This is a genomic window from Mesorhizobium sp. ArgA1, assembly GCF_053714375.1.
Genome location: NZ_JBSKBQ010000009.1, coordinates 1 through 221187, shown reverse-complemented (window position 1 = coordinate 221187; position 221187 = coordinate 1). Strand labels below are relative to the sequence as shown.

Sequence of the window (221187 nt, the reverse complement as noted above, 5' to 3'; positions counted from 1 at the left end):
CGGCCTGATCGAACTCGTCGGCGGTCTCGCCATCCTCGTCGGCTTCCAGACGCGGATCGTCGCCTGGGTGCTGGCCATCTTCACCGTAGCCACCGGTCTAGTTGCCCATATGAACTGGGCCGATCAGATGCAGATGATCAACTTCCTCAAGAACCTCGCCATTACCGGCGGTTTCCTCGTGCTGGCCTCCTCGGGCGCCGGCGCCTATTCGATCGACGCCAAGCGCGGCTGAACCGTCTCGAAATAGCTGGAACAAGAAGGCGGCGCGGAATTTTCCGCGCCGCTTTTTCGTTATCTGTCTACCACGCATCCCGAATTACCTGCATTTCTGCTAGGATCGGGACGTACGGAGGAGGGACAGAGCCACCCGGCCCTGCCCTTCGGCATCGGAGGTACGGCATGCCCCGCGACGTATTGCTTCTGCTTTCCAGGCTGCTGCTCGCCGCCCTGTTCGTTCCTTCCGGCTACCATGCGCTTGCCGACATTGCCGGCACGACCGGCTACTTCTCAGGCCTCGGCCTGCCACTGCCGGCGCTGGCCGCCTGGGGCACGGGCTTGTTCGAACTGATCGCCGGCCTCTTGATCCTGGTCGGCTTTCAGACACCGCTGGTCGCGCTGCTGCTTGCCGCTTTCTGCATCGTCGCGGGTTCAATCGGCCATTACGGCCAGGGCGGCGACGATCCAATGCTCGCCTTCATGCACCAGCAGATGCTGATGAAGGATATAGCCATTGCCGGCGGCTTTCTGGCGTTGGCCATGGCTGGCGCCGGCGCCTGGTCGATCGACGGGCGAATTGCTGCTGGCCGCGCCTGAAGATTACTTCACCGACACGCTGGGTCCACCCTCGACCGCCAGCACCAGCCGGCGGTTGGTGATCCGCGCCAGTTGCGCCAGGCGTCCGGCCGGGCGCTCGCCGTAAAGGTCGGAAAGTGCTGCCGGCAGCACCAGCGCCAGCGCGCCGTTACCGCGGTTTTCCCATTTCAACCGCGGCATGACGCCAGGCATTGCGGCGGTCAGCAGGTAGACGACGCGCAGCATCGCCGCCAGGGTGCGGGCCCGCTCCAGATAGCGCGGCGTCGCCAGTCCGCGAATTTCCGGGGCTGCCTCGTTGAACACACCCTCGTGGCGGAACAGGCCGACCAGCGCCAGGAAGGCGCGACCGGGATGGTCTACGCCGATGAAGGAGGCGTGGGCGATGATGTTGAGCGACTGCTTGCCGCGATATTCCGGGTGCGCGCGCCAGCCGATATCGGCAAGCAGGCAGGCGGCATGGCGATAACGCGCCTCGTCCTCGGTCTCGTCGATGCCGAAAGCGGCAAAGGCCTTGCCCGTCCATTCGACAAGCTCATGGGCATGGGTGACCGAGCGCGAGCGCAGCTGGGCCAACTCTTCCGAAGCCGAGATCAGCGGATCGGCCTTCTGCTCGGCCGCACCCAGCAGCGAATAGAGAAAGCCCTCGCGCACGCCGAGCGCCGAGACGATGATCTTCGACGGTTGCATCGCCGCCATGATTTCCTGGAGCACGATGGCGCCATAGGGCAGCAACGAGCGGCGGTTCTTGGAGACGCCCTCGATCCCCCTGACCTTCTCGATCTCGGCTTTCGCGACCTGCTTGAGGAAGTTCGCCGCACTGTCGGCGCTGATTTCGTAGTGGTGCATGACACCGAGCGGATAGTTGCTCATTTCCATGTGCAGCCGGGCGAGATTTCGCCAGGTGCCGCCGACCGCATAGAAGGCCCTGCCCTGCCCGCCCTTCAAGAGCTTCGCCCGCGCCAGTTCCTCGCGCGTGATCTTTGCCGCCTGGGCAAGCGAGTTCTTCGCCATGTCCTGCAGGCGCAGGCCGCCGAGCGGCAGCGTGATGCCGTCGCCGATCGCCTCACCGTTGACGTCGATCAGTTCGAGGCTGCCGCCGCCAAGGTCGCCGGCAATGCCGTTGGCCGGGTGGAAGCCGGAAATGACGCCGAGCGCCGAATAGTGGGCTTCCTGGCGGCCGCTCAGCACCCGGATCTCGGTCTTGAGCACGTCTTCGGCGCGGTGAATGAAGTCGGGGCCGTTGACCGCCTCGCGAGCGGCGGCGGTGGCCAGCACATATATATGCTCGGCGCCGACTTGATCCGAAAGGGCGCGGAACCGCCGAAACTCCTCCATCGAGCGCGTTACCGCCTCGGGATCGAGCTTGCCGGTCGAAACGATGCCGCGGCCGAGGCCGGCCAGCATCTTTTCGTTGAACAGCGTGGTCGGCGAACGCGCCAGGCCTTCATAGATGACAAGGCGGATCGAGTTCGAGCCGATGTCGATGACGGACAGCGGTCGGCGATCCTGAAGCCGGCCCTGGGAAGTTGCAATCATCAGCCGGACGCTGCAGCGTTTTTCTTGCGGCGCTTGAACTGCGCGATGCGCTTGGGCGCATGCGACTTCAGCGCATCGCCCCGTCCGGACAGGCTAGGATTGGTCATGAAATATTCCTGCGCGTTGAACGGTTCCTCACCCTCCTCCAGCACCACGCGCCGGGAGGTTCCGTCAGCCAATACGTCGAAACTTTGCTGGTTGTCCATGATGTTGCCCAGCATGATCTGGCCAAGTATCTGTTCATGCACAGTTGGATTGGTGATCGGCACCATGGTCTCGACGCGGCGGTCGAGATTGCGCGGCATCAGGTCGGCCGAGGAGATGTAGACGATCGCCTCGTCTGAGGGCAGGCCATGGCCGTTGCCGAAGCAGTAGATGCGACTGTGTTCGAGGAAACGGCCGACGATCGACTTGACCCTGATGTTTTCCGACAGGCCCGGCACCTGCGGCCGCAGGCAGCAGATGCCGCGCACGACGAGGTCGACCTCGACGCCGGCGCGGCTGGCGTCATAGAGCGCGTCGATGATGTTGGGATCGACGAGCGCATTCATCTTCATCCAGATGCGCGCCGGCCGGCCAGCCAGGGCATAGGCGATCTCATCGGCAATGTGCTTCAGGATGCGGCTGCGCAGCGTAAACGGCGAGATCGCGATCCGCATCTCGTCGGTCGGCTCGGCATAACCGGTGATGAAGTTGAACAACTGGGCGACGTCGCGGGCAATCGTCGGATCGGTGGTGAAGAAGGACAGGTCGGTGTAGATGCGCGCGGTGACCGGATGATAGTTGCCGGTGCCCAGATGCACATAGTTGCGCAGCTTGCCGTCTTCCCGCCGCACCACCAGCGACATTTTCGCGTGCGTCTTCAGTTCGAGGAAGCCAAACACGACCTGAACGCCGGCGCGCTCGAGATCGCGCGCCCAGCGGATGTTGGCTTCCTCGTCGAAGCGCGCCTTGAGCTCAACCAGGGCGGTCACCGACTTGCCGGCCTCGGCGGCATCGACCAGCGCGCGCACGATCGGGCTGTCGTTGGAGGTGCGGTAGAGCGTCTGCTTGATCGCCACCACTTCCGGATCGGCCATCGCCTGGCGCAGGAACTGCACCACCACGTCGAAGGATTCGTAGGGGTGGTGGACGACGATGTCCTTCTCGCGGATGGCCGCGAAACAATCGCCGCCATGCTCGCGGATGCGCTCGGGAAAGCGCGGATTGTAGGGCCTGAACTTGAGGTCGTCGCGCGGCACGGCGACGATCTCGGAAATCTGGCTGAGCGCCAGCGGGCCGGTCAAAACGCTGATGCGGCTCGAAGAGACGCCAAGCTCGCCGGCAACGAAATCGCGCAACTCGCCGGGCATCAGCTTGTCGAATTCGATGCGGATGACCGAACCGCGGCGGCGGCGCTTCAGCGCCGTCTCGAACAGGCGCACAAGGTCCTCGGACTCCTCCTCGACCTCGATATCGCTGTCCCGGATGATGCGGAAGGTGCCGGAGCCCTTGACCTCATAGCCGGGGAACAGCTTGCCGATATAGAGGCCGACCGCCTCCTCGAGCGGAATGAAGCGAACGTGCTGCTTGCGGTCGGGCAGGCGGATGAAGCGCTTCAGCGCCACCGGCAGGCGCAGAAGCGCGCTCATCTCCTCGCCATTCTTGCGGTGACGCAATTGCAATGCCATCGAGAAGCCGAGATTGGGAATGAACGGGAAGGGATGCGCCGGGTCGATCGACAGCGGGGTCAGCACCGGGAATACCTGGTCCTGGAAATGGTCCTCCAGCCAGACCTTCTCATCCTTGGTCAGTGCATCGCGGGTGATGCTCTCAATACCTTCCTTGTTGAGCAGCAGCATCAGCGCCGACAGGCTGTTCTGCTGGTCCTCCTGCAGCCGCTCGACCTCGCGCAAAAGCTGTTCGAGTTGCTGCTCGGGCGTGCGCCCGTCGGGGCTCTTCAGCGCAATGCCTTCGCGCACCTGGCCGGCAAGACCAGCGACGCGGACCATGAAGAATTCATCGAGATTGGCGGCCGAGATCGACAGGAAACGGACACGCTCGAGCAGCGGGTGGTGCTCGTTCTGCGATTCCTCGAGAACGCGCCGGTTGAACTGCAGCCAGGAGAATTCGCGATTGACGAAACGGTCGGGGTTGCCGCCCTCCGGGCTCGCCACCTCGACATTGATGAATTCGCTCTGCACCGGCTTCAGTTCATTCATGGTTTCCTGCCTGCAACCGTTCCTTTGGGAGCACCGCATATGCCGAGATGGCCACGGACGCTCTAACATCAATTTGTGACGCGTGATCCGTCGCGGAATCGCTCGGCTTCCGGGGTCATGCGCTTAACCGGCTCAACTTATCCTCTGCCAGCCTTTTGCGACAGTTTCATTTCATCGATCTTGCAAACAGAGCTGTTATGATCCAGATGCAGACGAGACTGCGTTAAGGAGACGATGATGGCAGGCGGTTCCATTCCCCATTTCCAGAACGATGCCGGCCATCCGGCGATCGACATCGGTGTCAGGGAATTCATGTGCACCGGTGCCAACCCACCCTTCGATCATCCACACGTGTTTCTCGACATGGGCGACGACAATGAAAAGGTCTGCCCCTATTGCTCGACGCTCTACCGCCATTCGGCGAAGCTGAAGGCGACGGAAACCGAGCCGCCCGGCTGCCTCTATATCGACCAGGCCGCCTGATCTTCCGCGGCAAAGCGCGATGGAAGACGTCAGGTCCCGGCAGGTCATAATCGCCGGGGCCGGCGTCGCCGGGTTGACGGCAGCCCTCGCCTTCGCCGGACGCGGTTATCCGATAAAACTGTTGGAACAGGCGTCGCGGCTCGAAGCGGCCGGCGCCGGCATCCAGCTTTCGCCCAACGCAACAGGCATTCTTCGAAAACTCGGCGTGCTCGACCGGCTGCTGCCGACGGCGTTGCGGCCGGAAGCGGTGGTGCTGAAGGACGCGGCGACGCTGCGCGAACTGGCGCGGGTGCCACTTGGGCAAGCGGCCGAAGCGCGCTGGCAGGCGCCGTATCTTGTCGCCCACCGCGCCGATCTGCAGGCGGCACTGCTGGCGCAAGTCGCAGAACAGCCTGGGATTGAGCTCGTCACCGGCGCGCGGGTCACAGGTATCGCCGTCAACGCGCAAGATGTTGCGGTGACCGCCGAGGCGGATGGCCGCGCGATCGAGGCGCGCGGCCGGCTGCTGGTCGGCGCCGATGGCGTCTGGTCATCGGTTAGGGCGCAGCTTACGAGTAAGGAACCGGCTTTCGGCAAAAGCCGTTTCTCGGGCGAACTCGCTTGGCGAGCAACAGTTGCGGCCGAGGGTGCCGCCGGAGAAGCCTTTGCCACCATCGCCGCCACCGACTGCGTCACCACGTTCTTGCATCCCGGCTTCCACATGGTCGCCTATCCCGTCAGCGAAGGTCGCGCCTTCAATCTCGCAGCCTTCACCAAGGGCGAGCGTATTGCCGAAGGCTGGTCGGGCCGTGCCGACCCAGCTGTTCTCGACGGCGCCACGCGCGGCACAGCGCCGGGCCTGGCGAAGCTTGTGGCGCTGGCCGGCCCCTGGACGGCGTTTCCGATCCATACCGTCGAACAAACGCGGTGGACGAGCCCGCAAGGCATCGCCCTGATCGGCGACGCCGCGCATGCGATGACGCCGTTCGCGGCACAAGGTGCGGCCATGGCGATCGAAGATGCCGTGACGCTGGCTGACGTCATCGCCGATTTCCCTGCCGATCCGGCGAGGAGTCTTCAGATCTGGGAAAACCTGCGGCGGCCGCGGGTCGCCAAAGCCGCACGTCGCGGCGCCGTCAACCGCCTGGCCTGGCATGCCTGGGGCCCGGTGGCTGCCGCCCGCAACCTGTTCCTGTCCATGCGCTCGCCCGAAAAGCTCGCGGCCGATCTCGACTGGCTCTACGGCTGGGAGCCGCAGAAAATCATCCGGCGCTAGACGTCGCCGGGATGTCTATCGTTTTCAGCTAGTTATACAACCGCATCGACAGGCCGAGCGAGGCCGGTAGCGGGTTCCACCAGCCGGTGCGCAGGCCGGCGGTGCGCAGGCCCGCCGCTGTCCAGGTGTTGCAGCCGACCAGTGCGTTGAAATGGCCGTTCGCCTCGTAGAAGCGATCGAAGCTGGAATAGGCTGCATTCTCGATGACGACCGGACCGTTCGGCCCTTGCTGGAAACTCGCGTCGATGTAATCGAGCAGTGCCGCAAAACGCTTCTCATCAATGTCGAAGCCGGTGACATCTGGGTGCGGTTCGGCGATGGCGCCCGCGATATCTACATGCATGACCGAGGCATCCAGGGTCAGCGCTTTGAGCACTGGCACTGCTTTCAGCTCAGACCAGCTCGGCGTCTCCAGATAGAAGGCGCGGCCACCCCAGCCAAAGACGATGTAGCGCACCTCGGGAGCGTCCGCCGGGATGCCGGCATCGACCAGAAAACGAAAACGCTGGCGCACGGCATCATCGACGGGAATGGCGATGTCGGTGTGGATCGGGTTCTTCAGCACCAGAATGTGGCGCGTGCCCTCACCCGCAGCCGCCGCCGGCCAGAGCGGGCGCGGCACCAAAGTGCCGAGTGTTGCGGCGAGCACGACCGCGACAACCAGCATGGCCAGGAAACGCAGGGCTTTTCTCATGCGGTGGCGGCTTTGCGGTGTCCCGACGTCATCGTCCGGCGCCAGATAGCAAAAAAGCCCGGCCGCATTGCGGCCGGGCTCTTCTGGTTTGGATGAAAATGCTCAGTGCAGGATCTGTGACAAGAAGAGCTTCGTGCGCTCATGGCGCGGATGGTCGAAGAACTCGGCCGGCGTGTTCTGTTCGACGATCTGGCCCTGATCCATGAAGATCACCCGGTTGGCGACCTTGCGGGCAAAGCCCATCTCGTGGGTGACGCACAGCATGGTCATGCCTTCCTCGGCAAGGCCCACCATCGTCTCCAGCACTTCCTTGATCATTTCGGGATCAAGCGCCGAGGTCGGCTCGTCGAACAGCATGATGCGCGGGTTCATGCACAGCGAACGCGCGATCGCCACGCGCTGCTGCTGGCCGCCCGACAGCTGGCCCGGATATTTGTTGGCCTGCTCCGGGATTTTCACGCGCTTGAGGAAATGCATGGCGATTTCCTCGGCCTGCTTCTTCGGCGTCTTGCGCACCCAGATCGGCGCCAGCGTGCAGTTCTCCAGGATGGTCAGGTGCGGGAACAGGTTGAAGTGCTGGAACACCATGCCGACCTCGCGGCGCACCTCGTCGATCTTTTTGAGATCGTTGGTCAGTTCCTTGCCGTCGACGATGATCTTTCCCTTCTGGTGTTCCTCCAGCCGGTTGATGCAGCGGATCATGGTCGACTTGCCGGAGCCAGAAGGACCGCAGATGACGATGCGCTCGCCACGCATCACCTTCAGGTTGATGTCCTTCAGCACATGGAACTCGCCATACCATTTGTGCATGCCGATGATGTCGATGGCGACATCGGTAGCCGAGATGTGCATCTTCTTGGCGTCGACCTTGATCTCTTCGGCGCTGACGGCGTTTTCTATGGCCATGGCAGGTTCCCCTTTTTGTTCTTAGCGTTTGTGGCCGGTGTCGAGCCGGCGTTCCGTGTACATCGAATAGCGCGACATGCCGAAGCAGAACAGCCAGAAGACGAAGGCTGCGAAGATGAGGCCAGATCTCGCGGTCTGCGGCGTCGCCCAATTGGCGTCCGCGAAGTTCTGCTTGACGACGCCAAGCAGGTCGAACATCGAGATGATGATCACCAGGCTGGTGTCCTTGAACATGCCTATGAAGGTGTTGACGATGCCGGGAATGACCAGCTTCAGCGCTTGCGGCAGTACGATCAGCGTCATCTTCTGCCAGTAGCCGAGGCCAAGTGAATCCGCGCCCTCGTACTGACCCTTGGGGATCGCCTGCAGACCACCGCGTATCACTTCGGCCATGTAGGCAGCGGCAAACAACGACACACCGATCAACGCCCGGAGGTATTTGTCGAAGGAAACGCCCGCAGGCAGGAACAGCGGCAGCATGACGCTGGCGAAGAATAGAACTGTGATCAGCGGGATGCCGCGAACGAACTCGATGAAGATCACGCACAGCGTCTTGACGATCGGCATCTTGGAGCGTCGGCCGAGCGCCAGCACGATCCCCATCGGCAGCGACACGGCAATACCGACAAAGGACAGGCTGAGCGTCACCAGCAACCCACCCCACAGCTGCGTCTCGACATGGGGCAGGCCAAACATACCGCCAACCAGCAGCACGAAGGCGACGATCGGCAGCACCAGGAACAGAAGAATGGCGTTCAATCCCTTGCGCGGCACGCGTGGGATCAGCAGCGGCACCAGCAGCGCCACGAACAGGATGGCGACCAGGATCGGCCGCCAGCGTTCTTCGATCGGATAACGGCCAAGCATCAACTGACCGAACTTGGCGTTGACGAAGGCCCAGCAGGCGCCGGACCAGCCGTCCGGCTGGATGCCGCCTTGCGCTGCCGTGGCACATACCGTGCGATCCGGCCCCACCCATTGGGCGTTGATGAAGGCCCAATTGATGATGGGCGGCACGATCATCACCACCAGCGCAATTGCCAGTACAGTCAGGATAACGTCGCCCACCGAACCGACCAGGTTCTTGCGAACCCAGGCCAAAGGCCCCCGCACTCCGGCCGGCGCCTGTTGCGCCAGTGCCATTTCGGTGCGTACCCAGGAGGTATCATGTTCCTGCATGGCCTTACCTCTCCACCAGCGCCATCCTGGCGTTGACCACATTCATGACTGCCGAGGTCACCAGGCTGATTATGAGGTAGACGACCATCATGATCAGCACGCCCTCGACCGCCTGGCCGGTCTGGTTCAGCACAGTGCCGGCGATTGCCGTCAGGTCCGGGTAGCCGATGGCAATGGCCAGTGACGAGTTCTTGGTCAGGTTGAGATACTGACTGGTCAGCGGCGGGATGACGATGCGCATGGCCTGAGGAACGACGACAAGCCGCAGGATCGATCCCGGCCGCAGCCCAAGCGCGCCAGCGGCCTCGGTCTGGCCCTTGCTGACGCCGAGGATGCCGGCGCGCACGATCTCGGCAATGAAGGAAGCCGTGTAGAATGACAGCGCCAGATAGAGCGACAGGAACTCGGGTCCGATCTGGAAGCCGCCGGTCAGGTTGAAGGTCGATTGTTTGGGAAAATCGAAGCTCAGCGGAAAGCCGCTCAGTGCGTAGGCCAGCAATGGCAGGCCGACGATCAGCGCCAGCGAAGTCCACAACACCGGGAATTGCTGGCCGGTCGCCATTTGCCGCTGGCGCGCCGTGCGGGCTACGAACCACGCCATGGCGATGCCGACAAGCAAAGCGACGAAGATCAGCCAGGAACCTTCGCCCCAGATCGCCCGTGGAAAATAGAAACCGCGCTGGTTGAGGAAAGAGCCGAACGGCAAATTGAAACTGTCGCGAGGCGCCGGCAGCACCGCCAGCACGCCCGAATACCAGAAGAAAATCACCAGCAGCGGCGGGATATTGCGGAACACCTCAACATAAACGGTGCAGATCTTGCGAATCAGCCAGTTTCGCGACAAGCGGCCGATACCGACGACAAAGCCGATGATGGTCGCGGTGACGATGCCGGCAACGGCGACGATGATGGTGTTGATCAGCCCGACAATGATGGCATCGCCATAGGTCGAGTCCGAGGTATAAGCGATTGGCCTGACTGGGATGTCGAACCCGGCGCGGTTTTTCAGGAAGCTGAACCCGGAAGCGATATGCAGGCGCTGCAGATTCTCGATAACGTTGTGGACGATCCACCAGACGCCCGCCACCAGCAAGATGACAACCACCGCCTGGAAAAAAATCCCGCGGACTTTTGGATCGTTGATGAAGGAACCTCGGCTCGGCTCCTCGCGAAGAACTTCCTGCGACGCCATTGGACCATCCCTGGAAAGAGAAACCGGAAGGCAGACGATCTGCCTTCCGGATCACATTTCGATCAGCGGATCGGTGGAGCGTATTGCAGGCCGCCCTTGGTCCACAGCGCATTGATGCCGCGCGCGATCTTCAGCGGGCTGCCGGTGCCGACATTGCGCTCGAACATCTCGCCATAATTGCCCACGGCCTTGACGATGTTGACGACCCAGTCATTGCTCACGCCGAGGTCGGTGCCGATCTTGGTTTCGGCTTCCTGACCGAGCACGCGCTTGATCTCCGGATTATCCGAGGTCTTCAGTTCCTCGACATTGGCCTGGGTGATGCCCAGTTCCTCCGCCTGCAACAGCGCGAAGTAGGTCCACTTGACGATGTGGTACCACTGGTCGTCACCCTGGCGCACTGCCGGACCGAGCGGCTCCTTGGAGATGATCTCGGGCAGCACGACATGATCGGCTGGCGCACTGAGCGTCAGGCGGATGCCGTAGAGACCCGACTGGTCGGTGGTGTAGACGTCGCAGCGGCCGGCGTCATAGGCGGCGTTGACCTCTTCCAGCTTTTCGAAGACGACCGGATTGTACTCCATCTTGTTCGCCTTGAAGTAGTCGGCGAGGTTGAGCTCGGTCGTGGTGCCGCTCTGCACGCAGACCGCCGCGCCCGAAAGCTGCAGCGCCGAATTGACGCCCGGCAGCTTCTTGGCGTTGATCATGAAGCCCTGGCCGTCATAATAGGTGACGCCGATGAAGTTCAGGCCAAGCGCGGTATCGCGGTTGATGGTCCAGGTGGTGTTGCGCGACAGGATATCGATCTCGCCCGACTGCAAGGCGGTAAAGCGCTCCTTGGCGCTGAGCGGGGTGAACTTGACCTTGGTGCCGTCGCCGAAGACGGCAGCCGCGACAGCGCGGCAGAAATCAGCATCGATGCCTTTCCAGTCGCCCTTGTCGTCAGGCGCCGAGAAACCGGCCAGACCAGTCGAGACACCGCACTGGATGAAGCCCTTCGACTTGACGGTGTCGAGCGTTGTCGCCGACGCGGCCGACGCCATAAATCCGAGAGCGGCGACTCCAAGGATGCCAATTGCAATGTGTTTCATAACCCACAGACCCTTTTCTGTTTTTCAGGTAAACCCTGATCCTCAGGCAAATCCTGATCTTTTTCCCGTGTGAACCCGGCTCCCATCCGGTGCATTCCGGAACCCCGCGTCGTAACCGACGCCCGGCCCCTCCCATTCACGAACTGCATCGAAGGCGATTATTCCTGTGAGGTCAAGGGAAATGACCGATTCACGACAGCTTTGAAAACCAATTGCCGCGAATGCCTGAAATGCGCACAAGAGCACCAGGAAATCGGCAACCCGTGCAAACAAATCAATCAAAGAAGCAGCCGCACAAGTCTATAGCTCGCGACAGACTCCGCCGTCACTATAGCGATGCTTTGTTGGAGGCGCGAACCGCGATGGATTGGCCCATGTAAACCCCACCGCTTGGCGGGTCCACGGCTGTTGCGCGGGCTTTGCCACCGCTTTATGGCTGATCTCCTGACATCCTTTGACAGGCGGCGAACCATGGCGACAGACGGCAGCGAACTGGGCACCAACACGCGGCTTGCCCATTCCGGCAACAACCCGCATGACTATTTCGGCTTCGTCAATCCACCGGTCGTGCATGCCTCGACCGTGCTTTACCCCAACGCGGCGACGATGGCGGCGCGCAGCCAGAAATACACCTACGGCACGCGCGGTACGCCGACCACCGACGCACTGGCGCATGCGATCGACGCGCTGGAAGGCTCGGCCGGCACCATAATCGTGCCGTCGGGCCTGGCGGCGGTGACGATCCCATTGCTGGCTTTCCTGTCGGCGGGCGATCACGTCCTGATCGTCGATTCGGTCTATCACCCGACGCGCAATTTCGCCGACACGATGCTGAAGCGGCTCGGCGTCGAGGTCGAGTATTACGACCCGCATGCCAGCGCCGGCATCGCCAAGCTGATCAAGCCCAACACCAAGGTCGTGCTCACGGAATCGCCGGCCTCAAACACCTTCGAGGTGCAGGATGTGCCGGCCATCGCCAAGGCAGCGCACGCGGCCGGCGCCATCGTCATGATGGACAACACCTGGGCGACGCCGCTCTATTTCCGCCCGCTCGACCATGGCGTCGATATCTCGATCCATGCGGCGACAAAGTACCCGGCCGGCCATTCCGACGTGCTGCTGGGCACGGTGTCGGCCAATGCCGACTGCTGGAAGCAGCTTTGCGAGACGTTCTACACGATGGGCTGCTGCGCCGGCCCAGACGACGTCTACCAGGTGCTGCGCGGCCTGCGCACGATGGGCGTGCGGCTCGATCACCACCAGAAGAGCGCGCTTGCCATCGCCGCCTGGCTGGAAGGCCAACCCGGCGTTGCGCGCGTGCTGCACCCCGCGCTCCCCAGCCATCCCGACCATGCCGTGTGGAAGCGCGACTTTTCCGGCTCGAGTGGCATCTTTTCCATCGTTCTCAAGGGCGGCGGCCAGAAGCAGCAGCATGCATTCCTCGATGCACTGAATATCTTCGGCCTCGGCTATTCCTGGGGCGGCTATGAGAGCCTTGCCGTGCCGGTCTTCCTCGGCGACCGCATCGTCGCCAAGGGCCCGTATGACGGGCCGCTGATCCGGCTGCAGATCGGGCTCGAGGATGTCGAGGACCTCAAGGCCGACATTCTTCGCGGGCTGGCCGCTGCCGCAGTTGCCTGAGCGGCAGCCTGCCGCGCTGAATCCGCAAACCGGCACAAGGGGCTGAAAAGACTGGGGACTGAAAAGACTGGCCACGAGGCTTATGAGACGCCCGATGTCGCAAAGCCGCTCATTGCCTGATCGCGCGCAATGTTATTTCCCCAATACGCGCTTTTCCGGATTGGTTTGACTTTCAAAGTCGACAGTCGAGCGTCATTGCAGAGCGCTTCGAGCCGTACTTTCCGCTATTCCCGAGCTTGCCATGGCCTTTCGTCTCTTTGTTCCCATTCTCGCAGGCGCGACGCTGCGCGAGCGCATCATCGCCTGTATCGGCGCGATGATCGGGATCGCGCTGACCGGCGCGATTGGTGGGCTGGTGTTGGGCAGCGGCCCGCATGTGCCGCTGCTGGTGGCCCCGATGGGCGCGTCGGCGGTGTTGCTTTTCGCCGTGCCGGCGAGCCCGCTGGCGCAGCCGTGGTCGATCATCGGCGGCAATACTCTATCCGCGCTGGTCGGCGTGATCGTGGCGCATTTCGTGCACGAGCCTGTCCTGGCCGCCGGCATCGCCGTGGCGCTGGCGATCGCCACCATGTCGATCGGGCGCTGCCTGCATCCGCCGGGCGGAGCAGCGGCGCTTACGGCGGTGCTCGGCGGACCGGCCGTGACCAGCGCCGGCTTCCTGTTTCCCTTCGTGCCGGTGGCGCTGAACTCGATGGTGCTGGTGGCGCTCGGCTACGGGTTCCACAGGCTGTCGCGACGCAGCTACCCGCACAGGCCCGCGCCTGCCGCCAACAGCCACGGAACGGCAGACCCGCCGGCCGTGCAGCGCGTGGGCTTCCGACCCGAGGACGTCGATGCCGCACTCAGCACATTGGACGAGACCTTCGACATCGACCGTGGCGATCTCGAACGGCTGCTGCGCCAGGTCGAACTGCAGGCGATGGTACGCTCGCACCGGACGTTGCTTTGCGCCGACATTATGTCCCGCGATGTGGTGTCGGTGCCTGAACAGGCTTCGGCCGATGAGGCGCGGCAGCAACTCCTCGATCACAACATCCGTACCTTGCCGGTGGTCGACGCTCAGGCAAGGCTTGCCGGCGCCGTCGGCCTGCGCGAACTGACACAAGCCACGGATACAGTGAAGGGTGTGATGTCGAAGGCGGGCACCGCCTCGCCCGACACACCGGCGATGAGCCTGCTTCCCGTACTCACCGACGGTCGCAGCCATGCCGTGGTCATCGTCGACAGCGAGCGGCGCATCCTCGGCCTGATCACGCAGACCGATCTCCTGGCCGCAGCGGCGCGGGTGCAGGCGGCAGACAAGGGACTGGCAGCGGCCTAGTATAGGCGGCTTTAGGCAGACTGACAGAAACAAGCCGGGAACCTTTCTCTGGCCTGCGAGTCCAATGTCCAGGCCAAGCATCTGTCTGGAGGTCCGGCAACGATGACCAAGTTTGCAATACAAGCCGCGGCATCCGACACTGTGTCAGGCGACATGGCGCTGGTGCGCCGGGCGATGGCGCGCGAGGCCGGCGCCTTCCGCTCCATTATCAAGGCGCATAACCGGCGTCTTTACCGTATCGCCCGCGGCGTAGTGCGCAACGACGCGGAGGCCGAGCACACCGTTCAAGAGGCTTATGTCCGGGCGTTCGCCAGTCTCGGCGCCTTCCGCGGCGATGCCTTGCTGTCGACTTGGCTGTCGCGCATCGTCATCAACGAGGCGCTGGGCCGGCTGCGCAAGTCCAAGCGCCTGGTGCCGATGCCAGAAAATCCGGAAGCGCAGATCATCCGCTTCCCTTTGAACGCAAGTGATTGGAACTCAGGCGACGACCCGGAGCGGACAATGGCGCAGCGGCAGATTCTCGGGCTTGTCGAACGGGCGACCGATAGCCTTCCCGACGTTTACCGCACCGTCTTCGTGGCGCGTGTCATCGAAGGGCTGAGCATTGAGGAGACTGCTGATCTTCTCGGCGTCAAGCCAGAGACTGTCAAGACCAGGCTGCACCGCGCCCGCGCGCTTTTGCGCAAGGCGCTGGACGACGAGATCGGCCCGGTGCTGCTCGATGCCTTCCCCTTCGCCGGCAGGCGGTGCCAGCGGCGGACCGAGACGGTCATGAAAAGGCTTGGTTTCAAGGACTGAGGTGGCCGAGCCAGGCACCCTTTTCTGGGAACGTTTCGCGCCCCGCGGCATCCAATCATCGTCAATCCAGATGAAGCCCGCTGCCATTCGGATCCGGGCCAAGGAGATGCCATGTTTACCCGACAGACCATTGCCCTCGCCACCCTGCTCCTCATCGGCGTCACGCCACTGGCGCAGGCGGCCGACAAACCGACCGATCCGCAGATAGCCCATATCGCTTATACCGCCGGTATAATCGATATCGAAGCCGCCAAGCAGGCGATCGAGAAGTCGAAGACCAAAGAGGTTGTCGATTTTGCCAACGACATGGTGCGCGACCACGAAGCCGTGAACGTTCAGGCGCTCGACCTGGTCAAAAACTGAATGTCACGCCTGAGGACAATGCCACCAGCCAGGCGCTGGCCAAGGCGGCCGCCGACGAACGGGCCAAGCTCGCCAAGCTTGAGGGCGCCGAATTCGACAAGGCCTATGTCGAGAACGAGGTTGCTTACCACAAGCAGGTCAATGGAGCGCTAGAAACCCTGCTGATCCCGTCGGCTCAGAATGCCGAGTTGAAGAGCCTGCTGGAGACCGGCCTGAAGATATTCCAGGGCCACGAACAGCATGCCGAACATGTCGCCGGCATGCTGAAGTAAGAGCAGGAGCATGTCGAAACGACTTCTGTGGATTGCAGTGGCGCTCACCATCGTTATCGTCCCGGTGCAAGCCGAAACCATCCAGGTCACCATCGACAAGCTGGCGTTCTCGCCGACGAATGTCGAGGCTAAGGTTGGCGACACGATTGAGTGGGTGAACAAGGACGCGTTCACCCACACGGCGACGGTCAAAGGCGGTTGGGAGGTGATGATTCTGCCCAAGAAGACGGCCAGCCGCACGCTGACGGCAGCCGACACCGTCGACTATTTCTGCCGCTTTCACCCCAATATGAAAGGGCATCTGACAGTGTCGCCTTAACGCGATCCTGCAGGCAGGTCGTGCTCCGGCGCGACCCGCCTCGCCTCGTCCGGCCGCGTGATATGCGTCCACGAGCCGTCATGGCCTGGCTCTCGGCGCTGGATCCAGGCATCCAGCCCTTCGCGCAGATCGGCTGTCGAGGCCATGCGGGCAAACTGCTCGGCCTCGACCAACAAACCCTCCGCTATGCTTTGGTTGAGGCCGCGCGCCACTGCGGTGAGAATCGAGGCAATTGCTGCCGGCGAGTGTCTGACGATGCGTCGAGCGAGATCGTGCGCGGCCGGTATCAGCTGCTCATGCGGCACCACCTCGTTGACCAAGCCGAGTTCGAGGGCGCGCGGCGGAAACCAATCGCCGGTCAACAGCAACTCCAGCGCCCGTTTGCGGCCGGCCAGCCTCGGCAACCGCTGCGTGCCGCCGAAGGCAGGCGGCATTGCGAGGTTGATCTCCGGCTTGGCGAACAAGGCGCGGTCGCTGGCGATGGCGAGTGGCACGGCCTCAGTGATTTCGCAGCCGCCGCCGAACGCAATTCCGTTGACTGCGGCGATAACCGGCTTGCGGAAGGCTTCCAGCCTTGCCGTTAGACGCTGTCCGCGCATGACGAAATCGCCCAAGGCGACATCAGCGCCATTGGCCACGCTGCCCGAGAATTCATGGATGTCGCCGCCTGCGGAAAAGGCGCGCTCTCCTGCTCCGGTGAGGATGATGGCGCGAATGGCATCGTCTGTCTCCATCGCATCCAGGAGCACAAGCAAACGATCGATCAACGCATAATTCAAGGCGTTGAGTTTTTGGGGGCGATTGAGTGTGAGGATGGCGATCCCGTTGCGGGCCTCGGTAAGCACAAGCTCGGTCATGTCTCTTCCCTTTCCTGCATTTGTCATCGGAAAGGATCAGGCTTTCGATTGTATGTATATTCACTAGTCGGTATACTTTATGAATGAGCGAAGCGCCGATCCCCACCCGTAAACGCATTGTCGATGCCGCAACGAGGCTGTTCTATGCCGAAGGGATCGGCCGTGTCAGCGTCGATGCCGTGGCTGAAAAAGCCGGGCTCACCAAGCGCACGCTCTACTATCACTTCAAGAGCAAGGACGATCTGATCGCCGCCTATCTCGACGGTCGCGACCAGCCGAACATCAGGCAGATGGCCGGTTGGTTCGAGGCAGCCGACGGTGATGTCGAGCACAAGGTCGAAGCGATCTTCACCAATCTGGCACGGGTGGCGAAGAATCCGAAATGGAACGGCTGCGGCTTTCTGCGCACGGCAGCCGAACTCGCTTCAATGCCCGGACATCCCGCCGTCAAGGCCGGGTCACGGCACAAGAAGAATTTCGAGACCTGGCTGACCGGTGAGCTCTCCGGCCACGGCGTCGCAGAGCCGCAGACCCTGGCGCGCGAAATCGTGCTTTTGATGGACGGCGCCTTCTCGATCATGCTGATCCACCGCAACCCGGACTATGTCGCGGCGGCGGGACATGCCGCTGCAACGCTGGTTCGGGCACGGTTGGGACGAAAAACCGGCTCCTAGAGCGTTTCACCGTTTAACGGAGACAGCGAAACGCTCTATCTCTTTGTTTTGGCGCAATTCCGGGCGGAAAACCGCTCACACTTTTCCTGGAATTGCTCTAAAAGCCAGCCGCCAGCCAGGCGGGGCCGGCAGCAAGGGTCAGCAGCGTCAACGGCAGGCCGACCTTGAAGAAGGCTGAGAAGGACAGCTGTTTGCCGGCGGCCCGCGCCTGTTCGGCGACGATCAAATTGGCGACCGAGCCGAGCAAGGTGAAGTTGCCTGCCAGCGTCGAACTCATGGCCACCACCAGCCAGGCCCGCTCGGGGTTTTCAAGGCCGGGTATGAACGGCCTCAGCGCCAGTACCGCCGGAACATTGCTCATGATGTTGGAAAGCACAGCCGTAAAGCCGGACAGCCGCCAGATGTCGTCCAGGCCAAGGTTCTTGGCAGAAGCGATCATATCAGGCGTGAGCAGTGTTTTCTCGGCGCCAGCGACGACAATGAACAGGCCGGCGAACATGAACAGCAGCGGCCCGTCTATCTCACGGTAGATTCGCGCGGGCTTGATGGCGCGGGTGAGCAGCAGGATGGCGCCGCCGATGAGTGCTGCCTTGGCAACCGCAACGCCGGCGAAGAACGCGACCGCCAGGCCGAGGCAGACAATGACTGCCTTCAGCACCTGTCCGGGCAGCATGCGGCCGCGATAAACTTCCGGGCTGAGTTCGGCACTGCGCGCGAATTCGCTGCGGTAGACGATGCGCACGATGACGATGACGGCGACGAGGCCGAACAGGGCAACCGGCGCCAGTGCTGCCGAAAAGGCCGGATAGGAAATTCCCGACAGCGCGCCGATGACCATGTTTTGAGGGTTGCCGGTGATGGTAGCGACGCTGCCGCAATTGGACGCGGTGGCGGTAGCGATCAGATAGGGAATGGGATTGCGGTTGATGACACGGGTGACGTGGACGACGATTGGCGCCATGACCAGGCAGATCGCGTCGTTGACCAGAAACGCCGACAGGACGCCGGTGAGGAGCGTCACCATCACCAGAAGTATGAACGGCGCGTGCGCATGCTCGATAGCGTAGGCGCCGAGAGCGCGGAAGGCACCCGAGACCTTCAAATGTGCAACGACGATCATCATACCGAGCAGCAGCGTGATGGTGTCGAAATTGATGGCGCGATAGGCTTCTTCCATACTCAGCGCGCCGATGGCGATCATCGCCGCACCGCCAAGCAAGGCGATCCCTGCCCGGTCGAGACGCAGGCCCGGGATGCGGCCGATGGCGACGCCGGCATAGGTCAGAATGAGGATCACCAATGCCGCGGCGCCCATCGATGTCATTGACAGTCCATTCCCTGTTCAAACGAACCGACGCCGGAATGGATTCTTCCCGTTCAGGCATTGGCCGCGCAGCTTTAACGCCGCCCCAGCAAAGCGAAAGCGCATATGATGATCCGGACGTGAAAATCGGTGGGCAAAATCACGGCCGACCGACGCCGGGAGCGGCCGGAACATTGTCCTGACAACGGCCGAGATTGCGAATGAGACAAGCGCTGTGACCTGCCGCGGCCGGACATCGCCATTCGCGAAACGTCACTGTTGCCAAGGTCATGGTTTATATAATTAAATTCTAATTTATCCTTTCCGGGTATGGATAGCTTAGCCGTATTTAGGCCTTGGGGTTTTCACATGGTCCTTGGGAGGGAATGCCGCGTTTCGGAGAACGACACCTTTCTGACGCGCCCGATGGAATGTCCGCGTTGCCAAGGAGCCCGCAAGATCTTTGTTTGCGCCCGGTGGATGAGTTCGAATGGCCATTGCTGCCCCGGAGGAACGCACCGGCTTAGCTGCCCAGGTCACAGTGTCGCGTGCCTGGAGTGCGGCGGACGGGAATCGTGAGCTGATTTGAAAACGATCCTGACAAGGCTGGCCGGAGACGTCCGGCATGTTCCGTTTCCGCATGCCTGTGAGCAAGTCTCCTGGAAACGAAAAAAGCCCGCCTCGGCGAACCGGAGCGGGCTTGCAGCCATAGCGGTAAGTTTTGTTTCGGTGCGAGCAGGCCGCGAGCGTTTTCCGCTCCACGGCCGCATATAGCCCATAACGGCACTTCCAGACGAGGCGATTGATGGTTGGTCGCCGCCGGATTATTCGCCCGACGATCCGTCGCCATTGGCGCTGCTGCCCAGAATTCCAAAGTCCTGCGACTTCGCTCCTTGGCCAGCAGTCAGGAACCCATCCGCATCCAGGCCGCGCCGCAGCAATTCCCGCACGGCCGCGGACCGGCTTGGCATGCGCTTTTCGAAACGCCAGTTTTCCAAGGCAGCCAATTCCTCGGCTGTCAGCATGATCTGCAATCGCTCCGGTCGTTCCAGATCGGCCATTTTGCGCTCCAACCGCCGGGACCAAAATAAGACGAGTTAGTATGTACCTCAGGAACAGTATAGTTAGTGGTCGCCGCATAGCGCGTCAAGAGCGGCTGATTGGCAACCCACATTCAAGACCAACGATGCGAACGAAGCGTCGATTGCACAACCCTCACCATCTACTAACTAATTGATTTATTTAGGAATATTGACGATTTTTCTTGCCATCCGATTTTGATGGGCGCATCTTGATCAAGAAGGACAAATAGCTCCTGAAAGGGAGGGTTCCATGAGATACGGATATTCAGCTCAGCTACGCGAGGATCTCAATTCACGGGTCCTGGCGGCCCTACGATCCCGCGGAATGGTCAACATCGCCACTGTGGCAGAGGACGTGCGAACGCATAATTTGGACGAGAACATTGCTCTTGAGGACGTCGAGCGGCTCGTGATGCAAGTGGCCCAACTCTATGGCGCGGCGATGGAACTCGACGGCCTGACTGCCGTCGAGGCGGGGCGATTCACATCGCTTCCGGACAATCCGCACGAACTGCATGGCATCGACAGATCCGACGTCATCAGTGGCCAGGCTGCGCCACCTGCCCGGTTGGAAGGATAAGCGCGTGCGCTCAGAGCGCGAGCCGCTTTAATCCGCTACAATATCGGCGAAAGAGGTTTGGACGGAGGCCAACGGCGCTTCGAGAGTCCAGACTACACCGTCTTCCTTGAACTCCAACAGTCCGGTGCCGCTGAGAGCCAGTGGCGCAACCCGCTTAAGCACAACAGAGCCGAAACCACGGCGCGCAATTGCGCCCAAGCGCGGCCCGTCCAGTTCACCCCATATCAGACGAAAGATTTCGGCGCCGTTGGCTGCCCGGATCACGTCCCATTCGACTTCGACCCGTCCGCCGTGGCGCGAAAGTGCTCCGTGCTTTGCCGAATTGGTGGCCAGCTCGTGGAAGGCGATGCCGAGATACTGGACGGCATTTGGCTGAAGTGTGATCGCTGGTCCAGCCATCGACAGGCGATCCTGCGCCGCAAAAGGCTTGAGTTGCGCTTTGATCAGGTCGCCAACGGTGGCGCCGCGCCATTCAGCGTCGACCAGGAGATCATGCGATTGCGAAAGCGCCGAGATGCGCTCTCGCACCTGCTCTAGGAAAATCGCCGGCGTGCCCGCCGATTTGCTGGTCTCGCGGATCATCGAAATGATGACCGAATATTGGTTCTTCACGCGATGATTGACTTCACGCATAAGCAGGCGGATACGCCGCTCGCTTTCCTTGTGGGAGCTGATGTCGCGGGCGATCTTGGAAGCGCCGATGATTCGCCCGATGCCGTCGCGAATCGGCGAGATGGTCAGCGAGACCGGGATCGGGGTGCCGCCCTTGCGCAAGCGAATGGTCTCGTATGTCGGCACGCGCTCTCCGGCACGTATGCGGGTGATAATCGAGGTCTCCTCGCCGAGGCGGTCAGGCGGAATGAGCATTGTCACCGGCCGGCCGATGGCCTCGGAGGGCGTGTAGCCGAACAAATGTTCCGCCGCATCGTTCCAGCTGGTGATGATGCCGTTGATGTCTTTCGAAACGATCGCGTCCATGGACGATTCGACAATCGCGGCCAGTCGCATTCGCGCCTCGTCGGCCTGCGTCTGCATGCGCAGATCGAGCAGCGTGTTGATGGCGCCGACAACCTGACCCGATTCGTTGCGAAGCAGGCGAGGGTAAGCCCTGAACGGAATGAGTTCGCCATCTGGCTGCTCCGCAATTGCCTGGCCCCACGGAATATCGCGTTCTTCAAGCATGGAAACTGCCATTGGGCACTCGCCATGCGCCATCGGCCGGCCGTCGAAATGACGGAGCTTCCACGAGCCGCACCAGAGGTCTCGGCCGATGACCGGCTTATGTCCCCACAAATCGGCCGCGGCATCGTTGAAGAATGTGATACGGCCCTGTCTGTCGATGGTGTAGACAGCGACCGGGAGAGCCCGCATCAGATCGGCGGAGGAAAATCCCGCAATTCCTGCCTCCATTTGTTGGATGGAGTCCGCATGTTCCCCTGCCACGTAATCCCCTGTCTGTTCGATTTTCAACGGCCTGCCTCGACCACTGAATGCGCGCGAGAGGTTTCGGTTCCACTCGCCGACACCAACTCTGGTCTCGGCAGCGGCTATTGGGGCCGCCGGACCTTGCTTTCGCAACCATCCCCTTCGCGCTGACAGGAACCAATCGATAAGTCCAAGCGTTTGCCGCTGCGTACTTTTTTCATACATAGCCAAACGGAGTGAGGGACATGGCTTCATCAGCACTTATCGGCATCCTGATCACCTTTCTGGTGATCATCCTGGTGCTTTATCTCGTCCAGCGCCTGCCGCTCGATGGCCGCACGAGGCAGATCGCGCAGATCGTTGTCATCATTATCGGCATCATTTCGTTGCTGAAATATCTGGCGGTGTTCTAGTATAAGGACCGCCATGACATTCCAAAGGCTCGCATGGGTCGTCGCAACAGCGTTGGTTGCCGCAACAACCACGGCATACGCGCGACCGGACACGCGCACGATGACTTGCGATGAGACGCAGCGCCTGATCCTGAGCCATCGCTCGGCGGTGCTGACGACAGGCCGAAACACTTACGATCGCTATGTCCGCCAATTCGGCAACGACTGCGACTGGCCGGAGGTGCCGGTCGCCGCCTCCGTTCCAACACGTGATGGGCAATGCCGCGTCTATTGGTGCCGGGAGCCGGTGTTCGACTTCCCGAACGGATAGAACCAACTGGGTGCTGAGGGCGCCAGCAAACGCAGTCCGGGCGGCGACATGGAACCCTTGCGCTCCGCGTGAATTGATTCTGCGCATGGCGCCGCGGGGTGTAGCGGTGTGATGCCCAACAAGTCGGAGGAGCGGTCATGGCCACTGATACGAGGCGAAGCGGCAGCTGCCTTTGTGGCGGCATCCAGTTTTCGGTGATGGGAGACCCGTTTCGGGTTGGCCTTTGCCATTGCAAGGACTGCCGCAAGGCGAGCGGGTCGACTTTTTCGGCATTTGCGGTGTGGCCGCTCGAGGCGTTTGAAACGGCGGGTATCGTCAGCAGCTATGGTGACAGAAGCTTTTGCCCAACCTGTGGCGGCCGGGTCCCTTTGGTTCGTGAGAATGAGGTGGAGGTGACGATTGGCAGCTTCGATGAGGTCCCCACCGAAGGACTGGAGCCCAGCTATGAACTCTGGGTCAACCGCCGCGAACACTGGTTGCAACCGTCGCCAGGTGCCCGGCAGTTCGAGCATGACCGTGAGGAAGACGAGGCGAAAAACGATGGCCTGACAGCCGATCTGATTCCTGACGGGGCCGAGACACTCGCAAGCAACTTGCCGCAACGCAAATCGGCCTAGCGCACGCGATGCAGACGGCCTTGGCCGGTCGACAAGTAGGAATTCGTTCTCGAACACCGCCTGATGCGCTGTCCGATCGCCGCGCAACCATGGGATGGCCCATGGCTCGCTCCACGCAAGTGTCCTTTTTCAACCGGCGATCGATCTACTGGGTGGTTGGCTCCGCTCACTTGGATTTCGTCTTGCGGTTGCAGAGCGGCGCTGCGTTTTGTTTAAAAACGAGAGCTTAGACCACGCAAAATGGTCACGTCAATTAAGCTGTCCAAGTATGTTTTTGGCATGACATAACGAAATCTTGTCACCTCGTACAAAAGGACAATTTGTTTATTTCCTTTTTTGTTACACAGTGTGGCGAATCTTGAGGCCGAATGGGGCGGTTTTCATGCAGCCAGCGCCTGGGCAGCGTCGCGGTCCGCACGTGCAGCATCCACCGATTGACGGGTTCTGGACCTGGGATATCAAGCGCAGCCGTGCTTACGGCGACGCCAATCTTTCCGACTATCTCGGGCTGACGCTCGACGAGTTTTCGCATGGCGCATCGACCGAAAGATGCATGCAGAGCGTCGACGCCGAGGATCGTCTCCGGGTGCATGAGGCGCAAATCGACTTGGAGCAGATCTTGTTAGCTTGTGCGGGAGCGGAGTTCAGCCGTCACCATGCGGGCAAAATGGCTTTGAGGCGAGCGGCCCTCCAGCAGGCTGGCGCGCTCAAGAGCAGCGTCGCCGTAAAACTTCACCAACACCGCCGCGGCGCTGGCGGCGTCGACCCTGAGCCGGCCAAGATCGTGCCCGTCCCGATTGGACGATACGCTGCCGGCGATGACGTCCAGCATGGCCTGCAACTTGTCAGAGAAATTGCCCTCGTCTTCGTGCATCGTCGCGGTCCGATTGGCGGCGCAAAATATCGACATTTTTGCAAAAAACGCAATAGGTTCGTTGATGGAGCGCCAATACAACCTGATACAGCTCCACCGTGAGCTTCACCGCAATCTTCATGCAAGCATAGCCAGCGCAAAGTTCATGCGCAGACATTGGGGGCACCGATGGACCAGCCGAGCAAGATGGAGAATCTGCAGTTCGCGCAAGGGATACTGCGGGAACTTCGGCAGAAGGCCGAAGCCGATGGCGAGAAGCTTCTGACCTATCTCATCGACATGGCTTACCTCGAAGCCAGCGATCGCATCCGCGCGCATTGGGTCGGCAACCACGAGCCCGAAAGCCGCAGGGCCAAGGGGTAACGCCGAAATGGAGCGATGGTGGCGCCCCTCACGGGCGCGTTTTGGATGAGGCGCTGGAGCCCTTCAACCACGGTCAGTTGTGAATGCCGGATGAAAGGCCAGCCAGCGCCTCCCTCACCCGGGTTTCGCTGATCCCGCGCGTATCCTTGACCCAGCTGGGCGTCGAGAGCGGTGGCTCGATAAAGCGAACATGGTTGTTTACAGGACCGTGCACGTAGGGGCGATTTAGGCCGTAGATAAGCGCACATGGGACGTTCAGGGCAGCGGCGGCGTGCGAAATGCCGCCATCAACCCCGAGGAATATGGTCGACGCTGCGATCTGGAACATTGCGTCAGCAATCGACGGGGTCGAGGTGAAGTCGATCGCCTCGGGAATGGCGGCGCGGATTTTTGCAGCGCCGGCGCGCTCGCGCGGTCCGCCGACAATCCAGATTGCCCAGCCGCGATCATGATGGTCTCTGGCGACCGAGATAAAGCGCTCGATAGGCCACGAGCGGAAATTTTCGACGTCTGCCGTGTAGAGTGCCAGCGCCGGCTGGCCGGGATCGATCTTCTGGTGCCGGCGCCATTCATCCAGTTCGGCCGTATCGACCACAAGCCGGGGCGCCGGCCATTCTGTCCCCGCAGCCGGCTTTTCGCCAAGCGAGGCAATCGAGCAGACCTCCTCGAAGAGCCGCGTCTTGCGCGGGCCGAAAGCCCATAGATGCGCCAGCCAGCCGGCGGGGAAGCGATTGAGGAGGCCGAATTGCAATTCCTGCGGATAGCCGACGCGCTCTTTAATGCCCGCCATGAAGGCCATCAGCGCCGCCTTGGTGCTGCTGGTCATTAGATAGGCCGTCCCGTAGTCCTCCTTTCGCAACTCACCGACAAGACGGCCGCGCTCTGCAAAACCTGGCCGCTGATGACGCTTGGCAAGCGCCCAGCCTTTCCGGACATGCGGCATCAGCCGCGCCAGCGGCGCGGCGACCGGCGAGGTGACGACATCGATGGGGCGATCAGGAAATCGCTCGGCAATGATCTGGATGGCGGAGTGGCAACGGACGAAGTCGCCGACTGCCGGAAAGCCGACGAAGAGGATTGGATAACCGGTCGTCAAGGAAGCGCTTCGCCGTCAAGGATGCGGGCATAGAGATCCAGATAGCTACTCGCCGCTTTCTGGATCGGAAATCGCGTCGCAGCCGATTCGCGGCATTGCTGAGGCGTAAGGTCGGCGACGGCGTCGAAAGCGGCCGCAAATTCTTCATCGGTCTCAAAGAAGCGGCCGCTGTCGGCATCGACGGTCTCGGGCAACGCTCCTCGCGGAGTCGTCAGTACCGGGGTGCCACACAGCATGGCTTCGACCGGTGCGTTGCCGAACGGCTCCTCCCAGGCGATCGGATTGAGGAAGGCTCGCGCTTCGCCAAGAAGGCGAAGCTTGGGCTCACCGTCAACGATGCCGTGGAAACGGTATCGGCTGCCAAGGCTTTTGAAAAACAGACCTTCGCGGCGGGTCTGACTTCGGCCCAGCAGCTTCCAACGCGAACCACCGGCAATATCGAGACCGAAGTCGAACTTTTTGGCAAGATCGACGGCGCGGTTGAGGCCTTTGCTCGATCGCGCTATGCCGGCGAGAAACAGTAGACGGTCGCCCTTTGCGGCAGACAAACGATAGTCGTCTACCGGAAAGCCATTATAGACGAAGGTCTTGCGCCCATGCTGACGTGCATGATTGGCGCTGATAAAGCTCCAGTTCGCAACCGGCATAGGCTGATCCGGCATAAAGCCGCGCTGCGTATTCAGCGTTGGAAATGGCACCTCGACAGGCCAGCTGTGTGTGTGGACGATTTGTGTGTCGCGCGGAATGGCCGCCCGGCATTCGGCATCGGTCGAAGCGTGTCGGACTTCGAAGAGCGGGTGGCTGGAGCCAGGACCGGCGACAACCACGACATGGTGGCCGAGACGAACCATCTCCGTTGCCAGCCATTCGACCTGACGCTGAATCCCGCCGTAACCCCGGCAGGGTATTACGCCCTTCAAAACGAGCGTCACCCGCATTGACCTTGCCTCACAGTCCTCTCAAAGACGGTTCAGTTGCGTCACGGGCTTGGCATTGTCAAGGTCACGCCAGAATCGCGAAAAGCCGCGCCCACTGTCAGTGTTGCGCCTCTATCACCGGGTTACGGAATCGTTAATCAGCGCTTGCTACTATGCCCAATGACCAAGAATCTCGGCAATGCATCCAGGACCATCCCCAGGCAACAGCCAAAGAGTTCCGCTCTTGGTCGGCTGGCGCCTGCGCTGTTTCCGCTGGTCGTCGTCGCGCTTGGATACATGATCGGCCATCAATTCTTCGGCTTCTAAGGTCAACCCTCTCCAGATGCGCTCGCGGCGCAAACGCCGCGAACAAACGCAAAAAACGCCACACCCTTCGGGTGCGGCGTTCTCAACTCTGAACCGATACCGGTATCGGCCGGTCGTGGCCGGCTACGAAACTGCCTTCTCGCGGACCGGAAGCTTCCAGCCCGGCCTGACAAAATGGCAGGTATAGCCGTTGGGATATTTCTCGAGATAGTCCTGATGCTCGGGCTCGGCCTCCCAGAAATCGCCCACCGGCGCCAGTTCGGTGACGACCTTGCCCGGCCATAGCCCGGAGGCATTGACATCGGCAATGGTGTCGTCGGCGACGCGCTTCTGCTCGTCGCTGGTGTAGAAGATCGCCGAACGATAACTCATTCCGACATCATTGCCCTGACGATTCCTGGTCGTCGGATCGTGGATCTGGAAAAACGATTCGAGCAACGTGCGAAAGCTGATCCTCGCCGGATCGAAAACGATCTCAATGGCCTCGGCATGGGTGCCGTGGTTGCGGTAGGTGGCGTTGGGCACATCGCCGCCGCTGTAGCCGACTCGGGTCGAGATCACGCCGGGATAGCGCCGGATCAAATCCTGCATGCCCCAGAAACAGCCGCCGGCAAGCACTGCACGTTCGGTGGACGTCGCCATATCATACCTCCTTTGGATTGCTCCTTAAGTAGGCATTGTCGCTGGCTTCTTCCAGCACCTCAAGTGGATCACTCGTTGCCTGCCGAGCCGAACCGCCGCACGATCACCTCGAAGACGATGTCGGAGATCCACATGGCCGAGACGCCGATCAGGAAGGCGGCGGCCAGCGTCGTGGTGTCGTCGGCGGGATCAGGGATAGGCAACCCTGTCGCCTTGAACCAGGCAACGGCGGGCAGCGTCAGATAGGCCGCCGCCAGCGCGCCGCAGATCGGCGAGGCGATCATCTCGCGCAGCTTGTAGCGATGGCGCGACAGCGCCCGCAGCACACCGCCGGCCAAACCGGCAGCGACGACGGGGCCCTTGATGCCAAGCATGTCGAAGAGGTCGTGCATCATGGCCTCCACCCGCAAAGCTTTTGTCCTTTGCGGTTGTGCGCCAAAAGCGCCCGTGCCTCGGTATCCGACAGCGCATCGACGCCTTTGGACGACAGATGCAGCGGGCTCGAGACCGTGCAGAAGCCGCCCGAAGCAGTCGTGCAACCGGCCAGCGCCACGAGCAGCGCAATCATCAGCCCCTTGCCCATGATTTCAGCTCCTTTCGAACGGCGTCCGCCGGCAGTGCGCCGATATCGTTCTGCACCTGGTCGGCGACCGCGCGCGCTGCGGCTTCGGCGGCCGCCTGTCTGCCGCGCTCGGCCCTGGCTCCAGCCAGACGCTGGTGAAAGCCCCAGCCGAGGGCGGCAATGACGGATGCGAAGAAGCCCAGCAGCGCTTTGTTGCCGAGCAGGAAGGCGAGCAGCGCGCTCACAGCAGCCACCCGGCCATGAGCCCGGCCGCAAAGCCGATGGCATAGGGTCTGGCGGCTTCGAGATAGGCGACGAGCAGTTGTTGAAACCCTTCCATGTCAGTGCTCCCAGCCGAATTTGCGGGAAAGCCAGTGCCAGGTCTCGGTGACTGAGGCGATGGCAAGACCGGCGGCGATTTCCAGACCGGCCTGAATGTCGGGGTCGGAAGAGAACGCTGCCGCGTCATCTGAGCCAAGCAGGCCGCGCGCCACCAGAATACCGGCGCCGTAGCGCAGGATAATGCGGATGAGAACGGCGATCATGTCGGGCTCCTTGCGAAGATGGATTGCAGGATCTGAAACAGCGCCCGCCAGAATGAGAGGCGTTCAGCAGGGGGCACGGCGGGCGCGGACGACGGCGTAATGTCGGGCACGGATGACGGAACGGGCGGACTGGCTGGACCCGATGGATCCGCCGAGGACGCCGGGACGGACTGAGGGGCAGACATCAACAGCGCCTGGGGACGGACCGACCGGACGCGGTCGCTCCAGACCTTCCCGAAAACGGGCCAGGTCGGCAGCCGTCGCAGGAATGCCAGGCGGGCATCGCAGAGATGGTCGATGACTGCGCCCGTCGGCCTGGCGCCGACGGCGCCCAGCGTGGCCGGGCCGATCCTGCCGTCCTGCACCGCGCCTACCGCAGCCTGCAGAAATTTCGTCGCCCTGCCCGGCCCGCTGTTCACGGCAAAGTCGAACACGGCATAGTCGACGCCGCCGGGAAGCTGGGCACCGGCAACGGCGTCCCAATAAAAGCGGCGATAGACGGTTGCGACCTGCTCGTCGCTGATCCTGCGCAGATCAGCCTTGCTGGCATCCGCCTTCACATAGCGGCGGAAGTTGGCCAGCGTCACACCCTTCATGGTGGCGCCGCCCGGATCAGCCGGATTGTCGGACCAACCGCCTTCCGATTTGAGGACGAGCGAAAGCGCCCGCGCGAAATTGCGGTCCATGAAAGTGCCTCTTGAGATGTTGGGGATCGTTCTAGTAGAAGAGCAAATGACCCCTTCTACGGACGTTTTTGGTTATATCGCCTATGGCGAGAATGAGCTTTACCACCGTGGCGCGCTATTAAGCGCGCTCAAGCTTTTGCATCATTGCCCAGGCGCGAAGATTGCCGTGGCAACTGACAGGCCTGAACTGTTCCAAGGATAACCGATCGAGGCGCTGCCTGTCACACACGAGCAGAAAGAGGCGTGGTCTTTCAGCGGGCGTTACCATTTCGGCATCAAGGCGGGCGCTATGATGGAACTCCTGAGGCAGGCCGATCGGCTTATTTTTATGGATACTGACATGTATCCGACCGGCGACCCATCCAAGGGCTTCCGTCTAATTACGCCTACCCACTCATTCATGCGGCTTTGCGAAGGGCCGCATTCCATTTATCAAAAAACCCTTCCCGGGAAAAACATCCGGGTCGGCAGCCACACTCTGACCGGCCAAGAGCCGATGTGGAACAGGGGCATCCTCGGCATCCATCGAGAAAACCTCAGCGCTTTGGTTGATGCCTTCGCTGCCATGGAGGCCGTTCGCGAAGTGACCCAGACGTGGGCTCCCGAGCAGTTCTGCATTGGGGTAGCCCTGTCGCAAAATGGCCTCACGATAAGCCCGCATCGTCTCCCTATCCGAAACTACAACACGCGAGGCAAAAAGGCATTTGCAGAGCCCCGGGTGAATCGGTTCTTCAGCGCTTACGGTGCGGCGCCGATTGCCCAGCAAATTGGTAGAGCTGATCATTTTCGTCTTTGGAGAACCCCCTGTAATCTCTGGCACCAAAGGCATAGGTGGTCATTTTGATCCTATTCAAGCCCACGCCCTCATCACAAGCCGCCAACTGCTAAAGGCGACGCCGAAGGAGGCCCCGGTGTCCTTTCTTAAGATGTCGAGCTGGTCAGAACCTATGCGAACCAATATGTTCGTAGCGTTTACAACAACCGAAATGCCGCGCCCGTTTACGTCGTCGGCCGCGTTGACTGCAGGATTAATGACCACTTCATCGCCGGCAGTATATCCCCCATCGCCAGTGATGCATTGAAGATACGGGAGATAGAGTTTGGGTTGCGTTCCAAGCCCATGGGCTATTGTCAGTAAGCCGGCAGCAGTCATGGACTGCTGGTTACTCTCAAACGACTTAGTGAACGGCATGGTTGTCCACGCCGGCAGACCGCTTGCCAGCTGGAGGATCTGTCCGTCCGATCCTTTGGCCTTAGGTGTCCATGTCCCGGCTCCGTTCGCATAAAGGATGTCGCCGGCAACTGCCGTGCCGATGCCGGCCAGAGCACTGAGAACGGCCGAAGCCGACTGATACACTGTTGACAGAGCTGCAACGGAAGCCGCGACAAACCGCGTCGTCGCAAGCTGCGTCGTGCTGGTACCCGACGCCGCCGTAGGTGCAGCCAGTACTCCCGTGAAGGTAGGGCTCGCCTTCGGCGCCAGGCTCGATACCGCAATCCTGCTGTCCTTTGGCCGACTTGCCGGTCGTTCCGTTGAAGGTCGCGATGTTGTCGGCGACGGCGGAGGCAGGACCAGCGATGAGGTCGCTCGCCTTGACCCCGCTGTCCTTCCCCACCTTGCCCGTCGTGCCGGCGAAGGTGACGATGTTGTCGGTCACCGAGGACGCCGGTCCTGAAAAATCCCCCGTCCCCATCCCGTCAGCGCCTTTGTCGCCGGCGCGGTCGAACATCAGCCAGATGCCGTTCACCGTCGTCGGCAAGGTGCCGGCGCCGCTGATGTAGGTGAGCGTCAGTTTGCGATAGGGGTCGCCCTCATAGCGGCGCCAGTTGAAGGTCGACACCGGGAAGGTGGCGAAGCCGCTTTCCCTGACGATTTCCTCCTCGTCCTCGATGACATGCCAGGAGCCGAACGCCATGTCGAGATATTGGGTGCTGCCGCCTTGAGCGTACATCCGGCGCTCGTCGCGCGGCTGGATGCACTGGATCAGGGAGATTTTCGTCTCGCATTTGGCGGGATCGTCGACCAGCGTCTTGATGCGCGCCGGCAGTTTGTCGTAGCCGAGCAGCTGCGCCGCCTGCCTCGCCGTGCGCTCGTAGCGGCGGTGGAAAATATCCACCTGGCCCCAGCGGTTGCGCGCCAGATACCCCTCGGCCACCGGGATCGAGGCATAGCGGATCAGCGTCGCGCCAAAGCCCTCCTCGGCATAGAGATAGGCCGGGCCGTAGCGCACGACATTGCGCAGGCAGGCTTGCGTCGCCGGCACGAAGTTGGAGTTGGCGGAATAACGCAGCGCAAACAGGAAATCGCGCAAGCCTTCCGCCCATTCCTTTTCCTCGTCGGTCTCCTCGTCATTCATCTCGGCGGTGGTCAGCCCGTGCCATTTTTCCGACTGCGGAATGATCAGGCTTTCCAGCCCCGCGGCCAGCCGGTTGGCGGCCGAGTTGATGGTGTTGGCATAGACGCGGGACCCGCGTCGCTCCTGCCGCTCGGCCTGCGAACTCGGCCCGCCGGTGCGCCGGCCGCTCCAGACATCGGGCGCGTCGGGGTCGCAGAATTCCGCGACCTGCTCCCACACCGCCTCATACTGGCTGCGCTCGGTCTCGAGCTCGGACTGGCGGGAGAGGATATCGCGGGCACGGCTGATCGAGCCCTCTGCATTGGCCATGTGAGGCTCCTGGGTGTGAGTTGAGTGTGCGCCGCAAAACTTTCTTGTGCATCGCAGCAATCGGTGCGTACATAGGCACAGTAAAAATGACGGAAACGGGATGACCGAGACGCGAGATTCAAGGACCGCCCACTTCGACGCCCTGCATGGACTTAGGGGCATTGCTGCCGTCTTGGTGATGCTCGGCCACTTCGCCGAATATACGGGCCGGCGATATGATCTGGCGCCTTCAGGGTTCCTTGCCGTGGACCTGTTTTTTCAGCTGAGCGGCTTCGTGATCGCCCACGCCTACGACGACAAGTTCCGAAAAGGGATGTCATTCCGGGACTTCGCGGAGACCCGTCTTCTCAGGCTCTACCCGCTCTACTTCGCCGCACTCGGCCTGGCCATGATCGGCGTCGGTGCAGTCATCGCAACACAAGGGCTCGGTGCGTATTCGCGGCTGGATTTGCTTGCAACCCTTGGGTTTTCCGTTCTTTTCCTGCCCACGCCGCCGTCGCTCTCGACGGCTCCCGACCTGCTTTTCCCGCTTGATGGCCCGGCATGGTCGCTGTTTTATGAACTCGTCGCCAATGCCTTTTTTGCCGCGTTGGCCACAAGGCTGGTTGCGCGCTCGCTGGCCGTCATCGTCGGCGTCGGCTTGCTGGCCCTGGTGCTGATGGCCTGGCATGGTGTCGCACTTGGCGGCGGCGCCTACTTCGACAACACGATCGCGGCTCCCGCCCGGATCGTCTTCTCGTTCTTTCTCGGGGTCTTTCTCAACCGGTATGCGACCGGGGCCAGCCGGGACGGCAATCTCTATATGCTGTTCCTGCTGGTGCTGTGCGGAGCGCTGATGACCTTCGATCCCGGCGAACATGTCCAGCTATACAGCCTGGTGGTTATCGTCCTGATCTGGCCCTGGCTCGTTCTCGTGGCCTCGCGCTTGCGGCTTTCCGGCTTCTGGCGCTGGATTGCGCTCTTCTCCGGCAACATTTCCTACGCCATCTATGTCCTTCACACGCCGCTCATCCGCCTTTCGAACGCCGCGGTCGAAGCTGTGACCGATATCTCATGGAACGAGCACGGCCTGCCGTTCATCCTGGCGACATCCACCCTGATCATCGCGGTCTCGGCATTCGCCCATTATGTCTACGACAAGAATATCAGGGCCCTGCTGCGGCATTGGCTTTCACTTCGCCGCGCACGAGAGGGCGTGACACAGTTCTAGGTGGTTCGAGGAGATCGGCTGGCTCTACTCCGCCGGCGTTCTCTGCAGCGCCGGCGCGGCCTTGCGGCCAAAGCGCTGTACGACGAAGCGGCCCGCCTTCTGGCCGGGCACCTCGATCAGATTGTAGGTGATCCAGGACATGAGGGTCACCGTCGGCAGCACCACGGCAACGACGATCGCGAAGCGCAACGGCGCGGCCAGCTCGTTTCCGTATTGGCTGATGACGAAGGCCGCGACGGGCTGCAGCACCAGCAAATGGATCAGGTAGATGCTGAAGGAAAGCTCTCCCATCAGATGGAAGAACCGGTTGCTGAGCGTCACGGCGATCGTCCGCGCCAGCATTCCCGCCTTTCCCGGCAGCATGCGGTAGAGAACCAGCGCAAAGAAGCCCGCCACCAGCGCTTCACGCACCAGAAGCTTGCCCAGCCCCTGCTCGCCGCCAAAGGGCAGCGCCGCCAAAAGCAGCGCCAGGGCCAGGTACAGGATCGGCCGGGGCTGGCTCTGATGCACGATGCCGGCAAGCAGCATTCCGCACAGAAATATCTGCATCTTCAGTGGCAGGAACGACGGCATCGGAAAATGGATCGACAACAGACGCATCGCAAACACGATGGCGCAGCCGACGGCCGCGACCAGGATGGCGCTCCCGATCCAGTCCAGCCTGCGCACCAGCAGCATGACGGCCGGGAACACGGCATAAAACTGCATCTCCAGCCCCAGGCTCCAGTCGGGCAGCGGCGTGCGGTAGGCGAGGTTCGGCACCAGACCGAAGAGGAAGGTGAGATGGGCAACGATGTTCTTCAGGCTGCCGTCGAGGTAGCGTTCGGGCGCCTGGTGCGATCTCGAGAGGAAATCGTCGATGATGATCCTGCAATCGTAGACATAGGGGCCAAGCGCCAGCGCCAGGAAAAGCATGACATAAAACAGCGGCGCGATCCGGAAATAGCGGCGCGTCCAGAATTTCAGCCAGGTTTGCGGCCTTTGCCAGGGTTCCTTGTCCTGGCGCAGCTGATAGTGGAACACCATCAGGAAGCCGGACAGCATGATGAACAGGTCGACGCCAAGATCCGGCTCGCCGACGATCGGAACGCCGACGATCGGAATTCGCCAGCCGGTCAAAAGCAGGCAGTGCCCGACCAGCACCCAGATCGCCGCAAGCGCGCGAAGCCCGTCCAGGCATTCGATGCGCGACGACCTGATATCCGTGATGCTGGTTTCGTAGCTGGCCATGTTGCACTGCAGCATGGCGGTTGAGGCGCGATTGTCAACCCGTGGAGAGATGACGAATTGCGGTTGGCGGTTACGGAAAGCGCAGAAGCTGCCGATCTCCCCACTTGAGGGGGAGATGGCCGGCAGGCCAGAGGGGGGCGCCTCGCGTAAAGCGCTAGCCTCATCTGCCGATGGTGGGGGGTCGCACCCCGTCGCACCGACCCCCTCTGTCGCCTTCGGCGACATCTCCCCCTCGAGGGGGGAGATTATTCGCGCCTCAGCAACCGCGCATGCCGCCGCCAATACCACCACGCCAGCACCCGCTTCCCGAAACTGCGTTTCATCGCGGTCATGGTCATACCCCCAGAAGCACGCGGCGCTGGCCGGTGAGGTCGCCGGGCGCGAGGTCCGTCTTCACCGTGCTCGCCGTGCCCTGGTTGTGTTCGAGCTCGGCCCTCAGCGCCGCCTCGCGCGCCTGCACGTCCTTGTCTTCAGGCGTCGGCACCGGCGGCAGCGGCTTCAGGGCTGGTGGTTTTTGAAAGAGACACATGGTTCCAGCCTTCTCTTGTCCAGTCGTAGAGGAAAAAATCTTCGCCGTTCCTGCCGTAGCCCGGCAGCCGGCAGCGCTGCGTGGCGCCGAGCCGGCCGAGCCAGCGCAGCGCCAATTCATTGGCGGCCAGCGCCCGCGCCTCGACCCGCCAGGCGCCGCGCGCCGCGACCTGTGGCCCGAGCACGGCATGGAAGTGTGCGGTGATGCCGGGCACGCAGCGCCGCATGCGGCGCGTGCCCCAGCTCCAGGCGATCCACAGCCCGCCGCGCTGTTCGGCGGCGCCGAAGCCGGCCTCCGGATTGCCGTCGAGTTCGGCGACCCAGGCAAAGCCCTGCAGCGCCGTCAGCGCCAGCAGCGCCGGCGACCAGTGGTCAAGCTGACAGTCGATCTCGGCCCGGTCCTCAGGGCGCAGATTGGCGGCGATGTAGGAGAGATCGCGCAAAGTGGCGGGGATGATGCGGAGTGTCATGGACGGACCTTCGTCAGTCGGAGGCCAGGCCATCGTCAAACAAAAGGAAGTGCGACGTCTCCACCCTTCGTCATCCTATGGCGGAGCAAGGAGCGAAGCGACGCGGCGCAGACCATAGGATCCATGCCGTGACCTGCGAGCGAAGCGGCGGTCGCGGCATGGATCCTCGGGTCAAGCCCGAGGATGACGAAGCGTGAGGCATCGCCCCGAGGGAATGCTCAGTCTCGGCTCAGCTTCGCGGACATACGGTTGTCCATGTCGGTCAGCTTGGCCAGGATGCCTTCCTGCGCCCGCACCATCGCCTGCTGAACGTGGATGAGTTTGAATGTGAGCCAAATTTGGATTGCGAGATAAATCAGGAATGGCAGCCAGGAAATGAAGTACCCGAGCAGTGAATTTTCAGATTCCATAATACCCCCGAATTATTGATGCCGTGACATGCTCTATTGCCGACTGGCACGCGTGAAGGCAACGAGCTTCCATTATCGAATTACGGAATTACGGTGACAGTGCACCTATTTTCAGTCCCTCAGTGTCGAGGTTCAATCCAGCAACATCGCGCGACCAAAAAACGTACACTGCCGCCGCAATTCGAATGCGGGTCCCGCTATCCGATGGAGTGTCGAAGGCCTTGACCGGCCCCGCCGCCAGTGACCTACTTCGGACGCGCACGCTATCGGTTATCCAGGAGACGGGCGAATGGACATTCGATCGACACTGACGGAGCTATGCGAAGCCTTCAACGCGCACGACCTCGATCGCATCATGGCGCATTTCGCCGACGACTGCGTCCTGGAGATGCCGAGGGGAAGCAACCCCTGGGGCTCGCGCTTCGAGGGCAAGCAGAACGTACGCGACGCGCTGGCGACACGCTTCGAAGACCTGCCCGATGTCCACTACGGCGACGGCGAGCATTTCGTCGATGCGGCTGCCGATACCGGCATGTCCAAATGGATCCTCACCGGCACCACCCGCGAGGGCGTGAAAAAGGAGGTCCGGGGTTGTGACTTTTACACGTTCCGCGACGGCAAGGTGATCCGCAAGGATTCTTACTGGAAGATCGTGGAGTGACCCAACGGCGTCAATTCGCGGCGGCCGGGTCCTTCTGGATTTCCTCTCTTATGGCGAGAGCCGCGTCCGAAACGCTCGAGCGGTCGCTTTGCCGTTTCACCCGCCTCGCCGGCTTTGAACTTCGCTTATTCAGATCCAATCCACGCCGGATCATCGTCAGTGGAAGAATCCCACCTGGCAGCTCGAGCCGTGATCAACCTTGCCGCCAAATTCTCAGTGCCTGGTTTCAACATGTTTGGGCTTGAGCCGTCCATAATAACATGCCCGCCGTGACTTTCGACATACTCTGCTGCGCTATTGATGTTGTCTTGGAATTCCCGACGTTGAAAGATTTCAATTACCTTCGCGGATGGAGTGACGATCGCGATCCCGGTGTTTACTATATCGCTTTTGCTTTCAACTTCTGGATTGTCGCTGGCGATCTCGACCGGGGCATCGAAATGCCCATGGATCAAGCCCAACCAGAAGATAGCCCCCGCCGCGAGCGGCTTTCGCCCAGACACTTCTGTCGCTTCCACCTCTATTGAGCGCTGTACGAATACCGGAGAGCCACTCAGGCCCTTTATGGACCGGCACTCGATCAGATAACCTTCGACGCCTTGCATGTGCCAAGACGGATTTGGAATCCGCTCGCCCGACGGCGGCATTAAGGCCATATTTCCAGTGCGGACGATCGGAAGTATCTTTTGCCCACCCGGCACAGGGCTAAACAGGCCGGTCACATAGACCTCATCACCGACGCTGATCCGTTTGCTAGCTACTTTTTCAGGATTCAAAAACATAACCGGCGGAATCGCATTAAAGTGCATCCCCGTCGGCGGCGGCCATAGAAGTACTGCGGCATCCACAGTTTCGTCAGTCGCGTGTGTCCACCACTGCACTTCACTTCCGTGAAGCCAAAATGTCTCTGAGGTGCCGTCCTGAATATTGGCACGAATGCAAAAGTCACGTGAAATCAGTTGTCTTGCGACATGCCGCGCTGTCACAAGGGCAATGGCAACCATCCTATCTCTGCTAGTCGGGACTGCCACGAAAAAACCGGTGCCGCGAAGGCTGACCCGATCCCCGCCACTCTCTTTCACTCCAATAAAAACGGCGCAATCCTGAACTTCTTGGGATAGGCGCATCAGCACAATTCCCTTGTGAGCGGAACGAGTAGCCTCAATCCTGGTTCGGCTTTCTGGACATCCGGTTGTCCATGTCGGTCAGCTTGGCCAGGATGCCTTCCTGCGCCCGTACCATCGCCTCTTGAACGCGAATAAGCCTGAATGTGAGCCAGATCGAAACCAGGAGGTAAATCAGGAATGGCAGCCAAGAAATGAAGTAGCCGAGCAATGAGTTTTCCGATTCCATAACACCCCCGAATATAGTGCTGCCGCGATCTCCTTTATTGCGGCCGGACACGCATTAAAGCAAGCTTCCAATATTGATTTACTCGTTCATTGCCTTGTTCATGCGCTGCACGAATTCGCCTACCGAAACGCCCCCAGCGGATCACTCTGCCCCACCGGCCTTCGCGCCGCCTTGAACTCCGCCGGATCGACCACCGCTTCCCGCAGCATCATCACGCCGTAGCGGGTCGCGGCCATCAGATCGTCGCGCAGCTTGACCACCTGGCCATCCCTGCGATGGTAGAGGCGGAATTCCTCGAACCAGGGCAGCAGCGTCGAAAACACCTTGAAGCGGCCGGACTGCATGCGGTCGAGCATCTCCATCAGCCCGGCCTCGACGGAGACCGAGCCGTCGGTGAAGCGAGCGTGACCGGTGAGCATGTTCAGCCCATGCGCGGCATATTGCCTGGCGAGCGCGGTGCCCGCCCCTTCCAGCGTTTCGCGGCGGCCGTCGCGCGGCCAGGCCCATGGCAGCCATTCGCCCCACGGCTTCAGCGCCAGCACCTGCATGGCCGGGGTCTGCTGCGAGGCCCGCGCCGCCTTGGTGACGTAGACGATATCGGCCTCCGTATCCCAGGCGAGCTCGACCGCGGCTGAAGGGTGGTCCCAGCCGAAATCAAGCGCGCCGAGGCGCGGCCAGTAGCGCGGCAGCCGGAACGGCTCGCAGGCGATCATCGCCTCGGCGACCGGAAAGATGCGGCCGGAGCCCAGCACCGGAATGCCCTTGGCTCTCGCCTCGCGCTCATGCTCGGGATAGGCGGCAACGATCGCGGCACGCTCGTCGGGTGAATAGTGCCCGGCATCGTCGATGGTCATGAAGGTGACGTGACGGGACATCTGCGCATCCGATTCACACGCCAGTGGTCGAACTGGCAGGCTGTTGTGTTTGGGGGAATCGCGACGAGGACAGCAAGCTTCGGAGCTGTCATCCGAAGTCTCGGTATTGGGTCAGTTTGAAATTGGCGAGAGCAGAAGCTGCGCGAGCTGACCGTCGATAGGAAAGTGGATTTGCGGCGTGGACAGCATGTGGATTACCTCTTTCGTCCGTTCGTCCGCGAACTCGATGTCATCTCGCATTTCAACGAGTTCGGCCCATTCCTCGACGTCCTTCGCGTCAAGGTTCCCCGCCAGAAAGCGTAAGAGAACGCTTCTAATGTGATTGTAGGTTAGCCCGACGAGCGGTTTTGGATAATCCCAGGGAAGCGGCGCCAGGAGCGTCTTAATCTCAGTAACCGGCCGATCCAAGTCGACCAATGATCGAATGATAGAACGCCGTTCTTCCTCTCGCATGCTCAAGTGCCAACCGATGCTTGTTGCCCTAACGCTCCATCTTGTCGATGCGTTCGCTGAGAGCATTACGGCGGCTGATGATCCTCGAACCAGAACGATGACTGGCGTCGCGAGATAGTTCCCACCGACGGTAAGGGAAAATGCGATGTCATGACGAGGCGGCCATTGTCCGAGCAAGCCTCCAGGAATGCCCACCGCGTCCGACGTGCCTGGTCAGGCTCTGCGTCGTAGCGAAAATTCCAGTCGGGGTATATGCACTGCATCGGCCAATGCATGATGTCGCCGGAAAACACGGCCTCCATTCCCTGCGATCTTATTCTGATGGCTACGTGCCCCGCAGTATGGCCGGGCGTCGGCTCCAGCCACACCTCGTCATCGAGCGCATGATCCATGTCGACGAATACAGCTCGACCAGCCTCGACAATGGGCAACACGTTGTCTTCATAGGTCCGTTCGTCAGCATCGCCGGAGGCCGCCTGTGCGGCTTCAAACTCGCGCCGCGCCATAATGTAGCGAGCATTCGGAAATGTTGGGACCCAGCGCCCGTCGACCAGTCGTGTATTCCAGCCGCAATGGTCGACGTGAAGATGGGTGCACAGGACATAGTCAATCTGTTCGGGCGTCACGCCTGCATTCGTCAACTGTTCGAGAAAGGTGTCATCGTTGCGGTTGTGCCAATGCGGAAAGTACTTGAACGTCTTGTTGTTGCCGACGCAGCTATCGACGAGGATGATGTGGCGCCTGGTGCGAACTAGATAACTTTGGATGGGAATAATAAGTCGGCGGCTTGCCGGGGATATCGACCGAGGCGTGAGCCAGTGAAGATGCGGTTTGATTGCCTCGTCCGTGCAATCGGGGAACCATTCCGACGGCGTCCGCAGAGGGTCGCACATCTCCAGAATTCTGGTTACCCAGATATTCCCGATTCTCCAGTCATCCACTGATGCGATCCTCATTCGAACGAGGACGGATAGCTAAAGATAACATCCGCGGCAGCTGGCGTCAGAAATTTCTGCCCAGGAGAAGGAGGCGCTCGCTATGTAGCCGCTTGCGATCGGGTACCAAGCGTTAGATCCTGACCACTAGTCCTTTACCAAGCTGTTGACGTGGTCGGCCGACAAAAACCGCAGCACCACATCGCTCATCCCCAGCAGCGGCGTAAACGTCACGATCGTAATGCCGCCGGTGGCGTTGGTGCGGGTGAGCCCCTCGGAATAGATGTCGAGCGGCGGTTCCTCGTCGAACCAGACGCCGTGCAGCGTTTCGCCCTGCCATTTTTCGCGGCCCTTCTCATAGCTCTTGAACGACAGCACGCTCTCATCGGCCTGCACGTCGCCGCCGCCGCCCCAGCGCACCACGATGCTGTCGAGCGCGCCGGGCGCGCCGCGGCCCATGGTGGTGTGCAAAATGGCGTCGGCCGGGATCATGCCGGTGCCCCACGCTGCCTGCTGCTGCGGCGGGCCGACCAGCACGCGCTGCGGGTTGTCGCGCGTGCCCTCGCCGGTCACGCCGGCCGCCCATAGCCGCACGGCGGTGTCGAAGGTCCTGCCTTGCCACCACCAGGGATAGCGTCCGGTGAGGTGCATGGCCCATTCGGCGCCACCGGCCCGAGTCTTGCCGAGCTGGTTGCCGGCCATGAACAGCCGTTCCCTGTTCTCGGCGCCGGCGGCGTGAAATTCCGCCTGGCGTTCATACGGGCTGTAAGTCGCGAGCAGATTAGTCCTGCGCCTGCGATCCAGTTCCTGCAGCAGCGCCAGATAGTGCCTGCGCGCCGCCACCGCCCGGCGCACCGTCGGGCTGGCCCCCGAACGGCCCGAGGACGGCTTCGAGGCCACGGATGCGGCGGCGGATCTCGTCATCGCTCAGGCTTTCCAGACTGTCGGTGGAGGCATGAATATCCCTGGCCAGATCCTTGGGCAGCACCGACTGCACGATCTTCAGATACTGGTCGGGCTTGTCGGCCCTGACCGCGGCAATGACACCGGCGCCATGGGCGCGGAAATCGGCGCGCACCGCGTCGAGAAAGTCATCGCCAAGCGTCTTTTTCGTCCGCTTCGCACCGGCGCGCGGCTTGCGGTCATTGCCGGTACGCGGTTTTGTCCGCTCAGCCATGATCCGAAATCCCGACCGGCTCCGCCTGGGCGGCCGGCTTGGCCGGTCGTTTGATCTTGCCGGACTTGCGCCGCTTTGCCTTCACCGGTTTGCGGGTGGCCTTGCGGCTGGCCGCATCGGCGGCATCGGCTGCCGCGTCGCCCCGTTTCGCAGGCATGGCTTTCAGCTTCGCCCTGGCAAGACCGATCGCCCGGCCGTCGTGCGTGCCGTGCGGAAAGCCGAAGCCGCCGATGGCATCGACAGGACCGCCGCGAACCATGCCGATCAGCACGCCAGCTACGACCGGCTCGATGCGGCCGATACGCGCCCGCGGGGCAGCGCCTTCGAACACGCCGATGGCGCTGACGACCTCGCGGCCGTCATCGTCGACGATGATGGTGGCATAGCGGTTGGACATGGGGGCCTGCCGGATTGTGCGTTGCGGATTGAGCGGGCCAGCGCCTGAACCATAAGATCACGAGCGCAGCCGTTCCTTCACACCCCCCTCTGTCCTGCCGGACATCTCCCCCGCAAGGGGGGAGATTGGCAGCTTCGAGGCGCGGCTCATTGGCAACGTTGGAGATTGGCGAAAGCGGATGAGCGCGTAATCTCCCTCCTTGCGGGGGAGATGGCCGGCAGGCCAGAGGGGGGTGCTGTCCCGCCGAAGAAACCTTATGAGCATCAGAAACACAAAACCCGCCTCGGCGGCGGGTTGTTGGCGCAAATCAGCACCATGGAGAAATCATACGATAGCTGCCCTCACCCGTCAATAGGAAATAAGAAACAATTCCTACATCAGCCAGAGACTCTGCGATGTTAGCGCTACCATATTCGGCGTCAGTCATATGCATATGTGCTAAAGTGCCATCCCGCCGGCGGGCTTTGTCTGATAGTTTATAGTTTGGCATCATGGGGGTAAAAGCCATGTCTGACGACAAAATCCGAAATATAAATTTGACGGCCGACATCGTCGCGGCATTCGTGCGCAACAATTCAGTGCCTCCGGATGGCTTGCCGGCGTTGATCGAGAGCGTCAACTCCGCCCTGGCGGCCGTGGACAATCCGGTTGCTCCCCCGCAACCTGCACAGGAGCCGGCCGTCAATCGCAAGCGTTCGGTGACGCCGAATTTCATTTACTGCCTCGAGGACGGCAAAAAATTCAGGTCGCTGCGGCGCCATCTCGGCTCGGCCCATGGCATGACCCCGGAGGCTTATCGCACCAAATGGGACCTGCCCGGCGACTATCCGATGACGGCGCCCAGCTACGCCGCCAAGCGATCCGAGCTGGCAAAGGAGTTCGGGCTCGGCATCCGGACAGAGGCGCCGGCCGCCAAAGCGTCGGCCAAGCGCAAGACCAAGGCGTAACGCGACGTCCCTGCGCCGTTCGCCGTCCGGAGGTCGATCATGGTGGCCGACGAGCCCAATGACGTTCGTGTCGAGCGCGTCGATCGCCGCCAATGGGCGGTGCTGGTTGCCGAGAATGGCACGGTGACCCAGCGCCTGTTCGAAGCACAGGCCGCGGCCGAGGATTTTGCCGATGGCGAGCGGACAAGGCTCGGCCTGCCCGCCAGGCCGCCGGCGGAGGATCCGCTGGCCTGAGCGTGATGATCGTCAGCTGGCTGCGGGATATCGCCTGAATTGCGGCGGATCGCTGGGCACAGCCTTCGACAGGCATCGACCGACTGGTCATTAGCTGGCGCTTATGGGATCATGCCAATCCGACTCGGGGGAGTGCGGGATGGACAAACCAGCCATGGCATCCGTGTTCAGGATGCGGCATGCGCCAGCCACTGTTTCGGGCGTTCGCAGCGTCGGCCAGGGACAGGCCGATCCGGTCATCGGCAGACGGCCGCTCGGCGACGCGATCCGCTTCGTCATCGACGCCCACCCCCACTACGACATCAGCGCCGTTTCGATCGCCTATGGCGACGGCTCGGCGCCGCGCCTCGGCAGCAGGGAGGTCAAGGCGCTGTGGGCCGAGTATGGCCGCCGCTGGATGGAAGAATAGGATCACGCCCGAGCTTTCCCGGCAATCGTCACCCTGGATCGGAACGGAGGCTCGTGCGTTGAGCCTGAATCAATGGGAGCAAAGCCATGAATGTCGCCAATCTGCAACTCGAGGGCCTGCTGATGGCCGTCGCTTCGATCAACCAGGTGCTGGTGCGCAAGGGCGTGCTTACCGTTGAGGATATCGACATCGCGCTGCGCAAGGCCGAAGCCGGCGAGACCGGCGAGGAGCGCTCCGGCGGCATGTCGGCGTCGAGCCGCGATGCCGTCAACTTCCCGATCCGGCTGCTGGAACTGGCCAACCAATGCCAGCCGGAGACGGACATGCCGTCCTTCTCGAAACTAGCGCGCATGGTCGGCCAGATGAAGGAACCGTATAACGATCAGATGTGAGGGCATTGCCTTGGCCGGTTGAACGCGGGCAGCGGCTTCGATGATCTCATCGCGCGTCCCACGAGCGCGCCATGACGGTCCCCGGTTCCTTCTCGATCATTACCGCGATGCTGCTGCTGATCGGCATAATGCCGATCAGGCCGTGGTCGCGGCGTTGGCACTGGCGCACGCGGGGTTGGCGGGAGCCGTGCTCGCGGTTCTTCTGGTGCTGCTGTTCGACAACAAGATCTGAGCTGCCGCGAGGCGGCCTTAGAGGCTTATGCCCTGCCCGGCCAGCCCAGCCGCGACGCCAGAACGCTGCCCGGTCCATGCACCGCGGCAAACAGCAGGCCGGCGGCGAAGGGGAAATGGGACATGAAGGCGCCGAACTCGGCCTGGTCCGCGGCCCAGTGCGACGGACCATGGAAGGCAAAGCCGAGGAAGACCACGTAGACCGCGCCGATCAGCGCTGCCGGGGTCAGGAAGGCGCCGGTCAGGAAGGCGATCACCAGCAGCGTTTCGAGGATCGCCGCGCACCAGGCCAGAAACAGCGGGAACGGGAAGCCGGCGGCGGCGATGTAGCCGGCGGTCGCTCCCATATCCATGAACTTGAAGGCCACGGCCATCGCGAACATGGCAGCGAAGATCAGGCGGGCGATGAGGATGACCGCGGTCTGCCACGGCGATTGAACGGTTTCCATAATGTCCTCCAAGGTTTGCAATGGTTTCGCTCCAAGGACGGGCGGCACGCCGCCGATCCGACATCATCCGGCAAAAAACTTGGCGGGCAAAGCCAGGACGTCTCGCAGGCGCCATCTCCTGACAGCCGGCACACTGCTCAGAGCTTCGCCATCAACTCCCGTCCCAGCCGCTTCGGCGGCTCTGCCCGCAGCACCACATTCGTCGTCACCGCGCCGTAGCGGCCGATGGCATCGACGATGCTTTCAAGATCGGGCGGCGAAGGGACGACGACCTTGACCAGAAAGCAATCCTCGCCGGTCACTCGCAGCACCTCGACCACTTCCGGCATGGCAGCGAACTTCTTCAGGCAGGTCTGGATGTGCTCATGCGTGGTGCGCAGGCGGATCATCGCCACGGTGCCGAGACCAAGGGCGGCGGGGTCGATCGCCGCCCGGTAACCGGCGATGATGCCGCGCTCCTCCAGCCGCTTCACCCTTTCCGAGGTGGCGGGCTGGGAGAGGCCGACGCGCCGGCCGAGTTCGGAAATGCCGATGCGGCCATCCTCCTGCATGATCTCGATGATCGCCATGTCGGTGGGGTCGAGCCGCGGCCGATAATCGCCATTTGCCATGAGCACCTTCAATCCATCGGAATTCTTCGTCGCTTTCCGATGATCTCTCATTCCGTCGATGAGGAGAAGACCTAGAATTGGGCGCTATCGCACCAAGGAGACACGACTTTCCATGACCGACTTCATCATCCTGCCGGGCAGCGGCGGATCGGGCGAGGCCCATTGGCAGACACGCTGGCAGCGGACCAACCCGGCGATGCGCCGTTTCAGCCCGGCAAGCTGGGACCTGCCGGATTTCGACGACTGGGTGGCCGCTCTCGACGCCGCGGTATCACAGGCAACAACGCCGCCGGTTCTCATCGCCCACAGCCTCAGCTGCCTGTTGGTGGCGCATTGGCAGCTGGTGTCGAGCCGCCCGGTCGGCGGCGCGTTTCTGGTTGCGGTTCCCGATCCGGCGTCGCCGGTGTTTCCCGCTTACGGAATTCCCTTCGCCGACACGTCGCGCGGTCCGCTTCGCTTTCCTTCGCTGGTCGTCGCCAGCACCGATGATCCTTACGACCCGCATGGCTATGCCAAGGCGAAGGCCGGGCAATGGGGCAGCGCGCTGCACAGCGCCGGGCCGCTCGGCCATATCAACAGCGATAGCGGCCTTGGCGAATGGCCGGAAGGAATGGAGCTGCTAATGGCTTTCGTCGGAAGCATCGAGTTGAAGGGCGATTGTCGAGCATCGCCGCCAAAGGCCGACGATCTTCGCACAATGTCCTGAATTCAGGTGGCTGGAAATCTCTCACGCACAGAGCCCTGCCCCTCCTGCTCCTCGCGCCGACGCTCGGCGTCGGCTTTACGCTTGGGGCAATCCTCGTAGTCGTGGTCGCGCGAGCCGCAGTAGGAGCAGCATTTTGCCGGCGGGTCGGGGCGCAGCGTCGTGGCCATGCACTAGAATGCACGAAAAGTCATCCGGTTGCAGCAGCGCCTGCGACGTCACTGCCCGGATGCATCGCCGCCAGCCTGGGCCGCCCTCAATACCCGCCGACGATCGGCAGGATTTCGCCGGTGATGTAGCTCGAGCATTGCGGCGAGGCTAGGAACACATAGGCCGGCGCGATCTCCTCCGGCTGGGCCGGGCGCTTCATCGGCGTCTTGGCACCGAATTGCGAAACATCGGCCGCCTGTTTGTCGGACGGATTGAGCGGCGTCCAGACCGGCCCCGGCGCCACCGCGTTGACGCGGATGCCCTTGCCGATCAGATTGCCCGACAGCGCCCGGGTGAAGGCGTGGATGCCGCCCTTGGTCATCGAATAGTCGACCAGCTCCTTCGAGCCGTGGATGCCGGTGACCGAACCGGTGTTGACGATGGCCGAGCCCGGCTTCATATGCGCCACCGCTTCCTGGGCCATATGGAAATAGCCGTAGAGGTTGGTCTTCAGCGTGGTGTCGAAATGCTCCTCGGTGAGGTCGGCGAAGTCGGCCGAATGAACCTGGAAAGCGGCATTGTTGACCAGCACGTCCAGCTTGCCGAGCTGCTTGACCGTGCGCTCCACCGCGCGGCGGCAGAAGGCTCGGCTGGCGACATCGCCGCGCAACACCAGGCAGCGCCGGCCCTCCGCCTCGACCGCCTGCTTGGTCACGTCGGCATCCCTGTCTTCGCTGAGATAAACGATGGCGACGTCGGCGCCTTCGCGCGCAAACAATACTGCAACGGCGCGGCCGATGCCGGAATCGCCGCCGGTGATCAGCGCCACCTTGCCGTCGAGTTTCTTGGAACCCTGCCAGAACGGCGCATCATAAAGCGGCGCCGGCTTGATCTCGCCTTCCTCGCCGGGCTTGGGATGATGCTGCTTGGGAAAAGGCGGCTCCGGATAGGGCCGAGCGCCGGCCTGCATGGCGGCCGATGATTTGGCCTTCGGCTTGCGGCGATCGTCGGTATCGACCTTGCGCTGCACGCTGCGCTGCATGCGCACCGCCTTCGAGGTTTCCGATTTGGTCAGCATGGGATTCTCCTTCCGTGTCGAAGGACAACGCGTGTCAGCCAAAAAGGTTGGGCGACGAAAAAAGGTGGCGGCAGGTGCTGCGCGCCGGCACGCACATTTTGTCCGGCCTACATCAAAGTTAAATGCAAGGCACAGGCATCAGGTGGTAGCTGAGTTCGAAAGGGGGGCCTCTAAAACTCTCGGGAGGAGTCCATGGACGTTCTAGATCTGGTTGCCAAACTGTCGGCCGCGGTACTGCGCCGGCGCGCCCCATCTCCGCCAATACTGTTCAGGCCGATCCGCCACTCGCTCGCCGACATCCCGTTGAAGGCGCAGTCGCGACCGCCTTACCGGCCACGCCAACCGATCCGGCCGGCAAGCAACATGTAGCTTGCGCAGGCCGCAACCACTTCGCGGTTTCCTCGTTTATGGCGATCCCGTTTACGGAGGCTATGCATGAAATCAATACGGACAAACAATCCCATTCTCGCCCTGGGTGCAGCTGCCTTTCTGGCCGCGCCTTTCGCCGGGCTTTTGTGGCGGACGCGCGAATGGTTCGGATGGTGAATTTCTCATGAGCCGATTTCTTCCCCTGACGATCAAATTCGTGGACTACAGTACGATGACGGTGTCGTCGATCGCCGACGCCAGGAAGGCGCTGGGCGGAACATGGAAAAACAAGGAAGCCGCTGCCTACAAGGCGGCCGTCAGGCTGGTGGATGACGCATTGAACGGCATCTGCCGCCCCGACATTGCCTTTGCCGCTTTCAAGAATGCCGCCGCCCAACAGGGCTTGCTGAAGCCGGCGAAGCCAAGTGCCGCCCTTGCCATGCTCGACGAATTGGCGTCGCTGAACGGATCCGGCGGTTAGACAAGAACCGGCTGAGGAGCTGCCTCCTCACCGCTCCGCGATACCTACCTCGGCTCGCGGTTCATGCTGAGATAGGTCGGGTCGAACTCGGCAATCTCGACAAGCCGTTGCCAGTCCAAGATCGTCACCGTGTAATTTGCCCAGCCAATCACGCCGAGCCTTCGCAACGCGCCGATGACCCGGTTCATATGGACGATCGACAGCCCCAGCACGTCGGCCAGCTCGGCTTGCGACAAGGGCAGCCGGAAACTCATTCCGTTGGTCTGCTTGACCACCTGAAGCCGAACGAACAGCTCGCACACCAGATGCGCCAGATGTGAGGTCTTGGAGCGCCGGCCCATGGCCACGATCCATTCGCGGTGGATGGCGCCATCGACGAGCGTGTCCAGCCACAGCAACCTTGTCAGATGCGGCGCCTGTTCGGTTATGTCCCGCAACCGGCTGTGGTCGGCGGCAATCACCCGGCATGGCGACAAAGCAATGATGCCATGGTCCATGGTCTTGAGCAGAAAGGCGTGCAGGTCGACAAAATCGCCGGGGACCTGCAGCGATGTGAATTGCCGGCCGCCATTCTCCAGCACCTTGTAGCGCGCAGCCAGCCCCTCGATGATGAGCGTGCTGTAGCCGGGTCTCGATCCCTCGGCAACGATGTCCTGGCCGGTGGCAAAATCGAGCTCGATGGTCATGGCGCCGGCGAGCAGCCCCTTCTCCTCCTCGGAGAGGGCATCATGCTGGCCAAGGTTCAGATAGAGCGACTCTAGCATCGATGGTTTTCCATCCCAATGGGTGGAGAAGAAACTGGTAGGCCTAGCTCAACGCCGCAGATCGGGTGCGGTTGCATCTGTGATGGCGCGCCGGCTTCTTGCCCAGACGATTGCGAGAAATCTGTTTGGGAATCAGGCGGATGGAACCATGAGCGAGAAAGGGGATTTACCGTTCTCATGCAGGGAATGCCGCACATGGAACGGTTCTACTTCGATCTGTATAATACCGAAAACCAGTTCGATGAGGTGGGACAGCTGTTTCCAAACCGAGAGCGCGCGGGAGCAGAGGCGCTGCGCATATTGCACGATGTCGCCCGGGACGAGATGCCGGAAGGCGAGCACCGGCGGATCACCGTCAAGATGCTGAACGAGAACAGGCAACAGATCTTCGAAGCATCGTTGACGATGGAGTCGCTGTGGAGTTGAGCGTGGCGGCCTTGTCGACCACCGCATGGAACCTCTTGCCTTCCCCTCAGTTTCCTAAGGGAAGGCCCAGCAGCAGCAGCTGCTGGCCCAGTTGATTGGCTGGAGGCACGAACCCATGTCCTTGCAAAAGCTTCATCCCGAGCAGGTCGACGCGACACGCGACCATGCCTATTCGACCTTTGCCCCGGTGCTCATCGGTTCGCTGACCAAGCGGCTAGCGCGCTGTCAGGGAACCAAGGAACTCGGCGATCTGGAAAAGTCGCTGATACGCCTGATCGAGAACTCCGACGTCTCCGACGTCAACGAGCCGCAAGCCGAGGCGATGAGAGAGTTCGCAATCGAGCTGGTGGTGTCGACGATATCGGAGGCCCGCGCCCATCCCGACAGCAAGAGCGACGTCGAGGCCGTCGGCGAGCGCCGCGCGGAGGGCCGCTCGGAGAATCCCGACACGCTTGAAGAACAGCTGCAGTCCGGGCTCGAGGACAGCTTTCCGGCAAGTGATCCGCCGGCCGTTGTCTCGACCTCGATTTCCGGCGGGTCGAAGGATCTTGTCGGCACCGACGAGGTGTTGCGCCGCAAGAAGGAGGCCGCGCAACGCAAGCAGGAAAAGGCCGACGTCTAGGCTGAGGACTGCTCTCAAGCGGGCATGCGGATGACGACTGCCCGCATCACGCAGACGAAGGGAGAAGACAATGCCGCGTGGAGATAAATCGAAATATACCGACAAGCAGGAGCGTAAGGCCGACCACATCGCCGAAGGCTACGAGCATCGAGGCGTCTCTGAAAAAGAGGCCGAACGTCGTGCCTGGGCGACGGTGAACAAAGACGATGGCGGCGGCAAGAAGGAAGGCGGTTCGGGCCGCGGCAAAGACACCGGTCATCCGGCCGCGCACAAGGGCGGCAAGCTCGGCGGCAAGGCGTCGGCTTCGCGCTCATCGGCCAGCAAGTCGGCGTCGGCAAAGAAGGCCGCAGCAACTCGCAAGCGCAACGATAGCCACGCGCACCGCTGAGTGCCGATCTCCCACAAGGGCTTGCCCGTTCAGCCGAACCGCTTGTACGGCGCCTTCGCGGTCGCCCTTTCAACGATCCCCTCCAGCGGCTCCGGCCGGTGCAGCAGAAAACCCTGGCCGTAGGCGACGCCCATGTCGCGCAAAATGTCGAGCGCGGCCTGCTGTTCGATCTTTTCGGCAACCACCGAACAGCCAAGGCTCCTGGCGATGCCGGATATGGCCGAGGCGATCTCGCGGTCGAAGCGGCTTTGCGCAATGTTCTGGATGAACGAGCCGTCGATCTTGATCTGATCGACGGGAAAGCGGCGCAGATATTCGAACGAGCTCATGCCGGCGCCGAAATCGTCGAGGCTGACACGGCATTGCCGCTCGCGCGCCTTGCGCACGAACTGTTCGGCGGCGTCGAAATTCGTGACGGCCGCCGTCTCGGTGATCTCGAAGCCGATGCCGGAGTGCGGCGCCCCGGTCTCGGCGATGACGGCGTCGACGAAATCCCACAAAAGCGGGTCGCTCAGCGTCTGCGCCGACAGGTTGAAGCCAAGCGTGATGACGCCCGATTTCATCGCCGGGCCGTGCTGCGACAGTGCGGTCCTGATGATCCAGCGGTCGAGCCGCGAGGCGATGCCGAAGCGCTCGGCAACCGGAATGAACTCGCCCGGCGGGATAAGCTTGCCATTGCGCCCGGCAAGCCGCGCCAGCACTTCGACATGGCGGCTCTCCCGCCAGGGCAGACCCAGCAGGTGGATTTCCTGGCCGAACAGTTTCAGCCGCCCGTCATCCATGGCGTCGACCGTGTCGGCGGCGACGCGGGCGGCGTTGAGGCCGCCGGAACCCGACGCGGCGTCGGCCGAAAACACCGCAAAGCGATTGCGCCCCGCTGCCTTGGCGGCGTAGCAGGCGTCGTCGGCGCAGGCCAGCGCATCGGCCACCGTCGTGGTGGTGTCGTCGACAAAGGCGATCCCGATGCTGGCTGCGAGCTTGCGCGACGTCACCGGCAGGCCGAGGTCGGCATCGCTGACCGCTGCAAGAATGGCGTCGGCCAGCGTCTCCGCCGCGGCCGGTTCGCAATTGGGCACCAGCAGCGCGAACTCGTCGCCGCCAAGGCGGGCGGCACGCGCCGATGCCGGCAGGCAGCCCAGGATGCCGGCGGCGATGCCCTTCAGCGCCAGGTCGCCGGCGGCGTGGCCGGCAAAGTCGTTGAGCGCCTTGAAGTAGTCGAGATCGACATAGAACACCGCCAGCGGCAGCAGCCGCTTCGCTGCGATGTGCTCGGCCAGCAGCCGGTCGAAGGCGGCGCGGTTGAACAGGCCGGTCAGCGCATCGTGGTGCGCGGCGTAGGCGAGTTCGCGTTCGCGCTTCTTGTCCTCGGTGATGTCGCGCACGGTGCCGAGAATCTGGCCCGCGGAGTCCGGGTCCGCGATGAAGCGCACCAGCGATTCGACATGGCGGACTTCGCCATCGCGCCTGATGATGCGGTATTGCGAGGCAACGACTTCATCCGACACAACCGGCGCCAGATGGGCGCGCTCGGTGGCGACCTTGTCGTCGGGGTGCAGATAGGTGTGCCAGAGTTCGGCAGCCACCTCGTCGGTATCGGCGACGAGGCCGAAGATCTCCCTGGTGCGGGCGTCCCAATAGCTCTTGTTGGCATCGATATCGTGATGCCAGATGCCGGTGCCGCTGGCCGCCAGCGCCAGGCGGAAGCGCACATTGACACGCTCCAGTTCGGCTTCGGCTTCCTTCTGCCGGCTGATGTCGGTCTGGACGCCCATCAGCCTGACTGGCTTGCCTGTTTCGTCACGCTCGACAATGCCGCCGCGGTCCAGCACCCAGATCCAGTGGCCGTCCTTGTGCTTCAGGCGCAGCTCGGTCTCGATCGATGCGGTCAGGCCGGCAATGTGGCGCTCGCCGCTGGTCAACGCCCGCTCGCGGTCGTCGGGATGCGTCAGCTTCAGCCACAGATCGCTGGTGTTGGCAAGCTCGCCATCCTCATAGCCGAGCATGTGCGACCAGGTCGGCGAATAGAAACAGTCGCCGCTCAAAATATCCCAGTCCCATACGCCGAGATGAGCGCTTTCGAGCGCCAGCGCCCAGAACTCGCTGTTGCGTCTTTTCTCTTCAGCCATGCCTTGGTTTCGTCCACCCCATTCCCGCCAATATGCACAGAAGCAGACAAGAAACCGTTACCGGCGCACCCGTATGAGGCCGCAATGCCTGCAATCGGGCCTTGTCATGGGGCGTGGCGTGATCGTGCGATGGGGGTTCGTCATGCCATGGGCGCTCTGATGGGACCCGTCCGGCCCGGACCGGGCTCGACGATCCTTATCGCGCGGCGGCGCGCATTGTCCTCGAGCAGGCCGCGCAGTTCCTCCCGGCCGCGCGCAATGCGCGACATCAGCGTGCCGGCCCGTACGCCGAGCATCTCGGCGGCCTCGGCATAGGAAAAGCCCTCGATGGCAACCATGGTCAGCGCGGCACGGCGGTCGGGGCTGATCGCCTGCAGCGCGTCGATGATCTCGCGGGCCGCGACATTCTCCAGCTGGTCGGCGGGAGAGGCCTGCACCTCGCCGGCTTCCAGCGGCAGCATCGAGGCTTCGCCGCGCCGGTTCACCTTGCGCATCTGGTCGATGAACAGATGATGCATGATCGTGAACAGCCATTTTCGCGGGCTCTCTCCCGTCTGCCAGTTGTCCAGCCGCAGCAGCGCCCGTTCCAGGCAGTCCTGGACGAGATCGTCGGCGGAATCGCGATCGCGCAGCAGCGAGCGCGCATAGCGCCGCAGACGCGGGATTTCGTCGAGAATAGCTCTCTGCTTTTCGTCCATGACCTTTTGTCTTTGTCGGCATGCCGTTGCCGCAGAACCGCAGCGACCTTGGGTCAGGGCAACTTTGGCTGGCATGAAAGTTCCTCTGTTCATGCCTGTCGTTGGCTCCAAAAACGCGAAGCACTTCTGGACGACAGGCACGACCCCGCTCAGCGCGGCGCAGCATCGATCGTGACCCGGTCGGGATAGAAGGCGCCGTGGTCGCGTATCTCGGCCATTTCGTCGAAAGGCCGCTCGTAGGCCCACATCGCGTCCTTGCCGGCTTCACCCGCCGGCAGCACGTTCCAGTAGCTGGCGTCGCCCTTGTAGGGGCACAGCGTCGACAGCTCCGTCCTCCCGAGCTTGCGGAAGTCGATGTCCTCGAACGGGATGTAGAAGCTGAAGGGATGGGGCGGCTCGGTCACCAATTTGGCTTTCGCCGAGGAGGCGATAATGGCGCCATTGGCATACACGACGACACGCCCCTTGAAGGACACGATGGTGATCACCTTGCCGGGATTGCGCCTGAAGCCCGGTGACGGGTTCACATGCCGATCCATGGCCATTCTCCTTGTCCCATTTGGTTCGAAAGTCTTGAAGGCAAGATTTCAGCTCAGAGATCGCCGGCCGACGGCGCGGCCACTGCCGTCACGGAGGACAGCTTCCGGCGCTTTTCGAGGCTTGGCTGTTCACAGGTCTTCTTCATCGTTCTTCCTTTTTCTCCACGTCTGGCGGTCGGTCGGCTCCTGCCAGCCTTGTAATCATGGCTCCAAGGGACGACGGGCGCATCTCCCGTCCGGGCGATGCGCGGCCGCCGGAAATCGGGGGCGAGCGGCAAGAATGATTCGAACGTGTTTCCCCTCGATCGGATGTGTATTTATCTCAGCCGGGACGGCGATGCTTGGGCTGGGCGGAACACGGTTTTGGGGAATGCGGCTCTGGCGGCAGGATTGCCAGGCTTGGGCAGCCCGGGACAGCGTTGGGCACCCAGCGGCGCGGCGACGGCGATGGCCGAATGGCGTCGGTATACGCCGCGAAATAATCGATAATAAGAGACGACAGATCAGACTCTATCAAATCAAGATGATTTTCCAATGTTTTCGCATTTTCGGCAAAAAGGCTAAAATAAATTATCGATAGACGATTCTTCATTTTCAAAATATGTCGATTTTACCCCTGTTAACCAAATATTAACCAAAGTTATCTGATAGTCTTTGAGTTATCCGCCTATTGTAATTCGAATCTAAGTTGCAATAATCATTTCGCAGTTCGCTTTGATATTGCTGATATGGTTGATGTCTTTGCGAGGTATGCAGCGGGAGGAGCTGCAGGGGTGAAATCCGGGTCAGGACTGTTTGCGAGGAACGGTCTGCCCGACGGAGGACATACGCATGAGATTGCTGAAATACGCATTGCTGCTAGGGGCATCGCTTCTTCCCGCCCTGCCCGCGATCTCGGCGACCGCGACAGGCAGCATGAATGTCAAAATCACCATTACCGACGAATGCAAGGTGCAGACGGCAAGCGATCTCGATTTCGGCACGCATGGCGTCATCGATGCGGATATCGACCAGACCAGCACCATCAATGTGCAATGCACGACCGGCAAGTCTTATAATGTAGGTCTGAGCGCCGGAGGCGGCTCGGGCGCGACCGTGGCGGTCCGCAAGATGACCGGGCCAGCGGCGGCGACGATCAACTACACCATCTACAGGGAAAGCACCCGCACGCAGCTCTGGGGCGTCACCATTCCCACCGACACGGTCGGCGGAACCGGCAATGGCGCCGTTCAGCCCCTGACGGTCTACGGGCGCGTTCCGGCCCAGGCGACGCCGGCGGCAGGCCTCTACACCGACACCGTTGCGATCACCATAACGTACTGACCGACGACGCCATACGAGGACGACATGCGATCCATGCTTTCATGCATCGGCGCCACAGCTGTTCTGTTGCTGTGCGCCGATATCTCACACGCCGCTTCGCTGCGGGTGGCGCCGACAAATCTCGAGCTGATCGCGCCCGACAGCGCGGCGGTCCTCAACCTCAGCAATGACGATGCCAGGCGGCCGATCAACGTGCAGATCCGGGTGTTCGCCTGGAGCCAGGCCGGCGGCATCGAAACGCTGACGCCGACCTCGGACGTCGTCGCCAGCCCGCCATCGACCAAACTGGCGCCCAATGCCCAATACGTGGTTCGTGTCGTGCGCGTCTCGAAGGCGCCGGTGCGGGCCGAGGAGAGCTACCGTATCATCGTCGACGAGCTGCCCGACCCCTCACGCCGCAAGGCCGGCACGGTCGCGCTGGCGCTGCGCTATTCGGTGCCGGTGTTTTTCCGCAATGCCGATGCGGCGGCGCCGGCCATCGCGTGGAGCCTTTCGCGCAATGGCGGCAGCCTCCTGCTTAGCGCCAGCAACAGCGGCGGGAGTCGCTTCCGCCTGTCCAATCTGTCGGTGATCCAGAACGGCAAGAAGCTCGGCAGCCGAAACGGGCTGGTCGGCTATGTGCTGGGAGGCGCGACCATGCAGTGGCCGATCGGCAGCTCAAAATCGCTGTCGGCGGGCTCGGTGCTCTTGAAGGCACAGAGCGATGTTGGACCCTTCGATGCAAAAGTTGCAGTCAAGGGCAAGTAGCATCGCTGTCATCGTCGCGTTCGCGACTTTTACACCCTGCTCGGCGGTGCGATCGCAAGAGTTGCCGGCCGGTACCGACATTGAAGAGCCCGACCAGGGACGCAGCCTCTATCTGGAGGTGTTCATCAACGACGCGCCGACAAAACTCATCGGCAACTTCACCGAGATGCCGGATGGCGGCCTGGCGGCGACGCCGCAAGAGCTGAAGGAGGTCGGACTGAAACCGCCGGAGGGTGCTGCCGACGCCGGCGGTCTGGTCAGGCTCGACCAGCTGGCGGACGTGTCGTTTCGGATCGACGAGGCGGCGCAGCGCCTCTATGTCACCGCCGCCAATGACAGCCGCGAGGCGCGCATGGTCGATCTCGGCTTGCGCTTGCAGGACCGGCCGGCGCCGCAATCGGGCTATGGCGCGGTGCTCAACTACTCGCTGTTTGCCAGCTCAAACACACTGTTCGATGGCGACAACGAACTGTTCCAGGGCATCTCGGGCGGCTTCGACGCGCGCGCGTTCAGCCCGTGGGGAACGCTCGGCCAATCGTTCATCGCCGGCTATTCCGACGGCCGGCTCGGCGGCTTCACGCGGCTCAACACCACCTGGAGCTATTCCGACCCCGACCGGCTGATGACCTATCGGGCCGGCGACTTCGTCTCGGGCGGATTGTCGTGGACGCGTCCAGTCTATCTCGGCGGCATCCAGGCGCAGCGTAATTTCAGCCTGCGCTCGGACCTGGTGACATTGCCGCTACCCTCCTTCGGCGGAACGGCGGCGGTGCCGTCGACGCTCGAGGTCTATACACAAAACGTGCGCACCTATTCCGGCGACATCCAGGCCGGGCCGTTCCAGGTCACCAATCTGCCGGTGTTCACCGGCGCCGGCCAGGCGCAGGTGGTGCTGCGCGACAGCCTCGGCCGCGAGACCACCGCCACCTTGCCGTTCTATGCCTCCAGCATGCTGTTGCGCCAGGGGCTACTCGATTTCTCCGTCGAGGCAGGCATGGCGCGGCGCAATTTCGGCATCTCCTCCGACGACTATGACGGCCGCGTCATGGGCGTCGCCACTGCGCGCTATGGGCTGACCGATCAGCTGACGCTGGAGGCCCATGCCGAGGGCGGCGCCGATCTGATCAATGGCGGCATTGGCGCGGCCTTTCCCCTCGGGCCTTACGGTGCCGCCTCGGTGGCGATGGCCGGCAGCCATCATGACGGGCGCACCGGCTCGCTGGTCAACGCCAGCGTGGAGTTCGGCTATGACGGCTGGGCGCTCAACGCCCGCATGCGGCGCGCCTTCGGTGGCTATGAGGACATCGCCTCGGTGACGGCACTGCCGGTCATTGTCGACCCCGACGATTTCACCCGGTTTAGCGCCGGCGTGCCGCGGGCCGTGGACCAAGTGACGCTGAGCGTGCCGATGCCGCTCGATTTCTCCAGCCTCAACCTGTCCTACACCCATCTCAAGACCGCCGAGGGCGACACCAACCAGATCGTCGGCCTGTCCTACAGCCAGTCAATTTTCAAGCGCAGCACGATTTATGCCACCGCCTTTGCCGATCTCGACGACAACGACTCCTATGGCGTGTTTGCCGGGATTTCCATCCCGTTCGACAATGACGTGACGGTCTCGACCGGCGTCGAGCAAGGTCCTGACGGCGTCAACGTCGTCGCCGACATCGCCAAGTCGGATCGGGCCGAGGACGGCAGCATCGGCTGGCGATTGCGCACCTCGGAAGGCGAAACGCCGAACCGCTCGGCCGCGGTGAGCTACCGGGCGCCGTTTGCGCGTTTCGAGGCTGGCGGGCAGCAATTCGACAAGGACTTTCGCGTCACCGGGCAGATGGACGGCGCCATCGCAGTCGCGGGTGGCGGTGTGTTCGCCACAACCCGCATCGACGATGCCTTTGCCGTCGTCGATGTCGGCACGCCCGATGTCGAGGTGCTGCACCAGAATCGGCCGGTCGGAAAGACCGACAGCAGGGGCCGCATCCTGGTCACCGGGCTCAATTCCTATGAGCTCAATACGGTGTCGATCGACCCCAAGAATCTGCCGGTCGACGCCGATGTTCCGGCCACCAAGGAGACAGTCGTTCCGGCCGACCGCAACGGCGTGGTGCTGAAGTTCGGCGTGTCGGAGGCGGCGCAGGCAGCGCTCGTCACCCTGGTCGATGCAAGTGGCACGCCGCTCGAGGCCGGGCTTTCCGGACGGCTGGACGGCGGACAGGAAGACTTCGTCGTCGGCTATGACGGGCAGGCCTACATCAAGGGTCTGTCGCGGCAGAACTCCGTCCAGGTCGATCGCGTCGACGGCACGTCGTGCAGGGCAAGTTTCGCCTTCGCGGCGGCGCGCGGCCGGCAGGTGACGATCAAGGATGTGGTGTGCCAATGACGATGCGAAGCCAGATGCTGCGCGCCGCACTCGTCGCCTTCCTGACGCTGCTGCCGTCGCTTGCCCTGGCGCAAAGCTGCAGCTTTACCGTCACCAACATGAATTTCGGCGCCGTCGACACGCTGTCGGGCAGCGCGGCGACATCGACGGCCACCCTCAGCGTGACCTGCAGCGGCAGCTTGCCATTGCTGCTGCCCATCCTCGTCTGTCCGCATCTCGCCGCCGGCACCGGCGGCGCAACCTCGGCGGCAGCAAGGCAGATGCTGAGCGGCGCCAACAGCCTCGACTACCAGATCTATTCGGACCCGGCGATGAGCGTCGTCTGGGGCTCCTATGCCTGGGCCTATGCCTCGCGCCCACCGCCGCTGCTACTGAGCCCCAGTATCCTGGGCAACTCATCCGGCACCTTGACGCTCTATGGCCGGGTTCCCGGCGGCCAGGCAACCGTTCCGCCCGGGACCTATCTGTCGACGTTTTCGACCGGGCCGGTCGAGTTCCGCTACCGGACAACCCTGCTGGGCAGCAATTGCGACACCGGCTTGGGCACCCTGGCCGCCTCCCCGACCTTCACCATCAACGCCACGGTTGCGGCCAACTGCCTGGTCACCACCCAGAACATCGATTTCGGCTCCAAGGGCGTGCTCGACGCCAATGTCGACGCCACCGGCCAGGTTTCGGTCACCTGCACCCCGTCCACCGCCTATACGGTCTCGCTCAATGGCGGCACCACCGGCGGCACACCGACCACCCGCAAGATGTCGAAGGGGGCCGAGCGGGTAACCTACGGCCTCTACAAGGACAACGCCCGCTCGCAGCCCTGGGGCGACGCAGGAACGCCGGGAAGCACGGTCGCCGGCACCGGCACCGGCATCGCGCAGCCCCTCACCGTCTACGGCCGCGTGCCGCCGCAGACAACGCCCTCTGCCGGCGTCTACACCGACACGGTGGTGGTGACCATTACCTATTGAGCGCGGCCGCCGTCAGCTGGCGCCAGCCACCGCGCGTAGATTTCGCCGACGATGCCGCGGCGAAAGACCAGCACGCAGATCATGAAGATCAGGCCGGTGGCGATGGTGACCGGAAACCCCGAGGTGGCGAGCGTGTTTTCCAGGCCGACGACGAGGCCGGCGCCGACCACCGGACCGACCATGGTGCCGATGCCGCCAAGCAGCGTCATCAGGATCACCTCGCCCGACATCTGCCAGGTGACGTCCGTGAGCGTGGCGAACTGGAAGACGATTGCCTTGGTCGCGCCGGCAAGCCCGGCGAGCGCTGCCGACATGACGAAGGCGGCGAGCTTGTAGCGGCCGACCGAATAGCCCAGCGAAATGGCGCGGTTCTCGTTCTCGCGGATCGAGCGCAGGATCATGCCGAAGGGCGAGTTGACGATGCGCCAGACGGCGAAGACGCCGAGGAGGAAAACGGCGAGCACGAAAAAGTACATGTTGAGCGTGACGTTGAGATCGACGACGCCGAACAGCGTGCCGCGCGGCACGCCCTGGATGCCGTCCTCGCCTTCAGTGAACGGCGCCTGGACACAGAAGAAATAAAACATCTGCGCCAGCGCCAGGGTGATCATCGAGAAATAGATGCCCTGCCGGCGGATGGCGAGGAAGCCCATGACCAGCCCGAGCACAGCCGCGCCGGCGGTGCCGAGCAGGATGCCGGCTTCCGGTGGCCAGCCCCATGCCTTGACGGCGTAGGCACAGAAATAGGCGGCGGCGCCGTAGAAGGTGGCGTGGCCGAAGGACAACAGCCCGGTGTAGCCGAGCAACAGGTTGAAGGCACAGGCAAACAGCGCGAAGCACAGCATCTTCATCAGGAAGATGGGGTAGACGAAGAAGGGCGCGGCGATGAGCGCCAGTATGGCCAATGCTATCAGTACCCGTTCAAGCCGAACGGAAGCGGCGGTACGCTGTTCGTGGAGGGTCGCCTCGCTCATCTCAGGCATCCCTTCCAAACAGGCCCGCGGGGCGCAAGAGCAGCACGATCGCCATGATGACGAAGACGACGAGGTTCGATGCCTCGGGATAGAACACCTTGGTCAGGCCTTCGGCGAGGCCGAGCATGTAGCCGGTGACGATGGCGCCGAGGATCGAGCCCATGCCGCCGACCACGACGACGGCGAAGACGACGATGATGAGATCCGAGCCCATCAGTGGGCTGACCTGGTAGACGGGTGCTGCGAGGATGCCGGCGAGCCCGGCAAGGGCCGCGCCCAGCCCGTAGGTGAGCGTGAGCAGCAATGGCACGTTGACGCCGAAGGCTTGCACCAGCTCCGGGTTCTCGGTTGCGGCGCGCAGGTAGGAGCCGAGCCTGGTCTTTTCGATCAGCAGCCAGGTGCCGATGCAGACGATGAGCGAAGCCACCACCACCCAGCCGCGATAGTTGGGCAGGAACATGAAGCCGAGATTGGTGCCGCCGGCGAGTTGCGACGGCACGGCGTAGGGATTGCCTGACACACCGTAGTAGAAGCGGAACACGCCTTCGATGACCAGCGCCAGGCCGAAGGTGAAGAGCAGGCCGTAGAGCGGATCGAGACGGTAAAGCCGCGACAGCGCCAGGCGCTCCACCGCCATGCCGAATACACCGACGACGAGCGGCACCAGGACCAGCGCCGGCCAGTAGCCGATGCCGAGATGAACGAGCATCAGATAGCCGATGAAGGCGCCGAACATGTAGAGCGCGCCATGGGCGAAATTGATGATGCGCAAGAGGCCGAAGATAACGGCCAGTCCAAGGCTGAGCATGGCATAGAAGGAGCCGTTGATCAGCCCGACCAGCATCTGCCCGAGCAAGGCCTGGACGGGGATGCCGAAGATCATCGTCATGGCGTCATACCCCAAGCACCTCGTGCAGCTGTTCGGTGTGAGCGGAAAGCTCGCTTACGGCAAAACCCTCCTCCACCTTGCCATGCTCCATCAGATAGAAGCGGTCGGCGATGCGGGCGGCGAAGCGGAAATTCTGCTCGACCAGCAGGATGGTCATGCCGCGCGTTTTCAAGGTCGCCAGCAATTCGCCGATGCGCTGGACGATGACCGGCGCCAGGCCCTCGGTCGGCTCGTCGAGCAGCAGCATCTGCACGCCGGTCCGCAGGATGCGGGCAATGGCCAGCATCTGCTGTTCGCCGCCGGAGAGCTTTGTCCCGGGGCTGTTGCGACGCTCCTTGAGGTTGGGGAAGAGATCGAAGATTTCCTCGACGCTCATGCCGCCCTTGGCCACCACCGGCGGCAGGATCAAATTCTCGTCGACGGTGAGCGTGGCGAAGATGCCGCGCTCTTCCGGCACGAAGCCCAGGCCCTTATGGGCAACACGATGCAATGGCAGGCGCATCAGGTCGCTGCCGTCGAAGGTGACGCTGCCGCTGCGCTTGCGTACCAGCCCCATGATGGCGCGCAGCGTGGTGGTCTTGCCGACGCCGTTGCGGCCGAGCAGCGTCACCGTCTCGCCACGGAAGACGTCAAGATCGACGCCATGCAGGGCATGGCCCTCGCCATACCAGGCGTGCAGATCGCGCACGGCCAGCAGCGGCTCACTCATGCCCGGTCCTCATGCTCGGTCCCCATGTAAGCGACGCGGACACGCTCGTCGCTGCTGACGGTCGCATAGTCGCCGGCGGCGAGCACCTGGCCGCGCTGCATAACCGTGATCCAGTCGCAGAGATCGGCAACGACGGTGAGATTGTGCTCGACCATCAGCACGGCGCGTTCCCTGGCCAGCGAGCGGATGATGCCGGAGATGGCGCCGACATCCTCGTGCCCCATGCCGGCCATCGGCTCGTCGAGCAGCAGCACCTTCGGATCGAGCGCCAGCGTGGTGGCGATCTCGAGCACGCGCTTCCTGCCATAGGAGAGATCGCCGGCCAGACGATGCGCGACATCGTCGAGGCCGACGATGGCGAGCAGTTCGCGCGCCCGTGGCGTGAGTTCGTCGAGCGCTGACAGCGAGCGCCAGAACTGGAAACCCAGCCCGCTCGGCCGCTGCAGGGCGACGCGCACATTGTCCAGCACGCTGAGGTGCGGAAAGATCGCCGAGATCTGGAACGAGCGGACGAGGCCCATGCGCGCCACCTTGGCCGGCGCGGTGCGGGTGATGTCGTTGCCGAGCAGTTCGATCCTGCCGCTGCTCGGCTGCAGGAATTTGGTCAACAGGTTGAAGATCGTCGTCTTGCCGGCACCGTTCGGCCCGATCAGCGCATGGATCTGGCCGTGGTGGACGTCGAGGTCGACATTGTTGACGGCGATGAAACCGGCAAAGTCGCGCCTGAGACCGCGGGCGGAAAGCACCACCCGCGGCATCTGCTCTTTGCCGTCCGCGCGGACGGCGGCTGCGGTCTCCAGCGTCACTTGGTGACGAGCGGGCAACCGCTGTCTTCGGCCTTGATGAAGGCCTTGTCGCCCGGAATGGTCGCCAGGTAGGTGTAGTAGTCCCAGTCCTTCTTGCTCTCCTCAGGCTTCTTGACCTGATAGAGATACATGTCGTGCACCATCGAGCCGTCGGCCTGCACCTTGCCGTTGGCGGTGAAGACGTCTTCGACCGGCAGTTCGTGCAACTGCTTGGCGACAGCTTCGGTCTCATCGGTGCCGGCCTTGTCGATGGCCTTCAGATATTGCAGAACCGCCGAATAGGTGCCGGCCTGGACCATGTTGGGCATGCGGTTGGTGCGCTTGAAGAAGCGGTCGGCGAAGTCGCGGCTCTTGTCGTCGCGGTCCCAGTAAAAACCTTCGGTCAGCACGACGCCCTGCGCCGCCTGCAGGCCGAGCCCATGCACTTCGGCAAGGGTGAACAGAAGTGCCGCCAGCCGCTGGCCGCCGGCGACGATGCCGAACTCGGCCGCCTGCTTGATCGAGTTGGCGGTGTCGAGGCCGGCATTGGCAAGGCCGACGACCTTGGCGCCGGAGGACTGCGCCTGCAGCAGGAAGGAGGAATAGTCGGTGGAGCCAAGGGGATAGCGCACTTCGCCGAGCACCTTGCCGCCGCTTGATTCAACCAGCTTTGTGGTCTGCTCCTTCAGCGAATAGCCGAAGGCATAGTCGACGGTGATGAAATACCAGCTGTCGCCGCCCTGCTGGACCAGCGCGCCACCGGTGCCGACCGCCTGGGAATGGGTATCGTAGACCCAGTGGAAGCCATAGGGCGAGCACTGCTTGCCGGTGAGATCCGCCGATGCGGCGCCGGTGACGATGTCGATCTTCTTCTTTTCCTTGGAAAGCCCCTGCACAGCGAGCGCGACGGACGAGGTGGTGAGCTCCATGATGGCGTCGACCTGTTCGGTGTCGTACCACTGGCGCGCGATATTGGAGGCGATGTCGGGCTTGTTCTGGTGGTCGGCGTTGACGATCTCGATCGGCGCGCCTTGCACCTTGCCGCCAAAATCCTCGACAGCCATCTTTGCGGCCTCGACCGACCATTTGCCGCCGAAATCGGCATAGACACCCGACTGGTCGTTGAGGATGCCGATCTTGACCTTGCCGTCGGAAATTTCGCCGGCCGCCGCCGGCATCGCAGTCGCCGCAAGCAGCGCGGCTGAAACGAGATAGGATGCTTTCACAGGTAATTCCTCCCATATGGCAACCACGGGGAACGCGGTTGCCTCGCAATGGTTCAACAGTTCTGTCCGATTCTCGCTGAAAGTTCGGGCGGTCGCGCCCGCCACTCCTCTTCTTGCGCTCCTCCGCCCTGGGTGCAGCGGGAGCCTAGCATCACATATCGCAAGGCGAGAATGCTATTTTGGTAGCATGGCGCAGGGTGCGCGGCGGCTTCTTCACCACGGCAATCTTTTGCCGTCGCGGAAGAAGCCGCCAGTCGGGCCGTCATCCGGCAAGGTGGCGGCCCAGACGATGCCCGCTGCGCCTTGCGCTACCGGGCGGCCGCCCGGACCGCCCATGTCGGTCGCCACCCAGCCGGGGCAGATGGCGTTGACCAGGACACCGGCGCCTCGCAATTCGGCCGCCAGGATCAAGGTCAGCGCGTTGAGCGTCGCCTTGGTCGTCGAATAAGCCGGCGCGCCGGCGCCCATCGAAGCGAGCGAACCGCCCTCGGAGGAGACATTGACCAACCTGCCATGGCCGAGGGCACTGAGCAGCGGCGCACAGGCGGCCGCGACGCGCCAGGCGCCGAAGACATTGGTCTCGAAGGCTTCGCGGATCACAGTCCAGTCCGGTTTGAGCGCCCGCGCCTGCGGATCGTAGTGGATGGCGGCATTGTTCACGAGCACGTCGAGCCGGCCGAAGCGGCGCTCAACCTCGGCCGCGGCAAGTGCTGCCGCATCGACTGCTGCGACATCCAGCGCGATCGCTTCCACCTTGCCGCCTAGCTGTCTTGCCGACGCCTCGCCCTTGGCGAGATCGCGGGAGCCGAGCAGCACGGTGAAACCAAGCGCCGCGAGCTGTCGGCCGGTCTCCAGGCCAATGCCGCGATTACCGCCGGTGACGAGTGCGACCTTGCCGGAATGGAGTGCGGTGGTCATCGCTCGGTCCTCAGTCACTTCTTCCCTTGCGGATAGATCGTCTCGCCGCGCTTCAGCATCTCGACGAAAGCCTCGATCCTCTTCTTGCGGCCCGCCTCGGTTTTCATGTTGTGGGTTCGAAACGCCAGCGCGAAGCGGTTCTGGGCGGAAAGCTTCGCCAGCATCTCTTTCGCCTTGGGTTCGGCATCGATGGCAGTCTGCAATTCGTCGGGGATCTTCATGTCCTTGCCGCTGGCATAGGCGCGATCCCAGCGGCCGTCGGCCTTGGCCGCCTCGACCTGTTTCAGTCCGTGTTCGGTCATCCGGCCCTCCTCGACCAGGCGGGCGACATTGTCGATGTTGATCTTGCTCCAGATGCTCTTTTTGCCGCGCGGCGTGTAGCGCTGCAGAAAGCTCTTGTCGTCGAGCGACTTGCGCACCGCATCGATCCAGCCGAAGCACAGCACGACATCAATGGCTTGCTTGGGCGTGATCGAGGCGAGGCCCGAGCCGACCTTGTGCACCTTGATCCAGACCTCGGTCTCGCTGGCATGGTTCGCCCGTAGCCAGGCGTAAAAGCTTTCCGGATCGGGGAATTCGCGAACCTTGCCCGGATCGACCTTGATCGGCGCCATCATCACCTCGTTGCCGCACCTGATATACCGGCGGTCGATGCCGGTTTCTGTCAGCAGACCTCCGCAGGCCAAGCATCGGCCCCCCTTCCCTTCTCCCCCTGTGGGAGAAGGTGGATCGGCGCTTTAGCGCCGACTCATTCACTGCAGATGCGGCTTCTTCAGAAAGCTGTTGCGGTCGGCGGATTTGACACGTAGCCAGGTTTCGCGGCCGTCACGCACCACCCTTAGCGGGATCTCCGACCCGGCGGGGTTCTGCCATAGCTTGCGGTAGAAGTCGGCAAGACCGTCGACCTCGCCGTCGCGCACGTCGGAGATGATGTCGCCCTGACGCAGGCCGGCCTTGGCGGCTGGGCCGCCTTCGGCAACGCTCATCACTATCACAGCACCGTTCGACTCGGCCGAGAAGGCGCCGAGCCACGGCCGTGGCGGCTTCGCCACCTGGCCGCGCGTCAGGAGGTCGTCGAGGATCGGCGTCAGAAGGTTGATCGGCACGACCATGTTGATGTCGGCGACCTCACCATTGCGGCTCATCTGCAACAGCAGCGAGCCGATGCCGAGCAGGCTGCCGTCCTGGCCGATCAGCGCCGCGCCGCCCCAGGACGGATGCGCCGGCGCGATGAAGATCGCCTCGTCGAGCAGATATTCCCAATAGCCGGCGAATTCCTGCTTGGTGACGATATGCGCCTTGACCGAACGGCCGGTGCCGTCGGCAAACACGACGGGGTCGCCGACCTTGGCCTTTTCGGCGTCGCCCAGCGCCACTGCCGGCAGACCGAGCGGCGCCAGCGCCTGCACCAGGCCGAAGCCGGTTTCCTGGTCGTAGGCCAGCGCGTGCGCCGGCACGACGCGCCCATCCTGATCAGTCAGCCAGACTTCTTCGGCCTCGGTGATGAGATAGCCGATGGTGAGCACCAGCCCGTCACCGCGGATAACGACACCGCTGCCTTCCCGGCGCGTGCCCAAGGCGTTCGCCGTGAAGGCGTCGTCGGGAACCGTGGCGCGCACGGCGACAACCGAACGCAAGAGCGGGGAAAGGGGATCAACGGGCATGCTTCCATCCTGGCAGGCGGAGATTACCTCTATAGGTATGCCACGATGGGCGAGGCGCAAGGGCGAGAGCGGTTCGCGCAGCGAACGAAAAGCCAATTGCTTGGCTTTTCGAGCTTCGAGCGGTGAAGGCCCGGTCCGCCTTCGGGCGGATCAAAAGGTCCAGTGGACCTTTTGAAGGGGCTGAACGCCCGAAGGGCTGGGAGCCTTGCGAAGGGCCGGGCGCGTCGAGACAATCATCTCCGGACATCATTTTCAGAGGCCAGCGCTGCCCCTCATCCGCCCTTCGGGCACCTTCTCCCCGTGAACGGGGCGAAGGAAAAGGCACCGACATTGATAATAGTTCAACGGAAGTTGAACCTTTCTGAATTGCACCTATCTCTGTCAGTATCTACGTTCCGCCGACTTTTCCGCCATCAACCTCGCGCCGTCGCGCAAGCCGGTTCCGCCGCCGCCAAATCCAAGGAATTCCTCGCATGACCGAATACACCCCGCCGAAAGTCTGGAGTTGGAAGAAACCCAATGGCGGCACGTTCGCCAGCATCAATCGGCCGATCGCCGGGCCGACGCATGACAAGGTGCTGCCGGTGGGCAAGCATCCGCTGCAGCTCTACTCGCTGGCGACGCCGAACGGCGTCAAGGTGACTGTCATGCTGGAGGAGCTGCTGGCGCTCGGCCACAAGGGGGCCGAATACGACGCCTGGCTGATCCGCATCAACGATGGCGACCAGTTCGGCTCGGGCTTCGTCGACATCAATCCCAATTCCAAGATCCCGGCGCTGCTGGACCGCAGCGGCAAGACGCCGGTTCGCGTCTTCGAGTCCGGCTCGATCCTTCTGTACCTGGCGGAAAAGTTCGGCGAGTTCCTGCCGACCGAACAGCCGGCGCGTGCCGAGACGTTGTCGTGGCTGTTCTGGCAGATGGGTTCGGCACCCTATCTCGGCGGCGGTTTCGGCCATTTCTACGCCTATGCGCCGGAGAAATTCGAATACGCCATCGACCGCTTTTCCATGGAGACCAAGCGCCAGCTCGACGTGCTCGACCGGCGGCTGGCGGTATCAGAATATCTCGGCGGTGCCGGCTATTCGATCGCCGACATGGCGGTGTGGCCCTGGTATGGCGGGCTGGCGCTCGGCCGCATGTACAATGACTCCGGCGAGTTCCTGTCGGTGCAGGACTATGAGCACGTGCAACGCTGGGCCAAGGCGATCGACGCCCGCCCGACGGTGCAGCGCGGCCGCATGGTCAACCGCGCCTTCGGCGACCCGACCATGCAGCTGCACGAACGCCACGACGCCAGTGATTTCGAGACCAAGACGCAGGATAAATTGGTGGCGGCGGAGTGAAGCTGTCGATCTCCCCCCTCGAGGGGGAGATGTCGCCGAAGGCGACAGAGGGGGTCGGTCCGACCGGGCTCGGCCCCCACAACAAATGAAGGCTGGGGTAGATAAGGGTCGGCGCCCTGTGCGCGGCGACCCCTTCTGGCTGCCGGCCATCTCCCCCTCAAGGGGGGAGATTAGCTACCCCATCAACCTCGCCAGTCGCGGCACACCCTCACCCACCGCTCTGCTGTCGGCCAGGGTAAAGCTCATCCGCATCGTGTTGCGTCCCGAGCCGTCGGCGTGGAAGGCGTTGCCCGGCACGAAGGCGACGCGGGCTTCCTTGACCGAGTGGGCGAGCAGCGCTGTGGCGTCCGCGCCTTCGGGCAGCGTCAGCCAGACGAACATGCCGCCTTCAGGGCGGCTCCAGCTCACACCGTCGGGCATTTCGGCTTCGAGCGCGGCAAGCAGAGCATCGCGGCGACCGCGGTAGGCGCCGATCAGTTTTTCCACCTGGCCGTCATACACGGCCTCGGAGACGCGGTGCATGACCAACTGGTTGATCGAGGGGCTGTGCAGGTCAGACGCCTGCTTCATCAGCACTAGGCGCTCGACGACGCGGCGAGGCGCGCAGACCCAGCCGACGCGCATGCCCGGCGACAGAATCTTCGAGAACGAACCGCAATAGAGCGTGCGGGCATTGTCGATACCGCCCGAGCGCTCGCAGTCGAGCGCCAGGATCGGCGGCTCGCCCTCACCGTCATAGCGCAGCGCGCGATAGGCGGCGTCCTCGATCACGGCGATGTCGAGCTCGCCAGCGAGATCGAGCACCGCCTCGCGTTGCGCGCGGTTCAGCGTCTCGCCGGTCGGATTGGCGAAATCCGGCACGAGATAGGCGAACTTTACCTTGCCGCCGGCAGCGGAAGCCGCCGCCTGGTAGGCGGCCGGCGTCATGTTGCCGCCGTCCGGCGTCAGCCGGTCGTAGCGCGGCTCATAGGCATTGAAGGCCTGCAGCGCGCCGAGATAGGTCGGCCACGTCACCAGCGCGGTGTCGCCGGGCGACAGAAACAGTTTGCCGAGATAATCCAGCGCCTGTTGCGAGCCGGAGGTGATGAAGATGTTGTGCTCGTCGCAGCCGATGCCGAGCTTGCCCATCTGGCCGGCCAACCAGCGCCGCAGCGGCAGATAGCCTTCCGAGACCTGGTATTGCAGTGCTGTGCCCGCATCCGGGCCGCCGAGCACCGAGGCATAGGCATCGGCGATGGCCTGCGAGGGAAACAAGGCCGGATCGGGAATGCCGCCGGCAAAGGAGATGATGTCGGGCTGGTCGAGCAGTTTCAGCAGCTCGCGGATTTCCGACGCCTTCATGCGCGAGGCGCGCGACGCCAACAGGTCCATCAAACTCATCAGCCCACCTCCCGGGATACGGCATCTGGTCCGGCATGATCGTTCCGGCCATGCGAATTTAGGTCAATCTGGCTGACCTATTATCAGGCTCCCTCACCCGCTGGAATAGCCAGAAAGCCGTTCCGCGTGGCCCAGGCGAAAAAGCAGAGACATTTTTATCGCTCAACGTGGAAAATTGTTGCGCGTCCAAAGGCGCGGATGCAACCTCATTCCTGGCTGGGCCGAACAAAAAGAAACCGGTCCAAAGGGGGATGCAAAATGACACTCGAGCTTATCGGGGCCGGCTTCGGCCGCACCGGCACATGGTCGACCTTTGCCGCGTTGAACAGGCTCGGCCTTCCCAGCTACCACATGCAGGAAGTCATCCTCAACAAGGCCAACAAGGGCCATCTCGACTTCTGGCGCAAGGTGGCGAACAGCCCGCCCGGCAGCCAGCATGACTGGAACCGGGTCTTTGCCAACTACAAGGCGACGGTCGACAATCCCGGCTGCTGCGTGTGGCGCGAATTGATGGCCGCGTATCCCAACGCCAAGGTGCTGCTCACCCTGCATCCGCGCGGTGCCGAAGCCTGGTACGACAGCACCATCGACACCATCCACTTCACCGAGACGCTGTGGCAGTTCAAGGTACTGGAATGGCTGACGCCGTTCGGCCGCAAATTCGGCGACATGTCGCACAAGCTGGTGTGGGGCCGCACGCTTGCCGGCGTGATGGACGACCGCGCCAAGGCCGTGGCCCGCTACAACGCCTACACTGAAGAGGTGAAGGCCGCCGTGCCACCGGAAAAGCTCCTGGTGTTCAAGGTCAGCGAAGGCTGGGCGCCGCTGTGCGCCTTCCTCGGCGTACCGCTGCCCAACGAGCCCTTCCCCAACCTCAACGACCGTGAAAGCGTCAAGAAGATCATCCGCGACATCATCAAGGGCAGCTACATCATGCTGGGGCTGTCGATCGCGGCGATCGTGCTTGTGCTCGCGGCGCTGTGGTGGTGGCTGGGGTAGCGCTGCCGCTACTTGCGCGTGATCCACTCGAGGATATTCGGCTCGACGTCTTCGTGGCCGGTCAGGTCGCGAACCAGGCGGCAAGCGCACTCCACCGCTCTTCCGGACATTGCCTTCCACGACCGGAGGGCGACGACCCCGCCTTCCCTTTGCCAGAGGGCTGCGCACCTGTGCGATTTCGGCGCTGCGACCACTGCCTCGCCTAGAACGGCAGCCTTATCTCGTCGATCGCCTTCGACTCCGTCCAGCCAATGTCCTTCTGGATCTCCGTCGGCAACGCATTCAGTGCCCGCACGGTCTTCCTGTGCTTGCTGGCGCGCGCGAAGGCGGCGCGAATTCTGGTGAGACTTTCAAACATCGGTAACCCCTATGCAGCAGCAGAGCGTTGCCTCGGGCAGGCTCTTGAACCGCTGATGTAACCGATCGATTACGCGGCAACGGTGAAACGCTTCACGTAGCGATGCCGGCCGGAAACATTTGTATGCAAATTAGTTGGGGAATGTGAGAGGCGCTACGAAGGGCCAGAGAACCCACATCCAACGATGTCAAACACTTGGCTTGCTTGCCTGACGTGTCGATTCAGCAGCCGTTGGCTAGCTCTTATTCCGGAGCCTGCGAATCTCCGGATGGGGCTTGCTGGGCGGTCCGGGCAGACAGCCGGCCTTTGCGGACGAGCGTCGGTTTTGAATATTCTTTCTTCATGCCGGCATCCTCCGGCCTGGCGTTGGAAATAGCAAGGCCCCTCCCGCGACCTGGCCAGGCTGCCGGCGTCGGGCAGAGCGGGTTGGCACTACATCTGTCGAGGAAGAGAACCTTGACGACGCAAACACGCCAGTCTCTTGTTCCGGCAAGCTCGGTCGAGGGAGGAGGTACCACCATGGAAAAGATCATCCTGGACTGCGACCCTGGGCATGATGATGCTATCGCCATCCTGCTGGCGGCAGGCAATCCAAACATCGATCTCCTCGGCATCACGACGGTTTCGGGCAACCACAATGTCGAGAACACCACGCGCAACGCGCTTTCCGTCTGCACCGCCTATGGCATCAAGGTGCCGGTGGCGAAAGGCTCTCCCGGCCCGCTCCTCATCGACCAGGTGCTGGCCATCGAGATCCATGGCGAGACCGGGCTCGACGGCCCCGTGCTGCCGCCGGCCTCGTTCGAGCTCGACAAGCGCCACGCCGTCGACTTCATCATCGACACGGTCATGGCGCATGAGCCGAAGACGATCACGCTGGTGCCGGTCGGTCCCTATACCAACATCGCGCTTGCCGTGCGCAAGGACCCGCGCATCGTCGAGCGGGTGAAAGGGGTCGTCGCGATGGGCGGCGCCTATACCAGGGGCAACATCACGCCCGCGGCGGAGTTCAACATCTATGGCGATCCGGAAGCAGCCGACGTGGTGTTCCGGGCCAAGTGGGACGTCACCATGGTGGGTCTCGACCTGACGCAGACTCAGGCCCTGGCAAGTCCGGATCTTCAGGACAGGGTGCGCGCCGTCGGCGGCCCGATGGCCAAGTTCATCCTCGATATATGGGAGTTCATCGCGACCACCCATGGCGGCCTGCTGCAAATCGAGTATCCCGCCATACATGATGCATGCTGCGTCGCGGCCCTGATCGATCCCACCATCATCACCACCGAGAAAGCCGATATCCGCGTCGAGCTCGCGGGACGGTGGACCAAGGGCATGACGGTCTGCAATTTCGAGAAAATGGGCGGCATGCGCCATTTCGGAGGCTCGGCGAGCGAGCAGACCGACTTCCGCCACACCGTGGCGATGAAGCTCGACCATCCGAAATTCTGCGATCTGATTGTGGATGCGCTGGAGCGGCTCACCAGGCAGAAGGCGTGACGGCTGACCGTGGCCGCAGAAGAACCCGGCCTATAGCTTCCTGAAAAAGCCCGAGAGAATATTCGGCCCCGCCTCGCCCGGCCGCAGCCTGATCCCGTCCTCGAAGCCATTCAACGTCACGCATTCAAAGCCATGGTGCGCGAGCAGCGCCACCAGCGAGTCCGGGTCGAAATGGTGCAAATGCTCGTTGGGCAGACGCATGCGCCACGTCTCAAACCACGCGTCGCCATCGGCGCCGAGCTCACGCCAGCGGCAATAGGGCACGGCGATGGCCAAATGACGGGTCTGAAGGCGGGCGAGGAAACCCAGGTCAGGAATGTGCTCGAGCACGTCGAACATGGCGACGAGGTCCCACGAGCCGGCGAGCGCCTCATCCCAGTCGACAAAGCGCACGCCCTTGGGCAGCGGAAATCTGGTGACGTCGCAGCCGGCGCAATCGGCAACCCCGGTAATCTTCGCGGCTTCGATAAACGTGCCGGTACCATAGCCGATCTCCAGCACGGACCGCGGTATTTCACCGGTGATGCCCAGCACCCAGCCAAGCCGCTGATAGCCGAGCTTGATGGTGCGGTCGCTCAGATCCTCGTAGTAGGACATGTATTTCTTGTCGTACTTGATCGGCGTGACATCGATCTGATGGATCACGCCAAACCGATCGATCTCATAATTGTCCAGCATTGACGTACGGCCTCCCGGGAGTGCGAAGCCTTACATGGTGGAACTGAACGCAAAGTAAGTGCCGAGGGGTACGTGGTTGCATTGACCCCACTGCCCCGAGGGGCCGAGCACGCTCGCAATCAAAGAAGTACTAGAATACGCTCGTCGGCGAAGCTTTGACTAGGGAGGCGGGACACCCGCACATGGAGCGACGGCTCACCGCAATCCTTGCTGCCGATGTGGTTGGCTACAGCCGCCTCATGGGCGAGGACGAGGTAGGCACGCTCGAACGATTGAAGGGTTGCCGTCGCGAATTGGTCGACCCCGCGATCAAGGAATTCCACGGTCGCATTATCAAGCTCATGGGCGATGGAGCGCTGGTCGAGTTCGCGAGTGTCGTCGATGCCGTCCAGTGTGCTGCCATCATCCAGCGCCGGATGGCCGATCGCAACAAAGGCACCGCCGATGCCCGGCAGATCCGGTTTCGGATCGGCGTCAATCTCGGCGACGTCATCGTTGACGACAATGACATCTACGGCGATGGCGTCAACATCGCCGCTCGCCTCGAGGCTATGGCCGAGCCGGGAGGGGTCTGCATCTCCGGAACCGCATTCGATCACGCGGTCCACAAGGTGGATGTCGGCTTTGCCAGTCTGGGAGAGCAGCGGCTCAAGAACATCGCCGATCCGGTTCGCGCATATCGGCTGCTGCTGGATCCCGCAGCCTCGGGCAAGGTCGTAGGCGCCCCACACCGGCCGGGCCTGCGCGTCATGATCCTGGCAGGCGCCGCCGTCCTGGCGATGGCCGCGATTGCCGCCATTTTTGCATGGCCGAAGTTCTCGGTGGCATCGCGGCCATCGGTTGCCGTGCTGCCGTTTGCAAACCTCGGCGGCGACCCAGGCCAGGACTATTTCGTTGACGGCATCACCGAAGACTTGATCACCGACCTCACCAAGCTTTCCGGTCTGGACGTCATCGCGCGCAACTCGGTGTTCGCCTACAAGAGCAAGCCTGCGGCGCTGGCGGATGTCGCGCGCGACCTTGGTGTCCGCTTCGTCGTCGAGGGGAGCGTCCGCCGCACCGGCGAGCAGATCCGCCTCAATGCGCAGCTCATCGATACGGCAACGGGCGACAATCTATGGGCCAACCGGTTCGACCGTGGCATGGAAGGCGTGTTTGCCGTCCAGGACGAGATGAGCGGCGAGATCGCCAAGGCGCTCGGCATGCAACCTTCGGCAGCGGAAAGCGAGCGCATGGCGCGCCCGCCGACCGAAAACCTCGAAGCCTACGACTTCTATCTTCGGGCTGAGCAGACAGCACGGACCGGCCGGCGCGACGGGTTGCGGGAGGCGCTTGCGCTCTACGACAAAGCGGAGAAGCTTGATCCCGCTTTCGCAGAAGCCTTCGCGGCTGATGCAAGCGCAACAGTCTTTATCTGGCGCGAATCGTTCCACGACGTCATCCAGAGCGCGCCTGCGCGCAAGCGCGCCTATGAGAAGGCAAGCCGCGCGCTGCAACTCGACCCGGACCTTTCGTCGCCTTATGCGATTCTTGGCATCATGCAGGTCGTGGATCGCCGCTACGAGGAAGCCATCGCTTCGGCCGAGCGAGCCGTCGCACTCGGCCCCGGCGATGCGGAGACGCAAATAGCTCTTGGATACGTGCAACTGTTCGCCGGCAATCATGCCGAGGCAACCGCGGCGGTCGAGACAGCGCTCAGGCTCGATCCCAACCTTTCACCCATCAACCGGCAAATTGCCGGTCTGGTCTTTCTCAGTCAAGGTAGCAACGACAAGGCGATCGAAGCGCTCGAACGCACCCACCACGATGCGCCATCCGTCGGCGATTTCACGATCACGCTTGGTGCCGCCTACGCCCGCGCCGGCCGCCTGCAGGATGCGAGGGCGGCGGTCGTCGAGGGACTGCGCGCCATGTCGGAATCGGGGTTCGATTCATTGTCCGCAATTCGGCTCAACGGTGCGCAATACCGCAACCCGCAGGATTTGGCTCTCATCGTCGACGCGTTGCGGCAGGCGGGTTTGCCAGAATGGCCGTACGGCTTCACCGGCGACGAGCACAACCGCTTGAAGGGCGAGGAGATCGCCTCGCTGGTGCTCGGCCATACGCTGCAGGGCCAGCTTGAACCTGGTCTCCAACCAGCCTTCCTTCAGATCGGGGGCGACGGCAAGGCAGCCTTCCGCTCCACGACGCGGCTGATCACTGAAACCGTCCGTGTCGATGGCGATCTCTTGTGCGAGCTGAGCGAGAATATGTTCGGGCGCCCCGACTGCGGTCCCGTCTACAGACGCCGCGAGGATGGAAGCGGCGGCTATTCCTTTGTCAATTCAAGCAAGGTGTTTCACTTCACGGTGGCTCAGTAGATGCACGCGTCTCATTGATATCTCAGCACTCGCGGATGGAAGGTATGGAGCGAAGGCTTACCGCAATCCTTGCTGCCGACGTTGTCGGATACAGCCGCCTCATGGGCGAGGACGAGGTAGGCACGCTCGAGCGGTTGAAAAGTTGCCGCCGCGAACTGGTCGACCCCGCGATCAAGGAATTCCACGGGCGCATGATCAAGCTCATGGGCGACGGAGCGCTGGTCGAGTTCGCGAGCGTCGTCGATGCGGTCCAGTGCGCTGCCATGATCCAGCGCCGGATGGCCGATCGCAACAAAGGCACCGCTGATGCCCGGCAGATCCGGTTTCGCATCGGCGTCAATCTCGGCGACGTCATCGTTGACGACAATGACATCTACGGCGATGGCGTGAACATCGCCGCTCGCCTCGAGGCTATGGCCGAGCCGGGAGGGGTCTGCATCTCCGGAACCGCATTCGATCACGCGGTCCACAAGGTTGATGTCGGCTTTGCCAGTCTTGGCGAGCAGCGGCTCAAGAACATCGCCGATCCGGTTCGCGCCTATCGGCTGCTGCTGGATCCCGCGGCCGCAGGGAAGATCAAGGTGGCAGTTCGCCGGCCGGTATCCTCGCGGGCGATCGGGATGGCAGGAATAGCGGTGCTGTTCGTCGCGCTCCTTGCAGGATTGTTTGCGTGGCAATCGAGGACATCTTCCCTGACCGACCGACCATCGGTCGCCGTGCTGCCGTTTACAAACCTCGGCGGCGATCCGAGCCAGGACTATTTTGCCGACGGCATCACCGAGGATTTGATCACCGACCTCACCAAGCTTTCCGGTCTCGATGTCATCGCCCGCAATTCCGTCTTCGCCTACAAGAACAAGCCTGCGGCGCTGGCGGACGTCGCGCGCGACCTTGGCGTCCGCTACGTCGTCGAGGGCAGCGTCCGACGCACCGGCGAGCAAATCCGCGTCAATGCCCGGCTCATCGACACAGCAAGCGGCGATAATCTGTGGGCCAATCGGTTCGACCGCGGCATAGCTGGAGTGTTCAGTGTCCAGGACGAGATGAGCGGGGAGATCGCCAAAGCGCTCGGTATCCAGGCTTCGGCAGCGGAGAGCGAGCGCATGGCACGCCCGCCTACGAATAATCTCGAGGCCTACGATTACTATCTACAAGCCGAGACCGCGTCACGCAGCGGCCTGCTGGCCGGTCTGCGGGCGGCGCTTGCGCTCTATGAGAAGGCGGAGGGGCTCGACACCGCCTTCGCAGAAGCCTTTGCAGCCGACGCGCGCACGACCGTCTATGTCTGGCGCGAGTCCTTCAACGACATCATCCAGAGCGCGCCCGCACGAAAGAGAGCCTATGAGAAGGCGAGTCGAGCTTTGGAACTCGACCCGGACCTTTCGTCGCCCTATGCTATTCTCGGTATCATGCAAGTCGTGAATCGCCGCTACGAAGATGCGATTGCCTCTGCCAGGAAGGCTGTTTCAATCGGTCCGGGCGATGCAGAGGCGCAAGCAGCCCTCGGATATGTTCAGTTATACGCCGGCAATCACGCCGAAGCGGCCAATGCGGTCGAGACGGCGCTCAGGCTCGACCCCGACCTTTCAGCCATCAACCGGGAAGCTGCCGGGCTGGTTTTTCTTCTGCAGGGGAATGTCGAGAAAGCGATCGAGACGCTCGAACGCACACGCGACGACGCGCCCACAGTTGCCAACTTTCGGTTTACGCTCGCTGCGGCGTATGTCAGCGGCGGCCGTCTAACGGATGCGAAAGCCGCAATTGCCGATGGGCTCCGCCTCGGAAAAGGGTCCAGCTACGTGGACTCCTTGGCTGGGTGGCAGATGACTCAACATTTCCGGAACCCGCAGGATCTGGCGACCATCGTCAATGCGCTGCGCCAAGCAGGACTACCTGAATGGCCCTACGGCTTTACCCCGGACGAACACGACCAGTTGAAGGGTGCGGAGATCGCGACCCTCGTCCTTGGCCATACACTGCAAGGCCAGATCGAACCCGCACTACGACCAGCCTTCCTTCAGATCGGGAGCGACGGCAAGGCGGCCTTCCGCACGACGACGCGGCTGGTCACCGAGACCGTCTACGTCGATGGCGATCTCTTGTGCGAGCAAAGCGAGAACCTGTTCGGGCGCCCCGACTGCGGTCCCGTCTACAGACGCAATGACGCAGCCGGCAAAGGCTACTCCTATGTCAATACAAGCAAGGTGTTTCACTTCACGGTGGTTCAGTAGGCGAACCTGGTCTCAGTGATACTTGTCGAGCTCCAGATTGGCCGCGACCTGCGGCCAGTTGGCATCGGCTTTCGGGATGTTTTCAGCCGCATGCGCGGCGAAATCATCCGCATTGTCGACGTCGTAGATCAGGTAGAGCTTGCCGTCGATAATCTTGAATGCTTCCGGATCGACATTGACCGTGACCCCACCGCCCACGACTTCTCCGGCACAGTAGCCGCCATATTGAGGAGCGTACTTGACGGGTTCGCTCATGAACATTTCCTGGTGCTTCTTGCTGGCGAAATGCCAAGGGGTCCCCAGCCATTCATAAGTGTACTCTTCGGAGCCCTTCACGGCCTTGCCGTCAGTGAAGTAAGCGACCGTGTCGTAGCCCATGATCGCCACACCGCCGAAATAGCCGGTGTTTACCGAATCGTCGGCCCGGGCCGATCCCGCACCGGCGACCGCAGCGACCACGGCCAGAGCGGCCGCCCCCAGATTCCGAACCAGGCGTGACTTGATCATCGTTCTCATCTGCATCCTCCGTCAGTCGTGGATCTCGGCGCACTTCGCCGCGTTCGCCTCGCCAAGGATTTTGGCTTGGCAGGTAGCACCATGGCGTTTCAACAGTCGTAAGATGTCCTTGTTGCCCTTCCAGAATGCGCGCGATGTCGGCATGTAGCCATGAGCCTCGGGATGGTTCACATCGGCACCTTTGGCGATAAGGAACTCGGCCAGTTCAAGGTGGTTTTCCTCGACGGCCACCAACAGCGGCGTAGCGCCCGCCTTGTTGGCGGCATCGTCGAGCACCGCGCCTTTTTCCAAAAGCAGCTTGGCGATCGGCAGGCTGCCCGAGAAGGCCGCCGCGTGAAGTGGGGTAAAGCCACCCGAGTTACGCGCCATGACGTCGGCGCTCTTGCCCACCAGGAACGCCGCAATTTCCGGCTGGTTGTCGAGCGCTGCGGCGATGAGGAGGGTTGCCTGGTCGCGTGCCCGGCTGTCGACCTCGGCACCGCCTGCCAGGGCCTGCTCCACCGCACCCTTGTCGCCAGCGGCGACGGAGTCGAACAATTGCTCACCTGCGGCTGCTGTCGTAGCCGCCAATACCAGCATACCAAGTGCCAGCATTCCGCGCATGACGCAGAAATAGCATATTAGCCTGGTGTCATACAAGCTGGATCGGGCTCACCGGGACAGATGCCGGCGGACGGCGCGTTCGGGCTACCTTGCCGACGCAGTGCGCACAAGGGTCGGCGCTACCAAGCGGCAATCAGGCCGGGAGCCGCCACATTCGGACGTGGCCCGCACCACGCAATTCCGTTTCCCCGAGTGGGTCGCAAACAAACTTTGGTCCGAGCAGTTGGTGCGTTGCGTCCGAAATACGGATTTCATCGGGCTCCGCGGACGTTTGAATGCGCGAGGCGAGATTAACGGTCTCGCCCCACAGGTCATAGGCGAACCGCCTCTTGCCTATGACGCCCGCGACGATCGGCCCTGAGTGAATTCCAATTCTGAGCCTTATCGGTTCTCCTGCGAAACGTTCGCGCTTGACCGCCTTGCGCAGCTCAAGCGCATAGCGCGCGAGGGCCTTTGCATGATCGGATCGCGCGGTGGGCAGGCCACTGACCACCATCACACAATCGCCGATTGTCTTGATCTTTTCGCAGCCGTATCGTTCAGAGAGCCGATCCGCCGCCTTGAAAAAGTAATTCAGAATAGCCAGCGTCGTCACGGCTCCGACGCTCCGCGCTCTTTCCGTAAAACCGACGATGTCGGCAAAAAGCACACTCACCTCTGCGTGGTTGTCGGCAATCTTCTTGTGCGCTTTTAACCGCTCCGCGATCGACGCCGGAAGAATGTTGAGGAGCAGGTTTTCGGCGCGCTGGTATTCACGCGCCAATCCCTCCTGGCTCTTCCTCAACGCCTCGTTCGCCGATTGTAATTTCTCGTTGAGTTGACGCTCCCTTTCTTGCAGGAGCGTCATCTCATAAGCTTTCTGTTGAAGCCGCTGCCTGTTGGCGCGTTCGACGCTGGCGTCAAGAAAGAGCAGCCACGTGTAGCCATTGTCAGAAAAAAAATGAAGGTCCGCGACACGCCCGCTGGGCAGCTCGACCATGGGAATATGAAACGGAAGTTCCGGGCAAGGCAGCAGCCCTTCCATGAACTCAAGCTGCTCGGCAACAGGCTTGCCAATGCGAAGCGACGACAGTCCGTGATGTTCAACATTACCGCCCTTCGCAGCCACGCAAAGCTGGGCGTCGATTTTCACATAAGCGACAGAGTGCCCATTGTAGAAGAAATTGAAAATCCAATTTACGACTTCTTTTGGCAATCCATGCATGGTCTATTTTGCGACCATCAAAGCAAGTTGATGAAACGCATCATCAACATGCTGACCTGAGAGCGCACTTGTCAGATAGATTTGCCATCCACGCTGCCTCAGTTCGTCAATCTCACTATCCGATATTTCCCACCGATCGGCCAAATCGGATTTGTTGATCAGCAATACAAACGGCATAGCGCCGAACTCGGCCTCGACCCGTTCGCGCAGCGTGACCGCCACCGCAAGGGTGGCGGCGCGGGTTCCATCGACGACAAGGACGAGCCCGGTTGCACCGCGAACATAGCTGACACGAAATGAGCCGATATCGTCTTCGCCGGCCAAATCCCACAAAATCAGATCCACGGTTTTGCCCGGGAGTTCGACACTCTTCTTGTCGATTTTCACTCCCACCGTGGTCAGGTAGGTTTCTGAAAAGATGCTTTGCACAAACCTGCGAACCAGACTCGTCTTTCCGACAGCGAAGCCGCCCAGCATGCAGATCTTTTTTTGCAACATTTCGGGCTCCGCTAGTCCAGGTTCACAGTAATCGAAACCCGGCGGTTGGTGGAGCTCCCGTTTTGACTATTTTCAGGTACCAGCGGCTCAAAGGTGCCCGCGCCCCGAACCAGCAGCAGTTCCGGAGCAACGCCGCGCTTGTTGAGAAGCGCACGAACTGTCTCGGCGCGGGCGGCGCTGATCGACGCGTTGGCCGTCTCGCGGCCCGTGGTGTCCGAATGGCCGGTCAACATGAACCGCGCTGTTACGCCCGACTTGCGGGCATTTTGGGCGAATACCTTTATTTGATCCGCCAACCTGTCGAGAACCGGCGTTTGCTCCGGTCCCGGGACAACTTTGCCGGAAGAGAAGAAGATATCGGTCGTCTGGATGGCCTCTCTCAAATAATTCAGTTCTGCAAGATTCAGCTCGCTCAGCTGCGAGACATCCAGAACCACTCCGTCCGCCGAAAGTTGTTCGGCGGCGGCCTGCGCCCGGCTGATCCAGCCGGCAGGAGCCTCACCGACGGCAACGATGCGACCCTGGACGATCGAAAGCTGAACCGATTTCGGCGGGTTTAGCGACGCCGTCAGCCGCTTCACCACGAACTTCGGATCAAGGCTCTGGTAGAATTGCCACTGTGAATGAACGCGGGCAGGATCAACCTGCGTTCCGGACAGCAGCGCTTGCGGGTCGACGGCAAGCGGGTCTCTCAGGCCGGAAATGTAGAAATGTCCGCCCCTCGCCGTTTGTTGGGCGACGATGATTCCCGGTTGGGCCTCAAGTCGCGACACATAATACTGCCAGTGCTCCGCCGAGCGTGCATCGGGACTCACGTCACGAACCTTGGAGATGTCGAACTCCGGTCCCCCTGCCGAAAGCTGTCGGGCCGCTGCGCGCGCCCGATCTATCCAGGTGTCGGGAGCCTCACCTTCGGCAACGATGCGACCATTGACGACCGAAAGTCGTACTGTATCCGGCGGATACAGCGACGCCGTCAGCCGCTTCAACACGAACTCCGGCTCAAGGCTCTCATAGAACTGCCATTGCGAATGAACCCGGCCGGGATCGACCTGCGTTCCCGACAACAGCGACTGCGGGTCGGCGCCAAGCGGGTCTCTCAAGCCGGCGATATAGAATTGGCCGTCGCGTATCTTTTGTTCTGCAACGATGATGCCCGGTTGGGTCTCCAGTCGCGACACATAGGCCTGCCAGCGCTCCGCCTGACGTACTTCGGGGCTTACGTCACGGACCCCGGAGATATCGAAGACCGGCCCGCCTGCCGAAAGCTGCTGGGCCGCTGCGCGCGCCCGATCTATCCAGGTGTCGGGCGCCTCGCCTTCGGCAACGATGCGATCATTGACGATCGACAGTCGTACTGAATCCGGCGGAGCCAGCGACGCCGTCAGCCGCTTCAACACGAACTCCGGCTCGAGGCTCTGATAGAATTGCCACTGCGAATGAACCTGGGCGGGATCGACCTCCGTTCCGGACAACAGCGACTGCGGGTCGGCGGCAAGCGGGTCTCTCAGGCCGGCAATATAGAATTGGCCATCGCGCACCTGTTGTTCGGCAACGATGATGCCCGGCTGGGCCTCCAGTCGCGACACGTAAGCCTGCCAGCGCGACACGTAAGCCTGCCAGCGCTGCGCTGATTGCCAGGAAAGAAAGTACCAGCCGCCTGCCAGACTCAAAAGCAGCAGAGCCACGGCCGCCACCAGCCACGGAAATCCCTCGTTTGATTCCTCCTGCTTCAGCTCGACGCAGGTCTGCAACTGCGTCTCTACGCCAATCAACTGCGAACCGTCGCCGTCAAACTGTTCTAAAGCCTGTGAGCTTTCCTCATGGATGCGAAGCAATACATCGCGAATTATGTCGTGCAATTCCTCCGGCGGATTTCCCCGGATCACCGAAACCAGGGTCGCAAACGGTCCAACTTCCGACCAGAGTCGAAGGTCGCCGAAACGAATGGTGTCCAGGCCGCTCTGCTCTTTCTCGTTAAACGAGTCCTTCACAAAATCCTGAATTGCACTAAGCATCGAGGAAATGAGCTGAGGATCTTCGCTCGTCGCATTATCGGCCGTCACATGCGCTATCAAAAGCCCAGAATTGCGATGAATGAGAAAGGCATGCTCTATACGATAGACAAGAGAATGCTTCAGAACAACTTGCGAGAAACTAGCGCCCGTTCTCCAAGCTTCAAATCTCCACTTGAGGCCATGCCAGGTAAATATATGCCTTAAAGTTTCATTCAGCGACTGAAAGGTCTGGTCGATCTTTTCCCCGATCGACTTGCGAATTGCCGGCAGAAACACCGGGTATAAGATATCCGTCAGTGTGCGCGGGCTCTTCTGGATCGACCGCTGCACAGCCCTTTCGACAGCTGGCGCAAGCGCCTCGCCGAGTTGCGTGTGAGACGCTCGCGCTGTCGCACTGGGAAGAACGTCGCCCACTGCTGCCGCAAGCTGCTCCGGTTCGTCCAGCAGATGCGTGACTCGTGAAAGCTCCGAAATTTCGCGGCTGACCAGCAACTGGCGCAGCGTTTCCATGCGAGGATCGGCGGTTGGAACTGCCTCGAAACGCGCACGGTAGTCCGGATCAACGTTCCGGGCAATTTCGATCAAAAGACGAGCCAGAGCCTCGCGATCAATCTCTGTATCGTTCGAGGCTGTTCTTTTCGGTAGGTTGAGTGGGTCGACGGTTGACGTCAAGGTCCCATCAACTCACTTTCCAGCTACGGTCCGAGCTGCTCTTGCTGCCGACCGGATCCTGATTCAGAGCTTTTGCAACCTCGACAAACAAGCCAGCCAAAAGGTTTCGGTCGGTCTTGACGTTGCTGAGATCGGCAAACATTTTCTCGATCAGCATCTGAACGCCTTCATTCTTCTGCTTGATTTCCTCACGCAGCGAATGATCGTTTCGATTTATCCGGTCCGAAACGTCGCGCTCAAGCGCGCTCAGTTGATCCGACAAGGCGCGCACCTGCTTTTCAAGTGCCTGGTTTTGCTCGCGAAGATTCCGATCAATCTCCTTGTCGGCGTCGGCTCGCGAATCTTTTTCGGTCCGCAACTGCCCCGCAAGCGAATCGATCTGCTTCTTTGCATTCGACTCGTACATTTCGAGATTGCGCTTGGCTTCGGATTCGACATCCTTGAAGCGCTGCAAGACCCGTTCTTCAAGCTTGGAAAAACGGCGGTCATAGTCCTGCATCTGGTTGCCGAACAGCAGATCACGTATCTTGTCGACACCTACGGCGTCGCCGGCGCCGCCGTTCTCACGAGCCTGGACTCCCAGGAAGTTCAGCCCGTTACCTTCTGCGTTACCTAGGAGATTTGCGTCCGCCTTCTTTTCTGAAGAAACGGTATTCGTAGATTCCTTTGCCATGCTTTTGCCCTTCCATCTGAACACCTGCCACGGTGTAAAACCCCATAAAAAACAGAGCATGTCAGCAAAATACCCGGCTCGCAAGCGGGTATCTCTTGACTTAGGCTGATTCGTGAGGCAGCCGGTTGCCGCGTCACCGACTCGACAACGGGCGTTTAGGGCGAACCATTTCAAATGGCGGCAGCGGCAATTGCAATATAGCGTTCAATGTTGCTCGGTAAGGACCACGTCATCAATTATACCGCAACACTGCGGGCGTTTCCGGTCTGGGTTTTTTCCAGGAGCTAGTCGACTCGCGCGGCTCTGCTAGTTCGAAAAGCTCACGCTCACGCCACGCTGCCTAAAATAAGCCTGCATCAACTTGCGGCCCTGGCGGTTGTTCTGCGCCAACTTGCTGGGATCGAACACCGCCTGTTTTATCCCTTCCCGTGCCAGCGCCGCCTTGAGCGTCGCGATATGGGCGTCGATGTCGGCATTGTCCGCCCGAAGCGAGGCATAAATGCTCTCGGTCGCCTGGGCCACGGTCGGTTCGCTCACAGCTGTCGTCCTTTGGTTGGTCGAGCGGCGGCTTAACACAGATTCGCGGCTCCGCCGATACCGGTGGACCTCCGTCCATCGAAGGCGAATGGCCGCATTGCCAACCCTGCCGAAGTCGAAAGTCAGACCCACTGCCCCTGTAGAGCTTGACGAAAATCGGTGCGCCTGTTTGAGAGCGGAGGATCGAGACATCGATTCATGGGGAGATGGGCAAGGGTGGGCAAACCGTGAAGCGCGTTCTTCGGATGCTTGCCGCGGTGATTATGGCGTCCGCAGTGGCCGGCTGCACCAGCATTTCCTACTACGCGCAGTCGCTGGAGGGCCATGTGCAGATCATGGCGGCGCGCAGGAATGTCGGGAAGCTCATCCATGATCCTTCGACGCCCAAGGCCTTGCGCGCCAAACTGACATCGGCGAGCGCCATAAGGCGGTTTGCGACAGATGAACTGGCGTTGCCCGACAACAGCAGCTACCGCAGCTATGTCGACATCCATCGGGACGCCGTGACCTGGGCGGTTTTTGCCGCGCCGCAATTCTCGCTCACGCCACGCACATGGTGCTTTCCGGTTTTTGGCTGCGTTCCGTACCGCGGATACTTCTCCCGGAAATCCGCCGCTGAAAGTGCTGTAGAACTTCATCGACTGGGACTGGACGTCTATGTCACGGGCGTCACCGCCTATTCCACGCTGGGCTGGTCCAGTGATCCGCTGCTGAGCACCATGCTACGTCAGGACGACACCTATCTGGCGAGCCTTGTTTTTCACGAGCTGGCGCATCAGCGCCTCTATGTGGATGGCGATTCCGCATTCAACGAGGCGTTCGCCGTTGCCGTCGAAACCACCGGCGTCAGGAAGTGGCTCCGCGCCGCCGGCGATCGGGCCGGATTGCGCCGCTACGAAGCCGATCGCAAGCGCAGCGCCGATTTTCTCGGACTGGTGTCGAAAACGCGCGACGAGTTAAGGCAGGTCTATGAGAGTCCCCGCACCCCGGAGCAGATGGCGGCTGCCAAAGCAGCCGTGATCGACAGGCTGCGGATGCGCTACCGGCAGATGCGCAACAAAAACTGGGCCGGATACCGGGGATACGACGCCTGGTTCAATGCCCCGATCAACAACGCGAAGCTCGCCGCGACGGCCGTCTACGGTGAACAGGTTCCGGCCTTTCTTCGCTTGTTCGACTTGTGTTCGGGCGATTATCCGAGGTTTTACGCTTCTGTCCGGCGGATCGCGGATTTGCGGCAACCTTCCCGTGCCGAAGCGCTCAAGGCGGCCGATACGTGCAATTGATTTGAACGAGCACGGCGCTCCGGCCTGATGCTGACGATCACCCCAGCGACAGTTCCTTCGTCTGGTGTCTCAGCACGAGGCCGACCGCGCCGAGCAAGGCATCGTTCTCGGTGTGCTTGCCGACGATTATGCGTGTGCGCAGGGCCGGAGCGACATCGCGGGACTTGATGAGCGTGTGGCGTTCATAGGACGCGATCAGCGGCGTCAACAGAATGTCGCCTGCCAAAGCCATGTGCCCGCCGATGATGATAAGCGGCGGATTGAGCACCGAGCCGATCAGGCCGAGACCGCGGCCGGCGGTCTCGGCGGTATCCTCGATCATCCGCAACGCCCTGACGTCGCCCTCTTCGGCCATGGTGATGACATCGTCCATGGTGACTTGCCGCCGCACGACACGCGAAATCTGTTCCAACGGCCGGGCAAAGCTTGCATAGAGCTCCAGACATCCGCGATTGCCGCACCGGCAAAGATCGCCGCCGGGATCGATGCTGATGTGCCCGAATTCGCCGGCGCCACCGGCGATGCCCGTCACCAGCCGGCCTTGCTGGACAATGGCCCCGCCGACACCCAGATCGATCTTGAACAGCACGAAATCGTCCTGGCCGACGGCCGCCCCCCACATCAGCTCGGCAATGGCCGAGCAGTTGCTCTCATTGTCGGCGAAGATCGGCTGTTCCAGGACGGGTCCGAATACATCCCGTATGTTGACGCCGGCCCATGTTGGAACCATGCTCGCGCGCAGCACAACTCCATCGCGGCTGACCGGGCCGGACACGGAGACACCAACCCCCAGGAGCCCCGCCACCGGCAGACCGTTTTCCTTGTAAGATTGGGCAATTGCCGATTTGACCATCTGGGCCGCCTGTTGCGGCTGGTAGTCCAGAGGCATGGAGATAGTTTGTTCGGCAATGACGGAATGCGAGACATCGGCGACGATGAGCCGTATCTCCTGAAGAGCCAGGTGGATTCCGACGCAGGTGCCCGCCGTCGGATTGAGCGTAACGGCCGCGGCTGGTCTGCCGATACCTCTGATACCATCGCCGCTGGCGGGGGCTTCGATGACCATCCCCGACTTTCTCAAGCCGTTGAGAGCAGTCGAGACCGTCGAGCGCGCCAGACCGGTGACGCGTGCGATCTGCGACGCCGAGAGGCCGCCGCGCTCGCTCAGGCAGCGCACGATCATGCTCTCCGGCGACGCGGACGGTCTGTCGATCAGCCAGGTTCTAAGCGAAGGTTTTGTCATGGATCAACATAAACACCGTTGACTGATGGCTTCAATATGTCATCTTGGAAAGAACTCGAGATTAACGCATCTCGCCGGCAGCGGCTTCAAACCGCGGCCATAAGCGGTCGATACGAACCGTGCAACCATATGGGAGTGAAACCATGAAATCCGTCATGACCGCCTTCGCGGTCGCTGCTGCTGCGTGCACCTTTGTCGCCGGGGCCGCCTTGGCCGAACCCAAGACGAACCTTTTGCATCAATGGGCGACCGGATCGGACGCCCAGGCGATCGCCAAGCTCGGCGAGATGTTCACCGCCAAGGGCGGCAAGTGGGAACAGACCTCGATCGCCGGTCACACGGCCAATACGCTGGCCAAGCTGCGCGCCGACGTGATCGCCGGCAATGCGCCGCCTGCCGTGCAGCTCAAAGGCCCGGAAATCGCCGAGTGGAACGAGACCGGCATGACCGCCGACCTCGACGAGCTGGCGGCCTCGGAAGGATGGGAGAAAGTGGTCGCGCCGGAACTGCTTCCGGTGATGAAGCCGACCGGCAAATGGGTCGCCGCGCCCATGAACATCCACCGCATCAACTGGCTGTGGGCCTCGCCGAAGGTCATGCAGGCCGCCGGCGTGGCGGAAATGCCCAAGACCTGGGCCGAGTTCAATGCCGCCTGCGACAAGATCGTCGCCTCGGGCAAGATCTGCATCTCGCATTCGACCGCCGACTGGACGGATTCGACGGTGTTCGAGGTCGTGCTCTACGGCCAGGACATCGATCTCTATCGCAAGGCCTTCGTCGAAGGCGATGTCGAATCCATGCGCAGCCCAGGCATGGTCAAGGCCTTCGAGCAGATGCGCCTGATGACGAGCAAGTACATGGATCCCGGCATGGTCGGCCGCGACTGGGATTCGATGTCGGCGCTCGTCGGCAAGGGCGACGCGGCGTTCCACATCATGGGCGACTGGACGATCGGCCTGCTGACCGCCGCCGGCTTCAAGGAAGGCACCGACTACGTCTGCGCCCAGGCGCCGACCGATTGGGGCAAACCCGGCTTCATCCTCAACTCGGACTCGGTCGTGTTCTTCAAGCAAAAGGACCAGGATTACATCGACGGCCAGAAGCTGCTTGCCAGCCTGATACTGTCGCCCGACTTCCAGACGGTCTTCAACCAGGCCAAAGGCTCGATCCCCTCACGCCTGGATATCGATCTGTCGAAGGGCTTCAATCCGTGCCAGCAGCTCTCTCAGAAGGATCTGCAGGCGTCGATCAAGGAGGGCACGCTGGTCCGCTCGATGGCGCACAATATGACCATCCCGCAGAAGATGCGCGGCGCGATCATGGACTCCATCACCGAGTTCGTGGCCACGCCCGACATGTCAGCCGAGGACGGCGCCAACGCGATGGCCGACGCGGCCGAGGCACAGAAGTAGACGGGAACGGCCGGGCGCAATTTCTATCCGCACCCGGCCATCCCCCACACCAGTCCCGCGCCAGTCCAGTGCTCTGAATGTCAAACCACGACCTGATCCTGTCGGTCCCGGCGCCCGCCCGCCCCTGGCGCGAGCGGCTGGGCTCCGCGGTGCCCTTGCTGGTGCTCGGCCCCTCCCTTGTGGCGAGCTTCGTCTACGTCTTCGTGTTCACCGGCTGGACGCTCTACATCTCGCTCTCGAACTCCTCGCTGCTGCCGACCTACGGCTTCGTCGGCCTGGAAAACTACGCGTCGCTATGGGCGAACCGGCGCTGGAACATCGCCTACAACAACCTCTTTATCTTCAGCGGTTTCTACATTGTCGGCTCGATGGCCGTGGGACTGCTGCTGGCGATCCTGATCGACCAGCGCGTGCGCGGCGAAGCGGTCTGGCGCACGATCTTCCTCTACCCGCTGGCCGTCTCCTTCATCGTCACCGGCACGGTCTGGAGTTGGCTTTACAACCCGGTCGACGGCATCCAGGCGCTGGTGCGCAGTTTCGGCTGGACGAACTTCGGTTTCGCACTCGCCAGCGACCGACACTATGCGATCTACGCAGTGATCATCACCGGCGTCTGGCAGGCCTCGGGCTTTGCCATGGCGCTCTTCCTGGCCGGTCTGCGCTCGGTGGATCAGGATCTCGTCAAGGCCGCGCAGATCGACGGCGCATCGACCGTCCGCATCTATCGCAAAGTGCTTCTGCCGACGATTGCGCCGATCTTCCTGGCGGTCGCCGTCATCCAGATACAGTTCGCCATCAAGACCTTCGACCTCGTGGCGGCCCTGACGAAAGGTGGCCCGGGGATTTCGACTACCTTCCCCGCCATCTACGTTTATGACCTGATGTTCCAACGCGGCCAGATCGGTGAAGGTGCCGCGGCCGCCATCATGATGCTTGCCGCTCTTGCCGTGGTGCTGGTGCCCTACTCGTTCTGGGTGGTCTGGCGGCGGCGCAAGGAAGCCGGCCATGGCTGACGTCGTGCTGGACCAGTCTCTCGATCGTCACGCGGCCACGGTTGCGGTGCGCCGGCATTTCCTCACCCGCTTCGTCATCTATGGGCTGCTGGTCGTCTTCGCGGCGATCTACCTGATCCCGTTGCTGGTCGTGGTGCTGAATTCATTCCGCGATCAGCAGGAGATCGCGCGCAACGGGTTGATCTCGCTGCCACGCAGCTTCCGCCTCGAAGCCTGGGGCCAGGCCTGGAGCACCTATTGCATCGGCGGCACCTGCGAGGGCATGCAGCGCAACTTCTACAACTCCCTGAAAATGACGATCCCGGCGACGATCATCTCGACGGCGGTCGGCGCGATGAACGGTTACATCCTGTCCAAATGGCGTTTCAGGGGTTCTGAAGCGCTGTTCACCTGCATGCTGCTCGGCGTCTTCATTCCGGGCCAGATCTCATTGATGCCGTGGGCGTTCATCCTCGGCAATCTGGGCCTCAGCAATTCGGTCTACGGGCTTGTCCTCATCCACGTCATCCAGGGCATTTCGTTCACAACCCTGTTTTGCCGCAACTATTACGTCAGCATCCCCGACGATCTCATCAAGGCGGCGCGCATCGACGGCGCCGGCTTCTGGCGCATTTTCCGCAAGATCATTCTGCCGCTGTCCTCACCGATCCTGATCGTCACGGTGATCTGGCAGTTCACCGGCATCTGGAACGAATATCTGTTCGGTGTCGTCTTCACCTCCGGGCAGCAACAGCCGATCACGGCCGCGCTCGTCGCGCTGACGGCAAGCGGCACCAACGTGCGCGCCTACGATGTCATGAGCGCCGCCGTGCTGATCGGCGCGCTGCCGCCGCTGCTGATCTATCTCTTCGGCGGCAAGTATTTCGTCCGCGGTCTGACCCAGGGTGCAATCAAGTGAGCCGCGATCAAGTGAGTGGAGCCTGTCTCATGTCGCCTGTCGCTCCGTCCGCCAGGAAGGGCATCGCATGTCGACATTGACCATCCGATCCCTGCGCAAGAACTTCGGCGCGGTCGAGGTGCTGAAGGGCATCGATCTAGAGGCTGAGAACGGCGAGTTCATCGCGCTGGTCGGACCGTCCGGCTGCGGCAAATCCACCTTGCTGGCGATGATCGCCGGGCTGGAATCTGTTACCTCCGGCGAAATCCGCATCGACGGAAGGCTGGTCAATTCGGTGGCGCCGAAGGACCGCGACATCGCCATGGTGTTCCAGTCCTACGCGCTCTACCCGACGATGACGGTGCGCGAGAACATCACCTTCGGCATGGAAAGCCGCCGCGTGCCGAAGCCGCAGCAGGACGAGGCCGTCAAGCGGGTCGCCGCCTTCCTGCAGATCGAACCGCTGCTTGGGCGCAAGCCCGGACAGCTCTCAGGCGGCCAGCGCCAGCGCGTCGCGATGGGCCGGGCGCTGGTGCGTGATCCGAAACTGTTCCTGTTCGACGAGCCGCTCTCCAATCTCGACGCCAAGCTGCGCGTCGACATGCGCACCGAAATCAAGAAGCTGCATCACCGCGTCGGCAAGACGACGGTCTACGTCACCCACGACCAGGTCGAGGCGATGACGCTGGCATCGCGCATCGCCGTGATGCATCAGGGCGAGGTTCAGCAATTCGATGAGCCGGCCACGATCTACAACCGGCCGGCCAACATGTTCGTCGCCGGCTTCATGGGTTCGCCGGCGATGAATTTTCTGCCGGCCGAACTGAGCGAGGAAGGCGGTCGCCCTTCTGTTGCGCTGCAGGCCGCCGACGGCAAGACGGCCAGCCTGCCGATCGTCCAGGCGCTTCCATCCGATACGCCGAGGCAGCTCGTGCTCGGCATCCGGCCGGAGCACATCTACCGGTTCGATCCCGATCTGGCGCGCCGCAAGCCAGGCATCGCGCAAATCGATGCCGTGGTCGAACTGGTCGAGCCGACAGGTGCGGAGACCATGGCCGTGCTGCGCCTGGGCGGCAAGGAGATCACCGGCCGCTTCGACCCCGACGGCACGCCGCTTATGGGCGAGACGGTGACGCTCGGCATCGACATGGCGCGTGCCTGCCTGTTCGACCCGACGACCCAACGCCTGATCTGACCTGACCTGAAATGAGTTCCGCAGTGTCCTTCGCCATCTATCCGAGCCTGGCTGACCGTGTCGTGCTGATCACCGGCGGCGCGACGGGCATCGGCGCCGACACGGTTCGCGCCTTCGCCGCCAATGGCGCACGCGTCGCGTTTCTCGATCTGCAGCAGGAGGCCGGCGACGCGCTGGCGCGCGAACTCGCCTCTACGGCATCGCACGCGCCGCTGTTTATGCGCTGCGACGTGACCGACATCCCTGCCCTCCAGGCCGCGATCGGCACGGTGCGCGACCGCCTCGGGCCTGTCGCGGTGCTGGTCAACAACGCCGCCGACGACAATCGCCACCCCGTCGTCGAGGTGACGCAGGAATACTGGGACCACGCCCAGGACGTGAATCTGCGGCACCACTTCTTTGCCGCCCAGGCCGTGCATCCGCACATGAAGGAATTGGGCTTCGGTTCGATCGTTAATTTTTCCTCGATCGCCTGGCGTTTCGGCGCGGCTGACATAGCGCCCTATGCGACGGCCAAGGCTGGCGTGATCGGGCTGACATTCGCGCTGGCGCGGGCGTTCGGGCCCGACAACATCCGCGTCAACGCCATCGAGCCGGGCGCCGTCATCACCGACCGGCAAAGGCAGCTTTGGTTCAAGACGCAGGCCTCGGTCGACCAGGTCGTGCAGCGCCAGATGATCCGCCACGTTCTGCTCGGCGACGAGATCGCGCGCACCGTGCTGTTCCTGGCCGCCGACGACAGCCGCATGATCACCAAGCAGTCGATCACCGTGGATGCCGGCCTTCGATGACCCAACGCGAAACAAAGGATCGCTTCATGCTCGAGGTCGGCCTGAACCCCTACGGCCTGACCTATCATCTCGGCCTCCAGGGTCGCGGCACGCCACGCGCCAATCCCAAGCCGGCGGGGCTGGAAGGTTTCATCGCGCTGGCGACCGACCTCGGCGCGCGTGTGCTGGAGATCTGGGTGCCATGGCTGAGCGAGCTTTCCGACGACGCGGTGATCGCGCTGCGCGAGCGGCTCGCCGGCCTTGGCATGACACCTGTTGTCAGCGGCGGCCTTCTGGTGGGCGAGCCGCTCGACGATGCCTTTCGGGCCGCGCGCCTGCTCGAGGCCAAGATCATCCGGACAGCGCTGACGCCGGTTCTGTGCGGCGACCGCAACGCCGCCGGCGAGAAGTGGAGCGAGTACGCCGGCATCATTCGAGAGCGATTGGTGGAGTGGGGTGCCCGCGCGAATGCCGAAGGCTACACCCTTGCCATCGAAAACCACCAGGATTTCACCAGCGGGGAAATCGTCGATTTTTGTGCGCTTGGCGGCGACGGCGTCGGCGTCACCTTCGACACCGGCAACACATTCCCGGTCGGCGAGGCGCCTCTCGATTTCACGCGGCGGATCGCACCTTATGTCCGCCATATCCACCTCAAGGACTACCGCGTGCAGTTCACTGGGGAAGGCTACCGGCTGGTCCGTTGCGCCATCGGCGACGGCGCTGTGCCGTTTGCCGAGTTGTTCGCAATTCTTGGCCAACACCACGATCGCATGACCGCCGTTCTCGAACCCGGCGCCCTGGAGGCGCGGCATGTCCGCTTTCTCCGCGACGACTGGTGGCATGGCTATCCGCAGAAGACGGCGCGCGAGTTTGCCGCCTGTCTGGCGGCAGCCCAGCGCAACCGGCTGCCCGACGATGCCGACTACCGCACCCCCTGGGAGCGCGAGGACGACGTTTCACTGGTTTCCTATGAGCTCGACATGATCCGGCGCAGCGCCGCCAACATGCGCAACCTTGGTTTGATGGAGAAGATCTGATGACGACACGTGAACTCGATGGATTGACCGCCTTCGTCACCGGCTCCGGCCGTGGCCTCGGCCGCGTGATGGCCGAACGCCTGGCCGAACTCGGCGCCAATGTCGCCATCCACGACATGGACGAAACGGCGCCGGCCAAATATGGCGAATTCGCCAATCTGAGCGAGGTCGTCGAGCGCCTGAAACGGCATGGCACGAAGGTCACCTCGGTGACCGGCAACATTGGCGACCAGAAGGCGGTAGCCGAGATGAAGCGCAAGATCGAGGTCGATCTCGGCGACGTGCATGTGCTGGTCAATTGTGCCGGCGGCGACATCGGCGCCAAGGGCGGCAAGCCGAACCCGAACAACGCGCTGGACATCGAGCTGGACGACATCCGCGTGCTGACCGAGAACAATCTGATCGGCACGATGCTGGTCTGCCAGGCCTTCGTGCCGCCCATGAAGCAGCGCGGCGGCGGCTCCGTCATCAACATCGCCTCGGCGGCGGCCCATCTCGGCTGCTCGCCCGAGGTCGTCTACTCCACCTTGAAGGCCGCGGTCGTGCATTACACGCGCTGCCTCGCCAAGGAACTGATCGACGACGGCGTGCGCATCAATGCGGTCAGCCCCGGCGCCACCAAGACGGCACGCTTCCAGGCGACCCGCGTGGTCGATCCCGAGCGCATGGATTCGAGCAGGAAGTCGCTGAACCGCTATGCCGAGCCGGAAGAGATCGCCGAGGCGGTGGCCTTTCTCGCCGGTCCGCGCGCGCGCTTCATCAACGGCCAAGTCATCCGCGTCGATGGCGGCTTCACGATCTTTCCGGGGTGAGTCGTGCCACCGGCGGCCGCAGGGAAATCGCATATGGCGGCGCCAGCCCTCCTCTCCGTCCGCTACGCGGCCACCTCTCCCCCACTTTGTGGGGGCGAGGAAACGCTAATCACGGATGTCACGGCCTTGAAACGCTTGGGTTCCTCGCCCCCACCAGAGTGGGGGAGAGGTGGCTCGGCGAAGCCGAGACGGAGCGGGGGAGCGCCATATACGATTGCCCTGCCCTGCTGCCCGCGTGAACTTACCCCCATCGAGCGTGTAGGACGGTACCATCGCCGCCCTGCCCGTGGGTATGGACGAATCCAATCATGCGCCATATTGATGGTGACACGGTCTGCCGTGGCGCTTTCGCGCTGAGGCAGGCGACGTTCGTTCAATGACGCTGCGCCGGGCGCCTTTGACGCCGCCCTGCAAAAGTGTCGATACCCGGGGGACCTGGTCATGACTGACGACAACAAGCCGGCCGCAGACGTTACCAAGGATTGGCAAGCATCGCAGGGCCAGAAGGCCGGCGCCACGCGGCTGCGCCTTTTCGCAGCGCTGTCATGGATCATTGCCATTGGCGGCGAGATCGCCGGGATTGTCCTGCTCTACAAGCACAAGTTCGACAACGGAAACCTGCCGCTGCTGATCGGCATTCTGATCGGCATCGCGATTTTCGCCATCGCCGGCAGCATGCTGTGGAAGGCGGCCAACAGGAAGGACCCGGCCCGCGCCTCCGACACATTCAGGTTCTTCGTCCAGAACCAGCTCGGCGCGATCATCACGCTGATTGCCTTCCTGCCGCTGGTTCTCTTGATCCTCAACGACAAGAACATGGATCCGAAGAGCAAGAAAATTGCCGGCGGCGTCGGCGCGGTGCTGGCCGTGGTCGCGACGCTGCTCGGCGTCAGTTACCAGCCGCCATCGGTCGAGCAGTACACGCAGGACATGAACCAGTGCGCGACCCAGATCAAGGCGGGGCAGCCGACCACCGCCTGTTCGCCCGAGGTCGCCTCCCAGGCGCAGGCGATCGCCACCGACTCCACCACGGTGGCCGATGCGACGAAGGACGCGGCACACCCCAATGGCCAGGATGTCGTCTACTGGATCGCGCCGGAAAACGGCGCCACCAAGTCCGACACGGAGCATGTCTTCCACCTCTGCGCGGCCGTCAGCCCGCTGAAGGACAAGACCGTCAACAGCGGCTCGGTGACGGAAGCCTACGCCCAGAACGCCATCCGCATCACCAAGCAGATCGAGATGGAACAGAAGCAGTGCGGGTTCACGGCTACGCCGTGAATGAGGCTGCGTTGTGGAGCTGATAGACAGCTAAGTGGCGTGCCTGAAGGCGGGCGAGAGAACAGGCACGTGCCTACAGGATGCCAGCCGCGCTATGAGCGGACATCTCGGAACCGAGGCTGAATGTCGCATTTGGAGCCGAAAGCGGAATGGCGGCTTCGAGGCTCGGAAGGCCAGAAGCGGACCTTTGAGCGCCGTTCGTATATCGACGTGACCTGACCAGTTGCTGACCTGCATATGGTTCGCTGCCATACGATCCGATGATGAGTGGGCCGCTGCAAGGGTTCTCAATAATCTTCGAGCGGTCAATACGTGGCGTCCACGGGGGCTCTGTCGCCAAGTTGTACGTCACCTGCGCACTTCACAAGCCACCCCGGCCATAGCGCCAATGCCAAGCATGCACTAACATTCCAGTCGACCCCGTTGGGGCTGGCCAGTGATCTGTTCAAATTGGGGAAGTACCCATGACCAATCATTGCTGTGGACCGGGCTATGCTTCTCCAGCCGAGGCAATGACGGCACCTCGCGAAAAGCTGCTCTATACGATTGCCATCTACACCGGCACGGGCATTCAGAAGCCGGACTATCTGTGCACCATCGATGTCGACCCGGAGAGTTCGACCTACAGCCAGGTGATTTCGCGTTTGCAAATGCCGGGCATTGGCGATGAGCTTCATCACTCGGGCTGGAATGCCTGTTCGTCGTGCCATGGCGATGCGAGCGTGGAGCGGAAATATCTGATCGTGCCGGGTGTGCGCTCGTCCAATCTGCATATTGTCGATTGTGGTACCGATCCCCGCAATCCGACCCTGTTCAAGGTCATAGACGGCGCTGAAATCAAAGCCAGGACCAACCTGTCGGCACCACACACGGTGCATTGCCTCGGCTCGGACATCATCGTTTCCATGCTTGGTGACGCCCAGGGCAATGCCCCCGGCGGCTATTTGCAGCTCAGCAAGGAGTTCGAAATTGTCGGCCGCTGGGAAAACTCCATGGGCGGCATCAAGTTCGGTTATGATTTCTGGTACCAGCCGCGACACAACGTAATGGTCAGTTCGGAGTGGGCCGCGCCCAATACCTTCATGCCTGGTTTTGACCTGGAAGAGGTTGGCCATCTGAAATATGGCCGAGAGATCCATTTCTGGGATTTTGAGAAGAAGGAGCCAAGCCAGACATTTTATCTCGGTGAAGACGGCTTGATCCCGCTGGAAGTGCGGTTCCATCATAATCCCGACAGCAGCCACGGTTTTGTCGGCGCGGCCCTTTCCGCAAATATCATCCATTGGTGGAAGGACGCGGCGGGAGACTGGCAATGGGAAAAAATTGTCGATGTCGACAATGAGCCGCATCCCGAATGGCCGATCCCGATACCCGGCGTGATCTCGGTCATTCTGCTCAGCATGGACGATAGATACCTCTATCTGTGCAACTGGTTGCATGGCGACATTCGTCAATACGACATCTCGGACCCTCACAACGCCAAGCTTACCGGACAAGTGTGGATGGGCGGACTTCTCGGCCGTGCGCCTGAGGTCAATGGCGTGAAAGTGACTGGCGGGCCTCAGATGATACAGCTCAGCCTCGACGGCAAGCGCCTCTATGTGACGACCTCACTCTTCTCGACCTGGGATAATCAGTTCTATCCGGAAATCCGGACCAATGGCGGATGCATGCTAATGGTCAACTGCGATACGGAAAACGGCGGCATGGAAATCGATCCGCTGTTTGTCGTCGATTTCGGCAGGGAACCAAATGGACCAAGCCGCTGTCACGAAACCCGCTATCCCGGCGGTGATTGCACGAGTGACATCTGGGTATGACCAGCTTCACCATCACCCTCGCCAATCAAGGCGGTGCGGCCTTCGACGTCGATCACCGCAGGCCCCTCTTGCAAAGCCTGCGCGAGCACGGCGTGGATCTGCCGTATGGGTGCAAGTATGGCGGCTGCATAACCTGTGCAGCCAAAATAATCAGCGGCAAAGTCGATCAAAAAGCGCAGCGAGCGCTGAACAACCGCCAGATTAACAATGGCTATATAATCCTCTGCGTCGCCCGCCCTATGAGCGACTGCACGCTGGAGGTCGGCGTTGAGAGTCACGACAAGCTCTATCGCAACCCCTTCCTTGACCCGCTGGCCGCTCATGAATTGAAAGCCGATATTGCGACCCCGTTGGAAGCAAAGAAATGACCCATATGAATCATGATGAGCCCTATTCGGAGGCTTATCTGCAAGACATTCTGAAATCGGTCAAAACCATCGCGATGGTGGGGGCCAGCCCCGATAAAACCAAATTTTCCTATGGTGTTCTCAGGGTGCTCCACGAAACCGGCTATGACATGATCCCGGTCAACCCCAGTTCCGGCCTGGATGAAATTCGAGGGCTTAAGGTGTACCCATCACTGGCGGCCATCGACCGGCCCGTCGATATGGTTGAGGTTTTTCGCCGCTCCGAAGATCTGCTGGAGGTTGCACAGGAGGCCATCGCGATCAATGCAAAGGTTCTGTGGGCTCAGATTGGGGTGCGCGACGACACTGCCGCCCGGTTGGCGGAGGAAGCGGGCTTGAAAGTGGTGATGAACCGCTGTCCCAAGATCGAGTTGTTCCGCCCCTTCTGGAAGCCGAAGCTGCATTTGGGAATATGACTGCAGGGGCGCAGAATTCGGGGTTGTCACGGCAACCAACCTGTTCCCTCTGGGGTCTCAGACGTTGATGCTGCTAGCAGACTGAATTTTGCCCGAGGTACGATGCCAGATGATCGCTGAGATCACGCGCGTCGTCGCCAGCGCCGTCGATCAGAGCAGACTTACGGCGGCGCAGAAATTGCGTCCCCATCAGGTACAGGCCCGGATGTTCCACTACACCGCCGTCGTGACGGACCTGGCCCTTGTGGTCGAGGACCGGCAGTTCCAGCCAGGAGTAGTCCGGCCGGTAGCCGGTGGCCCAGATGATCGTCCTGATAGCGCCTCCGGCAAGATCGAGGCCGAGCGGCGGGTTGTCCTCGACACGGGTTGGCGGCGGGCGATCCGGCGGCCCGACCGTAGCGTCCAGGCCGTTGGCGCGCGCCCATTCGTCGATGAGGTCGAGCAGCCGGGCCATCTTAAGGTCGGAAAGCGCGCACATGTTGCGCAACGACCCCGCAAACTGGGCCTTGCCGTCTTCGGTGATGCCGGCAAGACGACCGATGAGCCGGACGCCGAGGTCGTCGAGCGCATTGAGGTCGAGGGTGGTGCGGCCGGACGTGCCGGCAAGCTGCAGCGAAGGAACCCGTCGCGCCCGCCTGATGTCGTCCACCTCGTCGTAACGCTCGTCGAGCACGCCGGCGGCGTCCATCCACCATTCCAGGTCCTTGCCGCGATAGACGCGGGGCGCCCGGATGTGCTCGCCCACCGACAGGGTCACTTGACGCCCCGAACGCTGCAGCTCCTGTGCGATCTGGGTGCCGCTCGACGACGCGCCCACCACCATCACGCCACCGTCGGCGACCTGACGCGGATTGCGGTAGGACTGTGCCGTCAGCATGGCGACCGACGGTGGCACGCGGCTGGCTACGTCGGGCAGGCGCGCGATGTTGCACGCGCCCGACGCCAGCACGACGGTCCGACACCGCCACTCGCCGCGGTCCGTGCGCACAAGATATCCCGCCCCGTCGCTGCGAACCGAGGTAACGGTCGTGTGGGTTCTGACCGGAGCCGAGATCACCTTGGCATAGTTCCCGAGGAAGTCGATCACCTCAGGCATCGTCCGGTAGCCGTCGGGATCGTCACCGTCATAGCGGAAGCCCGGCAGCCGGCTCTGCCAGTTCGGGGTGAGCAGCCGCAGTGAATCCCATCGCTCGGTGCGCCAGGTATTGGCGATCTCGCCGCGCTCCAGCATCACATGCTCGATAGAGCGCTCCGCCAGGCAGCGGCTCATTGCGAGCCCCGCGTGCCCCGCGCCGACGATCACTGTGGTGACGGAACTAATCGCACCCTCTCATCAGAAGAGTCTACGGTTCGAAGCGCCTTTCAGTTCACCACGACCGTGACGTTCGTCGGATTGGTGACAATGTCATAGACCGCCGACCGCTTCTGCGACTGAGCGACGATAGCCTCGATGTCCTCGCGCTTGGCGTCGGCGTCGATGTTGTATTTCACCGTGATGCCGCTGAAGCCGTTGCGCACGTCGCTGTCGATGCCGAGTATTCCGGCGAGATCCATGTCGCCTTCGATGGTCGCCTTCACCGACTTCAACTGGATGTTTCGGTTCTGGGCAACCGCGGCGATGCCGGCGGTCAGGCAACTCGCCAGTCCGACAAGCACGTATTCGACGGGCGTGGCGCCCTTGTCCTGGGAAGCGAAGACCTCCGGATGGTCTGCGTCGAATGTGAAAGTGGTCTTGCGATGCTGGTCCTCGCCGAGACCGTAGAAGCTCTCGACCGATGAATGGCTGTGGGTGCCATCCTTCCATTCGCAGGCCGCGCGCCACTTGAACTGCGCCGCCTCCGGGGCGTTGGTAAGCGCTTCGCGTGCGCCGAGCAGCGCCTCTACGTTAACGCCGTTGTTTGCCTGTACTTCGGAAGCCATAATTATTGTCCTCCCTACCTTGCACTGGCTCAAAAACCCGACCGATCTCACTGACCTCCCGATCAGATTTTACCATGGCGCGGCATGCTATGGGTCGCGAAGCATTTCTTCAAGTTGTTTCCGCAGCTGAATGTTCGCCCTCGTGTACCGAGTTGCGCCTTTGCAGGCTCTGGCGCGACCACGACCTTCAGCGTGGTCAATTGCAGTGTCTGCTTCCGGACGGAGGCAAAGTTCATATGGCCGACATGAGGCGCGTAGCGGCCATTTACCCGTAACTTGCCGCAACGCAACAAGGCCCCTTCCGGGGCCTTGTACATCAACCTCAGTGTCAGGCTCTAATCGCCCCCTCACTTCCCCATCATCGACTTCGCATTCTCGGCGGTGATCGCGGTGGTCTCCACCGTCACCGTCGGCTCAACCTCCGTCGCGCAATCCAGCAGGATCTTTTTCGACATCTCGATCGCTTCCTTGGCGGCCGTCGGGTAGGTGAAGGTTGCGGCCCAGTCGCCCTTGGCGACCGCCTCGATGCCGCCGGCCGTAGCGAGAGGACAAGGTGGCCAGTCCGCCTCACCTCTTCTTCCGCATCAACATCCAGAAGATCACTGGTCGTCGTGCCCTCGTCTGACCGGCCCAGCCTCTTTCATGATGATCTCGCGATGCGGATAGGGGATGCTTATGCCGTTTGCCTTGAACGTGTCCCACAGCGCCAGCAGCACCTTGCCGCGCACGTTGGTCAGGCCTTGCTGTGGGTCGCGGATCCAGAAGCGCAGGACGAAGTTCAGCGAGGAGTCGCCGAAGTCCGTCAGCCAGCAGACAGGCCGCCGGTCGGCCTCAACCCGGCCGACGCTGATCGCGGCCTCTATCGCCAGTTCGCTGACCTTGTGCGGATCGGCGTCGTAGGAGACGCCGAAGTTCACGTCGAGGCGCACGAGGTTGTCGCTGAACGACCAGTTGATGACCCTCTGGGTGATGAAGTCCTCGTTGGGGATCAGGAATTCGCGGCCGTCGCGCGTCACCACCGAGACGAAGCGCGCCCGCAATTCGCGTATCCAGCCGAAGGTGCCTTCGAGCGAAATCGTGTCGCCCGGCTTGATCGACTTGTCGAGCAGGATGATCACACCGGAGACGAAATTCGAAACAACCTTCTGCAGCCCGAAAGCGAGACCGACACCAACGGCGCCGGAAAACACCGTCAGCGCCGTCAGGTCGAGACCGACGGCGGAAAGCGCCACGGCGCCGGCCACCAGCACGAGGCCGATCTTGGCGACCTTGCCGACGAGGACGCGGATCGACGGTGTCAGCTCCTCGGAGAGGCGGACGCGCTCATCGATGTAGTTGCCGGCGACCACCGCAAGCCAGACCGTGGCGATCAGGAGCAGCGCCGCCTTCAGCACCATGAGGGCCGAAAGGCGAACCGCGCCCAGAGGGATTGCCAGACTGTCGAGGAAGGCGGCCGCCTCATTACTGACACCCAGTATGACAAGGGCCGCGTAGATCCAGGCCAGCCAACCCAGCGTGCGCGCGACGAGGCGGTTGCGAATGATGCGCGACAGCACGGTCGCAAACAGCCACGCCAGCGAGAGCAACAGCGCGACGTGCAGGAGATGGGTGCGGCTCGGCCAGGTGATGACGAGCAACAGGTTGAGCGCGGCAAACAGGAAGATAATGAACAGGATCCAGTCGGTGCGCCGCAACAGCGCGATGACGACCCTCAACAGTCCAGGATGACCCTTGATCTGGCGTGCCTGGTTCTCGACGAGAGGCTCGACCCGCAACGCCGCCAGCTTCGCCACCACAAAGAGCGAGGCGATGATGCCGACCTGATAGACGAACCATGGCGTGGCGGCATAGTCGAACCATCCGCCGGCCCAGGCCAGCGCTCTATCGATGGCGTCGCGAAAATCCATTGCCACACGACCACTTGGCTAACGAACTGCAACTCGCGGCCCACAATGTCGTCGGCCTTGTGATTGGTCAAGTTGAGCTTGAGGATGGCTTTGTGAGCGGCAGCGGCGGAACAAACGTGGCAAGGCCCGCGAGGGGGGCCTTGCCACTGATACTTGCAAGCTGATCGCCGGCCCTACTTCCCCATCATCGACTTCGCATTCTCCGCCGTGATCGCGGTGGTCTCCACCGTCACCGTCGGCTCCACCGACGTCGCGCAGTCGAGCAGGATCTTCTTTGACATCTCGATCGCTTCCTTGGCGCCCGTCGGGTAGGTGAAGGTTGCGGCCCAGTCGCCCTTGGCGACGGCCTCGATGCCGCCGGCGGGGCCTGGCAGGCCGTCGGTGCCGATGATCTTGACGTCCTTGCCCGCGCCCTTGGCGGCGAGAAGCGCGCCGGCGGCCATCATGTCGTTGGAGGCGTAGAGCACCTTGATGTCGGGGTGCGCCTGCAGCATGGCGGCGAAGGCGACTTGGGCTTTGTCCGGCACCCAGTCGGCGGCCTGCTCGGCGACCACCTGGATCTTGGCGTTTTCCTTCACCCCGTCCTTGAAGCCGTTGAGGCGTTCGACCGCCGGCGTCGAGCTCGGCAGGCCTTCCAGCACCGCCGCCTCGCCGCCATCGGGCAGCAGCGTCTTGGCGGTGTATTTGCCGGCTTCCATGGCGATCTTGTAATTGTCGCCGCCGATGAAGGCGGTGTAATCCTTGCCGGGGTCACCGACGGTCTTGCGGTCGAGCTCGATGACCGGGATGCCGGCATCCATGGCGCGCTTCACCGCCGGGGTCAGCGGTGCGGCCTCGAAGGGCGAGATCAACAGGATGTCGACCTTCTGGGTGATGAAATTGTCGACCTGCGAGGTCTGCGTGTTGACGTTGCCGGCGCCGTCGGCGATCTGCAGCGTGAAGCCCGGCACTTCCTTGGCCGCCGCCTCCAGCTCGTCATTGACGTGCTGGCGGTAGGGCTCGGCATTGTTGGCCTGCGAAAAGCCGATGATGAACTGGCCGTCCTTGGCGCAGGCTTTCACCATTGGATCGGCAGCGTAGGCCGTTCCGGCAACGCACAGGCACGAGCCTGCCAGAAGCACGGTCGATAAGATCGTTTTCATACTCACTCTCCTCCTCGTCTGGCGGGGGCCAGACCTTGGTTGACGTTCCTGTTTTATGCCGTCTTCCTCCTTGTTTGTTGATGCATGTCGTTATCGCAAAACCGATGTCACTTTTGCGCGAATGCACTAACGACCCAACCCCTCGCGGCGGCGAACGAGGGATTGAAGCACTGCCGCCAGGACGATGATCGCGGCGGTCGCGAGCAGTTGCATGGCGGGCGTGATGTTGTTGAGCTGCAGGATGTTGGCGAGTGCGCCGAGCATGATGGTGCCGGCAACGGTGCCGACCATGGAGCCGGCGCCGCCGAACAGGCTGGTGCCGCCGATGACCACGGCGGCGATGGCCGTCAGCTCATAGCCCATGCCGTCATTGGCGCTGCCGAAATTGAACTGGCCGGCATGGACAATGCCGGCGAGCGCGGCGGCAAAGCCGGTGATGGCGTAGACCGAGATCTTCACCATCGAGACCGGCACGCCGGAAATGCGCGCGGCGCGCTCATTGCCGCCGACGGCAAAGACATAGCGGCCGAAGCGCGTGGTGTTGAGGACGATGGTGGCAATGGCGGCAAAGACGATGAAGACAAGCGTGGCCACCGGCACGGTGTTGTTGAACAGCCGCTCGCCCAGCACGGCAAACACCGGCGGCGCCAGGCCCGGCCCGTCGCCATAGGAAATGTTTATGTACTGGTTGCCCGACACCACCAGCGCCAGGCCGCGCGCGGCCTGCAGGCCGGCCAGCGTGACGATGAAGGGTTCCAGCCTGAAGCGGGTGGAGATGGTGCCCTGGATGGCGCCGAAGACGATGCCCATGACCAGCACGGCGAGGATGGTGGGGATCAGCCCGAAGCCGCCGGAGATCATCATCGAGGCGGTGACGACGCTGGACAGGCCCAGCACCGCGCCGACCGACAGGTCGATGCCGGCGGTGATGATGACGAAGGTCATGCCGATGGCGATGATGCCGGTCTCCGACACGGCGCGCACGATGTTGGCGATGTTGTCGGGGTTGAGGAACAGGATCTCGCCATGGCGGCGCGGCGAGAAGATGATGCCGCCGATCGCCACCAGTACCAGGCCGATCAGGCTCTGGAAGCGCACGATGAGCGCCAGCGGATCGCGATGTTTTTGAGGCGCCGCCGTCACGGGTGGGCTTGCCGCCGAAATCTTGTCGTCAGACATCAGGCCTCCCTGCCATTTGCCGCGGCCAGCACCGTGTGTTCATCGACGCCGCCCATGAATTCCGCCACGTTGCGCCCCTGGCGCAGCACCACGATGCGGTCGCACAGGCCGATCAGTTCCGGCATCTCGCTGGAGGCGACCAGTATGCCCAGCCCTTGCGCCGCGAGTGCCCTGAGCCGCGCGTAAATCTCGCCCTTGGCGCCGACATCGACGCCACGCGTCGGCTCGTCGAGGAGCAGCAGGCGCGGGTTGCCGAGGATTTCCTTGGCAAGCACCACTTTCTGCTGGTTGCCGCCCGACAGCGCACCGACCGCGATGTCGGGGTTTTTCGGGCGGATGTCGAACTGGCCGAAGGACTCCCTCACCGCCTCGGCCTGGCGGCGCGGCGACACCAGCCAGTTCGGCGAGATCCTAGATATCACCGACATCACCAGATTGAGGCCGACCGCCATGCGCAGCATCAGGCCTGAGCCCCTGCGGTCGTCGGTGACGAAGGCGATGCCCGCGTGGCGGGCGGCTTTGATGGAATCGAGTCTCACCGGCCGGCCCGATATGGCGACCTCGCCCTCCCAGCGGCCCGAAAGGCCGGTGCCGTAGAGCGCGGACAAGAGCTCGGTGCGCCCTGCCCCCATAATGCCGGCGAGACCGACGATCTCGCCTTCATGGACATCGAGCGAAACGCCTTGCGGCGCCTGCCAGCCGGCGCTGTCGCGGGCGAGCTTGAAGCTGGCGTGCCTCAGGCTGAGCAGCGGTTTTCCTGCGGCCTTGGCGCGCTGCGGATAAAGCTCGTCCAAAGGACGTCCGACCAGAAGCCGCACCAGCTCGGCCTGCGGCGCGTGCGGCTCGGTGATGCCGGCAACGCGGCCGTCGCGCATCACCGTCACCCGGTCGGCAATGCCTGGCACTTCCTCCAGCCGATGCGAGATGTAGACGATGCCGACGCCGGTGGCGGCGAGCTTGCGCATGATGTCGAACAGGCGCTCGACCTCGCCCACGGTAAGAGCCGCCGTCGGCTCATCCATGATCAGCACGCGCGAGGCATAGGACAGCGCCTTGACGATCGCCACCACCTGGCGCTGCCCGATCGACAGGTCGGCCACCATCGCCCCTGGATCGATGGCGATCTCGATCGCTTCCAGTCGCCTCTTCGCCTCGCGGCGCATCGCCGGCACGTCGAGGAAGCCGCCCGGACGCATCAGTTCACGGCCGAGGAAGAGGTTGGCTGCCACGTCGAGCGACGGCACCAGGTCGAGTTCCTGGAAGATGGTGGCGATGCCGGCCGCCTGCGCCTCGCGCGGATTGTTGAAGCGGACGGGCTTGCCGTCGATCTCGATGGTGCCTTCGTCCGGCGTGTAGACGCCCGATAGAAGATTCATCAGCGTCGACTTGCCGGCGCCGTTTTCCCCGAGCAGCGCGTGGATTTCGCCGGCCTTCAGGTCGAAGTCGACGCCGCGCAGCGCCTGCACGCCGCCGAAGCGTTTGACGGCGCCGGTCATCACTAGAAGCGGCGCGGTCATGCTGACCTCGTATCGGCTAGGCTCGCGCAGGATTGCCGCGCGTGCAAGGTCGCCTGCAGCCGCACCGAGCGCGGCGCGGATCCGATCGCCGCGATGCGGGCGCTGAGCAGAGCCGCCGCCTGCCTGCCGATCTCGGTGCAGGGCTGCTCGATCAGCGTCAGCCTTGGCTCGAAACAGTCGGCCCATTCGAAATCGTCGAAGCCGACCAGCGACAGATCGCGCGGGATCGAAAGACCCTTTTCGCGTATGGCGCGGACTGCCCCGATCGTCGTCATGTTGTTGCCGGTGACCAATGCGGTGGGCGGCGTGGGCAGCGACAGGATCGCATGCGTCGATGCGGTCGCTGCCGCCGTGTCGATATTCTCCGGCGAGACATAGTGCGGCACGCTTTCAAGTCCATTGGCGGCGAGCGAGGCCTGGAACGCCTCGATGCGCTCGCGCGTCGTCGCCAGGCCCGGCTGCCCGGCGATGTAGCCAATGCGCTTGTGGCCGAAGGATGCGACGTGGTCGATCAGCGCGCGCATCGCCGTGTCGTTCTCGACGCCGATCTGGTCGAAGCGATCATCGGCGAAACGGTCGATGAGCACGCATGGCACCTTCTTGTCGGCGAGATAATCGATGGCGCGTTGTGGCGAACCCGACGGCGCCAGGATGACGCCGTCGACGCGACGCTGGTGGAAGGCGCGCACGACCTGCAATTCGCGGTCCGGGTCTTCCTGCGTGTCGGAGAGAAAGACCATCAGGCCGAGCCGCGCGCATTCGGCCTCGACGGCGCAGATGATGTCGGTGAAATAGGGGTTGGAGATCGCCGAAATGGCCAGGCCGACGCTGTTGGTGGTCGACGCTTTCAGCGACCGCGCCAGTTCGTTGGGTTGATAGCCCATGGCGGCAATGGCGTCGTTGATCAGCTTCGCCTTCTCCAGCGAAACGAACCGCGTGTTGTTGACGACATGCGAGACGGTCGACACCGACACGCCGGCGCGCCGCGCCACTTCAGCCATTGTCGGCAATAAAACTCAGCGCCTGCAAGCGCTCCTCCCTATGCGTTTCCCGTCCGCTCTGCCGGCGGATTTCGGGGAAGCTTAGGGTGATCGAAACGTTTGCGCAATCGATTCGATGGATTTTTTCCTTCTCCCCTTGTGGGAGAAGGCGGATCGGCGCGCAGCGCCGAGACGGATGAGGGGTCCAGCGGAACGAGGCGTTGGCGTTCCTGTTGCCAAGCAGCGGATGCGGATGAACGTGTGCGCCAAGCTGGAGCACCCCTCATCCGACCTCGCTTCGCGAGGCCACCGCCCTGGGGCGAGCCACGGGTCTCGCCCCGTCCTTCGGACCCCACAGGGGGAGAAGGTAAGGCGCTCGGCCTTCAGCGCCCCGCAAACTCCGCCACCAGCCCCTCATACGCCTCGAAGGCCGGCAGCGCTTCGTAGCTATGCACGGCCGGCGTCGTCGCCCAGGGCAGTTTCTCGCGGGTCCAGGTCTCGACGAACGGCGTGAACCAGCCGCGTTCGTCGAGCATGGTCGGGCGCAGATTGACGAACCAGTCGAGCCCTTCCGGACGGGTGAACATCCAGCTCATGCAATGCGGGCAGAAATAGTGGCGCGAGGCGCCGTGCAAGCCGCCGATCACCGGCTCGCCCTGCGTGATTTCGAAGCTGTCCGAGGGAATGGCGGCGCTCAGCGAATAGGCGCTGGCCGACATGGTCTGGCAGCCGGTGCAATGGCAGGCCATGGTCAGCAAGGGGGCTGCGGAAATCCTGAGCCGCACGCGTCCGCAGCGGCAGCCGCCTTCGGCCGGCAAGGTCAGGCTTGGCAAATTGGTCTCCTGTCTCCGGTCGCTCAGCCCGTCAACACCTTCGTCGTCACCAGCGTGACGCCATCTTCGGCGAAGGCCGCATTATAGCGCGCGACGATGTCCGGGGCGGTTTCGCCCTCGGCATCCAGCGTAGAGTGGGCGTCGGACACGATGGTGACGGCGAGGCCTTCAGCCAACGCGCCCTTGACGGTGCCGGCGATGCAGAAATCGGTTTGCGCGCCGGCGAGCACGACTTCACCAGCACCCTGCCCTGCCACCCATGCTCCAAGCTCGGGATTGGAGAAGGCGTTGCGTACGTTCTTGGAGAATGTCGGCTCGTCCTTGGCCTGGCCGAGTTCCGGCCACACCGGCCAACCCGGCTCGCCCGGCGCCAGCGGATCGCCGGCCGGCCCGTCATGCCTGACGAAGGCGACCTTGCGGCCCTCGCGCCGCGCCCAGTCGATCAGCGAGCGAGTACGCGCGGCAATGCCCGGCGCATCATGGATCGGCGGTTCGACGCGCCCGTCGAACATGTTGGTCTGGAGATCGATGACGATGAGGGGAGCGAGATTTGACATGGGCGCGAAGATAGCGCGGGTGGTGGATGGGTCAAGCGGCGAAGCTCACCCTCACCCGATCCCGCCCGTCACCACATAAGCACCGGCAGTGCGTCCATCCGGCAGACGCACTATTGCCGTGACGATTGATCCATAGGCGCCGCGCCAGACGCTGTGCGTTCGCTCATGCTCGGCGACAGGCACTAGGATGCTGCCATGCCATCGTGTGCCGCTTTGCTGCATGGCGACGGGTTCGCCGTTGACGTGGACCTTGATGCCTTCCGTGTCGATGGCGGCATCGGGTTCAACCATCACGGCGATCTCCGCCTGGTCTCCCTGATGTCTCGTTTCGGCAGTTAGCGTGAGCACCGGCAGCGGCACATCGCTGGCCCGCGATCCACCGCGCGCTGCAAACACATCGCCCGGCAATTCGGGCGTGCGCGACGGACTGGTGCGGCGCTTCGCCCAGCGCTCGAAATCGCCGGCGAATTGCAGCAGCCGCACATCGTCATAGGCCTTGCCGGCAAATGTCAGTCCGACCGGCAGACCGATATCGGCCATCGTGCCCATCGGCACGGTGACGGTCGGGATGCCGAGATGGCGCCAGACCAGATTGCCGTTGGCGACCCAGGTGCCGTTGCGCCAGGCAAGGTCTGCCGAGGCCTCGTTGATATCGGCGTCGGCCGGGCCGACATCGGCGACCGCCGGAAGCACCACGGCGTCGAGCCGGTTTTCGTCGAGCCAGTCCTCGAAGTCGATGCGCCGCGTGGCCTCCAGTCCTATCAGCCCTTCGGCGAGCCTGGGAATGTCGAGGAAGGGCGTCACGCCTTGCCCGGCACGGATGACATAGTCGGCCAGATCGAAGCCGTCATCGCCATATCGGTCAGGCAGCGCCCCCGGCGGCTGCGGGAAAATTTTTGGGCCGTCGACCGAAGCCAGATCGGGGATGGCCGGATCGTCATTGGCGCGCAGAAAATCGTCCCAGGCCCAGATGCAGAGATCCCAGATTTCGCGTGTCGCGAACGCTTCCGGCACCAGCCCGCGCTCGACCATGGTTTGCGCACCTGGACGGTCACGCTCATAGTTGGAGACGACGGGGAAATCGACCTCGACCACTTCGGCGCCGAGTTTTTCCAGATCACGCGCCGCCTGTCGCCAGAGGTCAAGCACCGACGCGCGCGTTTCGATGGGCTTTGCCGCTTCGTCATCGCGGCCGATATACATTTTCGGCACGCCGAGGCGCTTGCCTTTCAGCGAGCCATCAAGCTTGAGCGCAGTGTAACTTGGTGGCCGGAGATGGGCGCTTTTCGGGATCGTCACCCAGGGTTGCACGCGCCAGAAATCACCGCGCGTCTCCCGATCGTCAGCGACGATCACGTCGAGCAGTTCCAGCATGTCGGCGATACCGCGCGTATGCGGCACGACCACATCCATGGTCGGCACCAGCGGCCAGTTGCCCCGAACCGAAATGACGCCACGCGACGGCGTGTAGGCGACCAGCGCATTGTTGGAAGCTGGCGCCCGCCCCGACGACCATGTCTCTTCGCCAAGCCCGAAGGCGGCGAAGCTGGCGGCGGTGGCGGTTCCCGACCCGTTGGACGAGCCCGAGGCGAAGGCGGCGGTCAGGTACTCGGCATTGTAAGGGCTTTCGGCGCGGCCATAGACCCCGCGCTGCATGCCGCCATTGGCCATTGGCGGCATGTTGGTCAACCCGATCAGCACAGCCCCGCCGGCCCGCAGCCGCGCGATGGTGAAGGCGTCCTCATTGGCAACGAGATGCTCGAAGGCCGGCGATCCGGCCGCTACCGTCAAGCCCCTCACCTTGTAGCTGTCCTTGGCGGTGTAGGGGATGCCGTCGAGCGGCCCGAGCGTGGTGCCCTTCGCGCGGCGCAGGTCGGAGGCGGCAGCCTCCTCGAACATTCTGGGGTTGAGCACGGGTACGGCATTCAGCGCAATGCCATGGCGGTCATAGTGGGCAATACGCCGGAGGTAGGCGCCGACAAGCTCGACGCAGGTGACGGTGCCGGACTCCAGCGCAAGGCGCAGGTCGGCGATGGAGGCTTCGACGAGGTGGAGAGTGGGCATGGCAGGTTTGCTCGGCTGGCGTTCCTTCACACCCCCCTCTGCCCTGCCGGGCATCTCCCCCGCAAGGGGGGAGATTGGCTGTCATCTATGCTTTCGCCATTTAGCGGTATTCAAGATGGGCAGAGGCGCCCGAACTGCTGATCTCCCCCCTTGCGGGGGAGATGGCCGGCAGGCCAGAGGGGGGTGTTCAAGCGCCCAACCTCGGGCTCAGTTCCTCAGAGCCTGCGCGGGCGATTGCCGATAGGCCAGCACCGACGGTACCACAGCGGCCAGGCCGGCCACGACAAGCAGGATCAGCGCCGAACGCACATCCTCGATGCGGAACGTTACGGGCATGGAAAAGCCGCTCACCTCACCCATCGTATGCGCGATGGTTCGGCCGGCGAGATAGCCGAAGAGGAAACCGAGCAGGACGCCCGTGCCGACGATGACGAAGGTTTCCACCCAGACGATGCCGAACACCATCGCACGCGGCGCGCCGAAGGCGCGCAGGGCGCCGATCTGGTGCCCTCGCTGCAGAATATGGACGATGACGACCAGAAGTATTGCCGCCGCGACGAGGAACTGCGCGCCGGCCGCTACCATGGACAGGATGCGCCTTGCATCGCCAAGGGTTCCGTAAAGCCGGGTCAGCACTTCTCCGGGAAAGACCGCCAGCGTGCGGTCGCTGCGATACTGTTGGCGCAGCTTGTAGGCGTCGGCGATGGTGTGCGGTTTCACCACGATTGCCGGCAGGCCGGGCGCCGAAGGATCGAGGACGGCGTCGGGGTTGATCGGCGCATCGAAACCGTGCGGTGCGGGACCGTCTTGTGCGTCAACCTGCTCGACAAGTGCGGCAATTCCGGCGCGGCCATTCTCGTGTTCATGGATATGCCAGACCGCCTCGATCGGCACGATGATCGCCCGGTCCCAGGCGGTACCGGTGGGGCTGAGGCGCCCGACAATCGTATAGGTGAAATCATTGTGGATCTCGGTCGCCGCATGGAGTTGTCCGTGCGCCGGATGAAAGCGGGCGCCGACGCTTTTGGGCACGGCGGCGCCGACCAGCGCATCGCCAAGCACTGCGAATGTGCGGCCTTCGGTGACGCCGCCCAGTCCGTCGACCAGCGCCTGCGTGGTGCCGACGATCGGGAAGTTTTCGACAAAGTCACCGAAACCGACCGGCGCTGCCCAGGCCACCCGCTTGTCTCTGACGAGACCGGCCAGCACATTGCCCGGCATCAGCGACAGCGGCGCCGCCTGCAGAAACACGGAGGACAGAACCAGCTGGGTTTCGCTGCCCGGCGCCCCGATCACCAGGTCGAAAGCATGCGCCGCTTGCGCGCTGCCCAATCGCAGCGCCCGCTCACTGAGCGTGACGGCAACGCCGAGCGCGGTCGCCAGCGCGATCAGCAGCGCCACGGCAGCCACGCCGATCCAGTGTCGCCTTAGATCCGCGGCGATGAAGCGGAGCATCGGCTATTCCTTTCTCCCACGGGCTTTTCCATCTGCGAGGTCAGAAAGCTTCATCGCGCTCGGCCATCTCCTGCGACGCGCCGGTATCGCGCGTCACCTGACCGGCTTCCAGGCGGATGATCCGGTCCAGCCTTTCTATGAGCCGTTTCTCGTGACTGGCGACGATGAGGGTGGTTCCTGCCTCGCCCGCCAATTGCAGCAACAGGTTCGCCACCGCAATTCCGGAATCGGCATCGAGGCTGGCGGTCGGCTCGTCGGCGACGATAATGGCCGGCCTCGTCACCAACGCTCTGGCAACGGCGACCCGCTGCATCTGTCCCCGCGACATCGTTTCGACCGGCTGGCCCGGACGCTCGATTTCGACCCGTTCGAGCAGCCGCAGTCCTTCCGCCTTCAGGTCGGCCACCGGGCGGACCCTCGACAGTCTGCCGGGCAACAGGACGTTTTCCAGCGCCGACAGGCCGGGGCACAGATAGAACTCCTGCATGACCAGGCCGACATTCGCGGAACGCCAGCGGTCGCGCCTGGCTTCCGAGAGGCTGGAAAGTTCGGTGTCGCGCCAGCGCACCGAGCCATGGCGTATCCTTTCCAGCCCTGTCACGATGTTGATGAACGTCGTCTTGCCCGATCCCGAGGGCCCGGTGACGGCGACTTTTTCACTAGGTCGGATGTCCAGCGCGGGCACGGTAAGCGCAGGCTTCTCGAGGTCGCGGAAGGAGACCCGCAAATCGCGGACGGACAGGCCAAGCATGATCGCTACGCCCGGCGGAAATGCGCGTCGACGATGCGCAAAAGGCTGACGAAGCCGGTTTCCGGGTCGGTCCAGGAGCCGGTTTCCAGCCTGCCTGCCACTTCAATGAGAGCGTTTGCCTGTTCGAAGGTTTGCGCCTGGTCGAGATAGATGACGACGATGTTGTCGGGCCAGTCGGCGTCGGATGAGCAGAACGGGCACAGCGCCATCGGTATCTCGGTCAGGACGAAGAATTTCGCCTCGGCCTTGAGCGGCGGCGCCATGAAACCCTGCATGGTGACGTCATGGCCGGCAAGGCTTTTGACTTTGTCGGAGAAGGTCATGCCCAGCACGCCGATCTTGCCGTAGAGGTCATCGAAGGTGAGCGGCGCGGCGGCTGCCGCCGCGCCGCGCAAAGCCCAGGAAAAACAGACCGCAGCCGAACCGAGCAGCGTGCCGCGGCGGGTAATCGGTCTGCACGCCATGATCCGTAGTCCTCCTTGTCGACAGGCCCGGGCGCCGTCAGCGCCCGAACCGCCGTCCCGGCCCGCTTCATCCGCATCCCTGCGAAAGCGAATGGAGCGGCCGGAATCAATCATAGCCCGCGCGGCTCAGTTCGTCGCCGGCGCAAGTCCCAAGGCATCGGCCAGCACGCGGTAAACGTCGCTCTCTTCCATGTAGCCCTTGAAGCCTTCGGCGCCTGGGCCGGTTGCCTGCAGCACGACGTCATCGACGGCGTGGACAGCGCTTTCGGCATTCTTCGGCAAATTGCCTTTGCGCAGCACGGCGCCGGGTACGTCCTTGTACTTCTCGTTGGCGACGTATTCCTTGGCCTCGTTCTGCACCGTCGGCACGAACGGGCCGTCGAGCTTCGGACGGAAGGTCTCGTAGTAGTCGGGGAAGTTGGCGCCGAAGATCGCCAGACGACGCGAGACATCGACGCTGTCGGGATAGCCGTCGCCATTCTTGTCCTCGTAATTCGGGAAGCCCGCGTCGGCATAGACCCCGACCTTGTCGCGCATCTCAGGACCCGGCTTGTTGTCGTCGATGGTGCCAAAGATGGAGACGCTGTGGGTGTGGTCGCCGGTGACGACGATCATCGTGTCGGGGTGGGTCTTGGCGAATTCCATGGCAACGCCGACCGCCTTGTCGAACTCGATGACCTCGACCATGGAGCGCTCCCAGTCCATCGGATGCGACATCTTGTCGATCAAGGCGCCTTCGACCATCAGGAAAAAGCCGTCCGGGTTTTTCGACAGTTCACCGAGCGCTACATTGGTCATTTCGACCAGGCCCGGCTGATTGGGAAAGGTTTCCACGGTGCCCTTCCTGAGGAAATCGCGGTCGAGCGTGACGTCCATGTTGCCGGTGTGGAACAGGCCGAGGATCTTGCCGGTGTTGGTCTTGGACGCGGCCTCGAGTTCGGTCTTGTCGGTGGCAAGGGCGTATCCGGCATCCCGGAATTTCGCGATGTAGTCGGTGTCGTCCTTGCGCTTGGAGCCGGCCGTGCTCTGCGGCAGGAAATAGGCGGAGCCGCCGCCGAGGATGACGTCAGGCTGCGTCTGATAAAACATGCCGACGATGTCGGCCTTGTCGCTGCGGCTGCGCGTATGGGAGACGACGGCTGCGGGGGTGGCGTCCTCGACCTCGGCCGTCGAGATGACGCCGATCGACTTCTTGCCGGTGCGCCGCAAAGCTTCGGCGATGGTCTCGACCTTCGGATCGTCCTGGCTGGGCTTCGTGCGGTCGGCATAGACGCCGAGCGCGTTCACCGCCGTCTTGTGACCGGTCATGTAGGCCGACATGGTGTTGGCGCTGTCGGTGGCGATGGCATTGGTCGACGACGTGCCGATGAAGGCCATATGGTCGAGGTCGTCCATGTTGAGGCGACCGTTCGCCTTGCCTTCGGTCATGCCCTTGGACATGATCCGCGCGCCGGTGCGATGCGCGACCGAGAGGCCGTCGCCGAGCAGGAAGATGACGTTCTTGGCACGAGGCGTCGCGGAAGTTCCGAACACCTCCCATTTGACCGACTTGGTCTCGTCGCCGGCCTTGGCTTCGATCTCATAGGTGCCGGGCTGGCTGATGCTGGCGGCCCGGATCAGAATCGCCGAGGCATCGACCCCCTCTTCCTTCTCCACGAACTCGACTTTTTTGCCGAGAACCTCTTCGGCCGGCTTGCCGTTGATCGTCACCGTGACCTGGTCGGGGGTGACGACCTTGTCGAATTCGACCTTCAGGTCGAAGGGAGACTGGGCGAGGATCGTGGCGCGGTCGAGCGGATAGATCGTGGCTGCGCCAGCAGCGCTGACAAGACTTGTCGTAACGGCAAGCGCGATGAGGGGGCGAAGCATAAGTGACCTCCAAAATTGACTGATAAAAGACAGTTTTTGGTATTCGCTGCCGATGTCTGTTGTATGACAGAATCTTGCTAGGACCGCTCACATTCTCGCGTAGTCCAAAGCTGGTTGAGAAACAGGATTGAACGAAGCTGGCTGCCGGCCTTCTCCCAGGTGTGGGGGATCAGCCGTTATGCACGCCTGCTCCAACCGACCAACACGTCCCCCGCTATTCCGGCGCCCCGGCGAACAGTATCTCGCCGTCGCCGTCCGCTGCCGGCCAGTCCCTGATGGTGCGGTCGTCGCCGCCGGTGAGCAGCGTGCCGTCGGGCGCGAAGGCGACGGCGTAGATCGGACCGGTGCGGCTGTCGAACATGGCGATCTGGCTGCCGGTGTCGACATCCCATAGCCGCGCCGTGCCGTCGAGCGAGCCGGAAGCCAGGCGCTTGCCGTCGGCCGACAGCGCCAGCGTGTAGACGGTGCCTTCGTGGCCCTCGAAGCGGCGCACCTCCTTGAAGGTGTCGAGATCCCAGAGCTTGATCGTGTAATCGCCGCTGCCGGTGATGACATGATGGCCGTCGGCGGTGAAGACGGCGCCATACGCGCCTTGTTCGTGGCCGTGCCAGCTGCGCAATTGCTTGCCGCTTTCGACATCCCAGAATTTCAGCGTGCCGTCGATGGAGCCGCTGAGCGCGCGCGTGCCGTCGGGCGAGATGGCGACTGTGCTGATCGGCCAGTCGTGCCCGGTCATCACATGCAGCGCGGATTTGTTGACGAGGTCCCAGACGATGACGTTGCCGGTGTCGTGGCCGCTGACGGCGCTCTTGCCGTCCTGGCTGATCGCCAGTTTTCTGACGCCGCCATTGTCGCCCGATGAGAAGACATGCAGCACCGTGCCGTCGGCAAGCTTTCGCAGCACGATTTCGCCGTCGTCGCCGGCGGTCAGCGCGGTGGCGCCGTCGGGCATGAACAGCGCCGTGCGCGCCATGTCCTTGTGTTCACCAAGGTTGCGGATCAGCCGCTTGCCGGCGATGTCCCAGAGCTTGATCATGTGGTCGGTGCTGGCGCTCATGATGTCGCGGCCGTCAGCTGACACGGCGAGCCAGACGACGGCATCGCGGTGGCCGTCGGGCTCGGTCGGCAGCGGCGGTTCGGCCGGCGGCAAGGTCGCCACGGTTTCCGGTGGCGAAGGAAGTGCGGCTTGTGGGGGCGAGGCCGGAGCCGGCGGCGGAGCTGCTTCCGGTGGCGGTGTCGCCGGAGCAAGAGCGACCTCGGGCGGCGGCTCCGGTGCAGGCGGCGGCGCAGGCTCCGCCATTGCCGGAGGTTTTGCTGCCTGCTCAGGCGGGGTTTGCGCGGGCGGCGTGGCGACAGGCGGCGAACTCGGCGGCGCCGGCGGCGTCATCAGGTCCGGCGGGACGCCGGCGACATCCTGGCCCTTCGGCTCGGCTTTGGGTTCGTTCGGGGCGGCTACCTCAGCGCCCGGGCCAGCTGCGGGCCACGGGCCGAACTGGTCTGCCAGCAGCGCCAGAACGACAATCGCCGGCAGAACCAGGAAGGCTCGCCGCAGCCGCGGCCTGCCGGGGTTTTGCACCTCCGCTGCCCGACCAAACAATGGGGCTCCGGACAGGTGGTTCGGGCCGCGCGGCAACAGGCCGGCAAAGAACAACAGCGCCCCGATCACGCAGACCGCGCCGGCCGTAAACAAGGCAACCAGGCGCAGGGAGGCAAAGGATGCTGCGATGCTCGGATCGGCCTGCGCCAGACGCTGCATGGCGAAACAGACGACGCCGACCACCAGCAAGACCAGCGCGAGCAGCCTGTCGGCACCCCTGTTCATTGGCTCTCTTCCCCAGGCCGCGTGGTCTGCGGCCGCCCTGTCACGAAACTAGCAACGAAACGCGTAGCGCAAAATTCCAAGGATGAAAGTGGCTGACCTCACGCTGCTACTTCAATTCCACCCACACCGGCGCGTGGTCGCTGGCGCCGTCCTGCCCGCGAACATCGCGATCGATGCCGGCAGCAGTGAGGCGGCGCGCCAGTTTCTTCGACAGCAAAATGTGGTCGAGCCTCAAGCCGGCGTCGCGCGGCCAGCGGTTACGGCGGTAATCCCAGAATGTGTAGAGCGTTTCCTTCGGGTATTTCTTGCGCAGCGCATCGGTCCAACCCTGCTCGAGCAGCCGCCGGAACGATGCGCGGCTCTCCGGCTGCACCAACGCATTGTCGTCATAGGAGCGGGTGGCGTAGATGTCACGCGGCTCGGGCACGATGTTGTAGTCGCCGACCAGCGCCACCGGCAGGCCGGTGTCGAACAGCTCACCGGCATGCGCCTCCAGCCTTTCATGCCAGGCCAGTTTGTACTGGAATTTCGGCCCCGGTTGCGGGTTGCCATTGGGGGCATAGAGGCAGGCGACGACGATACCGTTCACGGCCGCCTCGATGTAGCGGCTCTGCCTGTCGGCCTCATCGCCGGGCAGGACGTCACGGGTCAGCACCGGTTCGGATCCTCGCGCGAGTATGGCGACGCCATTCCAGGTCGGCTCGCCCTTCCACACCGCGCCGTAGCCGGCATCGGCCAAGGCCGTGCGCGGAAACTGCATGTCGCGCGCCTTCAGTTCCTGCAGGCAGACGACGTCTGGCTTGGCCTTGGCCAACCATGCCATGAGGTTTTGCAACCGGCCGTTGATATTGTTGATGTTGAAGGAGGCGAGTTTCATCGGTCTGCCTTGGGGCGGCGATCAGGAGGCGATCCTGTCCGCCCATGCCTTCACAGTTTCCGCCAGCGTCTTCAGATGATCCGCCGTCGAGAATCCGGAGATTGCCTTGCGCGGCTTCAGATCGTGGTCGCCGTCCTCCAGCCAGATGACCTCGATTGCATCGGAAAGACCGTAGGTCGCGACCTCTTCCCTGGCGCCGAACTCGTCGCGCGTGCCCTGGAAGATCAGCGTCGGCGTCTTCAAGCCGACAAGATGCTTCGTCCGCAGTTGCTCCGGCTTGGCCGGCGGATGGAAGGGATAGCCGAGGCAGATGAGGCCGGCGATCTCGCCTTTGGCGAACATCTCGTCGGCGACCATCGAGGCGACGCGCCCGCCCATCGACTTGCCGCCGATGATGAGCTTCCCGGTCACGCCCCTGGCCCTGAGATCGGCGATCGCCTTGACGTATTCGGGGTTGACCGTCTCGGCCCGTGGCGGTGGTTTGCGGTGGCCGTAGCGGCGGGCCGCCAAATAGTGGAATTCGAAGCGCGCGACCTGGAAGCCGGCCGCTGCCAGCGCCCTGGCGGTGGCGGTCATCGAAGGCGAGTCCATCGACGCGCCGGCGCCATGCGCCAGCAGGATGGTGACCGGGGCTGTGTCGTAGCCGTCGAAGAGGAAGCTGGTCATGAGGTGGCCTTCCTGCTGAGGCCGAGTTCCGTCACACCCCCCTCTGCCCTGCCGGGCATCTCCCCCGCAAGGGGGGAGATTGGCGGTTCAGGCGCCTTGCCCAACCGCCCAACGATGGAGATAGGCGAAGGCCGCGAAGCGCTTGATCTCCCCCCTTGCGGGGGAGATGGCCGGCAGGCCAGAGGGGGGTGCTCAAGCGCGAACATCTCTCTCCCCCGCCAGCTGCAAATCCACGAACTGTATTCCCTTCTGCGCAGTCCGCGCCCATTCGCTATCCGCGTCGAGTTCGAGATAGCGCACCCAGTTCCGCCGGGCCTCCGCCAGATTGCCGGCGTCAAACTCCAGACGGGCGAGGTTGAAGACCGGATCGGCATAGGTCTTGTCGAGCGCGACCGCCTTTTGCAGGTGCCGGCGCGCCGACGCGATCTTGCCCTCGTCGCTCATCAGGCCGGCGAGGTTGAACCACGCCTCGACGAAGGCCGGGTCGAGCTTTATCGCCCTTGCATAGTCATGAGCGGCCTCGCTGACACGGCCGGCGCCGCGCAGGCAGTTGGCGCGGTTGAAGGCGGCGATGGCGTCGCTCGGATCGATGCTGAGGCAGCGCTGGTAAAGGAACGCGGCCTGCTCGTGGTCGCCCTGCTCTTCAGCGCTTTCAGCCTCTGCGAACAAGTCCTCCAGCGGATCGTCGCCGGCAGAACTTGCGCTGCCGAGATCGAACAGCAACTGGCCGTCGAGTTCGCTCTGGCCGCCTTCGAGATAGATCGCATCGGGCCGGCCATGCTGCGAGCCGACATTGAGGGACTTGGCGGTGAGCGAGGCGACCGGACCGGAGCGGTGCACCGAGCGGGCAATCGCGCCCCATGAGGCGCCGCCGGCCACCAGCCCGGCATATTTGCGGGCGAGGATGAGATCGCGGAAGGAGTAGGGTTCGCCATCATGCTCGAAAGCGTCGAACAGGCTGAGCAGGTCGAGATCGGCGCCCGACAGTTTCGACTGGTCGATGAGCGACTGCCTGGACAGCGAAGACGCCTCCGGCGCCTTCATCAAGCCGAGCAGGCGCAGGAAGCCGTTCTCGCTAAGAAGTATTCTCCCGGCGGCGCGCTCGGCGGAGACGCGGCGTTCGATCTCGACATCGCCGGCCTTCGCCATGCCGGCCTTGGCAAGCAGCGTGCGCCCGAACACAACATGGCTGGTGCGCCTGGTGACGCCGCGCCGCAACTGGCCGTGCCGGCGTTCGACCTCGCGCGCGGCGAGCCGCAGCGGAAATGCCGCCAGCGCGCCGATGGTGCCGAAGACGGCGCCGGAGGTTATACCGGTGGGCGCCGTCACCCCTTGCTCTTGCCGACGGCCTTGAGCAGGTTGGCCTTCAACGGGTTTTCCTTGGCAGCACCTGCTCCACTCTTTGCAGCGCTTGCCTTGGCGGCCGGCTTCTCAGCCTCATCGGCTTTGCTCTTCGACTTGGCCGGAGGCTTGGCCGATTGCGAGAGGCTGGCCTTCAGCGCATCCATCAGGTTGATGACATTGCCGCGTTCCGGGGCCGCCGCAATGATCGGCTTGTGGCCCTTGAGCTTTTCGCGGATCATCGACATCAGTGCGATCTCGTAGCGGTCCTCATAGTTTTTCGGGTCGAAGGTGGTTTCCTTCTGCTTGATCAGCGCTTCGGCGAGCTGCAGCATTTCGGCGTCGGGCTTTCCCGTCGGGATATTGCCGAAATATTCAGCCGTGCCGCGCACTTCGTTCGGGTTCCTCAAGGTACACACGAACATGCCGTTTTCGCGGGCACCGATCGTCACCACGCGCTCGCGGCTGGACAGGACAAGGCGGGCGATGGCGAGCTTGCCAGACTTGCGCATGGCCTCGCGCAGCACGGCGAAGGTTTCCTCGGCCATGGCGCCATCCGGAGCCATGTAGTACGGCGCATCCTGGTAGATGACGTCGACCTCGTCCTCGTCGACAAAGGCCTCTATGTTCATCGTGTGGTTGGATTCGATCCTGACCGTATCGAGGTCGGCATCATCGATGATGATGTACTGCTTGTCCTCGTACTCATAGCCCTTGACCAGATCCGAACGCTCGACCAGCCCGAGCTCAGGGTCGACCGGCTTCATGTTGATGCGATTGTGGGTCTTCTTGTGCAGCTGATTGAACGAGATCCGCTCGCTGGTCGTCGTTGCCGGATAGAGCCGGACCGGACAGCTGACGAGGCTGAGCTTGAGGTAACCTTTCCAACTTGCCCTGGGCGCCATGAACTCTCTCCTACGCGGCCATGCACTGACACACCGATGCAGCGCTTCGTCCGGAGGACGAATAGCGCTGCGAAAATCCTACATCGATCCCTGACGCTACATCAAATTCCTGACGAAATGTTTCAAGGGCTCAGGCGAGAGGATAATTCAAATTGTCTGGAGCGTCGATGGCGCAGCACCGGTTCCTCGCCCCCGCGGAGCGGGGGAGAGGTGGCTCGGCGAAGCCGAGACGGAGAGGGGGATGGCGCAAGCCTGAGTGTTTCCAAGGGGCGTCTGAACCTTGGAGCGTCGGCGCAAGCCCCCTCTCCGTCCGCTACGCGGACACCTCTCCCCCACGTTGTGGGGGCGAGGAACCTAGATTTTGAAGGCCGGCAAGTCCCGGGCAAAATCATCGATGTCCGCCCAGGGATCGCCCGACGTCGCCAGGAGGCCCGGCAGCGAGGAATAGTTCAGATCCTGCGGCGCATCGATGGTCTCCAGGTCGCTCCAACTCACCGGCGTCGAGGCCGGCAGGTTGGTGCGGGCGCGCAGCGAATAGGGGGCGGCGGAGGTGTGGCCGCGCGCGTTGCGGTGATAGTCGATAAAAATGCGGCGCTTGCGGTTTTCCTTGCCCATGGTGGTGGTGAAGGTGTCGGGCGCGCTGGCCGCCAGCTGGGTGGATATGGCGCTGGTCGCCTGGTGCAGCTTCTTCCAGTTCTGCTTGCCGGTCACCGGCACCGTGATGTGGATACCGCTGCCGCCTGAGGTCTTGGCGAACGGCACCAGGCCGAGCTGCTCCAGTTCACCCTTGATGTGGACCGCAGCCTCCACCACTTCACGCCAGGCGATGCCCTCGCCCGGATCGAGGTCGAAGACGATCAGATCGGGCTTGTCGAGGCTGGTGCGGTGGGTGCCCCAGGTGTGGAACTCGACGACGCCGAACTGGGCCAGCGCCAGATAGCCTTTGGCGCCTTCGACCGACAGATAGGACTTGACCTCGCCTTCGGAATTGGCGGTCTCGAAAGTGACGACGGAAGGCGGCATGCCGGTGAAGGCGTGGCGCTGAAAGAAACAGTCCTTCGGCAGGCCGGTCGGGCAGCGCACCAGCGACACCGGGCGGCCCATAATGTGCGGCAGCATGAAGTCGCCGACCAGCGCGTAATAGACGGCGATGTCGAGTTTGGTCGGCCCTGTCTTGCCAAACAGCCGCCGCTCCGGATTGGTCACCCAGATTGTGGCGAGGTCTGCCTCGGCGATCAGCCGTCTGCGCTTCGGCGACACCGGCGTCGACAGGCCGACATCGCGCAACCCACGGAACACGCCATGGCGTAACGCATTGTCGGCCGTGCGGTTGGCATAGTGGATGCGCGCCGACAGCAGCGGCCGCACCCATTTCATCTCGCGCATGATCTCGCGCGGCACGCCGTCGGGCGCCGTCGCGCCATCGCGCAGCGGTTCCAGCCTTGCGAGCAATTCCGCTGCCGTCGCGGCATCGAAGCCAGTGCCGACCTTGCCGCGATAGTGCAGTTCGCCATCCTCGAATTCGGCCATACCGAGCGCGGCCAGCCCTTCGGCCGCGTCGGAGACGGTGTAGCCGGCAATGATGAAATCGCCATTCTGCAGCGCCTTGACCTTGGTCCAGCTCTTGGTGCGGCCACTCTGGTAGATGGCGTCGGCGCGCTTGGACACGACGCCTTCCAGCCCAAAATTCGAGGCCTGCTCGTAGAGCCCTTGCCCGTCGCCCTCGACATGATCGCTCAACTGGATGGCGGAGTTGGCGCCGAGGCCGGCAAGCAGTTCGGCAAGCAGCGCCTTGCGCTTTGCGAGCGGCGCCCTGCGCAGATCCCAGCCGTCGAGATGCAAGAGATCGAAGGCGTAGAAATGCAATTTGGAGCCGGCACCCGCCGACAGCGCATCCTGCAGTAGGGCGAAACGGGAAATGCCCTTGCCGTCCAGCACCATGATCTCGCCGTCGATGATCGCCTGGTCGAGAGGCAGCTTTGCAAAGGCCTGCGGCAGGTCGCCGTAGCGCTTCGTCCAGTCGATACCACCGCGGGTGATCAGCCGGACCTCACCACCCGCAATATGCGCCATGGTGCGATAGCCGTCGAATTTTATCTCATGCAGCCAGAGCTCGCCCGTATCCTCCACTGGCCCGCCTGGTGGCTTCGGCACCTGGGTTGCGAGTTGCGGCTCGATGCGCGACGGCGGATCGCCTCTGACAGCGCCGGGCAGCGCGCCGGGTTTCAGCGCGCCGGGTTTGGGCGGCAGGCGGGCCGGGTTCTTCGGCGGCGCCACCAGCTCCTCGATGCGCTTGCCCGATTTCACGCTTTCCGGCCGCGCTTCCAGGATATCGAGGTTGATATCGGCGGCGAGGTCGCGCTCCTTGAACAGCAGCCAGTTCTTCTTGTTCTCGTCTTCGCCAAGCTTGGGCTTCAGTCGGGTCAGCATCCAGCCGCCATTGAGTTTTTCGCCCGCCAGCCGGAACTTGAACGCGCCGGTGCGCAAACTCTTGTCGACATCGTCCATCGGCGCCCAGGTGCCGGTGTCCCAGACGATCATCGGCCCGCCGCCATATTCGCCTTCGGGAATGACACCTTCGAAGTCGATATATTCGAGCGGATGGTCCTCGGTCTCGACGGCGAGCCGCTTGTCGGCCGGGTTGAGCGAAGGCCCGCGCGGCACCGCCCAGCTTTTCAGCACGCCGCCGACCTGCAGGCGCAGATCGTAATGGTCGGCGGTGGCGTGATGCTTGTGCACGACGAAGCGGTTGCCGTCGCCGGAAATGACCCCGCCCGCCGGTTCCGGGGTGCGGCTGAATTCGCGCTTGGCGCGGTAGGATTTGAGCTTGGAGGGAGGCATGAGTTAGACGGGAGCGGCGGCATGGCCGGCTTGCAGGCGTCGCGTTCCTTCACACCCCCCTCTGGCCTGCCGGCCATCTCCCCCGCAAGGGGGGAGATCGGATGACGCGTATGCCTTCGTCAATTTCCAGCGATGCAAAAAGGGAGCCGGCGGCGAAACGGCTAGTCTCCCTCCTTGTGGGGGAGATGTCCGGCAGGACAGAGGGGGGTGCTGTCCCGCCAACCTTGCCCTCTTCATCCTGGAATGCTCAATCGTCGGCGGCTGGCATCAAGTCCAGCTCGGCCGGAGTCAGCCCCTGTTGCAGCTGGCTCAGCCGGAATTCATCGACCCAGTAGGCCTCGCCATCGACCAGCACGCGGGCCGAGTAGACCCCACCGGAAAAGCTTTGCGCGGTGATGTACACCTTGTGACGGTCAAGCGCCTTGCGCACCGCGGCGCGTTTGGACTTCTGGCTGGCGACGGGACTGACCATGAACCGCTCATACACAACAACCGCAAGACATGGCGGCCCCTCAAGGATGCTGGAGATCGGCTGTTCTGTCAATTTTGGACTGCCAACCAGTCTGGCGGCAGCACGATCCGGCGGCAGCAAAAAAGCCCGCCGCGGGCCCCACATGCCCAGGGACGCTGGGCGTAATGCCCTATGCTATCGATCCTGAATCGGCCGAGCGTCTCTGGAAATTGAGCGAGCGGCTTCTATAGTTTCTCCGTGCTCTCAAGGAGAACAGCAATGACCCTCAGAACCCGCAAACTCGGCAGCCAGGGCCTGCAAGTGTCGGCGATCGGCCTCGGCTGCATGGGCATGAGCCAGTCTTACGGTCCGGCCGATGAGGCAGAATCGATCGCCACCTTGCACCGCGCCATTGAACTCGGCTGTACCTTCCTTGACACGGCGGAAGTCTACGGCGCCTATGCCAATGAAGAATTGCTCGGGCGAGCGCTGAAGGGCCGGCGCGATGAGGTGACCATCGCCACCAAATTCGGCTTCCGCATCGAAAACGGCAGACAGGTGGGCACGGAGCGAGACAGCCGGCCCGACCATATTCGCGAGGCGCTGGAGGGGTCGCTGAAGCGGCTCGGCACCGACCATGTCGACCTCTACTACCAGCACCGCGTCGACCCTGCTGTACCGATGGAAGACGTCGCCGGTACGATCGGCCGGCTGGTTGCCGAGGGCAAGGTGCGCTTCTTCGGCCTGTCGGAGGCAGGTGCGGCCAACATCAGCCGGGCGCATGCCGTGCACCCGGTGTCGGCGCTGCAGAGCGAATATTCGCTTTGGGAGCGCAACCTGGAGCCGGAGATCATCCCGTTGCTCGAAAAGCTCGGCATCGGCCTAGTGCCGTTCGCGCCGCTCGGCCGCGGCTTCCTCGCCGGCGCCGTCAAGCGCGCCGAGGAGTATCCCGAAGGCGATTTCCGCCGCGGCGACCCGCGCTACCAGGGCGCCAATTTCGATGCCAACGTCGCCGCAGCCGCTGCGGTGCAAGAGGTCGCAGCTGCGAAGGGAGTGAAACCCGCACAGATCGCGCTGGCCTGGGTGCTCGCCAAGGGCGACAGTTTCGGCATCGACATCGTGCCGATTCCCGGCACCAAGCGGCGCAAGTATCTGGAGGAGAATGTCGCGGCGGCGGCGATCCGGCTCGAGCCCACCGAAATGGCTGCGCTTGACGCTGCGCTTGCGCCAGGCAAGGTCGCAGGCCCGCGCTACAATGAGCGGGTAATGACGACGATCGATCGGTAGGACGATCCTTTTTTCGCACCCTGCGCGGCTCTTGATTGCCGGCGCGATCTCGGCATGATCGCAGGCGATGACCCAGATCAGAGCCATGACCGTAAAAGACGTGCCGTCGGTGTCGCGCCTATTGGGCGAATCCTGGCGGCGCACCTATTCACCGATCATGGGAGCTGCGATCACCGCGCGGCTCTCCGACGACAAGCACGCGCCTGAGCGGCTGGCTGAGGAACTCAGCGATGACAACAAGATGTCGTTCGTGGCCGAGCGGCCGGACGGGTCGATCGCCGGTTATGCGATGGCGGCGATGGACGATCGTGGCGATGTCCTGCTCGACCGGCTGCATATCGACAAGACCGAGTTCGGCAGCGGGCTCGCCACCGACCTGCTGCACGCCGTGCTCGCCGCCCATGCCGGCATTCCCTCGATTGCGCTGGAAGTGATCGAAGGCAATGACCGGGCGATCGCCTTCTACCGCAAGCACGGCTTCGAGGCGGTCGAGCGCCGGCCGGCCGCGCACGGCGTCGCCGGCCACGCCTCGGTGATCATGCGCAGGCTGCTGTCGAGGGCGTAGAAGTGAGGCCCTACTGAAACCCCATCGCCGGCGCCACCGGGCCATCCTCGTCCTCGGGCATGTCGAGGATCTCGATCAGCCGCGCCACCTTCGTTCCAGGCAAGGGGCGGCCTTCGTTGACCAGCGCCTCGTCGGCGCCAAGCCAGGCGAAGGCCTCGCGCAGTTCTTCAAGGCTAGCGCCGGTCAGCGCGATGTCGGCAATGACCGCCTCGTCTACCGGGCCTAACACCGAAATGATGTCGTCGCGTGTCATGGTCACCTCCATGCAAGGTGCCGGCCTGTCGTCGAGATGACGCCGGGATGCGGCATCCAGCCGGCGGATTGCGAGCTCGAACCCCGCCGACAGACAGAATCTGGGTCTTGTTTTCGGTGAGACAAGGTGAACGCGCGGCTTTTGCCGTCAGGCATTGGAATGCGGATCGATGCCGTAGGCATGCACGGGATAGCCGGGACCGATGGCAGCCGCCACTCGATCCATCCAGGCGAGGACAGCCGGATAGTCCGCCAGCGCGAAGGCGCAATCTTCGGCCAGGTGGCCGTAGGCATAGACGGCGATGTCGGCGACGGTGAGCGTGTCGCCGACAAGGAACGGCGTATCGTTCAGGCTGCGCTCCAGCGCGGCGAGCGTGCGGGCGCTGGCTTCGCGCTTGGCCGCGACCATCGCCTGGTTGCGCTCCAGCCTTCCGGTCAGCGTCCAGAAACGCAGCGACCCGATAACCGGCTCGACATGGTACTGTTCGAAGAACAGCCATTGCATGATCTTGGCGTTGACATAGCGGTCGGCCGGCAGAAACGGCGTGCCCTCGGCGAGGTAAATGAGGATCGCATTCGATTCAGCGATCGCGCGGCCATCCTCCAACTCAAGCACCGGGACGGCACCGGCCGGGTTGAGCTTCAGGAAGGCGTCGGTGTGGCTCTCACCCTCGAAGATCGACACCAGGCGGCTGTCATAAGGAATGTCGAGCAGCCCCAGTACAACTCTTGCCTTCCAGCCGTTTTGCGATGGCAGGTAATCATGAAGCGTGAGCATGGCTGTCCTTTCGCTGCGGTCGCCGCCAGCCATGCATGGGATCCGCGACAGTTGCCACCCGAATCCTGCGATATGAACGCAGGAGATCGGCTACTTACGCCGAACTGCGCAGCATCAGCTCGGCGTTGAGCAGTATGCGCGCGCCTGCCCGCTTTGCGGCGGACGCGTCCTCATCCAGCCGCTCGAGCAGCAGGCCGATGGCGAGGCGGCCGATCTCGTTGTAATTCTGCGCTACTGTGGTGATCGGCGGGCAGGCATAGCGCGACAGCGGATGGTCGTCATGGCCGGCGACCCTGAAGTCGCAATCCGCCCCGTGGCCGACCTTCAGTCCGAGCTGGAAGGCGGCGCCGAGCACGCCGAAGGCGACGCGATCGTTGGCGCACAGCACGGTTTTGGTCGGAAAGCCGCTACTTTTCAGGATGCGCATCGCCTCGTCATAGCCGAACTTTTCGAAATCCCACGAGCGCACGTCCTCGACCGGCACGATCGACGGCGTCATCTTGAACTGCCGCATGGCCTCGACATAGGCGTCCTGGCGCGCCGAGGCATTGTTGTTGACCAGAGGCATGGCGAAGTAGCAGGGCGGCTCGCCGGAGCGGCAGAGATAATCGACGATCAGCCTGAAACTCTGCCGGTTGTCGGTGCCGACGAAGGAGGATGTCTCGTCGAGCGGCGAGTCGACATAGATCAGCGGGATGCTCGATCCGAGCTCGGCCAGGATGCGGTGGTGTGACTGCACGCCGAGCGGCGCGATAATGGCACCGGCAATGTTCATCGAGCGAAACGTCTGGATCGCCTGGTCCTCCATTTCGGCGCGGCCGTCGGAGGACAGCACGAAGGCCAGGAAGCCGGCCTCGTTGGCGATCAGCTCGATGCGGCGGGTCAGCGCCATGTAGAACGGGTCGGTCGAGTTCGGGATGATGACGCCGAGGATGTTGCTGCGGCGGCGGTTGAGGTTGACCGCGAACATGCTCGGCCGGAAATCGGATTTCTTCAGCGCCGCCTCGATGGCGCTGCGGGTGTTCTTGCGGACGGAACTAGGGTCGTTGAAATATTTGGAGACGGTAGTGCGAGACAAGCCGACGAAGTCCGAGAAATCCTCCATCGTCCTTATCGTCTTTGCCATCTGCCGCCCCTGTTCGACCTTCCCGTCCCTGTCTACGTGAGTCACCCTGCCGCGCAAAGCAGCAAGGTTTCACCGGTGGTAGAGCCAGTTTGCCGGTTCATGACGTGCCGTGCATCCTCATTCAAATATCAGCCGCAAACTGGACTTTCATCGTCGCTGGATCGCCGCTCGTCTTGGCGAAGAAGGGCAGCATTTCGGCAAGCGGTAAGCGGTGGCTGACCAGCCTCGCCATGGTGCCGTCGTCGCGCTTGAGGATGTCGAGCGCCTGCGGGATGTTGCGGTTCAGCGAATGCGAGCCGGCCAGCCTGATCTGCCGGCGGAAGATCTCGAACGGCGCCACCGAGATCCTGGCATCGGGGGGGCAGACGCCGAAGACGAGTGCCGTGCCGCCATCCGCGGTGAAGCCGATCATGCCTTCGACCACTTTGGCGACGCCGGTGGCGTCGGCGACGAAATCGAAGCACCGCGCCTTTGCCGAAAGCACCTGCGATCCAGACATTAGCGGCTCTAGTCCGAGCGCCTCGGCGAAGGCAAGGCGCGGCTCGCTGAGGTCGGCGACAGCCACCTTTGCCACCCCCGTCGCCTTCAGCGACAGCGCCAGCAGCAGACCGATCGGCCCGGCGCCGAAGACCAGTGCGGTGGCTGGCATGCGCTGCTCGATGCCGGCGGCGCCGAGGCCGTTGAGCACGCAGGCAAGCGGCTCGGCCAATGCGGCGGTGGCGAAGCCGAGTTCGCCGATATCATACAGATGATCGACGGCGACGAGGCTGAACTCGGCGAAGCCGCCGTCCTCGGTCACGCCATAGGCTTTGAGCGAAGCGCACAGATTGGCGAGACCCTTCCTGCAGCTGGCGCAATGGCCGCAAGGTATGTTGGGGTCGACGGCGACCCGGTCGCCGGGCCGCACGGCGGTGACGTCTCCCGCGACGGCTTCGACGACACCGGCATATTCATGGCCGGGAACGAGGGGGAACGCTCCCTCGCCATAGCGGCCATGCAGCACCTCGATGTCGGTGTGGCAGAGGCCGGCGGCACGGACCCGCACCAGCGCATGCCCGGGCGCGATGTCTGGCAAATCCAGCTCCGCCATGCCGGCAATACCAGCGCCGGAAAATCGGATGGCTTTCATTGTGTCCTCTCGTCTTGACGTTCCGAGTGGGCGCCGGCGTCTCAACTCATCCAGTTGCCGCCGTCGACATTGTAGGTCTGGGCCAGGATGTAGTCGCTGTCGGAAGAGGCGAGAAAGACGGCGAGGCCGGCAACGTCCTCGGGCCGCGCGAAACGGCCGATGGGCACGGATTTCGCCACCGCCGCTTTCTTCTCGCCGGGCTTCAATCCCTCCCAGCGGGCGAAGTGGGCATCGACGACTTCCCAATGTTCGCCGTCGACGACGCCGGGGGCGATGGCATTGACGTTGATGCCATGCTTGACCAGCGCCAGTGCCGCTGATTGCGTCGCCGAAATGATCGCCGCCTTGGAGGCGCAGTAAAGCGTCACGAGAGCTTCACCGCGGCGGCCGGCCTGGCTCGCCATGTTGATGATCTTGCCGCCGCGGCCGCGCGCGATCATGACATTGGCCACCGCCTTCATCACGAACAGCGGGGCCTTGAGATTGATGTCGAAGACACGGTCATAGCTTGCTTCGGTGATATCGGTGATCGGCGCCATGTCGAAGATGGCCGCGTTGTTGACGAGTATATCGATGCCGCCGAATTTCTTATCGATCTCGGCCACGACAGTCTCGATCGCATCGAGGTCGGTGACGTCGAGCCAGACGGCGCTTGCCGCCGGACCGATCGCGGCGGCCGCCTTGGTCGCGCGATCGATGTCGATGTCGGCGATCACAACTTTGGCGCCCTCGCGGACAAAGGCTTGCGCGAAGCCCAGCCCGATGCCGCGCGCGCCGCCTGTGATCAGGGCAATCTTGTCGGTCAGCTTCATTGCGATTTTTTCCCGAGTTTCAAGAAACGATATCCGGACCGCCAGGCGGCGGCCAGTGCGTGGCCTTTTGGAGAACGCACGGACCCTAAAATGCTCTGGCGGGGTCCGTGCATCCTCCCGGCCTGCTGCAACGGGAGGTCTGGACAGGCCGGATCGCCAGGAGCGGCACACGCTCCGCTCCTGGCGTTGCTATTGCCTATTTGATGTAGCCGGCCTCGGTCATGGTCCGCTCCACTTCGGTCTGAGCGCCGGCCAGCACGTCGTCGACCGACTTCTGGCCGGTGACGGCGGCGGCGACCGCCTGGCCGACCTCGGTGCCAATGCCTTGGAACTCAGGGATGGCAACGAACTGGATGCCGGTATAAGGCACCGGATCCTTGGTCTGCTTGGTTGGGTCGGCGGATTCGATCGCCGAAAGCACCGTCGCGGCGAAGGGCGCGGCCTTCTGGTAGTCCGCGCTGGCATAGGTGGATTTGCGCGTTCCCGGAGGTGCCGCGACCCAGCCCTCGGTCTCGCCGACGCGCTGGACATAGGCTTTCGAGGTCGCCCACTTGACGAAGGACTTCGCGGCGTCCGCCTTCTTGGACGAGGCCGGGATGGCGAGGCTCCATGCCCAGCCCCAGGCCGAGCCGTTGGGCGTGACCGCCACCGGCGCCTTGGCGAAGGCCACCTTGTCGGCGACCTTGCTCTGCTTCGGATCGTAGACGCGGCCCGCCGCCGAGGTGGCGTCGATCCACATGGCGCAATGGCCCGACGCGAACAGCGTCTGGTTCTCGTTGAAGCCGTTGGAGCTGACGCCCGGAGGACCGTCCTTCTTCATCGTGTCGACATACCAGCCGATCGCCTTCTTCCACTCGGGCGAATTGATCTGCGGCTTCCAGTCCATGTCGAACCAGCGGCCACCGAATGTGTTCACCAGCGTGCCGACGAAGGCCATGTTCTCGCCCCAGCCCGGCTTGCCGCGCAGGCAGAGCCCATATTGTTCCTTCGACTTGTCAGTGAGCTTGTCGGCGAATTCTGTGATCTGGTCGTAGGTCGGCTGCTCCGGCATCTTCAGGCCGGCGGCGTCGAAAAGGTCCTTGCGGTAGAGCGTGAACGAGCTTTCGGCATAGAATGGCACGGCATAGAGATTGCCGTCGACTGTCAGGCCGCTGCGCACCGGCGTGATCAGATCGTCATAGTCATAATCGTCGCCGAGATCGTTGAGGGACGTCAGCCAGCCTGCCTTGCCCCAGATCGGCGTCTCATAGCCGCCGATAGTGAGAACATCGAACTGGCCGGCCTTGGTGGCGATGTCGGTTGTGACGCGTTCGCGCAGAACGTTCTCCTCCAGCACCACCCAGTTGACCTTGTTACCGGTCGCCTTCTCCCATTCCGGCGACAGCTTCTGCATGATGATCATGTCGCCATTGTTGACCGTGGCAACCGTGATTTCCGTGGCGAGCGCCGCGCCCGTCGTGAGCGCCGAAGCAGCGGCCGACACGGCGAGAATTCCGATGAGCTTACACGTTGGCATTTGCGATTCCTCCCTTACGAATGCGCATGAATAACTGAACATGCGTGTATATTTCATTGTGCTACAAAACACCCACTGTCAAGGCAGAAATGGCCGGAATTTTGCCGCGACAGTCACGCTTCCTGCTTGACTGTGCGCAGACAGGCGCGTTGATAAAGTTACCGACTCGCCCCATAAAATGTACATGCGTATAGTTTTGCCTTGACTTTGCTTTCGCCGCGATTTACCTCGACCCGCAGCCAGGCGCTATCGTGCGGTCCACCGCGGACCGCATCGCGTGCGGCTCTGGAGGGAAGGCTTTGGGGGAGACGAAATTGCAGGCAATGAGCCGCCGCAGGGAGATCGCCGCCGAGGCCGTGGGACCAACGATTGTCGCCGGCGAAATCCTGGTCGAGATCATGGCGATAGAACGGGGTTTTGGCTTCGTTGAGCCGCAGACCCTGGTCGGGCCATTCCCTAGCGGCGCACCGGCGATCTTCATTGACCAAGTGGCAAGGCTGGGCGGCAGCGCCGGGCTTATCGGCTGCGTCGGCCGCGACGATTTCGGAACGACCAATCTGGAGAGACTGAAGCGCGACGGCGTCGATGTTTCGGCCGTTGATGTCAGCGACCGCTACCCCACCGGAAGCGCGTTCGTACGCTACCGACCCGATGGCGGCCGCGACTTTGTCTACAACATCGCCGAATCCGCCGCAGGGCAGATCCGCCTTACCGCCGCTGCACGCCTGCTGGCGGATAGAGCCGGCCATTTGCACATCATGGGATCGACGCTGTCGGTTGCCGGGCTGAGGGAGATCGTCACCCACGCCGTGCAAGCAGTCCGCGCCCGCGGTGGCTCGACGTCGTTCGATCCGAATATGCGCAAGGAGCTGATCGACGGCGCCGATGGCACGCTGTTTTCAGCACTGGTCGACGATGCCGACCTGCTGCTGCCGTCCGGCGACGAGCTCTCCGCCGCGGCCGGCGTCGATGACGAACGCCAGGCGGTGGCGGCGCTGATCGCCAGGGGGGTCGGCGAGATCGTACTGAAGCGCGGCGCTTCCGGGTCTTCCTATTTCGGCGCCGACGGCACCAGGATCGATTGCGCTGGCTTCGTGGTCGAGGAAGTGGACCCGACCGGCGCCGGCGACTGTTTCGGTGCGACCTACCTGACCTGCCGGCGCGGCGGGATGGAGCCGGCCAAGGCGCTGTTTTATGCCAATGCGGCCGGCGCCCGCAACGTCACGCGGCAAGGCCCGATGGAGGGCGTTGCCGGCTTCGATGGGCTTGACGACTTCATCGCCGGTACAGCGAGGCAGACATGACGATCAATTCGCTTGCAGGGCTCGCCAGCGCGCGGGCAAACGGATCTCCGTACGGCATAACCTCGATCTGCTCGGCGCATCCGCTGGTGATCCAGACGGCGATACGGCGTGCGGTCTCCGACGAACAGGCCAGCCTGCTGATCGAGGCGACCTGCAACCAGGTCAACCAGTTCGGTGGCTACACCGGGATGACGCCCGACCTGTTCGTCGCCTTCGTGCTGGAGATCGCCGGCAAGGAGGGGCTGGAGGCCTCGCGCATCATCTTCGGCGGTGATCACCTGGGACCCAACCCTTGGCGCACCGAGCCGGCGGCGCAGGCGATGGCCAAGGCCGAAGCCATGGTCACGGCTTACGTCTGGGCGGGCTTCAGCAAGATCCACCTCGACGCCTCGATGGGCTGCGCGGGCGAGCCCGCCGCGCTCGACGACGAAACCATCGCCACGCGGGCGGCGCGGCTCGCCAGGGCGGCCGAAAAGGCAGCGCGCGAATCCGGCGGCGTGCCACCCGTCTACATCATCGGCACCGAGGTTCCCGCGCCCGGGGGCGTTGACCACGCGATCAGTGACCTGAAACCCACCGAAGCGGCGGCGGCGCGCCGCACGATAGAGGTTCATCGCGAAATCTTCGCCCGGGAGGGCGTCGCCGAAGCATTCGGCCGCGTCATCGCCGTGGTGGTGCAGCCAGGCGTGGAGTTCGGCAGTCAGAATGTCATCGCCTACAGGTCCGAGGCGTCGAAGGCGCTGACCGGACTGCTCGACGAGGAACCGACGCTGGTCTACGAGGCGCATTCCACCGACTATCAGAGCCGTCCGGCGCTGACGGCGCTTGTCGCAAACGGCTTTCCCATCCTCAAGGTCGGCCCGGGCCTGACATTCGCCTTGCGCGAGGCGTTTTACGGGCTCGACCTGATCGCTTCCGAAATGGTCGCGGACTATGGCGAGAGATCGCTAGCACGCACAATGGAGCGGGTGATGCTGGCGTCGCCCGGCAATTGGCACAGCCACTATCATGGCGATGAGAAGAGCCTTCGTCTGCAGCGCCACTACAGCTACAGCGACCGGATCCGCTATTATTGGAGCAACCCCATTGCTGTTGCTGCCGTCGATCGCCTGCGCGTGGCGTTGCACGGCATTGCCATCCCCGAAACGCTGATGCGGCAATTCCTGCCGACGTTGCCGGCCGGACTTGGACCGGCTGGCAATCCCGAGGCGATTTTTCACGCGGCGATCGGACAGGTTCTGGCCGATTACGACGCCGCCTGCCGCGGCGGTTGAATCCTGCACCGCTTTGTCAGTCGCCGCGCCCAATGCTAGAGCGAAGGGCATAACCAGTGGCAGCCCTTTGACATCAGTATGAAACCAGTCGTTTTGTTCGTCCTGCTCGCGGCCTTGTCGCTCGCCTCGCCTGCACGCGCGGACTGGAAGCCGCTCGAGAAGGTCGAGACCTACGCCATATCGGGCCAAAACGGCCCCGAACTCTATGCATCGATCGGCAAAGCGGGCCCGTTGCTCGGCAAGGGGCGGGTCATTGCGCACACCAATTTCAAGCTGACCTGGACCAGGGACTACAAGCCGCAAGGCGGCGCCTGCGTGCTGCGATCGGCGCGACCGAAACTCATCATCACCTACACCTTGCCCAAGCCCGCCGCGTCGCTGTCGCCTGCCGTGCAAAAGAGCTGGGAGACTTTCGCCGCCGGGCTCGCCGCCCATGAAAAGGTGCATGGCGCAGCCATCGTCGAGATGGTGCACAAGATCGAAGCAGTCAGCGTCGGCCTGACGATCGCCGATGACCCCGGCTGCAGCAAGATCCGGGCCGAGCTGACCCGGCAGCTTGCCGAAATCTCGCTGGCGCAGCGACAGGCCAGCCGGGACTTCGACAAGGTCGAATTCGGTCCCGGCGGCAATCTGCGGCAGCTGGTTTTCAATCTGATGACCGGAAAATAGAGCCGGATCACGAAAAGATTCGGGATACGGCCCTATCTATTTGTTTTTGGCCTATCTTCTCCGCTTGATCAGATGGCGCGGATGATGCCGCCGTCGACGCGGATGTTCTGGCCAGTGATGTAGCCGGCGCCTTCCGAAGCGAGGAAGGCAATGGTGGCGGCAATTTCCTCCGAGGTGCCGTAGCGCTGCATCGGCACCGAGTCGCGGCGCTCCTCGGTGGCCGGCAGGCTGTCGATCCAGCCGGGCAGGACATTGTTCATGCGCACATTGTCGGCGGCATAGGTGTTGGCGAAGATCTTGGTATAGGCGGCGAGACCGGCGCGGAACACAGCGGATGTCGGGAACATCGGGCTCGGCTCAACCACCCAGGCCGTCGAGATGTTGATGATGGCGCCGGCCTTCTGCTTGACCATCTGCGGCGCCACGATGCGCACCGGCCGGATGACGTTGAGCAGGTAGACGTCCATGCCGGTGTGCCACTGCTCGTCCGTGATCTCCAGGATCGGCGCGCGCGGCCCGTGGCCACCGCTGTTGACCAGCACGTCGATGCGGCCGTAGCGCTGGAGCGTCAGGTCGACAAGCCGCTGCAGATCGTCATTCGACTGGTTGGAGCCGGTGACGCCGAGGCCGCCAAGTTCCTTGGCCAAGGCCTCGCCCTTGCCGGAGGAAGACAGGATCGCAACCTTGAAACCATCCGCCGCCAGGCGCTTGGACGCTGCCGCGCCCATGCCGCTGCCACCAGCCACGACCAATGCCACTTTTTCTACACTCATCTGATTTTCCTTCATGGGTTGGCGAGACGTGATGTTTCCGGGCTTTGACCAGTGCTATAACCGGTTTTGCTAGCTGGTTCGAACCAGAAAGCCTGAAATCAAGCTGTAGAAAAACTACTGGATGCCCGAAGCCTTCCTGAGCCTGCCGCCGTTGAATGCGCTGCGCGCCTTCGAGGCCGCCGCGCGTCACCTCAACTTCCGCATCGCCGCGGAGGAACTAAACGTGACGCAAGGGGCAGTGGCGCAGCATATTCGTGGGCTGGAGGCCGATCTCGGCGCAAAACTGTTCGAGCGGCTGCCGCGCGGGCTGGCACTGACCGACGAAGGCCGCGCCTATGTGCCCAACATCCGCCGCGCCTTCGACCTGATCTCGGAGGCGACCTTGCTGTTGCGCCCCGAACCGGCGCGGCTGACGATCAGCGTCACGCCCAGCTTTGCCACCAAATGGCTGATCCCGAAACTGCCGGAGTTCGTCGCGCACAATCCGCTTGTCGATCTGCGCATTCTGGCCAGCGAAAGCCTGTCGAGTTTCCAGGCCGATGGCGTCGACATCGCGGTCAGGCAAGGCCGTCCGCCCTTCGGCGCCGGCCTGATGGTCGACCTTTTGTTTCCACAGCAGATCGTCGCCATCTGCAGCCCTTCGCTGCTGCCGACCGGCGCGAACGAGATCGCGCCGACCGATATCCAGCATCACGTCCTGCTGCACGATGCGCACAATCTGTGGCCGGAGTTCATGGAAAAAGCGCTCGGCTTGAAGATGGCCACTGAGGCGAAACGCATGCGCTTCAACCAGACCGGCCTGGCGATCGACGCGGCCATAGCCGGCCAAGGCATCGCGCTGGCCAGCCGTTTTCTGGTCGCAGCCGACATTGCCGCCGGCCGACTGGTGCAACCAATCAACGCGGAGATGCGCGGCACGCAGGATTTCCATGTCGTGGTGCCACGCAAGCAGCGCCACCCCGAGCCGACGCAAGCGGTGCGGCAATGGCTGCTGGATGAGGGGGGTGTGGAGGATAGCTGATCTCCCCCTTTGCGGGGGAGATTGGCAGCTTCGCTGACAGCGCTCCCTTTACCGCCGCCGCGCAATGTCAGCCGCCACCGCCTTCGCCTCCCGGCCTATTTCCCTGAGCAGACCGGTGACCGGATTGTAGAAGCCGACGAGGTAGAGGCCGAGCTCGGAGGAGCGGGCATTGACGCCGCTGCGCTCCGGCTGCAGCTCCGCCGGCAGAAACTTTTCGTAGCCCGGACGGTAGCCAGTGGCGAGGATGACGGCGTCGAACGCTTCCTGCCTTCCGTCGGTGAACGCGGCGCCGTGCTCGGTGAAACGGACTATGTCGGGCGCTATCTTGATGGCGCCTTTGGTGATGGCATCGACCGTGCCGACATCGATGACCGGGATGCGGCCGACCTCGTCGATCTGCTGCAGGATGCCCTGTTTCGGCCGGACGATGCCGTATTTTTCGAGCTTGCCCAGCGCGAAATCGAGGATGATCGGGAACATCCAATCGTTCAGCGCCTGCGGCATTGGCCGGCTGGCGATGCCGACCATCTGGATCGGCACGCCGAACAGCTGGCGCGGTACGATGTGGACGCCTTTGCGCACAGAGATAGTCGGGTGCGCACCGCCTTCGGCAAGGTCGAGGGCGATCTCGGCGCCGGTGTTGCCCATGCCGACGATCAGCACCGAACGGCCGGCAAAGGGCGCGGCTTGCGTATAGTCGGCGCTGTGCAGAACCTCGCCCTTGAAGGCATCGATGGCGGCAAGCCTGGGCACGATCGGCTCGGCATTGTTGCCGCTGGCGACGACGACATGGCGCGCCCTGAGGGTGTCCGATCCCGCCTCAACCAGAAACCCGTCGTCGCGGCGAATGGCTTTCACAGTCACGCCGAAGCGCGGGTGCAAATCGAATTTTTTCGCGTAGTCGTCGAGGTAACGAACCACCAGTTCGCGCGGCACGTAGCGCGGATAGTCCCTCGGAAATGGCTGGAACGGCAGCGAAGAGAACGACTTGACCGTATGCAAATGCAGCCGACGATAGTGCCGCCGCCAGGCGGGCGCCACCTGCCCGGCTTTTTCGAGGATGACGAAATCCACCCCTGCCCGCTTCAGGCAGGCGCCGACCGCCAGGCCGGCGGGGCCGGCACCGACAATGACGACAGTCGTGTCCAAGCGATTCTCCTCCCGCAAGCCTGGCTGAGGCTATGCGCAAAGGCGCAGGTGGGACAAGTCACCCGTTCCGCAATATCCCGGCCTTGGCCAGCGTTTCCATGCCATCGCGGAGATGTTTCTTCAGCACGCGCACGGCTTCCGCCGCGTCGCGCTTGCGGCAGGCGGCGAGCAGTTCGCGGTGTTCGGCCTGCGAGACGCCGCGATAGTCGAGGCTGGACAGGAGCATACGGACATAACGGTCGGCGGCATTGTGGTGCGCTTCGATCAGGCCGAGCAGCCGGGCGTTGCCGCAGGCACTGTAAAGCGCCAGATGGAAGGCCCGGTTCAGCACCCCCCAACGGGCGACATCGGGCTCGGCGTCGATGCGGGCGAGCACCTGCGCTGCCTCGTCGAGCTTTTCACTGCCAAGCACTGGGACAGACAGGTTGAGCGCCTGGCTTTCGAGCAGGTCGCGCAAGGCAAAGATCTCCCTGATCTCGGTGGCGTCCATGCAGGCGACATGCGCACCTTTGGTCGGGTGGATCTGGACGATGCCTTCGGCCTCGAGCTGGCGCAGCGCGTCGCGGATCGGCATGCGGCTGAAGCCGAAGCGCAGCGCAAGCTCGTCCTGGCGCAGCGCCGTGCCGTCCGCCAGGCTACCGTCGACGATCGCCTCGCGCAGCACAATGGCGACCTGTTCGGCCACCGTCTGCGGCCGCTGCATTTCGGCAAATCCAACCATACGATCCCCTCCTGCCAGCTGCTTCAGCGGCTCCTGCCGCCAACGTCATCCGCCTACCTGCGCTGGACGTTCGAAAGCCAGGCCATTGGCTCCTCATCCGTACGCGTACACTCCGAGATTGTGACGGAGAGAAGGCCAAAGCTGCTGCCCCAGCGCTCGCTCCCAGTTCTTCAAAGGAAGGTAAGCGCGGCCGACGACGACCACCTTACACAACAAACATGAGCTTGCGCGAATATATCCAGACTCGGCGCCTCGTTGCAGCCGGCCTTTCGCGATCTGGTGCGCAACACCGATATGGTTGCCCGCATCGCGGCACCCACGCTGCGCAAGCTGCCCGGCCTCGGCTCACCCTGGGTGACGAATGTCTATCCCGGCAACCGCCCGATGCTGTCGGACTGGCTGCCCGTCGCGGGCCGCGCCGCTATCGAGGGGCTCTATGTGCATGGCGGCATGGGCTCTATCGGCATGCATACCGCCCCCGCCACAGCGCGCTGGTTGGCAGACGTCGTGCTTTCGGGCAACGGCAATCCGAAGCAGACATGGCTCAGGCCACAGCGATTTGCGGGATGGGAAGGATGAGGCTGGGCGACATCGTGTCGATGTAGCCCGGGCCATCATCGCGAAGAGGAAGCCAGCGTTGCGCCCTGGCCGATATGCTCGGCGCGCAGCTTCTTCTTCATCTGCTCGAGCGCCGCCTCGCCGCCCGCCGCCAGCTCCTCGGCGATCCTGGCCAGTTCGTTATCGGCGTTGCGGTATTTGCTGCCCCAGGCGCCGAGGGTTGCCAGCACCGGCAACAGCTCGATGCCGGCTTCGGTCAGCCGATAGATCGCCTTGAGCTTGTGGGTGGGGTCGTCGCTTTTGGTGACAATGCCCTCATCCTGCAAGGTCTGCAGCCGCTCGGCCAGAGTGCGCGACGAGATGCCCTCGTCGGACAGCAAAAACTCCCGGAAGTGAGTCTTCCCCGCGAAAATCAGGTCGCGGACAATCAGCAGCGTCCAGCGGTCGCCAAGCAATTCGAGCGACAGGCTGATGGGGCAACCGGATCTTTCCCTGGTCGACATATCTATGGTTCCATTTCTAAATCACTTTACTATTGACATCATTTTTTCATTGCGTCAATGATTTTAGAAGTAAACCATATTCACCGAGGCGCCGCGCCGGTCGAATGAGGAGAGAGACGATGAGAAAGCTGATCCTGCAAATGCAGATGTCGGTCGACGGTTTTGTTGGCGCTGCCGGCGACGACCACTGGCAGCTCTGGGAGTGGGGCGACAACTGCCTGTGGGACGACGAATTGAAGCAGGATTTCAACGCCGTTTTCGCCGGCATCGACACCATCCTGCTCAGCCGCAAGATGGCCGAAGAGGGTTACCTCACCCATTGGGGCAATGCCGCGAAAAACTATCCGCGCGATCCCTTCTACGCCTTTGCGCAGCGCATCGTCGAGGCGCGCAAGGTGGTGCTGAGCGACAAGCTCGCGGCATCGCGGTGGGAGCGCACCACGCTTGCCAGCGGCGACCTGCCGCGCGAGGTCAAGGCGCTGAAAGCCGAGGGCGGCCGCGACATGGCGGTGTTCGGCGGTGCGGGCTTTGCCTCGGCGCTGATTGCGGCGGGACTGGTCGACGAATTCCAGCTGTTCATCAATCCGGCAGCGCTCGGCGACGGCGAGCGGATATTTGACCGGGGCGGCTTCAGGCAGTTGCGCCTCGTCGGCTCGAAGGCCTATGCCTGCGGCATGGTGGTGAACCGCTACGCCCCGGCTTGATCTGGTTCAATGTCTGAATCGGTAAACCGCTGCAACTCCTTGTTTTCAAGAGAATTCTGGTGGAGAACCGCCGGGAAATTTCTTGGAACTGCCCTAGAAATTGATCTCGACCGAAGCAGCGCTCCGCTTGGCCTGACCGTGAAACACCGCCTCGATGTTGTTGCCGTCGGGGTCGAGCAGAAAGGCTGCGTAGTAGCCGGGATGGTAGGGCCGCTCGCCTGGCGCACCATTGTCGGCGCCGCCGGCATCCAGGCCCACTTTGTAGAAGGCATCGACCATGGCGCTGTCCCTGGCCTGGAAGGCCAGGTGATGGCGCCCGGTCAGTTGTCCCCTCGCTGCCCGGCTGTCGAGACTGGAGATGAACAATTCGTCGGCCCAGAAATAGTCCTCGGCCTCGCCACCGATCGGAACACCAAGCACCTTGAACACCGCTTCATAGAAGCGCCGGCTGGCTTTGAGATCCCTGACCACCAGCTGGATGTGGTCGATGAGGCGGCCGCGATGCAGCTCCATGAGCGATATCTCCCGTTCACGAGACCCACAAAGCTAGCGCCGCAGATCGGCTCGTCAATTCGGAAGGGAATTTTTGGCGCTTGCGCCGCCTGCCTTCGCCATTCCGGATGGACTTCCGCGCAGACTGGATAAAAAATGCAACCGGATTGTCGGATTCGATGTCGGACCAACGTCCTTCGGACGCAAGCGGCGCAACGGAGCTGGAAAAAGTCGCGCCGCATCGAACCGATTTCGGGAGAAGACCATGAACAATTCCTACCGTTGGGTGATCGTCGCCGCCGGCGCGCTGATGACCTGTGTGGCGCTCGGCGCGATGTTTTCGCTGGCAATCTTTCTCGAGCCGATGGCGCTCGACACCAACTGGTCGCGCACCGGCATTTCCACTGCCATGACGCTGAACTTCCTGGTGATGGGCGTTGGCGGTTTCGCCTGGGGCGCGGTCTATGACCGCGTCGGTGCCCGTCCCGTCGTCCTCGCCGGCGCGGTGCTGCTCGGCCTGTCGCTGGTGGTGGCGAGCCGCGCCCAATCGCTGCTGGTCTTCCAGCTGAGCTACGGCGTGATCGTCGGGCTGGCGGCCAGCGCTTTCTTCGCGCCGATGATCGCGCTGACCACCGCCTGGTTCGACACCCATCGCAGCCTTGCCGTGTCGCTGGTCTCGGCCGGCATGGGCGTGGCGCCGATGACCATCTCGCCCTTCGCGCGCTGGCTGATCACCGCCTATGACTGGCGTACCGCCATGTTTGACATCGGCATCATGGCCTGGGTGCTGTTGTTGCCCGCCGTCTTGCTGGTGCGCCAGCCGCAGGTGGCGGCCGCGGCAGCGGATGGCGGTGCGCCCGCGCCTGTCGCGGACGATCCCGGCTTTAGCGTCGGCCAGGCGCTGCGTTCGCCGCAGTTCCTGGTGCTGGGGATGACCTTCTTCGCCTGCTGCGCGGCGCATTCGGGGCCGATCTTCCACATGGTGAGCTATGCCATGTCCTGCGGCGTGGCGCCGATGGCCGCGGTGTCGATCTACAGCGTCGAGGGCCTTGCCGGCCTTGGCGGCCGCGTGCTCTACGGCGTGCTCGGCGACAGGCTGGGCGCCAAGCCGGTGCTGATCGTGGGCCTCGTCATCCAGGCGGTGGTAATCGCCGCCTACCTCGCCGTCGGCAATCTCGAGCAGTTCTATCTCTTGGCCATCATCTTCGGCGCCACCTATGGCGGCGTCATGCCGCTCTATGCGGTGCTGGCCCGCGACTATTTCGGGCCGCGCATCATCGGGACGGTGCTTGGCGCCGCGACCCTGTTGTCCAGCCTCGGCATGTCGTTCGGGCCGCTCGCCGGCGGCATGATCTTCGACGCCTATGCCAGCTATTCCTGGCTGTTCATCGGCTCGGCACTGATCGGCCTGGGCGCGGCCGGCATCGCCATTGCCTTCCCGCCGCAGCCCAGCCGGGAACGGCTGCAGGCGGCTTGAAATCCCTGGTTCCCGCCCTGGCAGCGCGGAAATCTGTTTGCCCCACGCATGCGATTGTGAAAGGCTTCGGGCAGAAAATACCGCACGCCGGCCATGTCGGCGTGCGAGCCTAGCCAAGTCTGTTCACGGAGGCAGTTGCAGTGGGCCTGGAAGCCGAGGACGCGAGAGGCTGGTCGACCCTATTGGGTGCGGCGGAGAAAGGCGACATCGAGACCCTCCGCGCCGAGTTGGTGGCCGGGGCTGACATCAATCAGACCGATGAGGGCGGCTGGTCGGCGCTGCATCTGGCGGCCCACAACGCCCGCGGCCCGGTGCTCGAAGCGCTGATTTCGCATCCGCAGATCGACGTGAATTCCAGGAACAAGTGGAAGAGCACGCCGCTCAGCCTCGCCGCGGCCAAGGGACACCACGCAGCTGTAACGGCGCTAATCAAGCATCCCGACATCGATATCGACGCACGCGCCGACTATTATGGCCGGACGGCGCTGATCGAGGCGGCAAGGACCGGGCATCTGGATATCGTCAAACTGCTCGTCGAACACGGCGCCGACGTCAATGCGGCCGACAAGACCGGCCGCAACAGCGCGCTCATCGAGGCGATCAAGGGGCGCCACGATGAGGTGGTGCAATATCTGCTGGAAACGAGGAAGGTGAACTTCCTCAACAAGGACATGCGGCTCAATGCCTTGATCTGGGCCGGCAGCACCCGCAATGCCGAGCTTATCGAGAAGCTGGAAGCAGCGATCCACGCTTTCTTCGAAGGCAAGTAAGCGCGGCAGAGCGCTCCGCCACATTTCTCCCAGCACGACAGACCACGGCCTAGAGCTTTTGACCGTTTCACAGAAACGGTGAAAAGCTCTATTCTTTGTTTTTACGCAATTCCGGACGGAAAACCGCGCACACTTTTCCTGGAATTGCTCTAGGTCGGCGACAAAGCGATCCCTTCGACAGCGAGGATGCGTGTCCTGGCGCTGCGAAAGCGGATCTCCTTCAAACGCTCGTATTCCGGCGAATCATACCAGGCCGAAAGCGATGCCATGTCGGGAAATTCGATGATGACGAGGCGGTGCGGGTGCCAGTCGCCCTCGAACACCTTGGTCGCGCCGCCGCGCGCAAGATAGCGGCCGCCGTAGCGCTCCTCGGTGGCCGGAACCTCACGCCGGTATTGATCGAATACGGCCGCATCGGTGATATCGACATCGGCAATCAGATAGGCCGCCATCGGCGTTCTCCCCTCTCAAATCGTCTTCCACCTTTCAGGATCGGAACCGGCGCGCCGCCGCTGTCGTCGAAGAACTTTTCCCCCGGCTGATAGCCGCAGGCCCAATAGAGCGGCTCCCCGGCCATGGTCGCCCCGAGCTCGACGCGGCGAAAGCCTTCCTCCCTTGCCGCGCTCTCGCAAATGGCGAGGATCAGTCGGCCAACGCCACGCCGAACGAAATCGGGATGCGTATACATCGCCCTGACACGCGCCGTGTCCTTGGCGGGATCGAGCAATGCCGCATTGCGTCCGTGCGACTGATCGCCACCATATAGCGTCGCGCGCCGGCTCCAGCCGCCGCAACCAGCAAGAGCCCCACTGTAGGTCACGACAAAATAGGTTCCATCATCGATGAGCTGCGTGTCCAGGCCCATGATCGTACGGCTGGATTCGATCTGGGCGTCGTCGAGGAAGGGTTTCTGCAGCTCGGCAATCGCCAAGCGCCATCAGCGCCGAAATTCCCGCGATGTCGTCGCGTGTCGCTGTCCGGTACTGCAACTCCTGGCCAACCATCAGGGCAATCCCAAGGCCCGTAGACAATGGCGATATTATATTAGAATTGCTTATACTGAAGCTGAATTCGGAAGACGGAGCTGCCAGAATATGGATTCCCGCCCTATGGAAGTGGGGTAGGATCCCGGCCTCCAACGCCGGCCTCCACCGTCCTTGCGACCACCCAGCGGTGCTTGCCGATCTTGCGGACGCGCTGAAAACCTTGGCGTTCAAACATCGCCAGCGTGCCATTGTGCAGGAAGGCTCCAGCGACCGAGCGGCCTTCCGCATCCTCGGGATAGCTTTCCACCGTGCCGCCGCCGAGGCAGGCGATTTCGACCAGCGCGCCTGCCAGCGCCGCTGCTGCGACGCCCTTGCCGCGATAGGCCTTGTCGGAGAAGAAGCAGGTGATGCGCCAGTCCGGCAGGCGCGTCAGCCCTTCCTCGTAGGCGCGCCGGTGCTTTATGCGCGGCAGCTCCTGCGTCGGGCCGAACTGGCACCAGCCGACACAGGCCGCGCCGTCGAAAACGAGGGCCGCATGTGCATGGCCCTCGCGGACCCGGGCCTCCTTCTCGGCGCGGTTCCCGGCAGCGCCGACGCCTTTGGCATGGAAGGCCATGCACCAGCAGCCGCCCCAGACGCCATTGTGCCGCTCGACCAGCGTGGCGAATTGCAACCATGTGGTCTGGTCGAGGGGTTTTGCGCTGAAGCTCATCGTGACCTCGTGAGCGACGAAGAATAACCGATCTGAAAAAACTTTGAAGCAAGGCGTCGAAAGCTCCGACCTCTTCCTGCCGGAACAACGGCTGCAGCCGACATAGTATGTACAGGTTTCTCCCATCCCGCCCATCCGGTGAGGTCAGGAGAATTCGATTCAAATGCGGCTGTGGATGTTTGCTTTCGGGTAAAGCGAGTCGCACATGTTCGGCGCACGGCGGGCAACAAGGAGAAGCTCATGAAAAGCGACTTTGCCGCCGCCCGGCTGCATCTGGAGCGGGCCTGCCACTATCTGCGCGGCGACGGCGAAACCAGCAGAGAGGCCCTTGCGGCGCTCGACCTGCTGATCGAGAGGATCGTTGCGGCCCAGTACACACCGCCGGTCGCGGAGGTGTTGGATTTTCCACGGTCGGCAAGGCTGCGGTAGTCCCACGAAGAGGCCGCTTCGGATCGGAGCGGCCTCGGCATGCCATCGGCTGACGAGGCGCTCAAGCAATTCATGGAGCACCAGCATCGCCGCATCCGTTCGGGATTTCCTGGTCGTCGACCGCAACAAGAACGTCGTAGCCAATGCCGCCGACGAAGAGCACAAGATCGGCGAAAAATTCGAACACGATCCCGGCAATGAAATCGGCCAGACGCTGGAGCAGCTGGGATCGGCCGCGAAAGCGAATGTGGACATCAAGGGCTGAATGCTGCCCTGGCTGTCCGAATTGCAATCAGCGCAGCCGATGTACCTCTCTCGCCGTCACGCGTGGCCATCAGGGCCATTGGAGCCGTGCGAGGCTCGCGGATGACGTCCGGCAATTCGGAAATCGCCTTCCTCGAAATATCCGACCTTCAGCCATGTGGTCGACGGTCCGCTCCGGTAGCGGCTGTCGGCGCGCTTCGAGATGATGCCCTCAAGCCCGATCTTGTCGATGGTGCGGAGGATCGCCAGTGCATCGCCGTCGAAATGCTCGCTGTACCGGATCTTGCCGGCGCCAGGCTCAACCAGTTGCCACAGCGCCTGCTTGCGCTGCAGCAGGCGCAAGGGAGCAAGATTGTGCCCATCGAGATGGAGGATGTCGAACGCCACGAACACCAGCCGGCTCGGCTCATTCCAGATCGCGGCTTCCAGCGCAGGGCAATCGGGAGCGCCCTGCTCGCCGGCTACAATGACCTCGCCGTCGAGAATGGCAGCCCTGCATGGCAGCTCGACTGCCAGCGCGATGGGCCAGTATTTTGCCGTCCAGTCATGGCCGTTCTTGCTGAAAAGACGCACGCCGCCTTGATCGATGATGAGCTGCGTCCGATAGCCGTCGAACTTGACCTCGTGAACCCATCCCTCGTCATCGGGCGGTTGCTCGACCAGAGTCGGGATCTGCGGCGGAATGAACTCCAGCCGGCCGCCGCTGACCTTGCCACGCTTACTCAATAACGGACACCTTTGATAGCGTAGCGGGAGGCGTGTCGGCACAGGCAGCGACACCCCAGCTATCTGGACGCCTGCCGCCTGTGCCGAGCCCCCGCCAGACCCATATTGGGAGCATCTACCGACGAGGCCGGAATGTCGTTAGCTTCGCATCCTAATACTTGTCCTGGCGTACATATCTCGCTCGGCGCGGCGCTGTTGAGCCGTCCCCCACCTTGGCCTGTGCTATCCAGAATTGTCGCAGCCTACGCAGTCCTTTGACTTCGGTCGACTTGGTCAGTCCATCAAAAGCACCACAGCGGGATGCAGCTTTTTCAGATTCGGCAATGATTTCGATTGCCAGGGTATGTCGGGCGTTCCACGCACGACAAGTCGAACATCGGGATGCTTGCGCACCTCGATGGTGAATTTCGCCAGCAGGTTGATGCCGGAAGAGTTGAGAAAGTGAAGGTCCTTCAGATTGAGTGTAATGGAAGCGGGATTTGAGGCAAGAACACTGGTCGCCAAGGCCGTGATGGGCGCACCGGCCTCGGAGCTGGCAAGCCGCATCGCGCCGTCGAAGAAAATATCGCTTCCTTCGTTCCACACGCGGTAGTCGTCTGTCTTGATTTCCATGGCCTGGCTTCGCTTCTTCTAGTTGCGCGTTTGCGAGATCGGAATGGAGGCATAGGTTTCCAGGCAAATCCGATCGCCTTCGTCGGCGGAGCTGAATATCCAGGCCAGGCGTGCGCCATAGTCGCTCATCAACGTCAGCAATCCGAGTCCGGAGCGTGACACGTCGGGGCTCGCTGCATTCTCTTCAATTCGCTGTATCAGCAGGTCTCTGGGGTCGCCAACCGTGATGTCCGCCAGGAGGTTCTTGAACTCGGATGCGTTTTCACCATCGACGTCATTCGAGACCTTGAGCTTGAAGCACTCCGAATCCATCGACGCCTCGATCACGATCTCACCTGGTGCGCGAAATTTGACGGCGTTCTCGATGAGCTCGTTGACCAGATATCCTATGCTGTGCCGCACTTCGAGGTAGTCATTGCGGGACGACCGGAAGCGCAACGCGAAAAGATCGGCGATGAAGTCCGAGGTCGTGGCACAATGACGCCAACTCAAGTCGAGAGGTCCGTCGAACAGCCGCACGCGACTGACGCTCTCCTTCATCCCGATTGCAATGTCAGGGGTCCCGAACAGCGTTGTCATTGCCTATGTGTGCCTTATGATCACGAGGGTGATGTCGTCATGGATCTTCTGGACTCCGATATGGGCCATCAGATCGTCGATTATCCCGGTCTTGATGTCCTCGGCGCTCCCGCCGTGACGTTTTTTGGCGCTCTGGCAGAGGCGCTCGAACCCGAACAACCTTTTGTTCTGATCCTCAGCCTCGGTCACGCCATCGGTGTGCAGCACGATCACGTCGCCACTCTCGAACTGGATGTCACGCGTGTCGATGAACTTCGAGATGTCATTCTCCAGGCCAACCGGCATACCCAGGTCAAGCGTATCGATGCGTTCGACTTCCCCGTCCGCACGCACGACGAGAACGTCCTCATGCTGGCCGGATAGCGTTACCCGCTCATCCTCGAAGTCAAGAAAAGCCAGCGAGAGATGCTTGCCGGTGTTCGTCCGCTCGATGTTCTTGTAGATCGCTCTGTTCAGCCGGTCCAGAAACTGATGCGGATCCCCCTCGTTGGTCTCCTGCAAGGCGCGTGCAACGGATTGGACCATCAGCATCAGCACGCCGCTCTCGAGACCATGACCGGTCACGTCGCCGATGCCGACCTTGACCCGTGACCCGTTCTGCAGGACGTCGTAGTAGTCACCGCCGACCTCGTCGGCCGGCCGCATGTAGGCTGCGATCTCCAGCCCCGGAATCGCGTCGAGTTCGAATGGTCTCGGCAGGACCATCAACTGGATCTGCCTGGCAACCGCCAGCTCGGCGCCGAGGCGGACGTTCTCGTCCTGCAGCTTTTCGTTGAGAGCGGAAATCTCCTGATTGGCGTCGCCGAGCTCCCTGGTTCGTTCGTCGACGAGTTGCTCGAGGTTTTCCGTGTGGAAGCTGATCTGCTCGGCCATGCGGTTGAAAGCGATGCCAGCGGCTCCAACCTCGTCGCGCGTCGGAATGCTGACCCGGACTGAATAGTCCTTGGACTGGAGCCGCTGGGCGGCGCTGGCAAGTGCCCTGAGGCCCGCGGTGATCCGCTTCGAAATTCCGAGCACGGCCGCGAAAACAATCAGAAGCGAAACGATGATCGCACCGATCTGAAAGAGCAGAATACGATTGGTTGCGCGCGAAATACTCCGCTGCGCGGCGAATAGAGACGCATAGATCTCCCGCTCGGGAACGACGATCCCCACCGACATCGTTTCGGACTTGATCGGCCCAGAACTCCACAGATTGGTCGGCTTCAGTCGCTTGAGGACAACGATGTAGGGTACGCGTTCGCCCTTGTTGTCGAGCATGATATGCTGAATGACACCGTCATTGTTCTGGCCGAGGGGCAGCGACGCGATAGCCGGCTGCGTACTTCCCCGCAGGGACCGCTCCAGGCCGGTGACGCCCTGCGTGCCCGCGTCGCTTGATGAAGTCAGGCCGATGATCGCCTGGCCCGACGAATTGATCGCCACCACATTGCCAGTCGACATGGTGAGGAAGCCGAATCCGGTTTCTGCAATCTTCACCCTTTCGACGACTTCCGCGAGCTGATCGAGAGTGATGTCTGCCCCGGCCGTACCGGCGATACCGGTGCGATCGCGCGTCCACAGCGGGTGGAAAAAGCTGACGATCAGCTTTCCCGTGATTGCATCGGTGTAAGGCGCTGTCTGGGTGATATCGTCGGCGACCGGACGCGAGGCTGGATCCCTGGCCCACTGCTGCCATGAACCATAGATTCCCGGAAAGAAGAACTCCCAGAACTCCGCCTTGTTGTGGCCCGGATAGAGCTTGTCGAAGGTCTGTGCCTGGTCCGTATACGGCACTGTCCTGAAGATCGGCCGTTCTTTTGGACCAATATAGTACATTTGCAGTTTGGACGACCCGCTGGCCATGAGAGTCGGCGCGACGAGATCGATGACAGTACTGTCTTCTATCTCCTTCTGAACGGCCGGCAGCGGTGTGTGGTCGGCACCCAGCAGGTAGCCCCAAACGCTTATCACGGAAGGCGCGCCCGGCATGTTTTGCGCCCAATCGCCCTGCGCGTCGTAGACGACCTTCACAGCGCCGGGCGCCTCATGCGACAGCGTCGCTCCGACCTGTTGCTGCCTCGTCGGATCGTCGATCTGGGCCTGCAGCACGCCGGCCAGCGCCTTGACGTCGCCATGTACCCGATCGAGCAGCAGGTCGACGCTCAACGCCGTCGATTCCGCATAGGAACGAATGTATTCCTGGTTTGCGGTCGTCAGGCCCTCACCGACTTCCGATGTGGCATCGCGCGACAGCTTCTGAACATTCCAAAGTGCCAAACCACCGCTCATCAGGAGGTCGAACAGCACGGCGCCGCCAACGACCAATACGAATTTTGCCCGAAAGGAGCGCAGGCCGAAGCGTGGCGTCTGCTCGTTGTCGGCCTTCATTGCGGTCTTTGCCCCGATGCGACCCAGATCGGCCAACCCGCATAACCCTTGGGGTGCAGCGCGGCGAAAATGTGGTCCTGGAAGCCCTGCCGGAACTGCGCAACGAACTCCGGTCCATCGCCGCGCCTGGTCGCCATCTCGCCCGCATAGACATCCGCCCAGGCCGCAATGACATCGGCGAAATCCTGCGGATCGCCGTCCAGGTTAGTGACCATGAAGGTCTCGACACGGATGTCTTCGAATCCGGATTCGATCAGATATCGCCGGCTCTTGGGCCCAAGCTCGACGTCCATCTCGAAATGCCCGAACAGCTTCGCCACCTCGTTGTAGGTCCAACGAATGCTTTCGGCGCGCGGCTCGCCGAGGCAATGCGAATTCTTCTCATTGGTGATATAGACCCGCCCGCCCGGCTTGCATATGCGGTAGAGTTCCTTGAGGATGAGTTCAGGCCGATTGAAGATCTGAAGGGAATGCCGGCAGGTCACTAGGTCGAACTGCCCTTCGTCGAGCAGCATCTCCGACGCATCGCCATAGGTATATTCGATGCCCCGGATATCGAACTCCCGCATCACCTGTCGAGCATAGTTCAGGCTCGATATGGAGTGGTCGAGCGCGACGATCCGCGATGGCTGGAACTCCTTCTGCACGAGCACGGCGAAATCGCCGATCCCGCAACAGATGTCGGCCATGACGATCCCCTGCCTCATGCCGTGTCGCGGCAAGATTGCGCGCTCGTGGCGCCAGGTCATCTTCGTCTGTGAACGCAGGATCGGTACGAACCCGCCTTCCTCGAGGAAGCCCTGTCCCGGATAGAATTCGCTGTCATACTCCTCGACCGTGATGTTTGGTTCTATGCCGCTCAGGCGACCAAATTTTCGCGAGGTCCATCCGACGACGCTTGACGTGATGACGACGAATTTGAGATCGGGCCGAGCACGGCAGGCGTCGATGATGATCCTCGAAAAAGCGTGAAACGCGGCGTTGTTCATTTGCGTCAGTCGTCTGACATTGACGTAAAGGACGCCGCGCACACGGCCGATCGCATCGCGGAGCAATGCTATGCTGGGCCCAAGCTCATCGATCGCCTGAGGCCGGACCACCCCGGATATGGAGAACTCCTGGTTGTTGGCGTCGTATTGCGCCTTGAAGCGCGGGAGGAGGTCGTAAGGGTTCAATGTTGCAGGCCTTCAAGCGGAAGATCCACGACAAGCTTGATCGCATCGCCATCGGCTTCCTCGACCCTGAGTGTGGCGTTGTACTCGACAGCCAGTTCCAGGAGCACGACCTCCCGGCTGGCCGAGAGATCGCCAGACACCGAATTGAGGTATCGCTCCCTGGCCTCCGTTCCTGCGACGTGTGACACGGCTTCTTCGTAGAATTGGCGCTCCTCTGGCACGCATGGGAGTGTCAGCTCGATCCTGTCCGTCGCGCCGTGGCGGGACACCCTGCATGCCAGTTCACCATCGGCATGGCGCGTACGAAAGGCGACTTCCAGCAATTCATTGAGGGCAGAGGAAAAGAGATTTGAATGCCGAACCGAGTCTGATCTGTTTTGACTGATCATCCGGGCCAGGTACGTCGAGACATAATCGCAGTGTCTCCAGGCGGAGACGAAAGCTTTGATTTCCATGTCGATCTGGATCATGGGCGCAAAAGTCGGCTCGCCAGCCAGCTCATGATGAACAGATCCCATCGGCATCCTCCCTTGTTCCATCAGCATTGAATCCTCGAGGGGTGATGGCCTCCGCGAGGACAAGGTTCACTGCGCACCTGATGAGTCAGTCTCGCACCGACTCGAAGAATTGCGCGGTATCTGCCTTGATCGTTCTACAAATCTCCACTTCAGCATTAACAAAGGGTGCAGGGCGCTAGAGCGCCCGATTTGATCCCTCCATCGCCCGTACCACTCTCAGCGGGGACCGCCTGATGAAATCGCTGACCGCCTCGACGCCAAGTGGCCGCCCCAGGAAATTACCTTGCAGACAATCGCAATTTTCCTTGATCAGCCACCTTGCCTGTGCCGACGTCTCGACCCCCTCGGCAGTGACATTTATTCCCAGGCCGTGTGCCAGATTCATGATTGATCGCACGATCGTTTGGCTTTTGAGATCGGTCTCCAGGTCCGCAATAAAGTACTGATCGATCTTCAAGGTATCGAAGGGAAAGTTCTTAAGGTAGCTTAACGATGAGTAGTATGTTCCGAAATCGTCCAGAGAAATTCGTATTCCCAAGACGTTCAGAGTATTCAAGGTGTCGATATTGTCGATCGTCTTCTCAAGCAGGACCGTCTCGGTTATCTCAAATTCAAGTCTGTCGGCTTCGATTCCGACTGCGTCGATGATCTGAGCGACGGTGTCCGTCAGCGAACCGCTAAGGAACTGAGCTGGTGACAGGTTCACTGCGACGGTCAGCGAGGAAGGCCACGTCAATGCCTGGCGACAAGCTTCCTCGAGCACCCATCGTCCAATGTCGTCCATTAGACCGTCGGCTTCGGCGATCGGTATGAACACGTTGGGCGGAATGATTCCGACCTCCGGGTGCCGCCACCGCAGCAGCGCTTCGAAACCGATCACTGAGGAGGGAGGCCGAATGAGCGGCTGATACTCCAGATAAAGCTCGCCCCGCTCCAGCGCGGTTCGAAGGCTGCGTCTCAGATTCTCGCGTTGCTCGAGCAAGAGCAGCATCGAGCGGTTGAATGTTCGAGCGCAGCCGCGTCCGTCTGTCTTGGCCGCGTAAAGAGCAATGTCGGCGGCTTTCATCAACTGTTCGCCATCGGTCCCGTGCTCCGGCCCGAAAGCAATTCCGATACTCGAGCCGACGAAGACAGGAATGCCGTTGATGACGAACGGGTTCTTGAAAGCGTCGACCAGCGATCCAGCGAGGCGCTCAGCCTCTGCGGGCTGCTCCTTTCCCAATTGAATGACAGCGAACTCATCCCCGGCATACCGGTATGCGGATTCGCCGTCCTGTAGCGCGTCGCGGATACGACCCGCCGCGAGTTGAAGAAGAGTGTCGCCTGCGCCATGGCCGAGCGTGTCGTTGACCGCTTTGAAATCGTCAAGGTCGATTTGCAGAAGGGCGGCTTTCGGCTCTGATCCGCCGAGGGAGGCCATGGCCAGCTGCAGCCGATCGCCGAATCGCCGGCGATTCTGCAGTCCGGTCAGCACGTCGTGCGTCGCTTGATGGAGCAGAGTTACATGCTCTTGCTCCTCTACCACGCTCCGCCCTTCGCGCCCCCTTGATTCGATGATTCCCACGCCATTTGCAGTGGCGAAGACGAAAGCGGACCGTGGCGATTCATCCGATGATCGCGGCAAATCAATGCTTGCCGGTGAGCCGCCATGGAACACACGAAGAAATTCGTCACGATACTTCGCATCGAGGAAGCTCGGGTAAATCTCCCAAACGGCGGCACCCAGCACCACCGCGCCTCCGTACACGCCTTTGAGTTTGGCTGCGTAGTGCGTCAGACAGAAGTCGCGATCATAAAACGACAAAAATTCGGTCGTGTACGCCAAAAGATCAGCGAGCAGCGCTTCGGCGGGACGTGATGCATCGCCTGAGGAAGGCCTCTCACTCTCCGTGCCGACCCCTGTTGCCTCCGGATGCAATAGCCACCTCCATAGGCGGTTAGAATCTAGGCCCCCAGTTCAGAAATAGCATAACTGTCAAGCTTCGCAAGCATTCAACTCGCAATCTCAACAACAATCGCGTGCTGCGTAGTTGCAATGCATGCTTCCTGTGATTGGTAGCGATAACGATGAACAGTTGGTTAATAAACCGGAATTGGCTATATGACTGATAGCCCGGTGGACGGGCCACGGATATTCTGGTTCATGTGGCGGCGTGATCTTTCCCGCCCCTGTGTGACTCCGCCCGCATCAACCCATTCCAATCGGTAATCAGCTTCCGAGCGCCTTTAGCCAACCTTCAAAGGAAGGGGCCTCGTCGTGCCCAGCAGGCGAAACGAAGTGGGCAGGGCGCGGCAACACCACAGTAGTGCGGCCTTCGCGCGGGCTGTAACCGAATTCCTTGCTGAATGCCCGGCTGAAATTGGCGGCTGAACTAAACCCGAAGGCTTCGGCAATTTCAACAATGCGCCGGCTGTCCGCCGGATCGCTAAGGGCAATATGGGCTGCCAGAAGCCGGCGGCTTTGTATGTAATGGAGAACACCACCGCTTGGTTCGAACAACTGATAGAGACGAGAGCGCGATACGCCGAGCGCCCGGCACATTGAATCCGGTGTCAGATGAGGCGTATCCAGATTGTTTTGGACGTATCGGCGCGCTCGCTCCATCAGCGCGACACCCGCCAATTGTTCAGCGGCGGCAGCATGTTCCGCCGGTGGCGCGAGGCAGGCAATGATCATGCTGCGTGTTGCGTGAACGATGCGGGGCAGATCTTCGGCCGTGAGACTGCGCAGTCTTGCTTCGACGCTGTTGACGTAGTCAACCAAGAGGCTGGCAAAGTTGCCGAGCAGAATTGAATTGTTCTTCGCGTCGAGGGTTGCGGCCACATCAGAGAACAAATCACGTGGCAGATAGAGAAAGAGGCTTTCGGAGTCCGTTGTCCTCCCGCGAAACGGATAGCCAAGCGACCTGATCTCCAATCTGCCCGGCTGGCCTTCTGCAACGCGGCGATCGACCTCCGTCCAAGACCGGCCAGTACGTGGCAAGGCGATATACCAGTGATCGATCGAACTGGAGCGAAGCTTGGCGGCAGAACGGATGTAACTATGTGCCGGAGCGTGCTGTTGGACGATCAGCATGCCACCAAGGTTCCAAGCCGTGTGGTCGGCGGGAAAGCCATCGTCCGGCGACTTGCCATCCGGCAACTTCACCTCGACAAGCGGAGCCAAGTGCGCTTGCCAGGTGGCGAATTGATCCTCTGGCGCCAGTTCGAGCGTTGAAAAGGACAAAGGCTGGAGCGCCGGCCCGAGTGGCGAAATTGACTCGTTATGAGATTGAGCTTCGCGCGGCCAACGACGCCGATCACCCTCCGGAGGCTGCTTCGCAGGAGTCTTGCCTTGCCTTTTTGCGTCCATCGCGTGGTCCATATCCGAATCGGCTATGCCCATGCCCCTCGTAATCATGTGGTGTATCCCGGGTATCTGGCAAGACTTTGAGGCCTATATCGACAACCAGCCGGATCAAGCCGTTCGGTGACCACGACCGCCAACGGCAGCGGAACTTGCTTCGACAGAGCAGGCGATCACGCTGAGTTACAGCAAGAAATGCATTCCGAGATAAGTTTCTGGATGCGACGCTAACGACACTCTTCAGCCCGCTGCATATACATTTGACCATTGTGGAAGCGTATTTGGGGAGACCGTCGAAATGAACACAAAGCTCAACAGCGAAGCTCGTCGCAAGATAATTCTTGACGGATACATCAACAACGAGCCGTTGAAGGATATTGCGGCCAGGATCGGATGCTCACTGGCAAGTTTGAAAGTCACAGCCAGTAAAATCGGCTGCACTCGAACTCCGAAGGAGGCGGCCGATTTTAGGCGCGGCTTTCGTATCCCGGAAAACAAGCGACATGATTACTACCAGTTGATGAACATTGGTCAGTATAAAGCTCGTGAGTGCGCGCAAATTTTGGGACTTCTGACCGTTCAATCGTCAGGAAACGAGTAAACTCACCGCAATACACTGTCGACGATATTATCGCTGGAGCATTCCATCGCCTCAGCGGCTCGTCGGACAGCGGGCCCTGAAAGGTTCGCACAAATGCCGCATGGGCGCTTCAACCGCACCTGCCTCAGCCCCCACGATCTGGCTATTTGCGAACACGTGTTCGATCAGGTCTGCGCGGACGAGAATCGAGACCCTTTGGACCCGGACGCCGAAATCCTGGCGGTGATGGTTGTGGCCATTTTTCGAAATGCTCACACCAACGAGCACGAATTGCTGGAAGCGGTCAGGTCTCGTCGGCGAAGGGTTGTGGGAGGCGGGCGCTAGCGCACCGCATTCGATCGCGTAGGCGGGCGGGCCGGACTGAGCATAAACCCCTCCAAGGAAAGAGGCTGGAACGTTTCGGACCGCCGCGCGTTGCGTTTATTAGGGTGAAGGCCGGCTTGTTTCGGCCGGCCACGGCGTTAGGGAGGCGCGTGGCGGGGAATGTCGCAGGTCAAGACCTTTAAGCCCGACGAAGCAGCGGCCGCGCCGCGGGTCTCCGATGCGTTCGCGCTGAAGCTCACCTCATCGGAACTCGCGACCACCATGTCACATTTCCACCGCGCCGAAATCGCCCGCATGGCCGGCTGGCGCGACAGGCTCGACCGGACCAGCAACTGGGCGATCACCGTCGTCGCCGCAATGCTCTCAGTCTCGTTGTCGACACCCAGCGCCCATCACGGCGTGCTGCTGTTCGCCATGCTCTTGATCACGCTGCTTCTGTGGATCGAGGCGCGGCGCTATCGCTTCTTCGACGTCTACCGGGCCAGGGTGCGCCAATTCGAGCGCTACTATTTCGCGCAGATCTTCTCGCCGCAACCCGACTACGCCTCCAACTGGCTGGCCATCGTCGGCGAAGGCCTGCGTGCGCCGCGCTTCCTGATCTCGCAGCGCGCGGCTTTGGTACGCCGGCTGCGCCGCAACTACGTTTTCATGTACACGATCCTGATGCTGGCCTGGGTGCTGAAAATCACCACGCCCAGCCTGCAGCGCGAAGGATCGCCGATCGGCTTCGGCGCGTCATTCCTCGACGCCGCGCGCGTGGCGCAGCTCGGCCCTGTTCCGGGCATCTATGTCGTGTGCATGGTCGGGTTGCTCTATGTCGGCATGTTTGCCGCCGCTTTCCTTATCTCGAGCGACGAGGGCGAGCTGTCGCATGGCACCGTGCACGTCTGAATCATAGTCCCGAAGGCGCAATCCGGTTTCTGCTGCGCTGATCTTCAGCAGATATTGTCGACCGTCATTGCGGTCGGTTGCGGCCGGGGTTCAAGACCCATCTCAACCCAAGCGCGTGCGCGACCTTGCTCAGGGTTGCCGGTTCAGCCCAAACTGCGCCCGAAACTCCCTGGTGTCGTTGCGATTGGGATAGGGCTGGTCGGGCACTGGAACGCGCAGATGCGCGCACAGCGTGACCCAGCCGTCGCCCAGTTCGTGGACCAGCAGCCGCTCCGGCGGCACCGTCGCCATGACCGCGGCGACGTTGGCTTCGTAGATGGCAATCGCGGTCGCGCGATCCTGCGCCCTGCCGCCGAAGACCTGCTTGGCGATCAGGGAGATGCCCAGCGCCTCTTGATCCTGGAGCTGGCTGATGCCGGCCAGGATGGTCTTCTCGAAACTCTGCCACCAGCTTTCCGGCGAGCGCCAGGTGAGGATGACCGGGGCGTCCGGATAGACCTCGATCAGCTCGCGCCAATAATGCGCCGATGGCCAGTCCATGCAGGAGGCATAGCCGGCAAACAGCTCGCTCCAATCAGGCGCAGCACCCTTCGCCACCGCGCGCCAAAGCCGCTTCTGATCCTCGTTGGCGATGACTTCGGACATGTGATGGCAGGGGCCAAGGCCTAGGATGGTCAGCGCTTCGCGCATCGAATCCGTTCCGGTGCGGCCAAAGCCCGCTCCAATCACCTTGATCGACATGCCCATTTCCCTGGTTCGAACCGCCGAGGTCGGCTGATCGGCCTCGGCCACGAAGGCACTGTCTTGCCTGGGCAGCTAGAATGCAGGCCGCCAGAGGACATGGCAATCGACAAAGCCGAGCGATGCGGGCACGGCTTCCGCCCACTGCCATACTCATATCGGGGCCAATTCGATCGGCGGCGGCGCGGTGGTCAAAGTCAGCGAGCGTCTGCGGCTACGGACCGAATATCTCTTCGACCGGTACAAGTCGATCGACATCGCCGTCGACGGCGCCGTCTCGCCGCGTAGCGGACGAAGTGCCAGCGCCGGACGCTTGTCCGGCGTGCGTTCGCCAACGATATCTCATCTTGCACAAAGTTCGGGTTGACCGCTGCCGGGCACGCGGCGACTATCGTTGCAACGTGCAGGAGGATACGCAATGGACGAACCCGATCGCTGGCGGCACATGGCGAGCGCGCCCAAGGACGGCAGCCGCATCCTGGTTACGGTGCGACCGTCCGAGCAGGGACCTGCGGAGGTTGACCTCGCTTACTGGTCGCGCGCCGACCAGTTCGGCACAGAAGGCTGGCGCTCCTCCGATTCGTCGCCGGGACGCGTGATCGAATATCCCGAACCGGAGCTGAAATGCTGGATGCCGCTGCCGACGGCCAATTTGAGCCGGGCTTCGATGCCGGCGCCCTGGGCAGGCGAAGACGCCCAGCAACTCGACGGCTCAGGGATTTGATGCCGGCAGACAGTTACACGGCCTAAACGCCGCCGCAGCAGCCTATTTCGGGCGACGTACCGCGCGCACCATGGCGCCGGGGCCACTGCCGCAGAAGAAACGGTCGCCGCCGTCGGATTCGAGCCCCGACACGCCTTTCCCCGCCGGCATGTCGAGCCGCTCCAGCACCTTTCCGGTCTGCGGGTCGACGCGCCGGACATCGCTATGGTCACCCTCCCAGGTGCCGTGCCACAGCTCGCCATCCACCCAGGTCACTCCGGTGACGAAGCGGTTGGACTCGATGGTGCGCAGGATTTTCCCGGTTTCGGGATCGATCTGATGGATCTTGCGCGCTCGGTTCTGGCCAACCCACAGCGTGCCCTCAGCCCAGGTCATGCCGGAATCGCGGCCGCCGCCGGGCGCCGGAATGGTGGCCAGCACCTGCCCCGTGTCGGGGTCGATCTTGTGGATGCGATCCCCGGCCAGTTGAAACAGATGCCGACCATCATAGGCGGTGCCGGCATGGGCGGCGACATCGATCGAGCGCAGCGTCTCACCGCTTGCCGGATCGAAGGCGGTCAGCCGGTCGCCGGCGGCAAACCAGACATTTTGTCCGTCGAAGCTCACGCCATGCACGGTGTCGACATCAGGAAAAGGTCCGTATTCGCGCAGGATTTCAGCTGTTGAATGTTTCATGTCTTGATCCTCGACCATGGCCACAGAACCCTATCTAGCCGTTCGGCAGCGGTGCCGGGAGTAACAAGGTGGTCGTGAAGCCGGCCACAGGCGGCGTCATCCAGCGGCGCGCGGGACCATGGCCGAACGACTGCACCTTGCCGGCCTCGGCGAGCTGATCGAGCGCTCGCTGCACGCTGCGCTGGCCGGCGCCGAGTGCCAGCGCCAATGCCGAACTTGCCCAGGCTTCGCCATCAGCCAGGAGGGCCAGCACCGCCGCGTGCCGCTCCTCGATCGGCCGCGCCAGCACCGCCACTTCGCCTGCCTGGCGCGGCGCCAGCGCAAAGCCCCGGCTGGTCGCCCCGATGGCGGCCAGCGGCCGCAATTCGGCGCGCAGGCGGCCGATCTCGACCCGCAGCCTGGCGCGGTGCGATTCATCCGCGTGCCTGCCGCCAAAGGCACGGGCAATCAGCGTCGCCCTCGACACATCCGCCGGCCAGGCTTCGGCGAGCGCGCGCGCCAGCGCAAACAGCACCGGGCGCGTCGCCAGCGAGACCGTGGTTTCCTGCTTGCGCACGACATAGCGGAACGTATCGACGACCAGCGCCGACGACGCCACCAGCGCCTCGACATCCTCGAGCAGCAGCGGGCGTTCCTCGCCACCAGCGATCAGCCGGGCCGCCGGCGTATCCAGCGCCAGGAAGGCGCGGTCGACCTCGGCCATAAGGCCCGGAATGCCGGCCCGGCGTGCGGCATGGCGCGCCCACTCCAATGCCTGGCGCGCGGCTTTCGTCTTCAGACGCCGCATGGCGATGCCGGCAACAGCCAGTTCGTGCGCGGCGCGTGACGCCGGCGGAAGCGGCGCCGGATCGAGGCCGGCCAGCACGTCTTCAGCCTCGTCGAGCCGACCGATGAGCAGCAGGCGCCGCACCTTGAGATGCCCGGCATGCGCGGCGTTCAGCCGGTCGCCATGCTTTTCCAATGTCGCCCGCGCCGCATCGAGAGCCTTCGCCGGCCAGCCGAGGTCGCGCGAGACCAGCGCGATCTCGGCTTCGGCGACGACGCATCTGGCGCGCGCCACCGCCTCCTTCGTACCGAAGGCACGGGCGGCCCGCCGCAGCAGTGCTTTGGCGCGATCGAGATCGCCGAGCTGCGCCATCGCAATGCCGCGCAGCGCCAGCGCCGGCGCATCCTCGCGCAAGGCGACGCGGTCGAGTGCGGCCAGCGGATCACCCGCGGCCAGCGCCAGCCCTGCCGCGGTGATCAGCGAGTCCATTCAAATCCCGTCACACTTGTAACTCCCACCCCGGCGCTGCTCGGCCCTAACTTAAGTCACCGTCGCCAAGCAGCAAGCCGGGACGAGAACCTAGCCATCTGGACTGGCAGGAGACACCCCGGGCGACGTTGACGGAAATATGGCCATTCGTTAGCCTGAGCATCTCAGATAAACGTATTAAGCTTCTCAATGAGGAAAAACCGATCATGCCTACTTTCGAGGATCTTGAGCACGCTGTGCGGCCCCGCCACCCTTGCTGCGGTGGCCCGCCTGCAAATCCCGTCACATTTGTAACTCCGCCCTCGCCGCCCCGCGGCCCTACCCTACCTCACGATCAACAGACAACGACGCGCCGCAACGGCAAAGGAGACGAGCAATGACCAAGCACGTGGCAATGAAGACCCCGCCAATCGTTTCAAGGCAGGAATGGGAAGCCGAGCGCGAAAAGATGCTGGTGAAGGAGAAGGCGACGATGCGCGCCAGGGATGCGCTGTCGGCCGAGCGCCGGCGCATGCCTTGGATGGAAGTCGACAAGGCCTATGTATTCGAAGGCCCCAACGGCAAGGCAAGCCTGCTCGATCTGTTCGAAGGCCGCCGTCAGTTGATCGTCTACCGGGCTTTCTACGAGCCCGGCGTCTATGGCTGGCCCGAACATGCCTGCCGCGGCTGTTCGCTGGGGGCCGACCAGGTCGGCCATCTCGCCCATCTCAACGCCCGCAACACCACGCTTGCCTATGCCTCGCGCGCGCCGCAGGCTGATATTGTAACGCTGAAGAAGCGGATGGGCTGGGAGATGCCGTGGTACACCATCACCGACAGCTTCGACAAAGACTTCGGCGTCGACGAATGGCACGGCCACAACGTGTTCATCCAGGATGGCAAGAAGGTGTTCCGCACCTACTTCATCAACAGCCGCGGCGACGAGCAGATGGGAACCGTCTGGAGCTATCTCGACGCCACGCCGCTCGGCCGCCAGGAAGTGTGGGAAGATTCGCCCGAAGGCTATCCGCAGACCGAGCTCTACAGCTGGTGGAACTGGCACGACAATTATGACGCCGGGCCCGACAAGAGATGGGAAGAAGTGTCCGCAGCCGGCGAGGCCGCGTTCCGGGACAAAGACGGCAAGTAAGGACTGATAGCGACGCCCATCCAGCGTCGTTTCCTCTCCCCGCCTATGGCGAGGGAGGGGAACCAAGTCCACAAGGCACTGACCATCAAGGGATCAAGACCATGAGCGACATCGGCACTGGAGTCAGCAGCGAGATCCCTCAAACCACTGGCGCGGCTCATCTTGGCATCGCCGACTGGCTATGCCTCGCCGCGGCGCCGACATTCGCTGTAATGGCGTTGCTCACCTGCATGCACACTGGCGACGGCGTCATGTCTTGCCTGGGGGCCGATGCCTCCGTGCTGACCGGCATGCCGCTGATGTATCTGCTGATGAGCGCCTTCCATCTGGCGCCATGGCTGCGCGTGATTTCGGGCCGGCCGGTCCGACGATAGCACCGCATTCTGCCCCCCCGCACGTCGGAGAAAGACAATGAAGCTGGTCAGGCTGAGAGCGCCGGGCGGGTTGGACAGGCTCGACCTGGTCGAAGAGGATCATCCGCAGCCTGGGCCTGGCGAAATGCTGGTCAGGATCCGCGCCTGCTCGCTCAACATGCGCGACGATTTCGCGGTGCAAGGCAAGGTGCCGCTCGCCAACCGCCGCGTCCCGCTGTCGGACGGTGCCGGCGAGGTGATTGCCGTCGGCGACAGCGTCGGCACGTTCAAGTCCGGCGACAGCGTCGTCAGCACCTTCTATCCCGGTTGGCTGGGCGGCGACATGACATCGGAGACAAGGCGCGACATTCCGGGCGACAGTTTCGACGGCTTTGCCAGCGAATATGTGTGCATGCCGGCGCAGGCCTTCACCAGGGCGCCGGCCGGCTATACGCATGCCGAGGCGGCAACGCTCACCTGCACCGGCGTCACGGCCTGGCGAGGCCTGGTGACATGCGGCAAGGTCAAGCCCGGCGATACGGTGCTGATCCTCGGCACCGGCAGCGTGTCGCTGTTTGCGCTGCAATTTTCCAAAGCCGCCGGCGCCCAGGTCATCGCAACGTCGTCCGACGAAGAAAAGCTGGAGAAGCTGAGACGCCTCGGGGCCGACAGTGTCATCAACTACAAGGCGGTTCCGGACTGGGGCGGCAAGGCCAGGGAACTGACGGACGGACGCGGCGTCGATCACGTGATCGAGGTCGGCGGACCCGCGACATTGACGCAGTCGATAGCCGCCTGTCGGACATGCGGACACATCGCCCTCATCGGTGTCCTGACCGGCTTTGTGGCCGAGGTTTCGATCCCGGCGCTGTTCTCGAACCAGATCCGCGTCAGCGGGATTTCCATCGGCAGCAAAGCCGACCAGGAAAACATGATCCGGGCGATCGAGGTCAACCATCTGAAGCCTGTCATCGACAGCAGCTTTCCACTGCAGGACATCGCCGCAGCGTTCAGGCACTACGAAGCGCAGAAGCATTTCGGCAAGATCTGCCTCGACGTTTGACCCTCGCACCCTGGCCGCAGCCCGCCAACCCTGGCGTCGGACGGCGCATTCGGCACGTCGATGCGAACTGTGAGACTTGTCACATACCCTCTCCTAAAGCGCGTGTTAATGCCACCGTGATCGGCGCCGAAAGAATCGCCTTCTATGGTCTGGCGGTGACGGGGCTTTCACTTTATCCTGTGGCAGGTTGCATACTGTCAACGGACCTTGATGCCGCAAGCGGTGTTCTCGTCGGCGTCAGGCAGCGGCCAGGGGTTTTGCCATGCTCCGACTTTGCGGATTCATCGCGGCCTTCATCCTCGTTAGCCTCACAACCTTTGAGGCCTGCGCCGATCGAAGGGTCGCTCTCGTCATCGGCAATTCCGAATACCGTGACATCCCGGCACTGAAGAATCCGGCCAAGGATGCCGAGGATGTGTCGGCCACGTTCCGGCTGGCGGGCTTCGAGGTTTTCGTCGCTGAGAACCTCACCAAGCAGCAGTTCGAAGGCCAGTTCCGGGACTATCTGGCGGCCGTCGACGGCGCTGATCTCGCCGTCGTCTACTATTCCGGGCACGGCTTTCAGATTGGCGGTGAGAATTTCCTGATACCGGTCGACGCCTCGCTGAAGAAAGCGGCCGATATCGAGGTCCAGGCCATCAAGCTCAACGATGTGCTGGAGCAGTTGCGCTCGAAGTCGAAAATCCAGGTAATCATCCTCGACGCCTGCCGCAACAACCCCTTCCCGCGCAACAATTACTGGCTGCGTGACCAGCTTGTCACCGCCGGCAACACCGGGCTGGCGCAGGTGCGCAGCTCGCTGAACACGCTGATCGCCTTTGCCACCGAACCGGGCGCCGTCGCCTATGACGGCAGCGGCGACCTCAGCCCGTTTTCATCGGCCTTTTCGCGGCGTGCGCTGGCGCCGAACCAGGAGATCCGCACGGTCATGTCGGCGGTACGCCGCGATGTCGTGCAAGCCACCAACGGTATGCAGGTGCCTTGGGAAAACTCGTCGCTGATAGACGACGTGGTGCTGGTGCGCCGCAGCAACCGGCCTTCGCTGCCGCCAGTGCTGGAAAAGGTGGTGCTGTCGGGGGTCGGTCCTGTCGCTCTCGGCCTGCCGGAGCCGTTCGATGTCGATGGCGGCGCCATCACCGTCAGCATCGAAAGGCCACCCGCAATGGGCCGCCTGATCCTGGACGGCAAGGAGGTCGCGGTGGGCGAACCGATCGCGGGCAAGGACCTGCCGCGCCTGCAAATGGATGTCCCCAAGGGAGCCGCTACGCAGGACGAGGTGGATATGCTGGCCTATGCCACGCAGGACAATTGGGGCGGCGGAAGCCAGGGCATATTGGTGTTCCGCGTCAAGAGCGGCGAAGGTGCCGCGGGCCAACAGATCATGGCCTCGCTCGAGGCCGAGCAGAAGCAGCAGGTGCTGGAGCGCGGCATCCACATCACGGGTGCTGCCGAAGCGATCGAGAACCGCAAACTTGATGTTCCCGTCGGTGTCGGACCGGTTGCGCTCAATCTGGATTTCCCGACCGACGATCCGGCGGTCAGCCTGAAGGTCTCGGGATATCCGGCAACGGGAACGCTGTCGCTGCCGGATCGGACGCTCTCGCCACAATCGAGCTTGTTGGCCGGTGAAGTCGACCATCTTCGTTACGAGCCGCAGATCGGCGCCAACGCGCCGATCGTGGTTGGTTTCGAAATCCGCGCCGATAACAGTTCGTCCAAACCGGCGACGATGAAGATCTCGCCTGCGGTCGATGCCTGCGATACCGCGGCCGGCGAACCGCTCGACCTGCAAGGCGTGGTACCCGGCCTGCTGCCGAACGAGATCGGCACCGGTGCCGTGGCGGCCTGCGAGGCCGCGGTGAAGACCTATCCCGATGTCGCCCGCTTCCGCTACGAGCTCGGCCGCGCACTGCTTGCAGCCGGCAGGGTCGGCGAGGCCAAGGCAGCCATCGAGGACGCCGCCAAGAAAGGGCATGTTCGCGCCGTTTTCGAACTCGGCTACCTCAACGCGACGGGAACCGGAACGGCCATCGACCGCACCCAGGCCAACGCCCTCTACAAGGCTGCCGCCGACAAGGGCGATCCCTACGGCATGACGTCGTGGGGCCGCGCTCTGTTCAACGGCTACGGCGTCAACCGCGACACGGCCAAGGGTCTCGACCTGCTGCTCAAGGCGGCGGCCATGGGGCACACCTATGCCATGAACGATCTTGCCGCGATCTTCACCGAGGGCCGCAACGGCGTGCCTGCCGATCCGGCCCGCGCCGTCGCCTTCCTGCAGGCCGGCGTCCAGCGCCAGGACATGTATTCGATGAACCTGCTCGGCCGCAATTACCTCGCCGGCCAGGGCATCGACAAGGATCCGAAAACAGCGCAGGCGCTGTTCCAGCAGGCCACCGATCTTGGCCAGCCCTACGCACCCGGCAGTCTCGCCCGCATGTACAGGGATGGCGTCGGCGTGCGCCAGGACCCAGCGGAGGCGCAACGACTGTTCGAACTGGCGACCGCGCGCGGCGATCCGTCCAGCGCCTATGATCGCGCGGCGCTCGAAATGGCGAAAGGCGGCACGGCCGATCAGGCTGTCGCGGTGCGTTTCCTGGCGTTCGCGGTCGCGCTCGACCTGCGCAAGGAACTTCCGGACGCCAAAAAGGGCCTGGCGCAGTTCGGGACGAAGCCGAAAACGGTAGCCCTGGACGCGCTGCGTCAAGAGCTCAAGTCGAAGATCCCCCCGTCCGGTTCGCTGGACACGCAACTGGTCAATGCGGCCCGGGGGGTCTGGGAAGAAGCCAATCCGCGTCGGGACTTGTTCTGAACAATGGAGGCCATGGTGGGCAAGGCATTGAAGCAGATATTCATCGGGACAATTTTCTCCGGCGTTCTGGCCGGGCTCATGGGCTGCACCTCGGTGTCGCCGATGTTTGAGCCGGCGCCGCCGGTGAAGCATAGCAAGGTGGTTCGCGTAGCGCCTCAGCCGAAGGTGATCCGATACAAGAAAGCGGCCACCGGCAAGGTGATCAAGCCGACGGAAGAGACTCCGCCAAAGCCGCCTGTCATTCCGGCTCTCGGCGGTGGCGGTGGCGGTGGCGGCGGAAGCAGCGGTGGTGGCGGTTGGGGATGAGATCGTCAACCAAAGCAGGCGCCCTGCTCACCGGCGCCAGAGGGTCTTGCTGAAGACCGCATGGGCCTTGGACAATCCAGGCCACGGCATTGGCCGGGCCGCGGACACTTGGGCGCAGCGCTGCACGAAAACGCGGCCTACGAACGCTGCCAATGCAGAGGCTGTCATCGCCGCCGGATCCAGCCTGCGAGCCATCGATGCCCGATGGGCCTGTTGCGTTTCGAGATAGCCGGCCAGCGCAATGTCGTGCCGCGACGGCGCGCCACGCTCCTGCCGGTCGCGCCCGGGATAGTCATGCCAGATGGGCCATTCGGTCGAGCCGGGGTGATGCACGGGTGTCCTCCTGCGAAAAGAGATTCAGTGCGGACAATCTCCTCGAGCATCGTGAGAAACGCGTGGGAACCTGCGTGATGGAATCGTGAAAAGCGCCTCGGCGGCGGAATAGTTGTTGAAATGGAGTAAGCTTGAGCGGATCGTCGGCGGCAGTGACCGTGGCGGATCCGATGACCGGACCTTATCTTCACCTGCTGGGTGGTTTCGACTTTACGGGCGTCGGGGCGGCGGTTCCGGCCATCAGCCGCAAGGCGCGTGCGATGGTTGCCTATCTCGCACTCCAGTCGGGGCATTCGCAGTCGCGCGAGAAGCTGGCGACCCTGCTCTGGGGCATCAACAGCGAGGCACAGGCGCGAATGAGCCTGCGGCAGGCGGTATCGTCCGTCAGGAAGGCCATGCAAGTGTGCGGCGGCGGCCGCTTCCTCACCGACGGCGACAGCGTCGCTTTGCATCTCGACGGCCTTGATTTCGATGTTGCGCGGTTCGAGGCGCTGGTCGCCAGCCCGGCACCCGAAGACCTCGAACTGGCGCTCAATGTCTACCGCGGCGACCTGCTCGACGGCTTCGGCCTGAAGGAGGAGCCATTCGAAGACTGGCTGAGAATCGAACGCGAACGGCTTCGGGCTTTGGCCGTCGCGGCGCTTGACAGGCTTGTCGCGTATTATGCCGCAACGAACGATCCCGCCGCATGCGTGCGCGCGGCTACACGCCTGCTCGCTATGGAGCCGCTGAGGGAGGACGTCCACCGTGCCCTGATGCGCGCCTATGCGGCGCAAGGCCGGACCAATCTCGCGCTGAAGCAATATGAGCACTGCCGCACAGCGCTTCAACGCGATCTCAAGCTGCAGCCCGAGCCGGAGACGCGGCAATTGTTCGAGACGCTGCGGACGCGCCGCACGACAGCGCCGGCACGCACAGGCACGACCGATTCGGATGACGCTACCGGCTTCAGCGACCAACCCGCGCGGCCGCAGACCCGCTACGTCAAATCGGCGGGAGTCAACATTGCCTATCAGGTCACAGGCGACGGCCCGATCGACCTGATCTATGTCTCGGGATGGGTGTCCAACCTCGACCATGCCTGGGCCTCGCCACGGCTTTCGCATGTGCTCAGGCGTCTCGGCAGCTTTTCGCGCCTGATCCGCATGGACAAACGCGGCACTGGCTTGTCCGACCGCAATGTCGGCTTGCCGACGCTGGAAGAACGCATGGAAGACATGCGGGCAGTGCTCGATGCGGTCGGTTCGAAGCGGACCGTGCTTTTTGGCACTTCCGAGGGTGGCCCGATGTGCATGCTGTTCGCGGCGACCTATCCTGAACGCACCGCAGCGCTCGTGCTCAACGGCGCCTATGCCAGCGGCAGACGACTGCGGGATTACCCCTGGGGAAAGACAGGCGAGCAGGTGGAGGAAGACCTCGCCGCCATCGAACGGCAATGGGGAGAGCCGGCGGATATGAGCAATGCCGCCCCCAGCCTGATGAACGACGCATTCGAACGGGAATGGTTCGCCGCCTATCTCAGGAATTCGGCCTCACCGGCAGAAGCAATCGAGCTCTGGCGCTGGGGCACTGAAATCGATGTCCGCGATATCCTACCGGCCATTCACGTGCCGACCCTGATCGCCCAGGCAACAGGCGACCGCTGGGTGAACGCGGAAGAAGGGCGCTTCCTGGCAACGTCTATCGAAGGCGCCAGACATATCGAATTCGCCGGTCGTGACCACGTGATCTGGGGCGAGAATTCCGATCGCCTTGTCGACGAAATCCAGGCTTTCGTCACCGGCGCGTTGCCGACGGCTCCAGGCGAACGGCTGCTGGTGTCGGTGCTGTCCCTCGATATGACGGGCTCGCCTTTCGGCATCGAGCTGGCCGAGCGCCACGCCGAGGCGCTCCATGGTGAAATCCTCGCGGCCGAAGGCAGAGAGATCAGCCGATCGAACGGCAAGGTGCTCGCGGTGTTCCAGCGGCCAACGCGGTCGATCCAGTGCGCGATCTCCATTCGCGATCGCTTCCGGCGATCCGGTGTCGAAGTCCGCTCGGCGGTGCATATCGGCGAGTGCGAGCAGCGCGGCCATCAATTTTCCGGCGCGGCGATCGAGCTGTCGTTGCGGCTGCTCGATCATGCGCAGCCGGGCGAAATCATCGCGTCACGCACGGTGCGCGACCTCGTGGTCGGCTCCGGCCTGGGGTTCGAGGAGCGTGGCGAAATGGCAGCAAGCGGGCTGCCCGGCGCGGTTTCGTTCTATTCGGTCGATGGTGCGTATTCGGCCTGACCGACAAGTCACCTCTTCCCCGCCCCAAATCGCAGCCCGTCCATCAGCAGCTTGACCAGCCGGCGCGAGCGGTCGCGCCAGTCCTTGGTGTCGGGGGCCGAGTAGATGCCGCCGAGCGCATGCAGCACGTCGGTAGCGTCGACGTCGCTGCGGATCGAACCTTCGGCCGCCGCCGCCTCGACCAGCTGCCGCAACGCCAGCGACACCCGGCCCGACAAGTCGGAAAACACGGCGGAATTGGTGTTGAACAGGATGCGCAGGCTGGCCGCCAAGCCGCGCTTGGTGGCGATGTAATCGACGAAGCGCTGCATCCACTGTTCCAGTGCCATGTCGGCCGGATGGTGGCTGGCGAGGTCGTCGGCGGCCGCGCAGAGTGCTTCGACTTCGCGTCGGTAGACCACTTCGACCAGATGCTCCCGGGTTGGGAAATGCCGGTAGAGCGTGCCGATGCCGACACCCGCCTGGCGCGCGATCTCCTCCAGCGAGGCATCGACGCCCTGCTCGGCAAAAGCCGTCGCCGCCACCTCGACCAGCCGGTCGCGGTTGCGCTGCGCGTCGGCGCGCAGCGGTTTTGGCGCTGCGGCTTCGCGCTTCTCGTCGGCGGTTTTGTGCAGGTCGTCCAATTTTTTCTCCACTCAACGCACATATGGGGCTTGAACCATGACAGTTCAGCCCCCACGTTAAATAAACGGAGGCGCCTCCGCTTTAGTGGAGTGCCTTTATCATATAACCAGGGGATGCGGTATGTCACGTGCTGAAGGACCGAAAGCTTCCCCTGCCCGCTGGAGACCGGCGCGGCGAAGCTGGCGCGCTCTGCCGCCCTTGCCGTCCCCCACCCAAGCCCATTTCAAACCCCTAGCGTCAAGCAACTGGAGCCAGACGCCTCATGACCGACCAAACCACCTCCACCACCATCCCGATCCATCTTACCATCAACGGCCACGACCATGAACTGCAGGTCGAGCCTCGTGTCACCCTGCTCGACGCGCTGCGTGACCGCCTCGACCTGACCGGCACCAAGAAGGGTTGCGACCAGGGCCAGTGCGGCGCCTGCACAGTGCATGTCGACGGTGAACGTGTGCTCGCCTGCCTGACGCTTGCCGCACAAGTCGAAGGCCGCGAGATCACCACCATCGAAGGGCTGGCCAGCGAAGACGGCACGCTCAACGCCGTGCAAGCCGCTTTCCTCGACCAGGATGCCTTCCAGTGCGGTTACTGCACGCCGGGACAGATCATGTCGGCAGTCGCCTGCATCCGCGAAGGCCATGCCGGCTCGGATGACGAAATCCGCGAATATATGGCCGGCAATCTGTGCCGCTGCGGCGCCTATCCGCACATCGTCGCCGCCGTGCGCCAGGCGGCACTGGAGGTCGCGTCATGAGAGATTTTTCGTACGTTCGCGCTGCTACACTCGATGCCGCACGGCAGGCGGCCGCCCTGCCTGGCGCCATGCTGCTTGCCGGCGGTACGACGCTGGTCGATCTCGCCAAATGCGGCGTCGCCGAACCCGACAGCCTGGTCGACGTCACCCATATCAAAGGGCTCGACACCATCAAGGTCGACGCTGACGGTGCCCTGATCGGCGCGCTGGCCAAGATGAGCCACGTTGCCGACCACGCCGAGATCAAGAGCAGCTTTCCCGCGGTCTCCGAGGCGCTGTGGCAGGCGGCCTCGGCGCAGCTCCGCAACATGGCGACCATTGGCGGCAATCTGATGCAGCGCACGCGCTGCCCCTACTTCCGTGATCCTACGAATTTTTCCGCTTGCAACAAGCGCTCACCCGGCAGTGGTTGCTCGGCGATCGGCGGCGTCACCCGTGGCCATGCCGTGCTCGGCACCAGCGACGCTTGCATCGCCATGTATCCCGGTGACCTCGCCACCGCGCTGGTCGCCTTCGACGCCACCGTGCATCTTGGCGAACGCCAGGTCGCGGTCGACGACTTTTTTCTCCTGCCCGGCGCCACGCCCGACAGGGAACACGCCATCGAGCCGGGCGAGATGATCACCGCCATCAGCATACCGGCTTCCGCCTCCGCCAGGCGTTCGACCTATCTGAAAGTCCGGGACCGGCAGTCCTATGAGTTCGCCGCTGCAAGTGCGGCGGTCGGCATCGACTTCGAAGCCGATGGCCGCACCATCCGCGACCTGCGCGTCGCGCTCGGCGGCATCGCGACAAAGCCGTGGCGGGCGCGCGCCGTCGAGGCGGCGCTTAAAGGCAAGGTGTTGGACGAAGACACGGTGCGCACCGCCAGCCTGCTCGCCGTCGAAGGCGCCGTCGACCACGGCGCCAATCACTACAAGATCGAACTGGCGCCGCGCGTCGTCGCCCGCGCCATCCTCAAGACGGGAGCCATGGCATGACCATTCACGACCCCAGAACCCGGCACGGCGACGCTTCGGACGGCACTGTCGATCAGGTCGGTGGGCGGCTGTCGCGCGTCGACGGCCCGGCCAAGATCACCGGCGCGGCGAAATACGCGGTCGAGCAGCAGCTGGAGGGCCTCGCCTATGGCGTGCTGGTCGAAAGCACGATTGCCTCAGGCAAGGTCCGTTCCATCGACACGTCAGCCGCCGAGGCAGCCCTTGGCGTGCTCAAGGTGCTGACACCGGACACGATCATGAGCCTCAAGACCGCATCCGATTGGTTCGGCACACCGCCGCCGGACAAGCCCTACTGCCCGCTGGCGCGCGACATCACTTTTTCCGGTCAGCGTGTGGCGGCTGTTGTGGCAGAGACCTTCGAGCAGGCGGTCGCTGCCGCGGCCCTGGTCAAGGTCAGCTATGACGAGGCACCGGCCATCGTCGACCTCAGCGACGCCAAGGCCGGCGACGGCATCGCGATCGCCGCCATGACCAAGGAATGGGGCGACGCCCAGGCTGCCTTCGCCGCCGCTCCGGTGCACGTCTGCGGCGCCTACAACACGCCACGCGAATACCAGGCGCCGATGGAGCCGCATGGCCTCATCGCCCAATGGGAGGGCGACAAACTCACCGTGTGGGAGCCCAGCCAGTGGCTCGACGGCATGGCGCGAACCTATGCCGAATGGTTCGGTATTCCTTTCGAAAATGTGCGCCTGGTCTCGCCCTATATTGGCGGCGGCTTCGGCTCCAAGGCGCTGGCGCTCGGACATGGCGCGGTGGCTGCGGCTGCGGCCAAGATGCTGGGACGGCCGGTGAGGGTCGTGATGACGCGGCCGCAGACTTTTACCGGCTATGGCGGCCGCGCCGCGACACGCCAGACGGTGACGATCGGCGCCGACCATGACGGCGTGATACAGTCGATCGTGCATCGCGGCGTCAATGAAACATCCATAGACGGCATGTGGGTCGAGCCGCTGGGCGTGGTCACCTCGATCATGTATGCGACGCCGAACTTCTCCTCGAAGCAGAATGTCGTCCGGGTGAATTCGGTGGTGCCCGGCGCCATGCGCGCACCTGGTGAAAATCCTAGCGCCTTCGGCATCGAGAGCGCCATCGACGAACTTGCCTATGAGGTCGGCATCGATCCGCTGGAGATCCGGCTCAGAAACTATGCCGAGCAGGATCCGGAAGCGAAAAAGGCCTGGTCGACAAGGCAGTTGCGCGAGGCCTTTGCCGCAGGTGCGGAACGCTTCGGCTGGTCGAAGCGCACGCCCGAGCCGCGCTCGATGCGCGACGGCAACCAGCTGATCGGCTGGGGCGTGGCGGCCGGAACCTACCCGGTGCGGCGCGCCTATGGCGAAGCCAAAGTGCGCATCCTTGCCGACGGCTCGGTCGAGGTCGAAAGTTCCTCGATCGACATGGGCCAGGGCACCTACACGATCCTGGCGCAGACGGCGGCCGAGACGGTCGGTGTGGCGGCCGACGATGTCGTGGTGAAGCTCGGGGATTCCCGATATCCCCGCGCCGGCGTCGCCGGTGGGTCGCGGCTGGCCGGCGTCATGACGGGCGCGGTCTACAAGGCGGCGACATCGGCGCTCGACCAATTGGTCGGGCTGGCGATCAGCGATCCGCGCTCGCCCTTCCATGCGCTGCAGGCCAACACGCTGGTCGTCGCCAATGGCCGCATCACCGCGCCGCGCGGCGATGGTCCTGATGTCTCCATTGCGGAACTGCTCAGCAGCGTCGGCTGCGACCGGATCGAGGCCGTCGGCGATACCATGCCGGCCAATTCGAGCGCGCAGGATCGCTACAAGAACTACACCACCATCGCCACGTCGGTGCCGCACACCGAGGGCGACTATTCGCGTCACTCCTGGTGCGCGCATTTCATCGAGGTGCGGGTTGACGAGGATTTCGGCACGGTGCGCGTGTCGCGCGTGGTGTCGGCGCTGGATTCGGGCCGGCTCTACAACCCGAAATTGGCCGAAAGCCAGTGGAAAGGCGGCATCATCATGGGCATCGGCCAGGCGCTGCTGGAAGAAGGCATCGTCGACCGCAGGCATGGCCGCATCGTCAACAACAACCTCGCCGACTATCTGGTGCCGACCAACGCCGATATCCCCGATATCGAGGTCATCTCGGTCGGCATCCCCGACCCGCATTCCTCGGTGCTCGGCGGCAAGGGTGTCGGTGAACTCGCCATCGTCGGTGTGGCGCCGGCGATCGCCAACGCGGTGTTTCATGCGACAGGGAAGCGGGTGCGGGATCTGCCTATCACGCTGGAGAAGCTGATTTGAGGTGAGCAGCAAAGCTGCCGATCTCCCCCCTCGTGGGGTCCTCGTGGGGTATCGGCAGATTCAGCGGATCAGAATTTGTAGGCGATGCCGATGCGGATATCGTTCGTCTTCAGTTCGATCTCATCGTGCAATGGGGTTCCATCAGAGAACGCGTGACGTGTGGATTTGTGGTGGCCGAGATCGGCAAAGCGGTATTCGCCGCGGATCAGCCAATTGTCACTGACGGCGTATTCGAGACCGGCGCCCAGCGTATAGCCGGTGAGGGTGTCCACGACGTCGGCATAGGGGACCTCGCTTGGAAGGAAGACGGTGGTGTGCTTGTAATTTGCCACCGCCAGGCCGGCGGCGACGAAGGGAAGCCAGCGATCCATCGCGTAGCCGGCTCGCAGGCGAACGGACCCGACCGACTGCAGCTCGATCACGCCGCCAAAGCCAGGGTCGTCGACGCCGAGCGCCTGATACACCGTGGTGTCCTTCACGCTGGCGAAGCTGTAGTCGCCCTCAATGCCGAGAACCAACCCGCCGTCGAACTGATGGTTGAAGCCGGCATACAGGGCACCGAAACCGCCGGACGGGTCGTAACCCCAGCCGTAGTCGTCGAAGGCGCCAGGCGCAAAGGTCTGCCCGACCCTTGCGTCGCCCCATGCGTATCCGGCTTGCGCCCCGACATAGGCGCCGGACCAGTTGTAGGTGGCGGCGACGGGCAAGGTTGCATCGGCGTCCGCCGCGGACGCTGTGCCGGCAGGCACGAGTAAGAAGGCCGCGGCGAGAAGTATTGCTTTCATTGCTTGTCTGCTATCCCCAAGATGGTGGCCATTGCGGATAACTCTGCAGCGGTCGCTCGAGGTTCGGTTTCGCATTGTTCGCCGACGCCGTCTTGGACTGGAGCGCACTGGAATTGCCCTGGAAAGTTGCCGAGGTGCTTTCCAGGACAGTGTGGCCGTGCGGCATCAGCCGATGAGCTCGCCCACCCCCGACGCGAGTCCTGGGGTTTTGTTCGGTCCGCCCAATCAGAACTTGTAGCTAAGGCCGGCCCGTACATCGTGCGTCTGGAGATCGATGTTCGCCACCGAGCCAGGACCAGAAAGCGGTACCGAGAGGTCCTTTTTGCCGAAGTCGGAGTAGCGATATTCGACGCGAGCGATCCACCTGTCGGTGAAGGCATGCTCGATGCCAGCCCCAACCGTCCAGCCAAGATGGGTTTCGTCGTGGACTGGGAATGTATTGCCGGAGCTGCCGATCACGCTCATTTCATACTTGGCCGCAGCCACGCCCGCTGTGATGTAAGGCAAGGTCCGATCGAAAGCATAGCCTGCCCGCAGCCGTGCCGAACCCGACCATTTGAGGTCGGTCTTGAGCAGCGCTCCGGCACCGGTGAAGGTGCCCAGCCCATCTACATTGTTGTAGGCAAGGTCAGCCTCGGCACCGAGCACGAAGCGGTTCGCCAATTCCTGGTTGACGCCGATATGAACGCCGCCAATAAAACCGCTGGGATCAACGGGAGCGTTGATATCGGGGACACCGCCAAGGTCGGCGATGAAGAGATTGGATTTTCCGGCTGCGTAACCGAAGTGAACGCCCGCATAGAGGCCGGACCAGTCATAAGCGGCAACGGGCGAGGTTTCATTGATGTCCGCCGCGGACGCGATGCCGACAGGCGCGAGAATGAAGGCTGCGGCGAGAAGAATCGTTTTCACTGTTTGCTACCCCAATGGTGTTGCGCTCCCCGGCAGCGGAATTGCTCCAGCATCCGGGTGCCGTCGAGGTTTTGCATTGTTCGCCAGCGGCGTCTTGGGCTGGGCCGCACTGGAATTGTCGTGGAAAGCGCTGCGGCATTTGCGCGATCAGTGTGGCCGTTCGGCATCAGGTGATGTCTTGTGCCAGCCATCCGGCAGACTGACGGCTGGTGGCGCTACCCGATGACGATTGAAGTCGACTGCCGCATTTTCAGCGCCAATGTGACAGGAGGGGTGCGCCTATGTTCGAAACCAGCTTGACGAGATCGGCTTGGCGCTTCGTGCCGGTTTTGGCGAAGATGCGGTTGAGGTGGGTCTTCAGTGTGTTTTCACCGATACCGAGCGACAACGCACTGTTGGACGCGGATAATCCGCTGCCGATCAGCAGCAGGACCCGAGCTTCCGCAGGCGTGAGGTCGAACAGCGTCGTGAGAACGGCCTCGGGAAGTGGCGAAGACGACGTCGTGGTCGACACGAAGACGGCGGCACGGGCAGGCCGGAACGCAGCGCGCGCGGTACCTTCGGTCAGCGGCAACACATAGGCCACGGCAGGCGGTTGACCTGGGGCTGAAACGGGCAGGCCTATGCCGCGGGAGCCGAGCAAGGCATCCGTCCCAGCCGCCGTGGCGATTGCTTCCAGCAGGGCACGGGCCATCGCCGGATTCTGCGGCTGCAACAGACCGTTCTTGGACAAGATAGGGCCTTGCCCGGAAAACATCCGATCGGCAGCGCCATTCGCATGAAGGATTGTTCCGTCGGCGCCGGTAAGGACCACAGGCACAGCGAGATGATCGAGCGCCTGGCGATAAAGATTGGCGGTGATGCGCGCCTGATCCAGCAGATCTCCGATCAGCGAGGCACGGCGCAGATGCGGCGAGAGCAATGCCAGGAAACGCTGCTCCTCACTTGATATGATCCCCCTGTTGGCCCGCGTGGTGCAGCCCATGAGGCCGATCCGGTCCGGCGTATGAACGAACTTGACGATGCAGCCTTCGCGCAATCCCTGCGGTTTGGCCCAATTCTGAAAGAATGGCGTCTGCTGGAGGTCAGCCTCGCCCATATGCGACAGCGTCGCGACGGGCGTGTCGATCTCGCCGACGACCGCAGCCTTCAGTCCGGGAATTGCGTCAAAATCATAATCCTCCTGAAGCACGCGCATCTGCTCGGCATCCCAGGGCGATTGGGCCGCGAAGCGGCCACGATTGCCGGCGGTGCTGGCAAGCGCGATGGTGCTGTAGGCCGCGTCCATGGTTTCGGTGATGCGGATCATGACCCCGGTCCAGCCCTCCGGGTTCAACACGCAATCGTAGATATCGCCGACAATCGAACCAAGGACTTCGCTGCCCAGCCTTTCCATCGTTTCTCCTGCACCTAGGTCTGCCCCGCCCCTCGCATGACGGGTGGCGGGCAAAAGATTTGACCGACCCGGTGCAAGGGCTCCGATCCCGCATGGAGGATTTTGCTGGCGTCATACTTTCGGGTGACGCCAAGCGTGGTTGGGCACGATTAAGGGTTCAATCGGTTGAACACCGACCGCTCAATCTTGCTGGTTATTCCTGGAATGGAAAGCGTCGCGTTCGATTTTTTGAGACTGCGGGTTTTTGCGGGGCGCTTCCTTGTCACGAAAGACGGTGTTTTCATCAGCTGATTTGCCGCCGCATCTTGGCGACCGCGATCGATTTTCGCTTTGGCAGGATATCCATGTCGCCGACATCCGGCGATGCTTGCACAGGATTATCTACAATTCCAGCGACCTGATCGGCGGAGAACAAATCCAGAAAGAGCAATGGATCTCAACGCTGTCATCCGGTTACGCCCGTCTGCGTGCCGATCCGGCCATCGGCAGATCGTTCGAAGGCGAGCTCAGGATTGTTCGAACTTGCGACGTTTCGGTGGGCACGATCCACGGCACTGTCAAATCGATATCGAGAACCACTGAAGACATTGCGGCCCAGAGCACCAACAATGTCGTGTTGCTTCTCAATGCCGGACACTCCCCGCTCAGCGTCGACCAGTCGGGAAGGAGCGCCGATCTGAGTCCAGGCGCGTCCGTTCTTGTCGAGCAGAGCGCTCCCTCAATCATCCGAGTGAGCGACGGGCAATGCGGCCTGATCGCCGTGCAGACCGATCGCGAACGGGTGCGTCGCCGATATGCAGGATTTGAGGATCGCCTGATGACGGTCGTGTCTAGCTCCATGATGATCAACGCCCTTGTTCGTGCCTATGTCGGCGTTCTGACCGATGAGAAAGAAGCCGAGTCTCAACTGACCATGCAGTTCGTGGCCGATCATATTGCCGATCTGATCGCCGCCACCGCCTCCATTGCCGCACCTGTGACGGCGCACGACAACGCGGACGCGCGAGGTCTACGTGCGGTACGGACGCAAGCGATTCTGACTATGATTCGCGGCGGCTTCACCGATCCAGAAATCTCCGCGCAAGGTGTCGCAAAGGAGCTCGGCCTGTCGGCGCGCTATGTCCAGGATCTGCTTCAGGAGACAGGCATCAGCTTCTCCGAGCGTGTTCTCGAACTGCGCTTGCAGTGCGCCCACAAGATGCTCTCGCGGAGGCACAATGACGCCATGCGCGTCAGCGAGATCGCCATGATGAGTGGCTTCAGCGACGTGTCATACTTCAATCGCTGCTTCCGTCGTCGCTTCGGCTCCACGCCAACGAGCGCGAGATAGCTGAGAACGCTGGCGAAGATGACTTAGAGGGAGAAGGTCGCGCGAATAATCTCCCTCCTTGAGGAGGCCTGAGGGGCCCTGCGCGACCTCTCATTTCCCCTGCTTCATGAACTGGCTTAGCAGGTCCACCGGCAGCGGGAACACCACCGTGGACGAGCGCTCGCCGGCGATGTCGTGCAAAGCCTCGAAATAGCGCAGCTGCATGGCCTGCGGCTCGGCCGCCAGCATCTTGCCGGCCTCGACGAGTTTTGCCGCCGCCTGCTGCTCGCCATCGGCATTGATCACCTTGGCGCGCCGCAGTCGCTCGGCTTCGGCCTGCTTGGCGATGGCGCGGATCATGCTTTCGTTCAAGTCGACGTGCTTGATCTCGACATTGGACACCTTGATGCCCCAGGCATCGGTGCGCTGATCGAGGATCTCCTGGATGTCGCTGTTGAGCTTGTCGCGTTCGGCCAGCATCTCGTCCAGTTCGTGCTTGCCGAGCACCGAGCGCAGCGTGGTCTGCGCCAGCTGGTTGGTCGCGGCCATGAAGTCCTCGACCTGGATGATCGCCCGCTCGGCGTCGACGATGCGGAAATAGAGCACCGCGTTGACCTTCACCGAGACGTTGTCGCGCGAGATCACGTCCTGCGGCGGCACGTCCTGCACCACCACGCGCAGATCGACCTTCACCATCTGCTGTACGAAGGGGATCAGGATGATGAGGCCCGGTCCCTTGACCCCGGTGAAGCGGCCGAGCGTGAAGACCACGCCGCGCTGATATTCCCTGAGGATGCGGATGGCCGCGGACAGGAACATGATCACGACCAGCGCCAGGATCAGATAGGCGACATAACCAACCATCATTGTCTTGCTCCATTCCTTCCCGCGTCGCGGCGCCGCACCGTCAGCACGAGGTCGCTGATGTCGGTCACCTCGACGCTGTCGCCGGCCGCGATCGGCTCGTCGGCCTTTGCCCGCCAGCGCTCGCCCAAGGCCAGCACATGGCCCTCGCCGCCCTGCCAGTCGAGGATCTCGGCCGACACGCCGCGCATCGCCTCGCCGCCGACGCGCGCTGGGTTCTTGCGCGCCGCCCAGACATAGGTGCCGGTCAGCAGCGCCAGCCCAAGCGTCAAGGCTGCGGCGGGACCAATGACGGCCCACGACATGGCAAAGCCCGGCCCCTCTACCCTCAGCAGCATGGCCGCCCCGAACAGGAAGGCAGCCACGCCGCTGAGCCCAAGCACGACGGTGGGGTTGAAGGCCTCGATGACGAGGAAGGCGATGCCGAGCAGCATCAGGGCAAGGCCGGTATAGTTGATCGGCAGGAGGTCGAGCGCACAGAGGCCGAGCACCAGGCAGAGGGCGCCGATGACGCCGGGCGCCACGGCGCCTGGGCTGGTGAACTCGAAGACGATGCCATAGACGCCGACCAGCATCAGGATGACGGCGATGTTGGGATCGGTGATGACGGAAAGCAGCTGGATGAACCAGCCGGGTTCCAGCGCCTCGACCGGCAGCCCTTTGGTTGCCAGGACCACTTTCTTGCCGGCCACCTCGACAGTGCGCCCATCGGCCAGTTGCAGGAGCTCGGTTGTGTCGTGGGCGACGAAGTCGATGACATGTTCCTGCAGCGCCGCATTGGCCGACAGGCTCGCCGCTTCGCGCACGGCCTTCTCGCCCCAATCGCCATTGCGGCCGCGCAGTTCGGCCAGCGAACGGATCAAGGCAACCGCGTCATTGGTCACCTTGGCCATCATCGCGTCGCCGGCCGGCCGCCCGGTGGTGTCTTTCTCGTCCTTGGCCGGGCCGTTGTCCTTGTCGCCGCCAGGAAGCGCCGGCAGCCCGCCCATCTCCACAGGCGTCGCGGCGCCCAGATTGGTTCCCGGCGCCATCGCCGCGACATGGGTGGCGTAGAGGATGTAGGTGCCGGCGCTCGCCGCATGGCCGCCGGCCGGCGCGACATAACCGATGACGGGCACCGGCGAGGCGAGGATGTCGGCGATCATCTCGCGCATCGAGGTGAGGCGTGTCGAGCTGAAGGATGAGGACCGCGGCATCGCGCCTGGCGGCGACGTCTAGCGCTTCCTCGAGCTGCCTTGTGCTTGCCGGCCCGATGGCGCCGTCGATCGCGACGCTCAGCGCGACCTTCTCGCTCCCGGCTGATGTGAAGGGAGAAAGGACTGCCGCGACAACGAAGGCCGCGGCAAAAAGGGCCACCCGCGCGAAGGTCACGCTCAAAGCTCCATAGATTGAATATGGGTCGTATTTTGGCGAAGTCCATGGGGAGTGGTGCCGATGATTGACGAACGCGGCTAAGCGCAATCTCAGGGGGAGATTGCGCCCGCGGCCGTTTTCGCCAACTATCGGCGTAACGCCCGGCTTCAGTTATTCTCTGTGATCCGGGCCGCGGATGCTTGGCTGGCCTGGGGGAGATCATGAGAAGCGGATTGGCGAAATTCATCGTGGCCGTCGCGGCCACACTGCAGGCCGCGCAGCCGGTGTTTGCGGCGCCGTGCGGCTGGACCGCGAAGATGGAGGAAGACGAGGGCGGCAGCGTGCTGACGGCCTCGGTGTGTGGCGGACCGAAGGCCGATGCGCATCTGATGCTGGTCTGTTTCGACAAGCCGGTGCTGAGCTACGATCTTGGCCCCCCCGGCCAGCAGCTGGAGCCTGGCATCAGCGGCTCCTTCACCTTCAAGGGCGGCGACAAGAGCCTCACCAAAACACTCCAGCTCGAGGCGATGTACAATTATTTCACGCTCGAATTGTCAGGTGCGACCGATCCGCTGCTCGCTTTGTTGCGAGGCAAGGGCGACGTCACGGTTGCCTCGGACAAATATGGCGAGAACAGTTTTCCGCTGACGGGTTCGAGTGCCGCTATCGGCAAGGTGCTGGCACAGTGCGGCAAAGGTTCAGCCGGCGACGCTGACTGAAGCCATAGCCCTGACCGAATTACTGCATGGAGATGGCGGGCTTTGAGCCCGCCATTTTGTTTGCCGGTGAAGAGGCCCTGCCCTTGCGTCTTGCCCGCCGATTGACCAATCTTGCCGACACTGTCATGAGCCGCGGTCGGGGGGATCGCATATGCCTACGCTCTATGCACTGAAACCGGCCTTTCAGGCCAGGTTGCGGCCCTTAGCCGACCGGCTGGCCGACGCCGGCGTCACCGCCAACCAGATCACGCTTCTCGCCGCCGCGCTGTCCATCGCTACCGGCCTGGTGGTTGCCGTTTTTGCCGGCCATCGTGCGATTTTCCTTTTGATGCCGGTGGTGCTGTTCATCCGCATGGCGCTCAACGCCATTGACGGGATGCTGGCCAGGGAACATGGGCAGGCGTCGAAACTCGGCATGTATCTCAACGAACTCTGCGACGTCGTCTCCGACGTGGCGCTGATCCTGGCCTTTGCCAGCCTGTTTCCGGCCTGGGGTGTCGTGGCTTTCGCCATTGCCGCCATGCTCGTCGAGTTCGCCGGGGTGCTCGGTGTCGCCGCCGGCAGCGGGCGCAACTACGCCGGGCCGTTCGGCAAGAGCGACCGGGCGCTGGCGCTCGGCGTCATTGCCTTCCTCATCGGCTGCGGCCTGTGGGTCGAGGCGATCGCGCCCTTTGTGTTTCCGGTCTTGGCTACACTGTCGGTCGCAACCGCCATCAACCGGATACGCAGCGGCCTTAGAGCGGGCGGCGCCTGATGCCCAAGCGTCAGCAGCCCGACCGCCAGAGGGGAACCATGATCCACCAGACCATCAATGGGGCAGCACCAGCAAGCATCACGCGCGTGGTGCAGGAGCGGACCTTCAAAAGCCATGACGGCACCGAGATCTTCTACCGCTACTGGCCGGCCGCCGGGTCGACGCCGAAGGGTGCGATCCTGCTCTTCCATCGCGGCCACGAGCATGGCGGCCGCATGGCGCATCTGGTCGACGAACTCGCCATGCCCGACCATGCCTTCTACGCCTGGGACGCGCGCGGCAATGGCCGCTCGGCCGGCGAGCGCGGCTATGCCCCGTCCTTTGCCGCCCTGGTGCGCGACATCGACTGCCTGGTGCGCGAGATCGGCAAAGACGGTTTTGGTCAGCGCGACATCGCGCTGATCGCGCAATCTTTCGGCGCCGTGCTTGCCGCCGCCTGGGTGCACGACTATGCGCCCGACATCCGCGCGCTGGTGGTGGCCTCGCCGGCCTTTTCGGTAAAACTCTACGTGCCCTTCGCCAAGGAGGGCATTGCGCTGTGGCAGAAGCTCAAGGGCCGCTTCTTCGTCAATTCCTACGTCAAGGCGAAGTTCCTGACGCATGACGCCGAGCGCATCGCTTCCTTCGACGCCGATCCGCTGATCACAAGGCCGATCGCCTCCAACATCCTGGTCGAACTCTACGACCATGCCGCCCGCATCGTCGCGGACGCCCGCGCCATCACCGTGCCGACGCAATTGCTGATCTCGGGCAGCGACTGGGTGGTGCGGCATGGGCCGCAGCACGAGTTCTTCGTCAATCTCGGCAGTGCCGCCAAGGAGCGGCATGTGCTGCCCGGCTTCTTCCACGACACGCTGGGCGAGCGCGATCGTAAGCTGGCGCTGGACCTGATCCGGCCGTTCCTCGAAAAGCAGTTTGCCGCGCCGGAAAAGCCGATCGACCTGACGTCGGCCGATCGATCCGGCTATACCCGCGACGAAGCGGACCGGCTGGCCTCGCCGCTGGCACTGCTGTCGCCCAAGGGCCTCTACTGGGCGATGAGCCGCGCCTCGATCCGCATGGGCGCCTGGCTGTCTTCGGGCATGAAGACGGGCATTGCCACCGGCTTCGATTCCGGCTCGACGCTCGACTATGTCTATGAGAACGAAGCGCGTGGCACCGGCTTCATCGGCCGCATGATCGACCGCACCTTCCTCGACGCCATCGGCTGGCGTGGCATTCGCCAGCGCAAGCTGCATCTGGAAGAGCTGATCGGCAACGCCGTCGCCAGCCTGAAGGCAGCCGGCCGTCCCGTCCACATGCTCGACATCGCCGCCGGCCATGGCCGCTATGTGCTCGATGCCGTCGCCAAATGCGCCGAGTTGCCGGCGAGCGTGCGGCTGCAGGACTATTCCGAGCTCAATGTCGGGCTCGGCTCGAAGCTGATCGCAGAGCGGAATCTGCCAACCAGCGTCAGCTTCCACAAGGCCGACGCCTTCGATGCCGAGATACTGGCCAGGCAAAAACCCGCGCCGGATCTCGCCATCGTCTCCGGGCTTTACGAATTGTTCGCCGACAATACGATGATTTCCCGCTCGCTCGGTGGACTGGCCAGCGCCATGCAGCCCGGCAGCCTGCTCATCTACACCAACCAGCCATGGCATCCGCAGCTGGAGATGATCGCGCGCAGCCTGACATCGCATCGCGGCGGCCAGGCCTGGGTGATGCGGCGGCGTACGCAAGGCGAGATGGACCAGTTGGTGAAGGCGGCCGGTTTCGAGAAGATCGACCAGCGCATCGATCAGTGGGGAATCTTCACCGTTTCAGTCGCACGGCGCGTCTGAGACCATGGTGCTGCCTGTCACCGACCCTGCCCCCGCCCAGGCGCGGGAACCCTATTCCGGTGTCGTTCTGAGGGCCGCCCTTTGGCTGGCGCTGCTGGCGCCGACCTTCTATTCGACCTATGGCTTTGCCAACTGGCTGGCATCGCGGCGCGACCATGTCGGCAGCATCGTGTTTGGCTGGGAACACGCCATCCCGTTCATCGCCTGGACGATCGTTCCCTACTGGTCGATCAATCTGTTCTATGGCCTGTCGCTGCTGCTCAACACGACCAGGCGCGGCGTCGACCGGCTCGCCGGCCGCTATCTGACGGCGCAGATCATTGCGGTCTCCTGCTTCATCGCCTTTCCGCTGACGGCGACCTTCGTGCGGCCGGCAACCACCGGCCTGCCGGGCTTTCTCTTCGCGGTGCTCGGCGGCTTCGACAAACCCTTCAACCAGGCGCCATCCCTGCACATCGCACTCCTGGTGATCATCTGGGATCACTGGCGTCACGTTCTGGTACGCAACCGTCTCGGCGCCATTCTCGGACCCGTCTGGCATGTCTGGTGTTTTCTCATCGGCGCTTCGGTGCTGACGACCTGGCAGCATCATTTCATCGACATTCCGACCGGCGCGCTGCTCGGCCTGTTTGCCTTGTGGCTGTTTCCAGCCAAGGGTGAATTGCCTTTCTGGAGCTTCAGAGCGACCCCCGACCCAAAGGCGCGGCGACTGGCGGGCTACTATGCGCTCGGTGCCGCCCTCGCCCTGGCCGCCGCTGCCGGCGGGGCATTTGCCTCCGCCGTCTCGCTCATCTTGTTGTGGCCGGCGCTGGCACTGGCCATCGTTGCCTTTGCCTATGCCGGGGCCGGGGCGAAAGTTTTCCAGAAGGCGGCCGATGGCAGCGTGTCGCTGGCCAGCCGGATCCTACTCCTGCCCTACCGGCTCGGCGCCCGGATCAATGTGTGGGCCTGGACCCGCCAACTCGCGCCACAAGCGGAAATCACCGACTGCGTTTCCTTCGGCCGGTTTCCGAGCCCAGTGGAGGCCAACCGCTTCGGCACGGTGATCGACCTCGCCGGCGAGCTGGAACGGCCGCGCGGCGTGACCTGCCGCTGGATCAGCTATGCCATGCTCGACCTCGTGGAGCCGCCGCATGACCGGCTGGAGCGGGCGGTGGCGGCGATCGAGTTGGCGCGCCGGCGCGGCACCGTGCTGGTCTGCTGCGCGCTCGGCTTCCAGCGCAGTGCGGCCATCGTCGCCGACTGGCTGGTTGTGACCGGGCGCTCGCAAACAGCCGCCCAGGCGCGCAAAAATCTCGCTGCATCGGGCCGGCCGGTGCATCTTCATAGCGAGGCGGACGAACCGGTATGACTGGCGAGTATCCCGAGAAAGCCGAGGCGTTTGCCAGCAGGCTGATGGTGCAGGCCGCATGGCCGATCCTGTTGGTGGTGGCCGCCATCATGGCAGCGCCGGTCATCGGCCTGGTCGCCGCTCCGCACACAACAGCGCTGTCGGCGGCGGCCTGGCTGGTAGCGGCGGCGAATGCCGTGGTCACAGTGGCTCTTTCGGCCTTGCTTTTGTTCGACGCGCTGCTCTTCCGGCTGATGGCGAGCCACGCCACCGAGGCCGCCGGCGGCGCCGTGGTCGACGATGTGCTGACGCGCATGCGGCTGAAACCCACAGCTGCCGGCGGCCGTACGCTCGACCAGCGCATCGCAGGCACGCGCCGTCTGCTGGTGAAGCAGCGCATCGCCTTCGGCCTGTTTGTGGTGGCGTCATTCGTCGCGGCATACCTTTGAGCCCGGCCATGACAAAACTTCACATTCGCGCCAACACCTTCACCTTGCTGCAGACGGTGACCTCGGTCGGCCTGTCGGCGATGGCCTGGGTGGTGACGGGCGTCAGGCCTATCTGGAACGGCAGCCAGCCATCGGAGAGGCAGCGCATCTACTTCGCCAACCACGCCAGCCATGGCGATTTCATCCTGCTGTCGGCCTGCCTCAGCGAGAAGGTGCGCGCACGTACGCATGCCGTCGCGGCGGCCGAATATTGGGGCAAGTCGCGGCTGCGCCGCTTCATTGCCGAGGACATGTTGTCGTCCGTTCTCATCCACCGGCAGTGGACCGACGAGACGCAGAACCCGATCTCGATCATGCTGTCGGTGCTCGATGACGGCCATTCGCTGATCCTGTTTCCGGAGGGCACACGCAACACGACGGAGGCGGATCTGCTGCCGTTCCGCTCCGGCCTCTACAATCTGTCGATGGCGCGGCCCGACGTCGAACTCATCCCGTGCTGGATCGAGAACATGTCGCGCGTGTTGCCCAAGGGCCAGTTCCTGCCGGTGCCGCTTCTTTGCCGCGTCGTCTTCGGTCCGCCGGTGGCGATCGAGCCCGGCGAGGAGCGCCGCGCTTTCCTGGAGCGCGCCCGCCAGACACTGCTGTCGCTCGACCCTCGCCCCGATCGGGACGACTAGCCATGACCAGGCAAAGAGACTTCGCATGATGCTGCCGCCGATGCATGAAACCGTCATCCTGCTGGTAGGCCTTGTCTGCGTGCTGACCACGGCGAGCGTCGTTGCCGGCATCCTGTCGTGGCGGGCGCCGAAGCCACTGCCCTCGACGCTCGTCAACCTCAACCAGCGCATCAATGCCTGGTGGGTTATGGTGCTGGCGATCACCGTCGCCTTCTTCTTCGGCCGCACCGGCATGACCATCCTGTTCGCGCTGATCTCGTTTGCGGCGCTGCGCGAATTCGTGACGCTGACGCACAGCCGGCGCAGCGATCACTGGGTGCTGCTCGGCATGTTCGGCATCATTATCCCCTTCCAGTACTGGCTGGTGTGGACCGCCTGGTACGGGCTCTTCACCATCTTCATCCCGGTCTACTGCTTCCTGCTGATGCCGGCGATCACGGCGCTCAACGGCGACACCGAACGCTTCCTCGAGCGCGTGTCGGCGCAGCAATGGGCGGTCATGATCTCCGTCTACTGCGTCAGCCACGTGCCGGCACTGCTGACGCTCGACGTGCCAGGGTTCGAGGGCCGCAACCTCCTGCTCATCGCCTTCCTGATCATCACCGTGCAAGGCAGCGACGTGCTGCAATACATTTTCGGCAAGCTGTTCGGCCGGTATCTGCTGTCGCCGTCCGTCTCGCCGTCAAAGACCTGGGAAGGGCTGATCGGCGGGCTGGTGGCGTCGAGCCTGCTCGGCGCGCTGCTGTCGTTCCTGACGCCGTTCTCGCCGCTGGCGGCGGCCGGCGTCGCCTTCATCGCCTGCCTGATGGGATTTCTCGGCGGGCTGGTCGCATCGGCCATCAAGCGCGACCAGGGCGTCAAGGATTGGGGCCACCTCATCGAGGGCCATGGCGGCATGATGGACCGCGCCGACAGCCTGGTCTTCGCCGCGCCGGTGTTTTTCCACATCGTCCGCTATTTCTGGACGGTGTGAGGGCGGCGCGCTCTGGTCAGTCGCGGATCGCGCGGCCTGCTTGCTGCAGCAGTTCGAAGGCGGCGAAACGCTTGTCGTGCCAGGGCACGAGATCGCCTCCGGCCGGGCGATAGATATCGCCAATGCGCGACATGGCGGTCATCGCAGCGATCACATCCGGATAGGTTCCGGCCGCCACCGCAGCCAATATGGCCGAACCGAGCAGCACCGGCTCGGGCGAGGTCGAGCCGGCGACGGTCAGGCCCGTTGTGTCGGCCAGCAGCTGGCGCACCAGGCCGCTCTGCGCGGCGCCGCCACTGACGACGATGGTGTCGATGGCGATGTTCTTTTTCGCCATTGCCGCCACGATCTGGCGCACGCCATAGCCGATGCCCAGCAGGCCGGCGACATAGAGCGCGAAGAGACTGTCGAGCGACGTGTCCATGCCAAGCCCGGCAATCAGCGCCTTGGCCTCGGGATCGGCGAAGGGCGAGCGGTTGCCGAGGAATTCCGGCACGACATGCAGCCCTTCGGCAAGGTGCGCGACTGCGGACAGATCGGCGGACTGCTTTGCCGCCTGCCGACCGAGCCAGGCCGCCAGGCTGAGCCCTTCCGCTTTGGCCTTCGCAGACGCTTCTCCTGCGGCCGCATGCAAACCGATAAGGTGATCGATCGCCGCGCCCGCTGCCGACTGGCCGCCTTCGTTGAGCCACAGGCCCGGCACCATCGAGGAGAAATATGGACCCCAGACACCGGGCACGAAGGCAGGTTCGCTGGTGCTGGCCATGGTGCAGGCCGACGTGCCGAAGACATAGGCCATGCGCGACTGCAGCGTGCCGACAGAGCCCTGCCCGCCGACCGTGCCGACGCCGCCGGCATGGGCATCGATCAGGCCTGCGGCGACCGGCGTTCCCGGCAGCAGGCCGAGATCGGCCGCGGCAGCTTCGGTCAGGCCCTTCGCCAGCGCGGTGCCGCCCTCGACCACTTCAGTGCCGATCCGGGCGAAGCCTTCGTCGGCCAGCGCGCCGAGGCCGACGGCACGAAAATAGGCATCGTCCCAGCGCCGCTCATGGCCGAGATAGGTCCATTTGCAGGTCAGCGTGCAGATCGAGCGTGCCAGGCTGCCGGTCGAGCGCCAGGTCAGATAGTCGGTCAGGTCGAAGAAATGCTCCGCCGCATCGAAGGTGGCAGGCAGGTTTTCGCGCAGCCACAACAGCTTCGGCGTTTCCATCTCCGGCGAGATGGTGCCGCCGACATAGTCGAGCACGGCGTGCTTGCCGGCGTTGATGCGCTGCGCCTGGTCGAGCGCGCGGTGATCCATCCAGACGATAATGTTCCGCTCGCTGTCCCCCGAGCCGCCGACAGCCAATGGTGCACCGCCTTTGCCTACCACGACCAGCGAGCAGGTGGCGTCGAAGCCGATGCCGCCAATGTCGCGCCCGGCGAGCCCCGACTTCGTTACCGCCTCACGCACGCTGGCACAGACGGCGCGCCAGATGTCCTCGCTCGACTGTTCGGCGATCTCGCCAGGCTCGAGGAACAGAGCGATGTCGCGCTTGGCGGAGGCAAGCATGGCGCCGTTGCCGTCGAACACCCCTGCCCTGGCGCTGCCAGTGCCGACGTCGATGCCGAGGAAGTGGGACATGGGGGGACCTCAGAGGTGGGCAGTAGGGCAGTAGGGCAGTAGGGCAGTAGGGCAGTAGGGCAGTAGGGCAGTAGGGAGATTGTCAGCCGCGAATAGTCCGCCGCAAGGGCAAAGCTCCCTCACCTACTGCCGTACTGCCCTATTTCCCTCACAAATCATTGCTCTGCGGCAGGATTACCAGATCGCGAATGGTGACGTTCCGCGGCCGCGTCAGCATGAACAGCACGGCTTCGGCCACCTCGATCGGTTGAATCAGGCCGCCCTTGGCCAATTCATCGTCAAGCTTGTCCTTTGGCCAATCGCTGATCAGCGCCGTCACCACTGGCCCCGGCTGCACCGCGCCGACGCGCAGGCCGTGCGGGGCAACCTGGCGGCGTACCGTGTGGACGAATGCCTGCACGGCATGTTTGGAGGCGGTGTAGATCGGCTCCCAGACCACCGGCACCAGTCCGGCGATCGAAGAGGTGACGATGATGTCGCCGGTCTTGCGTTCGACCATGTGTGGCAGGACGGCGTGCACGGATCGGAACACCGCGTTGATGTTGAGGTTCAGCACGCGGTCCCATGCATCGGGGTCGCCGTCGAGCACAGGCCCGCCGACATAGGCGCCGGCATTAGCGTGGAAGATATCGAGCTGGCCGGCCTTCTCCAGGATCTGCGGCATCATGGTCGCGACGCTGGCCGGCTTCATCAGATCGATCACCAGCGGGATAGCATTCGGGCCGAGTTCGGCGCAGACGCCCCTCAAGGCGTCTTCGGCGCGATCGACGAGCACGACGCGCACACCGGCGGCAATCAGAGCCCGGGCGCATTCCAGCCCGATGCCCGACGCGGCGCCGGTGATTGCCGCGACTTTTCCACTCAGATCCTGAGCCATACTTTTCGTCCTCGTACTGTGATTGCGTTCAGGCGCGGCCGTGGGAAACCCGCGAGCGCCGTGCCAGGGAGTCGACGATGACCGCGATCGCCAGAACGGCGCCGGTGATCATGTAGCGAAGCGACGACGACAGATCGAGCAAGGTCAGCCCGCTGGCGATCGACTGGATGACGATGATGCCGAGCAGCGCGGAGTAGGCGCTGCCGCGGCCGCCGAACAGGCTGGTGCCGCCGATGACGGCCGCCGCGATGGCGTTGAGGTTGACGTCGCCGGTGCCGGCCTGCTGGCTGGCCGAGGCCAGCCGCGCCGCCGACAGCACGCCGCCAAGGGCGGCAAACATCGAGCACATGACGAAGGCGCTGAGATAGATCGAGCGCACCTTGATGCCGGCGCGGCGCGCTGCTTCACGGTTGCCGCCGACGGCAGTCATCGAGCGGCCCCATTGCGTGCGGGTCAGCGCATAGTTCATCGCCACCACAAGACCCACGAACAGGCCGAACATCCACGGTATGCCGCGCGCCTGGTTGAGGTAGCCGACGATCAGTTCGAGCAGGATGGTCAAGGCGGCGACGCGCACGATGAGGCCGCCAACCGACGGCGCCGACAAATTGACGGCGCGGCGGCGGCTGACGGTGCGCAGGCCGGTGATCAGCATGACGATGCCAGGAACTGCGGCCAGCGCATAGGACAGCCAATCCGGCATGACCAGCAACTGGCCGAAATTCACCAGGTTCGAACCGTAAGGCAGATTGATCGAGCCGGTGGAGCCGAGGATGTAGAGCTGCAGGCCGAGCACGGCGAGCAGACCGGCGAGCGTCGAGACGAAGCTCGGCATGCCGAGCCGGTTGAACAGCAGAGCATAGAGCGCGCCGATGAAGCCGCCGACGGCGAGTGCTGCGAGGATGGCGACCGCCACCGGCCAGCCCTGATTGACCCACAGCGTGCCGACCATGGCCGAGGCAAAGCCGCTGATCGAGCCGACCGACAGGTCGATCTCGCCAACCATCAGCACGCAGACGATGCCGAGCGCGATGACGCCGACGGTCGAGCAGTCGAACAGAAGATTGACGAGGTTGCTCGACGAGACGAACACCGGATTGAGGGCGGTGAACACGCTCCAGATGATGACCAGCCCGACGATCACCGGCAGCGAGCCGAGGTCGCCGGAGCGGACGCGGTCGAAGAAGGCGCTAATCGCGCCGCCGACGCCGGCCTGGTGCTTGACGCGCACGTCGCTGCGGTCGAGCGCCGTCGACGCGGAGGTGTCCTGCTTTGGCTCTGCGCTCATGGCCGCTGCTCCTGTGATTGCGCCTGTGCTGCCTTGCGCCGTTCGGCGCGGCGCGACACCGCATTGTTGGCGGCGCCGGTGATGGCGCTGACCAGTTCCTGGTTGGAGGCGTCGGGTTCGAAGACACCATTGTTGCGGCCTAATCTCAGCACGACGATGCGGTCGGCGACGGCGCGCACGTCTTCCATATTGTGGCTGATCATCAGCACGCCGAGGCCGCGTTCGCGCACACGGTCGATAAGGTTCAGCACCTCCGCTGTCTGGGCGACGCCGAGGGCGGCAGTCGGCTCGTCAAGCAGGATGACCTTGGGGTCGAGCAGCAGCGAACGCGCAATTGCCACGGTCTGGCGCTGGCCGCCGGACAGCGAGGCGACCGCCTCGCGGACGCTCGGAATACGCGCCGACAATTCGTTGAGCAGCGTCCAGGCGCGGATCTCCATCGCCACCTCGTCCAGCCGCAGCGGGTTGAGCTCCTTGCCGAGGAAGATGTTGGCGACGACGTCGAGGTTTTCGCAGAGCGCCAGGTCCTGGAAGACGGTGGCGATGCCGAGTGTCAGTGCAGCACTCGGGTCGGGCATGGTCACCTGCTTGTCGCGGAAATTGATGGTGCCCGAGGTCGGCTGGTGGACGCCGGCGAGGATCTTGACCAGCGTCGACTTGCCGGCGCCATTGTCGCCGACCAGCGCCACCACCTCGCCGGCATGAACATCGAGGTCGATGTCGGTGAGCGCCGAAACGGCGCCGAAATTCTTCGAAATGCCGCGCAGGCTGAGCACCAGCTCGCCTGCCGAAACCGGTCCGTCAGAGATGTCAGACATAGTGGCAAACCTTTCCGGATGACCGGTCAAGAGTGACTGCGAACTTCCGGCCACCGCAGGGGCGGCCGGAAGGCGGGATCAGGATTCTACGTCTTCCTTTTATGCATGTCGTTATCCCAAAACCGCTGGGCACTTTTGGGCGACATGCATTGTCAGTTGGTGATGCCGAGCTTCTTGCAGCCTTCGGCATAGCGGTCGACGCAAAGCTCTTCGGCGGTGTTGATCTTCTTGTCGATGATCTCGGCCTTGAGGTTTTCCTGCGTCACCACCGCCGGTGTGAACAGCTGCGAGGGCGTGTCGTAGAGGGTCATCTCGGCCTTCGGCGTCTCGCCCGACAGAAGCTGCACGGCGACGTTGGCGGCAGCGGCCGCAACGATCTCACTCGGCTTGGAGATGGTGTTGTACTGATCGCCGGCGATGATCAGCTGCAGGGCGGCGATGGTCGCGTCATTGCCGGTGACGGGCGGCACCGGATCGACGCCGGCTGCCTTGAAGGCGGCGATGGCGCCACCGCCGGTGCCGTCATTGGCGGCGACGACGCCGACGATCTGCGTGGAGAAGCGGGTGATCTGGCCGCTTGCCCATTGCTGCGCCTTCGGCGGCGCCCATTCCGGCGTGTCGAACTCGGCCAGGATCTTGTAGCCGCTGTTGTCGAGGCTCGAATGGATGCCCTTCTTGATCAGCCCGGCGGCCGCGTCGGTCGGTGAGCCGTTAATCTGCAGCAGACCACCGCTGGCCGGATCGACCTTCAGCGCCTTGAGATGCTCGACCAGCGAGTCGGCTATGGCCTTGCCGATGCCTTCATTGTTGAACGAGACGTAGAAGTCGGCAGGTGCCGTCGGGATCGGCCGGTCATAGGCGATCACCTTGACGCCCTGGCTCTGCGCCAGCTTGACCAGCGAGGCGGCGGCGGTCGAGTCGACGGGGTCGAGCACGATCGCCTTGGCGCCCTGCGAGATGACCGAATTGAACTGCTGCTGCTGGCGCGACGCGTCTGCATCGGCATTCTGGTAGATCACCTTGCAGCCGGGGCAGAGCTTTTTCATCTCAGCGGCAAAGCCGGGATAGTCGTGCTGCTCATAGCGGGTCGAGGCCTGGTCGGGCATCAGGAAGGCGACCGTGGCGTCGGTGACCGGGGCCGCGAAAGCGGCGGTGCCGCTGAGAAGCGAAAGCGCCAGCGCTGCGGCGCCGGATGATTTCCAAGCAAATCTGGTCATTCTGATATCTCCGTTTGAAGGAATGGTTTCACGAAGCCCTGTCACCACATGGCGCCGGGCCTTGACTGCAAGTCGGTCTGTTGCGAGGAATGACGTTGCACTTGATCCGTGCCACGCATCCTCTTGATATCGCTGGATTTCAGGACAAGCGATCTCCAGCACGGGGTGCCTCCAACGCACCCCGCGTCCTTTCTTCCCAAATGTCTAAAGCTCCTCCCGGTCCTCCCTATTAGGCGGCAATCTCCGCACTGATGTTTTCCGCCAGCAAAGCCCTGAAACGCGAAGGCGACATGCCTTTCTGGGTCAGGAACTGGCGGTTGAAATTCGAGATGTTGTTGTAGCCGGCGGCGTAGCAGATCTCGGTGATCGGCATGTCAGCCTCGCTCATCAGCAACTGGCAGGCGAGGTTGATGCGGAGCCGGTTGACGTACTGCACGAGCGCCATGCCGGTGTGACGGCGGAAGCTGCGCGAAAACGCGCTCGGGCTGCGTCCGGCAGTCGCCGCCAAATCGCTTTCGCTGAACGGCTCGGTCAGGTTGGCGTTGATATAGGCAAGCGCCTTGTTGACGCCGGCCGACATGAAGCCCGAGGGATCAGGCAGATAGCTGGCGCTGGTCAGGGTCCGCACATCGGCGGCGCGGCTCAAGATATCGATCGTTTCCATGAACAGCGCGATGCGGCGCACGCCTTGCGCCTCGACCAGTTCGGCCAGCACCGGCGCCGCGAGCTTCGCGGTGGCAGCCGAGAACAGCGCGCCGCGGCGGCTAAGCTCGAGAATGTTTTCACAACCGGCAAGTTCGGGTAACGCCGCCGTGGCATCGGCGATGAACTCTTGCGAGAATTGTACGACGCGGCCGCGCAACGGCACGCTGGTGCCGGCCGGCACATCGCTGACCCAGTTGTGCGGCAGGTTCGGGCCGGTGAGCACGAGATTGCCGGGTTCGAACTCGCCGATAAAATCGCCGACGAAATAGTGGCCGGTGGTGGCGACGACATGGTGGATTTCGTATTCGGGATGGAAGTGCCAGCGCACAGTGTGAAAGGGGTAGCCGTGGGCCCAGGCCTTGAACGACTCGCCACGTCTGATCTGGACGACTTCCAAGTCCGGATTCATATCAGTTCCTCCCGGCGCCGGTCCGGTCATGCGACCAGTTGCAGTGCCCTCTTCCGCAGGCCGCGTTTGCCGCTCTCTGCAGTGATCAAAGCTTAGGCGGCAATCCTTGCCGCCGCCACCACGGTGTGTCCACATCACTGATACTTTTTTGACATTTTTGCGGTCGAGGCAACGCGGTTGCGAGCAGGGCGGCGTGTTTGCGGGTACCGTAAACCGATTCCCAATCACAGCCGATCGCCGGGCCTGAAGGACCTGCCGGTTCCTTGGGTGTCGTCCGTACGCATGACAGGCCAGGGTGCCTGTCCGTGCAAGGATGCCTGAGATGAGAGCGCAAGGACCGGAGGACGTTATGGACATCTACAGTCTCGCCGCCACACACATTCATGCCGGTGCCCGACCGGGGCCGATGAGTGCCCAGGCAGAGGATCGATACTACTCAAGCCAGATCGTCCTGCCGCACTTGAGCCCGGGGCTGCTTGGGTCGTTCGCGATGACGGCCGGGCTGATCCTAATCCTCGGCACAACCCTGATCTGAGGCTGCCTTATGCTGCAAGATATCAGCCGTGTTATGTTGCGACCCGACCTCACGGGAGATCACGGGATGGGCGAAAGCGAGGACGACAAAGCCGCGATCCAGGCAGTGATCCGGGCCGAGACCGAGGCTTGGTTGCAGCGAGACTTCGAGGCGTTGGCGAGCCACTGGGTGCAGACGCAGCAGACCCGGCGGATGGAGGCCTTCGCCTCGCTGGGCATCCGGGTAGACGAAGGCTGGGACGCTATCGCGGCTCGACTTAAGAAGATCGTGGAGCGCTTTCCAGAGAAAAAGGCTTTCATGCAGCGCGTCCGCTGGGAGAAGGTCAACGTCGTCGTCGGCGGGAATATGGCTTGGGTTACCTACGACCAGATCGGGACCGATACCGGCGATGATCTGAAGCGCGTGCTCAAAATAATGCATCGGACCGACGGTGCTTGGAAAATCGGCTGCATGGTGATGATGGAGAGCACCGTCGAACAGGCGAACTGTCCGCTGATCGAGGTCGACGCGGATGCGCGGATCCTCTGGACGAACCGGCTGGCGCGGGAGCGGATGCGCAGCCATCCGGGGCTTGTCGCCAGCGCTGGGCGCCTGCGCGCCAGGCGGCGCGAGCGCGACCTGGCGCTTCGTGACACCGTGCGCATGGCCTTTGACGAGCTGCAGGGCCAGAGACCGCTGAGCGTTGCACCGAAGCAGGCCTGGGCGGTGGCACTTGGCGAGGACGTGGCGGGGGTGCCGCTCCACTGCTGGGTCCTGCTTGAGGACGGCAAGGCGCTGGTGTCGTTCGACGATGCCGAGACGGTCGCACGCCGGATCGATGGAGCGCGGGAGATCTATGGTCTCTCACCCGCGCAGGTCAGACTTGCCCGCTTGATCGTCGATGGCCACGACCTCGCGGGCGCCGCCAACCTCCTCGCTGTCAGCGTCAACACGCTGCGCACCCAATTGCAGCGCATTTTCGACAAGACCGGAGTGCGCAGCCAGGCTGCATTGATGCGTTCGCTGCTCAGCGCTGAGGCGCCGAACAAGTAGCACGGTGAGGGCGTCCCGGCTTTCGGCAGGCCGGGACGACACGCTTTCAGATCGATCAGATGCTTGAGGTTGTCGAAGCTCTGGCGGATATGCCCGGAGAAGGCATCGACGGCTGGCGCGCGCGGCGTGTCGGCGCGCCGAGCCAATATGGTCTATCAAATCGGGCGGAAATCATCATCTTGTATCCTGGCTGCGCGCTACCGTCCCTGGTGGGCGAAGGTGGAGAGAAACATGCCCCAGACCGGCAATGGGATCGTTCAAAGAGGCCTATTCCGCCAGCAGGGTCGCCCTGCCCCCGTTACAGGCCAGACCGGACCGGTCGGCGATTTCAGGCGGGTCGCCGGCAAGAGCGGTGATGGCGGGTCGCTCGATTTTGGCTCATGGTGATGGTGCTTAAGGGGAGCCGGGCGGCATGACGCGGCAGTTCACCTATTCCGGCAGTCCGGCACATATTGTCTTCGGCAATGGGGCCTCGTCGCAGGTCGCGGCCTGGATCGAAAAGCTCGGCTGCAGGCGCGCGCTGGTGTTGTCGACGCCGCATCGAGCGGCGGATGGCGAGGTGCTGGCGAAACGGCTCGGACCGTTGGCGGCAGGCGTGTTCTCGGGTGCGGCGATGCACACGCCTGTCGAGGTAACGGACGCCGCAATCGGCAAGGCAACGGAGGTTCAGGCAGACTGCGTCGTCGCCCTGGGCGGTGGTTCGACCACGGGCCTCGGCAAGGCGATCGCGTATCGAACCGACCTGCCGCAGATCGTCATTCCGACCACCTATGCCGGCTCCGAAGTGACCCCGATCCTCGGGCAGACCGAGAACGGCGAAAAGACCACGGTGCGCGATGCAAAAATCCTGCCGGAGGTGGTGATCTATGATCCGGAGCTGACCGTCGGCCTACCGGTGGCGATGAGCATCACCTCTGGCCTCAACGCCATGGCACATGCGGCCGAGGCGCTTTACGCGCGGGACCGCAATCCGATTTCGACGCTGATGGCGACCGAAGGGTTGCGTGCGCTCAAGGCTGCCCTTCCCGTGCTGGTGAAAGAGCCGAGAAATCTCGAAGCACGCAGCGATGCGCTCTACGGCGCCTGGCTGTGCGGCATGGTGCTCGGCACTGTCGGCATGGCGCTGCATCACAAGATCTGCCACACGCTGGGCGGTTCCTTCGACATGCCGCATGCCGAGACCCATGCGGTGATGCTGCCGCACACGATCGGATTCAACGCGGTGGCCGTGCCCGAGCTGCTCAAGCCTGTCACCGAGATCTTTGGCGGCAGCGCCGGCGGCGGCCTATACGATTTCGCCAAGGCGGTCGGCGCGCCGCTGTCGCTCAGGGAACTCGGCCTCAAGCAAGCCGATCTCGACCGTGCCGCTGAGATCGCTACCAGGAACCCATACTGGAATCCGCGGCCTTTCGACCGCGCCGCAATCCGCGCCCTGTTGCAGGACGCGTGGGAGGGAAGACGCCCGAAAAACTGACCATGGGTTAGGTAAAGCTGCAATCTGCTACAGCCGCGTGCCCAGCCCCTGCCCTTTCGCGCATCGGTGACAGGCACGGCCCGCCCCGCATGATCGGTGCGCGCCGCTCACGCTTTTGTGCGCGCAAAAAAGTTCGGCGCTTAAAAAGGCCATTGACACCGACCGTGCTTTCGACGCAAACGTTATATTGTTACTGTAATACAGTTACACGGCCCGCCTCTCCGGCGACGTACCTTCAGAGTGCAAGGAGACCACGCATGCGTCCCATTCCCTTTCTCGCCGCGCTGCTGGTTGCGGTGCCGCTGCTGACCGGGACGGCCGCCCGTGCCGAAGACAAGCTCACCATTGTGGCGGCGGAGAATTTCTATGGCGACCTCGCTCGCCAGATCGGCGGCAGCAGTGTCACGGTTACCAGCATCCTGGCCAATCCCGACGACGATCCGCATCTGTTCGAGACCAGCCCGTCGACGGCGCGCACCATCGCCGACGCCAAGATCGTCATCTACAACGGCGCCGATTACGATCCGTGGATGGACAAGCTGTTGTCGGCCTCGACAGCCAAGGACCGCACGACGATCATTGCCGCCGACCTGATCGGCAAGAAGTCGGGCGACAATCCGCATCTGTGGTACGACCCGGCGACGCTGCCGGCGATTGCCAAGGCGCTGAGTGCCGATCTTGCCAAGCGCGATCCGGCCAATGCCGTGCACTACGAAGCCAATCTCAAGGCCTTCCAGACCTCGCTCGAGGCGATCAACACGGAAATCGCCGACGTCAAGAAGGCCTATGGCGGCACCGGGGTGACCGCCACCGAGCCGGTGTTCGGTTACATGGCCGAAGCGCTCGGCCTGAAAATGCTGAACTATGATTTCCAGGTGACCCTGATGAACGATGCGGAGCCGAGCGCAACCCAGGTGGCGGCGTTCGAGAACAGCCTGAAGGATGGCTCGGCCAAGATCCTGTTCTACAATTCGCAGGTGACCGATGAGGCAACGACAAGGCTGCTCGACATTGCCAAACAAAACAAGGTAACCGTCATCGGCGTCACCGAAACCGAGCCGGCGGGACAGACGATCCAGTCCTGGTTCGGCGGCCAGATCGACGCGGTCCAGAAGGCACTCGCCGCCCGCACACAGTGAACGTGACTGCCAATGAACGTGATTGCCAATGAACGTGATTGAATGAACGCAATCGAGTTTGACAAGGTCACGCTGACCTACGGGGGACGCCGGGTTTTATCCGACGTCTCCTTTTCGATTCCGCAAGGCGCCTTTGTCGGCCTGCTCGGCGCCAATGGCGCCGGCAAGACGACGATGCTGCGCGCCATACTCGGGCTGATCAAGCCGGCCGGCGGCGCCATCTCGGTGCTCGGCAAACCGCCGACGCGCGGCAATGCTGCGATCGGCTACATGCCGCAGGCGCGGCGTGCGCTTGCCGATGTCGGCATCAGCGGGCTCGACTTCGTGCTGAGCGCTGCGGGCGGGCATCGCTGGGGCTGGCCGGTCCCGTCTGCCGCCGAGAAGGAGGCCGCCTGGAAGGCGCTCGAAGCGATCGGCGCCACCGATCTTGCGCGGCGGCCGCTGGCCGAACTTTCCGGCGGCGAGCGTCAGCGCATCCTGATCGCGCAATCGCTCATCGGCGATCCGCAACTGCTTTTGCTCGACGAGCCGCTGATCAGCCTCGATGCCGCGCACCAGCGCGCGATCATCGATCTGGTGCATGAGATCGGCGAGCGGCTGGGCATCGCCGTGCTGTTCTGCTCGCACGAGATCAACCCGCTGCTGCGCGCCGTCGACCGCGTGCTCTATCTCGGCAACGGCAATGCGGCGATCGGCTCCGTCGACGAGGTCATCAGCGGCCCGGTGCTGTCGAAACTTTACGGCACCCACATCAATGTGGTGCGGGTTGCCGGCCGTATTTTCGTCATGGCCGACGATGTCGAACTGGAGAGCGGGGCGCATGTCCACGATCTTTGACTATGAATTCATGCGCAACGCTTTCTATGCCTGCACCATCGTCGGCATCGTATCCGGCGCGGTCGGCTATTTCCTCGTGCTCAGGGGGCAGACCTTCGCCGGCCATGCACTTGCCCATGTCGGCTTTCCCGGCGCCACCGGCGCCGGACTGATCGGCCTGTCGCCGTTTTTCGGCCTGACCGTGTTCACCATCGTCGCCGGCATCGGCATCGGCCTGCTCGGCGAGCGTGCGCATCGCGACGTCGCCATCGGCATCGTGCTGACGCTGTCGCTCGGCCTTGGCCTGCTGTTCCTGCATTTCTACACCGCCTTTGCCTCGCAGGCGACCAACGTGCTGTTCGGCAATGTGCTGGGCATCAGCCTGCGCACCGTCATCGTGCTTGCAGTGCTGGCGGTGGCGATCCTCGCCGCTTTGGTGCTGATCGCCCGGCCGCTGCTGTTCGCCAGCCTGCAGCCGGAACTGGCCGAAGCGCGCGGCGTGCCGATCACCCTGGTCTCGATCCTGTTCATGGTGCTGGTCGCCGTCGCCACCTCCGAGGCGGTGCAGATCGTCGGCGTGCTGCTGGTCTTCGCGCTGATGGTGGCGCCCGCCGCCACCGCGCTCAGGCTGACCAGCGGCGTCGCCGCCGGCGTGCTGGCCTCGATCGCGCTCGCCGTGGTCATCGCCTGGATCAGCCTGTCGCTCGCCTTCCTGACCGACTGGCCAACGAGCTTCTGGATCACGGCGCTGGGCGCTGCCGCCTATGTCATCAGCGGCATAGCGCGGCGCTCCGCAGCGGCGCCGAAGCCTCGATTGGCCGACGGCAATTCATGACCGAACCCTCTGCGTGACAGACCGGCGTGACCGGCTTGCGGGCCAAAAGTGACCCTGGGGCAAATACACCCAAAAAAAGTCAGGTTGAAAACCGCCTTTCCTGAAACGTTTCAGCCGGGAAAAACAAGTCGATTCAAGCGCCTAGATGACGACCTGCAGGTGGCATTTCGCTTAGCCCCGAGCTCTCAAAAAGCCCAGAAAACCGCCATTTCCACCACTGTTCGCAGCGACGAATGGCACCCGCGCGCCGGATTTGAAAAGGCGCCGGCAAGAGTGAAGATCGACCTTCCGGCACCTTGGCGGCCGCCGTTGACAGGTCGCGGGGATGCATGCGTATACCAAGCCATGGGTCACGCCATGGCCGTGGCGGTTGAGACGGGGCTGGGGGGTTTCGTTACAACAGCATTGACGGCCCGGCGCCGGACGAGCGGCATGCACTCAGCGGAGTGCGCCGCTCGCTCTTGGCTAACGCGCCGGCGACCCGACAGCAGTCCTGGCCCTGCGAAAAGTTCCGGGCATTGGCTGCCAAACCTAGCCGCGCGATCTGGGTTCAGGCTTGTCCGACGTATCCGATGGATTTGCTGACAGTCTGGCGGAACGCTGATCATCAAGCTGATCGTGACGTCGCACCGCCTTCTTCTTGGCCTCAGCCGCAACAGCAGTGCCAGTAAGCTTCGGCTTTGCCGCAATCGCATAGTCGGCTCTATTCGTTCGGTAGTCCGTTTGAATGACCATCTGTTTTGATACTCCTGATGGACATAAACGCGGTCGAGCGCCAAGACGTTCCAACTGCTGTAGCGCCCTCATTGGCGACTGGCGCCCCATCGTCCTCTCGGGCCGACGACGTCGATCAGGCAAGCTTGAGGATGTCGATCAGGCAAGCCTGACGACGTCGATCAAGCAAGCTTGACGACGAAATGCTTGGTCACCGGCTCGAGGATCTTCCATGTGCCCTTGAAATCGGCTTCGACCACAAACGCATCGCCGGGGCCAACCTCGACCGGCGCGCCGCCATCCGGCGTGATGATGATGCGGCCGGCGATCATGTGTACGAATTCGTAGTCGGTGTAGGTGGCGTGGTAAGTGCCGGGCGAGGCCCGCCAGGTGCCCGACATCACCTTGCCGTCGGCGGTGGTGTGCTGCACGGCGGTCTGCATGGTCGGGCAGCCCTCGACAGCAACCCAGCCCGGCAGGTCTTCGCCATCGGCATGCTCGACGGCGCCGAATTTGAGGATGGTGGTGTTGGTCATGGAGGGCTCCGTTCTGCCGGCATTGGCTGCCGGTTGGATAGCCGATGCCCATGACAGGAGCAACGTCGGCGGCGAGCCGATCTCCCCTTATGTTGCACTGCGTTAGATTTGTTGCATTGCGATATCGGCGCATGGGGCCGACCCTTTGCCAGGGTGGGATTTTAACGAACTACACGAGGTTTCGATCGTGTCAGCATCGTTCCGGCCTGATATCGAAGGGTTGCGTGCACTGGCGGTGGCGGGCGTGATCGCCTTTCATTTCGGCCTCAGTGGACTGCCCGGCGGCTTTGCCGGCGTCGACATCTTCTTCGTCATCTCGGGTTATCTGATCACCCGCCACCTGCTCGCCGAACTCACCGAGACCGGCCGGCTGAACCTGTGGCGCTTCTACGCCAGACGCGCCCGGCGGCTTTTGCCGGCGTCGCTCTTCGTCATCCTTGCCACGCTGGTGGCCGGCGCCTTCATCCTGTCGCCGGAGGAACAGTCGCTCTATTCCAAGGGCGCCATGTACGCCTCGGCCTACATGATCAACCTTTGGCTGATCCGCTGGTCGTTCGACTACTTCGCGGCGGATGCGACCAGCAACCCGTTCATCCATTTCTGGTCGCTGTCGGTGGAGGAACAGTTCTATCTCGCCTGGCCGGCGCTGCTGCTGCTGGCGGCATGGCTGCGTCCCGGCAAGCGCGGCGCGATCCTGGTGATCGGCATTGCCGGCCTCATTTCGTTCGCCGTCTGTGCCTGGCTCACCACCATGGCGCAGCCCTGGGCCTTCTATTTCTCGCCGCTGCGCGCCTGGGAATTCGCCGCCGGCGGGCTGGCGACCATGGTGCCGCAGAAATTCTGGCAGGACCGCCCACGTCTCGCCGCGCCGCTGGCATGGCTCGGCCTGGCATTCATCGGCGGCGCCTATCTCAGCTTTAGCGAGGACGCCCCCTTCCCCGGCTTCATGGCGCTGATGCCGGTGGCCGGCACCGTGCTGTTGCTGCTGGCGGGAGCGGCCGGCGCCAGGAATGGCCCCAGTGCCGTCCTGGCGCTGCCGCCCCTGCAGTGGGTCGGCAAGCTCTCCTACTCGCTCTATCTCTGGCACTGGCCGGTGATCGTCTATGCCGCGACGCTGGTGCCCGAGCTTTCGCCGCTGCAGCGGCTCGGCTGCATGGCGCTGACGCTGGCGCTGTCGCTGTTCACCTACCATGTCATCGAAAACCCGATCCGTCGCAACGGCTGGCTGATGGCCAACGCGGCGCGGGCGCTGGTGCCGGCTGTCCTCCTCACCGGCACCGGCGTCGCAGCCGCCTACGCCAATGCCAGGCTGGTCGTCCACGATCTCGACCCACAGCAGCGCAGCATCGCCGCCAGTGCGGCGCGCCCCTCCACCGCCCGCAAAGCCGGCTGCGTTCTCAGCTATGAGACGGTGACGCCAAAACCTTGCATGTTCGGAACCAGAACCGCCGGGCACACGATTGCACTGTTTGGCGACTCGCACGCCGACCACTGGTCGACGCCGCTGATCGAAGCGGCTGAGAAAAACAACACCAAGGTCGTCACCTGGCTCAAATCGTCCTGCCGGGCCTCGCGGATGACGGTCTGGGTGAGCAAGCTGAAACGCGACTATACCGAGTGCGACCAGTGGCGCGAGCGATCGATCAGGCAGATCATCGCCGCGCGGCCGAGCCTGGTGGTGATTTCGGAGATCGCGCAGTCGAGTTTGCGCAAGATGTCGGTCGGCATGCAGATGCCCGAAAGCCGGGATGCCGAGGCGCGGACCGGCCTGCGCGCGACGCTGGAAGCGTTCAGCCGGGCCGGGCTGAAGGTCGCCTTCATCCGCGACGTGCCGTTCAACGACGACCATGTCGACACCTGCGTGGCGCGCGCGCTGTGGCGCGGGCAGACGCCGTCGATGTGCGACCAGAAACGGACCGAGGCCGCCAACGACGCCGGCGCGGCGATGGAGCGCGACATCGTGCGCACCGTGCCCGGCGCCAGCTACATCGACCTGACCAACCAGTTCTGCGACCAGAACACCTGCCACGCCTTCATCAACGGCAAACTCGCCTACCGCGACCGCCACCACCTGGCGACCCCGTTTGCGGAATCGCTGGAGCCGGTGGTGGAACGGGCGGTGGTTGAGAGGGTGGTGAGATGAAAACAGCGGGGGCGCTGGCGGCCTGACCTTTCTCCTCGAGGGACGGGTCACATTGCTCCGATCCGTCCCCTCCCGGATCGGGCAAATGCGGGTGAGAGGTGTTCCCCAGGCTGGAACACATCTCACCCGGCTCCAGCCTGTCGGCGGCCACTATACGAACGCCAGGCCGGCCACGCCGAGCGCGCCTATGCGCCGGTTTCCTTGGCCACCTTCACATCAACGGTCATCCCCAGAAAACTCGACGCACTGCCGGAGTAGCTTCCAGAAAGCGGTATGGCTTGTCGAGGATGCCGGGCCACGGCCACCCTGATCAAATCCCGGTTGCCGACAATGCCATTGGTGGGATCGAACTCGACCCAGCCGGCGCCGGGCAGGTAGACTTGGCACCAGGCATGCGTCGAGCCTCCGCCGCGCACATCCGCACTGTCGCGGCTCGGCACATAGACGTAGCCGGTGACGAAGCGGGCGGCGAAGCCGAGCGAGCGAACCGCCTCCATCATGAAAAGCGCAAAGTCCCGGCATGTGCCTTTGCGCAGATGCAGGGTCATCAGCGGCGGCTGCGTCCCGGTTTCGACCCTTCGGGAATAGACGAAGCTCTCGTGGATGGCGTAGCAGAGCGTCATCAGCAATTTGCCGGTTTCGGTGTGTCCCGTGGCACTGACGAACTGTCGCGCCCATTTGCCGACCTCGTCGTCGTCGTCGAGATGATGGCGCTCCATTGTCTGAGCGAGGTCGGCCGCCTCGTCGGGATCGTAGGAGAATGGATAAATCAGCGCGGTCTCATCGATGCGGAAATCGGGCGCATGCTGCGGCGTGTGATCGAGCCGGATGTCTGTGGCGAAACGGAGTTCCTTGGCCGAACCCTCGAAATCGATCACTGCAACGCAATTGCCAAAAACGTCATGGATCCAGCCAACCGCCTTCGGTTCGGGGTCCACGGACAAAGCATGGTCCAGCAGCCGCTGATCGAAACTGTCGCGCGGCCGACACATCACCCGATGCTCGCCAAAGCTCACGGGCTGGCGATAGCGATAGACGGTCGTGTGCTTGACTGAGAAGATGGGCATCGGCGCTCGTCGGCAAATTCACCTGCCGCGCAATCATATAATGTTTTCCTCATACTTCCGATGGCTCTTGGGTCGGAGCCGACCCGACCTATTCCGCTGAGGGCGCCCCTTCCGGGATGGGTCGCGAAAGAGCGACGCCTTGCCGAGAGACGGCTCCATGTAGAAGCCGAAAGATTGGTTGCCGCCTTCGTCAGTACGGTCCCGCAACAGATAGACCGATGTATAAGGCGTAGCCGCGCTTGAACTGCGCTAGGTACAAGCTCATCAAATTCAAGCCGTGCATTTGTTCCGTGACCGCACCCCGATCGTGGTCCCGGTCTCGGTCGTGACACGTGACCAACCATTTCGCGACGCCAAGACTGCCATGTCTTCATTAGCGGCCGGCTCGCCTACCGCGACCGCCACCATCTGGCGACGCCGTTTGCGGAATCGCTGGAGCTGGAACGGGCGCTATTTTAGGAGGGGGTGGTAGAATGAAGAGAATGGCCGGCGCTACCCACCCCGCCCCATCATCCCCTCGAACCCATCCGCCAAGTTCGCCGCCGCCTCCACCAGCATCGAGCGCACGCTTTTCGGGCGGCCGGGGGTCGGGTTAGCGTCGAGCAGCACCGACTGGCCCTGGTGGATGACGAAATCGAATTTGCCGTAGTCGAAGCCGAGTTCTTCGCGCAGAAGGCGCAATTCGTCGGGCACCGGCACCGGCTCGCGCCTTATCGTCTCGGAGGCTTTGACCACGGCGTTGGGCGAAACATAGCGCGCGCAGCGTTCGTGGGTCCCGCAGAACACCCAGATGCGGGTGCCGAAACCATCGGCGACGATTTCCGGGATGAATTTTTCCACCACCAGATCGGGCCGTTCGAGCAGCTCGGGGGGCACGTCGCTACGCGCGGCGAAAACTTCGTAGCGGGGCATTTCGCGCACGCCTGGGAAAGGTGTGGGGCGGCCGCGGCGCGCGGCGCGCAGATTGAAGCGTGCTTCGGGCAGGCCGTGGTGGTTGAGGTTGCTCTTGACGATCACTGGCCCGCGCCAGCCGTCGCCATCGCGCAGCAGCGCCTGGCTGATGCGGCGCTTGGAAATGTCCGAGACCGCAAGGTTCAGACAGAACGGAAAGCGGACGGCATAGTCGACATAGGCTTGCGGCACGATGGTGGCGTCGACATGCAGGATGGCGAGATCGGCATCGGGCGGTTGCGACAGGCCGCAAAGCCGCCTCACCCGGTGGCCGCGCCGCTCGAGCTCGGCCAGAATGTCGAACAGCATGTACGGGCTGTCGCGCCGGCGCAGCGGGTGCCACGGCGTCTGGAACCGGTCGTATTCATGCGTGACCACAGCGATGTGCGCCACGTGTGCTCCCCCAAGCGGCGACGCGCATATTCAAACGGTTTTGGTGGGATCGCAAGGATGCCGCAGGCGGGCGACAGCCGAGCGAAAAGGCGCAGGCACCTGCCTGCTTGCAAATCTCAACCCAAATGCCATCTAGATCACAGGCGCACCGTCGGTGCGCCGCCATCCACGGAGGCGAAATTTGACGCAGCGAAGCGGCAGTGCGGACCTGCCGCTGCATGGCGGGCGGGTGCCGAAATGGTTGGGCGACCGCATGACGCGGCTGGGCGCGGTGCTGTGCGAGGCGATCATCCATCACTATGGCCGCGACGAGCTGTTGCGGCGGCTGGCGCATCCCTTCTGGTTCCAGTCCTTCGGCGCCGTGATGGGAATGGACTGGCACTCCTCGGGCATCACCACCTCGGTCGTCGGCGCGCTGAAGCGCGGGCTGAACCCGCTTGCCGGCGAGCTCGGCATCCATGTCTGCGGCGGGCGCGGCGCGCATTCGCGCAAGACGCCGCAGGAGCTGACGGCGATCGGCGAGCGCGTGGGCATCGATGGCGCGGCGCTTGCCACCGCCAGCCGCCTTGTCGCCAAGGTTGACAGCGCCGCCGTGCAGGACGGTTTCGACCTCTATCTGCACGGCTTCATCGTCACCGACGACAGCCGCTGGGCGGTTGTGCAGCAAGGCATGAACGGCGAGAGCCGCCAGGCGCGCCGCTACCATTGGCTGTCGGAAGGGCTGACCAGCTTTGTCGACCAGCCACATGCGGCCATCGAGGGCGAGACCCAGGGCGAGATCGTCAACCTCACCGACCATCGCGCCGAGCCGTCACGGACCGGGCAGCTCGACCTGCTGAAGACCATGAGCCCGGAGCGGATTCTGGACGAGCTTGCCGTGCTGGAGCCGCCGACGAAAGTACCGCCCGCGAAACCGGCCGCCCAGCCGATGCTGCCCAATCTGGTGATGCCGGCACACCACGACGTGCGCGAGAGCGACATCGTCATGCACCGGCTGCACGGCAACATCTCGGCCGCCATCGAAAGCGGGCCGGCCGATTTTCCCGGGCTGCTGCTGGTGCCTGGCGTCGGCGCGCGCACGGTGCGGGCGCTGGCCATGGTGGCCGAAGTGGTGCACGGCGCGCCTTGCCGCTTCTCCGATCCGGCGCGCTTTTCGCTCGCCCATGGCGGCAAGGACCGCCACCCGTTCCCGGTGCCACTGAAAGTCTATGACGAGACGATCGCGGTGCTGAAATCGGCCGTCGGCAAGGCGAAGCTCGGTCGCGAAGAAGAGCTTGGCGCGCTGCAACGGCTGGATGGCGAAGCGCGGCGGCTGGAGCGCTATGTCACCGGGCCGAGCCTGAAAGAGATCGTCGCCGGCGAGTTCGACCAGTCGCATCTGCTGGGAGGGCGCAGCGTGTTCGGGTGGGAGAAGGCGCCGGAGGCTGGCGAGGCGGCGAAGCCAGACAAGAAAGGCGCCTGGAGCAGGTTCAGAGATTGATTCACTGAACCGCCCCAAGCGCTTGTTTTTATACGGTCCCTTGCTGGTTCACATGCTGGGTTTGATAGCTGGGACAGCTAAGGGTTCAAGATCGAAGGGATGATGCTGACAGGTGGCTACGGTGGCTACCCTCATCCCGCGTGCACCCGCGCGCAGGGGTGTTCACATCTTGCAAAACTTTGGAACGAGGTTGCGTCTCGGGGATTGTATTAGATCAACCTTGAATAGGAGGCAGCCATGAAAAAGCTCCTGCTTGCTTCGATTGTCGCTATCGCCGCAGCCTCGGCGATGGTCGTCCCGGCGAGTGCCGGCGGGCGCGTCGTGATCGGCATCGGTAACGGCTATGACGATTCTTATAATGACGGATATCGCGACTATTACGGCGATCGCTACGTTGCTCGCCCCTATTATCAGTATGATACCTACGACAACAGCTACAGGTATCACAGGTACCACAGGCATCATCGCCGCTGCCACATAGAACTGGTCAAGCATTGGCGCCATCACCACAGGATCGTTGAGGAAGTCCGCGTTTGCGAATGGTGATCCTGGTAGCGTGAACGGGTCCGGCCGGCATTTGTCGGCCGGCTGCTTTTCTGCGTGATCGCTGGCCTATCGCGGCTTGCGCATCAGCATCATCCCGTAATGCACGGCCAGCAGGTCGAGCCCGATCTTCAGCAGCTTCACTACCACATCCCGCCCCTCGCCGGTGCGCTCGGCGAGCGACTTCACCGACTGGCCTTCGAGGCAGATCTGGCGCACGGCGTCGGCCAGTTCCCAATGCGCCAATGCGGCATTGGCGCCGGCATGGGCGCGGCCGGCGTTGAGCATGCGGTCGGGGACGCCGCCATTGATGCGGCTTGAGTCGACGCGTTCTTCCCACGGCATCGGCCGCAGCCCTTCGCGTGAGGCGCGCTCGAAATTATCGCGAAAGCGCTGACCGGCCTCGCGCTGCTGACGCGTCAGCGAGGTGATTCCCACCAGCGGATCGACATTGCGCACCCGCACGATGCCGCCGGTCGTGGTGTAGCCGTCATTGGAGACCTCGTAGACGCGACGCGCCTCTTCGGTGCCAACACTCAGCCGCTTGCGGCCGAAGCGGTCGTCCTTCAGAGCGAAGTCATGGCCTATCTCGCGGCGGATACGCACCTGCTCGGCCTCGTCCTTGGGCAGTTTTGGCGGTTTTGCTTTCTGCGCGGCTTTTTTGCTCATCGGGTGGTCCTTGTTGGGGATTGAGTGTTGAACTGGACTTGAGTTCCTCGCCCCATGAAATGGGGAGAGGTGGCCCGGCGAAGCCGAGACGGAGAGGGGCAGCGCGGCGGCTGTGAACCAGCTCTCACCGAGCACGAAGCCCTCGTTCCTCACGGTTCTGGCTTCGCGGACGTCGTCCCCCTCTCCGTCTCGGCTTCGCCGAGCCACCTCTCCCCCGCGTTGCGGGGGCGAGGAACCGAGCCTAGCCGCCTAAACCATTTCGGCCACGGGCCGGTGGAAGCGCGCCTGGTGGTAGGCGCAATAGCTCTTCAGCGCCCTTGTGCGCAGGCCGCAGCACAACATCTCCGGCCCCGGCCGGCTGCCGGGAGCATCGTTTTCAGGGTCTTCTTCGAGCGTCAGGTCGAGCGGCGCACGGCAGCGGTCGAACAGGCAGTCGATGAGGCGCATGGCGGCGACATGCGGCTGGCGCCCGATGGTGGCAGGGCGCGGCGCCGGGATCTTGAAACGGTAGATTTCGCCATCCACCACCAGCCGCCCCTCACCCGGGATCGAACGCGCCGGCCGAGGCGACAGCGGCTTGGCCAGTGGCTGACGGACCGGTCTGGCGACATGCGAGGGTGGTATTGCGTGCTTCGAAGCGTCTGGCCGCCTTGCGAGCCTGCTCGGCTGCACCGGCGCGCTCTTGGGCGTATTCTCATTGGCCGCAGTCTTCCCTGTGGCATTCTTCCTCGGCCGGCCGCCGGATCGGCCACCCTTGGGTTTGGCGAAGCCGATGGTCTTCAGCGCAGCGTTGCGGTGGACGATGCCGATGATGGCGTTGCGCGAGACCGGGCTGCCGCGCAACGCCGTAAAGCGGACGGCGATTCTGGTTGCCGACAGACCGTCTTTCAACCAGACGGCAATCTCCTGCAATTCGGTGTCGGTATAGGCAGTCATGTCGGATCCATTGATTTGCGCGCAAAGGCGAGCGCTCGGCCTGAAGGCCGGGCAAGGTTCAAATGAGTGTGTGGGTTGGTGTCGTCAGGCGGCCGGCAGGGTGCCGGCGGCGAGGCGCTGCAATGCGGCTTCGGCCGCCACTCTGGTGAGGCCGGAAACCGCTCTGCCCGTCAGCCGGTCGAACAGGATGACGGTGCCGTCTTCGGTGCGGATACAGGAGACGCTGCCGGCATCGGCGGCGCCCTGATGCAGAGAAGTGGCCGGAGCCGGGAGAGGAACGGCTCCGGCCGTTCCGGTCGACAGGGGGAGTTCGACCGGATCCGGGGCAAAAGCCCCGGTTTGCGTCCGGACCGGGGAGGAGGACAGCCCGGACGATTGGAGAAAGCTGACGATGCCTGCGGAAACGCTTGCGGTTTGTTCGATCATGCGCTAAGCGTACGATATGTACGAAACGCACGCAAGCGAAATCGTACAATACGGACGATAAATTTCAGGCAATTTGTACGATGAAGGAACCGAGGCACAGATTGCAGCAGGCGCGGGCGGAGGCGGGTTATGCCTCGCCGAGCGATGCCGCGCGGGCATTGCGCGACATCAACAAGAACACGCTGATCAGCCACGAGAACGGCAACCGGCCGCTGTCGCGCAAGGCGGCGGAGAAATATGGCCGTCTGTTCGGCGTCGATCCCGGCTGGCTCTTGTTCAATGGCGAGGGCGGCAGCCTTTCGGGCGGCCATTTCGGCTTTGACGAGGCGGGCCGGCAGATCCCGATGCCGTCGCTGGCCACGGTCGACGTGCCCATCGTCTCGTGGATCAGCGCCGGCGAACTCGGCAGCCAGGACATGGTGGTCAATCTCAGCGACTATCCGACCATCCCAACCACCGATCTCGAGCAGGGCCAATGGATCGCGCTACGCGTCGACGGCCCGTCGATGAACAAGATCTCGCCGCCGGATTCGATCATCTTCGTCAATCTGCGCGACAAGCGTCTGGTGACCAATGGCTGCTACGTCATTTCGGACGAAAGCGGCCAGGCCACCTACAAACGCTATCGCCCCAACGAGAACCCGCCCTTCCAGCCGGCCTCCTACATGGACATCCCGCCGCCGGCGCTGGAAGGCGCCATCACCATCATCGGCCGGGTGAAGCGCTCGATGATCGATATGTGAGGGCCAAGCGATGAAACCCTACAAGGTCATCTACCATCAGGGCGGTACGGTCGGGTGGAGCACCAAGGCGATGAGAGGCACGGCCGAGGTCAGCGAGCGGGGGCTGACGATCACCGGCGCCAAAGTCACGATCGACATCCCCGCTAGCGACATCCAAAGCGTGGAGTTGTTCCGGATGTTCGGAACGGGAAGCATGCTCAAGATCGTCCACGATGGCGGCACGCTGTTTGTCACCGTAATCCGCTTCATGATCGGCCAGTTCGCGACGGTCAATTTTTTCGCTACCGGCGCCTTGCAGCAGCGGTTGCTGGCATTGACCGATCCTGCACCCAAGGGACCGTGGACGCACAGCGGCTGAGATATCTGCTCGCGAAAACCGTTATCCTAAAAACTCATTGCTGAAATACGCTCCAAAATCGGGCTTCACTTTCAACGCCTTGCCGTCGGCGTCGAGCAGGATGCCGGCGGTGAAGAGGTAGTTTCCGATCGCCTCGATCTTGGCCTTGTCGATGGTGCCGATGACGCCGGCCTCGCTTCTGAGGAGGTGACCGTCGACCAGCATCTTCAGCGAGGCGTGGATCAGGACCGGGTCGGTCAGAGCATCCTTGTTGGAAGCGATCAGCAGATCGCCGGCTTCCTGCGGGTGGTCGACGGCAAACTGATAGCCGCGCCGCGTTGCCTCGACGAAGGCAGACGCCGCCTTAGGGTTTGCCTGGAGATAGGCATCGCTTGAGGCGATGACGGTGGTGTGCTCGTCGGGCACGCCGTAATCGGCGTAGCGGAAGCTGCGCTGCCTAATGCCTTTCAGCTCGGCGTCGACGCCTTCCCAGGTCGAGACCTCCAGCGTGAAATCGACAGAGCCGTTGGCCAGCGCCTCATAGGCCGAGGTGCCGAGCGTCACCGTCTCGAAACTGCCCTTGCCGCCATCGTGGCGGATGATGGTCGAGATCAGAGTGTTTTCCCAGGCGCTGCCGAAGCCGCCATAGGTCAGGCCGTCAAGATTCCTAGGGCTCTTGATCTCGCTGCGATCCGCGTTGAAGACCAGCCGACCGGTCTCCTGCTGCACCACGGCATAGACCGCCTTGAGATCGGCGCCGGCGGCGCGCTGGGTGAACAGGCCAACGCCGGCAATGCCGAAATCGGCGACGCGGCTGGCGACCAGCGTGCCGGCGCCGGTGTCGCCATAGGGCAGGATGTCAACGTCGAGCCCGGCCTCGTCGTAGAAACCCTTGTCGCGGGCCACGAACAGGCCGATGTGGTTGGTGTTGACGGTCCAGTCGAGCGCGACGGTGATTTTTTGCGCAGCCGCGTGAGCGCGCGAGGCCAGCGGCAGTCCGGCAGCCAGCGTCAAAAGCAGGGCTTGCCGGCGGGTGAAGTCGGTCATGATGATCTCCTTTGGAGGGTCTGCGGGAACGAGGCTCGGTCAGCCCCGGGATTGAGCAGCGTGTCGAGGATTTCGGCTTGGAGCACCGCTGCCTGGCGCGCGGCATCGCCGCCGGTGGCGCGCGGGCGCGGCAGCGGCACGGCGATCTCGCTGATGATGCGGGCCGGCCGCGCCGACAGCACATAGATGCGATCGGAGAGGTACACGGCTTCGTGCACATCATGGGTGATCAGCAGCGCCGTCCAGCGGTGGCGCCGCCACATGCCTTCCAGCCAGCGCTGCATGGCCGCGCGTGTCAGTGCATCCAGCGCGCCAAAGGGTTCGTCGAGCAGCAGCATGCCGCGCCGTTGCACCACGGTGCGCAATAGGGCGGCGCGCTGGCGCATACCTCCGGAGAGTTCCGCTGGCCAGGCGCGCTCGAAGCCGGCAAGGCCGAACTCGGCAAACAGCGGCGCGACCTGCTCGCGGGCGGCGCGGCGTGGCACGCCCTGCACTTCCAGCCCCAGCGTCACATTGTCGATGACGCGCCGCCACGGCATCAGCGCATCGCGCTGCGGCATGAAGGCGAACGGGCTGCCCTGCAATGGCGCGCCGTCGAAGCGCATTTCGCCCTCGCCTTTCAGCGCGCCGGTCAGCAGTTGGAACAGCGTCGACTTGCCGGCGCCGGAGGGGCCGAGGATGGAGACGAACTCGCCGGCCGCGACATGGAGCGAAATGCCGGCAAGCACCTCCAGTGCACCGAAGTTTTTTCTGACATCGCGGAGTTCGAGCCGCGTCATTGGCGGCTCTCTCCCGAAGGCTTGCGGTCGCGGCTGTCGTTCCCGGCATTTTCCCAGGGCATGGCGAGGCGCTGGATGAGCACCGCAAGGCCGAACAACGCAAGCGTGAGCGCCGCGCTGACGGCGACCGCGGCCAACACCAGATCGGGGCGAAAATTGTTCTTGGCGTTGAGCATGTAGATGCCCAGCCCCTTCGCCGCCCCCGCATATTCGGCGAAGATCGCGCCGACCACGGCATAGGTAATGGAGATGCGCAGCCCGGCGAAGAAATAGGGCAGCGCGGAAGGCAGCCGCGCCAGCCAGAAGATGCGCCAGCGCCCTGCCCCCATGGCGGCGAGCATCTGGGAAATCTCCTTGTTCGTCGCGGCGAACCCCTCGACCAGCGCCACCATCATCGGGAAGAAGGTGACGAGCGCGACCAGCAGGATCTTTGGCATCAGCCCGAAGCCGAACCACAGCACGATGAGCGGCGCGATCGCCACCAGCGGCAAGGTCTGGCTGACGATCAGCAGCGGGAAGAGCGCGCGGCGCAGCGGGGCCAAGAAATCGACCAGTGCCGACAGCACGAAGGCAGCCACCAGCGAGCAGGCAAAGCCGGCTGATGTGGCGCGGATGGTGGGAAGCGTGTTTTCGGCGAGTGCTGCGCGATTATCCCAGGCCTGCAGCAGCACGCGCGACGGCGCCGGCAGCATGGTGGGCGCCGCGCCGCCATAGCGTGCGTAGCACTCCCAGGCCGCGAGGAGCAGGGCGAAGGAAAGGGCGGCGGGTGCAGTTCTGGCGATGACCGAGGCCACAGCTGATCTGCCCCCTGGTGGGGGAGATTGGATGTCGCGTCCGCCTTCGCCAATCGCCGAAGCTTCCCCTTCGCCCTGCAGCTCAAGGTCAGATGTGAAGGCATCTCTTCCACGCAATGGGTTGGGCAAAACAGCCAGGGCAATTTCCCTCCACGGCACGCGAAAAAGCGCGGCTCAGACGGCGCTCGGGCTGTTCGCCGAAATCGTGATGTCGAGGGTGACATGGCCGGCGCCGGGGCCGAAGCGGCAGAAGGCCTCCGTGAGCGTTGCAAACACCGCGCCGGCATCGCCACGCAGTTTGGTGCAGAAGTTCTTTGAGCGATCAAAGACGCCGGACTGCTTCAGGAAATCGATGCAGCCATAGATCTCATCCATATGGTCGCCCGTGCCCATCACATAGAGCGAGAACTGCGCTGCCACCGGCTGGTCCGTCGATGGCGTCGCCTGGACGGCACGGATCGCGGCAACCTTGCGCTCGTCCAGCGGAATGGCGGGTCCGCCGGTCTGGTCGGAGCGGCAGATCGGATCGTCGGGCTCACCCGGGCAGCCGCGCGAAACCGCAGCCGAAAGCACGCAGTGCCTGCCGCTTTTGGCCGCCGCCACGAACAGGTCGCGCATGGCGGGGAACAGCACTTCGGGCGGCCCGACCAAAAGCGTCGAGATGTCGTCGGTCTCGATCCGCAGCCGGTCACGCCATGGATCGAGCGCGCCAAGCGCGCCCAGGATGACGCCGACGAAATCGTCGGTCATGGGATAAAGGGAAATCTGTGCGCCTGAAAACATCGCCCGCCTCGCTCCGCTGGTATTATCCAGATCAGCTTTAGGGTCCGAAGGCTTGCCGCCCGCATCTCAGCCCCGACCATACGGAGCACCCCTGTGGATGAGCGGGTTAAAGCACTGTTCGACGCATTGGGGAAGAGTCTTTTTTGAAACGTCACGGTGGGAGTGTTGGCCAGATTTCGCCTTCTCCCTTGTGGAAGAGGCAAGTCACGTCCCGCGCTGAACAGTTCAAATTGTACGAAGTCGGCTTGACGTTATTTCGTACATAAAGTACGATAATCCTTTCAACAATTCTTTTCAACAAGGGGGAATTCCGTGAGCACAGCGAACCATGCCGCCTTCGCCGACCTCTCCCGCCCGTTGTTGTCACTGCCACTGCTGCCGCCCTTGTCGCTCGACCAACGCGAACGCCTTGCCGGAGCTTGGCGAATGGCCAGCCAGGACATCGCCGACGATATCCGTTTCATCCGCCAGTATCTGAAGGTGATTGCCGAGAAGGAGGAGAGGCTGTCGACCGGCACGCTCGTTCACAGCCGCGCCTATGTCGAGGCCTGCGCCGGCTGGCTGCCGCAAACGGTGGCGCGCTATCTTCGGCACTTGCGCCAGATCACCGAATGCGAACTGGCCATGACAGCTGCCGGTATCCGCTTTGCTCTGTCGAGTTATGCCTGGGAGGCATGAGACGCGGTTTGCCCTGTCGCGAAAAAACAAATTGCGCTGCCGTTGCAGTCGCAATTCGTCAGGTTGAGAGTCTCGGGCTCAACGGCGAGCGCCAAGGATGGGCCCGCCGCGCGATTTCAGCCTTGCCCTGTTTCGACTTGACCTATTTCGACTTGGCCTTGCCGGACTTTGCAGCTGCCGGCTTTGCGGCCTTTGGCTTGGCGTCGGCCTTGGCGGGCTTCGCAGCAGCCTTCTTCGCCGCCTTCTTCGGCTTGGCGGCTGCGCCATCGATTTCAGCCGTGGCCTGTTCCCAGTGCTCCTGATGCGCACCTTCGGGCCGGCCGGCGTTTTCCCAAATCTCGTGCGCCCGCTGGCGAATACGGTCCTGTTTGTCGTCCGTCACTTAAGCCTCCGTGGTTGGGTCCGATCGGTTGGTCCAGATTCCACGAAAACATTAGCCGAAAATTCAGCCGGCGTCTTGAGGGACGAGACGTCTCAGTGCTGATCCGAAACCACGGCGACGCCCAGTAGCGCTGCCTTCTTGACAATCAGCCCGGCGAGGTCGGCATCCGAACGATCCGTTCCGGTGCGCTCGCGCAGGAGCGCGATTGCTTCCTTCATTGACAGCAGCGCGGTGCTGCGCTCGGCCAACAGCTTGTCACAACACGCCGCCACATTTGTCTCGACATGCGGCAACATGGCAATACTCCTTTCTTTTCGTCCTTCGGCCCTGCCGCCCTTTGGGAAGAACGACAGGGCCGGTATCACCGATAAATAGTCAGGTCGGTTGTCGAGCGTTACTCGACCACCTCGACAATTCTTCGCGTGCTGGGATCGACCAGCACGGTGTGGTTGTCGACGACGGCGTATCTGTACTGAACGTCAGGAACCTCCTGCAACTCGACAGTGTCGGGCAAGGCGGAGCCGACATTCAATTCGACGCCGAGCAGATTGATCGACGCAAGCGGATGTTTCTTTACGTATTGGCGCACGACCGTGCGCTGTTCGGGGGTGATGATCACCTGCTGCTGTGCCGGCTGTGTTACGATGACCTCATCGGCGGCGGCAACGCCGAGGCCGGCGATCATGGCGAGCCCGGCGACAGCGGGAATAAGGACGGTTTTCATCTTCGTCTCCTGTCGTTGTGTGCGAGCTCCGCCGTGTCCCCGCACGAGGCGAAAACAGCACAAATCGAGATGGCGGGCTCCTGGAGGCAAACGCCGCCAGTACGGTCTTGTTCCGCAAGCGGCTACTACTTCCGGTCATGTCAGCTGGAACCGCATCGGCATGATTGGCATTGAAGACGATCCCTCAGGAGACCTTCAATATGGACGATTTGCGGCTCCAAATTCCCGTGGCGATTGCGGTGGGCGCCGGCTTCAAACGCAACATCGCGACGTTGGCCGAGATGCATAATTTTCTTAAGGAATGGCCGCAGGCCAGACGCGGCAAAATCTACGACACGGCATTGAGGGCTTGCGAAAAGGCCAGGGCCGGACACTTGACCAAGGACCAGGCGCGGCGGGCTTTCACAGCCTTTGCCGAAACGGCCGGCATTGCCTGGACCGGCATTGATCCGGTGACTGCGCTACGCTTGGCCAAGGCTGGAACCGGCCGGCTTCGGCACACAAGGGCCTCAGCCGAGATCATTGCTTCGGCGGCTGCACAGGCACCTCGCCGGGCTTGATCACCGGCGTCTTGCCCTGATCCGGCGGCGGCTGCGTCATGCCCTGATCCCCGCTGGGCGGCGGCTGCAGCACGCCGCCGCAAGAACCAAGATCGGTAGTCGAATTGCCATTGCCGTCATCGCCGGGAGGCGGCTGCTGGCCGCCATCCTGGGGCTGTGCCTGGCAAGGCACGGGAGGAGCTCCCTCGCCGTTGTCTTGCGCGGCGGCAGGGCCGGCAAGGGCCAGCAGAGCGCACGGCAAGAAAACAAGAATCTTCATTGTCCGTCTCCGTCCGGAATCGTCTTCGTTTTGGCAAATGCAGCCCAGCGGCAATTGGTTCCCCCCAGTGGTTCCAGGGCATTCCCCAAGCAAGGTGGACCGGTTTCGGGAACCTGCTTGCCAGCGGCGAGTTCCACTTCTCGATGCAGAGGACCGACCCAGGGAGAAAAATTATGGACCCGCGTAGAAAGCGAAGCGACGAAGTGGAAGCGCCGACACCGCGCCAGCAGGACTGGGATGCGCTGCGTGGCGCAAGGATCCTGCCCGACGGAGCAGATGAGGAAAGCCTGCCGGACACCACCGGTGTCGAGAAGGAAGGCGACCTGCCGGAGGAAGACGACGACAACCCCTATCAGGACAGTGACGATGCCTTGCCCGACGATGCCGAGGAAGCCGCCATCGGTCGCGACCCGGCGCGGCGCGGTGGTCCTTTCGACGAGGTGTAGGCCCGAAGCTGTCTGCACCGGACTTTCGTGGTGTTTTACCGGAACCCTTCGCCTGTTCGCTGGTTAGGAAATTGTCCGAACCCAGAGGAGATCGATCATGGATCACACCAATCACGCACGACTTGCCAGCACGGAACTGACGCCCGACATACTCGAAGGCGCGACCATCTATGGTCCTGACGATAAGAAGATCGGCTCTGTCGATCATCTGCATGGCAGTCAGGTTGTCATCGACGTCGGCGGCTTTCTTGGCATCGGCGCCAAGCCGGTGGCTGTCGCCGCCAGTCAGCTTGACTTCATGCGCGACGAGGATGGCGACGTCCACGCCGTCACCAGCTGGACCAAGGACCAGCTCAAGGCGATGCCGGAGCATCGCGACTGATATTTTTCGAAGGGTCGGGCTGCGGCCAGGCCCTTCCTTCGTCACGCCAGTGCGCCCTGGCGGTTTGGCTTCAGCGGCGCCCTGGGGATCAGGGAGAGACCGATGATCAGAAAACTCAAATCAGGAAAATATCGCCTCTATTCGCGCAAGGTCGATGAAAAGACCGGACGGCGACGCAACCTTGGCACGTTCGACAGCCGCGAGGCGGCCGAGAAACACGAACGCGAAGTCCAGTATTTCAAGCGCCATTGAGATCGCTCACCCGACCTCTTCAAGCGCGCAAGCAATCGCCCGGCGCTGAGCGCGCGCGCACGCTTCGGCCGGCCGGCAACCGCCGGCGCTTGAAAGCCGACGGCGGGGCAATCGGGCCTTCAGTTCGCGGAATCGCCGAGTGCTTCGGTGACGAAGGACGCCGCAATCAGATCGTCGGCGTCGAGGCGTAGGGACCCTTCGCTGCCCCCCATAATGGCTGCGACCTTCTGGAATGTCTCCATCTCGTATTCGGTAATCCTGGCATTTCGCATCCTGGCTTTCAGATCGGCGACGCGTCTGCCCAGCGAGGCGGACGCCCCGATTTCTCTTTTCGACATGGTGCCGTGCTCCTCCCCAACCCTGTTTTGCCCCTTGCCCGCTTAGCTGTACCCAGTGCTGCCTATTTATAAGGCAGCACGAATACAGTCGCGGCAACGCGCGGTACCAGGGAAGGTTCCAGCGCCAAATGGTCACTAAATAATACGGGAGGGCCGGTAGCCGACGCGACCGCGCGCGCTGCAACCGCTGGCTGCAGCCATCAGGCCAACCGACCCCGTCGCTATTCGCGACGCGGGTCAGACTTCAATCGCCTTGCGCGGACAGTCAGCGAGAAACCGACGGCACGGCTGCGGCCGAACGTGCCGTTTCGGGTGAGAACACCACAAAAGCAAAGACCAGAACAGCGGCGGCGACGATGAGCGAGCCGCCGGCAACGACAGGCTCAAGCGCCGGGTTTCCCTGCAGCATCACGTAGAGGGCCGGCAGCATGATCACCACGCCAACCGTATAGAGCCAGTAGTGGATCATGGCGACGCGGCGTGCCGCCTTTTGCGGATTGAGCGCGTAGTAGCCGCCGAAGATGGCGCTCGTCACCCAACCCAGCAGGTTGATATGCGCATGCGCCGGGAAGGCGCTGTGATCGCCTGAGATCGCCATCTGCAGGCCAGCCGCAATTCCCAATATCAGGAACACGATGGCGGTTTTAAAGAAAAGTTCCGAAACCCTAGGCATGTCGTTTCTCCCCTATGCCGTCTACCCCAACATTGCGAAGACTACACTCGGGAGTGAAGATTTTCCATGCCGTACTTGGGGTTAGCACCGCTTTTCCCTTGATATTGGCAGTTCCCTCGTGCCGGCAAAAAAACCGCCGGGGCGAACCCCGGCGGCATATAGATTGGGCCGTTTCAGCCGCGATCGGCTTTACGGCGTTGGCGCAGGTGCCAGCTTGGCCGCCATCTGGTCGATCTTCTCGGCAAGCACGCCGTTGGCCCAGTCGGTGACCTCGGCGTCGACCGGCTTGTTGGCCATATCGGCGAGTGCGTCATCGAGCGATGGGATGTCGGTGACAGCTGTGTCCGCCGCCGTCTGCGCCGCGGCAGCTGCTGTCTCAGCATCCGTGACCGCAGCTTCCAGATCCGCGATCGTCGCGTCCTGTGCCGCCTGCTCCTCGGGCGTTGGAGGCGTAATCGCGTTCGCCGCGTCGAACACCGCCTGCTGGGCCGTCACCGCGTCCTCGGCCTCCGTCACCGCCGCATTTGCTTCCTCAAGCGCAGCGGCGGCGAGCTTGGCGTTCGCGGACGCCGTCACATAAGCCTGAACGCCGGCGAACTTCTTGCTCTTGGAGTTCATATAGGCGTTGATGTTGCGTTGCAGCGAGTTCAGCCGGCCAAGCTTGGCATGGATGTTCTTTTCCTTGGGCGTCGCGGCCACCTCGACGTCATCGACGTCAGCCACGTCATCGGTCGAGGCCTTCTTTCCAGCATGAGTCGATGCCGACTTGCCATGCGAAGCGCTGTCGCCGGATTTGCCGCTATTGCCGTTGCCGCCCCCATTGCCGTTGCCGCCGCCGTTACCGCCACCATGGCCGTGGCCACCGCCGTTACCGCCACCGTTGCCACCGGCACCAGCCAGGGCCGGAGAGGCCAGGAGCGCAAACGCGGCAAGCGCCGCCAAAAGAGTTTTTCGGGATGTCATGATACCTCCTCGGGGGATAGCCGCCACCGCTGACTCGCTATAGCAGCGCCATATGAGAATTTGCTAATTCGATGGAGTAAACTTTAGATAAATGTGGTTGCGATACGCGACAATCGGCTTTGCAAAAAGGTTGGGCAAATCTTGTAACCAATTGATATATAAATATAAATATGAACACCCTTGGGCGAACCGGCCCTTTGCGCGACTGACGCCCTATACTGATCAGACCTTAGGCCTAAATGCTGGGATACTTAGGTCGCAACCAGTGGAACCCATGACCGTCGTCGCATAACTTATCGAGCAGTATCGAACACAGATTTGACATCACCTGCCGGCCATCAACTTAATGATAAAGCTTCCAGAACGCAGCCTTCGGCGCATCGGTGATGGTCAATTGTCGCCCGGGACGGACGGCCTTTTTTCAAGCGCTTGCGGCATTGAGCCTATGGCATCAGCAGGATATCGGCGCCCGGCTGTTCGTCGAACAGCACCGCACAGCCGCGTCCCAGCGCTACCGCCGACAGCGCGTTGGCGACTGCCTCGTCCGGCGACACAAAATCACCCGTCAGCACCCGCAACTCTTCCACCGCCTTGGCCATAGACACGCAGTGCCCGGCAACGCGATCGCTCGTACAAGCGTCAATGACGCTGACGAGGTCGCTCATCTCGAACTGGCCCATACCGGCCTCCACGAAACAATGTCCCATCGAGACAATCAACGCCGTGGCGAGAGACAATGTTCCCTGCATCCGGCGGCAAGGCAAATCGACGGCCGGATCTCCTGCGAAGGTTAAACGCCACGCTTGACAGCGGACCCTGTTTGTTCTCTATTTGTTCTGAAAAGCCACCCCTCGCAACAGACGCGGCTAATGCTGCAACGCCTAAAGGAACGGCCGGGATGGAACCGACCATCCTGCATGCGGATCTCGATGCCTTCTATGCCTCGGTCGAGCAGCTGCTCGACCCGTCGCTCAGGGGCAAGCCGATTGCCGTCGGTGGCGGGGTCGTGCTGGCCGCTTCCTACGAAGCCAGGGTTTTCGGCGTGCGCGGCGGGATGCCGGGACGACGCGCGCGGGAGCTCTGCCCGCAGTTGATCTTTGTTGGCGGAAATTTCGGCGAGTACCAGAGGATGGGCGATGCCGCGATAAAAGTGCTCGACGATTTTACGCCGCTGGTCGAGCGCATCTCCATCGACGAGGCCTTTGCCGATGTCGCCGGCTGCACGCATCTGTTCGGGGCGCCGGCCGAGATCGCCGCCACGGTGCGTCGGCGTGTGCGGGCCGAGCTCGGCCTGCCGATCTCGATCGGCGTGGCGCGCACCAAGCACCTGGCCAAGATCGCCTCGCAAGTGGCGAAACCCGACGGGCTGGTGGTCGTCGATCCGGAAACGGAGCTCGCCTTCCTGCACGACCTGCCGGTCGGCTTGATGTGGGGCGTCGGCCCGGCGACCAAGGCGCGGCTGGCCGAGATCGGTGTCGAGACCATCGGCCAGCTGGCCAAGACCCATAGCGGCGCGTTGCGCCGGCTGCTTGGCCCCGCCGCCGGCGAGAAGCTGGCATCGCTGGCATGGAACCGCGATCCGCGAAAACTCGAGACGCACCGGCGGGCGCACTCGGCCGGCGCACAGTCGGCACTCGGCAAGCGGCCGGCCGAGGCCCATGTCTTCGGACCTGTTCTTCTGCATCTGGCGGACCGGGTCGCCAGCCGGCTCAGGGCGAAATCGCGGCCCGGCCGCACGGTGACGGTGCGGGTGCGTTTCGCCGATCTGCATGCGGCCACGCGCTCGGTGACGCTCGATCAGCCGATTTCGGCAACCGCGATGCTGGCCGAAATCGCCGAGGAGCTGGTGCGCGGCGTGCTGGCCGCCAACCCGCGGGAGAAGACCATCTCGCTGCTGGCGATCTCGGTGTCGCAGTTGGAAGAAAGTGCCGAGCTGCAGCTCGAGTTGCCGCTCGGCCTCGATGACGAGAAGCAGCGGCCCGGCAGCAAAAAGGGCCTGGCGCGCTTTGGCGCCGACCGCGCCATCGACAAGATCCGCCAGCGCTTTGGCAAAGAGGCGGTCGGCTATGGCGCGGTGGCGCTGGAAGCCCGGCGCTCGGTTCCCGACGCCTTCCGCGAACTGGCGGAGAAGGAACTGTGAGACCTATCGGCCGGTGCGCCAATAGCAGGAGCATCACCCTTGGCACGCCAAACTTTCCATGGGCGTAAAATCTTGCACAGGCAATGTCGCAAACGCCGCTGTGCCTCTATAACAGGCCGGGTGGGAAAGGTGGATCGTGCGATTGCTTGGGGTTTTCCTGGGAGAATTCTTGCAGCGGTGGGGCAGACTATCGCTGGCCCTGCAGTTCCTCATTGCCGGCGGTATCGGGCTGCTGGTGGTGATGCTGGTGGTTGGCCTGTGGGTGACTTCGCAGATCCGGCAAGGCGTCATGCGCAATTCCGCCGCGACCACGGCGCTCTATGTCGACAGCGTGATCGCGCCGCTGTTGCCCGACATGCGCAAAAGCCGCGAGCTCGACGACACCGTCAAGCGGGCGCTGGACGAGACGCTCGACCAGGGTGCACTCGGCAAGCGGCTGGCGTCGTTCAAGCTGTGGCGGCGCGACGGCACGATCCTCTACGCCAAGGATACGACGCTGATCGGCAAGGTGTTCGAGCCGAACGCCAACCTGGTCGCCGCCTTCAGCGGCAATGTCGTGGCCGAGTACAACGACCTCGATGACGACGCCGAGAGCTCATACGAGAAAAAGACGGTGGCTGGACCGCTGCTGGAAATCTACAATCCGATACGCGAACCCTGGTCGGGCGAAGTCGTTGCCGTTTCAGAGTTCTACGAGGTTGCCGACGACTTCGAATCGACTCTGAACGTCGCCCTGTGGCAAAGCTGGCTGGTGGTGGCCGGCGCCACGGCGGCGGCATTGGCGCTTTTGTCGGGCATCGTCTTTCGCGGCAGCCGCACCATTCAAACCCAGCGGACGGCGCTTGAGGCCAAGATTGCCGAATTGCGGGCGCTGCTGTCGCAGAATTCATCGCTGCGCCAACGCGTGCAGCACGCCTCGCGCCGCGCCGCCGCGCTCAACGAACGCTATCTCAGGCGCATCGGCGCCGATCTCCACGACGGGCCGGCCCAACTCGTGGCGCTGGCGGCACTCAGGATGGACAGCCCGATCCTGCTTGATCCCGGCGCCTCCACCGCGCTGCGCGAAGCCGAGATCGCCGACATCCACAAAACGCTTGACGAAGCTATCCACGAGATACGCGGCATCTGCAACGGTCTCGTCCTGCCGCAGATCGAGACGGCGGCGGTGTTGGACATATTGCGGCTGGCGGTCGCCGAACACCAACGGCGGACCGGAACCTCGGTTTTGCTGACGCTGCCGAAGCGCTTGCGCGAACCCGGTCCTTCCGAGAAGATCAGCATCTATCGTTTTGTCCAGGAAGGCTTGAACAATGCCTATCGCCATGGAAAAGGTCGGGATCAGGCGGTGAAAGCGGCAATGAAAGGTGGCAAGCTGTTCGTCGAGGTGCTGGACGGCGGTCCCGGATTCGACCCGGCAAGAAGCGAGGGCCTTGGCCTCGCCGGTCTCCGGGAGCGTATCGAGAGCATAGGCGGCCAGTTCGAAACCGTATCCGGCCCACAAGGCACACGACTGGTGATATCATTGTCCATCGAGGAGCAATCGTGACCCACGCCATCCGCATTGCCATTGTCGACGACCATCCATTGTTTCGCGAGGGCGTAGCGCGCAGCCTCGGCGA

At 63.0% G+C, this 221187-nt stretch carries 236 protein-coding genes, 2 pseudogenes and 1 riboswitch (1 of these 239 only partly in view); of the genes and pseudogenes, 101 read left to right on the top strand and 137 right to left on the bottom strand.

Annotated elements, in window-relative coordinates; translation table 11 throughout:
* Together ACWGTI_RS20670 and ACWGTI_RS20665 are read left to right on the top strand one after the other, a co-directional pair.
* Nucleotides 1–232: the 3' portion of a DoxX family protein gene (locus ACWGTI_RS20670; RefSeq protein ID WP_454588812.1), read on the top strand. 191 nt of this gene lie to the left of the window's left edge; the window shows 232 of its 423 coding nt (coding positions 192–423); the start codon falls outside the window, past its left edge; its stop codon occupies nt 230–232.
* Between the two features lie 167 nt (nt 233–399).
* The gene (locus tag ACWGTI_RS20665; RefSeq protein ID WP_454588811.1) at nt 400–813 is read left to right on the top strand and encodes a DoxX family protein; all 414 of its coding nucleotides are present in this window, start codon (nt 400–402) and stop codon (nt 811–813) included.
* 3 nt (nt 814–816) lie between these two features.
* Here ACWGTI_RS20665 and ppx read toward each other — a convergent pair whose 3' ends face one another.
* Nucleotides 817–2349 carry an exopolyphosphatase gene (ppx, locus tag ACWGTI_RS20660; protein WP_454588810.1) on the bottom strand — a complete coding sequence of 511 codons (1533 nt, stop codon included), beginning with the start codon at nt 2347–2349 and terminating at the stop codon, nt 817–819.
* Entirely contained in the window at nt 2349–4550 is a 2202-nt protein-coding gene (locus ACWGTI_RS20655; protein WP_454588809.1) for an RNA degradosome polyphosphate kinase, read from the bottom strand. Before ACWGTI_RS20655 ends, ppx begins: the two co-directional genes overlap by 1 nt.
* Nucleotides 4551–4787: 237 nt before the next feature.
* Between ACWGTI_RS20655 and ACWGTI_RS20650 the strand changes: the two genes are divergently transcribed.
* Together ACWGTI_RS20650 and ACWGTI_RS20645 are read left to right on the top strand one after the other, a co-directional pair.
* On the top strand, nt 4788–5033 hold the full coding sequence (locus tag ACWGTI_RS20650) for a zinc-finger domain-containing protein (protein ID WP_454588808.1): 246 nt from the start codon (nt 4788–4790) through the stop codon (nt 5031–5033).
* 19 nt (nt 5034–5052) lie between these two features.
* Nucleotides 5053–6288: an FAD-dependent monooxygenase gene (locus ACWGTI_RS20645; protein ID WP_454588807.1), complete on the top strand. Its 1236-nt coding sequence runs from the start codon at nt 5053–5055 to the stop codon at nt 6286–6288.
* Between the two features lie 28 nt (nt 6289–6316).
* On the opposite strand, the gene ACWGTI_RS20640 is transcribed toward ACWGTI_RS20645, so the two are convergent.
* The 5 genes from ACWGTI_RS20640 to ACWGTI_RS20620 all read right to left on the bottom strand — a co-directional run bounded on the left by ACWGTI_RS20640 (nt 6317) and on the right by ACWGTI_RS20620 (nt 11350).
* On the bottom strand, nt 6317–6982 hold the full coding sequence (locus tag ACWGTI_RS20640; protein WP_454588806.1) for a TIGR02117 family protein: 666 nt from the start codon (nt 6980–6982) through the stop codon (nt 6317–6319).
* 102 nt (nt 6983–7084) lie between these two features.
* Complete coding sequence (locus tag ACWGTI_RS20635) at nt 7085–7888, bottom strand: amino acid ABC transporter ATP-binding protein (protein WP_454577905.1); 804 nt, start codon at nt 7886–7888, stop codon at nt 7085–7087.
* 21 nt (nt 7889–7909) lie between these two features.
* Nucleotides 7910–9067 carry an amino acid ABC transporter permease gene (locus ACWGTI_RS20630; protein WP_352590239.1) on the bottom strand — a complete coding sequence of 386 codons (1158 nt, stop codon included), beginning with the start codon at nt 9065–9067 and terminating at the stop codon, nt 7910–7912.
* Nucleotides 9068–9071: 4 nt separating this feature from the next.
* Nucleotides 9072–10259 carry an amino acid ABC transporter permease gene (locus tag ACWGTI_RS20625; protein WP_454588805.1) on the bottom strand — a complete coding sequence of 396 codons (1188 nt, stop codon included), beginning with the start codon at nt 10257–10259 and terminating at the stop codon, nt 9072–9074.
* Between the two features lie 62 nt (nt 10260–10321).
* Complete coding sequence (locus tag ACWGTI_RS20620) at nt 10322–11350, bottom strand: amino acid ABC transporter substrate-binding protein (protein ID WP_454588804.1); 1029 nt, start codon at nt 11348–11350, stop codon at nt 10322–10324.
* Between the two features lie 471 nt (nt 11351–11821).
* Here ACWGTI_RS20620 and ACWGTI_RS20615 point away from each other — a divergent pair, with 471 nt between their 5' ends.
* From ACWGTI_RS20615 to ACWGTI_RS20595, 5 genes and pseudogenes are all read left to right on the top strand, one after another.
* Nucleotides 11822–12991 carry a cystathionine beta-lyase gene (locus tag ACWGTI_RS20615; RefSeq protein WP_454588803.1) on the top strand — a complete coding sequence of 390 codons (1170 nt, stop codon included), beginning with the start codon at nt 11822–11824 and terminating at the stop codon, nt 12989–12991.
* 241 nt (nt 12992–13232) lie between these two features.
* Nucleotides 13233–14312 (top strand): HPP family protein, encoded by a 1080-nt coding sequence (locus tag ACWGTI_RS20610; RefSeq protein WP_454588802.1) that lies wholly within the window; start codon nt 13233–13235, stop codon nt 14310–14312.
* Nucleotides 14313–14414: 102 nt separating this feature from the next.
* On the top strand, nt 14415–15110 hold the full coding sequence (locus tag ACWGTI_RS20605; protein ID WP_454588801.1) for an RNA polymerase sigma factor: 696 nt from the start codon (nt 14415–14417) through the stop codon (nt 15108–15110).
* A gap of 111 nt (nt 15111–15221) precedes the next feature.
* Nucleotides 15222–15745, top strand: a pseudogene (locus ACWGTI_RS20600) (DUF4142 domain-containing protein).
* 10 nt (nt 15746–15755) lie between these two features.
* The gene (locus ACWGTI_RS20595; protein WP_454588800.1) at nt 15756–16064 is read left to right on the top strand and encodes a cupredoxin domain-containing protein; all 309 of its coding nucleotides are present in this window, start codon (nt 15756–15758) and stop codon (nt 16062–16064) included.
* Here ACWGTI_RS20595 and ACWGTI_RS20590 read toward each other — a convergent pair.
* Nucleotides 16061–16921 carry a crotonase/enoyl-CoA hydratase family protein gene (locus tag ACWGTI_RS20590; RefSeq protein ID WP_454588799.1) on the bottom strand — a complete coding sequence of 287 codons (861 nt, stop codon included), beginning with the start codon at nt 16919–16921 and terminating at the stop codon, nt 16061–16063. The genes ACWGTI_RS20595 and ACWGTI_RS20590 overlap by 4 nt on opposite strands.
* An 83-nt stretch (nt 16922–17004) precedes the next feature.
* Between ACWGTI_RS20590 and ACWGTI_RS20585 the strand changes: the two genes are divergently transcribed.
* Nucleotides 17005–17595 (top strand): TetR/AcrR family transcriptional regulator, encoded by a 591-nt coding sequence (locus ACWGTI_RS20585; RefSeq protein WP_454588798.1) that lies wholly within the window; start codon nt 17005–17007, stop codon nt 17593–17595.
* Between the two features lie 97 nt (nt 17596–17692).
* Here ACWGTI_RS20585 and ACWGTI_RS20580 read toward each other — a convergent pair whose 3' ends face one another.
* Together ACWGTI_RS20580 and ACWGTI_RS20575 are read right to left on the bottom strand one after the other, a co-directional pair.
* A complete protein-coding gene (locus ACWGTI_RS20580) occupies nt 17693–18919 on the bottom strand; it encodes an anion transporter (protein ID WP_454588797.1) in 1227 nt (408 codons plus the stop codon).
* 803 nt (nt 18920–19722) lie between these two features.
* Nucleotides 19723–19959, bottom strand: coding sequence for a hypothetical protein (locus tag ACWGTI_RS20575; RefSeq protein WP_454588796.1), 237 nt, complete (start codon nt 19957–19959; stop codon nt 19723–19725).
* Nucleotides 19960–20305: 346 nt separating this feature from the next.
* Between ACWGTI_RS20575 and ACWGTI_RS20570 the strand changes: the two genes are divergently transcribed.
* On the top strand, nt 20306–20560 hold the full coding sequence (locus ACWGTI_RS20570) for a hypothetical protein (RefSeq protein WP_454588795.1): 255 nt from the start codon (nt 20306–20308) through the stop codon (nt 20558–20560).
* Between the two features lie 27 nt (nt 20561–20587).
* On the opposite strand, the gene ACWGTI_RS20565 is transcribed toward ACWGTI_RS20570, so the two are convergent.
* Nucleotides 20588–22240, bottom strand: a complete 1653-nt coding sequence (locus ACWGTI_RS20565; RefSeq protein WP_454588842.1) for a PAS domain S-box protein — start codon at nt 22238–22240, stop codon at nt 20588–20590.
* Here ACWGTI_RS20565 and ACWGTI_RS20560 point away from each other — a divergent pair.
* From ACWGTI_RS20560 to ACWGTI_RS20550, 3 genes are all read left to right on the top strand, one after another.
* The gene (locus ACWGTI_RS20560) at nt 22231–22398 is read left to right on the top strand and encodes a Thivi_2564 family membrane protein (protein WP_202292706.1); all 168 of its coding nucleotides are present in this window, start codon (nt 22231–22233) and stop codon (nt 22396–22398) included. The genes ACWGTI_RS20565 and ACWGTI_RS20560 overlap by 10 nt on opposite strands.
* A 100-nt stretch (nt 22399–22498) precedes the next feature.
* Entirely contained in the window at nt 22499–22708 is a 210-nt protein-coding gene (locus ACWGTI_RS20555; protein WP_454588794.1) for a hypothetical protein, read from the top strand.
* 137 nt (nt 22709–22845) lie between these two features.
* Nucleotides 22846–23325 (top strand): GFA family protein, encoded by a 480-nt coding sequence (locus ACWGTI_RS20550; RefSeq protein ID WP_454588793.1) that lies wholly within the window; start codon nt 22846–22848, stop codon nt 23323–23325.
* Nucleotides 23326–23947: 622 nt separating this feature from the next.
* Here ACWGTI_RS20550 and ACWGTI_RS20545 read toward each other — a convergent pair.
* Nucleotides 23948–24280: a hypothetical protein gene (locus ACWGTI_RS20545; protein WP_454588792.1), complete on the bottom strand. Its 333-nt coding sequence runs from the start codon at nt 24278–24280 to the stop codon at nt 23948–23950.
* A gap of 87 nt (nt 24281–24367) precedes the next feature.
* Here ACWGTI_RS20545 and ACWGTI_RS20540 point away from each other — a divergent pair, with 87 nt between their 5' ends.
* On the top strand, nt 24368–24562 hold the full coding sequence (locus ACWGTI_RS20540) for a hypothetical protein (RefSeq protein ID WP_112392710.1): 195 nt from the start codon (nt 24368–24370) through the stop codon (nt 24560–24562).
* 73 nt (nt 24563–24635) lie between these two features.
* Here ACWGTI_RS20540 and waaF read toward each other — a convergent pair whose 3' ends face one another.
* Both waaF and ACWGTI_RS20530 read right to left on the bottom strand, forming a co-directional pair.
* Nucleotides 24636–25658, bottom strand: coding sequence for a lipopolysaccharide heptosyltransferase II (gene waaF / locus ACWGTI_RS20535; protein WP_454588791.1), 1023 nt, complete (start codon nt 25656–25658; stop codon nt 24636–24638).
* Nucleotides 25655–26596: a glycosyltransferase gene (locus ACWGTI_RS20530; protein WP_454588790.1), complete on the bottom strand. Its 942-nt coding sequence runs from the start codon at nt 26594–26596 to the stop codon at nt 25655–25657. Before ACWGTI_RS20530 ends, waaF begins: the two co-directional genes overlap by 4 nt.
* A gap of 159 nt (nt 26597–26755) precedes the next feature.
* Between ACWGTI_RS20530 and ACWGTI_RS20525 the strand changes: the two genes are divergently transcribed.
* On the top strand, nt 26756–26902 hold the full coding sequence (locus ACWGTI_RS20525; protein WP_454588789.1) for a hypothetical protein: 147 nt from the start codon (nt 26756–26758) through the stop codon (nt 26900–26902).
* Nucleotides 26903–27025: 123 nt separating this feature from the next.
* On the opposite strand, the gene msrA is transcribed toward ACWGTI_RS20525, so the two are convergent.
* The 6 genes from msrA to ACWGTI_RS20495 all read right to left on the bottom strand — a co-directional run bounded on the left by msrA (nt 27026) and on the right by ACWGTI_RS20495 (nt 29337).
* Nucleotides 27026–27544: a peptide-methionine (S)-S-oxide reductase MsrA gene (gene msrA, locus ACWGTI_RS20520; RefSeq protein ID WP_454588788.1), complete on the bottom strand. Its 519-nt coding sequence runs from the start codon at nt 27542–27544 to the stop codon at nt 27026–27028.
* A 68-nt stretch (nt 27545–27612) separates the two neighbouring features.
* Nucleotides 27613–27936 carry a hypothetical protein gene (locus ACWGTI_RS20515; RefSeq protein WP_454588841.1) on the bottom strand — a complete coding sequence of 108 codons (324 nt, stop codon included), beginning with the start codon at nt 27934–27936 and terminating at the stop codon, nt 27613–27615.
* Nucleotides 27936–28127: a hypothetical protein gene (locus tag ACWGTI_RS20510; RefSeq protein ID WP_454588787.1), complete on the bottom strand. Its 192-nt coding sequence runs from the start codon at nt 28125–28127 to the stop codon at nt 27936–27938. Before ACWGTI_RS20510 ends, ACWGTI_RS20515 begins: the two co-directional genes overlap by 1 nt.
* Nucleotides 28112–28351 (bottom strand): ABC transporter permease, encoded by a 240-nt coding sequence (locus ACWGTI_RS20505; RefSeq protein WP_454577925.1) that lies wholly within the window; start codon nt 28349–28351, stop codon nt 28112–28114. The genes ACWGTI_RS20510 and ACWGTI_RS20505 overlap by 16 nt, the downstream gene beginning before the upstream one ends.
* A 96-nt stretch (nt 28352–28447) precedes the next feature.
* Nucleotides 28448–28651 (bottom strand): hypothetical protein, encoded by a 204-nt coding sequence (locus ACWGTI_RS20500; RefSeq protein ID WP_454588786.1) that lies wholly within the window; start codon nt 28649–28651, stop codon nt 28448–28450.
* Nucleotides 28648–29337 (bottom strand): glycoside hydrolase family 108 protein, encoded by a 690-nt coding sequence (locus ACWGTI_RS20495; RefSeq protein WP_454588785.1) that lies wholly within the window; start codon nt 29335–29337, stop codon nt 28648–28650. The genes ACWGTI_RS20500 and ACWGTI_RS20495 overlap by 4 nt, the downstream gene beginning before the upstream one ends.
* Between ACWGTI_RS20495 and ACWGTI_RS20490 the strand changes: the two genes are divergently transcribed.
* Both ACWGTI_RS20490 and ACWGTI_RS20485 read left to right on the top strand, forming a co-directional pair.
* Complete coding sequence (locus tag ACWGTI_RS20490) at nt 29336–29539, top strand: hypothetical protein (protein ID WP_454588784.1); 204 nt, start codon at nt 29336–29338, stop codon at nt 29537–29539. The genes ACWGTI_RS20495 and ACWGTI_RS20490 overlap by 2 nt on opposite strands.
* A gap of 87 nt (nt 29540–29626) precedes the next feature.
* The gene (locus tag ACWGTI_RS20485; RefSeq protein ID WP_454588783.1) at nt 29627–30181 is read left to right on the top strand and encodes a hypothetical protein; all 555 of its coding nucleotides are present in this window, start codon (nt 29627–29629) and stop codon (nt 30179–30181) included.
* 409 nt (nt 30182–30590) lie between these two features.
* Here ACWGTI_RS20485 and ACWGTI_RS20480 read toward each other — a convergent pair whose 3' ends face one another.
* Nucleotides 30591–32003, bottom strand: a complete 1413-nt coding sequence (locus tag ACWGTI_RS20480) for a portal protein (RefSeq protein WP_454588782.1) — start codon at nt 32001–32003, stop codon at nt 30591–30593.
* A gap of 100 nt (nt 32004–32103) precedes the next feature.
* On the opposite strand from ACWGTI_RS20480, the gene ACWGTI_RS20475 reads away from it, so the two are divergent.
* Nucleotides 32104–33213 (top strand): acyltransferase family protein, encoded by a 1110-nt coding sequence (locus tag ACWGTI_RS20475; RefSeq protein WP_454588840.1) that lies wholly within the window; start codon nt 32104–32106, stop codon nt 33211–33213.
* Nucleotides 33214–33237: 24 nt separating this feature from the next.
* Here the strand turns inward: ACWGTI_RS20475 and ACWGTI_RS20470 are convergent, their stop codons facing one another.
* The 4 genes from ACWGTI_RS20470 to ACWGTI_RS20455 form a co-directional block, all read right to left on the bottom strand.
* Entirely contained in the window at nt 33238–34443 is a 1206-nt protein-coding gene (locus tag ACWGTI_RS20470) for an acyltransferase family protein (protein WP_454588781.1), read from the bottom strand.
* Between the two features lie 334 nt (nt 34444–34777).
* Nucleotides 34778–34927 (bottom strand): hypothetical protein, encoded by a 150-nt coding sequence (locus ACWGTI_RS20465; protein ID WP_454588780.1) that lies wholly within the window; start codon nt 34925–34927, stop codon nt 34778–34780.
* The gene (locus ACWGTI_RS20460; protein ID WP_454588779.1) at nt 34914–35441 is read right to left on the bottom strand and encodes a hypothetical protein; all 528 of its coding nucleotides are present in this window, start codon (nt 35439–35441) and stop codon (nt 34914–34916) included. Before ACWGTI_RS20460 ends, ACWGTI_RS20465 begins: the two co-directional genes overlap by 14 nt.
* A gap of 218 nt (nt 35442–35659) precedes the next feature.
* Nucleotides 35660–35851 carry a hypothetical protein gene (locus ACWGTI_RS20455; protein ID WP_454588778.1) on the bottom strand — a complete coding sequence of 64 codons (192 nt, stop codon included), beginning with the start codon at nt 35849–35851 and terminating at the stop codon, nt 35660–35662.
* Between the two features lie 289 nt (nt 35852–36140).
* On the opposite strand from ACWGTI_RS20455, the gene ACWGTI_RS20450 reads away from it, so the two are divergent.
* Nucleotides 36141–36512: a nuclear transport factor 2 family protein gene (locus ACWGTI_RS20450; RefSeq protein WP_454588777.1), complete on the top strand. Its 372-nt coding sequence runs from the start codon at nt 36141–36143 to the stop codon at nt 36510–36512.
* 125 nt (nt 36513–36637) lie between these two features.
* Here ACWGTI_RS20450 and ACWGTI_RS20445 read toward each other — a convergent pair whose 3' ends face one another.
* The 7 genes from ACWGTI_RS20445 to ACWGTI_RS20415 form a co-directional block, all read right to left on the bottom strand.
* Nucleotides 36638–37516, bottom strand: a complete 879-nt coding sequence (locus tag ACWGTI_RS20445) for a hypothetical protein (protein ID WP_454588776.1) — start codon at nt 37514–37516, stop codon at nt 36638–36640.
* A gap of 157 nt (nt 37517–37673) precedes the next feature.
* Nucleotides 37674–37847 (bottom strand): hypothetical protein, encoded by a 174-nt coding sequence (locus tag ACWGTI_RS20440; RefSeq protein WP_454588775.1) that lies wholly within the window; start codon nt 37845–37847, stop codon nt 37674–37676.
* A 137-nt stretch (nt 37848–37984) separates the two neighbouring features.
* Nucleotides 37985–38740, bottom strand: a complete 756-nt coding sequence (locus ACWGTI_RS20435; RefSeq protein WP_454588774.1) for a phage terminase large subunit family protein — start codon at nt 38738–38740, stop codon at nt 37985–37987.
* 518 nt (nt 38741–39258) lie between these two features.
* Nucleotides 39259–40134 (bottom strand): MBL fold metallo-hydrolase, encoded by an 876-nt coding sequence (locus ACWGTI_RS20430; RefSeq protein ID WP_454588773.1) that lies wholly within the window; start codon nt 40132–40134, stop codon nt 39259–39261.
* Nucleotides 40135–40275: 141 nt separating this feature from the next.
* Nucleotides 40276–40971: a terminase large subunit domain-containing protein gene (locus tag ACWGTI_RS20425; protein WP_454588839.1), complete on the bottom strand. Its 696-nt coding sequence runs from the start codon at nt 40969–40971 to the stop codon at nt 40276–40278.
* Nucleotides 40910–41305, bottom strand: a complete 396-nt coding sequence (locus ACWGTI_RS20420) for a hypothetical protein (RefSeq protein ID WP_454588772.1) — start codon at nt 41303–41305, stop codon at nt 40910–40912. Before ACWGTI_RS20420 ends, ACWGTI_RS20425 begins: the two co-directional genes overlap by 62 nt.
* Nucleotides 41298–41702, bottom strand: a complete 405-nt coding sequence (locus ACWGTI_RS20415) for a hypothetical protein (protein ID WP_454588771.1) — start codon at nt 41700–41702, stop codon at nt 41298–41300. The genes ACWGTI_RS20420 and ACWGTI_RS20415 overlap by 8 nt, the downstream gene beginning before the upstream one ends.
* Nucleotides 41703–42208: 506 nt before the next feature.
* Between ACWGTI_RS20415 and ACWGTI_RS20410 the strand changes: the two genes are divergently transcribed.
* From ACWGTI_RS20410 to ACWGTI_RS20390, 5 genes are all read left to right on the top strand, one after another.
* Nucleotides 42209–42649 carry a MucR family transcriptional regulator gene (locus tag ACWGTI_RS20410; RefSeq protein WP_454588770.1) on the top strand — a complete coding sequence of 147 codons (441 nt, stop codon included), beginning with the start codon at nt 42209–42211 and terminating at the stop codon, nt 42647–42649.
* A gap of 39 nt (nt 42650–42688) precedes the next feature.
* Complete coding sequence (locus tag ACWGTI_RS20405; RefSeq protein WP_454588769.1) at nt 42689–42883, top strand: hypothetical protein; 195 nt, start codon at nt 42689–42691, stop codon at nt 42881–42883.
* A gap of 139 nt (nt 42884–43022) precedes the next feature.
* Nucleotides 43023–43292, top strand: coding sequence for a hypothetical protein (locus ACWGTI_RS20400; protein ID WP_454588768.1), 270 nt, complete (start codon nt 43023–43025; stop codon nt 43290–43292).
* Between the two features lie 86 nt (nt 43293–43378).
* Nucleotides 43379–43684 (top strand): hypothetical protein, encoded by a 306-nt coding sequence (locus ACWGTI_RS20395; RefSeq protein ID WP_454588767.1) that lies wholly within the window; start codon nt 43379–43381, stop codon nt 43682–43684.
* A gap of 40 nt (nt 43685–43724) precedes the next feature.
* Nucleotides 43725–43916 carry a hypothetical protein gene (locus ACWGTI_RS20390; RefSeq protein WP_454588766.1) on the top strand — a complete coding sequence of 64 codons (192 nt, stop codon included), beginning with the start codon at nt 43725–43727 and terminating at the stop codon, nt 43914–43916.
* Nucleotides 43917–43941: 25 nt separating this feature from the next.
* On the opposite strand, the gene ACWGTI_RS20385 is transcribed toward ACWGTI_RS20390, so the two are convergent.
* The gene (locus ACWGTI_RS20385; protein WP_454588765.1) at nt 43942–44364 is read right to left on the bottom strand and encodes a DoxX family protein; all 423 of its coding nucleotides are present in this window, start codon (nt 44362–44364) and stop codon (nt 43942–43944) included.
* Between the two features lie 137 nt (nt 44365–44501).
* A complete protein-coding gene (locus ACWGTI_RS20380) occupies nt 44502–44975 on the bottom strand; it encodes an Lrp/AsnC family transcriptional regulator (RefSeq protein ID WP_454588764.1) in 474 nt (157 codons plus the stop codon).
* 112 nt (nt 44976–45087) lie between these two features.
* Here ACWGTI_RS20380 and ACWGTI_RS20375 point away from each other — a divergent pair, with 112 nt between their 5' ends.
* Nucleotides 45088–45681, top strand: coding sequence for an RBBP9/YdeN family alpha/beta hydrolase (locus tag ACWGTI_RS20375; RefSeq protein ID WP_454588763.1), 594 nt, complete (start codon nt 45088–45090; stop codon nt 45679–45681).
* A gap of 253 nt (nt 45682–45934) precedes the next feature.
* Here the strand turns inward: ACWGTI_RS20375 and ACWGTI_RS20370 are convergent, their stop codons facing one another.
* The gene (locus ACWGTI_RS20370) at nt 45935–46906 is read right to left on the bottom strand and encodes an SDR family oxidoreductase (protein ID WP_454588762.1); all 972 of its coding nucleotides are present in this window, start codon (nt 46904–46906) and stop codon (nt 45935–45937) included.
* A 192-nt stretch (nt 46907–47098) separates the two neighbouring features.
* Between ACWGTI_RS20370 and ACWGTI_RS20365 the strand changes: the two genes are divergently transcribed.
* Together ACWGTI_RS20365 and ACWGTI_RS20360 are read left to right on the top strand one after the other, a co-directional pair.
* Entirely contained in the window at nt 47099–47275 is a 177-nt protein-coding gene (locus ACWGTI_RS20365) for a hypothetical protein (protein ID WP_454588761.1), read from the top strand.
* Nucleotides 47276–47459: 184 nt separating this feature from the next.
* Nucleotides 47460–47756: a DUF982 domain-containing protein gene (locus ACWGTI_RS20360; RefSeq protein ID WP_454588760.1), complete on the top strand. Its 297-nt coding sequence runs from the start codon at nt 47460–47462 to the stop codon at nt 47754–47756.
* 44 nt (nt 47757–47800) lie between these two features.
* Here ACWGTI_RS20360 and ACWGTI_RS20355 read toward each other — a convergent pair whose 3' ends face one another.
* Nucleotides 47801–48520, bottom strand: coding sequence for a Crp/Fnr family transcriptional regulator (locus ACWGTI_RS20355; RefSeq protein WP_454588759.1), 720 nt, complete (start codon nt 48518–48520; stop codon nt 47801–47803).
* Nucleotides 48521–48715: 195 nt separating this feature from the next.
* Here ACWGTI_RS20355 and ACWGTI_RS20350 point away from each other — a divergent pair, with 195 nt between their 5' ends.
* From ACWGTI_RS20350 to ACWGTI_RS20340, 3 genes are all read left to right on the top strand, one after another.
* Nucleotides 48716–48946, top strand: a complete 231-nt coding sequence (locus tag ACWGTI_RS20350; RefSeq protein WP_454588758.1) for a DUF6894 family protein — start codon at nt 48716–48718, stop codon at nt 48944–48946.
* A gap of 115 nt (nt 48947–49061) precedes the next feature.
* Nucleotides 49062–49568, top strand: a complete 507-nt coding sequence (locus ACWGTI_RS20345; protein WP_454588757.1) for a hypothetical protein — start codon at nt 49062–49064, stop codon at nt 49566–49568.
* Between the two features lie 70 nt (nt 49569–49638).
* Nucleotides 49639–49956: a plasmid stabilization protein gene (locus tag ACWGTI_RS20340; protein ID WP_192249162.1), complete on the top strand. Its 318-nt coding sequence runs from the start codon at nt 49639–49641 to the stop codon at nt 49954–49956.
* A gap of 29 nt (nt 49957–49985) precedes the next feature.
* Here ACWGTI_RS20340 and ACWGTI_RS20335 read toward each other — a convergent pair whose 3' ends face one another.
* The 3 genes from ACWGTI_RS20335 to ACWGTI_RS20325 all read right to left on the bottom strand — a co-directional run bounded on the left by ACWGTI_RS20335 (nt 49986) and on the right by ACWGTI_RS20325 (nt 53319).
* On the bottom strand, nt 49986–52082 hold the full coding sequence (locus tag ACWGTI_RS20335; RefSeq protein ID WP_454588756.1) for an EAL domain-containing protein: 2097 nt from the start codon (nt 52080–52082) through the stop codon (nt 49986–49988).
* A 140-nt stretch (nt 52083–52222) separates the two neighbouring features.
* Complete coding sequence (locus ACWGTI_RS20330) at nt 52223–52780, bottom strand: RNA polymerase sigma factor (RefSeq protein WP_454588755.1); 558 nt, start codon at nt 52778–52780, stop codon at nt 52223–52225.
* A 149-nt stretch (nt 52781–52929) separates the two neighbouring features.
* On the bottom strand, nt 52930–53319 hold the full coding sequence (locus ACWGTI_RS20325; protein WP_454588754.1) for a DUF427 domain-containing protein: 390 nt from the start codon (nt 53317–53319) through the stop codon (nt 52930–52932).
* Between the two features lie 831 nt (nt 53320–54150).
* Here ACWGTI_RS20325 and ACWGTI_RS20320 point away from each other — a divergent pair.
* From ACWGTI_RS20320 to ACWGTI_RS20305, 4 genes are read left to right on the top strand one after another with little or no spacing between them, the layout of a single operon-like run.
* Nucleotides 54151–54642, top strand: a complete 492-nt coding sequence (locus tag ACWGTI_RS20320; protein ID WP_454588753.1) for a Csu type fimbrial protein — start codon at nt 54151–54153, stop codon at nt 54640–54642.
* Nucleotides 54643–54666: 24 nt separating this feature from the next.
* Complete coding sequence (locus tag ACWGTI_RS20315; protein WP_454588752.1) at nt 54667–55389, top strand: fimbrial biogenesis chaperone; 723 nt, start codon at nt 54667–54669, stop codon at nt 55387–55389.
* On the top strand, nt 55361–57769 hold the full coding sequence (locus ACWGTI_RS20310) for a fimbria/pilus outer membrane usher protein (RefSeq protein WP_454588751.1): 2409 nt from the start codon (nt 55361–55363) through the stop codon (nt 57767–57769). Before ACWGTI_RS20315 ends, ACWGTI_RS20310 begins: the two co-directional genes overlap by 29 nt.
* A gap of 14 nt (nt 57770–57783) precedes the next feature.
* On the top strand, nt 57784–58737 hold the full coding sequence (locus ACWGTI_RS20305) for a Csu type fimbrial protein (RefSeq protein WP_454588838.1): 954 nt from the start codon (nt 57784–57786) through the stop codon (nt 58735–58737).
* Here the strand turns inward: ACWGTI_RS20305 and ACWGTI_RS20300 are convergent.
* The 8 genes from ACWGTI_RS20300 to ACWGTI_RS20265 form a co-directional block, all read right to left on the bottom strand.
* Nucleotides 58731–59711 (bottom strand): branched-chain amino acid ABC transporter permease, encoded by a 981-nt coding sequence (locus ACWGTI_RS20300; RefSeq protein WP_454588750.1) that lies wholly within the window; start codon nt 59709–59711, stop codon nt 58731–58733. The two genes, ACWGTI_RS20305 and ACWGTI_RS20300, sit on opposite strands and share 7 nt — an antisense overlap.
* Before the next feature lies 1 nt (nt 59712).
* Nucleotides 59713–60600: a branched-chain amino acid ABC transporter permease gene (locus ACWGTI_RS20295; protein ID WP_112566970.1), complete on the bottom strand. Its 888-nt coding sequence runs from the start codon at nt 60598–60600 to the stop codon at nt 59713–59715.
* Between the two features lie 4 nt (nt 60601–60604).
* Nucleotides 60605–61309 carry an ABC transporter ATP-binding protein gene (locus ACWGTI_RS20290; protein ID WP_454588749.1) on the bottom strand — a complete coding sequence of 235 codons (705 nt, stop codon included), beginning with the start codon at nt 61307–61309 and terminating at the stop codon, nt 60605–60607.
* The gene (locus ACWGTI_RS20285; protein WP_454588837.1) at nt 61306–62067 is read right to left on the bottom strand and encodes an ABC transporter ATP-binding protein; all 762 of its coding nucleotides are present in this window, start codon (nt 62065–62067) and stop codon (nt 61306–61308) included. The genes ACWGTI_RS20290 and ACWGTI_RS20285 overlap by 4 nt, the downstream gene beginning before the upstream one ends.
* 44 nt (nt 62068–62111) lie before the next feature.
* The gene (locus ACWGTI_RS20280) at nt 62112–63320 is read right to left on the bottom strand and encodes an ABC transporter substrate-binding protein (RefSeq protein WP_454588748.1); all 1209 of its coding nucleotides are present in this window, start codon (nt 63318–63320) and stop codon (nt 62112–62114) included.
* A 213-nt stretch (nt 63321–63533) separates the two neighbouring features.
* Entirely contained in the window at nt 63534–64238 is a 705-nt protein-coding gene (locus ACWGTI_RS20275) for an SDR family NAD(P)-dependent oxidoreductase (protein ID WP_454588747.1), read from the bottom strand.
* A gap of 14 nt (nt 64239–64252) precedes the next feature.
* Nucleotides 64253–64852 (bottom strand): YdeI/OmpD-associated family protein, encoded by a 600-nt coding sequence (locus ACWGTI_RS20270; RefSeq protein WP_454588836.1) that lies wholly within the window; start codon nt 64850–64852, stop codon nt 64253–64255.
* Nucleotides 64853–64990: 138 nt separating this feature from the next.
* Nucleotides 64991–65902 (bottom strand): S1C family serine protease, encoded by a 912-nt coding sequence (locus ACWGTI_RS20265; protein WP_454588746.1) that lies wholly within the window; start codon nt 65900–65902, stop codon nt 64991–64993.
* A gap of 473 nt (nt 65903–66375) precedes the next feature.
* Between ACWGTI_RS20265 and yghU the strand changes: the two genes are divergently transcribed.
* Entirely contained in the window at nt 66376–67245 is an 870-nt protein-coding gene (gene yghU, locus ACWGTI_RS20260) for a glutathione-dependent disulfide-bond oxidoreductase (RefSeq protein WP_454588745.1), read from the top strand.
* A gap of 174 nt (nt 67246–67419) precedes the next feature.
* On the opposite strand, the gene ACWGTI_RS20255 is transcribed toward yghU, so the two are convergent.
* The gene (locus tag ACWGTI_RS20255) at nt 67420–68628 is read right to left on the bottom strand and encodes an aminotransferase-like domain-containing protein (RefSeq protein WP_454588835.1); all 1209 of its coding nucleotides are present in this window, start codon (nt 68626–68628) and stop codon (nt 67420–67422) included.
* A 255-nt stretch (nt 68629–68883) separates the two neighbouring features.
* Here ACWGTI_RS20255 and ACWGTI_RS20250 point away from each other — a divergent pair, with 255 nt between their 5' ends.
* Nucleotides 68884–69624: a sulfotransferase family protein gene (locus tag ACWGTI_RS20250; RefSeq protein WP_454588744.1), complete on the top strand. Its 741-nt coding sequence runs from the start codon at nt 68884–68886 to the stop codon at nt 69622–69624.
* A 202-nt stretch (nt 69625–69826) separates the two neighbouring features.
* Here the strand turns inward: ACWGTI_RS20250 and ACWGTI_RS20245 are convergent, their stop codons facing one another.
* On the bottom strand, nt 69827–69982 hold the full coding sequence (locus ACWGTI_RS20245) for a DUF1127 domain-containing protein (RefSeq protein WP_181060164.1): 156 nt from the start codon (nt 69980–69982) through the stop codon (nt 69827–69829).
* Between the two features lie 519 nt (nt 69983–70501).
* Between ACWGTI_RS20245 and ACWGTI_RS20240 the strand changes: the two genes are divergently transcribed.
* Nucleotides 70502–71479, top strand: a complete 978-nt coding sequence (locus ACWGTI_RS20240; protein WP_454588743.1) for a nucleoside hydrolase — start codon at nt 70502–70504, stop codon at nt 71477–71479.
* A 30-nt stretch (nt 71480–71509) separates the two neighbouring features.
* On the opposite strand, the gene ACWGTI_RS20235 is transcribed toward ACWGTI_RS20240, so the two are convergent.
* Nucleotides 71510–72157 carry a class I SAM-dependent methyltransferase gene (locus tag ACWGTI_RS20235; RefSeq protein ID WP_454588742.1) on the bottom strand — a complete coding sequence of 216 codons (648 nt, stop codon included), beginning with the start codon at nt 72155–72157 and terminating at the stop codon, nt 71510–71512.
* A 182-nt stretch (nt 72158–72339) separates the two neighbouring features.
* Between ACWGTI_RS20235 and ACWGTI_RS20230 the strand changes: the two genes are divergently transcribed.
* Nucleotides 72340–74517: a tetratricopeptide repeat protein gene (locus ACWGTI_RS20230; RefSeq protein WP_454588741.1), complete on the top strand. Its 2178-nt coding sequence runs from the start codon at nt 72340–72342 to the stop codon at nt 74515–74517.
* Between the two features lie 44 nt (nt 74518–74561).
* Nucleotides 74562–76748: an adenylate/guanylate cyclase domain-containing protein gene (locus tag ACWGTI_RS20225; RefSeq protein WP_454588834.1), complete on the top strand. Its 2187-nt coding sequence runs from the start codon at nt 74562–74564 to the stop codon at nt 76746–76748.
* 12 nt (nt 76749–76760) lie between these two features.
* Here ACWGTI_RS20225 and ACWGTI_RS20220 read toward each other — a convergent pair whose 3' ends face one another.
* The 7 genes from ACWGTI_RS20220 to ACWGTI_RS20190 all read right to left on the bottom strand — a co-directional run bounded on the left by ACWGTI_RS20220 (nt 76761) and on the right by ACWGTI_RS20190 (nt 83469).
* Nucleotides 76761–77264 (bottom strand): YHS domain-containing (seleno)protein, encoded by a 504-nt coding sequence (locus ACWGTI_RS20220; protein WP_454588740.1) that lies wholly within the window; start codon nt 77262–77264, stop codon nt 76761–76763.
* 12 nt (nt 77265–77276) lie between these two features.
* On the bottom strand, nt 77277–77867 hold the full coding sequence (locus ACWGTI_RS20215) for an ankyrin repeat domain-containing protein (RefSeq protein WP_454588739.1): 591 nt from the start codon (nt 77865–77867) through the stop codon (nt 77277–77279).
* Between the two features lie 133 nt (nt 77868–78000).
* A complete protein-coding gene (locus ACWGTI_RS20210) occupies nt 78001–79071 on the bottom strand; it encodes an adenylate/guanylate cyclase domain-containing protein (protein WP_454588738.1) in 1071 nt (356 codons plus the stop codon).
* Nucleotides 79072–79074: 3 nt separating this feature from the next.
* Complete coding sequence (locus ACWGTI_RS20205) at nt 79075–79569, bottom strand: Rab family GTPase (RefSeq protein WP_454577858.1); 495 nt, start codon at nt 79567–79569, stop codon at nt 79075–79077.
* An 11-nt stretch (nt 79570–79580) separates the two neighbouring features.
* Entirely contained in the window at nt 79581–82259 is a 2679-nt protein-coding gene (locus ACWGTI_RS20200) for an OmpA family protein (protein ID WP_454588737.1), read from the bottom strand.
* A 7-nt stretch (nt 82260–82266) separates the two neighbouring features.
* Nucleotides 82267–82932 (bottom strand): hypothetical protein, encoded by a 666-nt coding sequence (locus tag ACWGTI_RS20195; RefSeq protein WP_454588736.1) that lies wholly within the window; start codon nt 82930–82932, stop codon nt 82267–82269.
* A 306-nt stretch (nt 82933–83238) separates the two neighbouring features.
* On the bottom strand, nt 83239–83469 hold the full coding sequence (locus ACWGTI_RS20190) for a hypothetical protein (RefSeq protein WP_454588735.1): 231 nt from the start codon (nt 83467–83469) through the stop codon (nt 83239–83241).
* Between the two features lie 245 nt (nt 83470–83714).
* Between ACWGTI_RS20190 and ACWGTI_RS20185 the strand changes: the two genes are divergently transcribed.
* Nucleotides 83715–84755 (top strand): aminopeptidase, encoded by a 1041-nt coding sequence (locus ACWGTI_RS20185; RefSeq protein ID WP_454588833.1) that lies wholly within the window; start codon nt 83715–83717, stop codon nt 84753–84755.
* Between the two features lie 37 nt (nt 84756–84792).
* Here ACWGTI_RS20185 and ACWGTI_RS20180 read toward each other — a convergent pair whose 3' ends face one another.
* Nucleotides 84793–85938: an ROK family transcriptional regulator gene (locus tag ACWGTI_RS20180; protein ID WP_454588734.1), complete on the bottom strand. Its 1146-nt coding sequence runs from the start codon at nt 85936–85938 to the stop codon at nt 84793–84795.
* A 203-nt stretch (nt 85939–86141) separates the two neighbouring features.
* Here ACWGTI_RS20180 and ACWGTI_RS20175 point away from each other — a divergent pair, with 203 nt between their 5' ends.
* From ACWGTI_RS20175 to ACWGTI_RS20125, 11 genes are all read left to right on the top strand, one after another.
* On the top strand, nt 86142–87410 hold the full coding sequence (locus tag ACWGTI_RS20175; protein WP_454588733.1) for an ABC transporter substrate-binding protein: 1269 nt from the start codon (nt 86142–86144) through the stop codon (nt 87408–87410).
* A 77-nt stretch (nt 87411–87487) separates the two neighbouring features.
* The gene (locus tag ACWGTI_RS20170) at nt 87488–88423 is read left to right on the top strand and encodes a carbohydrate ABC transporter permease (protein ID WP_454588732.1); all 936 of its coding nucleotides are present in this window, start codon (nt 87488–87490) and stop codon (nt 88421–88423) included.
* Complete coding sequence (locus ACWGTI_RS20165) at nt 88416–89321, top strand: carbohydrate ABC transporter permease (RefSeq protein ID WP_454588731.1); 906 nt, start codon at nt 88416–88418, stop codon at nt 89319–89321. The genes ACWGTI_RS20170 and ACWGTI_RS20165 overlap by 8 nt, the downstream gene beginning before the upstream one ends.
* Nucleotides 89322–89388: 67 nt before the next feature.
* Entirely contained in the window at nt 89389–90495 is a 1107-nt protein-coding gene (locus ACWGTI_RS20160; RefSeq protein WP_454588730.1) for an ABC transporter ATP-binding protein, read from the top strand.
* Nucleotides 90496–90506: 11 nt separating this feature from the next.
* The gene (locus tag ACWGTI_RS20155; protein WP_454588729.1) at nt 90507–91286 is read left to right on the top strand and encodes an SDR family NAD(P)-dependent oxidoreductase; all 780 of its coding nucleotides are present in this window, start codon (nt 90507–90509) and stop codon (nt 91284–91286) included.
* Complete coding sequence (locus ACWGTI_RS20150; RefSeq protein ID WP_454588728.1) at nt 91283–92305, top strand: sugar phosphate isomerase/epimerase family protein; 1023 nt, start codon at nt 91283–91285, stop codon at nt 92303–92305. The genes ACWGTI_RS20155 and ACWGTI_RS20150 overlap by 4 nt, the downstream gene beginning before the upstream one ends.
* Nucleotides 92305–93117 carry an SDR family NAD(P)-dependent oxidoreductase gene (locus ACWGTI_RS20145; RefSeq protein WP_454588727.1) on the top strand — a complete coding sequence of 271 codons (813 nt, stop codon included), beginning with the start codon at nt 92305–92307 and terminating at the stop codon, nt 93115–93117. The genes ACWGTI_RS20150 and ACWGTI_RS20145 overlap by 1 nt, the downstream gene beginning before the upstream one ends.
* A gap of 441 nt (nt 93118–93558) precedes the next feature.
* A complete protein-coding gene (locus ACWGTI_RS20140) occupies nt 93559–94398 on the top strand; it encodes a hypothetical protein (RefSeq protein WP_454588726.1) in 840 nt (279 codons plus the stop codon).
* A 464-nt stretch (nt 94399–94862) separates the two neighbouring features.
* A complete protein-coding gene (locus ACWGTI_RS20135) occupies nt 94863–96218 on the top strand; it encodes a selenium-binding family protein (protein WP_454588725.1) in 1356 nt (451 codons plus the stop codon).
* Complete coding sequence (locus tag ACWGTI_RS20130) at nt 96215–96586, top strand: 2Fe-2S iron-sulfur cluster-binding protein (protein ID WP_454588724.1); 372 nt, start codon at nt 96215–96217, stop codon at nt 96584–96586. Before ACWGTI_RS20135 ends, ACWGTI_RS20130 begins: the two co-directional genes overlap by 4 nt.
* Nucleotides 96583–97041 (top strand): CoA-binding protein, encoded by a 459-nt coding sequence (locus tag ACWGTI_RS20125; protein WP_454588723.1) that lies wholly within the window; start codon nt 96583–96585, stop codon nt 97039–97041. The genes ACWGTI_RS20130 and ACWGTI_RS20125 overlap by 4 nt, the downstream gene beginning before the upstream one ends.
* A 73-nt stretch (nt 97042–97114) precedes the next feature.
* On the opposite strand, the gene ACWGTI_RS20120 is transcribed toward ACWGTI_RS20125, so the two are convergent.
* From ACWGTI_RS20120 to ACWGTI_RS20015, 22 genes are all read right to left on the bottom strand, one after another.
* Complete coding sequence (locus ACWGTI_RS20120) at nt 97115–98344, bottom strand: NAD(P)-binding domain-containing protein (RefSeq protein ID WP_454588722.1); 1230 nt, start codon at nt 98342–98344, stop codon at nt 97115–97117.
* 59 nt (nt 98345–98403) lie between these two features.
* Complete coding sequence (locus tag ACWGTI_RS20115) at nt 98404–98961, bottom strand: OsmC family protein (RefSeq protein ID WP_023679231.1); 558 nt, start codon at nt 98959–98961, stop codon at nt 98404–98406.
* A gap of 599 nt (nt 98962–99560) precedes the next feature.
* Nucleotides 99561–100868 carry a mechanosensitive ion channel family protein gene (locus tag ACWGTI_RS20110; protein ID WP_454588721.1) on the bottom strand — a complete coding sequence of 436 codons (1308 nt, stop codon included), beginning with the start codon at nt 100866–100868 and terminating at the stop codon, nt 99561–99563.
* 173 nt (nt 100869–101041) lie between these two features.
* A complete protein-coding gene (locus ACWGTI_RS20105; RefSeq protein WP_454588720.1) occupies nt 101042–102010 on the bottom strand; it encodes a substrate-binding domain-containing protein in 969 nt (322 codons plus the stop codon).
* A 126-nt stretch (nt 102011–102136) separates the two neighbouring features.
* A complete protein-coding gene (locus ACWGTI_RS20100; RefSeq protein WP_454588719.1) occupies nt 102137–103189 on the bottom strand; it encodes an ABC transporter permease in 1053 nt (350 codons plus the stop codon).
* Nucleotides 103189–104706, bottom strand: a complete 1518-nt coding sequence (locus tag ACWGTI_RS20095; protein WP_454588718.1) for a sugar ABC transporter ATP-binding protein — start codon at nt 104704–104706, stop codon at nt 103189–103191. Before ACWGTI_RS20095 ends, ACWGTI_RS20100 begins: the two co-directional genes overlap by 1 nt.
* On the bottom strand, nt 104703–105716 hold the full coding sequence (locus ACWGTI_RS20090) for a LacI family DNA-binding transcriptional regulator (RefSeq protein ID WP_454588717.1): 1014 nt from the start codon (nt 105714–105716) through the stop codon (nt 104703–104705). Before ACWGTI_RS20090 ends, ACWGTI_RS20095 begins: the two co-directional genes overlap by 4 nt.
* The gene (locus ACWGTI_RS20085) at nt 105700–105966 is read right to left on the bottom strand and encodes a hypothetical protein (RefSeq protein WP_454588716.1); all 267 of its coding nucleotides are present in this window, start codon (nt 105964–105966) and stop codon (nt 105700–105702) included. Before ACWGTI_RS20085 ends, ACWGTI_RS20090 begins: the two co-directional genes overlap by 17 nt.
* A gap of 103 nt (nt 105967–106069) precedes the next feature.
* The gene (locus ACWGTI_RS20080; protein ID WP_454588715.1) at nt 106070–106519 is read right to left on the bottom strand and encodes a GFA family protein; all 450 of its coding nucleotides are present in this window, start codon (nt 106517–106519) and stop codon (nt 106070–106072) included.
* A gap of 23 nt (nt 106520–106542) precedes the next feature.
* Nucleotides 106543–107076: an isochorismatase family protein gene (locus ACWGTI_RS20075; RefSeq protein WP_454588714.1), complete on the bottom strand. Its 534-nt coding sequence runs from the start codon at nt 107074–107076 to the stop codon at nt 106543–106545.
* 51 nt (nt 107077–107127) lie between these two features.
* Nucleotides 107128–109140 carry an amidase gene (locus ACWGTI_RS20070; protein ID WP_454588713.1) on the bottom strand — a complete coding sequence of 671 codons (2013 nt, stop codon included), beginning with the start codon at nt 109138–109140 and terminating at the stop codon, nt 107128–107130.
* Between the two features lie 207 nt (nt 109141–109347).
* On the bottom strand, nt 109348–110595 hold the full coding sequence (locus ACWGTI_RS20065; RefSeq protein WP_454588712.1) for an ABC transporter permease: 1248 nt from the start codon (nt 110593–110595) through the stop codon (nt 109348–109350).
* A gap of 40 nt (nt 110596–110635) precedes the next feature.
* Nucleotides 110636–111346, bottom strand: a complete 711-nt coding sequence (locus ACWGTI_RS20060; RefSeq protein WP_454588711.1) for an ABC transporter ATP-binding protein — start codon at nt 111344–111346, stop codon at nt 110636–110638.
* Between the two features lie 5 nt (nt 111347–111351).
* A complete protein-coding gene (locus ACWGTI_RS20055) occupies nt 111352–111810 on the bottom strand; it encodes a hypothetical protein (protein ID WP_454588710.1) in 459 nt (152 codons plus the stop codon).
* Nucleotides 111811–111936: 126 nt separating this feature from the next.
* Entirely contained in the window at nt 111937–113679 is a 1743-nt protein-coding gene (locus tag ACWGTI_RS20050; RefSeq protein WP_454588709.1) for an alkaline phosphatase, read from the bottom strand.
* 214 nt (nt 113680–113893) lie between these two features.
* The gene (locus ACWGTI_RS20045) at nt 113894–115501 is read right to left on the bottom strand and encodes a WD40 repeat domain-containing protein (protein WP_454588708.1); all 1608 of its coding nucleotides are present in this window, start codon (nt 115499–115501) and stop codon (nt 113894–113896) included.
* A gap of 106 nt (nt 115502–115607) precedes the next feature.
* Nucleotides 115608–116378, bottom strand: a complete 771-nt coding sequence (locus ACWGTI_RS20040; RefSeq protein WP_454588707.1) for an exodeoxyribonuclease III — start codon at nt 116376–116378, stop codon at nt 115608–115610.
* Between the two features lie 21 nt (nt 116379–116399).
* Complete coding sequence (locus ACWGTI_RS20035) at nt 116400–117044, bottom strand: alpha/beta hydrolase family protein (RefSeq protein ID WP_454588706.1); 645 nt, start codon at nt 117042–117044, stop codon at nt 116400–116402.
* Nucleotides 117045–117236: 192 nt separating this feature from the next.
* Nucleotides 117237–118373 (bottom strand): tetratricopeptide repeat protein, encoded by a 1137-nt coding sequence (locus ACWGTI_RS20030; protein WP_454588705.1) that lies wholly within the window; start codon nt 118371–118373, stop codon nt 117237–117239.
* Nucleotides 118370–119290, bottom strand: a complete 921-nt coding sequence (ku, locus tag ACWGTI_RS20025) for a non-homologous end joining protein Ku (protein WP_454588704.1) — start codon at nt 119288–119290, stop codon at nt 118370–118372. Before ku ends, ACWGTI_RS20030 begins: the two co-directional genes overlap by 4 nt.
* A gap of 354 nt (nt 119291–119644) precedes the next feature.
* A complete protein-coding gene (gene ligD / locus ACWGTI_RS20020; protein ID WP_454588703.1) occupies nt 119645–122131 on the bottom strand; it encodes a DNA ligase D in 2487 nt (828 codons plus the stop codon).
* Between the two features lie 247 nt (nt 122132–122378).
* Nucleotides 122379–122603: a hypothetical protein gene (locus tag ACWGTI_RS20015; protein ID WP_454588702.1), complete on the bottom strand. Its 225-nt coding sequence runs from the start codon at nt 122601–122603 to the stop codon at nt 122379–122381.
* A 258-nt stretch (nt 122604–122861) separates the two neighbouring features.
* On the opposite strand from ACWGTI_RS20015, the gene ACWGTI_RS20010 reads away from it, so the two are divergent.
* Together ACWGTI_RS20010 and ACWGTI_RS20005 are read left to right on the top strand one after the other, a co-directional pair.
* On the top strand, nt 122862–123869 hold the full coding sequence (locus ACWGTI_RS20010; RefSeq protein WP_454588701.1) for an aldo/keto reductase: 1008 nt from the start codon (nt 122862–122864) through the stop codon (nt 123867–123869).
* Between the two features lie 67 nt (nt 123870–123936).
* Nucleotides 123937–124434: an N-acetyltransferase family protein gene (locus ACWGTI_RS20005; RefSeq protein WP_454588700.1), complete on the top strand. Its 498-nt coding sequence runs from the start codon at nt 123937–123939 to the stop codon at nt 124432–124434.
* A 10-nt stretch (nt 124435–124444) separates the two neighbouring features.
* Here ACWGTI_RS20005 and ACWGTI_RS20000 read toward each other — a convergent pair whose 3' ends face one another.
* From ACWGTI_RS20000 to ACWGTI_RS19975, 6 genes are all read right to left on the bottom strand, one after another.
* Nucleotides 124445–124687, bottom strand: a complete 243-nt coding sequence (locus ACWGTI_RS20000) for a hypothetical protein (protein WP_454588699.1) — start codon at nt 124685–124687, stop codon at nt 124445–124447.
* Nucleotides 124688–124834: 147 nt separating this feature from the next.
* On the bottom strand, nt 124835–125464 hold the full coding sequence (locus ACWGTI_RS19995) for a glutathione S-transferase family protein (protein WP_454588832.1): 630 nt from the start codon (nt 125462–125464) through the stop codon (nt 124835–124837).
* A 94-nt stretch (nt 125465–125558) separates the two neighbouring features.
* A complete protein-coding gene (locus tag ACWGTI_RS19990; protein ID WP_454578305.1) occupies nt 125559–126569 on the bottom strand; it encodes a LacI family DNA-binding transcriptional regulator in 1011 nt (336 codons plus the stop codon).
* Nucleotides 126570–126711: 142 nt separating this feature from the next.
* Nucleotides 126712–127719 (bottom strand): zinc-dependent alcohol dehydrogenase family protein, encoded by a 1008-nt coding sequence (locus ACWGTI_RS19985; protein ID WP_454588698.1) that lies wholly within the window; start codon nt 127717–127719, stop codon nt 126712–126714.
* Between the two features lie 41 nt (nt 127720–127760).
* Complete coding sequence (locus ACWGTI_RS19980; protein ID WP_454578292.1) at nt 127761–128531, bottom strand: L-iditol 2-dehydrogenase; 771 nt, start codon at nt 128529–128531, stop codon at nt 127761–127763.
* Between the two features lie 196 nt (nt 128532–128727).
* Nucleotides 128728–130047 carry an ABC transporter substrate-binding protein gene (locus ACWGTI_RS19975; protein WP_454588697.1) on the bottom strand — a complete coding sequence of 440 codons (1320 nt, stop codon included), beginning with the start codon at nt 130045–130047 and terminating at the stop codon, nt 128728–128730.
* A gap of 323 nt (nt 130048–130370) precedes the next feature.
* On the opposite strand from ACWGTI_RS19975, the gene ACWGTI_RS19970 reads away from it, so the two are divergent.
* The 3 genes from ACWGTI_RS19970 to ACWGTI_RS19960 all read left to right on the top strand — a co-directional run bounded on the left by ACWGTI_RS19970 (nt 130371) and on the right by ACWGTI_RS19960 (nt 133294).
* Nucleotides 130371–131351: a tagatose kinase gene (locus ACWGTI_RS19970; RefSeq protein WP_454588696.1), complete on the top strand. Its 981-nt coding sequence runs from the start codon at nt 130371–130373 to the stop codon at nt 131349–131351.
* Nucleotides 131348–132625 carry a D-tagatose-bisphosphate aldolase, class II, non-catalytic subunit gene (locus ACWGTI_RS19965; RefSeq protein ID WP_454588695.1) on the top strand — a complete coding sequence of 426 codons (1278 nt, stop codon included), beginning with the start codon at nt 131348–131350 and terminating at the stop codon, nt 132623–132625. Before ACWGTI_RS19970 ends, ACWGTI_RS19965 begins: the two co-directional genes overlap by 4 nt.
* Nucleotides 132626–132703: 78 nt before the next feature.
* Nucleotides 132704–133294, top strand: a complete 591-nt coding sequence (locus ACWGTI_RS19960; protein WP_454588694.1) for a DUF922 domain-containing Zn-dependent protease — start codon at nt 132704–132706, stop codon at nt 133292–133294.
* Between the two features lie 68 nt (nt 133295–133362).
* Here ACWGTI_RS19960 and ACWGTI_RS19955 read toward each other — a convergent pair whose 3' ends face one another.
* The gene (locus tag ACWGTI_RS19955) at nt 133363–134067 is read right to left on the bottom strand and encodes an SDR family oxidoreductase (protein WP_454588693.1); all 705 of its coding nucleotides are present in this window, start codon (nt 134065–134067) and stop codon (nt 133363–133365) included.
* Nucleotides 134068–134188: 121 nt separating this feature from the next.
* Here ACWGTI_RS19955 and gcvA point away from each other — a divergent pair, with 121 nt between their 5' ends.
* The gene (gene gcvA / locus ACWGTI_RS19950; protein WP_454588692.1) at nt 134189–135088 is read left to right on the top strand and encodes a transcriptional regulator GcvA; all 900 of its coding nucleotides are present in this window, start codon (nt 134189–134191) and stop codon (nt 135086–135088) included.
* 48 nt (nt 135089–135136) lie between these two features.
* Here the strand turns inward: gcvA and ACWGTI_RS19945 are convergent, their stop codons facing one another.
* Together ACWGTI_RS19945 and ACWGTI_RS19940 are read right to left on the bottom strand one after the other, a co-directional pair.
* The gene (locus ACWGTI_RS19945; RefSeq protein WP_454588691.1) at nt 135137–136237 is read right to left on the bottom strand and encodes a flavin-containing monooxygenase; all 1101 of its coding nucleotides are present in this window, start codon (nt 136235–136237) and stop codon (nt 135137–135139) included.
* Nucleotides 136238–136295: 58 nt separating this feature from the next.
* Nucleotides 136296–136958, bottom strand: a complete 663-nt coding sequence (locus ACWGTI_RS19940; protein WP_454588690.1) for a GntR family transcriptional regulator — start codon at nt 136956–136958, stop codon at nt 136296–136298.
* 255 nt (nt 136959–137213) lie between these two features.
* On the opposite strand from ACWGTI_RS19940, the gene ACWGTI_RS19935 reads away from it, so the two are divergent.
* On the top strand, nt 137214–137537 hold the full coding sequence (locus tag ACWGTI_RS19935; RefSeq protein ID WP_454588689.1) for an FAD-dependent oxidoreductase: 324 nt from the start codon (nt 137214–137216) through the stop codon (nt 137535–137537).
* Nucleotides 137538–137572: 35 nt separating this feature from the next.
* Here ACWGTI_RS19935 and ACWGTI_RS19930 read toward each other — a convergent pair whose 3' ends face one another.
* Entirely contained in the window at nt 137573–138019 is a 447-nt protein-coding gene (locus ACWGTI_RS19930) for a winged helix-turn-helix transcriptional regulator (RefSeq protein WP_454588688.1), read from the bottom strand.
* Between the two features lie 119 nt (nt 138020–138138).
* Between ACWGTI_RS19930 and ACWGTI_RS19925 the strand changes: the two genes are divergently transcribed.
* Nucleotides 138139–138723: a dihydrofolate reductase family protein gene (locus ACWGTI_RS19925; protein ID WP_454588687.1), complete on the top strand. Its 585-nt coding sequence runs from the start codon at nt 138139–138141 to the stop codon at nt 138721–138723.
* A gap of 93 nt (nt 138724–138816) precedes the next feature.
* Here ACWGTI_RS19925 and ACWGTI_RS19920 read toward each other — a convergent pair whose 3' ends face one another.
* Nucleotides 138817–139245 (bottom strand): VOC family protein, encoded by a 429-nt coding sequence (locus ACWGTI_RS19920; protein ID WP_454588831.1) that lies wholly within the window; start codon nt 139243–139245, stop codon nt 138817–138819.
* Nucleotides 139246–139480: 235 nt separating this feature from the next.
* Here ACWGTI_RS19920 and ACWGTI_RS19915 point away from each other — a divergent pair, with 235 nt between their 5' ends.
* Both ACWGTI_RS19915 and ACWGTI_RS19910 read left to right on the top strand, forming a co-directional pair.
* On the top strand, nt 139481–140692 hold the full coding sequence (locus ACWGTI_RS19915) for an MFS transporter (protein WP_454588686.1): 1212 nt from the start codon (nt 139481–139483) through the stop codon (nt 140690–140692).
* 140 nt (nt 140693–140832) lie between these two features.
* The gene (locus ACWGTI_RS19910) at nt 140833–141462 is read left to right on the top strand and encodes an ankyrin repeat domain-containing protein (protein ID WP_454588685.1); all 630 of its coding nucleotides are present in this window, start codon (nt 140833–140835) and stop codon (nt 141460–141462) included.
* A gap of 149 nt (nt 141463–141611) precedes the next feature.
* On the opposite strand, the gene ACWGTI_RS19905 is transcribed toward ACWGTI_RS19910, so the two are convergent.
* From ACWGTI_RS19905 to ACWGTI_RS19895, 3 genes are all read right to left on the bottom strand, one after another.
* Nucleotides 141612–141914, bottom strand: coding sequence for a DUF1330 domain-containing protein (locus ACWGTI_RS19905; RefSeq protein WP_142868601.1), 303 nt, complete (start codon nt 141912–141914; stop codon nt 141612–141614).
* Nucleotides 141899–142393, bottom strand: a complete 495-nt coding sequence (locus tag ACWGTI_RS19900; protein WP_454588684.1) for a GNAT family N-acetyltransferase — start codon at nt 142391–142393, stop codon at nt 141899–141901. Before ACWGTI_RS19900 ends, ACWGTI_RS19905 begins: the two co-directional genes overlap by 16 nt.
* 176 nt (nt 142394–142569) lie before the next feature.
* Nucleotides 142570–143160 (bottom strand): hypothetical protein, encoded by a 591-nt coding sequence (locus tag ACWGTI_RS19895; RefSeq protein ID WP_454588683.1) that lies wholly within the window; start codon nt 143158–143160, stop codon nt 142570–142572.
* A 240-nt stretch (nt 143161–143400) separates the two neighbouring features.
* Between ACWGTI_RS19895 and ACWGTI_RS19890 the strand changes: the two genes are divergently transcribed.
* Complete coding sequence (locus ACWGTI_RS19890) at nt 143401–143589, top strand: hypothetical protein (RefSeq protein WP_454588682.1); 189 nt, start codon at nt 143401–143403, stop codon at nt 143587–143589.
* A gap of 70 nt (nt 143590–143659) precedes the next feature.
* Here ACWGTI_RS19890 and ACWGTI_RS19885 read toward each other — a convergent pair whose 3' ends face one another.
* The 9 genes from ACWGTI_RS19885 to ACWGTI_RS19845 form a co-directional block, all read right to left on the bottom strand.
* Complete coding sequence (locus ACWGTI_RS19885) at nt 143660–143881, bottom strand: hypothetical protein (RefSeq protein ID WP_454588681.1); 222 nt, start codon at nt 143879–143881, stop codon at nt 143660–143662.
* A gap of 29 nt (nt 143882–143910) precedes the next feature.
* Nucleotides 143911–144579 carry an ATP-dependent DNA ligase gene (locus tag ACWGTI_RS19880; RefSeq protein ID WP_454588680.1) on the bottom strand — a complete coding sequence of 223 codons (669 nt, stop codon included), beginning with the start codon at nt 144577–144579 and terminating at the stop codon, nt 143911–143913.
* Between the two features lie 273 nt (nt 144580–144852).
* Entirely contained in the window at nt 144853–145191 is a 339-nt protein-coding gene (locus tag ACWGTI_RS19875) for a slr1659 superfamily regulator (RefSeq protein ID WP_454577313.1), read from the bottom strand.
* A gap of 18 nt (nt 145192–145209) precedes the next feature.
* Complete coding sequence (locus ACWGTI_RS19870; RefSeq protein WP_454577314.1) at nt 145210–145770, bottom strand: slr1658 superfamily regulator; 561 nt, start codon at nt 145768–145770, stop codon at nt 145210–145212.
* Nucleotides 145771–145773: 3 nt separating this feature from the next.
* Entirely contained in the window at nt 145774–148140 is a 2367-nt protein-coding gene (locus tag ACWGTI_RS19865; protein WP_454588679.1) for a SpoIIE family protein phosphatase, read from the bottom strand.
* The gene (locus ACWGTI_RS19860; protein ID WP_454588678.1) at nt 148137–149315 is read right to left on the bottom strand and encodes a methyltransferase domain-containing protein; all 1179 of its coding nucleotides are present in this window, start codon (nt 149313–149315) and stop codon (nt 148137–148139) included. The genes ACWGTI_RS19865 and ACWGTI_RS19860 overlap by 4 nt, the downstream gene beginning before the upstream one ends.
* Nucleotides 149312–149860, bottom strand: coding sequence for a ubiquinone biosynthesis methyltransferase UbiE (locus ACWGTI_RS19855; protein WP_454588677.1), 549 nt, complete (start codon nt 149858–149860; stop codon nt 149312–149314). The genes ACWGTI_RS19860 and ACWGTI_RS19855 overlap by 4 nt, the downstream gene beginning before the upstream one ends.
* A gap of 148 nt (nt 149861–150008) precedes the next feature.
* Nucleotides 150009–151751 (bottom strand): putative bifunctional diguanylate cyclase/phosphodiesterase, encoded by a 1743-nt coding sequence (locus ACWGTI_RS19850; RefSeq protein ID WP_454588676.1) that lies wholly within the window; start codon nt 151749–151751, stop codon nt 150009–150011.
* A gap of 291 nt (nt 151752–152042) precedes the next feature.
* Nucleotides 152043–153185 carry a helix-turn-helix domain-containing protein gene (locus ACWGTI_RS19845; RefSeq protein WP_454588830.1) on the bottom strand — a complete coding sequence of 381 codons (1143 nt, stop codon included), beginning with the start codon at nt 153183–153185 and terminating at the stop codon, nt 152043–152045.
* 292 nt (nt 153186–153477) lie between these two features.
* On the opposite strand from ACWGTI_RS19845, the gene ACWGTI_RS19840 reads away from it, so the two are divergent.
* Together ACWGTI_RS19840 and ACWGTI_RS19835 are read left to right on the top strand one after the other, a co-directional pair.
* Nucleotides 153478–153780, top strand: coding sequence for a hypothetical protein (locus ACWGTI_RS19840; RefSeq protein WP_454577320.1), 303 nt, complete (start codon nt 153478–153480; stop codon nt 153778–153780).
* A gap of 483 nt (nt 153781–154263) precedes the next feature.
* On the top strand, nt 154264–154995 hold the full coding sequence (locus tag ACWGTI_RS19835) for a DUF2270 domain-containing protein (protein WP_454588675.1): 732 nt from the start codon (nt 154264–154266) through the stop codon (nt 154993–154995).
* Nucleotides 154996–155124: 129 nt separating this feature from the next.
* On the opposite strand, the gene ACWGTI_RS19830 is transcribed toward ACWGTI_RS19835, so the two are convergent.
* Complete coding sequence (locus ACWGTI_RS19830; RefSeq protein ID WP_454588674.1) at nt 155125–155787, bottom strand: sulfotransferase family protein; 663 nt, start codon at nt 155785–155787, stop codon at nt 155125–155127.
* Nucleotides 155788–156154: 367 nt separating this feature from the next.
* Here ACWGTI_RS19830 and ACWGTI_RS19825 point away from each other — a divergent pair, with 367 nt between their 5' ends.
* Nucleotides 156155–156460 (top strand): hypothetical protein, encoded by a 306-nt coding sequence (locus tag ACWGTI_RS19825; protein WP_454577323.1) that lies wholly within the window; start codon nt 156155–156157, stop codon nt 156458–156460.
* A 42-nt stretch (nt 156461–156502) separates the two neighbouring features.
* On the opposite strand, the gene ACWGTI_RS19820 is transcribed toward ACWGTI_RS19825, so the two are convergent.
* Entirely contained in the window at nt 156503–157135 is a 633-nt protein-coding gene (locus ACWGTI_RS19820; RefSeq protein WP_454588673.1) for a Vgb family protein, read from the bottom strand.
* Between the two features lie 34 nt (nt 157136–157169).
* Nucleotides 157170–158390 (bottom strand): helix-turn-helix domain-containing protein, encoded by a 1221-nt coding sequence (locus tag ACWGTI_RS19815; protein WP_454588672.1) that lies wholly within the window; start codon nt 158388–158390, stop codon nt 157170–157172.
* Between the two features lie 376 nt (nt 158391–158766).
* On the opposite strand from ACWGTI_RS19815, the gene ACWGTI_RS19810 reads away from it, so the two are divergent.
* The 5 genes from ACWGTI_RS19810 (at nt 158767) to ACWGTI_RS19790 (ending at nt 164053) form a co-directional block, all read left to right on the top strand.
* The gene (locus tag ACWGTI_RS19810; protein WP_454588671.1) at nt 158767–159519 is read left to right on the top strand and encodes a DUF899 domain-containing protein; all 753 of its coding nucleotides are present in this window, start codon (nt 158767–158769) and stop codon (nt 159517–159519) included.
* 101 nt (nt 159520–159620) lie between these two features.
* The gene (locus tag ACWGTI_RS19805; RefSeq protein ID WP_454588670.1) at nt 159621–159893 is read left to right on the top strand and encodes a hypothetical protein; all 273 of its coding nucleotides are present in this window, start codon (nt 159621–159623) and stop codon (nt 159891–159893) included.
* A 37-nt stretch (nt 159894–159930) separates the two neighbouring features.
* The gene (locus ACWGTI_RS19800; RefSeq protein ID WP_454588669.1) at nt 159931–160935 is read left to right on the top strand and encodes a zinc-dependent alcohol dehydrogenase family protein; all 1005 of its coding nucleotides are present in this window, start codon (nt 159931–159933) and stop codon (nt 160933–160935) included.
* Between the two features lie 262 nt (nt 160936–161197).
* A complete protein-coding gene (locus ACWGTI_RS19795; protein ID WP_454588668.1) occupies nt 161198–163747 on the top strand; it encodes a caspase family protein in 2550 nt (849 codons plus the stop codon).
* A gap of 12 nt (nt 163748–163759) precedes the next feature.
* Nucleotides 163760–164053, top strand: a complete 294-nt coding sequence (locus tag ACWGTI_RS19790) for a hypothetical protein (RefSeq protein WP_454588667.1) — start codon at nt 163760–163762, stop codon at nt 164051–164053.
* Nucleotides 164054–164080: 27 nt separating this feature from the next.
* Here ACWGTI_RS19790 and ACWGTI_RS19785 read toward each other — a convergent pair whose 3' ends face one another.
* The gene (locus ACWGTI_RS19785) at nt 164081–164386 is read right to left on the bottom strand and encodes a hypothetical protein (RefSeq protein WP_454588666.1); all 306 of its coding nucleotides are present in this window, start codon (nt 164384–164386) and stop codon (nt 164081–164083) included.
* Nucleotides 164387–164517: 131 nt separating this feature from the next.
* On the opposite strand from ACWGTI_RS19785, the gene ACWGTI_RS19780 reads away from it, so the two are divergent.
* A complete protein-coding gene (locus ACWGTI_RS19780; protein WP_454588665.1) occupies nt 164518–166659 on the top strand; it encodes an alpha/beta fold hydrolase in 2142 nt (713 codons plus the stop codon).
* 8 nt (nt 166660–166667) lie between these two features.
* Here the strand turns inward: ACWGTI_RS19780 and ACWGTI_RS19775 are convergent, their stop codons facing one another.
* On the bottom strand, nt 166668–167282 hold the full coding sequence (locus ACWGTI_RS19775) for a TetR/AcrR family transcriptional regulator (protein ID WP_454588664.1): 615 nt from the start codon (nt 167280–167282) through the stop codon (nt 166668–166670).
* Nucleotides 167283–167545: 263 nt separating this feature from the next.
* Between ACWGTI_RS19775 and ACWGTI_RS19770 the strand changes: the two genes are divergently transcribed.
* The 3 genes from ACWGTI_RS19770 to ACWGTI_RS19760 are packed head-to-tail and all read left to right on the top strand — an operon-like array spanning nt 167546 to nt 171317.
* Nucleotides 167546–168040 (top strand): (2Fe-2S)-binding protein, encoded by a 495-nt coding sequence (locus ACWGTI_RS19770; RefSeq protein ID WP_454588663.1) that lies wholly within the window; start codon nt 167546–167548, stop codon nt 168038–168040.
* Nucleotides 168037–169020, top strand: coding sequence for an FAD binding domain-containing protein (locus ACWGTI_RS19765; protein ID WP_454588662.1), 984 nt, complete (start codon nt 168037–168039; stop codon nt 169018–169020). Before ACWGTI_RS19770 ends, ACWGTI_RS19765 begins: the two co-directional genes overlap by 4 nt.
* Nucleotides 169017–171317: a xanthine dehydrogenase family protein molybdopterin-binding subunit gene (locus ACWGTI_RS19760; RefSeq protein ID WP_454588661.1), complete on the top strand. Its 2301-nt coding sequence runs from the start codon at nt 169017–169019 to the stop codon at nt 171315–171317. The genes ACWGTI_RS19765 and ACWGTI_RS19760 overlap by 4 nt, the downstream gene beginning before the upstream one ends.
* A 68-nt stretch (nt 171318–171385) precedes the next feature.
* On the opposite strand, the gene ACWGTI_RS19755 is transcribed toward ACWGTI_RS19760, so the two are convergent.
* The 3 genes from ACWGTI_RS19755 to ACWGTI_RS19745 form a co-directional block, all read right to left on the bottom strand.
* Nucleotides 171386–172102, bottom strand: coding sequence for an outer membrane protein (locus ACWGTI_RS19755; protein ID WP_454588660.1), 717 nt, complete (start codon nt 172100–172102; stop codon nt 171386–171388).
* A 225-nt stretch (nt 172103–172327) separates the two neighbouring features.
* A complete protein-coding gene (locus ACWGTI_RS19750) occupies nt 172328–173014 on the bottom strand; it encodes an outer membrane protein (protein WP_454588659.1) in 687 nt (228 codons plus the stop codon).
* 250 nt (nt 173015–173264) lie between these two features.
* Nucleotides 173265–174410: a LuxR C-terminal-related transcriptional regulator gene (locus ACWGTI_RS19745; RefSeq protein WP_454588658.1), complete on the bottom strand. Its 1146-nt coding sequence runs from the start codon at nt 174408–174410 to the stop codon at nt 173265–173267.
* A gap of 259 nt (nt 174411–174669) precedes the next feature.
* On the opposite strand from ACWGTI_RS19745, the gene ACWGTI_RS19740 reads away from it, so the two are divergent.
* A complete protein-coding gene (locus tag ACWGTI_RS19740) occupies nt 174670–175740 on the top strand; it encodes a helix-turn-helix transcriptional regulator (RefSeq protein WP_454588657.1) in 1071 nt (356 codons plus the stop codon).
* A gap of 90 nt (nt 175741–175830) precedes the next feature.
* On the opposite strand, the gene ACWGTI_RS19735 is transcribed toward ACWGTI_RS19740, so the two are convergent.
* Together ACWGTI_RS19735 and ACWGTI_RS19730 are read right to left on the bottom strand one after the other, a co-directional pair.
* Nucleotides 175831–176586 (bottom strand): slipin family protein, encoded by a 756-nt coding sequence (locus ACWGTI_RS19735; protein ID WP_454588656.1) that lies wholly within the window; start codon nt 176584–176586, stop codon nt 175831–175833.
* Nucleotides 176583–177954: pseudogene (locus ACWGTI_RS19730) on the bottom strand (NfeD family protein). Before ACWGTI_RS19730 ends, ACWGTI_RS19735 begins: the two are co-directional and overlap by 4 nt.
* 203 nt (nt 177955–178157) lie before the next feature.
* Here ACWGTI_RS19730 and ACWGTI_RS19725 point away from each other — a divergent pair.
* From ACWGTI_RS19725 to ACWGTI_RS19695, 7 genes are all read left to right on the top strand, one after another.
* A complete protein-coding gene (locus ACWGTI_RS19725; protein ID WP_454588655.1) occupies nt 178158–178655 on the top strand; it encodes a hypothetical protein in 498 nt (165 codons plus the stop codon).
* A 151-nt stretch (nt 178656–178806) separates the two neighbouring features.
* Nucleotides 178807–179409, top strand: a complete 603-nt coding sequence (locus tag ACWGTI_RS19720; protein ID WP_454588654.1) for a CDP-alcohol phosphatidyltransferase family protein — start codon at nt 178807–178809, stop codon at nt 179407–179409.
* Nucleotides 179410–179450: 41 nt separating this feature from the next.
* On the top strand, nt 179451–181232 hold the full coding sequence (locus tag ACWGTI_RS19715; protein ID WP_454588829.1) for a bifunctional alpha/beta hydrolase/class I SAM-dependent methyltransferase: 1782 nt from the start codon (nt 179451–179453) through the stop codon (nt 181230–181232).
* Nucleotides 181233–181236: 4 nt separating this feature from the next.
* Entirely contained in the window at nt 181237–182583 is a 1347-nt protein-coding gene (locus tag ACWGTI_RS19710) for a phosphatase PAP2/dual specificity phosphatase family protein (protein WP_454588653.1), read from the top strand.
* Nucleotides 182580–183011, top strand: coding sequence for a hypothetical protein (locus ACWGTI_RS19705; protein ID WP_454588652.1), 432 nt, complete (start codon nt 182580–182582; stop codon nt 183009–183011). Before ACWGTI_RS19710 ends, ACWGTI_RS19705 begins: the two co-directional genes overlap by 4 nt.
* 8 nt (nt 183012–183019) lie before the next feature.
* Entirely contained in the window at nt 183020–183688 is a 669-nt protein-coding gene (locus ACWGTI_RS19700) for a lysophospholipid acyltransferase family protein (RefSeq protein ID WP_454588651.1), read from the top strand.
* A gap of 40 nt (nt 183689–183728) precedes the next feature.
* A complete protein-coding gene (locus tag ACWGTI_RS19695; protein ID WP_454588828.1) occupies nt 183729–184661 on the top strand; it encodes a phosphatidate cytidylyltransferase in 933 nt (310 codons plus the stop codon).
* Between the two features lie 16 nt (nt 184662–184677).
* Here ACWGTI_RS19695 and ACWGTI_RS19690 read toward each other — a convergent pair whose 3' ends face one another.
* The 6 genes from ACWGTI_RS19690 to ACWGTI_RS19665 form a co-directional block, all read right to left on the bottom strand.
* A complete protein-coding gene (locus ACWGTI_RS19690) occupies nt 184678–186285 on the bottom strand; it encodes an FGGY-family carbohydrate kinase (RefSeq protein WP_454588650.1) in 1608 nt (535 codons plus the stop codon).
* A 148-nt stretch (nt 186286–186433) separates the two neighbouring features.
* Nucleotides 186434–187162, bottom strand: a complete 729-nt coding sequence (locus ACWGTI_RS19685; RefSeq protein WP_454588649.1) for an SDR family oxidoreductase — start codon at nt 187160–187162, stop codon at nt 186434–186436.
* A gap of 28 nt (nt 187163–187190) precedes the next feature.
* On the bottom strand, nt 187191–188450 hold the full coding sequence (locus tag ACWGTI_RS19680) for a sugar ABC transporter permease (protein WP_454588648.1): 1260 nt from the start codon (nt 188448–188450) through the stop codon (nt 187191–187193).
* Complete coding sequence (locus ACWGTI_RS19675; RefSeq protein ID WP_454577349.1) at nt 188447–189268, bottom strand: ATP-binding cassette domain-containing protein; 822 nt, start codon at nt 189266–189268, stop codon at nt 188447–188449. Before ACWGTI_RS19675 ends, ACWGTI_RS19680 begins: the two co-directional genes overlap by 4 nt.
* A 152-nt stretch (nt 189269–189420) precedes the next feature.
* A complete protein-coding gene (locus ACWGTI_RS19670; protein ID WP_454577350.1) occupies nt 189421–190485 on the bottom strand; it encodes an ABC transporter substrate-binding protein in 1065 nt (354 codons plus the stop codon).
* Nucleotides 190486–190714: 229 nt separating this feature from the next.
* Nucleotides 190715–191599 carry an AraC family transcriptional regulator gene (locus tag ACWGTI_RS19665; protein WP_454588647.1) on the bottom strand — a complete coding sequence of 295 codons (885 nt, stop codon included), beginning with the start codon at nt 191597–191599 and terminating at the stop codon, nt 190715–190717.
* A gap of 349 nt (nt 191600–191948) precedes the next feature.
* On the opposite strand from ACWGTI_RS19665, the gene ACWGTI_RS19660 reads away from it, so the two are divergent.
* From ACWGTI_RS19660 to ACWGTI_RS19635, 6 genes are all read left to right on the top strand, one after another.
* Nucleotides 191949–192134, top strand: coding sequence for a hypothetical protein (locus ACWGTI_RS19660; RefSeq protein WP_454588646.1), 186 nt, complete (start codon nt 191949–191951; stop codon nt 192132–192134).
* 9 nt (nt 192135–192143) lie between these two features.
* Nucleotides 192144–193166 carry a LuxR family transcriptional regulator gene (locus ACWGTI_RS19655; protein WP_454588645.1) on the top strand — a complete coding sequence of 341 codons (1023 nt, stop codon included), beginning with the start codon at nt 192144–192146 and terminating at the stop codon, nt 193164–193166.
* Between the two features lie 412 nt (nt 193167–193578).
* A complete protein-coding gene (locus ACWGTI_RS19650) occupies nt 193579–194640 on the top strand; it encodes a maleylacetate reductase (protein ID WP_454588644.1) in 1062 nt (353 codons plus the stop codon).
* A gap of 257 nt (nt 194641–194897) precedes the next feature.
* Nucleotides 194898–195779, top strand: a complete 882-nt coding sequence (locus ACWGTI_RS19645; RefSeq protein WP_454588643.1) for a metal ABC transporter solute-binding protein, Zn/Mn family — start codon at nt 194898–194900, stop codon at nt 195777–195779.
* Between the two features lie 42 nt (nt 195780–195821).
* Nucleotides 195822–196616 carry a metal ABC transporter ATP-binding protein gene (locus ACWGTI_RS19640; protein WP_454588642.1) on the top strand — a complete coding sequence of 265 codons (795 nt, stop codon included), beginning with the start codon at nt 195822–195824 and terminating at the stop codon, nt 196614–196616.
* Nucleotides 196600–197430, top strand: a complete 831-nt coding sequence (locus tag ACWGTI_RS19635; protein WP_454588641.1) for a metal ABC transporter permease — start codon at nt 196600–196602, stop codon at nt 197428–197430. The genes ACWGTI_RS19640 and ACWGTI_RS19635 overlap by 17 nt, the downstream gene beginning before the upstream one ends.
* 896 nt (nt 197431–198326) lie before the next feature.
* Here the strand turns inward: ACWGTI_RS19635 and ACWGTI_RS19630 are convergent.
* Complete coding sequence (locus ACWGTI_RS19630; protein WP_454588640.1) at nt 198327–198680, bottom strand: cupin domain-containing protein; 354 nt, start codon at nt 198678–198680, stop codon at nt 198327–198329.
* 187 nt (nt 198681–198867) lie between these two features.
* Here ACWGTI_RS19630 and ACWGTI_RS19625 point away from each other — a divergent pair, with 187 nt between their 5' ends.
* Nucleotides 198868–200823 carry an acyltransferase family protein gene (locus tag ACWGTI_RS19625; protein WP_454588639.1) on the top strand — a complete coding sequence of 652 codons (1956 nt, stop codon included), beginning with the start codon at nt 198868–198870 and terminating at the stop codon, nt 200821–200823.
* A gap of 185 nt (nt 200824–201008) precedes the next feature.
* Here ACWGTI_RS19625 and ACWGTI_RS19620 read toward each other — a convergent pair whose 3' ends face one another.
* Nucleotides 201009–201890: a transglutaminase family protein gene (locus ACWGTI_RS19620; RefSeq protein WP_454588638.1), complete on the bottom strand. Its 882-nt coding sequence runs from the start codon at nt 201888–201890 to the stop codon at nt 201009–201011.
* A 492-nt stretch (nt 201891–202382) separates the two neighbouring features.
* Nucleotides 202383–203234, bottom strand: coding sequence for a hypothetical protein (locus ACWGTI_RS19615; RefSeq protein WP_454588637.1), 852 nt, complete (start codon nt 203232–203234; stop codon nt 202383–202385).
* Between the two features lie 181 nt (nt 203235–203415).
* On the opposite strand from ACWGTI_RS19615, the gene ACWGTI_RS19610 reads away from it, so the two are divergent.
* The gene (locus tag ACWGTI_RS19610; protein WP_454588636.1) at nt 203416–204714 is read left to right on the top strand and encodes a DUF763 domain-containing protein; all 1299 of its coding nucleotides are present in this window, start codon (nt 203416–203418) and stop codon (nt 204712–204714) included.
* 237 nt (nt 204715–204951) lie between these two features.
* Nucleotides 204952–205260, top strand: a complete 309-nt coding sequence (locus tag ACWGTI_RS19605) for a hypothetical protein (RefSeq protein ID WP_454588635.1) — start codon at nt 204952–204954, stop codon at nt 205258–205260.
* 66 nt (nt 205261–205326) lie between these two features.
* On the opposite strand, the gene ACWGTI_RS19600 is transcribed toward ACWGTI_RS19605, so the two are convergent.
* The 3 genes from ACWGTI_RS19600 to ACWGTI_RS19590 all read right to left on the bottom strand — a co-directional run bounded on the left by ACWGTI_RS19600 (nt 205327) and on the right by ACWGTI_RS19590 (nt 207288).
* Nucleotides 205327–205926 (bottom strand): DUF6456 domain-containing protein, encoded by a 600-nt coding sequence (locus ACWGTI_RS19600; RefSeq protein WP_454588634.1) that lies wholly within the window; start codon nt 205924–205926, stop codon nt 205327–205329.
* Nucleotides 205927–206175: 249 nt separating this feature from the next.
* Entirely contained in the window at nt 206176–206862 is a 687-nt protein-coding gene (locus ACWGTI_RS19595) for a GcrA cell cycle regulator (protein WP_454588633.1), read from the bottom strand.
* 84 nt (nt 206863–206946) lie between these two features.
* A complete protein-coding gene (locus ACWGTI_RS19590) occupies nt 206947–207288 on the bottom strand; it encodes a hypothetical protein (protein WP_454588632.1) in 342 nt (113 codons plus the stop codon).
* Nucleotides 207289–207368: 80 nt separating this feature from the next.
* Here ACWGTI_RS19590 and ACWGTI_RS19585 point away from each other — a divergent pair, with 80 nt between their 5' ends.
* Together ACWGTI_RS19585 and ACWGTI_RS19580 are read left to right on the top strand one after the other, a co-directional pair.
* Nucleotides 207369–208031 carry a LexA family transcriptional regulator gene (locus tag ACWGTI_RS19585; protein WP_454588631.1) on the top strand — a complete coding sequence of 221 codons (663 nt, stop codon included), beginning with the start codon at nt 207369–207371 and terminating at the stop codon, nt 208029–208031.
* A 10-nt stretch (nt 208032–208041) separates the two neighbouring features.
* The gene (locus ACWGTI_RS19580; RefSeq protein WP_454588630.1) at nt 208042–208389 is read left to right on the top strand and encodes a hypothetical protein; all 348 of its coding nucleotides are present in this window, start codon (nt 208042–208044) and stop codon (nt 208387–208389) included.
* 21 nt (nt 208390–208410) lie between these two features.
* Here the strand turns inward: ACWGTI_RS19580 and ACWGTI_RS19575 are convergent, their stop codons facing one another.
* The 4 genes from ACWGTI_RS19575 to ACWGTI_RS19560 all read right to left on the bottom strand — a co-directional run bounded on the left by ACWGTI_RS19575 (nt 208411) and on the right by ACWGTI_RS19560 (nt 211771).
* Entirely contained in the window at nt 208411–209415 is a 1005-nt protein-coding gene (locus tag ACWGTI_RS19575; protein WP_454588629.1) for an ABC transporter substrate-binding protein, read from the bottom strand.
* Entirely contained in the window at nt 209412–210194 is a 783-nt protein-coding gene (locus ACWGTI_RS19570; protein WP_454588628.1) for an ABC transporter ATP-binding protein, read from the bottom strand. Before ACWGTI_RS19570 ends, ACWGTI_RS19575 begins: the two co-directional genes overlap by 4 nt.
* Nucleotides 210191–210988, bottom strand: a complete 798-nt coding sequence (locus ACWGTI_RS19565) for an ABC transporter permease (RefSeq protein ID WP_454588627.1) — start codon at nt 210986–210988, stop codon at nt 210191–210193. Before ACWGTI_RS19565 ends, ACWGTI_RS19570 begins: the two co-directional genes overlap by 4 nt.
* A 174-nt stretch (nt 210989–211162) precedes the next feature.
* Entirely contained in the window at nt 211163–211771 is a 609-nt protein-coding gene (locus ACWGTI_RS19560; protein ID WP_454577374.1) for a YkoF family thiamine/hydroxymethylpyrimidine-binding protein, read from the bottom strand.
* Nucleotides 211762–211874: riboswitch (TPP riboswitch) on the bottom strand. It overlaps the preceding gene by 10 nt.
* 209 nt (nt 211875–212083) lie before the next feature.
* On the opposite strand from ACWGTI_RS19560, the gene ACWGTI_RS19555 reads away from it, so the two are divergent.
* Nucleotides 212084–212449 carry a hypothetical protein gene (locus ACWGTI_RS19555; RefSeq protein ID WP_454588626.1) on the top strand — a complete coding sequence of 122 codons (366 nt, stop codon included), beginning with the start codon at nt 212084–212086 and terminating at the stop codon, nt 212447–212449.
* A gap of 142 nt (nt 212450–212591) precedes the next feature.
* On the opposite strand, the gene ACWGTI_RS19550 is transcribed toward ACWGTI_RS19555, so the two are convergent.
* From ACWGTI_RS19550 to ACWGTI_RS19540, 3 genes are all read right to left on the bottom strand, one after another.
* A complete protein-coding gene (locus ACWGTI_RS19550; RefSeq protein WP_454588625.1) occupies nt 212592–212831 on the bottom strand; it encodes a DUF2934 domain-containing protein in 240 nt (79 codons plus the stop codon).
* A gap of 92 nt (nt 212832–212923) precedes the next feature.
* On the bottom strand, nt 212924–213127 hold the full coding sequence (locus ACWGTI_RS19545) for a hypothetical protein (RefSeq protein WP_454577377.1): 204 nt from the start codon (nt 213125–213127) through the stop codon (nt 212924–212926).
* A 98-nt stretch (nt 213128–213225) separates the two neighbouring features.
* Nucleotides 213226–213555, bottom strand: coding sequence for a DUF1236 domain-containing protein (locus ACWGTI_RS19540; RefSeq protein WP_454588624.1), 330 nt, complete (start codon nt 213553–213555; stop codon nt 213226–213228).
* Between the two features lie 200 nt (nt 213556–213755).
* Here ACWGTI_RS19540 and ACWGTI_RS19535 point away from each other — a divergent pair, with 200 nt between their 5' ends.
* Nucleotides 213756–214115, top strand: a complete 360-nt coding sequence (locus ACWGTI_RS19535) for a DUF982 domain-containing protein (RefSeq protein WP_454588623.1) — start codon at nt 213756–213758, stop codon at nt 214113–214115.
* Here the strand turns inward: ACWGTI_RS19535 and ACWGTI_RS19530 are convergent.
* Nucleotides 214075–214374 carry a hypothetical protein gene (locus ACWGTI_RS19530; protein ID WP_454588622.1) on the bottom strand — a complete coding sequence of 100 codons (300 nt, stop codon included), beginning with the start codon at nt 214372–214374 and terminating at the stop codon, nt 214075–214077. The two genes, ACWGTI_RS19535 and ACWGTI_RS19530, sit on opposite strands and share 41 nt — an antisense overlap.
* Before the next feature lie 173 nt (nt 214375–214547).
* Between ACWGTI_RS19530 and ACWGTI_RS19525 the strand changes: the two genes are divergently transcribed.
* The 3 genes from ACWGTI_RS19525 (at nt 214548) to ACWGTI_RS19515 (ending at nt 215454) form a co-directional block, all read left to right on the top strand.
* Nucleotides 214548–214820, top strand: coding sequence for a hypothetical protein (locus ACWGTI_RS19525; RefSeq protein WP_454588621.1), 273 nt, complete (start codon nt 214548–214550; stop codon nt 214818–214820).
* Between the two features lie 97 nt (nt 214821–214917).
* On the top strand, nt 214918–215202 hold the full coding sequence (locus ACWGTI_RS19520) for a PRC-barrel domain containing protein (protein ID WP_454577382.1): 285 nt from the start codon (nt 214918–214920) through the stop codon (nt 215200–215202).
* A gap of 102 nt (nt 215203–215304) precedes the next feature.
* Nucleotides 215305–215454, top strand: coding sequence for a hypothetical protein (locus ACWGTI_RS19515; protein WP_142870100.1), 150 nt, complete (start codon nt 215305–215307; stop codon nt 215452–215454).
* Between the two features lie 119 nt (nt 215455–215573).
* Here ACWGTI_RS19515 and ACWGTI_RS19510 read toward each other — a convergent pair whose 3' ends face one another.
* From ACWGTI_RS19510 to ACWGTI_RS19495, 4 genes are all read right to left on the bottom strand, one after another.
* Nucleotides 215574–215792: a hypothetical protein gene (locus ACWGTI_RS19510; RefSeq protein ID WP_454588620.1), complete on the bottom strand. Its 219-nt coding sequence runs from the start codon at nt 215790–215792 to the stop codon at nt 215574–215576.
* A 265-nt stretch (nt 215793–216057) separates the two neighbouring features.
* Nucleotides 216058–216465 (bottom strand): hypothetical protein, encoded by a 408-nt coding sequence (locus tag ACWGTI_RS19505; RefSeq protein WP_454588619.1) that lies wholly within the window; start codon nt 216463–216465, stop codon nt 216058–216060.
* Between the two features lie 189 nt (nt 216466–216654).
* On the bottom strand, nt 216655–217428 hold the full coding sequence (locus tag ACWGTI_RS19500) for a hypothetical protein (RefSeq protein WP_454588618.1): 774 nt from the start codon (nt 217426–217428) through the stop codon (nt 216655–216657).
* Nucleotides 217429–217871: 443 nt separating this feature from the next.
* Nucleotides 217872–218108, bottom strand: a complete 237-nt coding sequence (locus ACWGTI_RS19495; RefSeq protein ID WP_454588617.1) for a hypothetical protein — start codon at nt 218106–218108, stop codon at nt 217872–217874.
* Between the two features lie 218 nt (nt 218109–218326).
* Here ACWGTI_RS19495 and dinB point away from each other — a divergent pair, with 218 nt between their 5' ends.
* Together dinB and ACWGTI_RS19485 are read left to right on the top strand one after the other, a co-directional pair.
* Entirely contained in the window at nt 218327–219568 is a 1242-nt protein-coding gene (gene dinB, locus ACWGTI_RS19490) for a DNA polymerase IV (RefSeq protein WP_454588616.1), read from the top strand.
* Between the two features lie 169 nt (nt 219569–219737).
* Complete coding sequence (locus ACWGTI_RS19485) at nt 219738–221114, top strand: sensor histidine kinase (RefSeq protein ID WP_454588615.1); 1377 nt, start codon at nt 219738–219740, stop codon at nt 221112–221114.
* Nucleotides 221115–221187 lie beyond the last annotated feature (73 nt).

Coding starts and splice junctions, on each gene's coding strand:
- ACWGTI_RS20230 (WP_454588741.1), top strand. CDS start 72,340: ATGGAGCGACGGCTCACCGCAATCCTTGCTGCCGATGTGGTTGGCTAC.
- yghU (WP_454588745.1), top strand. CDS start 66,376: ATGACCGAATACACCCCGCCGAAAGTCTGGAGTTGGAAGAAACCCAAT.
- ACWGTI_RS19700 (WP_454588651.1), top strand. CDS start 183,020: ATGACAAAACTTCACATTCGCGCCAACACCTTCACCTTGCTGCAGACG.
- ACWGTI_RS19530 (WP_454588622.1), bottom strand. CDS start 214,374: ATGAAGATTCTTGTTTTCTTGCCGTGCGCTCTGCTGGCCCTTGCCGGC.
- ACWGTI_RS20455 (WP_454588778.1), bottom strand. CDS start 35,851: ATGGAATCTGAAAATTCACTGCTCGGGTACTTCATTTCCTGGCTGCCA.
- ACWGTI_RS20380 (WP_454588764.1), bottom strand. CDS start 44,975: ATGGCAAATGGCGATTATCGGCCGCGGCTCGACCCCACCGACATGGCG.
- ACWGTI_RS20040 (WP_454588707.1), bottom strand. CDS start 116,378: ATGAAACTCGCCTCCTTCAACATCAACAATATCAACGGCCGGTTGCAA.
- ACWGTI_RS19905 (WP_142868601.1), bottom strand. CDS start 141,914: ATGGCGGCCTATCTGATTGCCGATGTCGATATCACCGATGCGGCCGTA.
- ACWGTI_RS19505 (WP_454588619.1), bottom strand. CDS start 216,465: ATGCCTAGGGTTTCGGAACTTTTCTTTAAAACCGCCATCGTGTTCCTG.
- ACWGTI_RS19970 (WP_454588696.1), top strand. CDS start 130,371: ATGAGCCGCCGCAGGGAGATCGCCGCCGAGGCCGTGGGACCAACGATT.
- ACWGTI_RS20540 (WP_112392710.1), top strand. CDS start 24,368: ATGGACCAGCCGAGCAAGATGGAGAATCTGCAGTTCGCGCAAGGGATA.
- ACWGTI_RS19590 (WP_454588632.1), bottom strand. CDS start 207,288: ATGATCGAACAAACCGCAAGCGTTTCCGCAGGCATCGTCAGCTTTCTC.
- ACWGTI_RS20205 (WP_454577858.1), bottom strand. CDS start 79,569: ATGTTGCAAAAAAAGATCTGCATGCTGGGCGGCTTCGCTGTCGGAAAG.
- ACWGTI_RS20180 (WP_454588734.1), bottom strand. CDS start 85,938: ATGATCGTGCGCTGCCTGAGCGAGCGCGGCGGCCTCTCGGCGTCGCAG.
- ACWGTI_RS20310 (WP_454588751.1), top strand. CDS start 55,361: ATGCAAAAGTTGCAGTCAAGGGCAAGTAGCATCGCTGTCATCGTCGCG.
- ACWGTI_RS20415 (WP_454588771.1), bottom strand. CDS start 41,702: ATGTCCAACCGCTATGCCACCATCATCGTCGACGATGACGGCCGCGAG.
- ACWGTI_RS20530 (WP_454588790.1), bottom strand. CDS start 26,596: ATGCGGGTGACGCTCGTTTTGAAGGGCGTAATACCCTGCCGGGGTTAC.
- ACWGTI_RS20630 (WP_352590239.1), bottom strand. CDS start 9,067: ATGCAGGAACATGATACCTCCTGGGTACGCACCGAAATGGCACTGGCG.
- ACWGTI_RS19840 (WP_454577320.1), top strand. CDS start 153,478: ATGAACACAAAGCTCAACAGCGAAGCTCGTCGCAAGATAATTCTTGAC.
- ACWGTI_RS19890 (WP_454588682.1), top strand. CDS start 143,401: ATGAAAAGCGACTTTGCCGCCGCCCGGCTGCATCTGGAGCGGGCCTGC.
- ACWGTI_RS20265 (WP_454588746.1), bottom strand. CDS start 65,902: ATGCCCGTTGATCCCCTTTCCCCGCTCTTGCGTTCGGTTGTCGCCGTG.
- ACWGTI_RS20270 (WP_454588836.1), bottom strand. CDS start 64,852: ATGGCGCCGATCAAGGTCGATCCGGGCAAGGTTCGCGAATTCCCCGAT.
- ACWGTI_RS20000 (WP_454588699.1), bottom strand. CDS start 124,687: ATGACACGCGACGACATCATTTCGGTGTTAGGCCCGGTAGACGAGGCG.
- ACWGTI_RS20335 (WP_454588756.1), bottom strand. CDS start 52,082: ATGGCTGAAGAGAAAAGACGCAACAGCGAGTTCTGGGCGCTGGCGCTC.
- ACWGTI_RS20665 (WP_454588811.1), top strand. CDS start 400: ATGCCCCGCGACGTATTGCTTCTGCTTTCCAGGCTGCTGCTCGCCGCC.
- ACWGTI_RS20405 (WP_454588769.1), top strand. CDS start 42,689: ATGGTGGCCGACGAGCCCAATGACGTTCGTGTCGAGCGCGTCGATCGC.
- ACWGTI_RS19955 (WP_454588693.1), bottom strand. CDS start 134,067: ATGAGTGTAGAAAAAGTGGCATTGGTCGTGGCTGGTGGCAGCGGCATG.
- ACWGTI_RS19510 (WP_454588620.1), bottom strand. CDS start 215,792: ATGTCGAAAAGAGAAATCGGGGCGTCCGCCTCGCTGGGCAGACGCGTC.
- ACWGTI_RS19755 (WP_454588660.1), bottom strand. CDS start 172,102: ATGAAAGCAATACTTCTCGCCGCGGCCTTCTTACTCGTGCCTGCCGGC.
- ACWGTI_RS20480 (WP_454588782.1), bottom strand. CDS start 32,003: ATGGCCAATGCAGAGGGCTCGATCAGCCGTGCCCGCGATATCCTCTCC.
- ACWGTI_RS19875 (WP_454577313.1), bottom strand. CDS start 145,191: ATGGAAATCAAGACAGACGACTACCGCGTGTGGAACGAAGGAAGCGAT.
- ACWGTI_RS19660 (WP_454588646.1), top strand. CDS start 191,949: ATGGACATCTACAGTCTCGCCGCCACACACATTCATGCCGGTGCCCGA.
- ACWGTI_RS20155 (WP_454588729.1), top strand. CDS start 90,507: ATGAGTTCCGCAGTGTCCTTCGCCATCTATCCGAGCCTGGCTGACCGT.
- ACWGTI_RS20515 (WP_454588841.1), bottom strand. CDS start 27,936: ATGCACGACCTCTTCGACATGCTTGGCATCAAGGGCCCCGTCGTCGCT.
- ACWGTI_RS20305 (WP_454588838.1), top strand. CDS start 57,784: ATGCTGCGCGCCGCACTCGTCGCCTTCCTGACGCTGCTGCCGTCGCTT.
- ACWGTI_RS19760 (WP_454588661.1), top strand. CDS start 169,017: ATGACCATTCACGACCCCAGAACCCGGCACGGCGACGCTTCGGACGGC.
- ACWGTI_RS19800 (WP_454588669.1), top strand. CDS start 159,931: ATGAAGCTGGTCAGGCTGAGAGCGCCGGGCGGGTTGGACAGGCTCGAC.
- ACWGTI_RS19495 (WP_454588617.1), bottom strand. CDS start 218,108: ATGGGCCAGTTCGAGATGAGCGACCTCGTCAGCGTCATTGACGCTTGT.
- ACWGTI_RS20060 (WP_454588711.1), bottom strand. CDS start 111,346: ATGCTTGGCCTGTCCGTCCGCGATTTGCGGGTCTCCTTCCGCGACCTC.
- ACWGTI_RS20395 (WP_454588767.1), top strand. CDS start 43,379: ATGAATGTCGCCAATCTGCAACTCGAGGGCCTGCTGATGGCCGTCGCT.
- ACWGTI_RS19520 (WP_454577382.1), top strand. CDS start 214,918: ATGGATCACACCAATCACGCACGACTTGCCAGCACGGAACTGACGCCC.
- ACWGTI_RS20615 (WP_454588803.1), top strand. CDS start 11,822: ATGGCGACAGACGGCAGCGAACTGGGCACCAACACGCGGCTTGCCCAT.
- ACWGTI_RS19805 (WP_454588670.1), top strand. CDS start 159,621: ATGAGCGACATCGGCACTGGAGTCAGCAGCGAGATCCCTCAAACCACT.
- ACWGTI_RS20095 (WP_454588718.1), bottom strand. CDS start 104,706: ATGACCGCGCCGCTTCTAGTGATGACCGGCGCCGTCAAACGCTTCGGC.
- ACWGTI_RS20450 (WP_454588777.1), top strand. CDS start 36,141: ATGGACATTCGATCGACACTGACGGAGCTATGCGAAGCCTTCAACGCG.
- ACWGTI_RS19630 (WP_454588640.1), bottom strand. CDS start 198,680: ATGACCAACACCACCATCCTCAAATTCGGCGCCGTCGAGCATGCCGAT.
- ACWGTI_RS19940 (WP_454588690.1), bottom strand. CDS start 136,958: ATGGTTGGATTTGCCGAAATGCAGCGGCCGCAGACGGTGGCCGAACAG.
- ACWGTI_RS19535 (WP_454588623.1), top strand. CDS start 213,756: ATGGACGATTTGCGGCTCCAAATTCCCGTGGCGATTGCGGTGGGCGCC.
- ACWGTI_RS20375 (WP_454588763.1), top strand. CDS start 45,088: ATGACCGACTTCATCATCCTGCCGGGCAGCGGCGGATCGGGCGAGGCC.
- ACWGTI_RS20005 (WP_454588700.1), top strand. CDS start 123,937: ATGACCCAGATCAGAGCCATGACCGTAAAAGACGTGCCGTCGGTGTCG.
- ACWGTI_RS20175 (WP_454588733.1), top strand. CDS start 86,142: ATGAAATCCGTCATGACCGCCTTCGCGGTCGCTGCTGCTGCGTGCACC.
- ACWGTI_RS19980 (WP_454578292.1), bottom strand. CDS start 128,531: ATGAAGCTGACCGACAAGATTGCCCTGATCACAGGCGGCGCGCGCGGC.
- ACWGTI_RS20625 (WP_454588805.1), bottom strand. CDS start 10,259: ATGGCGTCGCAGGAAGTTCTTCGCGAGGAGCCGAGCCGAGGTTCCTTC.
- ACWGTI_RS19665 (WP_454588647.1), bottom strand. CDS start 191,599: ATGAATCCGGACTTGGAAGTCGTCCAGATCAGACGTGGCGAGTCGTTC.
- ACWGTI_RS19705 (WP_454588652.1), top strand. CDS start 182,580: ATGACTGGCGAGTATCCCGAGAAAGCCGAGGCGTTTGCCAGCAGGCTG.
- ACWGTI_RS19620 (WP_454588638.1), bottom strand. CDS start 201,890: ATGCCCATCTTCTCAGTCAAGCACACGACCGTCTATCGCTATCGCCAG.
- ACWGTI_RS20285 (WP_454588837.1), bottom strand. CDS start 62,067: ATGCCGCGGGTGGTGCTTTCCGCCCGCGGTCTCAGGCGCGACTTTGCC.
- ACWGTI_RS20320 (WP_454588753.1), top strand. CDS start 54,151: ATGAGATTGCTGAAATACGCATTGCTGCTAGGGGCATCGCTTCTTCCC.
- ACWGTI_RS20240 (WP_454588743.1), top strand. CDS start 70,502: ATGGAAAAGATCATCCTGGACTGCGACCCTGGGCATGATGATGCTATC.
- ACWGTI_RS20560 (WP_202292706.1), top strand. CDS start 22,231: ATGGCTTCATCAGCACTTATCGGCATCCTGATCACCTTTCTGGTGATC.
- ACWGTI_RS19670 (WP_454577350.1), bottom strand. CDS start 190,485: ATGACCAGATTTGCTTGGAAATCATCCGGCGCCGCAGCGCTGGCGCTT.
- ACWGTI_RS19870 (WP_454577314.1), bottom strand. CDS start 145,770: ATGACAACGCTGTTCGGGACCCCTGACATTGCAATCGGGATGAAGGAG.
- ACWGTI_RS20445 (WP_454588776.1), bottom strand. CDS start 37,516: ATGGTTGCCATTGCCCTTGTGACAGCGCGGCATGTCGCAAGACAACTG.
- ACWGTI_RS20555 (WP_454588794.1), top strand. CDS start 22,499: ATGACTTGCGATGAGACGCAGCGCCTGATCCTGAGCCATCGCTCGGCG.
- ACWGTI_RS20165 (WP_454588731.1), top strand. CDS start 88,416: ATGGCTGACGTCGTGCTGGACCAGTCTCTCGATCGTCACGCGGCCACG.
- ACWGTI_RS20400 (WP_454588768.1), top strand. CDS start 43,023: ATGGACAAACCAGCCATGGCATCCGTGTTCAGGATGCGGCATGCGCCA.
- ACWGTI_RS19835 (WP_454588675.1), top strand. CDS start 154,264: ATGTCGCAGGTCAAGACCTTTAAGCCCGACGAAGCAGCGGCCGCGCCG.
- ACWGTI_RS20290 (WP_454588749.1), bottom strand. CDS start 61,309: ATGAGTGAGCCGCTGCTGGCCGTGCGCGATCTGCACGCCTGGTATGGC.
- ligD (WP_454588703.1), bottom strand. CDS start 122,131: ATGCCTCCCTCCAAGCTCAAATCCTACCGCGCCAAGCGCGAATTCAGC.
- ACWGTI_RS19895 (WP_454588683.1), bottom strand. CDS start 143,160: ATGAGCTTCAGCGCAAAACCCCTCGACCAGACCACATGGTTGCAATTC.
- ACWGTI_RS20275 (WP_454588747.1), bottom strand. CDS start 64,238: ATGACCACCGCACTCCATTCCGGCAAGGTCGCACTCGTCACCGGCGGT.
- ACWGTI_RS20570 (WP_454588795.1), top strand. CDS start 20,306: ATGGTCAACATCGCCACTGTGGCAGAGGACGTGCGAACGCATAATTTG.
- ACWGTI_RS19725 (WP_454588655.1), top strand. CDS start 178,158: ATGAGAAGCGGATTGGCGAAATTCATCGTGGCCGTCGCGGCCACACTG.
- ACWGTI_RS20145 (WP_454588727.1), top strand. CDS start 92,305: ATGACGACACGTGAACTCGATGGATTGACCGCCTTCGTCACCGGCTCC.
- ACWGTI_RS19790 (WP_454588667.1), top strand. CDS start 163,760: ATGGTGGGCAAGGCATTGAAGCAGATATTCATCGGGACAATTTTCTCC.
- ACWGTI_RS20370 (WP_454588762.1), bottom strand. CDS start 46,906: ATGCTGACCAAATCGGAAACCTCGAAGGCGGTGCGCATGCAGCGCAGC.
- ACWGTI_RS20620 (WP_454588804.1), bottom strand. CDS start 11,350: ATGAAACACATTGCAATTGGCATCCTTGGAGTCGCCGCTCTCGGATTT.
- ACWGTI_RS19720 (WP_454588654.1), top strand. CDS start 178,807: ATGCCTACGCTCTATGCACTGAAACCGGCCTTTCAGGCCAGGTTGCGG.
- ACWGTI_RS19825 (WP_454577323.1), top strand. CDS start 156,155: ATGGACGAACCCGATCGCTGGCGGCACATGGCGAGCGCGCCCAAGGAC.
- ACWGTI_RS20035 (WP_454588706.1), bottom strand. CDS start 117,044: ATGACCAGCTTCCTCTTCGACGGCTACGACACAGCCCCGGTCACCATC.
- ACWGTI_RS19560 (WP_454577374.1), bottom strand. CDS start 211,771: ATGTTTTCAGGCGCACAGATTTCCCTTTATCCCATGACCGACGATTTC.
- ACWGTI_RS19635 (WP_454588641.1), top strand. CDS start 196,600: ATGTCCACGATCTTTGACTATGAATTCATGCGCAACGCTTTCTATGCC.
- ACWGTI_RS20215 (WP_454588739.1), bottom strand. CDS start 77,867: ATGCGCGGAATGCTGGCACTTGGTATGCTGGTATTGGCGGCTACGACA.
- ACWGTI_RS19655 (WP_454588645.1), top strand. CDS start 192,144: ATGCTGCAAGATATCAGCCGTGTTATGTTGCGACCCGACCTCACGGGA.
- ACWGTI_RS20010 (WP_454588701.1), top strand. CDS start 122,862: ATGACCCTCAGAACCCGCAAACTCGGCAGCCAGGGCCTGCAAGTGTCG.
- ACWGTI_RS20045 (WP_454588708.1), bottom strand. CDS start 115,501: ATGAACAGGGGTGCCGACAGGCTGCTCGCGCTGGTCTTGCTGGTGGTC.
- ACWGTI_RS19580 (WP_454588630.1), top strand. CDS start 208,042: ATGAAACCCTACAAGGTCATCTACCATCAGGGCGGTACGGTCGGGTGG.
- ACWGTI_RS19650 (WP_454588644.1), top strand. CDS start 193,579: ATGACGCGGCAGTTCACCTATTCCGGCAGTCCGGCACATATTGTCTTC.
- ACWGTI_RS20360 (WP_454588760.1), top strand. CDS start 47,460: ATGAGCCGATTTCTTCCCCTGACGATCAAATTCGTGGACTACAGTACG.
- ACWGTI_RS19765 (WP_454588662.1), top strand. CDS start 168,037: ATGAGAGATTTTTCGTACGTTCGCGCTGCTACACTCGATGCCGCACGG.
- ACWGTI_RS20055 (WP_454588710.1), bottom strand. CDS start 111,810: ATGGCGTGCAGACCGATTACCCGCCGCGGCACGCTGCTCGGTTCGGCT.
- ACWGTI_RS20355 (WP_454588759.1), bottom strand. CDS start 48,520: ATGCTAGAGTCGCTCTATCTGAACCTTGGCCAGCATGATGCCCTCTCC.
- ACWGTI_RS20565 (WP_454588842.1), bottom strand. CDS start 22,240: ATGAAGCCATGTCCCTCACTCCGTTTGGCTATGTATGAAAAAAGTACG.
- ACWGTI_RS19645 (WP_454588643.1), top strand. CDS start 194,898: ATGCGTCCCATTCCCTTTCTCGCCGCGCTGCTGGTTGCGGTGCCGCTG.
- ACWGTI_RS20170 (WP_454588732.1), top strand. CDS start 87,488: ATGTCAAACCACGACCTGATCCTGTCGGTCCCGGCGCCCGCCCGCCCC.
- ACWGTI_RS20115 (WP_023679231.1), bottom strand. CDS start 98,961: ATGGCTTCCGAAGTACAGGCAAACAACGGCGTTAACGTAGAGGCGCTG.
- ACWGTI_RS20125 (WP_454588723.1), top strand. CDS start 96,583: ATGACCCATATGAATCATGATGAGCCCTATTCGGAGGCTTATCTGCAA.
- ACWGTI_RS19770 (WP_454588663.1), top strand. CDS start 167,546: ATGACCGACCAAACCACCTCCACCACCATCCCGATCCATCTTACCATC.
- ACWGTI_RS20495 (WP_454588785.1), bottom strand. CDS start 29,337: ATGGACCGCAATTTCGCGCGGGCGCTTTCGCTCGTCCTCAAATCGGAA.
- ACWGTI_RS19585 (WP_454588631.1), top strand. CDS start 207,369: ATGAAGGAACCGAGGCACAGATTGCAGCAGGCGCGGGCGGAGGCGGGT.
- ACWGTI_RS19545 (WP_454577377.1), bottom strand. CDS start 213,127: ATGTTGCCGCATGTCGAGACAAATGTGGCGGCGTGTTGTGACAAGCTG.
- ACWGTI_RS20110 (WP_454588721.1), bottom strand. CDS start 100,868: ATGGATTTTCGCGACGCCATCGATAGAGCGCTGGCCTGGGCCGGCGGA.
- ACWGTI_RS20485 (WP_454588783.1), top strand. CDS start 29,627: ATGATGGAACTCCTGAGGCAGGCCGATCGGCTTATTTTTATGGATACT.
- ACWGTI_RS20510 (WP_454588787.1), bottom strand. CDS start 28,127: ATGGGCAAGGGGCTGATGATTGCGCTGCTCGTGGCGCTGGCCGGTTGC.
- ACWGTI_RS19995 (WP_454588832.1), bottom strand. CDS start 125,464: ATGCTCACGCTTCATGATTACCTGCCATCGCAAAACGGCTGGAAGGCA.
- ACWGTI_RS20345 (WP_454588757.1), top strand. CDS start 49,062: ATGTCCTTGCAAAAGCTTCATCCCGAGCAGGTCGACGCGACACGCGAC.
- msrA (WP_454588788.1), bottom strand. CDS start 27,544: ATGGCGACGTCCACCGAACGTGCAGTGCTTGCCGGCGGCTGTTTCTGG.
- ACWGTI_RS20435 (WP_454588774.1), bottom strand. CDS start 38,740: ATGTCCCGTCACGTCACCTTCATGACCATCGACGATGCCGGGCACTAT.
- ACWGTI_RS19575 (WP_454588629.1), bottom strand. CDS start 209,415: ATGACCGACTTCACCCGCCGGCAAGCCCTGCTTTTGACGCTGGCTGCC.
- ACWGTI_RS20645 (WP_454588807.1), top strand. CDS start 5,053: ATGGAAGACGTCAGGTCCCGGCAGGTCATAATCGCCGGGGCCGGCGTC.
- dinB (WP_454588616.1), top strand. CDS start 218,327: ATGGAACCGACCATCCTGCATGCGGATCTCGATGCCTTCTATGCCTCG.
- ACWGTI_RS20210 (WP_454588738.1), bottom strand. CDS start 79,071: ATGCATGGATTGCCAAAAGAAGTCGTAAATTGGATTTTCAATTTCTTC.
- ACWGTI_RS20135 (WP_454588725.1), top strand. CDS start 94,863: ATGACCAATCATTGCTGTGGACCGGGCTATGCTTCTCCAGCCGAGGCA.
- ACWGTI_RS19695 (WP_454588828.1), top strand. CDS start 183,729: ATGCATGAAACCGTCATCCTGCTGGTAGGCCTTGTCTGCGTGCTGACC.
- ACWGTI_RS20365 (WP_454588761.1), top strand. CDS start 47,099: ATGGACGTTCTAGATCTGGTTGCCAAACTGTCGGCCGCGGTACTGCGC.
- ACWGTI_RS20250 (WP_454588744.1), top strand. CDS start 68,884: ATGACACTCGAGCTTATCGGGGCCGGCTTCGGCCGCACCGGCACATGG.
- ppx (WP_454588810.1), bottom strand. CDS start 2,349: ATGATTGCAACTTCCCAGGGCCGGCTTCAGGATCGCCGACCGCTGTCC.
- ACWGTI_RS20475 (WP_454588840.1), top strand. CDS start 32,104: ATGACCGAGACGCGAGATTCAAGGACCGCCCACTTCGACGCCCTGCAT.
- ACWGTI_RS19745 (WP_454588658.1), bottom strand. CDS start 174,410: ATGGAAAGGCTGGGCAGCGAAGTCCTTGGTTCGATTGTCGGCGATATC.
- ACWGTI_RS20590 (WP_454588799.1), bottom strand. CDS start 16,921: ATGACCGAGCTTGTGCTTACCGAGGCCCGCAACGGGATCGCCATCCTC.
- ACWGTI_RS20525 (WP_454588789.1), top strand. CDS start 26,756: ATGACCAAGAATCTCGGCAATGCATCCAGGACCATCCCCAGGCAACAG.
- ACWGTI_RS19675 (WP_454577349.1), bottom strand. CDS start 189,268: ATGTCTGACATCTCTGACGGACCGGTTTCGGCAGGCGAGCTGGTGCTC.
- ACWGTI_RS20315 (WP_454588752.1), top strand. CDS start 54,667: ATGCGATCCATGCTTTCATGCATCGGCGCCACAGCTGTTCTGTTGCTG.
- ACWGTI_RS20195 (WP_454588736.1), bottom strand. CDS start 82,932: ATGGCAAAGGAATCTACGAATACCGTTTCTTCAGAAAAGAAGGCGGAC.
- ACWGTI_RS19595 (WP_454588633.1), bottom strand. CDS start 206,862: ATGACTGCCTATACCGACACCGAATTGCAGGAGATTGCCGTCTGGTTG.
- ACWGTI_RS19515 (WP_142870100.1), top strand. CDS start 215,305: ATGATCAGAAAACTCAAATCAGGAAAATATCGCCTCTATTCGCGCAAG.
- ACWGTI_RS20100 (WP_454588719.1), bottom strand. CDS start 103,189: ATGTCTGACGACAAGATTTCGGCGGCAAGCCCACCCGTGACGGCGGCG.
- ACWGTI_RS19815 (WP_454588672.1), bottom strand. CDS start 158,390: ATGGACTCGCTGATCACCGCGGCAGGGCTGGCGCTGGCCGCGGGTGAT.
- ACWGTI_RS19810 (WP_454588671.1), top strand. CDS start 158,767: ATGACCAAGCACGTGGCAATGAAGACCCCGCCAATCGTTTCAAGGCAG.
- ACWGTI_RS19975 (WP_454588697.1), bottom strand. CDS start 130,047: ATGCCAACGTGTAAGCTCATCGGAATTCTCGCCGTGTCGGCCGCTGCT.
- ACWGTI_RS20580 (WP_454588797.1), bottom strand. CDS start 18,919: ATGACATCGATGGGCGCCGCGGCATTGGTGATCCTCATTCTGACCTAT.
- ACWGTI_RS20595 (WP_454588800.1), top strand. CDS start 15,756: ATGTCGAAACGACTTCTGTGGATTGCAGTGGCGCTCACCATCGTTATC.
- ACWGTI_RS19845 (WP_454588830.1), bottom strand. CDS start 153,185: ATGGACGCAAAAAGGCAAGGCAAGACTCCTGCGAAGCAGCCTCCGGAG.
- ACWGTI_RS20160 (WP_454588730.1), top strand. CDS start 89,389: ATGTCGACATTGACCATCCGATCCCTGCGCAAGAACTTCGGCGCGGTC.
- ACWGTI_RS20330 (WP_454588755.1), bottom strand. CDS start 52,780: ATGGACGAAAAGCAGAGAGCTATTCTCGACGAAATCCCGCGTCTGCGG.
- ACWGTI_RS19985 (WP_454588698.1), bottom strand. CDS start 127,719: ATGAAAGCCATCCGATTTTCCGGCGCTGGTATTGCCGGCATGGCGGAG.
- ACWGTI_RS20350 (WP_454588758.1), top strand. CDS start 48,716: ATGGAACGGTTCTACTTCGATCTGTATAATACCGAAAACCAGTTCGAT.
- ACWGTI_RS19735 (WP_454588656.1), bottom strand. CDS start 176,586: ATGATGGTTGGTTATGTCGCCTATCTGATCCTGGCGCTGGTCGTGATC.
- ACWGTI_RS20500 (WP_454588786.1), bottom strand. CDS start 28,651: ATGATCGCCGTTCTCATCCGCATTATCCTGCGCTACGGCGCCGGTATT.
- ACWGTI_RS19540 (WP_454588624.1), bottom strand. CDS start 213,555: ATGAAAACCGTCCTTATTCCCGCTGTCGCCGGGCTCGCCATGATCGCC.
- ACWGTI_RS19685 (WP_454588649.1), bottom strand. CDS start 187,162: ATGGCTCAGGATCTGAGTGGAAAAGTCGCGGCAATCACCGGCGCCGCG.
- ACWGTI_RS20585 (WP_454588798.1), top strand. CDS start 17,005: ATGAGCGAAGCGCCGATCCCCACCCGTAAACGCATTGTCGATGCCGCA.
- ACWGTI_RS20390 (WP_454588766.1), top strand. CDS start 43,725: ATGATCTCATCGCGCGTCCCACGAGCGCGCCATGACGGTCCCCGGTTC.
- ACWGTI_RS20225 (WP_454588834.1), top strand. CDS start 74,562: ATGGAGCGAAGGCTTACCGCAATCCTTGCTGCCGACGTTGTCGGATAC.
- ACWGTI_RS20140 (WP_454588726.1), top strand. CDS start 93,559: ATGACTGACGACAACAAGCCGGCCGCAGACGTTACCAAGGATTGGCAA.
- ACWGTI_RS20150 (WP_454588728.1), top strand. CDS start 91,283: ATGACCCAACGCGAAACAAAGGATCGCTTCATGCTCGAGGTCGGCCTG.
- ku (WP_454588704.1), bottom strand. CDS start 119,290: ATGGCGCCCAGGGCAAGTTGGAAAGGTTACCTCAAGCTCAGCCTCGTC.
- ACWGTI_RS20295 (WP_112566970.1), bottom strand. CDS start 60,600: ATGACGATGATCTTCGGCATCCCCGTCCAGGCCTTGCTCGGGCAGATG.
- ACWGTI_RS20385 (WP_454588765.1), bottom strand. CDS start 44,364: ATGGAAACCGTTCAATCGCCGTGGCAGACCGCGGTCATCCTCATCGCC.
- ACWGTI_RS20410 (WP_454588770.1), top strand. CDS start 42,209: ATGTCTGACGACAAAATCCGAAATATAAATTTGACGGCCGACATCGTC.
- ACWGTI_RS20185 (WP_454588833.1), top strand. CDS start 83,715: ATGCTTGCCGCGGTGATTATGGCGTCCGCAGTGGCCGGCTGCACCAGC.
- ACWGTI_RS19925 (WP_454588687.1), top strand. CDS start 138,139: ATGAGAAAGCTGATCCTGCAAATGCAGATGTCGGTCGACGGTTTTGTT.
- ACWGTI_RS20130 (WP_454588724.1), top strand. CDS start 96,215: ATGACCAGCTTCACCATCACCCTCGCCAATCAAGGCGGTGCGGCCTTC.
- ACWGTI_RS19795 (WP_454588668.1), top strand. CDS start 161,198: ATGCTCCGACTTTGCGGATTCATCGCGGCCTTCATCCTCGTTAGCCTC.
- ACWGTI_RS19710 (WP_454588653.1), top strand. CDS start 181,237: ATGGTGCTGCCTGTCACCGACCCTGCCCCCGCCCAGGCGCGGGAACCC.
- ACWGTI_RS19960 (WP_454588694.1), top strand. CDS start 132,704: ATGAAACCAGTCGTTTTGTTCGTCCTGCTCGCGGCCTTGTCGCTCGCC.
- ACWGTI_RS19640 (WP_454588642.1), top strand. CDS start 195,822: ATGAACGCAATCGAGTTTGACAAGGTCACGCTGACCTACGGGGGACGC.
- ACWGTI_RS19865 (WP_454588679.1), bottom strand. CDS start 148,140: ATGAAGGCCGACAACGAGCAGACGCCACGCTTCGGCCTGCGCTCCTTT.
- ACWGTI_RS19605 (WP_454588635.1), top strand. CDS start 204,952: ATGAAAAAGCTCCTGCTTGCTTCGATTGTCGCTATCGCCGCAGCCTCG.
- ACWGTI_RS20640 (WP_454588806.1), bottom strand. CDS start 6,982: ATGAGAAAAGCCCTGCGTTTCCTGGCCATGCTGGTTGTCGCGGTCGTG.
- ACWGTI_RS20235 (WP_454588742.1), bottom strand. CDS start 72,157: ATGCTGGACAATTATGAGATCGATCGGTTTGGCGTGATCCATCAGATC.
- ACWGTI_RS19570 (WP_454588628.1), bottom strand. CDS start 210,194: ATGACGCGGCTCGAACTCCGCGATGTCAGAAAAAACTTCGGTGCACTG.
- ACWGTI_RS20300 (WP_454588750.1), bottom strand. CDS start 59,711: ATGAGCGAGGCGACCCTCCACGAACAGCGTACCGCCGCTTCCGTTCGG.
- ACWGTI_RS20610 (WP_454588802.1), top strand. CDS start 13,233: ATGGCCTTTCGTCTCTTTGTTCCCATTCTCGCAGGCGCGACGCTGCGC.
- ACWGTI_RS19525 (WP_454588621.1), top strand. CDS start 214,548: ATGGACCCGCGTAGAAAGCGAAGCGACGAAGTGGAAGCGCCGACACCG.
- ACWGTI_RS20340 (WP_192249162.1), top strand. CDS start 49,639: ATGCCGCGTGGAGATAAATCGAAATATACCGACAAGCAGGAGCGTAAG.
- ACWGTI_RS20420 (WP_454588772.1), bottom strand. CDS start 41,305: ATGGCTGAGCGGACAAAACCGCGTACCGGCAATGACCGCAAGCCGCGC.
- ACWGTI_RS20635 (WP_454577905.1), bottom strand. CDS start 7,888: ATGGCCATAGAAAACGCCGTCAGCGCCGAAGAGATCAAGGTCGACGCC.
- ACWGTI_RS20105 (WP_454588720.1), bottom strand. CDS start 102,010: ATGAAAACGATCTTATCGACCGTGCTTCTGGCAGGCTCGTGCCTGTGC.
- ACWGTI_RS20490 (WP_454588784.1), top strand. CDS start 29,336: ATGAAAGTGCCTCTTGAGATGTTGGGGATCGTTCTAGTAGAAGAGCAA.
- ACWGTI_RS20655 (WP_454588809.1), bottom strand. CDS start 4,550: ATGAATGAACTGAAGCCGGTGCAGAGCGAATTCATCAATGTCGAGGTG.
- ACWGTI_RS20575 (WP_454588796.1), bottom strand. CDS start 19,959: ATGGCCGATCTGGAACGACCGGAGCGATTGCAGATCATGCTGACAGCC.
- ACWGTI_RS19965 (WP_454588695.1), top strand. CDS start 131,348: ATGACGATCAATTCGCTTGCAGGGCTCGCCAGCGCGCGGGCAAACGGA.
- ACWGTI_RS19990 (WP_454578305.1), bottom strand. CDS start 126,569: ATGGAGGATTTCTCGGACTTCGTCGGCTTGTCTCGCACTACCGTCTCC.
- ACWGTI_RS19500 (WP_454588618.1), bottom strand. CDS start 217,428: ATGACATCCCGAAAAACTCTTTTGGCGGCGCTTGCCGCGTTTGCGCTC.
- gcvA (WP_454588692.1), top strand. CDS start 134,189: ATGCCCGAAGCCTTCCTGAGCCTGCCGCCGTTGAATGCGCTGCGCGCC.
- ACWGTI_RS20460 (WP_454588779.1), bottom strand. CDS start 35,441: ATGACACTCCGCATCATCCCCGCCACTTTGCGCGATCTCTCCTACATC.
- ACWGTI_RS20070 (WP_454588713.1), bottom strand. CDS start 109,140: ATGCCCACTCTCCACCTCGTCGAAGCCTCCATCGCCGACCTGCGCCTT.
- ACWGTI_RS19600 (WP_454588634.1), bottom strand. CDS start 205,926: ATGAGCAAAAAAGCCGCGCAGAAAGCAAAACCGCCAAAACTGCCCAAG.
- ACWGTI_RS20245 (WP_181060164.1), bottom strand. CDS start 69,982: ATGTTTGAAAGTCTCACCAGAATTCGCGCCGCCTTCGCGCGCGCCAGC.
- ACWGTI_RS20325 (WP_454588754.1), bottom strand. CDS start 53,319: ATGGATCGGCATGTGAACCCGTCACCGGGCTTCAGGCGCAATCCCGGC.
- ACWGTI_RS20605 (WP_454588801.1), top strand. CDS start 14,415: ATGACCAAGTTTGCAATACAAGCCGCGGCATCCGACACTGTGTCAGGC.
- ACWGTI_RS20550 (WP_454588793.1), top strand. CDS start 22,846: ATGGCCACTGATACGAGGCGAAGCGGCAGCTGCCTTTGTGGCGGCATC.
- ACWGTI_RS19690 (WP_454588650.1), bottom strand. CDS start 186,285: ATGTCCCACTTCCTCGGCATCGACGTCGGCACTGGCAGCGCCAGGGCA.
- ACWGTI_RS20470 (WP_454588781.1), bottom strand. CDS start 34,443: ATGGCCAGCTACGAAACCAGCATCACGGATATCAGGTCGTCGCGCATC.
- ACWGTI_RS20075 (WP_454588714.1), bottom strand. CDS start 107,076: ATGTCAAATCTCGCTCCCCTCATCGTCATCGATCTCCAGACCAACATG.
- ACWGTI_RS20065 (WP_454588712.1), bottom strand. CDS start 110,595: ATGCTCCGCTTCATCGCCGCGGATCTAAGGCGACACTGGATCGGCGTG.
- ACWGTI_RS19855 (WP_454588677.1), bottom strand. CDS start 149,860: ATGCTGATGGAACAAGGGAGGATGCCGATGGGATCTGTTCATCATGAG.
- ACWGTI_RS20015 (WP_454588702.1), bottom strand. CDS start 122,603: ATGGTCAGTCCCGTCGCCAGCCAGAAGTCCAAACGCGCCGCGGTGCGC.
- ACWGTI_RS20650 (WP_454588808.1), top strand. CDS start 4,788: ATGGCAGGCGGTTCCATTCCCCATTTCCAGAACGATGCCGGCCATCCG.
- ACWGTI_RS19820 (WP_454588673.1), bottom strand. CDS start 157,135: ATGAAACATTCAACAGCTGAAATCCTGCGCGAATACGGACCTTTTCCT.
- ACWGTI_RS19930 (WP_454588688.1), bottom strand. CDS start 138,019: ATGTCGACCAGGGAAAGATCCGGTTGCCCCATCAGCCTGTCGCTCGAA.
- ACWGTI_RS20050 (WP_454588709.1), bottom strand. CDS start 113,679: ATGCTTCGCCCCCTCATCGCGCTTGCCGTTACGACAAGTCTTGTCAGC.
- ACWGTI_RS19915 (WP_454588686.1), top strand. CDS start 139,481: ATGAACAATTCCTACCGTTGGGTGATCGTCGCCGCCGGCGCGCTGATG.
- ACWGTI_RS20220 (WP_454588740.1), bottom strand. CDS start 77,264: ATGAGAACGATGATCAAGTCACGCCTGGTTCGGAATCTGGGGGCGGCC.
- ACWGTI_RS19680 (WP_454588648.1), bottom strand. CDS start 188,450: ATGAGCGCAGAGCCAAAGCAGGACACCTCCGCGTCGACGGCGCTCGAC.